The sequence below is a fragment of the Providencia sp. genome (assembly GCF_040396775.1).
Taxonomy (GTDB): Bacteria; Pseudomonadota; Gammaproteobacteria; order Enterobacterales; family Enterobacteriaceae; genus Providencia.
Genome location: NZ_JBEBNT010000002.1, coordinates 1 through 230,686, shown reverse-complemented (window position 1 = coordinate 230,686; position 230,686 = coordinate 1). Strand labels below are relative to the sequence as shown.

At 41.7% G+C, this 230,686-nt stretch carries 188 protein-coding genes, 1 tRNA gene and 1 pseudogene (1 of these 190 cut by a window edge); 82 read left to right on the top strand and 108 right to left on the bottom strand.

What is annotated here, in order from left to right; all coding sequences use genetic code 11:
- The 4 genes from hydA to dpaL form a co-directional block, all read right to left on the bottom strand.
- On the bottom strand, positions 1–410 hold the 5' end (the start) of the coding sequence (gene hydA, locus ABWP91_RS03530; protein ID WP_353242055.1) for a dihydropyrimidinase. It extends 997 nt beyond the left edge of the window; only the first 410 of its 1,407 coding nucleotides appear in the window; the start codon lies at positions 408–410; the stop codon falls past the left edge of the window.
- Between the two features lie 69 nt (positions 411–479).
- Positions 480–2,078: an N-acyl-D-amino-acid deacylase family protein gene (locus ABWP91_RS03525; protein ID WP_353242054.1), complete on the bottom strand. Its 1,599-nt coding sequence runs from the start codon at positions 2,076–2,078 to the stop codon at positions 480–482.
- Between the two features lie 52 nt (positions 2,079–2,130).
- Positions 2,131–3,321 (bottom strand): YgeY family selenium metabolism-linked hydrolase, encoded by a 1,191-nt coding sequence (locus ABWP91_RS03520; protein WP_353242053.1) that lies wholly within the window; start codon positions 3,319–3,321, stop codon positions 2,131–2,133.
- A gap of 14 nt (positions 3,322–3,335) precedes the next feature.
- The gene (gene dpaL, locus ABWP91_RS03515) at positions 3,336–4,553 is read right to left on the bottom strand and encodes a diaminopropionate ammonia-lyase (RefSeq protein ID WP_353242052.1); all 1,218 of its coding nucleotides are present in this window, start codon (positions 4,551–4,553) and stop codon (positions 3,336–3,338) included.
- Between the two features lie 346 nt (positions 4,554–4,899).
- Between dpaL and ABWP91_RS03510 the strand changes: the two genes are divergently transcribed.
- A complete protein-coding gene (locus tag ABWP91_RS03510; RefSeq protein WP_353242051.1) occupies positions 4,900–6,654 on the top strand; it encodes a sigma 54-interacting transcriptional regulator in 1,755 nt (584 codons plus the stop codon).
- A 272-nt stretch (positions 6,655–6,926) separates the two neighbouring features.
- Entirely contained in the window at positions 6,927–8,267 is a 1,341-nt protein-coding gene (locus ABWP91_RS03505) for a 2-carboxy-D-arabinitol-1-phosphatase (RefSeq protein WP_353242050.1), read from the top strand.
- An 82-nt stretch (positions 8,268–8,349) separates the two neighbouring features.
- Here the strand turns inward: ABWP91_RS03505 and ABWP91_RS03500 are convergent, their stop codons facing one another.
- Positions 8,350–8,565 carry a YccJ family protein gene (locus ABWP91_RS03500; protein WP_219246177.1) on the bottom strand — a complete coding sequence of 72 codons (216 nt, stop codon included), beginning with the start codon at positions 8,563–8,565 and terminating at the stop codon, positions 8,350–8,352.
- A gap of 181 nt (positions 8,566–8,746) precedes the next feature.
- Here ABWP91_RS03500 and rhaB point away from each other — a divergent pair, with 181 nt between their 5' ends.
- The 6 genes from rhaB to rhaM all read left to right on the top strand — a co-directional run bounded on the left by rhaB (position 8,747) and on the right by rhaM (position 14,948).
- Positions 8,747–10,195 carry a rhamnulokinase gene (gene rhaB / locus ABWP91_RS03495; RefSeq protein ID WP_353242049.1) on the top strand — a complete coding sequence of 483 codons (1,449 nt, stop codon included), beginning with the start codon at positions 8,747–8,749 and terminating at the stop codon, positions 10,193–10,195.
- Positions 10,196–10,239: 44 nt separating this feature from the next.
- Complete coding sequence (locus tag ABWP91_RS03490; protein WP_353242048.1) at positions 10,240–11,490, top strand: L-rhamnose isomerase; 1,251 nt, start codon at positions 10,240–10,242, stop codon at positions 11,488–11,490.
- A gap of 10 nt (positions 11,491–11,500) precedes the next feature.
- Complete coding sequence (gene rhaD, locus ABWP91_RS03485) at positions 11,501–12,322, top strand: rhamnulose-1-phosphate aldolase (RefSeq protein ID WP_353242047.1); 822 nt, start codon at positions 11,501–11,503, stop codon at positions 12,320–12,322.
- Positions 12,323–12,396: 74 nt separating this feature from the next.
- Positions 12,397–13,431 (top strand): L-rhamnose/proton symporter RhaT, encoded by a 1,035-nt coding sequence (rhaT, locus tag ABWP91_RS03480; RefSeq protein ID WP_353242046.1) that lies wholly within the window; start codon positions 12,397–12,399, stop codon positions 13,429–13,431.
- A 39-nt stretch (positions 13,432–13,470) separates the two neighbouring features.
- A complete protein-coding gene (gene fucO, locus ABWP91_RS03475) occupies positions 13,471–14,622 on the top strand; it encodes a lactaldehyde reductase (RefSeq protein WP_353242045.1) in 1,152 nt (383 codons plus the stop codon).
- A gap of 11 nt (positions 14,623–14,633) precedes the next feature.
- Positions 14,634–14,948 carry an L-rhamnose mutarotase gene (gene rhaM, locus ABWP91_RS03470; RefSeq protein WP_353242215.1) on the top strand — a complete coding sequence of 105 codons (315 nt, stop codon included), beginning with the start codon at positions 14,634–14,636 and terminating at the stop codon, positions 14,946–14,948.
- Positions 14,949–14,986: 38 nt separating this feature from the next.
- Here rhaM and ABWP91_RS03465 read toward each other — a convergent pair whose 3' ends face one another.
- The 3 genes from ABWP91_RS03465 to ABWP91_RS03455 form a co-directional block, all read right to left on the bottom strand.
- On the bottom strand, positions 14,987–15,844 hold the full coding sequence (locus ABWP91_RS03465) for a helix-turn-helix domain-containing protein (protein WP_353242044.1): 858 nt from the start codon (positions 15,842–15,844) through the stop codon (positions 14,987–14,989).
- 42 nt (positions 15,845–15,886) lie between these two features.
- A complete protein-coding gene (gene rhaS, locus ABWP91_RS03460; RefSeq protein ID WP_353242043.1) occupies positions 15,887–16,696 on the bottom strand; it encodes an HTH-type transcriptional activator RhaS in 810 nt (269 codons plus the stop codon).
- A 380-nt stretch (positions 16,697–17,076) separates the two neighbouring features.
- Positions 17,077–17,153: transfer RNA gene (locus ABWP91_RS03455), tRNA-Arg, on the bottom strand.
- A gap of 187 nt (positions 17,154–17,340) precedes the next feature.
- Between ABWP91_RS03455 and folD the strand changes: the two genes are divergently transcribed.
- Positions 17,341–18,198 carry a bifunctional methylenetetrahydrofolate dehydrogenase/methenyltetrahydrofolate cyclohydrolase FolD gene (gene folD / locus ABWP91_RS03450; protein WP_353242042.1) on the top strand — a complete coding sequence of 286 codons (858 nt, stop codon included), beginning with the start codon at positions 17,341–17,343 and terminating at the stop codon, positions 18,196–18,198.
- Between the two features lie 18 nt (positions 18,199–18,216).
- The gene (gene ybcJ / locus ABWP91_RS03445; RefSeq protein ID WP_219246167.1) at positions 18,217–18,429 is read left to right on the top strand and encodes a ribosome-associated protein YbcJ; all 213 of its coding nucleotides are present in this window, start codon (positions 18,217–18,219) and stop codon (positions 18,427–18,429) included.
- Positions 18,430–18,472: 43 nt separating this feature from the next.
- Here ybcJ and ABWP91_RS03440 read toward each other — a convergent pair whose 3' ends face one another.
- Positions 18,473–19,210, bottom strand: coding sequence for a protein-tyrosine phosphatase family protein (locus ABWP91_RS03440; protein ID WP_353242041.1), 738 nt, complete (start codon positions 19,208–19,210; stop codon positions 18,473–18,475).
- Between the two features lie 327 nt (positions 19,211–19,537).
- Positions 19,538–20,926 carry a cysteine--tRNA ligase gene (gene cysS, locus ABWP91_RS03435; protein WP_353242040.1) on the bottom strand — a complete coding sequence of 463 codons (1,389 nt, stop codon included), beginning with the start codon at positions 20,924–20,926 and terminating at the stop codon, positions 19,538–19,540.
- A gap of 268 nt (positions 20,927–21,194) precedes the next feature.
- Here cysS and ppiB point away from each other — a divergent pair, with 268 nt between their 5' ends.
- The 5 genes from ppiB to ABWP91_RS03410 all read left to right on the top strand — a co-directional run bounded on the left by ppiB (position 21,195) and on the right by ABWP91_RS03410 (position 25,527).
- Positions 21,195–21,689, top strand: a complete 495-nt coding sequence (gene ppiB / locus ABWP91_RS03430) for a peptidylprolyl isomerase B (protein WP_353242039.1) — start codon at positions 21,195–21,197, stop codon at positions 21,687–21,689.
- A 10-nt stretch (positions 21,690–21,699) separates the two neighbouring features.
- Positions 21,700–22,425, top strand: coding sequence for a UDP-2,3-diacylglucosamine diphosphatase (locus ABWP91_RS03425; protein WP_353242038.1), 726 nt, complete (start codon positions 21,700–21,702; stop codon positions 22,423–22,425).
- Between the two features lie 148 nt (positions 22,426–22,573).
- Positions 22,574–23,089 (top strand): 5-(carboxyamino)imidazole ribonucleotide mutase, encoded by a 516-nt coding sequence (purE, locus tag ABWP91_RS03420; RefSeq protein ID WP_353242037.1) that lies wholly within the window; start codon positions 22,574–22,576, stop codon positions 23,087–23,089.
- Positions 23,089–24,171 (top strand): 5-(carboxyamino)imidazole ribonucleotide synthase, encoded by a 1,083-nt coding sequence (purK, locus tag ABWP91_RS03415; RefSeq protein WP_353242036.1) that lies wholly within the window; start codon positions 23,089–23,091, stop codon positions 24,169–24,171. Before purE ends, purK begins: the two co-directional genes overlap by 1 nt.
- A gap of 117 nt (positions 24,172–24,288) precedes the next feature.
- Positions 24,289–25,527, top strand: coding sequence for an MFS transporter (locus tag ABWP91_RS03410; RefSeq protein WP_502935788.1), 1,239 nt, complete (start codon positions 24,289–24,291; stop codon positions 25,525–25,527).
- A gap of 126 nt (positions 25,528–25,653) precedes the next feature.
- On the opposite strand, the gene ABWP91_RS03405 is transcribed toward ABWP91_RS03410, so the two are convergent.
- The 3 genes from ABWP91_RS03405 to ybbA all read right to left on the bottom strand — a co-directional run bounded on the left by ABWP91_RS03405 (position 25,654) and on the right by ybbA (position 30,307).
- The gene (locus ABWP91_RS03405; protein ID WP_353242034.1) at positions 25,654–27,036 is read right to left on the bottom strand and encodes an esterase-like activity of phytase family protein; all 1,383 of its coding nucleotides are present in this window, start codon (positions 27,034–27,036) and stop codon (positions 25,654–25,656) included.
- 140 nt (positions 27,037–27,176) lie between these two features.
- Positions 27,177–29,624 (bottom strand): putative ABC transporter permease subunit YbbP, encoded by a 2,448-nt coding sequence (gene ybbP / locus ABWP91_RS03400; RefSeq protein ID WP_353242033.1) that lies wholly within the window; start codon positions 29,622–29,624, stop codon positions 27,177–27,179.
- Complete coding sequence (gene ybbA / locus ABWP91_RS03395) at positions 29,621–30,307, bottom strand: putative ABC transporter ATP-binding protein YbbA (protein WP_353242032.1); 687 nt, start codon at positions 30,305–30,307, stop codon at positions 29,621–29,623. Before ybbA ends, ybbP begins: the two co-directional genes overlap by 4 nt.
- On the opposite strand from ybbA, the gene tesA reads away from it, so the two are divergent.
- The 5 genes from tesA to ABWP91_RS03370 all read left to right on the top strand — a co-directional run bounded on the left by tesA (position 30,275) and on the right by ABWP91_RS03370 (position 34,138).
- Positions 30,275–30,916, top strand: a complete 642-nt coding sequence (gene tesA, locus ABWP91_RS03390; RefSeq protein ID WP_353242031.1) for a multifunctional acyl-CoA thioesterase I/protease I/lysophospholipase L1 — start codon at positions 30,275–30,277, stop codon at positions 30,914–30,916. The genes ybbA and tesA overlap by 33 nt on opposite strands.
- Positions 30,917–30,993: 77 nt before the next feature.
- Positions 30,994–31,797 (top strand): SDR family oxidoreductase, encoded by an 804-nt coding sequence (locus tag ABWP91_RS03385; protein ID WP_353242030.1) that lies wholly within the window; start codon positions 30,994–30,996, stop codon positions 31,795–31,797.
- Positions 31,798–31,856: 59 nt separating this feature from the next.
- Positions 31,857–32,717 (top strand): co-chaperone YbbN, encoded by an 861-nt coding sequence (locus ABWP91_RS03380; RefSeq protein ID WP_353242029.1) that lies wholly within the window; start codon positions 31,857–31,859, stop codon positions 32,715–32,717.
- 9 nt (positions 32,718–32,726) lie between these two features.
- Entirely contained in the window at positions 32,727–33,662 is a 936-nt protein-coding gene (locus ABWP91_RS03375) for an SPFH domain-containing protein (RefSeq protein WP_206082909.1), read from the top strand.
- Complete coding sequence (locus ABWP91_RS03370) at positions 33,659–34,138, top strand: NfeD family protein (protein ID WP_353242028.1); 480 nt, start codon at positions 33,659–33,661, stop codon at positions 34,136–34,138. The genes ABWP91_RS03375 and ABWP91_RS03370 overlap by 4 nt, the downstream gene beginning before the upstream one ends.
- Here ABWP91_RS03370 and cueR read toward each other — a convergent pair.
- A complete protein-coding gene (gene cueR / locus ABWP91_RS03365) occupies positions 34,092–34,502 on the bottom strand; it encodes a Cu(I)-responsive transcriptional regulator (protein WP_353242027.1) in 411 nt (136 codons plus the stop codon). The genes ABWP91_RS03370 and cueR overlap by 47 nt on opposite strands.
- Before the next feature lie 120 nt (positions 34,503–34,622).
- On the opposite strand from cueR, the gene copA reads away from it, so the two are divergent.
- Both copA and ABWP91_RS03355 read left to right on the top strand, forming a co-directional pair.
- Positions 34,623–37,556: a copper-exporting P-type ATPase CopA gene (copA, locus tag ABWP91_RS03360; RefSeq protein WP_353242026.1), complete on the top strand. Its 2,934-nt coding sequence runs from the start codon at positions 34,623–34,625 to the stop codon at positions 37,554–37,556.
- A gap of 178 nt (positions 37,557–37,734) precedes the next feature.
- Positions 37,735–38,316 carry an HdeD family acid-resistance protein gene (locus ABWP91_RS03355; RefSeq protein WP_353242025.1) on the top strand — a complete coding sequence of 194 codons (582 nt, stop codon included), beginning with the start codon at positions 37,735–37,737 and terminating at the stop codon, positions 38,314–38,316.
- 32 nt (positions 38,317–38,348) lie between these two features.
- Here ABWP91_RS03355 and ABWP91_RS03350 read toward each other — a convergent pair whose 3' ends face one another.
- Positions 38,349–41,132 carry an RHS repeat-associated core domain-containing protein gene (locus ABWP91_RS03350; RefSeq protein WP_353242024.1) on the bottom strand — a complete coding sequence of 928 codons (2,784 nt, stop codon included), beginning with the start codon at positions 41,130–41,132 and terminating at the stop codon, positions 38,349–38,351.
- A 208-nt stretch (positions 41,133–41,340) separates the two neighbouring features.
- On the opposite strand from ABWP91_RS03350, the gene ABWP91_RS03345 reads away from it, so the two are divergent.
- Together ABWP91_RS03345 and ybaK are read left to right on the top strand one after the other, a co-directional pair.
- Positions 41,341–42,156 carry a TraB/GumN family protein gene (locus ABWP91_RS03345; protein ID WP_353242214.1) on the top strand — a complete coding sequence of 272 codons (816 nt, stop codon included), beginning with the start codon at positions 41,341–41,343 and terminating at the stop codon, positions 42,154–42,156.
- A gap of 11 nt (positions 42,157–42,167) precedes the next feature.
- Positions 42,168–42,641, top strand: coding sequence for a Cys-tRNA(Pro)/Cys-tRNA(Cys) deacylase YbaK (gene ybaK, locus ABWP91_RS03340; RefSeq protein ID WP_353242023.1), 474 nt, complete (start codon positions 42,168–42,170; stop codon positions 42,639–42,641).
- Between the two features lie 53 nt (positions 42,642–42,694).
- Here ybaK and ushA read toward each other — a convergent pair whose 3' ends face one another.
- The gene (gene ushA, locus ABWP91_RS03335; protein ID WP_353242022.1) at positions 42,695–44,365 is read right to left on the bottom strand and encodes a bifunctional UDP-sugar hydrolase/5'-nucleotidase UshA; all 1,671 of its coding nucleotides are present in this window, start codon (positions 44,363–44,365) and stop codon (positions 42,695–42,697) included.
- A gap of 256 nt (positions 44,366–44,621) precedes the next feature.
- Between ushA and ABWP91_RS03330 the strand changes: the two genes are divergently transcribed.
- The gene (locus tag ABWP91_RS03330; protein ID WP_353242021.1) at positions 44,622–45,845 is read left to right on the top strand and encodes an MFS transporter; all 1,224 of its coding nucleotides are present in this window, start codon (positions 44,622–44,624) and stop codon (positions 45,843–45,845) included.
- Positions 45,846–46,131: 286 nt separating this feature from the next.
- On the top strand, positions 46,132–47,883 hold the full coding sequence (ybaL, locus tag ABWP91_RS03325) for a YbaL family putative K(+) efflux transporter (protein WP_219246147.1): 1,752 nt from the start codon (positions 46,132–46,134) through the stop codon (positions 47,881–47,883).
- 513 nt (positions 47,884–48,396) lie between these two features.
- Here the strand turns inward: ybaL and ABWP91_RS03320 are convergent.
- The 4 genes from ABWP91_RS03320 to ABWP91_RS03305 all read right to left on the bottom strand — a co-directional run bounded on the left by ABWP91_RS03320 (position 48,397) and on the right by ABWP91_RS03305 (position 52,289).
- Positions 48,397–48,744 carry a DUF1937 family protein gene (locus ABWP91_RS03320; RefSeq protein ID WP_353242020.1) on the bottom strand — a complete coding sequence of 116 codons (348 nt, stop codon included), beginning with the start codon at positions 48,742–48,744 and terminating at the stop codon, positions 48,397–48,399.
- A 105-nt stretch (positions 48,745–48,849) separates the two neighbouring features.
- The gene (locus ABWP91_RS03315) at positions 48,850–49,626 is read right to left on the bottom strand and encodes a DeoR/GlpR family DNA-binding transcription regulator (RefSeq protein WP_353242019.1); all 777 of its coding nucleotides are present in this window, start codon (positions 49,624–49,626) and stop codon (positions 48,850–48,852) included.
- Between the two features lie 36 nt (positions 49,627–49,662).
- Positions 49,663–50,892 carry an NAD(P)/FAD-dependent oxidoreductase gene (locus tag ABWP91_RS03310; protein WP_353242018.1) on the bottom strand — a complete coding sequence of 410 codons (1,230 nt, stop codon included), beginning with the start codon at positions 50,890–50,892 and terminating at the stop codon, positions 49,663–49,665.
- Positions 50,889–52,289 (bottom strand): NAD(P)/FAD-dependent oxidoreductase, encoded by a 1,401-nt coding sequence (locus tag ABWP91_RS03305; protein WP_353242017.1) that lies wholly within the window; start codon positions 52,287–52,289, stop codon positions 50,889–50,891. Before ABWP91_RS03305 ends, ABWP91_RS03310 begins: the two co-directional genes overlap by 4 nt.
- Before the next feature lie 241 nt (positions 52,290–52,530).
- On the opposite strand from ABWP91_RS03305, the gene ABWP91_RS03300 reads away from it, so the two are divergent.
- Positions 52,531–53,970 carry an FGGY family carbohydrate kinase gene (locus ABWP91_RS03300; protein WP_353242213.1) on the top strand — a complete coding sequence of 480 codons (1,440 nt, stop codon included), beginning with the start codon at positions 52,531–52,533 and terminating at the stop codon, positions 53,968–53,970.
- A gap of 22 nt (positions 53,971–53,992) precedes the next feature.
- On the top strand, positions 53,993–55,243 hold the full coding sequence (gene eutH, locus ABWP91_RS03295; protein WP_353242016.1) for an ethanolamine utilization protein EutH: 1,251 nt from the start codon (positions 53,993–53,995) through the stop codon (positions 55,241–55,243).
- Between the two features lie 319 nt (positions 55,244–55,562).
- On the opposite strand, the gene ABWP91_RS03290 is transcribed toward eutH, so the two are convergent.
- From ABWP91_RS03290 to apt, 9 genes are all read right to left on the bottom strand, one after another.
- Positions 55,563–56,876 carry an inosine/guanosine kinase gene (locus ABWP91_RS03290; RefSeq protein WP_353242015.1) on the bottom strand — a complete coding sequence of 438 codons (1,314 nt, stop codon included), beginning with the start codon at positions 56,874–56,876 and terminating at the stop codon, positions 55,563–55,565.
- Between the two features lie 107 nt (positions 56,877–56,983).
- Positions 56,984–58,102 (bottom strand): LPS O-antigen length regulator Wzz(fepE), encoded by a 1,119-nt coding sequence (gene wzz(fepE) / locus ABWP91_RS03285; protein WP_353242014.1) that lies wholly within the window; start codon positions 58,100–58,102, stop codon positions 56,984–56,986.
- A 123-nt stretch (positions 58,103–58,225) separates the two neighbouring features.
- Entirely contained in the window at positions 58,226–59,191 is a 966-nt protein-coding gene (hemH, locus tag ABWP91_RS03280) for a ferrochelatase (RefSeq protein ID WP_353242013.1), read from the bottom strand.
- Positions 59,192–59,373: 182 nt separating this feature from the next.
- Complete coding sequence (gene adk, locus ABWP91_RS03275) at positions 59,374–60,018, bottom strand: adenylate kinase (protein ID WP_273827270.1); 645 nt, start codon at positions 60,016–60,018, stop codon at positions 59,374–59,376.
- Between the two features lie 192 nt (positions 60,019–60,210).
- The gene (gene htpG, locus ABWP91_RS03270; protein WP_353242212.1) at positions 60,211–62,079 is read right to left on the bottom strand and encodes a molecular chaperone HtpG; all 1,869 of its coding nucleotides are present in this window, start codon (positions 62,077–62,079) and stop codon (positions 60,211–60,213) included.
- Between the two features lie 338 nt (positions 62,080–62,417).
- Positions 62,418–63,017, bottom strand: coding sequence for a recombination mediator RecR (gene recR / locus ABWP91_RS03265; RefSeq protein WP_273803791.1), 600 nt, complete (start codon positions 63,015–63,017; stop codon positions 62,418–62,420).
- Positions 63,017–63,346 (bottom strand): YbaB/EbfC family nucleoid-associated protein, encoded by a 330-nt coding sequence (locus ABWP91_RS03260; protein ID WP_219246134.1) that lies wholly within the window; start codon positions 63,344–63,346, stop codon positions 63,017–63,019. Before ABWP91_RS03260 ends, recR begins: the two co-directional genes overlap by 1 nt.
- Positions 63,347–63,393: 47 nt before the next feature.
- On the bottom strand, positions 63,394–65,316 hold the full coding sequence (dnaX, locus tag ABWP91_RS03255) for a DNA polymerase III subunit gamma/tau (RefSeq protein WP_353242012.1): 1,923 nt from the start codon (positions 65,314–65,316) through the stop codon (positions 63,394–63,396).
- Between the two features lie 112 nt (positions 65,317–65,428).
- On the bottom strand, positions 65,429–65,980 hold the full coding sequence (gene apt, locus ABWP91_RS03250) for an adenine phosphoribosyltransferase (protein ID WP_219246132.1): 552 nt from the start codon (positions 65,978–65,980) through the stop codon (positions 65,429–65,431).
- Between the two features lie 142 nt (positions 65,981–66,122).
- Here apt and priC point away from each other — a divergent pair, with 142 nt between their 5' ends.
- Both priC and ABWP91_RS03240 read left to right on the top strand, forming a co-directional pair.
- Positions 66,123–66,671, top strand: a complete 549-nt coding sequence (priC, locus tag ABWP91_RS03245) for a primosomal replication protein PriC (RefSeq protein WP_353242011.1) — start codon at positions 66,123–66,125, stop codon at positions 66,669–66,671.
- Positions 66,672–66,700: 29 nt separating this feature from the next.
- Positions 66,701–66,874, top strand: a complete 174-nt coding sequence (locus ABWP91_RS03240) for a DUF2496 domain-containing protein (protein ID WP_353242010.1) — start codon at positions 66,701–66,703, stop codon at positions 66,872–66,874.
- A gap of 6 nt (positions 66,875–66,880) precedes the next feature.
- Here ABWP91_RS03240 and mscK read toward each other — a convergent pair whose 3' ends face one another.
- From mscK to acrR, 3 genes are all read right to left on the bottom strand, one after another.
- Positions 66,881–70,279, bottom strand: a complete 3,399-nt coding sequence (gene mscK, locus ABWP91_RS03235) for a mechanosensitive channel MscK (RefSeq protein ID WP_353242009.1) — start codon at positions 70,277–70,279, stop codon at positions 66,881–66,883.
- Between the two features lie 115 nt (positions 70,280–70,394).
- Positions 70,395–70,748 carry a DsrE/DsrF/TusD sulfur relay family protein gene (locus tag ABWP91_RS03230; RefSeq protein WP_353242008.1) on the bottom strand — a complete coding sequence of 118 codons (354 nt, stop codon included), beginning with the start codon at positions 70,746–70,748 and terminating at the stop codon, positions 70,395–70,397.
- A 16-nt stretch (positions 70,749–70,764) separates the two neighbouring features.
- Positions 70,765–71,412, bottom strand: coding sequence for a multidrug efflux transporter transcriptional repressor AcrR (gene acrR, locus ABWP91_RS03225; protein WP_353242007.1), 648 nt, complete (start codon positions 71,410–71,412; stop codon positions 70,765–70,767).
- Positions 71,413–71,546: 134 nt separating this feature from the next.
- Between acrR and ABWP91_RS03220 the strand changes: the two genes are divergently transcribed.
- The 3 genes from ABWP91_RS03220 to ABWP91_RS03210 all read left to right on the top strand — a co-directional run bounded on the left by ABWP91_RS03220 (position 71,547) and on the right by ABWP91_RS03210 (position 77,036).
- The gene (locus tag ABWP91_RS03220) at positions 71,547–72,734 is read left to right on the top strand and encodes an efflux RND transporter periplasmic adaptor subunit (RefSeq protein WP_353242006.1); all 1,188 of its coding nucleotides are present in this window, start codon (positions 71,547–71,549) and stop codon (positions 72,732–72,734) included.
- Between the two features lie 15 nt (positions 72,735–72,749).
- Positions 72,750–75,908, top strand: coding sequence for an efflux RND transporter permease subunit (locus tag ABWP91_RS03215; protein WP_353242005.1), 3,159 nt, complete (start codon positions 72,750–72,752; stop codon positions 75,906–75,908).
- Between the two features lie 189 nt (positions 75,909–76,097).
- Positions 76,098–77,036 carry a two-partner secretion domain-containing protein gene (locus tag ABWP91_RS03210; protein ID WP_353242004.1) on the top strand — a complete coding sequence of 313 codons (939 nt, stop codon included), beginning with the start codon at positions 76,098–76,100 and terminating at the stop codon, positions 77,034–77,036.
- 66 nt (positions 77,037–77,102) lie between these two features.
- Here ABWP91_RS03210 and ABWP91_RS03205 read toward each other — a convergent pair whose 3' ends face one another.
- The 8 genes from ABWP91_RS03205 to dgt form a co-directional block, all read right to left on the bottom strand.
- A complete protein-coding gene (locus ABWP91_RS03205; protein ID WP_353242003.1) occupies positions 77,103–78,488 on the bottom strand; it encodes an SLC13 family permease in 1,386 nt (461 codons plus the stop codon).
- A 348-nt stretch (positions 78,489–78,836) separates the two neighbouring features.
- Positions 78,837–85,631, bottom strand: coding sequence for a TcdA/TcdB pore-forming domain-containing protein (locus tag ABWP91_RS03200; protein WP_353242002.1), 6,795 nt, complete (start codon positions 85,629–85,631; stop codon positions 78,837–78,839).
- Positions 85,632–85,854: 223 nt separating this feature from the next.
- Entirely contained in the window at positions 85,855–87,156 is a 1,302-nt protein-coding gene (eno, locus tag ABWP91_RS03195) for a phosphopyruvate hydratase (protein WP_353242001.1), read from the bottom strand.
- A gap of 65 nt (positions 87,157–87,221) precedes the next feature.
- Entirely contained in the window at positions 87,222–88,859 is a 1,638-nt protein-coding gene (pyrG, locus tag ABWP91_RS03190; protein ID WP_353242000.1) for a glutamine hydrolyzing CTP synthase, read from the bottom strand.
- 558 nt (positions 88,860–89,417) lie between these two features.
- Positions 89,418–90,212, bottom strand: a complete 795-nt coding sequence (mazG, locus tag ABWP91_RS03185) for a nucleoside triphosphate pyrophosphohydrolase (protein WP_353241999.1) — start codon at positions 90,210–90,212, stop codon at positions 89,418–89,420.
- 563 nt (positions 90,213–90,775) lie between these two features.
- Complete coding sequence (gene relA, locus ABWP91_RS03180; RefSeq protein WP_353241998.1) at positions 90,776–93,007, bottom strand: GTP diphosphokinase; 2,232 nt, start codon at positions 93,005–93,007, stop codon at positions 90,776–90,778.
- 16 nt (positions 93,008–93,023) lie between these two features.
- Positions 93,024–94,355 (bottom strand): 23S rRNA (uracil(1939)-C(5))-methyltransferase RlmD, encoded by a 1,332-nt coding sequence (gene rlmD / locus ABWP91_RS03175; RefSeq protein WP_353241997.1) that lies wholly within the window; start codon positions 94,353–94,355, stop codon positions 93,024–93,026.
- Between the two features lie 165 nt (positions 94,356–94,520).
- Positions 94,521–96,047, bottom strand: a complete 1,527-nt coding sequence (dgt, locus tag ABWP91_RS03170) for a dGTPase (RefSeq protein ID WP_353241996.1) — start codon at positions 96,045–96,047, stop codon at positions 94,521–94,523.
- Between the two features lie 246 nt (positions 96,048–96,293).
- Here dgt and mtnN point away from each other — a divergent pair, with 246 nt between their 5' ends.
- Together mtnN and btuF are read left to right on the top strand one after the other, a co-directional pair.
- Positions 96,294–96,986: a 5'-methylthioadenosine/S-adenosylhomocysteine nucleosidase gene (gene mtnN / locus ABWP91_RS03165; RefSeq protein WP_353241995.1), complete on the top strand. Its 693-nt coding sequence runs from the start codon at positions 96,294–96,296 to the stop codon at positions 96,984–96,986.
- Between the two features lie 63 nt (positions 96,987–97,049).
- Entirely contained in the window at positions 97,050–97,880 is an 831-nt protein-coding gene (gene btuF, locus ABWP91_RS03160) for a vitamin B12 ABC transporter substrate-binding protein BtuF (protein WP_353241994.1), read from the top strand.
- A 382-nt stretch (positions 97,881–98,262) separates the two neighbouring features.
- Here the strand turns inward: btuF and erpA are convergent, their stop codons facing one another.
- A complete protein-coding gene (gene erpA, locus ABWP91_RS03155; protein ID WP_353241993.1) occupies positions 98,263–98,607 on the bottom strand; it encodes an iron-sulfur cluster insertion protein ErpA in 345 nt (114 codons plus the stop codon).
- Between the two features lie 212 nt (positions 98,608–98,819).
- Between erpA and hemL the strand changes: the two genes are divergently transcribed.
- On the top strand, positions 98,820–100,109 hold the full coding sequence (gene hemL / locus ABWP91_RS03150; protein WP_353241992.1) for a glutamate-1-semialdehyde 2,1-aminomutase: 1,290 nt from the start codon (positions 98,820–98,822) through the stop codon (positions 100,107–100,109).
- A gap of 259 nt (positions 100,110–100,368) precedes the next feature.
- On the opposite strand, the gene mrcB is transcribed toward hemL, so the two are convergent.
- Positions 100,369–102,891 (bottom strand): bifunctional glycosyl transferase/transpeptidase, encoded by a 2,523-nt coding sequence (gene mrcB, locus ABWP91_RS03145; protein ID WP_353241991.1) that lies wholly within the window; start codon positions 102,889–102,891, stop codon positions 100,369–100,371.
- Positions 102,892–103,080: 189 nt separating this feature from the next.
- The gene (gene hrpB, locus ABWP91_RS03140; RefSeq protein WP_353241990.1) at positions 103,081–105,540 is read right to left on the bottom strand and encodes an ATP-dependent helicase HrpB; all 2,460 of its coding nucleotides are present in this window, start codon (positions 105,538–105,540) and stop codon (positions 103,081–103,083) included.
- 100 nt (positions 105,541–105,640) lie between these two features.
- Between hrpB and sfsA the strand changes: the two genes are divergently transcribed.
- From sfsA to panD, 7 genes are all read left to right on the top strand, one after another.
- A complete protein-coding gene (gene sfsA / locus ABWP91_RS03135; protein ID WP_353241989.1) occupies positions 105,641–106,351 on the top strand; it encodes a DNA/RNA nuclease SfsA in 711 nt (236 codons plus the stop codon).
- 194 nt (positions 106,352–106,545) lie between these two features.
- Positions 106,546–107,001 carry an RNA polymerase-binding protein DksA gene (gene dksA, locus ABWP91_RS03130; RefSeq protein WP_004260494.1) on the top strand — a complete coding sequence of 152 codons (456 nt, stop codon included), beginning with the start codon at positions 106,546–106,548 and terminating at the stop codon, positions 106,999–107,001.
- 453 nt (positions 107,002–107,454) lie between these two features.
- Positions 107,455–109,077, top strand: a complete 1,623-nt coding sequence (pcnB, locus tag ABWP91_RS03125; protein ID WP_353241988.1) for a polynucleotide adenylyltransferase PcnB — start codon at positions 107,455–107,457, stop codon at positions 109,075–109,077.
- A gap of 14 nt (positions 109,078–109,091) precedes the next feature.
- Entirely contained in the window at positions 109,092–109,583 is a 492-nt protein-coding gene (gene folK / locus ABWP91_RS03120; protein WP_353241987.1) for a 2-amino-4-hydroxy-6-hydroxymethyldihydropteridine diphosphokinase, read from the top strand.
- Between the two features lie 58 nt (positions 109,584–109,641).
- Positions 109,642–110,433, top strand: a complete 792-nt coding sequence (gene panB / locus ABWP91_RS03115) for a 3-methyl-2-oxobutanoate hydroxymethyltransferase (RefSeq protein ID WP_353241986.1) — start codon at positions 109,642–109,644, stop codon at positions 110,431–110,433.
- A gap of 26 nt (positions 110,434–110,459) precedes the next feature.
- Entirely contained in the window at positions 110,460–111,323 is an 864-nt protein-coding gene (gene panC / locus ABWP91_RS03110; protein WP_353241985.1) for a pantoate--beta-alanine ligase, read from the top strand.
- A 213-nt stretch (positions 111,324–111,536) separates the two neighbouring features.
- Positions 111,537–111,917 carry an aspartate 1-decarboxylase gene (gene panD / locus ABWP91_RS03105; RefSeq protein ID WP_353241984.1) on the top strand — a complete coding sequence of 127 codons (381 nt, stop codon included), beginning with the start codon at positions 111,537–111,539 and terminating at the stop codon, positions 111,915–111,917.
- A 61-nt stretch (positions 111,918–111,978) separates the two neighbouring features.
- Here panD and ABWP91_RS03100 read toward each other — a convergent pair whose 3' ends face one another.
- From ABWP91_RS03100 to ABWP91_RS03060, 9 genes are all read right to left on the bottom strand, one after another.
- Entirely contained in the window at positions 111,979–112,518 is a 540-nt protein-coding gene (locus ABWP91_RS03100; protein WP_353241983.1) for a fimbrial protein, read from the bottom strand.
- 12 nt (positions 112,519–112,530) lie between these two features.
- On the bottom strand, positions 112,531–113,064 hold the full coding sequence (locus ABWP91_RS03095; RefSeq protein ID WP_353241982.1) for a fimbrial protein: 534 nt from the start codon (positions 113,062–113,064) through the stop codon (positions 112,531–112,533).
- A gap of 6 nt (positions 113,065–113,070) precedes the next feature.
- A complete protein-coding gene (locus ABWP91_RS03090; protein WP_353241981.1) occupies positions 113,071–114,078 on the bottom strand; it encodes a fimbrial protein in 1,008 nt (335 codons plus the stop codon).
- A gap of 21 nt (positions 114,079–114,099) precedes the next feature.
- Complete coding sequence (locus tag ABWP91_RS03085; RefSeq protein WP_353241980.1) at positions 114,100–115,983, bottom strand: fimbria/pilus outer membrane usher protein; 1,884 nt, start codon at positions 115,981–115,983, stop codon at positions 114,100–114,102.
- On the bottom strand, positions 115,920–116,678 hold the full coding sequence (locus ABWP91_RS03080; protein ID WP_353241979.1) for a FimD/PapC N-terminal domain-containing protein: 759 nt from the start codon (positions 116,676–116,678) through the stop codon (positions 115,920–115,922). Before ABWP91_RS03080 ends, ABWP91_RS03085 begins: the two co-directional genes overlap by 64 nt.
- Positions 116,679–116,698: 20 nt before the next feature.
- On the bottom strand, positions 116,699–117,376 hold the full coding sequence (locus tag ABWP91_RS03075; RefSeq protein WP_353241978.1) for a fimbrial biogenesis chaperone: 678 nt from the start codon (positions 117,374–117,376) through the stop codon (positions 116,699–116,701).
- Positions 117,377–117,566: 190 nt separating this feature from the next.
- A complete protein-coding gene (locus ABWP91_RS03070) occupies positions 117,567–118,112 on the bottom strand; it encodes a fimbrial protein (RefSeq protein ID WP_353241977.1) in 546 nt (181 codons plus the stop codon).
- Positions 118,113–118,879: 767 nt separating this feature from the next.
- Complete coding sequence (locus tag ABWP91_RS03065) at positions 118,880–119,650, bottom strand: ABC transporter permease (protein ID WP_353241976.1); 771 nt, start codon at positions 119,648–119,650, stop codon at positions 118,880–118,882.
- On the bottom strand, positions 119,650–120,588 hold the full coding sequence (locus ABWP91_RS03060) for an ABC transporter ATP-binding protein (protein ID WP_353241975.1): 939 nt from the start codon (positions 120,586–120,588) through the stop codon (positions 119,650–119,652). Before ABWP91_RS03060 ends, ABWP91_RS03065 begins: the two co-directional genes overlap by 1 nt.
- Positions 120,589–120,845: 257 nt before the next feature.
- On the opposite strand from ABWP91_RS03060, the gene can reads away from it, so the two are divergent.
- Positions 120,846–121,499 carry a carbonate dehydratase gene (gene can, locus ABWP91_RS03055; RefSeq protein WP_219246097.1) on the top strand — a complete coding sequence of 218 codons (654 nt, stop codon included), beginning with the start codon at positions 120,846–120,848 and terminating at the stop codon, positions 121,497–121,499.
- A gap of 426 nt (positions 121,500–121,925) precedes the next feature.
- Entirely contained in the window at positions 121,926–126,065 is a 4,140-nt protein-coding gene (locus ABWP91_RS03050) for a two-partner secretion domain-containing protein (protein WP_353241974.1), read from the top strand.
- Between the two features lie 82 nt (positions 126,066–126,147).
- On the opposite strand, the gene hpt is transcribed toward ABWP91_RS03050, so the two are convergent.
- Together hpt and cueO are read right to left on the bottom strand one after the other, a co-directional pair.
- Positions 126,148–126,684 carry a hypoxanthine phosphoribosyltransferase gene (gene hpt / locus ABWP91_RS03045; protein WP_219246096.1) on the bottom strand — a complete coding sequence of 179 codons (537 nt, stop codon included), beginning with the start codon at positions 126,682–126,684 and terminating at the stop codon, positions 126,148–126,150.
- A gap of 127 nt (positions 126,685–126,811) precedes the next feature.
- Entirely contained in the window at positions 126,812–128,476 is a 1,665-nt protein-coding gene (gene cueO, locus ABWP91_RS03040; RefSeq protein ID WP_353241973.1) for a multicopper oxidase CueO, read from the bottom strand.
- A 241-nt stretch (positions 128,477–128,717) separates the two neighbouring features.
- Here cueO and ABWP91_RS03035 point away from each other — a divergent pair, with 241 nt between their 5' ends.
- Positions 128,718–129,068 (top strand): YacC family pilotin-like protein, encoded by a 351-nt coding sequence (locus ABWP91_RS03035; RefSeq protein ID WP_219246094.1) that lies wholly within the window; start codon positions 128,718–128,720, stop codon positions 129,066–129,068.
- Between the two features lie 70 nt (positions 129,069–129,138).
- Here the strand turns inward: ABWP91_RS03035 and ABWP91_RS03030 are convergent, their stop codons facing one another.
- Together ABWP91_RS03030 and ABWP91_RS03025 are read right to left on the bottom strand one after the other, a co-directional pair.
- Positions 129,139–130,179, bottom strand: coding sequence for an AbrB family transcriptional regulator (locus ABWP91_RS03030; RefSeq protein WP_353241972.1), 1,041 nt, complete (start codon positions 130,177–130,179; stop codon positions 129,139–129,141).
- A 120-nt stretch (positions 130,180–130,299) separates the two neighbouring features.
- Positions 130,300–130,947, bottom strand: a complete 648-nt coding sequence (locus ABWP91_RS03025; RefSeq protein ID WP_353241971.1) for a TetR/AcrR family transcriptional regulator — start codon at positions 130,945–130,947, stop codon at positions 130,300–130,302.
- Between the two features lie 369 nt (positions 130,948–131,316).
- Here ABWP91_RS03025 and ABWP91_RS03020 point away from each other — a divergent pair, with 369 nt between their 5' ends.
- Both ABWP91_RS03020 and ABWP91_RS03015 read left to right on the top strand, forming a co-directional pair.
- The gene (locus ABWP91_RS03020; protein WP_353241970.1) at positions 131,317–132,537 is read left to right on the top strand and encodes a Tm-1-like ATP-binding domain-containing protein; all 1,221 of its coding nucleotides are present in this window, start codon (positions 131,317–131,319) and stop codon (positions 132,535–132,537) included.
- 11 nt (positions 132,538–132,548) lie between these two features.
- Positions 132,549–133,376: a phosphoenolpyruvate hydrolase family protein gene (locus tag ABWP91_RS03015; protein ID WP_353241969.1), complete on the top strand. Its 828-nt coding sequence runs from the start codon at positions 132,549–132,551 to the stop codon at positions 133,374–133,376.
- Between the two features lie 49 nt (positions 133,377–133,425).
- On the opposite strand, the gene ABWP91_RS03010 is transcribed toward ABWP91_RS03015, so the two are convergent.
- The 3 genes from ABWP91_RS03010 to ABWP91_RS03000 all read right to left on the bottom strand — a co-directional run bounded on the left by ABWP91_RS03010 (position 133,426) and on the right by ABWP91_RS03000 (position 135,925).
- Complete coding sequence (locus ABWP91_RS03010; RefSeq protein WP_353241968.1) at positions 133,426–134,121, bottom strand: hypothetical protein; 696 nt, start codon at positions 134,119–134,121, stop codon at positions 133,426–133,428.
- A gap of 4 nt (positions 134,122–134,125) precedes the next feature.
- Positions 134,126–134,863, bottom strand: coding sequence for a hypothetical protein (locus tag ABWP91_RS03005; RefSeq protein ID WP_353241967.1), 738 nt, complete (start codon positions 134,861–134,863; stop codon positions 134,126–134,128).
- Positions 134,864–135,028: 165 nt separating this feature from the next.
- The gene (locus tag ABWP91_RS03000; protein ID WP_353241966.1) at positions 135,029–135,925 is read right to left on the bottom strand and encodes a diaminopimelate dehydrogenase; all 897 of its coding nucleotides are present in this window, start codon (positions 135,923–135,925) and stop codon (positions 135,029–135,031) included.
- Between the two features lie 199 nt (positions 135,926–136,124).
- Between ABWP91_RS03000 and ABWP91_RS02995 the strand changes: the two genes are divergently transcribed.
- On the top strand, positions 136,125–137,471 hold the full coding sequence (locus ABWP91_RS02995; RefSeq protein ID WP_353241965.1) for an MATE family efflux transporter: 1,347 nt from the start codon (positions 136,125–136,127) through the stop codon (positions 137,469–137,471).
- Between the two features lie 208 nt (positions 137,472–137,679).
- Positions 137,680–138,999, top strand: coding sequence for an L-cysteine desulfidase family protein (locus ABWP91_RS02990; protein WP_353241964.1), 1,320 nt, complete (start codon positions 137,680–137,682; stop codon positions 138,997–138,999).
- A gap of 259 nt (positions 139,000–139,258) precedes the next feature.
- On the opposite strand, the gene yjiA is transcribed toward ABWP91_RS02990, so the two are convergent.
- The 8 genes from yjiA to ABWP91_RS02950 form a co-directional block, all read right to left on the bottom strand.
- Positions 139,259–140,227 (bottom strand): GTPase, encoded by a 969-nt coding sequence (yjiA, locus tag ABWP91_RS02985; RefSeq protein ID WP_353241963.1) that lies wholly within the window; start codon positions 140,225–140,227, stop codon positions 139,259–139,261.
- A gap of 39 nt (positions 140,228–140,266) precedes the next feature.
- Positions 140,267–140,470 (bottom strand): YbdD/YjiX family protein, encoded by a 204-nt coding sequence (locus ABWP91_RS02980; RefSeq protein WP_353241962.1) that lies wholly within the window; start codon positions 140,468–140,470, stop codon positions 140,267–140,269.
- Positions 140,471–140,571: 101 nt separating this feature from the next.
- Positions 140,572–142,725 carry a carbon starvation CstA family protein gene (locus ABWP91_RS02975; RefSeq protein ID WP_353241961.1) on the bottom strand — a complete coding sequence of 718 codons (2,154 nt, stop codon included), beginning with the start codon at positions 142,723–142,725 and terminating at the stop codon, positions 140,572–140,574.
- A gap of 420 nt (positions 142,726–143,145) precedes the next feature.
- On the bottom strand, positions 143,146–143,601 hold the full coding sequence (locus ABWP91_RS02970; RefSeq protein WP_353241960.1) for a WG repeat-containing protein: 456 nt from the start codon (positions 143,599–143,601) through the stop codon (positions 143,146–143,148).
- A gap of 13 nt (positions 143,602–143,614) precedes the next feature.
- A complete protein-coding gene (locus ABWP91_RS02965) occupies positions 143,615–146,158 on the bottom strand; it encodes an energy transducer TonB family protein (RefSeq protein ID WP_353241959.1) in 2,544 nt (847 codons plus the stop codon).
- An 18-nt stretch (positions 146,159–146,176) separates the two neighbouring features.
- On the bottom strand, positions 146,177–147,613 hold the full coding sequence (locus tag ABWP91_RS02960; protein ID WP_353241958.1) for a DNA-binding protein: 1,437 nt from the start codon (positions 147,611–147,613) through the stop codon (positions 146,177–146,179).
- Positions 147,613–148,365, bottom strand: coding sequence for a PP2C family serine/threonine-protein phosphatase (locus ABWP91_RS02955; RefSeq protein WP_353241957.1), 753 nt, complete (start codon positions 148,363–148,365; stop codon positions 147,613–147,615). The genes ABWP91_RS02960 and ABWP91_RS02955 overlap by 1 nt, the downstream gene beginning before the upstream one ends.
- A gap of 3 nt (positions 148,366–148,368) precedes the next feature.
- Entirely contained in the window at positions 148,369–149,049 is a 681-nt protein-coding gene (locus ABWP91_RS02950) for a vWA domain-containing protein (RefSeq protein WP_353241956.1), read from the bottom strand.
- A gap of 807 nt (positions 149,050–149,856) precedes the next feature.
- On the opposite strand from ABWP91_RS02950, the gene ABWP91_RS02945 reads away from it, so the two are divergent.
- The 7 genes from ABWP91_RS02945 (at position 149,857) to ABWP91_RS02915 (ending at position 156,338) form a co-directional block, all read left to right on the top strand.
- Entirely contained in the window at positions 149,857–150,402 is a 546-nt protein-coding gene (locus ABWP91_RS02945) for a fimbrial protein (protein WP_353241955.1), read from the top strand.
- 72 nt (positions 150,403–150,474) lie between these two features.
- Positions 150,475–151,152: a fimbrial biogenesis chaperone gene (locus ABWP91_RS02940; RefSeq protein WP_353241954.1), complete on the top strand. Its 678-nt coding sequence runs from the start codon at positions 150,475–150,477 to the stop codon at positions 151,150–151,152.
- Positions 151,136–151,690, top strand: coding sequence for a fimbrial protein (locus ABWP91_RS02935; RefSeq protein WP_353241953.1), 555 nt, complete (start codon positions 151,136–151,138; stop codon positions 151,688–151,690). Before ABWP91_RS02940 ends, ABWP91_RS02935 begins: the two co-directional genes overlap by 17 nt.
- A 5-nt stretch (positions 151,691–151,695) precedes the next feature.
- Positions 151,696–152,241, top strand: coding sequence for a fimbrial protein (locus ABWP91_RS02930; protein ID WP_353241952.1), 546 nt, complete (start codon positions 151,696–151,698; stop codon positions 152,239–152,241).
- A gap of 21 nt (positions 152,242–152,262) precedes the next feature.
- Positions 152,263–152,991: a fimbrial biogenesis chaperone gene (locus tag ABWP91_RS02925; protein ID WP_353241951.1), complete on the top strand. Its 729-nt coding sequence runs from the start codon at positions 152,263–152,265 to the stop codon at positions 152,989–152,991.
- Positions 152,978–153,727, top strand: a complete 750-nt coding sequence (locus tag ABWP91_RS02920) for a fimbrial biogenesis chaperone (protein WP_353241950.1) — start codon at positions 152,978–152,980, stop codon at positions 153,725–153,727. The genes ABWP91_RS02925 and ABWP91_RS02920 overlap by 14 nt, the downstream gene beginning before the upstream one ends.
- A 52-nt stretch (positions 153,728–153,779) precedes the next feature.
- Positions 153,780–156,338 carry a fimbria/pilus outer membrane usher protein gene (locus ABWP91_RS02915; protein ID WP_353241949.1) on the top strand — a complete coding sequence of 853 codons (2,559 nt, stop codon included), beginning with the start codon at positions 153,780–153,782 and terminating at the stop codon, positions 156,336–156,338.
- Between the two features lie 88 nt (positions 156,339–156,426).
- Here the strand turns inward: ABWP91_RS02915 and purT are convergent, their stop codons facing one another.
- The 3 genes from purT to ABWP91_RS02900 form a co-directional block, all read right to left on the bottom strand.
- A complete protein-coding gene (purT, locus tag ABWP91_RS02910) occupies positions 156,427–157,605 on the bottom strand; it encodes a formate-dependent phosphoribosylglycinamide formyltransferase (RefSeq protein ID WP_353241948.1) in 1,179 nt (392 codons plus the stop codon).
- 125 nt (positions 157,606–157,730) lie between these two features.
- A complete protein-coding gene (gene rarD, locus ABWP91_RS02905; protein ID WP_353241947.1) occupies positions 157,731–158,657 on the bottom strand; it encodes an EamA family transporter RarD in 927 nt (308 codons plus the stop codon).
- 170 nt (positions 158,658–158,827) lie between these two features.
- Entirely contained in the window at positions 158,828–159,775 is a 948-nt protein-coding gene (locus ABWP91_RS02900) for a PfkB family carbohydrate kinase (protein WP_353241946.1), read from the bottom strand.
- A 157-nt stretch (positions 159,776–159,932) separates the two neighbouring features.
- Here ABWP91_RS02900 and ABWP91_RS02895 point away from each other — a divergent pair, with 157 nt between their 5' ends.
- Positions 159,933–161,390 carry a glycoside hydrolase family 32 protein gene (locus tag ABWP91_RS02895; protein ID WP_353241945.1) on the top strand — a complete coding sequence of 486 codons (1,458 nt, stop codon included), beginning with the start codon at positions 159,933–159,935 and terminating at the stop codon, positions 161,388–161,390.
- A 30-nt stretch (positions 161,391–161,420) separates the two neighbouring features.
- Here the strand turns inward: ABWP91_RS02895 and ABWP91_RS02890 are convergent, their stop codons facing one another.
- Positions 161,421–162,416 (bottom strand): LacI family DNA-binding transcriptional regulator, encoded by a 996-nt coding sequence (locus tag ABWP91_RS02890; protein ID WP_353241944.1) that lies wholly within the window; start codon positions 162,414–162,416, stop codon positions 161,421–161,423.
- Positions 162,417–162,887: 471 nt separating this feature from the next.
- Between ABWP91_RS02890 and ABWP91_RS02885 the strand changes: the two genes are divergently transcribed.
- Positions 162,888–163,517: a response regulator transcription factor gene (locus ABWP91_RS02885; protein ID WP_353241943.1), complete on the top strand. Its 630-nt coding sequence runs from the start codon at positions 162,888–162,890 to the stop codon at positions 163,515–163,517.
- Positions 163,518–164,074: 557 nt separating this feature from the next.
- Here the strand turns inward: ABWP91_RS02885 and ABWP91_RS02880 are convergent.
- From ABWP91_RS02880 to ABWP91_RS02870, 3 genes are all read right to left on the bottom strand, one after another.
- On the bottom strand, positions 164,075–164,713 hold the full coding sequence (locus tag ABWP91_RS02880; protein ID WP_353241942.1) for a helix-turn-helix domain-containing protein: 639 nt from the start codon (positions 164,711–164,713) through the stop codon (positions 164,075–164,077).
- 213 nt (positions 164,714–164,926) lie between these two features.
- Positions 164,927–166,261: a 30S ribosomal protein S12 methylthiotransferase RimO gene (gene rimO, locus ABWP91_RS02875; RefSeq protein ID WP_353241941.1), complete on the bottom strand. Its 1,335-nt coding sequence runs from the start codon at positions 166,259–166,261 to the stop codon at positions 164,927–164,929.
- A 137-nt stretch (positions 166,262–166,398) separates the two neighbouring features.
- Positions 166,399–167,328, bottom strand: coding sequence for a DUF7916 family protein (locus tag ABWP91_RS02870; protein WP_353241940.1), 930 nt, complete (start codon positions 167,326–167,328; stop codon positions 166,399–166,401).
- A 273-nt stretch (positions 167,329–167,601) separates the two neighbouring features.
- Here ABWP91_RS02870 and ABWP91_RS02865 point away from each other — a divergent pair, with 273 nt between their 5' ends.
- The 5 genes from ABWP91_RS02865 (at position 167,602) to efeB (ending at position 171,611) form a co-directional block, all read left to right on the top strand.
- Positions 167,602–168,159 carry an iron transporter gene (locus ABWP91_RS02865; protein WP_219246068.1) on the top strand — a complete coding sequence of 186 codons (558 nt, stop codon included), beginning with the start codon at positions 167,602–167,604 and terminating at the stop codon, positions 168,157–168,159.
- Positions 168,160–168,252: 93 nt separating this feature from the next.
- Complete coding sequence (locus ABWP91_RS02860) at positions 168,253–168,588, top strand: cupredoxin domain-containing protein (protein WP_353241939.1); 336 nt, start codon at positions 168,253–168,255, stop codon at positions 168,586–168,588.
- Positions 168,589–168,599: 11 nt separating this feature from the next.
- Positions 168,600–169,448, top strand: coding sequence for an FTR1 family iron permease (locus ABWP91_RS02855; protein WP_353241938.1), 849 nt, complete (start codon positions 168,600–168,602; stop codon positions 169,446–169,448).
- Positions 169,426–170,328, top strand: a complete 903-nt coding sequence (locus ABWP91_RS02850; RefSeq protein WP_353241937.1) for an EfeM/EfeO family lipoprotein — start codon at positions 169,426–169,428, stop codon at positions 170,326–170,328. The genes ABWP91_RS02855 and ABWP91_RS02850 overlap by 23 nt, the downstream gene beginning before the upstream one ends.
- Positions 170,329–170,339: 11 nt before the next feature.
- Positions 170,340–171,611 carry an iron uptake transporter deferrochelatase/peroxidase subunit gene (gene efeB, locus ABWP91_RS02845; protein ID WP_353241936.1) on the top strand — a complete coding sequence of 424 codons (1,272 nt, stop codon included), beginning with the start codon at positions 170,340–170,342 and terminating at the stop codon, positions 171,609–171,611.
- 168 nt (positions 171,612–171,779) lie between these two features.
- Here efeB and ABWP91_RS02840 read toward each other — a convergent pair whose 3' ends face one another.
- From ABWP91_RS02840 to ABWP91_RS02830, 3 genes are all read right to left on the bottom strand, one after another.
- Positions 171,780–172,514, bottom strand: a complete 735-nt coding sequence (locus ABWP91_RS02840) for a vWA domain-containing protein (protein ID WP_353241935.1) — start codon at positions 172,512–172,514, stop codon at positions 171,780–171,782.
- A gap of 182 nt (positions 172,515–172,696) precedes the next feature.
- The gene (locus tag ABWP91_RS02835; RefSeq protein WP_353241934.1) at positions 172,697–173,599 is read right to left on the bottom strand and encodes a hypothetical protein; all 903 of its coding nucleotides are present in this window, start codon (positions 173,597–173,599) and stop codon (positions 172,697–172,699) included.
- A 319-nt stretch (positions 173,600–173,918) separates the two neighbouring features.
- Entirely contained in the window at positions 173,919–174,845 is a 927-nt protein-coding gene (locus ABWP91_RS02830; RefSeq protein ID WP_353241933.1) for a LysR family transcriptional regulator, read from the bottom strand.
- 145 nt (positions 174,846–174,990) lie between these two features.
- On the opposite strand from ABWP91_RS02830, the gene ABWP91_RS02825 reads away from it, so the two are divergent.
- Both ABWP91_RS02825 and ABWP91_RS02820 read left to right on the top strand, forming a co-directional pair.
- Entirely contained in the window at positions 174,991–176,766 is a 1,776-nt protein-coding gene (locus tag ABWP91_RS02825) for an adenine deaminase (RefSeq protein ID WP_353241932.1), read from the top strand.
- A gap of 32 nt (positions 176,767–176,798) precedes the next feature.
- Positions 176,799–178,142, top strand: a complete 1,344-nt coding sequence (locus ABWP91_RS02820) for an NCS2 family permease (RefSeq protein WP_353241931.1) — start codon at positions 176,799–176,801, stop codon at positions 178,140–178,142.
- A gap of 56 nt (positions 178,143–178,198) precedes the next feature.
- Here ABWP91_RS02820 and ABWP91_RS02815 read toward each other — a convergent pair whose 3' ends face one another.
- The 3 genes from ABWP91_RS02815 to mdlC all read right to left on the bottom strand — a co-directional run bounded on the left by ABWP91_RS02815 (position 178,199) and on the right by mdlC (position 181,308).
- The gene (locus ABWP91_RS02815; RefSeq protein ID WP_353241930.1) at positions 178,199–178,603 is read right to left on the bottom strand and encodes a RidA family protein; all 405 of its coding nucleotides are present in this window, start codon (positions 178,601–178,603) and stop codon (positions 178,199–178,201) included.
- A 93-nt stretch (positions 178,604–178,696) separates the two neighbouring features.
- Positions 178,697–179,494, bottom strand: coding sequence for an aminoglycoside adenylyltransferase domain-containing protein (locus ABWP91_RS02810; RefSeq protein WP_353241929.1), 798 nt, complete (start codon positions 179,492–179,494; stop codon positions 178,697–178,699).
- Positions 179,495–179,679: 185 nt separating this feature from the next.
- A complete protein-coding gene (mdlC, locus tag ABWP91_RS02805; RefSeq protein WP_353241928.1) occupies positions 179,680–181,308 on the bottom strand; it encodes a benzoylformate decarboxylase in 1,629 nt (542 codons plus the stop codon).
- An 859-nt stretch (positions 181,309–182,167) separates the two neighbouring features.
- Between mdlC and gltS the strand changes: the two genes are divergently transcribed.
- From gltS to ABWP91_RS02785, 4 genes are all read left to right on the top strand, one after another.
- Positions 182,168–183,373, top strand: a complete 1,206-nt coding sequence (gltS, locus tag ABWP91_RS02800; RefSeq protein WP_353241927.1) for a sodium/glutamate symporter — start codon at positions 182,168–182,170, stop codon at positions 183,371–183,373.
- A 185-nt stretch (positions 183,374–183,558) separates the two neighbouring features.
- Entirely contained in the window at positions 183,559–184,467 is a 909-nt protein-coding gene (locus ABWP91_RS02795) for a LysR family transcriptional regulator (protein WP_353241926.1), read from the top strand.
- A gap of 56 nt (positions 184,468–184,523) precedes the next feature.
- Positions 184,524–185,765 carry a D-amino acid dehydrogenase gene (locus ABWP91_RS02790; protein WP_353241925.1) on the top strand — a complete coding sequence of 414 codons (1,242 nt, stop codon included), beginning with the start codon at positions 184,524–184,526 and terminating at the stop codon, positions 185,763–185,765.
- A gap of 2 nt (positions 185,766–185,767) precedes the next feature.
- Positions 185,768–186,121 (top strand): RidA family protein, encoded by a 354-nt coding sequence (locus ABWP91_RS02785; RefSeq protein WP_353241924.1) that lies wholly within the window; start codon positions 185,768–185,770, stop codon positions 186,119–186,121.
- 56 nt (positions 186,122–186,177) lie between these two features.
- On the opposite strand, the gene ABWP91_RS02780 is transcribed toward ABWP91_RS02785, so the two are convergent.
- Both ABWP91_RS02780 and ABWP91_RS02775 read right to left on the bottom strand, forming a co-directional pair.
- Entirely contained in the window at positions 186,178–187,191 is a 1,014-nt protein-coding gene (locus ABWP91_RS02780) for an XdhC family protein (protein WP_353241923.1), read from the bottom strand.
- Positions 187,192–187,199: 8 nt separating this feature from the next.
- Positions 187,200–187,763 (bottom strand): nucleotidyltransferase family protein, encoded by a 564-nt coding sequence (locus ABWP91_RS02775; RefSeq protein ID WP_353241922.1) that lies wholly within the window; start codon positions 187,761–187,763, stop codon positions 187,200–187,202.
- A gap of 194 nt (positions 187,764–187,957) precedes the next feature.
- Here ABWP91_RS02775 and ABWP91_RS02770 point away from each other — a divergent pair, with 194 nt between their 5' ends.
- The 6 genes from ABWP91_RS02770 (at position 187,958) to ABWP91_RS02745 (ending at position 197,768) form a co-directional block, all read left to right on the top strand.
- On the top strand, positions 187,958–190,753 hold the full coding sequence (locus tag ABWP91_RS02770) for a xanthine dehydrogenase family protein molybdopterin-binding subunit (protein WP_353241921.1): 2,796 nt from the start codon (positions 187,958–187,960) through the stop codon (positions 190,751–190,753).
- On the top strand, positions 190,750–191,301 hold the full coding sequence (locus tag ABWP91_RS02765) for a (2Fe-2S)-binding protein (protein ID WP_353241920.1): 552 nt from the start codon (positions 190,750–190,752) through the stop codon (positions 191,299–191,301). Before ABWP91_RS02770 ends, ABWP91_RS02765 begins: the two co-directional genes overlap by 4 nt.
- On the top strand, positions 191,298–192,533 hold the full coding sequence (locus ABWP91_RS02760; protein WP_353241919.1) for a cytochrome c: 1,236 nt from the start codon (positions 191,298–191,300) through the stop codon (positions 192,531–192,533). Before ABWP91_RS02765 ends, ABWP91_RS02760 begins: the two co-directional genes overlap by 4 nt.
- A 422-nt stretch (positions 192,534–192,955) precedes the next feature.
- Entirely contained in the window at positions 192,956–195,874 is a 2,919-nt protein-coding gene (locus ABWP91_RS02755) for a xanthine dehydrogenase family protein molybdopterin-binding subunit (RefSeq protein WP_353241918.1), read from the top strand.
- Positions 195,871–196,437 carry a (2Fe-2S)-binding protein gene (locus ABWP91_RS02750; RefSeq protein WP_353241917.1) on the top strand — a complete coding sequence of 189 codons (567 nt, stop codon included), beginning with the start codon at positions 195,871–195,873 and terminating at the stop codon, positions 196,435–196,437. The genes ABWP91_RS02755 and ABWP91_RS02750 overlap by 4 nt, the downstream gene beginning before the upstream one ends.
- 11 nt (positions 196,438–196,448) lie before the next feature.
- Complete coding sequence (locus tag ABWP91_RS02745) at positions 196,449–197,768, top strand: cytochrome c (protein WP_353241916.1); 1,320 nt, start codon at positions 196,449–196,451, stop codon at positions 197,766–197,768.
- Between the two features lie 61 nt (positions 197,769–197,829).
- Here ABWP91_RS02745 and ABWP91_RS02740 read toward each other — a convergent pair whose 3' ends face one another.
- The 5 genes from ABWP91_RS02740 to ABWP91_RS02720 form a co-directional block, all read right to left on the bottom strand.
- Positions 197,830–198,174 (bottom strand): hypothetical protein, encoded by a 345-nt coding sequence (locus ABWP91_RS02740; RefSeq protein ID WP_353241915.1) that lies wholly within the window; start codon positions 198,172–198,174, stop codon positions 197,830–197,832.
- A gap of 211 nt (positions 198,175–198,385) precedes the next feature.
- Entirely contained in the window at positions 198,386–198,550 is a 165-nt protein-coding gene (locus tag ABWP91_RS02735; RefSeq protein WP_353241914.1) for a hypothetical protein, read from the bottom strand.
- Between the two features lie 154 nt (positions 198,551–198,704).
- On the bottom strand, positions 198,705–199,250 hold the full coding sequence (locus ABWP91_RS02730) for a GNAT family N-acetyltransferase (RefSeq protein WP_353241913.1): 546 nt from the start codon (positions 199,248–199,250) through the stop codon (positions 198,705–198,707).
- A gap of 124 nt (positions 199,251–199,374) precedes the next feature.
- Positions 199,375–199,959 (bottom strand): MFS transporter, encoded by a 585-nt coding sequence (locus ABWP91_RS02725; protein ID WP_353241912.1) that lies wholly within the window; start codon positions 199,957–199,959, stop codon positions 199,375–199,377.
- 960 nt (positions 199,960–200,919) lie between these two features.
- Positions 200,920–201,249, bottom strand: a complete 330-nt coding sequence (locus tag ABWP91_RS02720; RefSeq protein ID WP_353241911.1) for a zinc ABC transporter substrate-binding protein — start codon at positions 201,247–201,249, stop codon at positions 200,920–200,922.
- A 214-nt stretch (positions 201,250–201,463) separates the two neighbouring features.
- Between ABWP91_RS02720 and mutS the strand changes: the two genes are divergently transcribed.
- Both mutS and miaE read left to right on the top strand, forming a co-directional pair.
- A complete protein-coding gene (gene mutS, locus ABWP91_RS02715; RefSeq protein ID WP_353241910.1) occupies positions 201,464–204,031 on the top strand; it encodes a DNA mismatch repair protein MutS in 2,568 nt (855 codons plus the stop codon).
- A gap of 1 nt (position 204,032) precedes the next feature.
- Positions 204,033–204,797, top strand: coding sequence for a tRNA isopentenyl-2-thiomethyl-A-37 hydroxylase MiaE (gene miaE, locus ABWP91_RS02710; protein ID WP_353241909.1), 765 nt, complete (start codon positions 204,033–204,035; stop codon positions 204,795–204,797).
- Between the two features lie 80 nt (positions 204,798–204,877).
- Here miaE and rpoS read toward each other — a convergent pair whose 3' ends face one another.
- From rpoS to cysJ, 15 genes are all read right to left on the bottom strand, one after another.
- Entirely contained in the window at positions 204,878–205,864 is a 987-nt protein-coding gene (gene rpoS / locus ABWP91_RS02705; protein WP_273805090.1) for an RNA polymerase sigma factor RpoS, read from the bottom strand.
- 54 nt (positions 205,865–205,918) lie between these two features.
- Positions 205,919–206,998 carry a murein hydrolase activator NlpD gene (gene nlpD, locus ABWP91_RS02700; protein WP_353241908.1) on the bottom strand — a complete coding sequence of 360 codons (1,080 nt, stop codon included), beginning with the start codon at positions 206,996–206,998 and terminating at the stop codon, positions 205,919–205,921.
- Positions 206,999–207,312: 314 nt separating this feature from the next.
- Positions 207,313–207,939, bottom strand: a complete 627-nt coding sequence (locus tag ABWP91_RS02695; RefSeq protein ID WP_353241907.1) for a protein-L-isoaspartate(D-aspartate) O-methyltransferase — start codon at positions 207,937–207,939, stop codon at positions 207,313–207,315.
- The gene (gene surE, locus ABWP91_RS02690; protein ID WP_219246040.1) at positions 207,936–208,697 is read right to left on the bottom strand and encodes a 5'/3'-nucleotidase SurE; all 762 of its coding nucleotides are present in this window, start codon (positions 208,695–208,697) and stop codon (positions 207,936–207,938) included. Before surE ends, ABWP91_RS02695 begins: the two co-directional genes overlap by 4 nt.
- Positions 208,675–209,733 carry a tRNA pseudouridine(13) synthase TruD gene (gene truD / locus ABWP91_RS02685; protein ID WP_353241906.1) on the bottom strand — a complete coding sequence of 353 codons (1,059 nt, stop codon included), beginning with the start codon at positions 209,731–209,733 and terminating at the stop codon, positions 208,675–208,677. Before truD ends, surE begins: the two co-directional genes overlap by 23 nt.
- The gene (gene ispF, locus ABWP91_RS02680; RefSeq protein WP_353241905.1) at positions 209,699–210,211 is read right to left on the bottom strand and encodes a 2-C-methyl-D-erythritol 2,4-cyclodiphosphate synthase; all 513 of its coding nucleotides are present in this window, start codon (positions 210,209–210,211) and stop codon (positions 209,699–209,701) included. Before ispF ends, truD begins: the two co-directional genes overlap by 35 nt.
- A gap of 9 nt (positions 210,212–210,220) precedes the next feature.
- On the bottom strand, positions 210,221–210,943 hold the full coding sequence (ispD, locus tag ABWP91_RS02675; protein WP_353241904.1) for a 2-C-methyl-D-erythritol 4-phosphate cytidylyltransferase: 723 nt from the start codon (positions 210,941–210,943) through the stop codon (positions 210,221–210,223).
- A gap of 59 nt (positions 210,944–211,002) precedes the next feature.
- Entirely contained in the window at positions 211,003–211,299 is a 297-nt protein-coding gene (gene ftsB, locus ABWP91_RS02670; protein WP_047757167.1) for a cell division protein FtsB, read from the bottom strand.
- Positions 211,300–211,469: 170 nt separating this feature from the next.
- Complete coding sequence (gene cysC, locus ABWP91_RS02665) at positions 211,470–212,078, bottom strand: adenylyl-sulfate kinase (protein WP_353241903.1); 609 nt, start codon at positions 212,076–212,078, stop codon at positions 211,470–211,472.
- Positions 212,079–212,082: 4 nt separating this feature from the next.
- Positions 212,083–213,528 (bottom strand): sulfate adenylyltransferase subunit CysN, encoded by a 1,446-nt coding sequence (cysN, locus tag ABWP91_RS02660; RefSeq protein WP_502935785.1) that lies wholly within the window; start codon positions 213,526–213,528, stop codon positions 212,083–212,085.
- A gap of 24 nt (positions 213,529–213,552) precedes the next feature.
- On the bottom strand, positions 213,553–214,461 hold the full coding sequence (gene cysD, locus ABWP91_RS02655) for a sulfate adenylyltransferase subunit CysD (protein WP_353241902.1): 909 nt from the start codon (positions 214,459–214,461) through the stop codon (positions 213,553–213,555).
- A 14-nt stretch (positions 214,462–214,475) separates the two neighbouring features.
- On the bottom strand, positions 214,476–215,891 hold the full coding sequence (cysG, locus tag ABWP91_RS02650) for a siroheme synthase CysG (protein ID WP_353241901.1): 1,416 nt from the start codon (positions 215,889–215,891) through the stop codon (positions 214,476–214,478).
- A gap of 656 nt (positions 215,892–216,547) precedes the next feature.
- Positions 216,548–217,282 carry a phosphoadenosine phosphosulfate reductase gene (gene cysH / locus ABWP91_RS02645; protein WP_353241900.1) on the bottom strand — a complete coding sequence of 245 codons (735 nt, stop codon included), beginning with the start codon at positions 217,280–217,282 and terminating at the stop codon, positions 216,548–216,550.
- The gene (cysI, locus tag ABWP91_RS02640; RefSeq protein ID WP_353241899.1) at positions 217,279–219,012 is read right to left on the bottom strand and encodes an assimilatory sulfite reductase (NADPH) hemoprotein subunit; all 1,734 of its coding nucleotides are present in this window, start codon (positions 219,010–219,012) and stop codon (positions 217,279–217,281) included. Before cysI ends, cysH begins: the two co-directional genes overlap by 4 nt.
- Positions 219,012–220,817 (bottom strand): NADPH-dependent assimilatory sulfite reductase flavoprotein subunit, encoded by a 1,806-nt coding sequence (gene cysJ / locus ABWP91_RS02635; protein ID WP_353241898.1) that lies wholly within the window; start codon positions 220,815–220,817, stop codon positions 219,012–219,014. The genes cysI and cysJ overlap by 1 nt, the downstream gene beginning before the upstream one ends.
- A 364-nt stretch (positions 220,818–221,181) precedes the next feature.
- On the opposite strand from cysJ, the gene queD reads away from it, so the two are divergent.
- Positions 221,182–221,547, top strand: coding sequence for a 6-carboxytetrahydropterin synthase QueD (gene queD / locus ABWP91_RS02630; RefSeq protein WP_353241897.1), 366 nt, complete (start codon positions 221,182–221,184; stop codon positions 221,545–221,547).
- Positions 221,548–221,610: 63 nt separating this feature from the next.
- Here queD and queE read toward each other — a convergent pair whose 3' ends face one another.
- Positions 221,611–222,282 (bottom strand): 7-carboxy-7-deazaguanine synthase QueE, encoded by a 672-nt coding sequence (gene queE / locus ABWP91_RS02625; protein WP_353241896.1) that lies wholly within the window; start codon positions 222,280–222,282, stop codon positions 221,611–221,613.
- Between the two features lie 173 nt (positions 222,283–222,455).
- Here queE and ABWP91_RS02620 point away from each other — a divergent pair, with 173 nt between their 5' ends.
- Positions 222,456–223,823, top strand: coding sequence for an L-histidine transporter HutT (locus ABWP91_RS02620; protein ID WP_353241895.1), 1,368 nt, complete (start codon positions 222,456–222,458; stop codon positions 223,821–223,823).
- A 56-nt stretch (positions 223,824–223,879) separates the two neighbouring features.
- On the opposite strand, the gene megL is transcribed toward ABWP91_RS02620, so the two are convergent.
- The 5 genes from megL to ABWP91_RS02595 all read right to left on the bottom strand — a co-directional run bounded on the left by megL (position 223,880) and on the right by ABWP91_RS02595 (position 228,350).
- On the bottom strand, positions 223,880–225,082 hold the full coding sequence (megL, locus tag ABWP91_RS02615; RefSeq protein ID WP_353241894.1) for a methionine gamma-lyase: 1,203 nt from the start codon (positions 225,080–225,082) through the stop codon (positions 223,880–223,882).
- 15 nt (positions 225,083–225,097) lie between these two features.
- Entirely contained in the window at positions 225,098–225,490 is a 393-nt protein-coding gene (locus ABWP91_RS02610; protein WP_353241893.1) for a hypothetical protein, read from the bottom strand.
- A 13-nt stretch (positions 225,491–225,503) separates the two neighbouring features.
- The gene (locus ABWP91_RS02605; protein WP_353241892.1) at positions 225,504–226,691 is read right to left on the bottom strand and encodes an NAD(P)/FAD-dependent oxidoreductase; all 1,188 of its coding nucleotides are present in this window, start codon (positions 226,689–226,691) and stop codon (positions 225,504–225,506) included.
- Between the two features lie 222 nt (positions 226,692–226,913).
- A complete protein-coding gene (locus tag ABWP91_RS02600) occupies positions 226,914–227,498 on the bottom strand; it encodes a DUF1287 domain-containing protein (protein WP_502935784.1) in 585 nt (194 codons plus the stop codon).
- 60 nt (positions 227,499–227,558) lie between these two features.
- The gene (locus ABWP91_RS02595; protein ID WP_353241890.1) at positions 227,559–228,350 is read right to left on the bottom strand and encodes an endonuclease/exonuclease/phosphatase family protein; all 792 of its coding nucleotides are present in this window, start codon (positions 228,348–228,350) and stop codon (positions 227,559–227,561) included.
- Positions 228,351–228,768: 418 nt separating this feature from the next.
- Between ABWP91_RS02595 and ABWP91_RS02590 the strand changes: the two are divergent.
- Positions 228,769–229,360, top strand: a pseudogene (locus ABWP91_RS02590) (terminase small subunit); the annotation flags it as partial.
- Positions 229,361–229,398: 38 nt separating this feature from the next.
- Complete coding sequence (locus ABWP91_RS02585; protein ID WP_353241889.1) at positions 229,399–229,581, top strand: hypothetical protein; 183 nt, start codon at positions 229,399–229,401, stop codon at positions 229,579–229,581.
- Positions 229,582–230,686 lie beyond the last annotated feature (1,105 nt).

Below are 230,686 nucleotides of genomic sequence, written 5' to 3'. Positions count from 1 at the left end.
TCATCTAGTAACTGCTCATTGGCTTCAACAAACTTGCCATGAACACTAAAATCAATCGCAGACTCAGCCATTTCTTCGATACGATCTTCTAATGCTTGGAGAACACTGGAACCTTTCCAAGTATTGGTAAAATCCATATAAGTGGTGACCCCACCAAACGCCGCACAAATGCTTTGTTGGTAAAAGGTAAGTTGAGGGGAAATACCTTGGAATGGGGCCTGTGTATGCATGTGAGCATCAATTAAACCTGGTAAAACCAATCGACCTTGCGCATCAATTTCTTTTTGGCATTCAACAGATTCATCAGGGTCAAGTAAAGCCGCGATTTTGCCATTTTTAATTGCCAGATCGGCACGAACGGTGCCCTCTTCAAGGACCAAATACCCATTTCTAATAATTGTGTCAAACATAACTATCTCCAACGATTTTTATGCACAACACAGCGGAAAGTAGGCTGTGTTGTTGTTATTATTGATTAATCAACCCAGCATTCCTTTACGTAAAACGTGCCCACTACAGGCATAACTTTCAATATTGTTAAGTAGTGCAATTCGCCCATTTACCATCACCAGTTCAATACCAATAGGGTATTGATTTGGTTCAACAAACGTTCCTTTATCTGTCACTGTCAGTGGGTCTAACATCACAATGTCAGCTTGATAACCCTCTTTAAGTAACCCTCTATCCGTAAGCCCTAAAACCTCTGCAGGTTTGCCCGTCATTTTGCGAATCGCAGCTTCCCAAGTTAAACAAGATTCTTCGCGTACATACTTCCCGAGTACTCGAGGGAATGCCCCAAAAACACGTGGATGGGGCTTACCTGCCCCCATTAAGCCGTCCGTACAAACATTTTGCTCTGGCCGACACAGGAATTTAATCACGTGCTCTTCAGTCCCATAAAAATCCACCATTCCAACTGCGTTATCTTCCTCATATAACAGATCGAAAGTGGCGTTATAAGGGTCCTTACCACGTAATTCTCCAAGTTGAACTAAATTTAAACCCACTGCATCTTGGTTTTTCTGTTGCTTAACACTGGTGATGAATATTTGATCTAACCCTGCAAAATCAATGAAGTTATCCCAGCCAGGAATTCCTGTTTCAATATCGTTAATCATGCGTTGGCGTAATTCAGGGGATTGCAAACGTTCGAGTAATTTTTCGGTTCCACCTGCATGTACCCATGGAGGTAATATCACCCCTAGCATGGTGCTACCAGCAACATAAGGGTATTGGTCGAAAGAAATACGAATCCCCTCTTGCTGAGCTTTTTCGAGCATCGATAGCATTTCATCGATCAGCGGCCAGTTTTTCTTACCACAGACCTTCATGTGGGAAATATGTAGCCAAACTCCAGATGCATGGGCTATATCAATAAGTTCTTGAGTAGACTGAATGATGTCATCCGCTTCACTACGCTGATGAACAACAAAAATGCCATTATATTTGGCTGTCACTTTGCAAAGTTCGGTGATCTCAGCGGTATCACCAAAAGCACAAGGCATATAGATAAGGCCTGTTGATAGCCCATAAGCCCCCGCTTGTAACTCCCGCTCAAGAATCTGGCACATTTTGGCGACATCTTCCTGCGTCGATGCCTTACCATCCAATCCCATGGCTTCCATACGAATATTACCGTGGGGAACAAGGTAAGCGAGGTTCGTAGCACTTCCTCGCGTCTCTAACATGTTGAGATACCCTGCGGTATTCTTGAAGTGCCAGTCTATCTCATCAGAGTCACCGTCAAGACCAGCAATATTTTTACGCCATGCTGAAATATACTGTTCAGGCAAAGGTGCCAATGCGACGCCGTCTTGTCCCAATAGCTCAGTCGTGATCCCTTGACGAATTTTTGCTGAAACCGCTGGGTTAAGTAATACTGATAGGTCTGAGTGCGTGTGAGTATCAATAAAACCGGGGCAAATAATTTTCCCAGTAGCATCAATAAGTTGGTCCTGAGTGTTGGCGCTAATATCGCCGATTTGAATAATTTTACCTTCATTGACAAGCAAGTCTGCTTGATACTGACATTCCCCTGTACCGTCAATGATGGTGGCATTTTTAAATAGTGTTTTCATTATTCGCTTCCTTTATTAATGCCCCAGTTATCACTGAGGCACCAAAAGATAACTAATTGTTATTATTGTAAATACTAGAAATTATGCTGTAGTAGCCTTTGGCTGAGCCTGTTAATTGTTCTATCTCGATATATTCATCAATGGTATGCGCCAAATTCTCTCTCGAAGGCCCAAAACCAATCGTTGGAATATTCGCTTCCCCCGCATAATGGCTACCATTAGTGCAGAATGAATATTGAGTAATTGTTGGGTCGAGGCCGACTTTTTTGAGGCCTGATAATGCATGTTGAACAAAACTATCCGACTCGTCTAAAACCCAGCCTGGGAAGAAACGCTCTCCTTCAATCGTGCTGCCGGTATAACAAGATTCTGTTCCATAGGCATAAGATACTCGCGCCTTAAACTCAGGTTCAGACTGTGCTATTTCATCTAACGCTTTTTGGATAGGTTGGAGCACACTCTCTTTGCTCTCACCGACTAATAACCTGCGGTCATATGTTGCACGGCAATATTCAGGGACAACTGATGCCCCAGGATATGGAGACGATTTAATATCTGTTAATTCAAGTATTCCTAACCCAAGAACTGGGTGAACTGTCGGAGGAAGCACTCTAATTTTTTCAATCAATGTAGCCATTTTATAGACCGCATTAATACCTGCTTGTGGGTTTGCAGAATGAGCAGGTTTCCCAAATGTTTCTATCACGACTTCCGCTCGCCCACGTTGGCCTATTTTTAAATTAAGCTCAGAAGCTTCACCGATAACCACATAATCAGGGTGATACTTTTCAGTAACTAACCGTGCAGCAACACCTTCGAAGCACTCCTCATGTACGATACAAGAAACGTAAATTTTCCCTGCAAATTCACGTAAATGGTCTTGACCAAAAAAACCTACGGCAGAAATCATGGCAGCAACCGCCCCCTTCATATCGGTCGTACCACGGCCATAAATTTTTTCGTCTTTAATTTCTCCACCAAATGGATTTTGCGTCCATTGGCTTTCATCGACTGGAACCGTATCAATATGTCCATCAAAAACCAGCGTTTTTCCAGGGTATTTCCCGACAATCCCACCAATAATATTGCCGTATCTATCAATATGAATGTCATCAAATTCGAAATCTTCCATCATGGATTTAATTACGTTGACGACATTGCCCTCTTCACCGGAGTAACTTTTTTCACGAACTAAAGCCTGGCAATTTGTGATGACTTCGTTAAAACGATTTTCTGAAAACATATTTTTCACCCCGATTAAAATTGACCAAAACTTGGGAACTCACCGTCCCAAACAATATCCCGATAACGTTGAATATCCGTATCGCCCTCTGTACTGATCACTAAAATGCGTGATTTCTCATTCAGCTCCAGCTCCTTACGAACATCTTCATGATCTGGAGATTGCATTAGAATAGAAAGTAACCCCGTCGTAACGGCGCCTGATTCACCAGAAATAATCGCTGGATCATTCGGTAAAGGGTTGCCTAATATCCGCATGCCTCGTGTTGCGACGAAATCAGGACAAGAAAAGAAGGCATCTGCGTAGTCTCGTAATAATTGCCAACCAGTAATATTGGCTTCACCACATGCCAACCCTGCCATCACCGTTTGTAAATCACCACCAACTGGAATAGCCTCTTCATTTTCAGCGACTGCTGAACGGTAAAGGCAATCCGCAATTTGCGCTTCAGCAATAATCACTTTTGGTCTATCTTCACCATAAAGCGCCGTTAGCATGCCTTGCACCATACCTGCAAATGAGCCAACACCAGCTTGGACAAAAACGTGGGTCGGTTTCACTTCATGCAACTGAGACAAAGCTTCAAACATTAACGTGCTGTAACCTTGCATAATCCACTGCGGGATCTTTTCATAACCCGCCCAAGCGGTATCTTGCACCACCACCCAGCCATATTTTTCTGCCATTTCGGCTGTCATACGTACTGCATCGTCATAGTTCATATCTACAATTTCTGCGCTCGCACCTTCATTCAAAATGGCATCTAAGCGTTCCTGGGAAGAGCCTTTAGGCATATAAACGACTGATTTTTGTTTAAGTTGACGTGCCATCCACGCCACACCTCGCCCATGATTGCCATCCGTCGTAGTGGCGAAAGTAATGCCATTTAATTGTTCTCTAACCTCATCGCTGACCATTACGTTATAAGGAAGCTCAGAGATATCTCTCCCCAGCTCTTCGGCAATATGACAGGCCATTGCATAAGCGCCACCTAATGCCTTAAATGCTTTTAAGCCAAAGCGTTGAGACTCATCTTTTAAGTAAATCTGCCCGACATTTAATGACCTAGCGAGCACAGGTAGATGATAGAGCGGTGTTGGCGCATACTCAGGTATTGAGCGGTGAAATTGCCACGCTTTATGTAATTCAGCTTCCGAAAAAGAGGCAAGGTTCGCCGTAGGCTTTTGCTTAAAACGGCTGTGATTAATGTAGTACTTTAATTGCTCCTGCATGGAAAACCTCATGAACTTATTATTAATAAACAAGACAATTAAGTCTTAATAAAAAATAGGTTTACAGCTTAGGTAGCAATACACATGCCAAGATCGGAATTTACGTATAATTATAATGAAAAAATAATGTAGCCAATTGATAAAAAACAAAATTTAAAATAAAGCATGTAGAATTATTTTTAATAAATTCGATATATTGATTTACCTCATTGAGAAATTATCAAATATGATAAATAGTGTGATGGCGATATATAAATAATTTAATGAATTGATTTATAAATAAAATGATAATTATTGTTTCAATTAAATTTATTATTATTTATCAATTATGATAATAGGGGAAAAAATGACATCCATTCTGAGTACTATCCAAAATGAAATTTGCCATTACGCAGAAGCCATTTCTGGCGTGACCGGAACTGATGTCGAAATTATTGATGAATATCTGATACGTATAGCAGGAACGGGTTATTACAAACACATGCTCAATCAAAATGTTTCACGTAACGGCTATATTTATCGTCATGTTTTACGGGTACAAGAAACCGTATTAATTAAAGATCCTGGGGAAAATAACCTCTGTCACCTCTGTGAAAATAGAGAAACCTGTACGGAAGAATTAGACCTTAACGCACCCATTTTTTTAAATGGCAAAGTCATTGGTGTCATTGGCATTATTTGCTCGACTAAACAACAGCGAGCCGTATTACTTCAGCAACTCAATAAATTCATCACATTCATCGAACAAATAGCCGAAATGATATCGAGTAAAGTATTTGAGTGCCTTGAACGCTTGAGAGCACAAGAATCTTTACATGCATTTCGGAGATTGATTGATGCTATGGATAGAGGCGTGATAGCCATTGATAGCCAACAAAAAATTTGGCATACCAACCGCTCTGCATCTCGCTTTTTTAATAAAGATATTATAGGCCTATCACTGTCCTTTGAACTAACAGGAGATATTTTATATGGCGATGAAGAAGCATGGTTAGAATTAGAAGGCCAGCGCTATCACGTACTCTGCCGTAATGTCACTTTTACTTCACTGGAAAATGATACGTTAACCATGATCATTTTTCAGGATGCCCGTGATTATATTACTCATGTCAATCAATCATCCGTTGAAATCAGCGAAGCCCCTTCGCAGCTAATCGGTAATTCATCGACCATGATGAACCTAAAACAAACCATCAAGAAGGTCGCTGTCAGTCATGCCAATGTACTGATCACGGGGGAAAGTGGCTCAGGAAAAGAGGTTGTCGCTTATGCTCTACATGCACAAAGTACTCGACATAATCAGCCCTTTGTCACCATAAACTGTGCAGCAATACCAGAGCAACTCCTTGAAAGCGAGCTATTTGGCTATATCAGAGGCGCATTTACTGGCGCGGATCCCAAAGGGCGTATAGGTAAGTTTGAATTAGCTCATGGAGGAAGCCTATTCCTCGATGAAATTGGTGATATGCCTTTGTTATTACAGGCTAAGCTACTGCGCGTTTTACAAGATAAAACTATCACTCGAGTTGGATCAAATAACCAAATACCTACCGATGTCCGCATTATTGCAGCTACAAACAAAAATTTATTAGAAATGGTCGAACAAAAAACGTTTCGAGAAGACCTATATTACCGATTAAATGTTGTGCCGATCCCAGTCCCCGCATTACGAGAGCATCGTGAAGATATTACTGATTTAGCGAAATACTTTTCTGACCAATTTGCAATGCAATATGATAGAGAAAAGCAAAAGATCCCTGATACAGTGATGAATTATTTATATGGCTATCATTGGCCAGGTAACATACGTGAACTGCGTAATGTCATTGAGTATATTTATGTCATGCAAGGTGATCTGCCTGAAATGAACCATAGCCATTTACCTGAATATATTACAAAAACAAATTCATCAGCAGAATCGATATACTCCATTACAAAAACTGCCGCACTACCTGCACACCATTATGAAAAAGAAACAATACAACGCGTACTTGAAAAAACGGGTTACTCCATGAACGGAAAGAAAGAAGCTGCACAAATACTAGGCTTAAGTATTGCAACACTGTATCGCCGATTAAAAAAATACGATATCGCTAGTTGATATTCATTTTGGGTACGTATGTTATTTTCTTCCACTTTAAGCCAATCTTTGCCACTTATCTAAAAATAATCACAAAATGAATAGTCGTTTTGTGATTCCTCTCTTACCCACTTTGGTTTTTACGCCATTTTTCAAAAATTCCTGGCTAAAAAATACAATTAATCCTAATTCATTTTACTTAGATTGGGGGCGCCAGTTTCTTTTTAATCAATTGGTAGACAGGTTAATTATGCCACTAAGAATGGCATTATAAATAAATTATAGGTGCAAACATGAAAAGAATTAAAACCAAGTTTCTTTTGTTATTTTATATAGTTATTTCAATAACCTCCACCAGTGCTTTAGCTACATCAGATAGCGATGCCCTTTATTTTTACCTTGTTAGGCATGGGCAAACTTATTCTAACATTAAAGAAATGACCATTGGTGGAGGCGGTAATGCTCAACTCACAACCAAAGGGCGCTATGATGCACGCAGCCTTGGTTTAGGTTTAGAAAATGTCGATTTTATCGCTGGATACAGCAGTACATTAGGTCGAGCTCATGAAACTGCCAGTAATATTTTAACTGGCCGTAATATGGATATTATTGAGATTGAGAACCTCAAAGATATTTCTTGGGGTAACGCTGAAGGCGGTAGAATTGATGAATTAACAAGCCAATACGGCCATTCTGGTAATGAATTTGAATACTATTTTGGTAACTATAAAGATAAAAACTTCAAATCTGTCGTAAACACTGAAAACATGTATGACTTTTCTCAACGTTTCGAGTCTGCATTATTGGATATTGCTAACCGTCATAAAAATGAAAGTGGTAATATTTTAGCCGTTGGCCACTCATCAATGGCATTTTACTTGCAAAAATATCGTCAAGATAAGCCATTATCAGGATTAAGTAATACTGCCGTTTCGGTATTAAAATATAAAGATGGGCAATTTACTCTTATCGACTTTAATAATACGGATTATTTAAAATCAGGTTATACAAAACAAGAGAAACTTCCGCCTCTTGAAGTCTCGATTGTTATCAACCCAATGACTATTTTAAATGATGCCAATATAATGGAAGGTACCTCAGACTCCGATCTCAGCAAGTCAGGTGTTGCAGCGGTTAACCAATTGAAACAACACATTAATCCTACTGACTATTTTGCAGTTTATAGCAGCACATTAAATAGAGCTAAATATACAGCAAACCACTTATTTGAAAACAGCACCACGCCAATCCAAATTAACCGTAATTTAGATGAAATTTTCCTTGGTCTTTGGGAAGCGGAGAAAATCAGTACATTAGAAAAAGACCCTAAAGGCCAGTTTGCCAAATTACATTCAGGGAAAAATGTATTGAGTTTTGTTTCCCCTGTCGATGGGGAAACAGGGGCTATTGCAGCCTACCGATTAGAAAGCTTACTTAGAGATATAGGTATCCAAAATGAATTCCATACTGGAAAAATCATGGTGGTTACTCACCCTATTATTTTCAGTGCGTTTTTAAATAAAGTTCAGCCAGAGTACCAATTTACCCCTAAAAAAGACTTACAGCTAATTACCCTGCAATATAAAAATGAAAAATTCAGTGTCAAAAATATTCAGTCTTTTAATGGTAAATAAGATAAATTAACACCTTATCATCGCCAATAAAAACCTCGCCATCGCGAGGTTTTTATCTCTATAAAGAAGAATGCAAAACAAATTATATATTTTTCCTTTCGATAGTTTCTTCTCCCCAATATAGCCTATCCGCGGTAGTCTTCGAAAAGGCCAGAGGTAAAACTTCATCAGAGCCTTCTTCCCAAATTTGTTCGGCTAATACTTCGTCATTATTCGCTAATTCAAAAATAGCTTGAGCAATTTCAATTGAGGTTTCTCTAACTTTAGCCCACTCAGCTATATGGTGAGGATCTTTCATTATTCGCTCCTAATTAAATGATTCTGGTAAAAATACTCAGATATTTCAACTCTGTGAATAAGATCACTACGACTTTAAATATATTGCCATTTTTCACTTTTAGTGGCGCTCCATTAAACGCGCTCACTGTTCACACTCTCTAGTATATGACTATAAGTTAAGTAATAGAGATAAAAAAGTCATGAATATTCGCCATGTTGTTGCTATTGATTTAGGCGCATCTAGCGGTCGAGTCATGTTGGCTTGCTATGATGTGCATAATAAAAAATTATCATTAGATGAAATTCATCGTTTTACAAACCATTTGATCACTGAAGGTGAACACTGTTATTGGGATCTGGATGATCTTGAAGCTCAGATACTGATTGGCTTACACCGTGTAGAGCAGTCTGGCATCAATATTGACAGCATTGGCATCGACACTTGGGGGGTTGATTATGTCCTCCTTGACCATGATGGTAATACCGTCGGTCGTAACTTTTCCTACCGTGATAACCGTACCCAAGGTGTCATGGAACAAGTTCAAGCCGATCTCGGTGTGCAGAATATCTACCAAAAAACTGGGATCCAATTCCTTCCTTTCAATACGTTATATCAATTGAAGGCCTTGCAACAATCACACCCTCAATGGCTGGAACAAGCACATCATTTATTGTTGATCCCTGATTATTTGTCATACCGTTTGACTGGGGAAATAAACCATGAATATACCAATACCTCCACCAGCCAAATGATTAACCTGCAAACGGGCGATTGGGATGATGAATTAGTCGAATATTTAAAGTTGCCACGTCGTTTATTAGGTGAAATCAAGCAACCAGGTAATACCATTGGCTATTGGCATACGCCCAAAGGCCAAAAAACCCCCGTGATTGCTGTGGCAAGCCATGACACTGCTAGCGCTGTTATTGCAGCACCGATAACCGATAGCCATGGTGCCTATTTAAGTTCAGGAACGTGGTCATTAATGGGCCTCGAACGCACATCCCCTTGTACTTGTGAAAACGCATTTGCTGCCAACATTACCAACGAAGGAGGTGTTAATGGCCACTACCGTGTTCTAAAAAATATTATGGGATTATGGTTATTCCAACGTATTTGCCTTGAGCACGATGTCCAAGATATTTGCAGCCTCATTGCCTCAGTAGAAGCTATCCCAGCATTCACATATCTGATCAACCCGAACGATAATCGGTTTTTGAACCCAGAGTCGATGAGCCAAGCCATTAAAGAGGCTTGTCAGGAACACCAACAATCCATCCCAAATACTGTCGCTGAGCTAGCTCGCTGTATTTTCGACAGTTTAGCGCTGCTTTATCGCCAAGTATTTCTTGAATTGCAGCAGATTAATCATTCTCCATTACAACAGCTGCATATCGTCGGCGGTGGCAGCCAAAATGCCCTACTTAACCAACTATGCGCCAACACTTGCGGGGTTCCTGTGAGCACAGGCCCGATAGAAGCCTCCACCTTAGGAAACATTGGGTGTCAGTTAATTGCCCTCAACACCATTCCAGATGTCCCCGCTCTGCGCACTATTATTGCGCAAAATACTGAACTTTGTTGGTTTCAACCACAAAGTGTCGCGCTGGATAACCCTTGGAAACGATTTAAAACCATTACGGGCTAACTCAGGTTATTAACCGTATATCGATAAGTTATAAGGAAAATTTCATGTCTAATTACAAAGAAAGTTATCTTATTGCCAAACAACGTTTTGCTGACCTTGGTATCGATACTGAACTGGCGATGCAAGCCATGGCAGACTTGCCTGTATCGATGCATTGCTGGCAGGGAGATGACGTGGCTGGCTTTGAAAAATCCGCAACCGCTTTAAGCGGCGGTATTCAAGCTACAGGTAATTACCCCGGCAAAGCGACCAATGCGATTGAATTACGTGCAGACATGGATAAAGCGATGAGCTTAATTCCTGGTCCTAAACGCGTTAACCTGCATGCTCTTTATCTTGAAGCAGATACCGCCGTCGAACGTAATGAAATTGAACCACGCCATTTTGCTAATTGGGTGGATTGGGCGAAAAAAAATCATATCGCACTCGATTTTAACCCTTCTTATTTTTCCCATCCGCTCAGTGGCGAAGCAACACTCACTCATAGTAATAAAGAAATTAGAGACTATTGGATTGGCCACGGGCAAGCTTGCCGCCGTATTTCTGCCTATTTTGGTGAGTCATTAAAAAGCGCTTCCGTGATGAATATTTGGATCCCTGACGGGATGAAAGATCTCCCCATTGACCGCTATGCTCCACGCCAACGCTTAGTCGAGTCATTGGATGAAATTATCAGTGAAAAAATTGATGTTAAATATCACATCGATGCCGTCGAAAGTAAATTATTCGGTATTGGCGCAGAGTCTTACACCGCAGGCTCCAGTGAGTTTTATTTGGGCTATGCCATCACACGTAAAACCGCTTTATGTTTAGATGCTGGGCACTTCCATCCAACCGAAGTCATTTCGGATAAAATTTCAGCGGTCATTCCCTATGTTGAACGTCTACTACTACACGTCAGTCGCCCTGTACGTTGGGACAGTGACCACGTCATTTTGTTAGATGATGAAACTCAAGCCATTGCCAATGAAATCATTCGCCATAACTTAAAAAACCGCGTGCATATTGGTCTCGATTTCTTTGATGCATCGATTAACCGAATTGCCGCTTGGGTCATTGGGACTCGCAATATGAAAAAAGCATTGCTGCGTGCCTTGCTTGAACCTACAGCAAGATTACGCCAACTTGAAATTGAAGGGGACTTCACGGCTCGCCTTGCGCTATTAGAAGAACAGAAATGCCTGCCATGGCAAGCCGTTTGGGATGAATATTGCGAACGCAACAATGTTCCTGTCGGCGAAAAATGGTTAGATGAAGTTAAACAATACGAAAAATCAACATTATTAACACGTTAAGGTGAATTGTATGCAAGATATTCTGACATCTTGGTTTGTTCAAGGGATGATCAAAGCTACCAGTGATATGTGGCTCAAAGGCTGGGATGAACGCAATGGTGGCAATGTGAGCTTACGACTAACCGAAGACGATGTAACGCCATTTAAACACACCTTTCACGCTGAACCGCGTTACATCAAAGCGACAGAGCCAGTTAAAGAGCTCGCAAACCAATATTTTATTGTTACAGGCTCCGGTAAATTTTTCCGTAACGTTGCCTTAGACCCCGCAGATAACTTGGGTCTGGTTCGTATCGATAACGAAGGTCAGGGTTACCATATTGTTTGGGGCTTTGTGAATGGCGCAATACCAACCTCTGAATTTGCTGCACATTTTCAATCGCATATCACACGTATGCAGGTCACTAATGGTACCAACCGCGTCATCATGCACTGTCATGCAACTAACATCATTGCATTAAGCTATGTTTTACCACTCGATAGTGCATCCATCACACGTCATTTATGGGAAATGAGTACCGAATGTTTGGTTGTTTTCCCTGATGGTATTGGTGTGCTGCCATGGATGGTACCTGGCACAGATGGTATCGGTTTAGAAACGGCGGAACAAATGAAACAACATGGCCTAGTACTTTGGCCATTCCACGGTATTTTTGGCTCCGGCCCAACCCTAGATGATGCTTTTGGTTTAATTGATACCGCAGAAAAATCCGCGGAGATATTGGTAAAAGTTCTCTCCATGGGGGGTAAAAAACAAACTATTTCAACAGAAAATCTGATTGCGCTTGCCAAGCGATTTAATGTCATACCAATGTCTGATGCATTGAAATAAAACCTGTTTCTCTGTGGATAGGGCTCTTCTTCCACAGAGAAATTAAAACGATAATAAACAGTGAGGGATAGTTCATGGGCAGTGGAATTTTACTCGGTATTTTTTGGCATTTTGTCGGCGCAGCTTCAGCCGCCTGCTTTTACGCACCATTAAAGAAAGTTAAAAACTGGTCATGGGAAACGATGTGGTCCATTGCCGGTATTTTTTCGTGGATTATTTTACCTTGGACCATCAGTTATATTTTACTTCCTGACTTTTGGGCCTATTACAGCTCTTTTAGTGCAAATATTCTGATCCCCGTATTTTTATTTGGCGCCATGTGGGGGGTGGGTAATATTGGCTATGGCTTAACCATGCGCTATTTAGGTATGTCAATGGGGATTGGGATTGCCATTGGAATTACACTCATCGTCGGTACCTTGATGACCCCTATTATTCAAGGCACATTTGGCGAGTTAATTGCTTCTACGGGCGGAAAATTAACGATCCTCGGTGTCTTAGTGGCTGTTCTAGGGGTCGCCATCGTCTCCTATGCAGGGTTACTGAAAGAAAAAGCGACCGGAGTACGGGCAGAAGAATTCAACCTGAAAAAAGGCTTATTACTGGCCGTGATGTGCGGTATTTTCTCTGCGGGTATGTCATTTGCTATGAGCGCTGCTGTTCCTATGCACGAAGCTTCCGCAGCACAAGGCGTTTCACCTCTCTATGTCGCACTACCAAGCTACGTCATCATTATGGGTGGCGGCGCATTAATCAACTTGGGCTATTGTTTTATTAGGCTTATTTATCGCCAAGATATCTCTTTCAAATCAGATATCTCTGTCCCCAAAGCCCTACTAATCAGCAATATTTTATTTGCCATTTTGGGTGGCGGTATGTGGTACTTCCAATTCTTCTTCTATGCATGGGGACACGCCAATATCCCATCACAATACGGCTTTATGAGCTGGATGCTACATATGAGTTTTTATGTACTGTGTGGCGGTATTGTGGGATTAGCCCTAAAAGAATGGAAAGGCACTGGCAGAAAACCTGTCCGAATTTTATGTTTAGGCTGCTTAGTGATTATCTTAGCTGCAAATATTGTTGGCTTGGGAATGGCGGCATAACGTAACGGCTTTTTATTTTAATCGATCGGGAGGTCAGTGATGACCCATAGAATGATACTCAATGAAACCTCATACTTTGGCGAGGGAGCCATTAACTACCTTATAGAGGAAATTCAAAAACGCCAATTTAACAAAGCACTGATAGTTACAGATGCAGATCTGGTTAAATTTAATGTTGTCAGTAAAGTCACCCAATTATTAGATAACGCTAAATTGGACTACGCCATTTATGATGCTGTTATTCCTAACCCAACCATTGATACCGTCCAACAAGGATTAGCACACTTCAAACAATCTAATGCAGATTATCTTATCGCTATCGGCGGTGGTTCTCCGCAAGACACCGCCAAAGCAATTGGGATTATTATCAATAACCCACAGTACGAAGATGTGGTGAGTTTAGAAGGTGTCGTTCCGACCCAAAACCCTGCGGTTCCGATTATTGCAATACCCACTACCGCGGGAACCGCAGCAGAAGTCACAATTAACTACGTCATCACAGACAACAAACTGTGCCGTAAATTTGTCTGCGTTGACCCCCACAGTATCCCTGTGGTTGCGATTATTGACCCATCAATGATGGCATCCATGCCCGCTAGCCTAAAAGCCGCAACTGGGGTTGATGCCCTAACTCATGCGATTGAGGGCTATATCACTAAAGGGGCTTGGGCTCTAACTGATGCTCTGCATCTTAAATCTATTGAATTGATCAGCAACTCGTTACGGCAATCCGTTAAGGGTGATCCGCAAGGCGTTGAAACAATGGCTCTTGCACAATATATGGCTGGAATGGGCTTCTCTAACGTTGGTTTAGGATTGGTGCATGGTATGGCTCACCCACTTGGGGCGTTTTACAATACACCTCATGGCGTCGCCAATGCCATTTTATTACCCCATATCATGGCGTATAACGCAAATTATACAGGGGAAAAATACCGCGATATCGCCCGTGCAATGGGAGTAAAAAATATAGACTCCCTATCACTTCAAGAAGCCAGAGGCAAAGCCATTGCCGCAGTCTTTGTACTGAATAAAGATGTTGCCATTCCTGAAAAACTTCGTGAAATCGGCATGAAATTGGAAGACATCCCCTCCCTTGCTCAGGCAGCCTTTGAAGATGTGTGCACTGGGGGCAATCCACGCAATGCAACATTAGACGACATCATTGAATTATATCAAGCAATTTATTAGGGGATAATATGATGATAAAAAAAGCATTTGTGATGCAAGTTGCTCCTGATGCACACCAAGAGTATCAGCGCCGACACGATGAAATTTGGCCTGAATTAGTGCTTACACTCAAGGAACATGGAGCACATCATTATTCTATCTTCCTAGATAACAAACGAAACTTATTGTTTGGCTATGTGGAAATTGAATCTCAGGAACGTTGGGATAGCATTGCACAAACAGAAGTGTGCCAAAGGTGGTGGAAATATATGTCGGATATCATGCCATCAAATCCCGATAATAGCCCAATTAGCGATGAGCTAAATACCGTATTTTATTTAGAGTAATATTCTTCCCGAGACAGTGCTAGCCTATTGGCTAGCACTTATCTCAATTTATTTTTTTGTAAAAAACAATGGCGATATGCGCTTGCGGTCATATTCATTTTTTTATGGAAAACACTCGAAAAATAATTACTGTCCTCATAACCACATTGCCCAGCGATTTCACTGATCGACAATGAAGTACTACGTAATAATAATGCCGCTTGGCACAGACGTAATTGTTGCAGATATTCCATTACCGTCATTCCTGTTTTCGACTTGAACAAACGCTGTAATGAACGAGCTGACAACTTGTGTTCCTTAGCAAACTTATCTAGTGAAAATGGCGTATTGATACTTAAATTTAAACGGTTTATTAGCTGATCCATTTGATGTAATAAGCTTATTGGTGCTTGGTCTGGCTGATATCGTAAACGGTAAATATAAATTGCCAGTTGTAAGAATAACCCTTCACAAAGATGAATCGAGGGGATATCAGGTTTTTGGCATTCTGATGACATTTTTTCAATAATTGGCGTTAATGTTGGTAAACTCGAAGGTGGTAACTTCCAATGCCTAGATATTTCTGGTTGATGGCCCAATGGCACATACTTTTCAATAGACTGTTGAATCAAAAATTCATTAGGCTTATATAAGACATTCACCAGTTTTAAATCATTTACAGAGTGATAGCCATGACTATCCTCTGCATTAATATAAAACAGATCACCACACGTAATCGGGTAATCATCACCATTCCAATGGTGTAAGCCATTCCCTGAAAAAACGATCACAAACTCATTAAAATCATGGCTATGAATAATAAAATCTTCCTGAGAGTTCCGTTTTTCTACTGTCACGGTATTTTCAGGCCGAATAAAATAATCGCTACTATTGAGAGACAGAATTTTTTGTATCATAACCACCTCAAAAAAGTGTAAAGATGATCATGACGATCTTTGTTAATTGCTGCAATGACGCAGGTCACGAGGTGTGAAATTATACTCGCTCTTAAAACGCGTTGAAAAATACGCACTATCATTAAAACCACTTTCCAGCGCAATATCCGTAATCGTTTTCTCTGAAAAACGGATTTGATAATATGCTTCAGATAGCCTCAGCTTTATTAAATAATTTTGTGGCGATATACCTAAATTATTTTTCATATATCGATGAAAAGTACGTAACGAAACCGAAAACTGAGCGGTTAAACTTTCCCAATCAATTTCTTCCATAAAATTTGCATTCAACCACCGTAACATCTGAATAATACGCTGTTCATTACTCCCCTCACCTATGTGATTATAACGACCCTCTTGCAGGTTCATAATTAACTGTAAGAACAAACTTTCAGTATAAGCAGGGTCAGAACCATCAATTTCGTTAAGTTTATCAATGATCTGTTGCGCTTTATTGCAATGCTCTTTATTTAATAACCAATGGGAAATGTTTTTTTCAGTATCGGCGGGGAAAAAATGACTGATATTGTTTAAATAAGTAAAGCCAGAGTCTGAACGATATAACACGTTAGTTAAATTGAGATTAGAGACATTATCAAATAAGTGATAATCGCTGGATTTAATATAACATACCATACCTGGGCATAATGTATAAGGCCGCCCATTAAGTACATGTAGGCCAACGCCTTGAGTCACCAAAAAAATCTCACTAAAATCATGTGTATGCTCAGGAAAAATAGGCTGAGGTACCCTTGGTTCAACCGCAATGTGCTGCTGTGGTGTGATAAAAAAATCTTCGCTATAGAGTTTCATGAAAGATCTCCCAATAAGTACTCCTCACCTATAATACTCACCGTTGGATTTATGTCCCGATAATCCATTTACCGTAAATACCCTTATCTCCTCATTCTAGTGATCTTATCCAAAATCACCTTGAAATTACTGCCAAGCAATCACTTGTTATTGGCAATATTTTCAAGAGTTCATCGAATAAATGCGCGAAATGTGACATTGAATACACCAAGGCTACTTCATCTAAGATCGCTATTTTGCAAGATAAAGCAATCTTCAGGTATTTTAACTCTCTGACTTATTAAAATAGGATTGATTATCAAAAAAAGGGGTAAAATCAGCTAATTAACTGAATTTTAGGCATAAAAAAAGACATCGGTTGATGTCCATTGACTTCGAAATGGTACGCCCTACAGGATTCGAACCTGTGACCTACGGCTTAGAAGGCCGTTGCTCTATCCAACTGAGCTAAGGGCGCATTGTTAATGCAGACAGCCTATCTGGCTGATGGCGTTGAATTATACGGTTGCTGAGCGCCGAGTCAATGGCTTTTCGCTACTAAAATAGCTATATGCTCATTTTATGTAACAGTTTGAACTGACAATGGCGTTAACTTCTGACAAAATAGAGTCATCACCGTGTCTCATATATGGATTAAGTTACAGATGTTAGCAAAAATTATTGATGGGAAAACGATTGCGCAGACAATTCGGCAGGAAGTTGCCCAAAAAGTACAGTTACGTTTAGAACAAGGGAAACGGGCTCCGGGTCTCGCGGTCATTTTAGTGGGTGCGAACCCTGCTTCTCAAATTTACGTCGGTAGCAAACGCCGTGCTTGTGAAGAAGTCGGTTTTATTTCTCGTTCTTATGATTTACCCGACACCACAACAGAAGCTGAACTTCTGAAACTGATTGACGATTTAAACCAAGACGCTGAAATTGACGGTATTTTAGTTCAACTGCCATTACCTGCTGGGATTGATAACGTCAAAGTGATTGAACGCATTCGCCCAGATAAAGACGTTGATGGCTTCCACCCTTATAACGTCGGCCGCCTGTGCCAACGTGCGCCTCGCTTGCGCCCTTGTACGCCTCGTGGAATTGTCACGCTGCTTGAACGCTACGACATCAATACTTATGGCCTCAATGCCGTTATTATTGGTGCATCGAATATTGTCGGTCGTCCTATGAGTCTTGAGTTATTATTAGCGGGCTGTACAACAACTGTGACCCATCGCTTTACCAAAGACTTAGAACAGCATGTCCGCAATGCTGACCTGCTCGTTGTGGCTGTTGGCAAACCAAATTTCATCCCAGGAGAATGGATTAAACCGGGTGCTATTGTAGTTGATGTGGGCATTAACCGCTTAGAAAATGGTAAGGTGACAGGTGATGTGGACTTTGATGAAGCATCAAAACGCGCAGCGTGGATCACCCCTGTTCCGGGTGGTGTTGGTCCAATGACTGTTGCAACACTGATTCAAAACACGCTACAAGCGTGCGAAGAGTATCACGATATTTAATGTATTTTGGAGTTATTCATGGAAATTTTCAATCTTGAAGGGCACCCACACGTTGAACTGTGTGATTTGCTAAAAATTCAAGGCTGGGCAGAAAGTGGCGCAATGGCAAAAGCTATGATCGCTGAAGGTTTAGTACAGGTTGATGGCGAAGTAGAAACCCGTAAACGCTGTAAAATTTTGGCAGGCAAAGTTGTCTCTATGGGCGACGAACAGGTCAAAATCGCAGAGTAATTTCATTGGTAAGCTGGTATTTTCAGCTTACCAATTACCCTAATTAAGATCTTACTCGACCCAATGCATTATCTATCCGAATACTATTTAGTATGTCTTTCGGTACTGTACCGTCAAAAGAAAATTGAATCATTTTACCCATCCCATTATCGACGGATTTCTTTTCGTTAGACTTATTCAGTTTCGCTGACTCGTCTATTAATTCAACTGTTCGACTTATCAGCTTTAAATTTTCATCTCTTGGGAGCTTCAGCTCACTAGACCAGTTCTTTACATGCATCACAGGGACTTCATGTCGATGGTCATTTCGCATAACGACTAAGTTAAAGCATTCAAACTTTAAATTTTCAGTATTTCCATTTTTATTTATACCAAATTTTTTTATTTTCAAATCACCAAACTGCTGCTCTTTAACACCTTCAGAAAACAATAATTTCCCTTGTTTTTCTTGGGATTGGGGTGATGACCAGACAATCACCACTTTGGGTTTATTTTGCATAATATCTGAGAGAAATCGCTCAACGGGTGGTGTTTTGGGCTTGCTCGGTTCAATCTCTGCCGTTACTACCTTTTGTTCGCTTTTTATCGGTACTTGTTTTGCATTAATTGGCGCTATTGCACTTTCGGGTGGCACCGCACTTGGAATATACCAAGTTGCAGTGGGCATATTCGCTGGCTGCCTTTTAATCCCCACAAGATTTTGTAAAAAGGTGACAAGGCTTTTTTTAACGGATGTTGCAGACCATAAACTTCTGATTGATGAGTTGATTGGTGATGGCATAATTATTAACCCTTATTTCAAATAATAGCGCCATCATCTTGTTCGCACTGTTGATGGCTGCATTTTGTTCATTAATTGAGCTTATTATTTGATGGAACAATAATTATTTCTTGCAAATTTAGCCACTAAATAGAAAACGGCCAGATATTGAATCAATACCTAGCCGTTTAGTTTTATTAAATTCTGCACCCAATACGCTAAATAGTTCGTGTTGTGGCTAGGCGCCGAACGCGGATAGCTTGGGGAGTATACACAAGTATGTGACCCAAGTAGCCAAGTGATGGCAACACCGCCACAGCGCGAAATATGACGCGTAGGCGTAGGCGCTTACTTACGACGCCAAGTAGTCCCCGCCGATGAATCCTCCAGCACAATGCCCATCGCCGTTAATGCATCACGTGCAGCATCAGCTTGTGCCCAGTCTTTGTTTTGACGTGCATCTAACCGCTGCTGAATTAACGCTTCGATTTTTGCAACTTCCGCATCATCTTCACTTTGGGCACCGCCTTTTAAGAAGCTTTCTGGGTCTTGTTCCAGTAAGCCGAGCACGCCTGCTAATTCACGCAGTTCTGCCGCCATTCCGTTAGCTGGGGTCATATCTTCCGCTTTCAAACGGTTGATTTCACGCACCATGTCAAATAACACGGAATAGGCTTCTGGCGTATTAAAGTCGTCATTCATGGCTTCAACGAAACGTGCTTTAAAATCTTCGCCACCCGCTGGTTTTGCTGATTTGTCTGTGCCGCGTAGTGCGGTGTACATACGCTCTAACGCAGTGCGCGCTTGCTTCAGGTTTTCTTCTGTGTAATTTAGCTGGCTACGATAATGGCCTGAAAGCAGGAAATAACGCACTGTTTCAGCATCGTAATACTCGAGCACATCACGAATCGTGAAGAAGTTATTGAGAGACTTCGACATTTTCTCTCTATCAACCATCACCATTCCAGAGTGCATCCAATAATTAACGTATGGACCATCATGAGCACAGGTGGATTGAGCAATTTCATTTTCATGATGCGGGAACATTAAGTCAGAACCACCACCGTGAATATCAAAATGGTTACCCAATGTTTTGCTGTTCATCGCAGAACATTCAATATGCCAACCCGGACGGCCTAAACCCCAAGGTGACTCCCAGCTTGGCTCACCTTCTTTAGACATTTTCCAAAGCACGAAATCCATTGGGTTACGTTTAACGTCTGCAACTTCAACGCGAGCACCCGCTTGAAGCTGTTCTAAATCTTGACGAGATAACAGACCGTAATTTGGGTCAGTTTTCACTTCAAACATCACATCGCCGTTATCCGCCACATAAGCATGGCCACGTTCGATTAAGCTTTCAGTCAACTCGATAATTTCGCCGATATGGCGTGTAGCACGTGGTTCGCTATCAGGGCGTAAGATATTCAACGCATCAAAATCTTTGTGCATTTCCGCTAACATGCGAGTGGTGAGTTCTTCAACACTTTCGTTATTTTCCGCGGCACGTTTAATGATTTTATCGTCGATATCCGTCACGTTGCGAACATAATTCAAATCATAACCCAAATAGCGCAAATAGCGGCTAATTGCATCAAATGCCACAAATGTCCGGCCATGGCCGATATGACACAAGTCGTAGATAGTGATGCCACACACATACATCCCAATCTTTCCTGCGTGGATGGGCTTAAACTCTTCTTTTTGACGACTTAGTGTATTAAAAATTTGTAGCATCTGGACTTTTCCATGTAAGTGAAAAATGATTATCGATTTCTATCGGTAAAATACCATGTTATTGAACCCCGATCACCTTAAGAATGCAAGGGTTTACCCCGCCTTTTCTTGTTGAATTCAACAGGCATTTAATACACACCTATTATGCTATAAAGCACCTGCAAAACGCACTGTCACTTCAAGTCGGGTTTTATCTGTGATATAAACGTGCAGATCTCAACGCTTTCGCAAGATAGCGCACAAAAAACAATTATTCAGGATAGCTATTATGGTTACATTTCATACCAATCACGGCGACATTGTTATCAAAACATTTGACGATAAAGCGCCAGTCACAGTCGAAAACTTTTTAACTTACTGCCGTGAAGGTTTCTACAATAATACCATTTTCCACCGTGTTATTAACGGCTTCATGATCCAAGGCGGTGGTTTTGAGCCGGGCATGGAACAAAAAAACACGAAAGCGCCTATTAAAAACGAAGCAAACAACGGTGTAAAAAACACCCGTGGTACGCTGGCAATGGCTCGTACTAACGACCCACACTCTGCCACCGCGCAATTCTTTATCAACGTTGCTGATAATGACTTCTTAAACTTCCGTTCAGAACGCCCAGATGGTTGGGGCTACTGCGTATTTGCTGAAGTCGTTGAAGGCATGGACGTGGTTGACAAAATCAAAGGCGTTTCAACTGGCCGTAGCGGTTTCCACCAAGACGTTCCTCGTGAAGATGTTGTGATCGAAAAAGTGACTGTCAGCGAGTAATCCTGCCTCTATGTCCACTTACATCATTGCAGATCTGCATTTGAGTGAAGATGAACCGGCGATCACCGCCGGTTTTATCAACTTTATTCAACAGCAAGCCATCCACGCCGACAACCTGTATATCCTCGGTGATTTTTTCAATTATTGGGTGGGCGATGACGATAACACCCCGCTTCATCAGCGCGTCGCAAATGAGCTAAAACAGCTCACAGCAAAAGGCATTCCTTGTTATTTTATTCATGGCAACCGTGATTTTTTAATTGGTAAACGCTATGCCAAGCAGTGCGGGATGACGATTCTATCCCAAGAAACCCTTCTCGATATTTATGATAAGCGCATTTTAATTCTACACGGTGATACTTTGTGTACCGATGATATGGCTTATCAAAACTACCGTAAAAAAGTCCACACCCCTTGGATCCAACGAGTTTTCCTCACGCTACCGCTGTTTATTCGCCGCCGAATCGCACAAAAAATGCGTAAAAACAGCCAATATGCCAGTAGCATGAAAGCCGAGTCTATCATGGATGTTAATCCACAAGCGGTTGTTGATGCACTACAAAGACACCAAGCCCAATGGATGATCCACGGTCATACCCATCGCCCTGCCATTCATGAAGTCAATATTGGTGGGAAAATGTATTTTCGTGGTGTACTAGGTGCATGGCACCATGAAGGTTCAGCCTTCGTCATTAATGAACACGGTATTGAGCTGATTTTCTTTCCCTTCGAATAATCCCATAAAAGTTCTTGGTCGCAAACGCGACCGTTTGCTTACTTATTAACCACGCAAACGTTTTCCTTGCTGCTTTGTCGTGATATGATCGGCTCAATTCAATTCTCCACCTTCGGGTGACATTTTTTTCAATACAGGAAAGCACCAAATGACTGCCCAAGCTTCTGCTCAATCTGCGGCAAAAATCGCCATTGTTATGGGTTCGAAAAGTGATTGGACGACCATGCAGCACGCTGCTGATGTATTAACCGAACTCCAAATTCCTTTTCACGTCGAAATTGTCTCCGCACACCGCACACCCGATAAACTGTTTTCATTTGCCGAAACAGCCAAAGCAAACGGCTTTGATGTGATTATTGCAGGCGCAGGTGGCGCAGCACATTTACCGGGTATGCTAGCGGCCAAAACCTTAGTGCCTGTTTTTGGTGTTCCTGTACAAAGTGCCGCACTTAGTGGAGTTGATAGCTTATATTCCATCGTCCAAATGCCAAAAGGCATTCCTGTGGGCACCCTGGCGATAGGTAAAGCTGGCGCTGCAAATGCCGCATTGCTAGCGGCTCAAGTCTTGGCTATCGCTGATGAAGCTGTTTTCAAGCGCTTATCCACATGGCGTGAAACACAAACTAATGACGTACTCAATAACCCAGACCCGAGGGAAGCGTAATGAAGCCTGTTTGCGTACTAGGCAATGGCCAACTAGGCCGTATGCTACGCCAAGCTGGTGAGCCGCTGGGTATCGCTGTTTTCCCTGTAGGGCTTGATGCAGAACCTGAAGCCGTTCCTTATCAGCAAAGCGTGATCACCGCTGAAATCGAACGTTGGCCTGAAACACCATTGACCAAAGAATTAGCACGCCACAATGCCTTTATTAACCGCGATATTTTCCCGCGCTTAGCCGACCGCTTTCCGCAAAAGAGCCTGTTTGATAGCTTAAACTTGTCAACCGCCCCTTGGGCACTACTTGAATCCCCAGAGCAATGGCCTGAATTGTTTGCCTCATTGGGTGATTTCCTGATAGTAAAACGCAGAACCGGTGGCTATGACGGGCGCGGCCAATGGCGTGTACGCCCCGGCGATGAAATTAATCTACCTGCTGAAGTCTACGGTGAATGTATTGTCGAACAAGGCATCCCGTTTGATGCTGAAGTGTCTGTCATTGGTGCACGCAATGCCGCGGGGGAATCCGTTTTTTACCCTATCACTCACAATTTGCACCAAGAAGGCATCTTGCGCACCAGCGTTGCGTTTCCAAAATCCACAAATCCCCAGCAAGAGACCGCACAAGCTATGTTAAGTGCGGTGATGGATGAACTTGGCTATATTGGTGTGATGGCAATGGAATGCTTTGTTGTGGGCGATACACTACTCATCAACGAGATTGCCCCTCGCGTACATAATAGCGGGCACTGGACACAAAACGGCGCATCAATCAGCCAATTTGAGTTACATTTGCGTGCCATTTTGAATCTGCCAATGCCATCCCCTGAAGTATTCAGCCCCGCGGTAATGGTGAACTTAATTGGTACTGGTGTGAATATTGATTGGCTCAATTTGCCACTCGTCCACTTGCATTGGTATGAAAAAGAGGTGCGCCCAGCCCGTAAAGTTGGCCACTTAAACCTCTCCCACAGCGATTGCCAACTGTTAGCCAATACGCTCAGCGCATTAGTGCCGCTTTTACCAAATGAGTACAAAAGTGGCATTGAGTGGGCAAATGAAAAATTAGACTGGTACTCGCGCCAATAAATAGGGAAAATAGCCCTTAATCGATGCCCGAACTTGTTTTCGGGCATTCTGCTATTTTCGCCGTCATCCAGATGATAACTCTCCTGACTAAAGGTGTGCGGCATGACTGGAGTTACTATGTCTTCGCAGCATTTTAGTCCGTTTTACCAGTGGTGTATTTTAGTTCTGTTGGGGCTAGTATATTTTTTAGCCACCGCGACCACTTTCACCTCCTTAGGTGTTGTTTTGCCCGAAATGATCAGCGAACTAAAGTGGAGCTGGAGTGAAGCGGGTTTTGGCTTTACCTTATTAGGATTAACTTGTGGGTTAGCAAGTTTCCTACCTTCTCTGCTAATCCGTAAAGTCGGTGTACGAGCCACATTATTGCTCGGCACCTTAGTGTTCGTTGCAGGCTTTTATAGTCTTTATTCCACCAACACCATCAGCACCTATTTCTTAGGTACCGCCTTAATTGGTATTGGTTTTACCTTATTAGCTACCGTGCCTGGCACTTACGTGCTTTCCCGCTTATTTGAAAAACAGTCCCTCGCCTTTGGCTTGTATTTCACCATTGGTGGGCTCGGTGGAGTTGCAGGGCCTTGGATTTATTTCTACGCCTCAAACCAGCTGGGCTCGTGGCGTATGCACTGGGTTCTATGCGCGGTCTATCTCAGCATCGTCACACTTATCACTATTTTTATGTTACGTGAAGGCAAGCGAGAGCAAGAACACGCCAAAAAAGTGATGCAAAAACAAGTCAGTCATGCAAATAAACCCATTTACCGTACAGCTGAAGTGTGGACGGTTGGACGCGCTCTGCGCACGTGGCAATTTTATTTAATCGCTGCAACGTATACGTCATTTTTATGGTGTGGGATTACCGTAAATAGCTTTGCAGTTGCCCATATTGAAGAACGAGGCTTCGGTATGACGGTAGCGGTTTCATTACTGAGTACGATGGCTTTTGTAAATGCATTCTCACGTTTTATTGGTGGTGCTGCTGGAGAATGGCTGGAGCCGAAAAAACTGCTGATCGGCAGCTTAATTATTATGGTGCTAGGGGTTATCTTCCTCAGTATCGCAAGCTCTTGGTTCTGGTTAATTTTATTTGTTCTATGCGTAGGAATTGGTTACGGCATGACATTCTTAGCCTCCAGTGTTTTGCTATCAAACTACTTTGGCCGCGGCCCCTATTTAGAACTGTTTTCTGTGGTTAACTTGATTTCCACTATCGCCTGTTTAGCGCCATTTATCGCAGGTGGCATCAAGGACTATACAGGGAGCTTCACCCCAGCATTTTTAGTGATTGCCGCCCCTGTTGTGGTGATCCTCGGTTTGACCTTAATGATGAAGCCGCCCGCACTCAATACCAAATAAAAAATCCCGAGCACAAGCTCGGGAAAATAATAACCAAGGGAAAATGTTCAGAAAACCAGATATTGGATCAAAACATGTGTTTCACATTGTGCCACGCCAAACTGCAATGAGGTGGCACAAAGTCAATCAAGGCTTTAACAATTCAGGGACTTTCAACAGAATAAACTCGTTATCATCGGCTTGGTTAGGCTCACGGCTCGATGAGAATGGGTAGTTATTGTCATTTCCAACAATAATATGTTCTCCGTCAACCACGTCTACGTTCTCAATCGTAAAGAATGGGAAGGTAAATACCCCATCATTCAGTGGCTTTCTTGCCTGACTATTTGGGTCTTTAATATTCATTAAATCAATATACGCCTGCTTATCAACCGCTCCACCGACGTTTTCGTCTGAAAATGCAATGCGGTATACGCGTTTGAATTTCGCTAGGTTACTAAAGCAATTTTCCGTGTTCGTACTGCCAGCGGCGCAGGCTTTATCCGATGTCCCTTCACCATTATCACGTTCGATAATTAAGCCATGGGTGTCATCGATTAAATTAAAATCGCCGATAGCATTTTGATTGTCTTCAAATACATACAACCAGCTTCTACCCGTCCAATCTTGTTTTTTTACATCAAATTCAAGAATACGAGCAGCACGTTTGCCATCCAAATTTTCATAATCTTGTTTCTCATCAACCCAAATTGCCCCTTCAAGCATTGGGTACAGTTTTGAACCATCTGGCGAGGAAGCCATCCCTTCAAATCCTTTTGAGCGATTAACTTGGAAAGCCACTTTATCCGTTGGTTTACCCGGTGTGGTAACTTGGTAATGATCAGGGGAAACCACTTTTTTGCCATCGACTTGCGTTTCAAACAGGGCTAGCACTTTGCCATCCAAATCCATTTTTATCAGGTATGGGCCAAACTCATCCCCTACCCATAACGCACCATCCGCAAATTGAAAACTTTCTGGGTCGAAATCACTGCCCGTTAAATAACGTTCCTGTGTACTCTCATTAATAATATGAAAAGGAATGATTTTATCGGGATCATGGAAAAAAACCGTTTTGAGTGGTGTGGTTTTGCCTGATTTAAAATCAATATCGTATTGCGTCACATACAGCATCGAGTCTGGTGAATTCACTTTATTACCAAACCCATTATCCGTTAACACCCAATAGGAGCCATCTGCCATACGTTTAATCCCCGAATGGCCTTGTAATGGCTGCCCTTTAATTGGAATGTATTTTCCTGTTGGGCGATCAGCGGATTTCCCCTCCACTTTACCGAGGGTATCAACGCGTGTCCCCGTGGTGAATTTCCCACTCACTTGCAAGTCTGAAGGCGCATTTTGTGGTGCAGGAACTGTAGAATCAACGTGAAGAATAGAATGCCCCGCTAATGTGGCAGGCACTTCTTGTTGAGCGAACCCTGAGAGGCTAAATGAAATCAAGCTTGCCAGTAAAGAAAACGACCCTACTTTTTGTTTAACTGAGCGTTTAATTGAGTTTTTATGCTGCATGGTTATGTTTCCACTTTAAGGCTATCAATAATCGACGGCGGAATCATAACTTGAGTAAATGACGGTTTTGTGAAGGATTGAAGACAGTTATTTTAATTGGGCGTAAATCATTTCACGCCCAATTATTCCCTATAAACTAATCACCCATTGGGTAATCGGCGGTGCTGGCTGCCTGTGCCTAATAAACGCAGGCCTAACCAGCCACCACAAATAGACAGCAAAATAGCCGCGCATAAAGGCAATAGCACCCACATACGCCATTCGGGTTGCCATGGGAAATCAAACACTTTACTTTGCAATAACCACAGGGCAATTTCAGCACCAAAGGCTGCGGCAAGGCCTGCCATTAAGCCAAGCAATGCAAACTCACTCCATAGCGTTCTACGCATGAGTTTTTTGCTTGCCCCTAAGGTTCGATAAACCACCAGCTCCCGTTCTCGTTGGCTCATACCCACTTGAATTTGAGCCAACAATAGCAATAGCCCACAGAAAATCACCAAAACCACCATCACTTCAAGGGCTTGGCTGACTTGCTGAAGAATTTGCTGAATCTGTGTAATGATAGCCCCCGTATCTAACACATTGATAGTCGGGTAATGGCGGCTAAGTTGTGTCAATAGCTGGCCATCACCTTCATAATGGAAGCTACTCAGCCATGTTGCAGGCATTTTCGATAAACTTTCTTCCGAGAAAATAAAGTAGAAATTCGGTCGTAAACTTTCCCAATCTACCGTTCGGATACTGCTTACCGTCGCTGAAAAGACTTGTGCTCCCGCATTAAACGTCAGCTTATCACCCAGTTTTAACCCTAGCTCTTTCACCACGGTTTGTTCAATGGACACTTCACCCGCTTTCGGTGGCCATGTGCCTTCATCCACAATATTTGCAGGTGCCAAATGGGATTGCCACGTCAAACTGAGCTCACGCCTCACCGTGTTATTGTTCGGATCGCGCTTATCAGCCCACTCAATAGCGGATTGGTCGTTAATGTCCGTTAAGCGTGCCAATACCACGGGGTTAAACTCGGTCGGTTTAACTTGGTACTGTGCTAATAGTTCTGTTACGGGCTTAAGCTGTGACTCGTTCATATTAATCAGAAAATAATTTGGACTATCCGCGGGGAGCTGTTGCTGCCAACGATCGAGCAAATCCCCCCGCACTAAAATTAATAATGCCAATAACATAAACGACAGCGAAAATGCGCTCATTTGGGTGATAGTTTGTAACGGTTGGCGCAATAAACGGCTAACAGAAAGGCGCAAACTCAGTTGGCGAAACTTAATGTGCCTCAGCCCCCAAAGCCCGACCCAACCAATCAATGCCAATAAAATCGCAACGACAACAATCCCCGCCAAAATCGACCATAACAGCGGGTTCACACCCGCAAAAATAAATAACCCGCCCACGACAATTAAACTCACCACTGGGAGATAATAATGCAGCGGCCACACGGGGGATTTAGCATCTTCACGTAGCACCCGCGAAGGTTGTGTCGCCATCAATTGGTAATAAGGGCGACTGCCCACAATAACGGCTATGATAAACAATGTTCCAACTGCCCAGACCCACGGCATTAGGCTAGCAGGGGGCAACTCTTTTGGCAGCATTGCACCTAAGATTTGCATCAAAATACCTTCAAAGGCTAACCCTAATAATGAGCCTAATAACGCCGCAGCCACTAAAATGACTAACCACTGGCCAATGATCCATTTACGTAACGCACTACGCCCAGCGCCAAGGGTTTTTAGAACCGCAATCAGCTGGTGACGGCTGCGGCAATAGTGAGTCATAGAAACCACAACGGCAGCAATCGCTAACAACAGGGTTAATAAGACAGATAACAACAAAAACTGTTGAGCACGTTGGAAGGTTTTCCCCACCGCGCCATTGTCTTCACTTAAGGTATACCAGCGCTGGTCATTACGCAGGTCTTTATCAAATTTTTGATGAAATGTATCGATAACCTGACTATCACCCGCAAACATGTCGCGATAAGTTAAACGGCTACCGAGTTGAATTGCCCCTGTTAACGGTGCGTCTTCAATCGCAATTAATACCCTTGGTGCAATCTGGAACGGGTTAAAACCACTATCAGGCTCTTGAATTAATTTACCAGACACTTTTAATGTCGCATCACCGATATCAATATTATCGCCAATATTCAGGTTCAATAACTCTAATAAGCGAGGGGCAACTAACACCTCCCCTTGGGTTGGTACTAACCCCTCGGGTTCTGTAACTAACCCACCATACAGCGGGTAAGCCTTATCGGTGGCTTTGACTAATACCAGTTGTGGTCGGGCATCTTCATCTTCCGTTGCATAGGCCATCGTCGAAAATGAAATCTGCTGACTCAGTTTTAACCCGTCTTTTTGGGCCTCTTGCAACCAAGCTGGGTCGCTCGGGTGTGAAGAACGCAGAACCAGATCCCCTGCAAGTAGCTCACGACTTTGGTAGCTCATGCTGTTTTCGATACGGTCACTAATACGCCCTAACGCTAATACGCACGCAACAGCGAGAGTAAGCGCTAACCAAACAATCAGTAATGAGGGCGTTTTCCATTCACGCCAGAACCAACGCCAAATCATGCTTCCTCCCTCAATTGCCCGTCAACTAAGCGTAAGCGGCGCTGGCAACGTGCGGCGAGTTCGTTATCGTGTGTGACTAAAATCAGCGTCGTACCATGTTCTTTGTTCATGGCAAACAGTAAATCAGCAATTTTATCCCCTGTTTGTCTGTCGAGGTTACCTGTCGGCTCATCGGCGAATAAAATTTGTGGTCGGCCATTAAATGCACGAGCCAGTGCTACACGTTGCTGTTCACCACCAGAAAGTTGTGGCGGCATGTGTTTCATGCGGTCTTTCAAGCCTAAATCGGTCAGTAACTCGGCTGCATGCTGGTAGCTCGCTGACTCTGATTCACCACGCAACAGTGAAGGTAACTGCACGTTTTCAATGGCATTTAATGTGGGGATCAACATAAATGATTGAAACACAAACCCCACGCTTTGCGCACGCAAACGGGCACGCTCTTCTTCATCCATACGGGTTAGGTCTTGGCTCAACAAATTAACCGTGCCGCTCGTGCCGTCATCTAAACCCGCAATAATCCCAAGCAGGGTTGATTTCCCCGATCCAGACTCGCCAATTAAAGCAATTGTTTGACCAGACTCGACAATTAGCTCAACACCTTGCAATATAGTCAGTTCATGTTCACCTTGACCAACACGTTTAATGAGATGATGAACTTCAAGAATATTATTCGCCGACATATATTGGTTTTTCTCCTGTTACTGACTGCAAGCGGACATACCCTTGCGTCAACTAAGCTATTGATCTTAGGTGATAGCCTAAGTGCAGGCTACCGTTTACCGGCTGAGCAGGCGTGGGCCTCTTTGCTTGCCGACCGCTGGCAGAAACTGTCCCCGCCTATTGAGGTGGTCAATGGCAGCATTAGTGGCAATACATCAGCACAAGGGCTGGAACGCCTTTCTACCTTATTGGAACAAAATAAACCGAGCTGGGTGCTGATCGAATTAGGCGCTAACGATGGTCTGCAAGGCTTGCCTGTCGAACAACTGGAAACTAATTTACAGCAAATTATCGACCAAATCGTGCAATCGGGTGCAAAACCGCTCTTAATGCAAATTCGTATTCCACCAAATTATGGAAAACGCTATACAACAAGCTTTGAGAAAGTGTACCCGAAACTAGCGGATAACAATCAAATTCCGTTGCTGCCTTTTTACATGGAAACCGTCATTACTAAGCCTGAATGGATACAACAAGATGGGATTCACCCGACTGTTGAAGCACAGCCATCCATTGCTGACTTTATGGAAAAACAACTTTCCGCACATATTTTACCCTCAAACAAGTAAAATAGACGGTAAACAAACGCGATAAAGGCCTCTTTATACGCGAAATAAATTCAGTTGCATGAAATGAAGGTAAAGTTATGCAAACTTCAGCACGAAACGGAAAGTCGGTTCTGATCACTGGTGCATCAAGCGGTATAGGCTTTTGTGCTGCCCAAACTCTGCGCCAACGTGGCTACCGTGTGATTGTCGCGTGTCGCAAAGAAAGCGATATTTTACGCTTGAGAGACCTTGGCTTTGATGCGGTTGCTCTCGACCTCGATGATAAGAATAGCATAGATACAGCGGCACAAGAGGTGCTAACACTCTGTAATCACCGACTTTTCGGATTATTCAACAATGCCGGATTTGGCGTCTATGGGCCATTAAACAGTGTGAGTCGGGAACAGCTTGAAGCCCAGTTTGCCACCAACTTTTTCGGAGTCCACCAATTGACCTTACAACTGCTGCCCGCCATGCTAGCACACAACGAAGGGCGCATTGTGCAGACCAGTTCGGTGATGGGGATTATCTCTACGCCAGGTCGTGGTGCTTACGCAGCGAGCAAATATGCATTGGAAGGTTGGTCGGATGCCTTACGGTTAGAATTAAAAGGCAGTGGTGTTTTTGTGAGTTTAATTGAGCCAGGGCCCATTCACACGGCATTTACGCAAAATGTTGAACAAACTCAAAAAGATAAACCCGTTAAAAACCCGGGGATTGCCTCACGCTTTACCTTAACCCCAGAGCATGTGGTGGAAAAACTCATCCATGCGTTAGAAAGCCCACGTCCACGTGTGCGTTATTCTGTCACACTATTAACGGTAGCTGTTCGAGTACTTAAACGTGTTTTACCTGACAAACTGATGGATAAAATACTGGCAAATCAGGGAAAAAAGGCTTGAAAAAAGCAAAATAAGCCCCACTCTACTATTAATGCTAACTCATTCAAAAGAGATACCCTATGTTTGCGAATAACGCCCAAATTATTGATATTAACGAAACAAACCTTCATCAAGTCATTGAACAATCAATGAACTTACCCGTCATGTTCTACTTTTGGTCACCGCGTAGCCCTCATTGCCAAGAGTTTGGCACAATGTTGGAAAAAATTGCCAACGACTACGCAGGTTTATATATCTTAGCTAAAGTTAACTGTGACGAAGAACAAATGATTGCCAGCCAGTTTGGCTTAAAAGCCATTCCAACGGTGTATGTGCTGCAAAATGGTCGCCCTGTTGATGGTTTTGAAGGGCCACAGCCAGAAGAGGTGGTGTTAGAAATTTTATCCCGTGTTCTGCCAAGCCCTGAAGAGATGAAAGCAGCGCAAGCAGCTGAATTAATTGCTGAAGGTAAAACACAAGAAGCGTTGCCTCTACTGAAAGAAGCGCACCAGTTAAACCCGAAAAATAGCGATATCACGCTGTTATTAGCGGAAACGCAAATTAACCTAAAACTTGTCGATGATGCACAAACCACATTAAACGTTGTGCCATTACAAGACAAAGACAGCCGTTATCAAGGGCTGATTGCGCAAATTGAATTACTAAAACAAGCAGCGGATACCCCTGAAATCCAGCAATTGCAGGACGAATTTAATCAAGATCCGCAAAATACCTCGTTAGCCGTTCAATTAGCGCTAAAATTACACGAAGTGAACCGTAACGAAGAAGCTCTTGAGATGTTATTTAGCTTCTTACGTAAAGACTTAGGCGCAGGTGACGGCGCCGTGAAAAAAACCATGATGGACATTATGTCTGCCATGGGTACAGGCGATGCGATTGCGAGTAAATATCGCCGCCAAATGTATTCATTACTTTATTAAGGGTTAGATATGGACTTGTTCGCCTTTGGTGCCATCCCGATTATTATTTTTGTGGCCATCGTTATTGTTTTCACCTGCGTTAAAACAGTACCGCAGGGTTTCCAGTGGACGGTTGAACGTTTTGGGCGTTACACCCGTACATTGCAACCTGGACTGCATATTATTGTGCCATTTATGGACAAAATCGGCCGTCGTATCAATATGATGGAACAAGTCCTCGATATCCCATCTCAAGAAGTTATTTCACGGGATAACGCCAACGTCACCATTGATGCCGTGTGCTTTATTCAGGTCGTTGACCCAGTTCGTGCTGCTTATGAAGTCAGCAATTTAGAGCTCTCTGTGCTTAACCTGACGATGACCAATATTCGTACCGTGTTAGGGTCTATGGAGCTTGATGAAATGCTGTCTCAGCGTGATTCAATCAACTCCCGCTTATTACACGTCGTGGATGAAGCCACTAACCCTTGGGGCGTGAAAATTACCCGTATTGAAATTCGTGATGTGAAGCCGCCAAAAGAACTTATCAGCGCGATGAATGCGCAGATGAAAGCAGAACGGACAAAACGTGCCGATATTTTAGAAGCGGAAGGTATTCGCCAAGCGGCAATCTTGAAAGCTGAAGGTGAAAAACAATCACAAATTTTAAAAGCTGAAGGGGAAAGGCAGTCTGCTTTCTTACAAGCTGAAGCGCGTGAAAGAGCAGCAGAAGCGGAAGCAAGAGCCACCCAAATGGTGTCTGAAGCTATCGCCGCTGGGGATATGCAAGCTATTAACTACTTCGTGGCACAGAAATACACGGATGCTTTAACCAGTATCGGCTCAGCACAAAATAGCAAAGTGATTATGATGCCATTAGAAGCCAGTAACTTAATGGGGGCTATCGGCGGTATTACCGAGCTTATTAGCGAAAGCAAGAAAACCACGCAAAAGGCGAAAGAATGATAGAGCTTATCAGTGCTCAACCGGCATGGTTTTGGCTGTGCCTTGGTGGGCTATTACTGATTGCTGAGTTACTTGGTACAGGCGGCTATTTGCTTTGGACAGGGATTGCCGCTGTTGTCGTCGGTTTATTGACTTGGGCTTTGCCCTTCCTAAGTTGGGAGTGGCAAGGGATTCTATTTGCCGTCTTTACCCTTGTTTCTGCCGTGTTATGGCGCAAATGGTTAAGTGGTCGTAAAAAAAGCAAAGCCGATGATGTTAACCAAATCAGCCACCAGCTTGTGGGCTTTAAAGCCCGTTTATTAACAGATACCGAAGAAGGTTTTAGCCGTGTGCGTCTTGCTGATGGCAGCTGGCGGGTATACAGCGATGTTCCACTTCTCGCTAATACAGAAGTGGTGGTCATCGCCGTTGACGGTATTACACTGCAAGTTAAGCCTTCTGGTGATGGCAACAGCCACGCGCCAGATGGTCAATAATTGGGCAGTCAGCACCATCATCCCCCGGGCACACGTCCACCAGCTCTTGCAATGTATCGCGAATAGCAGACAGTTTTAAAATTGTCTGCTCTATTTCATTTATCTTAGCAATAGTCGTGTTTTTCACATCAGCGCTATGTCTGGTTGGATTACGAAACAGCCCCAATAACTCACCACATTCATCCAAGGTAAAGCCAACATCTTTAGCTTGTTTAAGCAATACCAGTTCATTTAAGTGCCGAGCTTGATAATAGCGGTAACTGTTCTCCCCTCTTTCCGGCGGTGTGATCAGCCCTTTATCTTCATAAAAACGAATAGCTTTTGCAGTTAGGCCTGTTTTTTTGGCAATTTCACTAATATTCATAATAACCCCTTGACCTTAACCTTGCTGGAAGGTGTAACCTTTGCTCATTGTCGAATTATAGACCTAATTGTAGATAAAGTTATAGACCCAAATTCATCGAACGGGTTCGGAGGCTGCAAAATGAGTAACAAAATTATCCTAAAATTACAGGGACTAAGCTGCATGCACTGTGTCGGCTCTGTCACGAAAGCATTAGAAGCGCGTGGTGATGTGGCAAATTTAAACGTCACTATTGACTACGCGACGTTAGAAAGTGATGCCAATGTTGCTGATATCATCAACACGATCACTGAAGCAGGCTATGAAGCCGAAGTCGCATCAGCACCTGATGTCGAATTGCAGCTTTCGGGTTTAAATTGCATGAAATGTGCAGGCAAAACCCAAAAAGCCCTTGAAGAGGTTGAAGGTGTTGCTACTGCGGTTGTGAGTACAACTCAGGCAAAAGTGTATGGCACTGCTGATGCACAAACCTTAATCACTGCGGTTGAGCAAGCTGGATTTAAAGCCCAGTTGCCACAATCCGATGAAGTAACCTTATCCCTTTCAGGTTTAAGTTGCATGAAATGTGCAGCAAAAACCCAGCAAGCACTTGAAGCCGTTGATGGTGTCACAAGCGCAAAAGTGGATACAACCTCCGCAGTAGTGCTGGGCTCTGCGCCAGTTTCGGCGTTGATTGCAGCGGTTGAAGCGGCAGGTTACCAAGCCACAGAAGGTGAATCTCACCCAAAAACTGAGCCGCTGACGACCCAAACTGAACAGCCGGATGCTGATTCAGCGGCAATTTGTGATATTCCGGCACAAGAGTCTGATTTAGGTGAGCAACCTGACATCGACCCAACCGATGACAGCATACAGCTATTGCTTGATGGCATGACCTGTGCGAGCTGTGTCAATAAAGTGCAAAAAGCACTCAGCGGCGTCCCCGGCGTGGAAAACGCGCGAGTGAATTTAGCCGAGCGCAGCGCGTTAGTCACAGGAACGGCTAAGCCCGATGACCTGATCAATGCCGTGGTAAAAGCAGGTTATGGCGCTGAAATTATTCAAGATGAAGCCAAACGCCGCGAACGCCAACAAGAAGTTGCTCAAGCCAATATGCGCCGTTTCCGTTGGCAATCCGCCTTGGCCTTAGCTCTTGGTATCCCAGTGATGGTATGGGGGATGATGGGCGATAACATGGTGCTGACGGAGCAAAACCACACCACGTGGCTCACCATCGGGGTATTAACCTTCCTCGTGATGGTATTCGCGGGTGGGCATTTTTATCGCAGCGCATGGCAAAGTTTGAAAAACGGCAGTGCCACCATGGATACCTTGGTCGCGCTCGGTACGGGGGCTGCATGGCTCTACTCTATCGTCGTCAATATTTGGCCTGAATGGTTCCCTGACCAAGCTCGCCACCTTTATTACGAAGCCAGTGCGATGATTATCGGTTTGATTAACCTTGGTCATGCGTTAGAGCAACGAGCGCGCCAACGTTCATCCAAAGCCCTTGAAAGATTGCTCGATTTAACGCCACCAACTGCGCGTGTCGTCACAGAACAAGGCGAAGTTGACATGCCGTTGGAACAGGTTAAAAAAGGCATGATCTTACGCTTGGCAACCGGTGACCGCGTCCCTGTCGATGGGGAAATCATTGAAGGGGAAGTTTGGTTAGACGAAGCGATGCTGACGGGTGAGCCTATCCCGCAGCAAAAAAGCAAAGGTGACCCTGTGCATGCAGGCACCGTTGTACAAGATGGTACGGTGCTATTTCGTGCAGCAGCAGTCGGCAGCCAAACCACACTGGCACGGATTATCCACCTTGTTCGCCAAGCGCAAAGCAGTAAGCCGCAAATTGGCCAAATGGCGGATAAAATTTCAGCGGTGTTTGTCCCTGTCGTCGTCGCTATTGCCTTGATTTCAGGTGCTATCTGGTACTTTGTTGGGCCTGCGCCACAAATTACCTATGCGCTGGTTATCACCACGACTGTCTTAATTATCGCGTGCCCGTGTGCTTTAGGCTTGGCAACACCGATGTCGATAATTTCAGGTGTAGGTCGTGCGGCAGAGTTTGGGGTGTTAGTGCGTGATGCGGATGCCCTTCAACAAGCTAGCGAGTTGGACACTATCGTCTTTGATAAAACAGGCACATTGACCGAAGGTATGCCTCAGGTGACTGATATCCATGTGTTCAATGGGTTTGACCAAGACAGTGCATTGCAGCTCGCAGCCTCTTTGGAAAATGGTTCAAATCACCCATTAGCACGCGCGGTCTTAGCCAAAGCGAAAGGGTTAACCTTACCCGCTAATGAACAATTTCGAACCTTGGCAGGCTTAGGGGTAAGCGCCATTATCGATGGCAAAACTATTTTGTTAGGCAATCAAAAGCTGTTAGCACAAAGTAATGTGGATACTGAAGAAGTAGACGGTATTTTGCATCAACAAGCCACTCAAGGGGTGACCCCTGTGCTGTTAGCGGTTGAGGGTAAAGTGGCTGCGTTGTTATCCATTCGTGACCCACTGCGTGAAGACAGCATCAGCGCCCTTGCTCGCTTACATAAACAAGGCTTCCGCTTGGTAATGTTAACGGGGGATAACCCCGTTACCGCCAAAGCGATTGCCAAAGAAGCGGGCATTGATGAAGTGATTGCTGGCGTAATGCCTGATGGCAAATCTGCGGCAATTGAAGCCTTACAAGCAAAAGGCCATAAAGTGGCGATGGTCGGTGATGGAATTAATGATGCCCCTGCACTTGCCCGTGCTGATGTGGGTATTGCGATGGGTGGCGGTAGTGATATCGCCATTGAAACAGCATCTATCACCTTGATGCGTCAAAGCTTACACGGTGTTGCTGATGCGGTTTCTATCTCAAAAGGGACATTGCGTAATATGAAGCAAAACCTGTTCGGTGCCTTTGTGTACAACACGTTAGGTATTCCAATTGCAGCGGGTATTTTATATCCACTGACAGGGACGTTACTTAACCCGGTGGTTGCAGGGGCTGCAATGGCGCTCTCCTCTATCACTGTCGTCAGTAACGCAAACCGTCTATTACGTTTTAAGCCTGAAAAATAACCTTTAAAAAAGGGTGGGAGTCTATCTCACCCTTTCTCGTCTTATTTCAACCATCAAAATATGCTAAGTGTTTGCCTTCCAAGATTTTATTGTTTAAATCGCACGATCTTTGATGCCATTTCCCATCACCTAGGTCTATACTATTAAATAATTAGCTATTTAATATTTGGAGCGCAAAATGCTTAATATTGATCGAGAAAAACTTGCCAAACTCGCGGGTGAAGAATTTAAAAAACAGCGAACATTTCTATTAATCTTGTCTTTTTTACTGTTAGCTGGCGGTATTTTTTGTATTGTAAACCCGATGATTTCGGGCATTGCAGTCAGTACGGTATTAGGTGTTTTACTGATTATTGGTGGTGTTGGCGCCATTGTTAGCATACTGAGTACGGTGATTTATACCGGGTGGTCACGTTTATTTGGTTTTGTGATTGGCCTAATCTATATTATTGTCGGCTATTCATTTATTAAAGACCCACTGCAAAGCTTGATCGCCCTTGCTATTTTAGTCGCAGCGTTATTTATTGTCGGCGGTGTCATCCGCTTATATGTGGGTTTTCAACAAATTAAATCCCCAGGTGGTTGGCTGCAAATTCTTATCGGTTTATTAGATTTCTTTATTGCCTTTTTACTTGTTGGCAATGGGCCATTGACGTCCATTACGCTACTAACCACACTAATTGGTATCGAAATGGTGTTTAGTTCATTCAGTTTATTTACATTATTAAGTGTGTTTAAAAATATCACTAAAAACAGCTAATTCAATTTGCCCCCTATTCGGGGGCAATCATTTCATCGATAACGACGACTGGTACTGGGTTGGCTTCTATCAAAATGCTGCCCACTGTTTCCTGACCTTCTTGGGGGATTAGGGGGAGGTGACCTTTTGAGCCCCCTTCCTCTAGGTAGGCTTCCAAACACGCGTTCAAACTCCCTTGCATAAATTCTATAGAGTACTTTATCTGTACTCCCCCAGAACCCGCTCATTCCAACTTGAAACTCGATACCTTTATAATCATACAGTTTTTTTCCTTGTACGTTCCCCGCTAAGCGAGAGGGATTTGCATAGTGGACTCTTTCCCGCCCATATTGTGTCACTGCGGAAGGTAGATCACCATCTCTAAGGGCAATCGTGGTGAATCGACTTTTAGGCATTGATTGTCGAAAATCATACATGGCATTTTCACAGCTTGAGCACAGTCTAGCCTTTTGGGATATGGTTAAACTGCTTAGGCTAAAACTATCATGGGCCGTTAATGTTCTTATTAATGCCCGCTCCGCATGATTAACCGTTTCCCAGCCAGGCTGACGCTGACGAGAAGTATCTTGATAGCTTAATGTATTTGTAGCCCATGCTTTAAATTCCGCACTTTGCGGATCCATCTCTAGACTTTCATATAAATTAATAGCATATGTAAATTTAGATGTTTTATTTCTATAATGTACCTGTGCCATGCTAATGACTCGATTACGAATTAATGATGGATCGCGAGAAATTTTTTCAATTTTAGAGGATGCAGTAAGGAGTTTTGATACTGTTTTCTGGAAATCATCATACATACTGTCACGATTATCAAAAAGTTTAGGCGCAAGCCCTTGATCGTCACGAAAAGTCAGTGGGTTGTTGCGTACCATTCGATACAGATTTAAGCCGTCAATGGTTCCTGCGGGATCGGCACTTAGCCATCGCCCAGCCCAAGGTTGATAATAACGACGACCATAATAATAAAGCCCTGTAATGTCGCGTTCTTGCCCTGAATAACGCCGTGTTTTGTAATGAGTTTCCACGGCGCTACGTACCGCCCAAACAGCCGTTCCACCGAAGGGGTAAAACTCTTCTTGGCTAATTAGGTTTCCATCCATATCCAACTCTAAACTGCTGTTACTGGCAAGCCCATTAATACTATAACGGACTGTATTATTTACTATTTCATTTGGTAGCCCGCTTTCCCAATGCAGCACTTGAGCTTGCAGCTCATCGGCTTCACCAATGCACATCACATGGTATTTTTCACTATTTTCAATTTGTCTAATTTCGAGGTTTGGCAAATAAATAACTTGGCTTTGTTTTTGATTATATTGTGTTATTTTCAACACCCTCTGGCTGTCACCATCGTAGCGGTAAAACTCATGCCCTCCAGCCCCATTAACGCTTTGCAGTTCTTGCCTTGATGTCCATGTTAAACCTTGCCCTTGCAAAAGCTGAGTTTGCTGGCCACTTGGCGTGAATAAAGGCTCCACTTGATGAGGGTACTTAGCTAAATCTGCGAGCACAGCACGATTACTTCGACTGTCTACCGTCATTTTGATTGTATAAGCTTGCTGCATCGCAGGAGTACGGTGGTGAATTTGAATTAAATTTCCACCTTTATCATAAGAATATTCACGGAAATACCGTGTATATATCGAATTATCTATTGATGAATAATGAGGAAGGCAATGACTTTGCTGGCTAATACCCGCCATTTCACGCCCTGTCGCATACACTAATTGATATAGCGTGTCATATTGATATTGATGCTTGGGCTCTATCTTTTGATTTCGCCAAAAAATACTTTTTATTGCACTATTATAAATTGCGATCACATTGCCGACAGGGTCGTAGTCATAATATAAACTCTGGAATAATTTATAACCCAATAAATGGTTTGTGGGCCTGTAGGTTTGAATATGAGTTAAGCGTTGTGTTTGCGCCTCGTATTCGTATTCAGTCACGACCCCATTACCATGAATCTCTCGTACTTTCTGGCCAATTGCCGAATATTCAATACGTTGCGTTATAGGTTGCGTATTGAATCCTTTAATCGTTAATGCCGTTCTGATTAACTGACCCGCAATATCATATTCTCGGTGTTGTTTATGGCCTTTGGCATCGATTGTAGAAAGGCGAAAACCTGTGGAATCGAAGGATATTTGGTGAGGAAATTTTTCGGGTGATAATGCCGTTAAATAGCTATCCCCCTGCCAATCAACGCTACGTTTTTCGTCATCAAATTGTTGAAGCAATTGCCGTGTCAATAAGATAGGTTCCCCTCGCAGTGATACCTCTTGAGTTTGCAATAACCCAGCCGTATCAAAATGACGAATACATTCCCCCACCAAATTTGCTAGCTGCTCAATGTGCGAATGACCTGCATATTCAAAACGCTCACTAACTCGCCAGTTCCCCCCCTCTATTTTTTCATTAACGCGTTCAAGGCGGCCTAATGAATCATCTGGCTCATAGCTACACAATTTCAATGTATTATTCGCATCAATACTTATCACAAGCCGCTGTTCAATATCATTCAGTTGGTAAATATCACCACTATCAACCCCGCTGTTTAATAAAGGAAACCCCAATAAATCCGTATGGTAATAAAAATTACATTGCCCACTTTCAGACAGACGCGCATCCGCGTTTTTCTGTAAAAAGCCATAAAGATTAAAATGTTGAACTTCAAGGTGCTCCTGCACATCCTGTTGGACATTAGACTGCCGATGATATTGAAGTGTGCGGATCGTGAAATGGCGGTTATCAAATACCGTTATTGTTGGTGTACCCGCGTGAAGATTTGAAATTTGGGGAGTTATCATATCGTCTCCAATTAAGGCTAACAAAATGATAACGCCACCTTGTTAACGAGTTGACTCACATCGTGAAACCATAATTGAAGTATTCCTAAATTGTCATTTTCAATTTTTATTAATAACGACGAAAAATGCGCAATGAGTGCGCAATATTCGCAAATTGGCGAAAGATTGTTTAACCTATTTAGCCAAGAATAATGCAGGGTAAAAAATGATGGGAAAACTGTTCGAAAACTTAAAAAATTGGCTCCATATGGAAACCGCGCCAATATACCCCTATCCTGCGGTTGATATTCGCTTATCAAAAAGCCTTAAATTACATATTGTAGGCAGTATTCATATGGGAACGGAAAATATGTTCCCGTTGTCAGCCATTTTGCTCGATAAACTGAATCTAGCAGATGCATTAATTGTTGAAGCAGATATTACCCAAACACAGTCCCCTTTTCCTCATGATGTTGAAGAACAGCTTCCTGTTCAGCAGCGCTTAGACGAAGAACAATACGCACTATTTTTGCAGTGCTGCCAAGAAATTCACCAATCACCTGAAAAATTTGATGCGCTACCTTCATGGCAAATTGCCTTGGTTCTACAGGCAACTCAAGCACAAGGGCTTGGTTTACGTGGACATTATGGCATCGATTTCCAGCTTATTCGCAATGCTCAGACTCAACTTAAACCGATCATTGAGCTGGAAGGCACGGCATCCCAAGTTGAATTGCTGCTTTCCTTGCCTAATAATGGGTTAGCACTTTTACAAGACTCGTTAGTTCACTGGCGGGCAAACGCACGTTCACTGCAAACCATGATTGGTTGGTGGCTCGATTATCAGCCCAATAACCGTATGACCTTGCCTAATACCTTCAGCAAAGATGTCTATCAAGTATTAATGGATAAGCGAAATGCGCATTGGAGTGAACAACTTAAGGCACTCCCAGATGGTAATTATGTGGTTGCTGTCGGTGCATTGCACCTTTTTGGTGAAGGCAGTCTTGTTGAGTACCTACGCAACTGTGTCAAAGATAAATAAAAGGCAAAAAAATGACTCCTGCTGTTAACTTACTGGAAAAACAAAAAATTAGTTTCACATTACACCCGTATGACCATGACCCGAATGAAAGTAACTTTGGTGATGAGGCAGTGCGTAAATTAGGCTTAGATGCCAAGCAAGTATTCAAAACGCTATTAGTGGCATTAAACGGCGACCAAAAAACGCTCGCCGTTGCTGTCACTCCTGTTTCTGGTCAGCTCGACTTAAAACTGGTCGCAAAAGTGTTTAAAGTGAAAAAGGTAGAAATGGCAGACCCGCAAATCGCGCAAAAAACAACGGGCTACTTGCTGGGCGGCATCAGCCCGCTAGGGCAGAAAAAACGTTTACCAACGGTAATTGATGACCAAGCACAGCAATATGCAACAATGTTTATTTCAGGGGGAAAACGCGGGTTGGATATTGAATTAGCGCCTGCTGATTTAGCGAGTGTGCTAAATGCCACTTTTGCTGAAATCCGCAAATAAAAACACCGATAAAAAAGCCTCATTTTCATGAGGCTTTCCATATACGGAATCAATTATTTATTGTTATAAATAATTTCACCTTTTGGTTCGTAGTCTGCGGCTTTCAACGGAGAATGTTTCTCGATGTAGCCTTTGAGTACTTCCGCATCAACAAAACCTGTATTTACATAGTTAGGGTGATTATCAATTTTCGGATAACCATCACCACCAATCGCATTAAAGTTTAATGTCGCCATACGGTAAGTTTTTGATGTATCAACGGGTTTACCATCAATTTTTACATCGCTAATCGTACCGTCTTTATTCAACGTTAAATTCACATTATAAAATTGGCCATACGCTCCCGCATCTGGTTTCATATTCGCAACCGCGGTCAGGTAAGGAATAACTTCATCACCTTTAAAATCAACGTAAACTAATTCGTTCGCAAATGGTTGAACTTTAAGTACATCTTTATAGGTAATATCACCGCTTTCAATAGAATCACGGACACCACCGCCACTCATAATGGCAAAATCAGCTCCAGCACGCTCTTTTTGAGCTGCTAGCAGAAGGTGCCCCATATTTGTTTGTACGAAACGTACTTTGCTACGGTCGCCTTCCAGTTTGCCTTCAACAGAACCTACTTTGACGCTTAATTGCTTATCACCTTTCTCTTGGTATGGTGTCAGCAGCTTTGTCATATCTGGGTTGTGAGCAATTTCCTGCGTGTAATAAACGCGCTCACTGCTGCCATCTTCTTTAGTGACTTTTTTCTTCAAGTTAATTGGAATTAACTGGTAGTGTTTTAAGGTAAATTTGCCATTTTTGAATTCAAAATCAGCACGCCCAACATATTTACCCCACTCATGGGCTTGAACAATCCATGTGCCATTTTGATTATCAGGTGCACACGGTGTCCCCGGTACATAGTCCGCTTGTTTATAGTCTTTATTTTCTTGGGACATACAAACAGGATCTTGTGAGTGACCACCCACTATCATATCTAAATAACCTGCAGGTAAACTGCGTGCCATTTCGACGTCACCCGGTGCATTAGAACCGTGGTTGCCGTTATCATAGTGGCCCATATGGGTTGCAGCGATGATAATGTCAGGTTTTTCAGTTTGACGTAGTTCTTCGACGACTTTTTTCGCTTCGTCTGCGGGTACGCGGAACTCTACGTCAGGGAAATTCGCTGGGTTACCAATACGTACAGTATCGTCCGTGGTCAGCCCCATCACTGCAATTTTTACGCCTTGCTTATCAAAAACTTGATAAGGTTTAAACAGACGTTTGCCCGTGCTGGTTTGATAAATATTGGCAGATAAAAATGGGAAGGTTGCCCATTTTTCTTGCTGGCGCAGCGTTTCAAGCGGGTTATCGAACTCATGGTTACCCAATGCCATTGCATCGTAACCCACTAAATTCATCCCTTTAAAATCAGGCTCTGCGTCTTGTAAATCAGATTCAGGCACACCTGTATTGATATCACCACCAGAGAGTAGCAACACGCTGCCACCTTGCTTCGCCACTTCGTTGCGAATTTCATCAACGACGGTTTTTTGTGCTGCTAAACCGTATTCACCGTGGTCGTTATGCCAAAAGTGACCATGGTGGTCATTTGTGTGCAAAATAGTGATATTGTAGGTTTTGTCTTTTTCCCACGCGTTTGCCATCGTCGCGGGTATTAACGCTAACGATACAGTTAATGCACATGCGGATGCTTTAAATGCAAACTTCATACACTTCTCCCTGCTGGTATAGGAATTTTTATTCGTTAATATTAGATTATAGTTTGTCACTGCCCGCAGATTTATAGCATAAAAATATGAGCAAGATTTGATACCTCTTGCAGAATAAGAAATTCGTTTCATAAAAATGAGATCACCGTCAAATAATTCACTGCTGTTATTTTTTCATGTGACTTATTTATTCATTTCAATAAATTGTATTTCAGTTATATTGATAACAATTATGTAACACAGAAAGCTGATAATTATGAGTGAGCAAACCACAACCCCAAATAATGCAAGTCCATCAAAATCCGTGAATAAAACAGGGAAAACCGTCTTTAGTATTCTAACGGCAATCAGTGTCTCCCATTTATTAAACGATATGATCCAATCGCTAATTTTAGCGATTTATCCTTTATTACAATCTGATTTCTCACTAAGTTTCGCACAAATCGGGATGATCACCCTGACGTATCAGATTACGGCATCCCTACTTCAGCCTGTTATTGGCTATTACACGGACAAACACCCGCAGCCATATTCCTTACCAATTGGTATGAGCTTTACATTGACGGGGTTAATTTTATTGGCGATGGCTGAAACCTTCCCAATGATTTTATTTGCAGCCGCTTTAGTTGGGACGGGTTCTTCGGTCTTCCACCCAGAATCATCTCGTGTGGCTCGTATGGCTTCAGGTGGTCGCCATGGCCTTGCTCAGTCGTTTTTCCAAGTGGGTGGTAATTTAGGGGCATCATTAGGACCATTGCTTGCTGCATTAATTATTGAACCTTATGGAAAAGGCAACTTAGGTTGGTTCTCCCTTGCAGCTTTGTTAGCGATTGTGATTTTACTGCAAGTCAGTAACTGGTATAAGCAGCAACATCGCGCTGCCAGTAAAAAACCAACTTCTGCTGGTGATATTAAAATTCTACCTCGTAAGGCAGTTATTGGCTCATTAGCCGTGTTACTGGTGTTGATTTTTTCTAAATATTTCTACTTGGCGAGTATTAGCAGCTATTACACCTTTTATCTTATAGAGAAGTTCGGTGTTTCTGTACAAAATGCCCAGATCCATCTATTTGTTTTCTTATTTGCCGTTGCCGCAGGAACAATGATTGGAGGACCTATTGGGGATAAAATAGGCCGTAAGTATGTTATTTGGTTCTCAATACTCGGTGTTGCCCCCTTTACCCTTATTTTACCATATGCTTCGCTGTACTGGACGGGTGTGCTCACGGTGATCATTGGGATGATTTTAGCCTCTGCATTCTCCGCTATTTTGGTATACGCACAGGAGCTGATCCCTGGTAAAACGGGCATGGTATCAGGGTTGTTCTTTGGTCTTGCATTTGGAATGGGCGGTGTTGGTGCAGCAGTTTTAGGTCATATTGCTGACCAAACCAGTATTGAGCAAGTTTATCATTATTGTGCTTTCTTGCCATTACTTGGAATTTTTACAGTATTGTTGCCAAATATCGGTCATAAATAGGTTTATTTTCTTATTTTACCCACACTTACTTAAAAATAAGTGTGGGTCTTTCCCGCCATATTTCATAAAAATTTCAGCTAAAAATCCCCTAATCCTTAAGTTTGTAACGATTTAGCACCTTTAGTCTGTCTTTTTTTTAAAAACATTTCATTTTTTTAAGGAAATATTTCTCAAAAAAAGTTAAAATAGAAAAACATGCAAATTGGCATTTTAAAATGAAGGCCTCATTTTAAAAGTCAACGGCATGTACCCACCTTATATTTTCATACTAACCAGAGGAGACTAAATGGAGCATTCAACGCCCTTAATCACAACCATTGTTGGTGGTCTCGCCCTTGCATATTTGTTAGGTATGATCGCGCAGCGATTAAAAATCTCCCCACTTGTGGGCTACCTTGCAGCAGGTGTCCTTGCAGGTCCATTTACCCCCGGGTTTGTGGCAGATGCAGCACTTGCACCTGAATTAGCTGAAATCGGTGTTATCTTGCTGATGTTCGGCGTGGGTTTACACTTTTCACTCAAAGATTTATTAGCTGTTAAAGCCATCGCTATCCCCGGCGCAATCGCGCAAATTGCGGTAGCCACCCTATTAGGTCTCGGCCTGTCGATGTTATTTGGCTGGGGCATTTTTACCGGTATTGTCTTTGGTTTATGTCTTTCAACCGCCAGTACCGTTGTTTTATTACGTGCATTAGAAGAACGGCAACTGATTGAAAGCCAACGCGGCCAGATTGCTATCGGCTGGTTGATTGTGGAAGACTTAGCCATGGTTCTTACCTTGGTACTGCTTCCTGCTGCCGCCGCGATTATGAATACGGATGACGCAAGCTTCAGTGAGCTCGCACTTGGCCTTGTATGGACAATTGGTAAAGTTGTTCTATTCATATTCATTATGATTGTGGTCGGTCGTAAGGTCATTCCGTGGATTTTGTCACGCACCGCATCAACGGGTTCTCGTGAATTATTCACCTTGGCTGTTCTTGCGCTCGCATTAGGTATTGCGTACGCAGCAGTGGCTATCTTTGATGCTTCATTTGCACTAGGTGCGTTCTTCGCCGGTATGGTGCTGAATGAGTCTGAACTGAGCCACCGTGCAGCACAAGACACCTTACCACTGCGTGATGCGTTTGCGGTTCTGTTCTTCGTTTCCGTCGGTATGCTTTTCGACCCGATGGTTCTGATCCAGCAACCTCTTGGTATCTTGGCTGTTCTGGCTATCATTATTATTGGTAAGTCTGCCGCCGCCTTGGTGCTTGTCAGGATGTTCGGGCACTCGCGGCGAACTGCACTCACCATTTCCGTCAGCCTTGCACAAATCGGTGAGTTCGCGTTTATCTTAGCTGGTATGGGTCTAACCCTTGGTGTAATGGATAAAGACGCGCAGAACTTAGTGTTAGCCGGTGCCATCGTTTCGATTATGCTTAACCCAGTATTATTTAGTCTGTTAGATAAATACCTTGAAAGAACCGAAACGATTGAAGAGCAGCTTCTGGAAGAAACGCTGGAAGAAGAAACGCAAGTACCTGTGGATATCTGCGGCCACGCTATTATCGTCGGTTACGGCCGTGTAGGTGGCATGTTAGCGGACAAACTGCGTAGACGTGAAATCCCTGTCGTCGTCGTGGAGGACACGCGTGCCCGCTTTGAAGAGCTGGCGGAAAATGGCTTCAGTGCTATCCTAGGTAATGGTGCGAATAAAGAAACCATCAGCCTTGCCCGCATTGAGTGTGCCAAAACGTTATTATTAACTATTCCAAATGGTTATGAAGCAGGTGAAATCGTCGCGACTGCGAAAGAAATGAACCCGGACGTGACTGTCATTGTTCGTGCTCACTATGATGACGAAGTCAGCTTTATTAAAGAGCGCGGCGCAGATCACATAATTATTGGTGAACATGAAATTGCCAAATCCATGGCAACACTCATGTGTAATGATGTGGAGGAGTTTGGTTGTTCTATCGATGATATGCTTGATGGCGACAACGATAAAAAAGGTGAAGGCAAAAGTTTAGATGATTATCTAAAACCTGCCCATTAACCTATTCACTCCATAAACACAAAAAGGAAGCTGCGGCTTCCTTTTTTTATCTTTTGCCTTCCATCCCCCTCACTCACTCTAAATAATTCCCGTTGAGACTCAAAATATAAATATGGCCATTTATAAAAGGTGCCGATTTTCAAAATACAAAAGTGCCGATTTTCAAAATAGTTTGAGTTGCAGCTAGGCGGCAAGTAAACGAGTCCTTAGGAGCATACATTAGTATGTGACTAAGGTGAGAGCACGCAGCCAACAACGCTGCGGCTCAAAATATAAATATGGTCATTTATAAAAGGTGCCGATTTTCAAAATACAAAAGTGCCGATTTTCAAAATAGTTTGAGTTGCAGCTAGGCGGCAAGTAAACGAGTCCTTAGGAGCATACATTAGTATGTGACTAAGATGAGAGCACGCAGCCAACAACGCTGCGGCTCAAAATATGAAGAAAATACAGGAGCATACATAAGTACGTGACTAAAGTGAGAGCACGCAGCCAACAACGCATCAACGTGAATTATGACGAGTGAGTGATAAACTCATCATAAGTCCATACAGGCAGACCTTTATCCTTAAAAAATTGGATCTCTGCCGCTACACCGCCACTTTTCTCCCAGCCCGGTAACGTCAGCACTATCAACCCATCGCAGCGTTTTAAAAATTCCATGTCGATGGATGACCATGCGACTTTTTTGCCTTCTGCGGCCAAATATTGATTGATTGGATGTGTCATCGTGATTTGGCTATAGGTGGCTATTCCTTTAAGCGCAAGTTCTGCAGCGACTCTTGTACTTTCTTGGAAGCGCATTTCAACCACGTTGCTGTCTGGGTCTGAATAAGGGCAAGCAATAAAATAAAGGCTCATAATAATTCCTGATGTTGGTGTATTCAAATTTTAGGTACAGTTATCCCGCGGCAAATACGTGAATATTTTCCAAGGGATAAGTTTAAATAGGTACTACATTAAAATTTATTCGATATCAGCGATGATAATTTTGGTTTTCGGTCGCTTGTTATTTTCGGGTAATTTAAATTCTTTACTGGTTGTCACCAAGTAATCGATATTATTCCAATTCGTGACAAAATTAATTGCGTGCTTGTTAGCTTTTGTACCATCCGCCAGCACAATCAGTTTGTCACTGTTTTCCATCATTTTTTGTGCGATGGCCGCTTCATCCACATGCTGATCCATCACGCCATGTAATGCATGAATAGCCCCTGCACCAATCACTGCATAGTCTGCAAAAAACTCAGCAATATTTTTTAGTGCAATCGCTCCTAAACAGGCATTTTGTGCCGCATTAAACTGCCCACCAATTAAAATGGTTTCAATGGATGGGTTTTCTTGCAGCGTCGTTGCTAATAATGGCGAATTGGTGATCACCGTTAAATTATCAATTAGCTTAATACGTTGGCTAAATTCAAACGTCGTCGTACCAAAATCAATAAATAAGGTATCGCCAGGTTTAACCAATTCAGCGGCCTTGATAGCAATGGCTTTTTTCTCATCCACAGCCGCTTGGGCGCGTTCAGTAAAATTTCGCTCAAATTTTGACTGAATATTCACCGCCCCACCATGGACTTTCTTTAATAACTTTTGTGATTCCAGCTTACTGAGATCTCGACGGATTGTTTCCTGCGCGACATTAAAATGCTTTGCGAGCTCCTGCACGTACACCTGACCTTGAGTCGACAATAACTCAATGATGGTTTGATGCCGTACTTTTGAAGAGCGCCCTTCACACATAGTTTAATCCTTCTTGACCATTTAACATTTCCAGCACTATACAACAGTGATGCGGATTTCAGTAGCGTCCGGTTGTATTTTTGTTAAATCGATATTTTTCAATAAAATGCGTCTTGTTGGTAAACAGCGGTGTTTTTTCTCATACAACACCGTGTTGCCCGCTATCACCTTGATTGTTCCTTGAACCGCTTTCTCGACTTTAATATTGAAGTCCATACGGCCTTGAGAAATAGTATCCATGTCGATACACGCAGGAACACTAAAGCTGACGTTTGGGTCTCTGTTCACAGGGATGCGCTGTACAGGCTGAATTTGTGGCTGATGATGATTCGCTAATAAATCATTCGCAATATATTCACCTGTTAATAGACCTTCTTGGTAGCATTGGTCGCCCATATCCGCAGGGTGCAACATATTACCCGCAGCGTAATATGCCCCATCTGAGCAGCGACTAAATTGGTCTGTCACAGGCTTCCCTGTGCTCGCGTCAAATTCAAGGTGGCTTTTGCGAATTAATGTATTTTCACCCACAAATTGCCCCGTAAAAATGACCGAATCACACTCAATTTTGTTGTTTTTACCGTTGGTTTCCACCATCACATACTCTACACGGTCAAGGCCACCAATTTCGGTAATTTTACTGTTTAAATAAACGGGTGTTCCCATCGCTTTAGCGAATAAGGTCGCAGGCTTGAAGGCCAGAATGCGCTCCCCACTTTCCACCATTGCTTGCGCTTTTACGCCTGCATTTTTTAATGTCCACAGGGCAGAAAAACTGACTAACTCACTCCCTACAATGACCGGGTTTCGGCACGGTTTTTTACCATTAAGGTAAACAAACTGCTGCAATGCCCCTGCAGTTAAAACACCTTGAGGACGAAGGCCTGATACCAAACGTGGGTGACGTGGTGTTTCACGAACACCTGTCGCTATCAGGATGCGCTTAGCGTGCATCTCAACTAACCCATCAGCGGTAGAAACGGTCAGTTTCCCATTCGGATGAAGTTGTGTCACTGTGCTGCGGGTAAAGATGAGCGTATCGCCGAGACTCTCAACAATTTTTGCAGCAAATTGGTTGCCTTTCATCGGCCGTTTAAATACCAACAAACCAAATGTTGGGTGCTGGCAATGGCGAGGAACACCGCCTGCATGGGCTTCACGCTCAAGAATAGCGATATTTTTAATACCACGACGACGTAGAGTGTGAGCCGCAGCAACTCCAGTTGGCCCTGAACCAATGATAATCACATCATAATGTAAACTCATTTCACGGCCTCCACTGCCAGTGTATGGTCAAAACGGCCATTAATAATTTCCGCCACTTGGCTACTACAATAAAACCCATTACAACGCCCCATCATCACCCGAGTCCTGCGGCGCAATGCACCCAAACATTCGGGGGGAATATCGGAGTCAAATGTCGCTTCGATTTCACGCTGAGTGACCAACTCACAATGGCACACAATGCCACCATTACTTTTACATTGGTAATCACGCTGATGGTATTCAGAAATCGAGGGCATGGTTGGCCAAATAAGTGCTTCTGGTGGTGATAATTCAAATAATGGCGTGAAGTTTTCTTGGTACAGTTTGCCCAAGTAGTTCGCCACACCCAATGCGGATGTTAAGCCAGTTGAGCGTATTCCCCCTGCACAAATCCATTGTTTTTCAGGGTAATCGTTAATGCGATAATGTTTTTCTTCTGTTGCAGGGCGTAAGCCTGCATAGGTCGCGGTCACGCTGTAATTGTGCAAAGACGGTAACATGCGCGAGCCTTGGGCGATTAAATCTTCCATCACCTCTTGTTTAACTTCCGCTTTCCAACGGTCTTCTTGTTCTTCTGCGGTTGGCCCTAACAATAAATTACCGAAAATGGTTTTTGATAACAAAACACCCTTCGTGATAGCGGTTGGTACAGGCAAAATAATCGCATTGATATCCGCAGCAGCGGCTTTGTCATACACTAAAAACTGCCCTTTACGCGGTTTTATTTGAAATGGTGATGGATGACAAATCGACTCAACAATATCCCCATTAATCCCTGCACAGTTAATCACTAATCGGGCAGAAAAGTCACCTTTTGTTGTGGTTAAATGCCACAATCCCTCATTTAGCTCACCGCCTTTAACTTCACAGTGGAAATGGTATTGTGCACCGTGTTTTACTGCTTGGGTTAAGTAAGATAGCGGCGTGCTCCACGGGTCAATTACCGCTTCACCAGGAACCGATACCGCTGCAAGCGCTCCGTCTGCTAAGTGAGGCTCGCGGCGATATAACTCGTCTTTATCAATAATTGCCACATCGAGTACGTTGTTTGTGTGGGCTTGTTCAACAATACCGGGTAGCTTACTTAGCTGCTCTTCACTCCATGCAACAACTAATGCCCCCGTTTCGAGGATCGGCAAATTCATTTTTTCTCTGATTTCAAGGAATTCGCGATACCCATCTTGCATGCATTCCAGTTCAAGACTCCCTGATGTGGCGTCAAAACCGGTATGTAATAGTGCGCTGTTGGCTTTACTTGCACCTGATAAGATGTCACCACCTCGTTCAAGCAGCAATGTTTTTGCCCCCATTAACGTGAATTTACGTGTCACTGCACAGCCAATGACACCACCGCCTATGACAATGACATCCCAAATTTTTTTATTATTAATATCCATGGCTGAGATCCTTTACTTAAAACTTGCACACATAAAACCACATAATTCCCACAATCACAATAATTAAAACAACACAAAGCACAACAACAACCCAAAAACTACTCACATTGTTACTTTATTGTGAGTTTTGTCACACCAGTGAAACTTATTGTGAGTTTTTTGTGGACTTTCCTTCCGATTAAACGATAGTAAGCAAAAAAACAGACCTATTTACAACATTTATAACACTGGGAATACTGTGATGCTCAATCAACGTTATGCCGCAATCGATCAGGGAACAACGGGAACCCGGGTCGTGGTCTTCGAAGAAGGCGGGCACTATTACTCCCCGATGAGTATTCCTCATAAGCAAATCACCTTGAACAGTGGTTGGGTTGAACACGATCCTGAGGAAATACTCGCCAATATTATCAAGTGCTTGAATAGCTGCGAGGTCGTTGACGCTATTGGCTTATGCCACCAAGGCGAAAGTATTGTGGCGTGGGATGCTGACAGCAAACGACCACTTTATAATGCGATCGTTTGGCAGGATTTACGCACTGAAAAAATGATTTCTCAGCTCAAAGAGGCTGGGCTAGAGCCACTGGTTCAATCCAAATCAGGTTTACCCCTCGACCCCTATTTTTCCGCCAGCAAAATGGGTTGGATCATGGAAAATGTGGTGGGAGCCAAAACGTTAGCAGACAAAAACAAACTGCGTATCGGCACGATGGATGCGTTTTTCCTTGACCGCTTATGTGGCGTGTTTATGACTGACTATAACTCCGCCTCTCGCACCTCTTTGCTCAATATCCACACATTAGAGTGGGACAAAGAGCTGTGTGATATTTTCGGTGTGCCCATTCATTGCCTTCCACCAATTAAAGACAACATTGGTGATTTCGGTGCTATCAACCTCGATGGCCACTTAACCCCTGTCACGGCGGTTATTGTCGACCAATTTGCAGGCACATTTGGTCACGGTTGCCGTGAAAAAGGTGATGCCAAAATCACCTTTGGTACAGGTGCTTTTTTACAAGCACTCACAGGGGCTGAAATCCCACAAACTCACGAAAGTGGCTTATTACCTACTTTATGTTGGAAATTCCCAAAAGAAGCCCCTGTTTTTGGCTTGGATGGTGGCGTGTATAACGCAGCGTCTGCCATTAACTGGGCGAGAAAAATTGGGTTGTTTGATCAGTTCGATGAATTGAGTGATTTCAGAGCAGAACCCGCCATTAAACGCGGTTTAGCGTTTGTCCCCGCATTATCTGGCTTAGGCTGCCCGTATTGGGATCGCAGTGCAGCTGGCCTATGGGCAGGGCTTTCATTAGATACCGACAAAAAAGACATGATGCAGTCGGTACTTGAGGGCATTGCCGCTCGCTCTGCCGAAGTCATTTTTGCAATGGAAAAAATTTCACCACTGGGACAATCAATCTCTGTCGATGGAGGGCTTTCTTCAAATCAGTACTTTAAGCAATTTTTAGCCAATTTATTACAAAAAAACATTGAAGCACCAGCAAACCGTGAAGTGACTGCACTTGGCGCGGCCTTATTGGCACGCAAAGGGTTAGGGCTGACTCACGATATGGCAGTTAGGCGCAATGCAACCATAACACGCCCCGATGGCACCAACATGCAAGGCGTGATGGAACAGTACCGCGACATCATTGCCCGTTCTCGCCAATTAAGACACTAAAATAATAAAAGGAAACCCTACCATGGCTGAATTCGGAAATTACATAATCTATTTAATCATGTGCGGTGCCATTATTGGCGCTGTTGCCTCTATCGTTAGACCTGCCAGTGATCTGGGCAAAGAATTTGTTAACGGTATATTCTCCATTGGCCCTGTATTCCTTGCACAAGCGGGGATCATGGCTGCTGTACCGCTGCTTTCTCAATTAATTTCTTATGTTTTAGGGCCTATTTTCTCGTCTGTGGGCTCCGATGTCTCTATCGCCGCATTGTCAATCATTGCTGTTGATATGGGCGGCTATCAACTCGCGGATGCGTTAACCACCAACCGTGATATGTGGATCACTGCGATGTTGATAGGCTATACCTCAGGGGCAACAATTGTGTATCTGATCCCTGTTGGCTTAACCATGTTAAATCGCAAAGACCATAAATACCTCGCGCTTGGTGCAATGGCAGGATTGATATCGATTCCATTTGGTGTGTTAGCTTCGCTATTATTAATCACATTCAATAATATCCCTGTTCGCGATATTATTTCGACCAATTCCCCCGCAGCACACCAGCTCACCTTAGATTTTATGACGATGCTGCAATATCTGATGCCGCTGTTTGTGTTTTGTTTCTTACTGGCTGCAGGTTTGAAATACCGCCCGATGCTGATGGTTACAGGTTTTTTAATCTTCGGTAAGATTATGGATGCCTTTGTCAAACTGGTTCTGGCTTTCTCGATTGTCGAGCACTTTACTGGCGTATTTACCAAAGTCTTCGGTGCGTGGGGCTTTGACCCCCTCTTTGCAGACCAAAACGAGCTGTTCCGCGCCATTGAAATAGCCGGTTATATTGGCATCATGTTGGCAGGGACATTCCCAATTTGCTACCTGTTCCAACGTTATTGCAAACCGTTAGTCCGTGCATTAAGCAACCGATTAAAACTAAGTGATACAGGGTCATTAGGTTTTATCATGGTGATGGCAAACATTATTGCAACTTACCATTTATTCAAAGATATGCGTGCAAGGGATAAAGTTCTGTGCGTCGCATTTGGTGTCTGTGCACAAGCTACCATCGGCGATCACTTAGCCTTTACTGCCAACTTCCAGCCGACTCTCGTTCTGCCTATTTTATTGGGCAAACTAGTTGGGGGCTTCTTAGCAGTATTTATCGCCATTAAAATTTCAGTTCCGCAAGCATTGCGTTATGAAAAGGAAGACCAAAAAGCAGTTGATGCCGTTAAAGGTGATGCTGAGTTAGCGGTTGCAAAACAAAGTTAAATATAATTAATATTAAATAATAAAATAACTGCATTTGTAATATTGAAATTAAATAATATCAAATGCAGTTTTTTATTATTCGTCATCATTAATGATATTATTCACGTCCAATTTTGATAGTTAATATCTGTCTATTTCTCTACATTTTTCACTATCAATATGAATCATTAATTTACTTATAAATTAAGTTTTATTCTTTTGTTAATGTATTAATTAAATACCCATAATAGAGTATATAAAAAACACGTTAATACCCTTCCTGATATTAACGTGCTCTTAAATCAAATATATCCGAATTGGATAATTTATAATCTAATAACTAACGTTCCCAATAAGACTCTTCTAAACTGTCTTCTTTTTCCGGAAGCCCACGCGTTAACCGCGGTGAATGCTGTGTTAATACTTGATAACTAACCCGATTTGCATATTTACAAACCTGAGCCAATGACGAATAGGTTAAATATTGACGCTCATGTTTACTGGAATTAGGCACATTAGAGCGATGGTATGAATTTGCAGTAATATCATGCAGTAACGCAGATAATGCCCCATCACCCGCCCCATTCGTGTTCATGATTTTTTCAGGGCCGCCCATATACGGTTCGATATGCGAAAATATGCGCAGCGGTACTTGGCAATCTTGCTGACGCATAGCACGGCTAAACTCATATAAATTGAATTCGGCAATCGCCCCTGGCAATAATGGGTGTTGAGTTGTACGTTTGTAGCTCTCTTCCGTATACCCTGCCATATACAGCCCTGATGGGCCCGCCGTACAGAGCACCAAATCAACCCAGTCCAATGCCATATTAGAGGCTAATAACGGGTCACTCAGGCCTGTCAGCTCTTGCGCTTCATCTTCATTCATCGCGACAACTGAAATATGCTCAGCAAGGAAATCACGCCAAAATTGTGGATCTTGGGCAATCACAAATTTAGTTCCAAGGGTAAGCACGACTGGCACATTGTGTTTTTTTGCATAGGCAATGGCCTGCATCGTGGCATCTGGCATGGTTTCACCCGGTTTGCAACGCACTAAATATGCCGTTAAAACTAACGCAGATGCGCCTGCGATAATCTCTTCAGGAATACTCATTGGGTGCAGGCGATTCATATGACCAGGGCTAATCGCAAATGTCCGCTCACCATTTTCCGTAATCAATGTAAAGCAGCGACCAATAGGCCCATCTACACCTTGCAGGTAATTAAGATCCATACGGCTTGACGTGTGGCACAGGTAGCGATATGCATAGCTACCAATTTGGATGTTATTGCACATCGTCCCCAATAAGACTGATCTATCATCCGCTAATACCGAGTAGTTATGCAGAGTGTTACCAATAGTGCCACCCGCAAATTCGTGCGTAATCAACGCATTGTCAGTCAGTTCTTTATACAATGCTTCCGCAGCATCATCTTCAATAACCAATGAGTGGCCTTTGCTGAGCTGATAACGTTGGATGAAATCATCATCCACTTTTGCTTCAATATCCACAAGAGTTTGGTCTATCCCAACAATATAGGATTTACAATTCTCATCGTCAGCCAATGTCTCTTTTAATGGCTGTAAAAGGGGATCTCTGAGACTGACAGGGAAATAGTGTTTTGACTTGCGTTGACCGGGGAATTTCATAATAAGAAGATTAACAATGGAACATCGCGCTATTCTAGCACGATAAAATAAAGCCAGCACCTTCAAAGAAAGCACTGGCTTCATCGTTTGTCTTTTGTAAAGCTAGCTTACTGATTTTGCAGTTTATAATCGCGATAAAGCTCGCGGCTTAATACAAATGCACAACTTAAAATTAGGCCTAGAATGGCGCTTAATGCCACTATCAACGCTGATTTAGGTGATTCTTTACTCAATGGCAAATCAGGTTGTAAGATAAAGGTCACTGGCGTAAAAGCCAATTCTTTACTCTTCAATTCAGTGATTTCATTGATATAAATCTGACGATTTTGCAGATTTTCACTCATTAAGGCTAAATCGCGATTTTGCGTCTCGATCAACAGTTTCTTCTCTAACGCCTCTGCCCCCAATGCGATTGGGTAGTCTGGGTCATCATTAATCGCCTGTGAGTCGCTAGCAATGGGCTTTTCAATCCCTGCCGCTTTAGCGATATCAACTGCACGTTTTAGCCTTTCAACCTTAACGTCGTACTCGGTTTGAATCTTGCTCACTTCACGTTTAAGTGACTCAGTGGCAAAAATAAGCTGCTGTGAAATCGTGTTATCAATTTCGTTTTTAATCTGGCTTCTCACCTTGGAGGCGCTATAACGAATATAGCCATCCAGTAAATCTTGCGCTTCCGTTGGCAATGGTGCCGTAAATTTCAAAACGATATCGCTCGAAGTACTATTTTTTTCTTTGGCTTGGTCTTGAATTTGAATATCGTTATTGATGATTTGATTCACTAAACGCTGCTGTGCCATCACATCATCTTTCGGATCAACATTTTGTGCAAGCTTATGGTAGTACTCGGTACTTTTAACATAATCACTTTGATTAACTTTAGAACGATATTGGTCAATAAAGGTATTAAAAATACGTTGAGAGGTTAAATCGATGGGGATTTCAAGTACATCCAATTGGGCTTTTAGTGCATTAACTTCCTTCATGTTTTCTGAGGTCGGTGGAATAACGATTGCCGTACTAGTCCACTTTTGCGGAAGCAATTTAACAACCCCGGCACTTAATGCAATACAAAAAGCCGTAAAAATGATGATCAATAATTTATTCTTTAATAAAACACTCAATAACGCCATAAGGTCAATTTCATCATTTTGCTGAATATGAAATTGATGAGCAGAGTTTGACTTCTGCTCAATGTTCTTTCGTGGCGGTTGCTCGTTGCTCATATTAATTCCAAAAGACATAACATTTCTTTAATAATTTATAATTTAAGATAAGTTATTATAGTCTATATTTGAAATTTTGATATATCGATTACCGAACTTTTTAATGCTAATTTAAGCGATAACCTAAATTAGTTCATCCTGAATAATTAAATTAATCATGCGAATACTATTTGGATTATCATTTAACGCCGCTATGTAATTATATTTACTGCCCCCACTACTGATAAAAAACTCTTTATTCTGTTCGCTTATTTCTTCTAATGTTTCTAAGCAGTCAACAGAAAAACCGGGGCAAATAACCTGAACAGATTTTACGCCTTGTGAGGGTAATTCATGCATGGTTTTATCCATATATGGCATCAACCAAGGTTCGCGACCAAAACGTGACTGATAAGTGAGTAACACTTTTTCGCTTGGGTAATTTAGCGCCTCTCGAAGCGCCTGAGCCGTTTGCTCGCACTCTTGCTGGTAGATATCCCCTGTATCACAATAACGCTGTGGGATGCCGTGGAACGACAATACTAGCCTATCGGGTTCACCATGTTCGGCAAAGCTCTCTTCAATTGATGCGACTAATGCTTGAATATAAGCGGGATGCGTCGCATAGCTGCGAATAAAACGCACTGACGGAATGGTGCGTCTACCTTGAAACGCTCTTGTTACTGCGTCATACACCGCCGCGGTTGTTGTGCAAGAGTATTGTGGGTATAGCGGTAAAACCACTAAGTCATTAACACCTTGACCCATTAATTTATCAACGGCAGTTTTGACAGAAGGCGAGCCATAGCTCATCCCAATTTCCACAGGGGTATTTGGCATCAACTCTGCCAATTTTTGTTTTTGGCGCAGTGAGTACACCAATAAAGGTGAACCATCATCAAGCCAAATTGATTGATAGAGTTTGGCAACTTTCGATGAACGAAGTGGTAGAATTGCCCCGTGCAAAATGGGTTTCCAAATCAAGTTTGGCACATCAATAACACGTTTATCACTAAGAAACTCGGCTAAATAGCGTCTCACTGCTGAAGTCGTTGGGGCATCAGGGGTTCCTAGGTTAACTAACAGAATGCCGGTTTTTTTTTCTGACATGAAACAGCTCCTAATTGATAATCATTCCCAACTTTATCACAGTTAAATAACGATTTTTGTCACCAAGTGGTATAAAAAAGAAAGGCAGCGATATTCGCTGCCTTCACATAATACATTCATACTCTAAATAATTCGAATTGCAGTTATCAATACTGTAATTTAGCGCATGATACGTATAAATATTAACCTAAAATTTTCGCTAACTCTGCGCTAACTTCTGCGACTTTACGAGTACCGTCTAATTTAAAGTATTTGGTGTTACCCGCTTTCGCTTCGTTTTGGTAATAAGCAATCAATGGCGCAGTTAACGCATGATATTCAACCAGACGCTTACGAACTGTGTCTTCTTGGTCATCTTTACGAATAGTCAGCTCTTCACCCGTCACATCATCTTTGCCTTCCACTTTTGGTGGATTGAAGTTGACGTGGTAAACACGGCCTGATGGGGCATGAACACGGCGACCGATAATACGCTCAACAATGATTTCGTCTGGTACAGCGAATTCAAGTACGTTATCAACGGTGATACCCGCTTCTTTCATCGCATCCGCTTGTGGTATTGTGCGAGGGAACCCATCCAACAAGAAGCCGTTACGGCAGTCATCTTGTTTGATGCGCTCATTAACCAATGCGATAACGAGTTCATCAGTCACTAATTTGCCGTTATCCATCAGCTCTTTAGCTTGTAAACCTAACTCGCTCCCTGATTTAACAGCTGCACGTAACATGTCACCTGTTGAAATTTGTGGGATCCCAAACTTCTCCATAATAAATTGAGCTTGAGTGCCCTTACCAGCGCCCGGAGCGCCCAGCAGAATGATACGCATTGCGTAAACCCCTTGCTATTTAGTTTTTTATAATTTGAAAAGAAAACACGCTACCATACCATTAGCATGGCGCATTACTCAAGAACACACGTAAACGTTTTCGCATTTAACTTTTTTCGCAAAAGAAAAAAACCACGCTAAAGCACAAGCAAAAGCGCGGTTTATGTTCAAAAACGAAAATACAAGTTCACGTTACTTTAAAAGTAATTCATTGATTTTTCGTATAAATAGGTTTGGATCTTCTAATGTACCTCGTTCTGCCAGTAGGGCTTGATCCAGCAGGACATCCACCCAATCAGCAAAGACAGACTCGTCTGAGACTTCAGATGCTTTTTTCACCAATGGGTGAGCAGGATTTAGCTCAAAGTTATATTTCACCTCTGGCGCTGCTTGCCCCGCAGCCGCAAATAATTTCGCCATTTGCGTACTCATTTCATCGGCGTTGGTAGTGACAATCGCGGGAGTGTCGGTTAAACGGTGCGTTAATTTCACCTCTTTAACACGCTCACCTAAGAAGGTTTTCACGCGCTCAACAAACGGTTCAAGCTGTTTGTCTGCTTCTTCTTGTTCTGCTTTGTTTTCATCGGCGAGTTTATCCAATGATTCATCTGCTTTACTAACTGATTGGAATTGTTTGCCATCAAACTCAGACAGGTAGTTCATCATCCATTCGTCAATGCGGTCAGATAACAGCAGGACTTCAATGCCTTTTTTGCGGAACAATTCAAGGTGCGGGCTACCTTTCGCCGCGGCGTAGCTGTCTGCGGTGATATAGTAAATTTTGTCCTGACCTTCAACCATACGGCTCACATACTCTTCCAACGACACGTTTTGTACGTTGCTATCGGTATGTGTTGTGGCAAAACGCAGCAATTTCGCGATGGTTTCGCTGTTCGCCATATCTTCCGCAGGGCCTTCTTTCATCACCAAGCCAAATTGCTGCCAGAAGGTTTGGTATTTCTCTGCGTCTGATTTTGCCAGTTTTTCGAGCATTTGCAGAACGCGTTTCGTTAACGCGCTGCGTAAACTACGAGTCAGTGCGCTGTCTTGTAAGATTTCACGAGACACGTTTAGTGGCAAATCATTGGAATCCAAGACACCGCGGACAAAACGCAGGTAATTTGGCATGAACTGTTCAGCGTCATCCATGATGAATACACGCTGAACATACAGTTTTAAGCCGTGTTGTTGGTCGCGATTCCACAAATCAAATGGCGCTTGGGAAGGCACATACAACAAGCTGGTGTACTCTTGCTTACCTTCAACACGGTTGTGCGTCCATGTTAATGGGTCGGCATAGTCGTGGGAGATATGCTTATAGAACTCAACATATTCCTCGTCTGAAATTTCAGATTTACTGCGTGTCCACAGCGCTTTTGCTTGGTTGATTTTTTCCCAAGTGACCGTGCCGTCTTCTTCGTTTTTATCTTCGATTTCAACAGGCAGCGCAATATGGTCTGAATATTTACTGATAACGGAACGTAAGCGCCAGTTATCAAGGAATTCTTTTTCGTCATCACGTAAATGTAAGGTGATTTCAGTCCCACGCTCTGCTTTTTCGATGTCAGCGATGGTGTATTCACCCTCACCTGCAGATTCCCAGAAAACGCCTTCATCAGCTGGCGCACCCGCTGCACGGCTCCGTACCGTAACTTTATCAGCCACAATAAACGCTGAGTAGAAGCCCACACCGAACTGGCCAATCATTTGGCTGTCTTTGGCTTGGTCGCTACCGAGAGTTTCTAAGAAGGCTTTTGTGCCTGATTTTGCAATTGTCCCAAGGTTGTCAATCACCTCGTCACGGCTCATCCCGATACCGTTATCGCTAATCGTCAGCGTGCCTTTGTCTTTATCTGCGCTGATACGTACACGTAACTCACCATCATTTTCATACAATTCTGGTTTAGACAGCGCACGAAAACGCAGTTTATCTGCCGCATCAGATGCATTAGAGATAAGCTCACGCAGGAAAATTTCTTTATTGGAATAAAGAGAATGGATCATTAATTGGAGGAGTTGTTTAACTTCTGATTGGAAACCACGTGTTTCCTGTCCTTTCATACTCATTAATCGCCTCTATTTCATCAATCTAATTGGATAGGTTTGACTTACCGATGCAGATTAGTTGGGGGCAAAAAACAGAAATTCAAGCGACAAAGGCAAAAATTTTTATCGAATAAAAACCTAAAACCAATGATTAGAAAGGAAATAATAACGACATAAATTATTTTAAGAAAAACCAAGAAGGAGATGTTTTTACCACCTCCCAGCATATCCTCTAAATAGTTCAAGCTGTAGGTAGGCGGCAAATGAGAAGATCTCGGGGAGCATACATGAGTATGTGACCCGAGTCGCCGAGTGCAGCCAACACCCCTACAGATTGAAATATGACGAGGATATCAAAGTTTAAGGCGGCCGGAGAGCGAATGGGATAGAGTCGTACTATCGACAAGCTCCAACTCCCCACCCACAGGCACCCCGTGGGCGATACGGCTCGCCGTCACCCCATATTGCGCGCACATTTGCCCAATATAGTTTGCCGTCGCTTCGCCTTCTACCGTCGGATTGGTGGCTAGAATCACCTCGACAATCGTTTCGGCAGCTAAACGCTCTTCAAGCCTGTCTAAACCGATATCCATCGGACCAATACCATCTAGCGGTGACAAGTGCCCCATCAGAACGAAATAACGCCCTGAAAATTGACCTGTTTGCTCAATAGCATAGATATCCGCAGGGCTTTCCACCACACAAATCAAACCGTTTTGTTGGCGACGGGGGTTATCGCAAATATTGCACACATCTTGTTCGGTAAATGTTCTGCAATCACGGCAATGGCCAATTTCAGACATTGCGCGTGTGAGCGACTGCGCTAAACGCATCCCGCCACTACGGTCGCGCTGTAGTAGTTGGAAAGCCATTCGCTGCGCTGACTTGGGCCCGACACCGGGAAGGCAGCGCAGAGCTTCCATTAATGATTCAAGAAGCGGACTGGTTTGCATTAGAATGGCATCTTAAAGCCTGGTGGTAATTGCATACCACTGGAAACGCTCGCCATTTTTTCTTTTTGGGTTTCTTCGATACGACGCGCTGCATCGTTAAATGCAGCTGCAATTAAATCTTCCAACATTTCTTTGTCGTCTTCGAGCAAGCTTGGGTCGATTTCTACGCGACGGCAGTTGTGTGAGCCATTGATAGTGACTTTGACCAGACCTGCGCCTGATTCACCTGTTGCTTCTAAGTTGGCGATTTCTTCCTGAACTTTCTGCATTTTGTCTTGCATTTGCTGGGCCTGTTTCATCAGGTTACCCAATCCACCTTTACCAAACATAGTTTTCTCTCACAACTGAGGCTACAGCTAAACATAAGACTGTAGCGTTAAACGGGGCGAATACTCTCTTCATCCAACTGCGCATCAAACATGGAACGCAGTTTTTGAATCGTTTTATCCGCAATAATAGACTGGCGAGCTTGCGCCAGTTTCTCTTCATAAATCGCCTGTCGCCATTCCAGCGGGGTTTTCACCTCGCTATTATCATCGTGAACGATTTTCAGTTCAACAGTACGACCATACAGTTCGCTCAGAGCCTCTTCCAGCGTTTTGTGTGCTGCCGGTTTATCAAGGTGTTTCTGAGCGGGACGCAAATGCAACACAATTTGCGACTCACTTAATTCTTCTATATATGAATTCAAAGCTAATTGTTCAACTAGCTTAGGAATATTTAATTGTGCAATTTTACCTGACCAGCTATCTCGCTCACGCCCTTCTTCGACAATTTTCACTGCTAATTCAGGGGTTTTCTCGTATTCGAGTGCCTCTTTAATCTCCGTTGGCGTTGTAACCGCCTCTTTCGGCTGCATGGCCGCTTCGTTTTGCGGCTTCCACTGGTACTGCTTCGGTTTTTCTGGTTTCGTAGACCCAGATGCCCTGTTTTCCACATTTTGTTGATGCTTGCTGGTCACGGCGGCCAGCCTTTCAAGTGCTGATGCCGCCGGCTTTGCCCTTTCAGACATCACCGGTTTAGCCTTTTTTGGGCTAGGATCCTCACTTTGTAGCGCCTGCCTTGCTTTAAGCAATTGCGCTGTCGGGCTATTTTCTGGCAAATTTTCTGAACGCGGCATCGCAGGTGCAACACGTTGCTGAGCGACAGGCTGATTTACAACTGGTGCTTGCTGCACAATTCTTGGGGGCGGTTCAATCTCTTCAATCACGTTCTTTGGGTGAAAAGCTAACGCCCGCAATAGCGTCATTTCAACTCCCATACGCCGCTCTGGGGCATACGGAAGCTCTTTTCTACCCACCAGCAATGTTTGGTAAAAAAGTTGCAAATCCGCAGGGGAAACCACTCTCGCTACTTGGCGTAAACGCCCTTCGGTTGAAGATGGGTCGGTTTCTTGTTCCGCAGGCAATAGCTGGATCATCGCAATGCGGTGCAGTTGCGATAAAATTTCGACTAATAAGTTTTCCCAATCAGCACCGCGACTTGCCGCATGCTCTACGTGGGTCATAACCGCAATGCTATCGGCTCTAACGAGGGCTTCAATAATGGCTAAAGGTTGCTCATCATCCAGCGTTCCTAACATTTGGCTGACAATGTCTGCGGTGACTTTGCCTTGCCCCATGGCAATGGCTTGGTCAGTTAAGCTTAATGCATCACGCAAACTGCCATCAGCAGCGCGAGCAATTAACTGGCGCGCCCGCTGGTCATGCTCAATATTTTCGGCATTGAGAATAACCTCCAGCTGTTCGCTAATTTGTGTCACATCCAACGCTTTAAGATGAAACTGTAAGCAGCGCGATAAAATCGTCACTGGCAGTTTTTGTGGATCTGTCGTTGCCAATAAAAACTTGACGTGCTCAGGCGGTTCTTCAAGGGTTTTTAACAGCGCATTGAAACTGTGCCGTGAAAGCATATGGACTTCATCGATAAGGTACACTTTAAAGCGCCCTCTCGCAGGTGCATATTGCACGTTATCCAGTAATTCACGGGTGTCTTCGACCTTAGTTCGCGAAGCGGCATCGATTTCAATCAGGTCAACAAAGCGACCTTGCTCGATTTCGAGGCAGTTTGCACATTGGCCACAAGGTGTTGCTGTGATCCCTGTTTCGCAATTGAGTCCTTTAGCAAAAAGGCGTGCGATCGTCGTTTTCCCAACGCCACGGGTACCCGAAAAAAGATAGGCGTGATGAAGCCGCTGGTGCGCCAGCCCATTAGCAAGTGCAGTCAAGACATGTTGTTGGCCAACAACGTCTGAAAATTTTTGAGGTCGCCACTTACGGGCAAGTACCTGATAGCTCATGGATCCCACAGTAATTTAATAATGATGTGTGAATAAAGGTAATCATAGTACATGCTACCACAGCCTCAACCTCTACGGCGAGACTGTGATAAAAATAGAGGGAAAATAAAGATTAATGGCCTGGGAATTCAACCAAACTGTATGAAGAAACGCCTTCTTTTTGTAAGCGTTCAACACCACCTAAGTCAGGCAGGCTAATGATGAATGCCGCATCGACCACATTTGCACCCAGCTGTTTGATCATTTTCACAGTTGCTTCAACTGTTCCGCCAGTCGCCAGCAGATCGTCAACCACCAGCACGTTATCTTCTGGACGAATGCTGTCTTTATGGATCTCTAGGGTATCGGTACCGTATTCGAGATCATAAGTCATACTTAATACTTCACGCGGTAATTTCCCTTTTTTACGAACAGGAACAAAACCCACGCCTAAACGTAATGCAACTGGTGCGCCGAATAGAAAACCACGCGCTTCAGTTCCTACAATTTTAGTGACGCCTTTGTTTTGGTAATGTTCAACTAACATATCAATCGTTGCTTGATATGCAGCAGGGTTATTTAACAAAGTCGTAATGTCACGGAAGATCACGCCTTCAATTGGATAATCTTGAATGGATGCGATACTTTCTTTAATCAATTGCAGTTGTTGCTCTTTAGCGGTCATAATAAAAGCCATGTAGTAAACACGAAAGTGTAGAATCTATGTAAAGTACCATAAAAATGCAATAAGCAGCCGCCTATTTGCAGTGAGTTTTGTTGCTGAATATCAATTTTCCGCGATTTTTCACATTTAATGAGAACAAAAAATGAAAATACAGGCTCTGTTGGATGCGTTAAAAAAGCAGATTGATGAGTTAGAAACCCGTGTCACCCCCATTAAAGATAATGAGTTTTCCCACTCCCGTTTTGATATGCAGCTGTTTAGCCATAAATCAACACGCTTGGGGGACTGCCAAAAAGAGTTGAATAACCTTTATCAGCAGTTATGCAACAGTGTCACACTGAACCACACAGAACAAGTCAATTTTCTCACCGAAAAAATTGTGCACCAAATGCAGGCCATTTCCCGAGAAATTTCAACGCAATCGTTGCGTGAAAAGGAATCATCCTTTACCAAGAAAAAGGAACAGGTTGATTTATATGAACGTTTATCACAACATCAGGACTATGAGCGCCGCTTACAAGCGATGGTCAGTGAAAAAGAACTTCAGTTATCAGGGCTAACAGATCACCGTTTACAGCATCAGTGCCAAAAAGAGCTCGCAACACTCGCAGGCCGTTTGTATCGTTGCCGACAAGCCCTTTTACGCATTGAAAAAGCCATAGAGCATCAAGAAAATCAATATTTTGAATAATTCGACACACTGCAATATAAGGAACACGAATGGACTCACTCAAAGACGCTCCCCTCGAAACACAGCTTGCCGTTGATTTGATTTACTTATTAGAAAATTCGGATATTGAAACCGATATTGTTCTTAAAGCCCTTGATATTGTTAAAAATGATTATGTTTTAAAACAGCAAAAGCAAGCAGTAGAAACCACTTACCTTGAATAACTCTAATTATTTTTCGTTATCATGACCGTTTTCTTTCGGGGAACGTTGCACTTCCTGTACTTCCTCCCCTTTATTATTGTGCAGATGAACTTCCAGCTGGTTAAAGGCGATATCAATGTCGTTTTCTCTGCACAGTTTATCAATCGCTCGATTCACTTCATCACTGGTCACGCTGCGATCGCCAATTTGGCGGACATAGAAGCGCAGTTCATGGTCTAACGTACTCGCACCAAACGTGGTGAAATAGACGCTCGGTGCAGGCTCTGTCATCACTTTGGCATTACTGGTGGCCGCAGAGAGTAACACACGCTTCACTTTGTCCAGATCCGAACCGTACGCTACGCCGAGTGAAATCGTGATCCGTGTAACCGTATCTGACAGGGACCAGTTGATCAGCCGTTCTGTAACAAACGCTTTATTGGGAATGATCACTTCTTTGCGATCGAAATCAACAATGGTGGTCGCACGAATACGAATTTTACTCACTGTGCCTGAATAGGTCCCGATGGTGACGGTGTCGCCTATGCGGATCGGTCTTTCGAATAAGAGAATGATCCCCGAAACAAAGTTCGCAAAAATTTCTTGTAAACCAAACCCTAACCCGACGGTTAAAGCGGCAGCTAACCATTGCAGTTTGTTCCATGTCACACCAATCATGCCGAGTGACGCAATTGCACCGATCCCCACGATAATATAAGTCAGTATTGTGGTGATGGCATAAGTTGACCCTTGCCTCAATTTTAAGCGTGATAAAACAAGTACTTCTAACAAGCCCGGCAAGTTACGCGTCATCACCCAAGCAACAATAATAATCACCACCGCTAAAATCAGATTGGCGAGTGTCACTGACTGAAGAATATTCGTACCTTCTGGAGAAACATCGGTATAGCGCCACAATTCTACGCTATCAAAAAACGAAAAAATCGTAATAAAATCAGACCAAATACCGTAAAACGCCAACGCAAAAATGATAAACAGCACCATGGTTGTTAAACGCAAAGATTGCTGGCTGATCAATTCAATGGTCATCGGCGGCTCTTTAATTGGTTCATTTTCCGCATCTTCCTGCGGTTCCTGCCTTTCTAGCCTTAATGCTTCACGGCGTTCGACTGCCCGTTGATAAGCCAGCTTGCGCGCCACCAGCGTCAAGCCCCTTAAGCAGGCGTTATAGGTGATGTACCAAAGCAACAACAAATACAAACTATCAAGCCAACGGTTTGCCAAACGCAGTGTGGTGTAATAGTAGCCGGCCATCATCAGCCCCACTAAAATAAGCGGGGAAAACGTCAATAATGTGATGACAATCGTCCGCGTTAAATGGCTGCCTTTCTCTTGCCAAACTTGTTTGCAAAATGGCACGGTAAAAATGCACAACAACAGTAGCGAAACGAAAACAATCAATTGCCCAATCACATCTTCTGAAACTTTCAATGGGTTGATAACTCCATAAGTTGAAAAGAAAATTAATGGGATCAACGGGATAGATAAACGCGACATACGCCGACGTGTTCGGGAGATAGTGCCTTGATCTATCCCAAAATGTTTCTGTGCAATGCCTTGGGGCTTCAAAATACGGAAAGTGAGTTCAAATAACGCCCAAAAAATGGCAAGTTGTTGGCAAAACTGCCAAAAGAACGGCCCTTGGACATTACCTGTTTTTAAGAACCAATAACCTACTGCCAATAATAATAAAGAGATAGGCAGGGTTTGCATCAATGTCAGTAAGATCGCAATTGGTGTACTCAAAATACTGTCATTACGCAGGCTCGATAAGCGTTGGTCAATCTCTTGTAAACGTCGGTTAATTTTGCGATGAAACCAAATAAAAATCACCGCAATCAATACCAGCGGGATCACCACTAACAATGAGTTTGTTACCCCGCGCTGAATACTGCGAGACGATAAACTGAAATCAAAGCTGCTGATTTGGGCTGCCGCGGCTTCTGGGAAGGTTTTAATCCACTCTACATCCATCGGTTTATTACTGTTCACCCAAAATATTTGCTGAGCTAATGTATTTTCAAGGGAGCTTACCACACTCAATAATTGGTTTTGGTCGAGCTGTAAGTTAATTGCTTGGGAAATTTGCCCACCCAGTTGCTGGTTTAGCTCATCTAACAAGCCACGCCTGACATCTAAAAGCTTGGTCAATGCTGCCTTATCATCTGTTGATAGTAATGATCCGTTACCCTGCTCTTCACCTGTTTTGACGGCCAGTTGGCTCTCTAAACCAGAGATGTAGTCATTAGGTTGATATAACGCATCACGCTGCTGATTAATATCAAACTGTTCAAGACGTAAATCCGCAATCGTCACTGGCAAGTTTTTAGTTAAAATATCTGGCGGTAAATCAATTTGCTGTTGGAATAAGATACGAGATAGCAATAAGCTCCCACGTAAAACGTTAATTTGCTCTTTCAAATTACGTTCTGACTGCGTCGCCCTTTCTAGCCATGCCTTAACGCGGATACCATTTTGTACCAGTTTATTACTCTCTTCAGTCACTTGGATCAACCGGTCGCTGAGCGCATTATTGATGGCGATTTCTTTTTGAATAACAGGGTTTTGCTGCGCTTGAATATCCGCTTCAGAAGTATTTAACGCTTCACGCACCGTTGATTGGGAATCATCTAAACGGCGGTTGCTGATAGCGGCTTGTAATTGTTGAACATGATCCTCAAGCTGTACAATATACGCAGCGGTATAATCACGTTGTTTTTGCAGAACATCTTGCAATTGCGTATTGGTTTGCAAAATACGTTTTTGGTACTCATTTTGTTGCTGCAAGAGATACTGCTCAACTTGCAGCATATCAACTTGAGATGGTCGCAAGCTTACTGAGTCATTAAGCGTACTGTTTAATTCATTACGAATTTCTTGTAACCGCCGCGCATTATCTAACATCAATGCTTGCGCGCGTTCTGGCTGGGTTTGTAAACCGATTAGTTGGCTATTATAGGTTGCGAGGTCGTTTTGTTCCGACTGTAAGTTTTCTAGGTAGGTTGCTTGTAGGGCTTCTAATTGGGAAAGTGAGCTATTTTTTATCTTTTCAGCAAATTGTGAAGCCTGTTGTTGGCTTTCATTTCTCACTTGTTGCAAGCCTTGAACGGCAATTCTTGACTCTTCACTTGTTCGATTGAGCTTTTTTTGCAGTTCTTCTGTTCTTTGTTCGAGCTTATCCAATTCATTATAAAAATCGGATGTTTTTTCTAAGTCCCCACGTACCAGTTTTTCTTCTTCACTTAAGCTACTTTTTTTACTTAATGCAGTGAGCGAACTTTTAATGTCGTTTTTACTAGGCAGGTTATTGGGAGTTAAAGCAAATGCAGAGTAAGAAAAAAATATCATTGCGAGTAACAACATAGCGCTAATAAAATACCGCTCTATTCTTTGTTGTTTTGTCATAATATTCCTATACCCACGCATATTCTTTCTTTTGTTCCAGCTTTATTCAGAAAAGCAAAGTGCCAGTAACACATAACCAGCACATACGATTAGGCTAACATTTTAAACCAACAAATTAGAATGTTAAGACTTTATCTGAGGTTAATGTCCAGCTAGCCAGTTCCACTAATGTGCCAACTTCAACGCCATCCGCTAAAGTTAACTCACTGATACCACGGGCATCAGTACATGTTTTACATAATTTAACAGGCACACCTTGAGCCGTTAAAATTTCTAACATTTGCTGAAGGTTGTAGCCTTCTTTCGGTTTTTGAGCTGCTAAACCGGCGGAAACTGCATCTGACATTAAAAAAATTTTTAAATCTAAGTCTGAATCTTGCTCTTTTAACGTAATAGCAAGGCGCAAGGAGTTGAATAAGGTTTCACTACCGTATGGCGCGCCGTTGGCGATAATCAGAATAGAGGCCATCTGTTACTCCAGTTTATTATATTTGAGTGGGTTTAAGTCGTATTGCTGGGTTACACTTTAACGTCTCTAATAGTGTATCAACCAACTTTACCGTATGTTGATTTATATTAAAGTTATCGGATTGTAATAACCAGTTTTCTAATAAACCTGACATTAATGAACGGATCATAATAGCAGCGCATTCAACATCAAGGTCAGCAGGTAACTGGCCTGCATCGATACATGCTTGTAAGTTATCAACAATACGACACTGGCTTGCCACATAATTAGCCCGTTTAAAGTCGACTAATTCCGCCATCTCACCCACTAATTCGCATTTTAAAAAGAAAATTTCCATCAACGCACGGTTTTTGGGGTTGTCGATGAAGTCGGTCAAAATAAAAACTAATAATTCTCTTAGTATTGAAAGTGGATCATTGGTATATTTAGAACGATAATATTCTTCAGCTTGGATTATTTGGTTGTCACCAAACTCGCAGGCCTGATAAAAGAGATCAACTTTATTTTTAAAATGCCAATATATTGCACCTCGGGTTACCCCCGCTGCTTTTGCAATATCGGCTAATGATGTGGCTGAAACTCCTCGCTCAGAGAATGTTTTGATGGCAGCATCTAATATTTCCTGACGGGTTTCTTCAGCCTGTTGTTTAGTTTTTCGTGCCATTGTGACCCGTTTCTATCGAAAGCTGATTTACATACATTCGTGTATGTTTGTACTATAGCACAGTGATAAATCATATTGTTTACCATTTTTCTTATTTTTGTTTTGAACTCATATTGATTAATTGAGGTTAACTTATGCGAAAAAACAGAGGGGTGTTACCTCTGGCTCTGTTGGTTCTTTCAGGTGGCTTAGCTTTATCAGGTTGTAACGATGAACAACAAGGTGGCGGAGAACGCCCGGCGCCTGAAGTAGGAATTGTTACGCTGAAAGCCGAACCTCTGACTCTCAAGACCGAGTTACCAGGCCGTACATCTGCATTCCGTGTTGCTGAGGTCCGCCCACAAGTGAGCGGCATCATTTTAAAACGTAACTATAAAGAAGGTAGCGACGTAGAAGCGGGGACATCTTTGTATCAAATTGATCCTGCTCCTTTCCAAGCAACCTATGACAGTGCAAAAGCAGAACTTGCAAAAGCGCAAGCGAATGCAAATATCGCGGCGCTGACGGTTAAACGTTATAAACCATTGTTAGGGACGAATTACATTAGTCAGCAAGAATACGACCAAGCGACTTCAACTTATGCTCAAGCACTTGCTGCCGTTAAAGCAGCGGAAGCCGCTGTTGAAAGTGCACGTATCAACCTGAACTATACCAAAGTAACCGCACCAATCAGTGGCCGTACTGGCAAATCGAGTGTGACTGAAGGGGCGTTGGTCTCAACAGGCCAAGCGACTGAATTAATGCGTGTTCAGCAACTTGACCCTATCTATGTTGACGTAACGCAATCGAGCGATGATTTCCTACGTCTAAAAAATGAGATAGCACAAGGTGCTGTACAAAAAGAAACTGGTCAGGCACCTGTTAGTTTAATTAACAATAATGGCCAAGAATACGCACAAAAAGGTGTTCTCGAGTTCTCTGATGTCACCGTTGATGAAACCACAGGTTCCATCACAATGAGAGCCGTTTTCCCTAACCCGAACAAAGAGTTACTTCCGGGAATGTTTGTCCGTGCAATTTTAGAAGATGGCGTTGTTGAAAATGCAATTCTGGTTCCTCAACAAGGGTTATCGCGTACTGCTCAAGGCACCTCTCAAGTCATGGTTGTTGGCGCAGAGAACAAAATTGAAGTCAGAACGGTTAAAGCAGGACAAGCGGTTGGCAACAAATGGCTGATTAAAGATGGTTTAAAAGCAGGTGATCGCGTTGTCGTCATTGGCTTACAAAAAATCAAACCAGGAATTGTTGTGAATCCTAAGGAAGCAAACTTAGAAACGCAATCCATAGACAATCAGGCTAAACCTGAAGAAAAGTCTAAATAAGGGAGCGGCTGATTAATGCCTAAGTTTTTTATAGAAAGACCAATTTTTGCGTGGGTAATTGCGATTATCACCATGCTTGCTGGTCTGTTGGCAATTATCCAGTTACCTGTTTCTCAGTACCCGACCATCGCACCGCCGGCTGTTTCTATTTCAGCTAACTATCCGGGAGCGGATGCCGAGACGGTACAAAACACAGTAACTCAGGTTATCGAACAGAATATGAACGGTATCGATAACTTGGTATATATGTCATCGAGCAGTGACTCATCAGGTTCTGCAAGCATTACGCTTACTTTTGAAGCAGGAACTGATGGTGATATCGCGCAAGTACAGGTGCAAAATAAATTGCAACTGGCGATGCCATTGCTGCCACAAGAAGTTCAGCAGCAAGGTATTAGTGTCGATAAATCAACAAGTTCGTTCTTAATGGTTGCAGGTTTCGTGTCTAACGATGGCTCGATGGGCCAATATGACATTGCCGACTATGTAGGTTCGAATATTAAAGACCCATTAAGCCGTGTAAATGGTGTGGGTGAAACGCAGTTGTTTGGTACCCAATATGCGATGCGTATTTGGTTAAAACCTGAGCAGCTTGTTAAATACAACATGACGACAACCGATGTCATTAATGCTATCAAGGTTCAAAATAACCAAGTCGCAGCAGGGCAGCTCGGTGGTTCACCGTCAATTGCAAACCAACGTTTAAACGTCTCAATCATTGCGCAGACACGTTTAAACAACGTAGAAGAGTTTTCGAATATCTTACTACGTGTTAACCAAGACGGTTCGCAAGTTCGTATTAAAGATGTTGCTGACGTTCAGTTAGGTGCAGAAAACTACAGTACAATTGCACGCTTTAACGGAAAACCCGCAGCGGGTATTGGTATCAAACTGGCAACAGGTGCGAACGCGTTAGATACGTCTAACAACGTACGTGCTGCGCTGGAAGAGATGAAACCGTTCTTCCCACAAGGGTTAGAAATCGTTTATCCGTATGATACAACGCCATTCGTTAAAATCTCGATTAACGAGGTTGTTAAAACGTTAGTTGAAGCAATCATGTTGGTTGTTGTGGTTATGTATTTGTTCCTTCAGAACATTCGTGCCACATTAATTCCAACAATTGCCGTTCCAGTTGTCTTGTTGGGTACATTTGCCATCCTATCGGCGTTTGGTTACTCGATAAACACCTTGACCATGTTCGCGATGGTACTCGCCATCGGTCTACTCGTCGATGATGCCATCGTTGTTGTAGAGAACGTTGAACGTGTTATGCAAGAAGAAGGCTTATCACCGAAAGAAGCGACCAAAAAATCAATGGGTCAAATCCAAGGTGCGTTAGTTGGTATTGCAATGGTTCTGTCTGCGGTATTCGTCCCAATGGCCTTCTTTGGTGGCTCAACAGGGGCAATTTACCGTCAGTTCTCGATTACCATTGTATCGTCCATGATCCTGTCAGTTCTGGTGGCCATGATTTTAACACCGGCACTGTGTGCCACGATGTTGAAGCCAATTGAAAAAGGCAGCCATGGTAGTCAAAAAGGGTTCTTTGGATGGTTTAACAGAACGTTTGAAAAACAAGCTCACCACTACACAGACAGTGTAAGCCGCATGCTTAACGGCACAGGCCGTTACCTTGTAATTTACCTGATTTTAGTGGCAGGCATGGCACTCATGTTTGTTCGTTTACCGTCTTCTTTCCTACCTGCGGAAGACCAAGGTGTATTCCTGTCAATGGTTCAATTACCGCCAGGATCAACACAAGAACAAACCCAAGCCGTGTTGGATGAAGTCACTAACTACTACCACACTGACGAAAAAGACAATGTTGAATCAGTCTTTACTGTTGGGGGCTTTAGCTTTGCGGGTCAAGGTCAAAATATGGGTCTTGCCTTCGTCGTTCTGAAAAACTGGAGCGAACGTAAAGGTGATGAAAACCACGTTGATGCGATTGTACAACGCGCTAATATCGCGATGTCACAAAAACAAGAGGCGCTGATATACGCCTTTAACCTACCCGCGATTGTTGAGTTAGGTACCGCAGACGGTTTTGACTTCGAGTTAGTGGATAAGGGTAACTTAGGGCATGATAAGCTGATGCAAGCACGTAACCAATTACTTGGTTTAGCGGCTCAACATCCAGAAATGCTCCAAGGTGTTCGTCCTAATGGGCAAGATGATACGTCACAATACCGTGTCTACATTGACCAACAAAAAGCACAGGCACAAGGTGTCGCAATTAGCGATATTAACGCAACACTCAGCTCCGTCTTTGGTGGAAGCTATGTGAACGACTTTATCGACCGCGGTCGTGTTAAGAAAGTTTACGTACAAGGTGATGCCGAAAGTCGTATGTTGCCATCAGATATTAGCAACCTATATGTTCGTAATAACCAAGGTAAAATGGTTCCATTCTCTGCTTTCTTAGATGAGTCCAAAGACCCTTGGAAGTTTGGTTCACCACGTTTAGAACGTTATAACGGTGTGCCAGCAATGAACATTCAAGGCCAAGCAGCACCAGGTCAAAGTACCGGTGATGCGATGCTATTGATGGAAAAACTAACAACTGAAAACCTACCGGAAGGTATTGGTTATGAGTGGACGGGTATGTCCTATCAGGAACGTTTAGCAGGTAACCAAGCCCCTGCTCTGTATGCGATTTCCTTGATAGTGGTATTCCTCTGTCTGGCAGCACTTTATGAAAGCTGGTCAGTACCGTTCTCCGTTATGTTAGTGGTTCCACTGGGTATTATCGGTGCATTACTCTTCACCAGCGTCCGTGGTTTAGATAATGACGTTTACTTTAAGGTTGGCTTGTTAACAACCATTGGGCTCTCGGCGAAAAACGCAATCTTGATTGTTGAATTCGCCAAAGATCTGATGGAGAAAGAAGGTAAAGGGTTAGTTGAAGCAACGCTAGATGCCGTTAAGATGCGTTTACGACCAATCCTGATGACATCATTAGCATTTATGTTAGGTGTTATCCCGCTAGTGTTTAGTAATGGTGCAGGTTCTGCATCTCAGAACTCAGTTGGTACGGGTGTTCTGGGAGGTATGTTTGCTGCAACCTCACTGGCTATCTTCTTTGTTCCCGTCTTCTTTGTGGTGATCCGTCGCCGCTTCTCTAAGAAGTCTGAAGACATTGAACACAGTCATCCACCTGCAGCGCACTAATTGCTGATAGGTAGCATAATGATAGGAGCCACAGAAATGTGGCTCTTTTTTTTATCCTTAACTCAACACAGTTACCCTGTTTTGATTGTTTCTATCAATCCCATTCTATTTTTTGATTGCTTTGAAAAATGCATTCCCCCTTATACTCGTTAGCGATTAAGGGATTTTTTAATAGCAGGGAGCTGATAAATGAAATCAATAACACCACACACAATCACTGTTTTTTTCTTATTTTCACCACTCATCACTAACGCAAATGAGCTCAGCATTGATAAAGCCAAAATCATTAATATCAATGCTCCGCTAAAAAACCATATTTCATTCAATACATTTGAAACCTTATCTTCAAATGAACATGGTTTAGTTTTTAATAATGATATAGCCAGTAATAACAACCTGAGTGATAAGGCAGCAAAGTTAATACTCGCAGAAGTGACAGGCACCGAAGAAACGCAAATTCAAGGGGTCTTGGGTATCAAGGGGCAACGTGCAAACCTGGTTATTGCAAACCCAAATGGCATTTCGTGGAAAAAAGGCGCGATAAATAATATCAATAGCCTGTCTTTAATTGCAGGGAAATTAGAACAACAATACACTAGAAACAAAGAAAATAAGAAACAACTCGACCCTAAAAAACAGGAGGATTACAGTAACCTTAAATTTTCAACCCAACCGGCTGGGCTCGTCAGCATAAGCCAACAACAAGGCAATCCAATTCAGCTATCTAAAATGAATATTTTTGCCGATCAAATAAAACTGCAAAATAACCTCAATATCAATGCTGCCTTGCAAAACTACATCAGTGCGTCAGGCAGTGGAACACTTTCTCCCAGTGAAGGTGTGGTAAAACACAGCACTAAATTCAAAACAGATGTCCCTTATTTTCAAGGAAATCACTTTGAGTTAAGTGAACAAGCGAAATTAACAGGGCACACCGTAATGTTAGAAAGTCATCAATATCAATGCACTAATGATTTTCTTTGCCCTCAAAATAAAATCGATATACAGGGGATAATTAAAGCGATGAATTTTTCGTTGCGTGGCAACAGTGAAATTACAGTTACAAATACAGGAGTTATTCAGATAGGGAAAAATCAACAAGCACTTGTCGCACGCCCCCCTCAATAATATCAAAATGCAACACAACAATGTAAAGCGGCCTCAAAGAAGAGGCCGTAAGGTATATTTTTTGAATTACATCCAGAAAAACCAAGCAAATAATGAAATCACAATGATACAAGCGACATTCAGTACCGCTCCGACTCTCACCATTTCTATTTGGCGAATATAGCCCGAACCAAACACAATTGCATTTGGTGGTGTTGCGACTGGCAACATAAAGGCACACGAAGCACCGATACCAATAATCATTGTCAGCACAATTACTGGCATCCCCAATGCTTCAGCCACAGTTGCAAAAATAGGCACTAATAACGCAGCACTCGCAGTATTACTGGTGAATTCTGTCAAAATAATGATAAACGTTGTTACCGCTAAAATGATAACAAACCAATGGCTTTGACCAAATGTCAGCTGCATCCAATCCGCCATAATTTTACTTGCACCAGAAGAGCTTAAAATGGCACTCAGTGTTAGACCACCACCGAATAACATTAATACCCCCCACTCTGTATTTTTTTGGATCTGAGACCAGCTTGCAACACCCGTAACACAAATAAGAATTGCGGCACTCATTGCAATGATGGTGTCTAAATCTTTTACACCGCCGAATGCGTCGCTTATGAAAGTACTGGTGATCCAGCAGACTACTGCTAACAAAAATATGACCATTGCAGTAATGCGTTTGCCGTTCCACTGAACATGCTCTAATTCAATTTCAAAGCGGTGCTTAAGGTTTGGGCGCAGCATCATGTACATTAAAACAAACATCATTGGCAATAAGACAACCATAATTGGAATGCCATATTTCATCCAAGACAGGAAATCCAAACCTAAAGCAGAAGCTGCAATGGCATTTGGTGGGCTACCAACAATCGTTCCTAATCCACCAATACTCGCACTGTAAGCGACCCCTAGTAGCACAAATACAAATGTATTACGTTCATGGCGGACATCAAGATTGGATAGAATACCGAGCACAAGCGGTAGCATCATTGCCGCCGTTGCTGTATTACTGATCCACATTGAAAGGCCCGCTGTTACACCAAACAACAGCAATACGGCAACAGAAAGGCGCCCACGCGCAGCCATTAATAGGCGATTCGCAATAAGCCTATCTAAGCCTTGGATGTGCAAAGCTGTTGCTAATGCAAATCCACCGAAAAATAAGAAAATGATTGGGTTTGCAAAGGATTTAAGCGCATCCCCTGTGTTCATTAAACCCAGTCCCACCGCTAAAATAGGAATACATAACGCAGTCACAGTGACGTGTATCGCTTCAGTAAGCCAAAGCACACCAATAAATACCATCAAGGCTAGCCCTGCATTTGCTTTTTCATCAAAAGGTAGGTATTTCAAAAGTACAATTAGCAGCACAATATCAATCGCTAAAATAATCCACCCACGCTTATTTGCGGGGGTTGGACTAACTGCCGGCGTCAAAGATTCAGAAGCATCCATGTAAAACTCCATAGCTCGGAAGAAATTATTTTCGAGTATTATTGTTAATATTTATTTACGAGGTCTGAAATATAGAGTTAATTGAATGGAATGAAAATGTGTTGTAGCCAAAAGTGCGATCCATGCCGTGTAATTTGCTATGTTTTACCTTAAACTCCAAAAAACCGAACTATATAATCGCAAAAAACGAAGATTTAAATTTTAAAATAATCATTAAATCCAATATAAATCGCCATTTAAAACCTTCAAAAAAACCAATATAACCGACTGATTTCTATGAAAATAAACCTATTCATTTTTAATATTAATTTATTAATATAAAAACCAGTCAAAAATCATATCTCTTTACTACCCTTTGTTAGCGGGTAAAAGTGGTGGCATTAAACTCAATACGCGTTCTGGAGGAAAAAAAGCAACAGAATCTTGTTGAGATAATTCAGTATCAAAATTAAATGCTGTTATTTTTTCAATAATTAACTGAGTTTGCTGCTCACTCTGTGAAATAACATCGCCTTGTTGTGTGTTAAATAAACCCTCTGATTGTATTGTGCCACTGATAAATTCACTCAAACTCATAGAGTATGATTGGTTGTGCATCCTTATATTCAAATGGTTATGCGTTTTAGATTGCTCACCAAATACCTGCCTGATGATTAATGACGTCGATGAGTGCATATCAAAAATCACTAAGTCATCATTCTGGCGTAACGTTATAAGCGATTGTTGATTTAGTGGAGGTAAAATGAGTAAATCATCTTTTTCATCATAGCTGTCATTGTCAATAATAATCGTTTGGTAATTTAACCATGCCTCTTGGGTAATTAAATAGCTATCTTGCCCTTCCCCACCACTTAAAATGATATTTTTCACATTTTTTATTATTGATGGGCTCAAAATATCATGTTCTTTCCCACCTTGAATAATCAAAGATGAACTTAGATGATTAGGATTAGTAGATTGGCTATTTATCAGATCAATGTAAAATATTTCTCCACTTTCAGCAGACATTAATAAACCATCTTCAAGCCGTTCGACTTTTTTAAATTGATAATTAGGGTAAAGATCAATTATAGAAGGTAAATCAGCAGGGTTATTCAGTATTGAGCCCTCAGAAAATGCAACAATGAGTTCCTTTTCTGTTGCAAAGTATTGTTCATATATTTTTTTTTGCTTTTTATCAAAGATTAATCCTCCCGAATGAGTTGTATTCATACCTAAAAATTGCAGTTCATTTTCTGAAGAAAGTTGATGCGCAATGATTATTTTTCCTTGAACACTCCAAGCCGGGAGTATTTTTTCATTATCAACACTTTTAATACCAAGTAAAGCAAGAGCAGGCTTATCTCGATAAATATATTCTAAGTCTCGCCACCAGTATGCATGATCCTTAAACCATTTATCATTCAATGCAACAATGGATGAATCTCCATTTGCATTTAACTGGCTAACGACACCAAAGCTATCAATAAGTAGCAAGTTCCCTTTCCATGTAAACACACTCTCTAAATTTGGCGTATACATAAACCATGCTGAAGGTTTAATCACATTTAAGACATCTTGCCCAGCGCCTTCTTGCCGATATAGTGATTTTTGCGTATCACTATAGAAGTAAAAAACTTCAATACCGTCACTATCAAACAATGAAGTAACTAAATGTAAGTCTTCGGGAATTGCCCAGTGGCTTTGCTTCAACGTACGATCAACAGGAAAATGGCCAAACCCTAATGATGCTGATAGGTTAGGCTTAATCAGTTTATTATCTTGTGGCCTGATCCAGTAGCGGTGTTGAGTTTGATTATGGTCACTTCCAGATATCATCACTAAGTTTGCTAAGTTTGAGTTCTTTAAATCTGATATTACAATATTATTTTTATTATCAATTAAATAATTTTTTAAAATTTCCTCTGGTTCAACTTCCTCTAATTGAGTATGTGTACTGGCTAAATAAACGAGTGTTTCAGGCGTTGAAACGATACTCACTAATTCAATATTATTTTCTACAATTTGGTAGTTTGCCACCTCCAATGAGTCTTGATATCGACAAGAAAAATAAATGATTTTTTCTTCTGGCCAAACTTTTAAAATATTCAAATTACGAGATATTTTATTTTCTAACCGATATTCAAAAAGAATGTTTCCATTGTTAAGATCTGTAACCCAAATCAAAGGAGATTCTAATGAATAAAAAATAGCCTTATCATTTCTAACACCCGCTAGTAACGCATTTTTTTTCTCTGTTTCAATTGAGTGTGTAAATATTACTTTTTCCGTTTTTACATCAAAGTAAGCCCGCCCTAAATTATTTCCATGGTGCTGGTAATTTTCAATAATAACATATTGTTGATGTGACTTTTGATCTTGGGCTAAGGTATGTAAGTATGCACCAAAGCCCTTTATATTATCTTTCCATGTATCTTCATCAACACTCACCGTTTTAATTGATTTTGTTTTAAACTCTATCTCATTTATTTCATTGCCATTTTTAACAATATAATATTTGCTTCCAGAATTTTTATTCTCAATATGAATATCAACATCTCCAATTCTAACCCTATCTTCAAATATTTGAATACGTTCATCTTTGATTTCTTTTGAATTAATAAACCATTGAGATGGAGTTTGATCAACTGGGCTATCTGATAGTAATATTTTAACGCCCTCATTAAGATTAACGATATACTTACCGCCTCTACCTTCCAATCTATAATCAATAAGCCCCTGCCACTCTTTTGGCAAAGTAGGTATAATTAAATTACGTTTTTTAGTATCTAATTTAACGGTTATAGGGGTGTTTACATACTCATGATAAATGTGGGTAATTGTATTTTCACTTGGGAAGATATAAAAGTCATAATCAAAATTATCAGTTTGCTCTAGCCTACGAATAACATCAAAGCCATTATCGTGCCTTGTCGTAGCTCCTGGCCATAAATTATAATCATATTTAATATATGATTTTGGCGTGATTGGCAAAAAGAGGCTTTCTTGTGAAGAGAAATCTACCATGTGATTGCTATTTGCATAGCCTATTCCAGTACGAATATTAATTGCTTGCTGCCTATCATGCACCATAGTTGGAAAATTACCCGCCCAAAAAAGATAATTCTTCCGCCCACCCCCTGATGATTTTTCACTTGTACGGTAAATATACTGGCTATCAAACTCAATTTGGTTCGTTTCTAAATCTACCGTTTTAAACACCGCACCAAATTTAGGTATTAAAACTTTATTATCTTTCGAGTATTCATATCCATTGCCTTGGTATGCATTATCCAAAGCGCTAAAATACAAACCAACCGCCTTGGCATCTTCACCAATAATAGCAAAATTACGCACAAGTGCAGTAAACCCTATACCAAGACCTGCAACAATAACACCGACTCCACTTAAAGAGGCTGATACCGTCGAATAACCAAAAGCATCTGCTCCTATAGCTACACTACTTGTCAAAAAACTAGCTGAATCAAAAGCCAATTGCGTTCCAAATGTAATTGTTTGTGGTTCGTTTTCAGCTTGCGTCATTTCGTAAACATCAAACCCAATTAAGGCTCCATTAAAAAATGTTGATAGACCTTCATTTGCAACCTTAGCCAGTGAAGATGAAAAAATAGTCATTGAGGATGCCACAGATTTATTCTGGTACCTCAGTGCTGTTTTAACAAGTTCTGCCATATGAGCAACATCTTTTGCGGTACTATGGGCGATTAATGCATAGTTAAGATAAGTGTGAATTTTTAAAGCCATCGCTAGATTTGATGTATCTGAAGTCTCTGTGTTTACATTCCGATTTCTATCTTCCACCCATTGAATGATAGATTGAATCGCAATGCCTGCATTCAATCCATCAATAGAATCACCTTCAGCACTTTCAGGCTTTAATTTAAACTCCTCTTCGATAAGATGGTAATAACGACCAAACTCCATCATTTTATCTAAGCTATATTGGTGAAAATCTTTAAATGTTTTATCCGTTGTTTCAACCCACCGCGTCAGGCTTGGATCATCTAAATGGATAAGTTGAAGACGATAATGGCCCTCTTTGACTTCCTCTACATTATAAAATAAAGGAAGCCATCGACCATCAAGTTCGTTTTCTACCGATAATTTAAATGTTGCCTCATGAATTTTTTCTGCCCACTGATTTGCATCTAAGATCATTAATGACCTTTTTAATTGCAAATCTTGGTATATTTCATCTTGGTTTTTTAATATTAATCTTGCTTTATTCTGCCTAGTTTCTATTGTTGTAAGATCATCATTTTCGCTTAAATTTTCAACTGTAAGCTGGCTACCTATTGGGACACGCCCCATTTTGTTGGTATCGATATAAACGAGATTAAAAGCGGGTTTCCCATCTATATCAAACGCGGAATAATACGGTGCAAATTTTTTTTCAATAAAAAACTTTCTCACTGCCTCAAACAAACTTTGGTTATCATCAAATGCAAAAACACCAAAATTAGGATCATAAAAATAGTAAGTTTTCTTCCCTTTTTCTATTCTTTTTCCCAACATCATTGAATGATTATTACTATTTAATGCAAACATCATTGTTTCATCACGAACATCTAATATCTCTTGAATCTTATTCAGCCCCATTTTTCCATAGGAAAAAGAAGCCTCTACAGCATCGGTATTTGAGTGTAAGTTTTTCAGCCCCTCTTTTAAGAAAACAGAGTTTTTATCATCTGGATTTGCAGCTGCGACATAGAGTTTATCAATTAGCTTATCTGCACCATTTTGTCCATCTTTTGCCAATGCAACAGACATTGCTCTAACGAGAGGATAACAGCGCCCACCTGATTCACTTTTAATAACAGATAAATAAAAATCTTGTGGTATTAGTCGGTTCGCTTTGCTGCCATTTTCATAAAAAAACTCGCTAATTTTTCCCGTTTCGGTAAGAATTTTATCAATATATTCGGCATAACCAGCCTCTTGAATCCGCCGATATAACGCACCTTTTTCTTTTGCAGAGAGTTCAGCTATCACATATCGTTTTTTTAATTCCCAAGATGTTGATGCCCTATCAATCCCATTAATAATAATATCTTTATAATTTTCCATTCCCTCATGAAACTCATGACTAAATTCACTATTTTTTGATGTTTTATGTAAGTATAATAAATTCTCATAACGCTCAATGATTGTTAATCGACCATATTCCTCTGTTTTAGATGACGAAGAGCCTGACTTATATCCTCTAACAACAAAGTCCATGCCTTTATTTTTTTTAAGTAATTGCAAATAGAAAGCATATTCAACCTCAAGTAAACTTGAGTATATTTCATTAAATTGTTTATTTTTTATGGTATCTAGAACTTGATTAACGTCAAGCGCCGCCTTCATATCAGCAATAATATTTTCATCATTAATTCTCTTCAAGTTTAATTCTATACTCTTTATTCTATTTTTTAACTCATCTGATCTCACTTGAACTTTTCTTTTTACTTCATTAGCTAGATTTAGCCAATGAGTAGAGCTAGTTGAGTTTTTATCCGACGTTGAGTATTCTTCTGCTGTAGAAATATAGACATCTAACTTTTTTGAAAAAATGTTTAATTTTTCATGCATATTATTTCGATAAAGATTAAATTCAGCTATTTTCTCATCTAAAGAATAACTTCCAGCTGATTTAACGTTAACATTGTTAGGCTCAAAAATAAGCCCTTCATATTCATTCCTATTTTGAATAACTATTTTCCAATCACTAACATCAAAATATAAAAAAATAAAATTATCACCGTTGATTTCACTTTTATAATCACGTTCATCTATCGCCATGACAACATTATCGTAAAGTAAGGAACTATTATAACGAGCGTCATAATAAACCCTGTATTTCTCAGCATTTAATTCCGTCACGATAACCGAGCCTTTTTTAACCTCACTTAAAAATAAAAAATCGTAATCTGGTGCGGTCTTTTTTATATCAATATAATTAGAGAAGCCCTTATCAGATTCCTTCGAACTGGTATCTAAGAAGTAACTATTGAGTGAATATGAAAGATCTGGATGGTAGGTTTCATCAACATACTTTATTTCATATTCAGATCCTTCATTACGATAAAATACAATTTTTCCACTTTCAGGTATTTCTTTTATATCATTAAGGTAACTCGCATTAATTTTATATGCATAGCAAAATTGTTCAGGGTTTAATACAAACTGCTGTATATCTCGACTTGGCTGTATTATACTTACTTCTAAGCTTGGGTCACTCAACCCTATTTTCAAAAATTTATCTTTAATAGTCTGAGAAATAAGAGCTGGGTCTTTAGGGTCATAGCCAAAGCGTTGTAGTGTTCTTGGTAATGTATTTTTTAATTTTTCACCTGTAAGTAACGACTCAGTAGTAGCCTTCGCCATCATTAATGCCCTTGATTCACCATGGCTGCTCGATTGCCCCTCGACTGTCTCTGAATAGGAAATCCCTGTCGTTAGCCTTTTCATACCCGTTGGCGTATGCTCAATGAGTGCATCTGAAGGTAAGAGTAGTTTTAATTGCTGACCCACTTCTTTCGCTGATTCAACACTTGCTTCTGATAAATAAATAACTGCTTGATCAGTTCTGTTGCCTAATTTTCTTGGCCCCATAATTTTAGCTTGAGTAACTCTTTTTTGTGGGTCATTGTCATATAAATTAATTAACGCAGCCGCTAAATTATCATAATTTTGTTTATTAACATTAACTGTTAATCGAGCCATTAATTTAGAACTTCCTAAATAACGTTGCCGATAATCTTTTGGTAAAATACGATATGCGCTGGCACTTAATAGCTTTTCTTGATTTAGCTTAAAAAAAGATTCTTCATTTTGCCCTTGAACTTTAATATTGATCTTTTTTCTGACATCTGAATTGAGAAGTAATTTAAATTTTTCTAGAAATAATTTTCTTTCTTCAATATTTAACCTAGATACTTCTGAAGGTGTATCATTACTATATAGATGATAAATAATGTCTGTGATTTTATCTTCAATATATTTCTTTTTTGCTCTTAGTGTTGAGTTCCAATTAAAGTTATTATTCTTATAGCCGACTTTAACCTCTCTAACTAAGTCTATAATTTCCTGATCAGTTTTTGCTTTACCCCTTCCCAATCTTGCAATTGCGAGCAATGATTTATAACATTCCGTTTCCATAGATTTATCCTTTAATATTAATTTTCATTAATTACAAACATCTTATTACTATCATAAAAAATAGAATTTATTACGTTCGTTCTTATGAAAAATAAAATTTTAAGATAAACTTTTAAATAGAAAGATTAATATTTTTAAAATTAATTAAAGTATCATTTATTTCAGATATAAAAAAACGGGACGCTTTCGCCTCCCGTTTCAGTCAATTTGCTAAGCAATTAAATTATGCTTGGCCTTTAACTTCTTTTAAGCCGTTGAATGGTGCGCTGTTACCCAGAGCTTCTTCGATACGGATTAATTGGTTGTATTTAGCAACACGGTCAGAACGGCTCATAGAACCTGTTTTGATTTGACCTGCAGCAGTACCAACCGCTAAGTCAGCGATAGTTGCATCTTCAGTTTCACCTGAACGGTGAGAGATAACCGCTGTATAGCCAGCATCTTTCGCCATTTTAATTGCAGCCAGAGTTTCAGTTAAAGAACCGATCTGGTTGAACTTAATCAGGATTGAGTTAGCAATACCTTTATCGATACCTTCTTTCAGGATCTTAGTATTGGTTACAAACAGGTCGTCACCAACCAGTTGGATTTTGTCACCAAGAACTTTAGTTTGGTATGCGAAACCATCCCAGTCAGACTCATTCAGGCCATCTTCGATAGACACGATTGGGTACTGTTTAGTCAGTTCTTCTAAGTAATGAGTAAATTCTTCTGAAGTGAAGGTTTTGCCTTCGCCTTTCAGTTCATAGTTACCTGTTTCTGCGTTGAAGAACTCAGATGCAGCACAGTCCATCGCTAAAGTAACGTCTTTACCTAATACATAACCCGCTTGCTCAACCGCTTCTTTGATAGCGGCTAACGCTGCTGCGTTAGATTCTAAGTTGGGTGCATAACCACCTTCATCACCAACAGCGGTGTTCATACCTTTAGATTTCAGTACTTTTGCTAAGTGATGGAAAATTTCAGAACCCATACGAACCGCTTCTTTCAGCGTTGGTGCGCCAACAGGTTGGATCATAAATTCTTGGATATCAACGTTGTTATCTGCGTGCTCACCACCGTTGATGATGTTCATCATTGGCAGAGGCATAGAATATTGGCCGTGAGTTCCGTTCAGGTCAGAAATATGCTCATACAAAGGCATACCTTTTGCCGCTGCTGCTGCTTTTGCGTTTGCTAAAGAAACAGCCAGAATTGCGTTCGCACCAAATTTAGATTTGTTTTCAGTGCCATCAAGGTCAATCATGATTTTATCGATGTTTGCTTGATCTTTTGCATCTTTACCGATTAGGGCTTCTGCGATTGGGCCATTAACTGCACCAACAGCTTTCAGAACACCTTTACCCAGGAAACGAGCTTTATCACCGTCACGCAGCTCAAGAGCTTCACGAGAACCTGTAGATGCACCTGATGGTGCAGCTGCTAAACCAACAAATCCACCTTCTAAGTGAACTTCAGCTTCAACAGTTGGGTTACCACGAGAGTCAATGATTTCACGGCCGATCACTTTAACAATTTTGGACATTAGGTTTTCCTCAGTACAAGTTAAATTTCGGGAAGTTGGTGCCATTGCGCCGACTTCCCCATATCTTATTTCAACTCACCTTTCTGGTACTTACCAGCGGCTTTAACAAAACCTGCAAATAACGGGTGACCATCTCTTGGGGTCGAAGTGAACTCTGGGTGGAATTGGCAAGCCACAAACCAAGGGTGATTTGGGTTTTCGATAATTTCCACCAGCTTGTTATCTACTGAACGACCTGCAATTTTCAGGCCCGCATCTTCGATGCGTTTCAGTAATAAATTATTCACTTCATAGCGATGGCGGTGACGTTCAATGATGGTGTCAGCACCATACATATCACGCACTAAACTGCCATTCACTAAATGGCATGGCTGGCCGCCAACACGCATTGTACCGCCAAGGTCGCTCTCTTCAGAACGCACTTCAACGTTACCCTCTTCATCACGCCATTCTGTAATCAGCGCAACAACTGGGAATTTACAATCTGCTTTGAATTCTGTTGAGTTTGCATCTGCCATGTTGGCAACATTACGTGCAAATTCAATCAGAGCAACTTGCATACCCAAACAAATACCTAAATAAGGAATTTTGTTCTCACGTGCATATTGTGCCGTCAGAATTTTCCCTTCAACGCCACGCTCACCAAAACCACCTGGGACTAAAATTGCGTCCAGACCTTTCAGTAATTCAACACCACGTGTTTCGATATCTTGCGAGTCGATTAACTTGATATTCACCGTTAAGCGATTTTTCAAGCCACCGTGTTTCAGTGCTTCGATAACGGATTTATATGCATCTGGTAGCTCAACGTATTTACCCACCATTCCAATAGTGACTTCACCCGCTGGATTAGCTTCTTCGTAAATAACTTGTTCCCACTCAGATAAATTTGCCTCAGGCACATCGATATGGAAACGGCTACAGATGTATTCATCCAAACCTTGGGATTTTAACAAAGCTGGAATTTTATAAATAGAATCAACGTCTTTCAGTGAGATAACTGCTTTTTCTGGCACATTACAGAATAACGCGATTTTCGCACGTTCATTCGCAGGGATCACACGGTCTGAACGACAAATTAATACGTCAGGTTGAATACCAATGGACAGCAACTCTTTCACAGAATGTTGCGTTGGTTTGGTTTTCACTTCACCTGCAGCTGCAAGGTATGGCACTAAGGTTAAGTGCAAGTATAGTGTACGTTCACGACCCACTTCCGCCGCCATTTGGCGAATAGCTTCTAAGAATGGCAGGGATTCGATATCACCGACTGTTCCGCCAACTTCAACGAGAACAACATCATGACCTTCACCACCACGGATGATACGGTCTTTGATTTCATTAGTGATATGAGGGATAACTTGAATGGTAGCGCCTAAGTAGTCGCCACGGCGCTCTTTGCGCAGAACTTCAGAGTAGACACGGCCTGTCGTAAAGTTATTACGACGTGTCATTTTAGTACGGATGAAACGCTCATAATGACCCAAATCCAAGTCAGTTTCAGCGCCGTCTTCTGTAACGAAAACTTCCCCGTGTTGGGTTGGGCTCATTGTACCTGGGTCTACGTTAATGTAGGGATCCAGTTTCATAATGGTTACATTGAGTCCACGGGCTTCGAGTATAGCCGCCAAGGAGGCTGCGGCAATGCCTTTACCCAGAGAGGATACGACCCCGCCGGTCACAAAAATATAGTTAGTTTTCATGCTGAACCTGAAAGTTTAGGTTTAAAAGATGATGGATATAACAGGACGGGAAAACAGTATACCCGAACCTTAATTTCGCTACAAATGTTCTAAGCATAATAAGGCTAAATTTCATCAATACTCTAATATTATCAGCAAGTTAAAAACGAAAATTATTTATCGCTTCAAAAATAGTCATCTGCGTCTGTTTTTATACATTAACACAGTTTAAAGGCAAAAGCTAAATCCTTTCAGCTCGTTATGTGGCGTAAAAAATGCGATTCTGCACTAAGTTTGATTTTGAATAACTATTTACTCTATCACAAGGCATTTAACGCCCAAAAGTGCCACGTTATTCATTGTTTTTGAATCTTTGTTTGGGAATGTTGAATAAATTACTTTTAGAATAAACCAACAATATCCAAATCTTAAAACGACAAATAGTTTCAATACTTACATGTAATGGCTCTAAATAGTTCGCATTACAGCTAGGCAGCAAGAGAGGATATCTCGGGGAGCATAGACCCGTGTAGCCGAACGCAGCCAACAACGCTGTAGTGCGAAATATGACGAGACATTTTATTCTTGGCTTTTAACCTGCAGCCAGAGTGCCTCCATCTCCTCAAGTGTAGCATTTTCTACAGACTTACCACTTTCAGATAAACTTTTTTCGATTTGCCTAAAACGTCGTTCAAATTTATTACACGCTTTTTGCAGTGCAATTTCAGGCTTATAGCCTAGATGACGAGACAAATTTACCGTCGCAAATAGTAAATCCCCAATTTCCTCTTCTAGGCGGCCTTGGTCTACAACCACCTGAGTGGCTTCTTCCATGACTTCTTCAAGTTCTTCATGAACCTTCCCAACTACTGGGCCAAGCGTATCCCAGTCAAAACCAACAGAAGCGCAACGTTTTTGAATTTTATAGGCTTTCATCAATGCAGGAAGTGAGTTGGGAATGTCATCAAGTACAGAAAATTGTGACTTTTCAGCGCGTTCTTTTGCCTTGCGCTTTTCCCATCCTTCAATCACTTCAGAACTTGAAAGTTGATTATTCACATCAAAGATATGTGGGTGACGATGCTCAAGTTTATCGCTAACTGCTTGGCAGATATCATTGAAATCAAAGAGTGACTTTTCATTCGCCATTTGTGCATAAAAAACGACTTGAAATAATAAGTCCCCCAGTTCACCTTTTAGGTCGGAAAAGTCCTCACGTTCTATCGCATCAAGCACTTCATAAGTTTCTTCAAGTGTGTAGGGTGCAATCGTTTTAAATGTTTGTACTTTGTCCCAAGGGCACCCCGTTTGCGGGTCGCGCAGCTGCTCCATAATGGATAATAAGCGTTCTATTTGACGATTTTCCTGACTCATTGTATTACCCTTTGATTTTCTTTTGTTTCTACATAGCTATCTTTATCTCAAACTTACCAGATATAAAGGCTAATCAACAAATTTTTCCCAACAAATGAGAAAACAAAGAAAAAATTATTTTCAAAATATAAAAATGGTGATTTATAAAGCTGCCGATTTTCAAAATAGTTTGTGTTGTAGGTAGGCGGCAAGATTAGCTATCTTGGGGAGCATACATAAGTATGTGACCCAAGTAGCTAAATGCAGCCAACAACGCTGCGGCTCAAAATATAAAAATGGTGATTTATAAAGCTGCCGATTTTCAAAATAGTTTGTGTTGTAGGTAGGCGGCAAGATTAGCTATCTTGGGGAGCATACATAAGTATGTGACCCAAGTAGCTAAATGCAGCCAACAACGCTGCGGCTCAAAATATAAAAATGGTGATTTATAAAGCTGCCGATTTTCAAAATAGTTTGTGTTGTAGGTAGGCGGCAAGATTAGCTATCTTGGGGAGCATACATAAGTATGTGACCCAAGTAGCTAAACGCAGCCAACACCCCTACAACGCAAAATATGACGAAAATCACTGAGAATGGCGTTTGGCCTCAATAACATCGGCTAATTGATTCAACTTAGCTAACACCCTGCCTAGCACCTCGATATTATAAATCTCTACAGTCATATCGATGGTTGCTAGCTGTTGCTTAACATCACTACGGCTACTGACGCCTAGCACGTTAACTTTCTCGTTAGCGAGGATTGTGGTGATATCACGCAGTAAACCACTACGGTCATTTGCGACTACTCTGACCACAAGGGAATAGCCACTGGAGTAGTTTTCACCCCATACTGCATCTATCACACGTTCTGGGGCATGGCTTTGTAGCTCAGCAAGTTGTTCGCAGTCCACACTGTGAATTGAGATCCCGCGCCCTTTGGTGATAAAACCGACTATTTCATCCCCTGGGATCGGTTGGCAGCATCTTGCGATGTGGTGCATCAAATTACCAACACCTTCAACAACAACACGGCCGCTACTGTGAGAAGGTGCTCTTGGTACTGAAGATTTATTTTCTAACGTCTTCAGTGCTGCACGGTCTTCTTCTTCTGCAGTGGCTTTATTGAATTTACTTTGTAAGAAATTCACCAACTGGTTAATTCGAATATCACCACCACCAATACCTGCTAATACTTCATCCAGCGAATGAACGTTATAACGAGCTATAAGCAGCTTTTCCGCTTCACGCAGGCTAATATCGAGCTGGGATAGCTCGCTATCTAAAATCTGACGCCCTGCAAGTATGTTTTTGTCTCTATCTTGTTTACGGAACCAATTTTGAATTTTTGCACGCCCACGGCTTGTTGTGACATAACCTAGATTCGGGTTTAACCAGTCACGGCTAGGGTTCGGGTGTTTTTGAGTGATAATTTCAATTTGGTCCCCCATTTGCAGCTGATAGCTAAATGGCACGATCCTACCACTAATTTTTGCACCTATACACCGGTGCCCGACATCGCTGTGAATATGGTAGGCAAAATCAAGTGGGGTTGAACCCGCAGGTAAATCAACGACATCACCTTTCGGTGTGAAAACATACACTCGGTCATCAAACACTTGACTTCGAACTTCATCAAGCATTTCACCTGAGTCAGCCATCTCTTCTTGCCATGCGATTAATTTACGCAACCATGCAATGCGATTCTCGTAGCTGCTTCCCTTGCCAATTCCCGTTGCACCTTCTTTATATTTCCAGTGCGCCGCTACCCCCAATTCAGCATCTTCATGCATCTGCCGAGTACGTATTTGAATTTCAAGAGTTTTACCGTTAGGCCCTAACACGACGGTATGAATTGATTGATAGCCATTTGGCTTCGGGTTTGCTACATAGTCATCAAACTCATCTGGAAGATGGCGAAAATGCGTATGCACAATACCCAGCGCCGCGTAACAATCTTGTAAACGCTCAACCACGATACGCACAGCCCGCACATCGAACAGCTCATCAAACGCTAATGATTTTTTCTTCATTTTGCGCCAGATACTGTAGATATGCTTGGGACGACCGTAAATATCAGCCTGAATGTTTTCCTTTAACATATATTTACGCAATGTACCGACAAAATTATCTATATAATCTTCACGGTCAATGCGTCGCTCATGGAGTAACTTAGCGATTTTTTTGTATTCATCAGGGTGCAAGTAACGGAAACAGAAATCCTCTAATTCCCATTTTAATTGTCCAATCCCTAAGCGGTTTGCTAATGGCGCATAAATATTGGAGCATTCTTTCGCGGCTAATACACGTTCATCTTCCGTGGCATCTTTAACTTCGCGTAAGTGTGCAATACGCTCTGCTAACTTAATGACTACACAGCGAAAATCCTCCACCATCGATAATAACATTCGGCGGATATTGTCAACTTGGACGGAACTAGTTTCACTTGATTGTGTCGCTTTTAATTGACGGATAGCATCCATTTCAAGCACGCCTTTAACCAATTCGTGAATCGAATTTCCGAACTCATCAATGACTTCTTGCTCTTCCAGTTTGCCTTCTTCAACTAACGGAAATAATAATGCGGCTTGTAAGCTGCCGATATCCATGCTGAGCGTGGATAAAATTTCGGTCATTTCGATGCCACGCCACAGCAATAACGGCCCAATTTCTTGGTCTGCTAATTTATCGTGACAAAACTGCCAGGTATGGATGAGCTTTTCTTCTGATTGTTTATTGCTCAAACCCAGACCGCCTACCCATTTTTCCGGGGCAAACTCACCTGCTGGGGTAAGATGTGCACTTCTTACTGCAACCATATATTCTCCCTACCTGTTAATGCTCTGGTCGACGGATAAATAGTGCCATTGATTCTAAATGGCTAGTGTGCGGAAACATGTCTAACATCCGCAAATGTAACAATTGATACCCCGCATCAAGCAATACTTTACTGTCCCTTGCTAATGTTGTTGGGTTACAAGAAACATAGACAATTTTTTCAGGCATCAGTTTAATTAAATGTTCCATCACACCAGCAGCACCTGCTCGAGCTGGATCTAATAACACTTTATTGAACCCTTGGGCTGCCCACGGTTGCGTGTGAATTTCCGCTTCTAGGTTTTCATTATAGAAGGTCGCATTGGAAATAGTATTGAGCTGAGCGTTGTTTCGTGCCTGTTCGACTAAATTTTCGACACCTTCAACCCCGACAACCGATTTTGCTAATCGCGCTATTGGTAACGTAAAGTTACCCATTCCGCAAAAAAGGTCTAATACCCTGTCTTCACGTGTTAGATCTAACCATGCTAACGCCTGTGCCACCATCAATTGGTTCACTTGCCCGTTTACTTGGATAAAATTTAAGGGATTAAACTTAAGCACTTCACCCGCAACTTGGTATTCAGGCATTGGTGAATTCGCCGTCAAAGTCTCTAATGCGTTATCATTCCCTGCCAACCAAATAGACACACTATATTGGTTTTCAAAATCGCTAAGTTTCTGTTTATCTGCATGAGAAAAAGGCACTAAATGACGTATCATGATGATATTGCTGTTATCTGCATGAATAAGCTCAACATGGCCTAATTTTGGCTTAATACCCAGTTGGTTAAGACATTCAGAAAGCGGCTTAAGTAAGGCATCCAGCTCAGGGGCTAATACAGGGCAATTTTTAATATCAACGAGTGTATTCGATTGTGTTTGGCGAAAACCCATAACCAATAGTTGATTTTTAGGCTGATATTGCAGACCTAAACGCGCACGACGTCGATAACCATAAGACTCGCCACTCATCACAGGAGCTGCGTTTTTATCAACCCCAGTTTCCCTCATCATTAAATATTGTAAAGCCTCTGCTTTACTTGTTCTTTGTAATTCAATATCAATATGTTGCTGTTGGCAGCCACCACATTGATTAAAATAGCGGCATAAGGGTTTTACCCGCTGTGGGCTTGTTGATAAACGTTTAACCACTTTTGCTTTTGCAAAACTGCGTTTATCTTCCGTTAGCTCAATTTGTGCCTCTTCCCCAGGCAATAAATCCGCAACAAAAATTGTTTTTCCATCAAGGCGCGCAATACCTTGCCCAGCGGCATCTAAGCTATCAGCAATAACCGTAAGTTGACGGCGTGGAGTGGTGCGGCGGTTCGGAGAATAAAATTGAGCCATAAGTCATCACAACGAAGTATTAGTTACAAAAAAGGGTTCTTGCTTGCTTCCATTTCAGGCATTTTTGATACATGAAGAGGGAAAAACAGACATGTCTAGTATACCTGTTTTTCCTTTTATTTTATTGCCTACTTTTCGACTTTATTGCTTAGCGAATTAATATTATTAATTACTCACCATAAATTTTCTATATTCTTCATAGGCATAGTGATCTGTCATCCCGCTAATATAGTCCTGAATCAAACGAGCTCGGTAATAAAACTCAAGAATAGATTTATCCTCTTCATTCGTTGCAGACACTTTCTCAAGCGCCTCATTGTAGGATAAGCGGTGCTTGTTGGATAACTTATGGAATAGCCGCGTTTCAATAAAAAAGTGTTTGTGGTAGTTTTTTTCGACTAAATCTGCAAAGTCAGCCCGGCTCATCATCAATAACGGGCTATAAAAATCGAGTAAACCACTGATAATTTTATAACCTTGTAATTCTAGTTGTTCGACTTCGTGATGATTAAACACATGTTTAAATGCAACGGTTTTCAATACTTTCAGCAAGCGATGCTCAGGGCTTTTGTCTTCTAATAACGCGCTATTAAAATTACCATGATAGATCTCAGGTAGGTTTTTAATAAAACGTTGGGCGCTATAGTGCGCTAATTTACCTGTAATATTAACGCGTAGGTACATAAAGAACTGGTCTTGCTGAATACGCCTTGTGTGATTATCACTAATATTGTTATAAGCACGCATAATGGTTTGGTCGAATAAATCATTCGACTCAACTTCGCCCCACTCTGCACGCAAATAATCAATCAGTTGCTCAACGGTAAATATCCCTTTCTCTGCGGCATCATCCAAATCGGCAATACAATAAGAGATATCATCAGCCGCCTCCATAATGTAGGAAAGTGGGAAACGGCAATATTTTTCCATATCGAGTTTTTTGGTGAGTTCGCTAACAAAATCCGCTTCAGACCAGTAATACCCTGGTTTTTTCATCAAATAATCAAATTCTGCGGGAATAGGTTCTAAATCATAAGCACCACGTGTATATTTCAAGATGGCACCAATTTGTGCATAGGTTAGGTTAAGTTTCAGCAAGCGGTGAGCCATTCGCAAACCTTGTGCATTCCCTTCAAATGAACATAAATCTTGTTTTAATTGGCGGCGAAAAAGGTCTTGTTTCTCATTCCCTGTTAATTGCAATGCTTGAATTTGACAAGGGTCAGGCAAGTCTGGTGAATAAACGTAATCAGGGTAAAGTAACTTACCAAACCAACGCTGAATAGCGGCTTCACCGAAGTGCCCGAAAGGTGGATTGCCGATGTCGTGCATCAAGCAGGACATTTCCACTAGGCTTTCAAAAGCATCACAACGCTCATCTAACCCATAGGTTTCTAACAGTTTTTTCTTTTTTAGCTCACCAAGCACCGTTTTACTGATGTAACGCCCGACTTGCTGAACTTCGAGCGAATGCGTTAACCGGCTACGCACCGCCGCATTTTGTTCTAATGGGAAAACCTGTGTTTTTTGTTGTAAACGGCGAATAGCAGCGGAGTTAATAATGCGCCCGCGGTCACTTTCAAATAAGCGGTTTACAGCGTCTTCATCCTGCGGTGAGACTTTCTGGTTTTTAGCACTGCTCATGTAGTTACGTTGAAAGCTCAGTTTCTTTAGAAAATTAATCTCACCCACGCTGCCACCTTCCCTATCTCGATTGATGCTTCATTATATAGCCTAAATACAGGAAAAATACTTCACGACTCACCTTTCAATGTTACACTTCGTGCATCTTTGTAATTTCGTTGTCGAAATTCGAGTTGTTGCAAAAAAATTTGCGAACCCGCTCGAAGAATACAGCTCTAACACAATAAAACATTATCTTCCCTAGTCAAAATATTGACACTAATCGTACACATTGAGCAGGGAAAAGGAGACAAAATGAAAGTTGGGATCATTGGTGCGATGGAGCAAGAAGTTGCCATTTTGCGCTCACAAATTGAAGGCAGCCAAACCATTAGCCGTGCAGGCTGTGAAATTTATACTGGTAAAATCAACGGTGTGGATGTTGCCCTATTAAAATCAGGTATCGGCAAAGTTGCTGCCGCCATTGGTACAACCTTGTTATTAGAGCATTGCCAGCCTGATGTAGTGATTAACACAGGTTCCGCTGGCGGGTTAGACCCTCGCTTAAATGTGGGTGATATCGTTGTTTCTACCGAAGTGCGTTATCACGATGCCGATGTCACCGCATTTGGCTATGAACCGGGTCAGATGGCACAATGCCCGCCTGCATTTGTTGCCGATAGCAAACTGATTGATGTGGCTGAGCAGTGCATTCAGTTGCTCGATATGAATGCAGTTCGTGGTTTAGTGTGCAGTGGCGATGCTTTTATTAATGGTGCAGAGCCGTTGGCACGTATTAAAGCAACCTTCCCACAAGTTGCTGCCGTTGAAATGGAAGCCACTGCGATTGGTCAAGTTTGTCATCAATTCGGTGTACCCTTTGTCGTAGTTCGCGCAATTTCAGATGTTGCCGATAAAGAATCGCACACCAGCTTTGACGAATTTCTTCCCGTTGCTGCCCGCCAATCTTCACTGATGATCAATGCAATTTTAGCTAAGCTCGCTTAAATTCAACAAAAAAGGCATAACTGTTTGTTAGGCATGCCTTTTATTTTCAATATGATAATAGTGATGAAAAAATTAACCGTCTATTTATCTCAACTTATTACGTTATTACTGGCTTGTTTTATCTCATTTTCTGCTCTGTCTGAGCCGAAACAACGCGTGATTAGTTTATCCCCCGCAAATACCGAGCTCGCCTATGCCGCTGGTTTAGGTGATAACTTGGTTGCAGTCAGTGCTTATTCAGATTACCCCGAGCAGGCAAAAAGACTAGAGCAAGTTTCTGATTGGCAAGGGGTTAATGTCGAACGTATTATCGCGCTTAAGCCTGATTTGATTTTGGCGTGGCGAGGGGGAAACCCTCAACGACCGCTTGATCAGCTAGCATCCTTCGGTATACCCATAATCTATTTTGACCCACAAACCATTGATGAAGTCATTGATGCAGTCAATGAATTATCCCAGAACAGCCCTAAACCTGAACTGGCTCAGCAAAATGTTGATGCTATGCAAGCTAAGCTAGCACCTTATCAAAAACCAAAAAAAACAAACCTTAAAGCCAAGAAGGTCTTTATCCAGCTAGGAACTCAGCCTTTATTCAGCGCAGGTAATCATACTTTGCAAAATGATGCTGTGACATTTTGTGGTGGGGAAAATATTTTTGCTAATAGCGCCGTACAATGGCCACAAGTTAGCCGTGAGCAAGTGCTCACCCGCAATCCTGATGTGATTGTAATGACGGGTTCAGCTAAACAGGAAAAAGTTGTTAGGGATTTTTGGCATTCACAATTGGATGTGCCAATCATTCGTTTAAATGAAGATTGGTTTCACCGTGCAGGCCCACGAATTATCGACGCCACCAAACAACTCTGCGAACAGCTAAACGCTTTATCCAATTGATAGTTAAGAATTGCAAATCAAGAATCAAGAATCAAGAATCAAGAATCAAGAATCAAGAAATTTTCTAAATAGTTCGCGTTGTGGCAAGGCGGCAAATGAGGATATCTCGGGGAGCATACACAAGTATGTAACTAGGGTGAAAAGGGCGCAAAGCTAACAACTCAGCGAACAGCTAAACGATTTATCCAATTGAGGATTAAGAATTAAGAATTAAGAATTAAGAATTAAGAATTACAGGAATTTTCTAAATAGTTCGGGTTGTGGCAAGGCGGCGAATGAAGATATCTCGGGGAGCATACATAAGTATGTGACCCGAGTAGCTGAATGAAGCCAACGCCGCCACAGCGCGAAATATGACGAAAATTACGAAATATGACGAAAATTAGACGCTAAAAGACGAACCACACCCACAAGTCGACTTAGCATTCGGATTCGTTATGATAAAACGAGAACCCTCTAAACCTTCTGTATAGTCCACACTTCCGCCTACTAAATATTGTAGGCTCATTGGGTCGACTACCAGTGCAACGCCTTGTTTCTCGATAGTCATATCACCCTCGTTGATTTGATCATCGAAGGTAAAACCATACTGGAAACCGCTACATCCGCCACCGGTGATATAAACACGCAGACGCAGATTTGGGTTGTCCTCATCAGAGACTAAATCTTTAACTTTAATTGCTGCCGCATCAGTAAATTGCAATGGCAGAGCTGCATCATCACTCATTTTTCACTCCAAACCGGTGACCGGTAAATTCATATGTGGGCTAAAAACTACCCAGATCAATTAATCTAATTATCCGCCACTTGACTAAATCGTTCAAGTGTTGTTATGCAATTAGACACATTGTGCATATCTTGATAGCAACATTTGGTTTAATTGGTGTGGTGCTTTAGAATGGTAGCAAATTTTATTTCGCCCTTTTCTGGAGCCCTGCCATGTCGCAATCTGAAATTCTGTATGAGCAAGCAAAACAACAAATCCCAGGTGGTGTAAACTCGCCTGTTCGCGCCTTTAATGGTGTCGGTGGCACCCCTTTATTTATCGAAAAAGCAGATGGCGCTTATATTTATGATGTTGATGGTAAAGCGTATGTCGATTACGTTGGCTCGTGGGGACCCATGGTTTTAGGTCATAACCACCCAGAAATTCGCGATGCTGTCATTAAAGCAGTCCATAAAGGTTTAAGTTTCGGCGCACCAACCGCAGCCGAAGTTGAAATGGCCGAATTAGTTTGCGAACTCGTTCCTTCTATGGACTTAGTTCGCATGGTGAACTCGGGTACTGAAGCTACCATGAGCGCCATTCGCCTAGCTCGTGGCTATACTGGCCGCGATAAAATCATCAAATTCGAAGGTTGTTATCATGGCCACGCAGATTGCTTATTAGTCAAAGCAGGTTCTGGCGCATTGACCATGGGTGAACCAAACTCACCGGGTGTGCCTGAAGATTTCGTCAAACATACTCTCACTTGCACCTACAATGACCTTGCATCTGTACGCCAAGCATTTGAAAACTACCCTGAAGATATCGCGTGTGTCATCGTAGAGCCTGTTGCAGGGAACATGAACTGTATACCACCAACCGCAGAATTCCTACCAGGCCTACGTGCGCTATGTGATGAATTCAACGCAGTTTTGATCATTGATGAAGTGATGACTGGCTTTCGTGTTGCATTAGGTGGCGCGCAAGATTACTACGGTGTTGAGCCAGACTTAACTTGCCTAGGCAAGATTATTGGCGGGGGTATGCCTGTGGGGGCATTTGGTGGCCGTCTTGAAATTATGGAAAAATTAGCGCCTATCGGCCCTGTTTATCAGGCAGGTACCTTATCGGGTAACCCCGTTGCGATGGCCGCAGGCCTTGCTTGCTTAAAAGAAGTGTCTCAGCCGGGGGTTCATTCGCGTTTAAATGAGTTAACCGAAAAATTAGCGCGCGGGTTAAAACGTGTTTCCCAAGAACAAGGTATTCCGATGGTCATCAACCATGTTGGGGGAATGTTTGGTATTTTCTTCACAGATGCGCCAACAGTAACTTGCTACCAAGACGTGATGAAATGCAATGTAGAGTGCTTCAAAAAATTCTTCCATTATATGTTAGAACAAGGCATTTACCTCGCTCCATCTGCCTTTGAAGCAGGCTTTATGTCTATCGCCCACAGCGATGAAGATATTGAGAAAACCATCAAAGCTGCTGAAACAGCACTGGCGAAGATTAAAGCAAATTAATTCACATTGAAATTACGGAGGTGAAATGTTACCTACTTTCACCTCTATTCTTTTGCATCGTTAGCGAAAGATTGGATAGTCACCGATTGCAGCCTTACACCACAATTTTAACCCATTCATTCTCTAGCTCATTAATTCTCTAAATAATTCAGCCTGTAGCTAGGCGGTCAGCGAGCTAGAACCTAGGAGCATACAATAGTATGTGACTAGGTCTAGTGAGTGCAACCAACAACGCTACAGGTTGAAGTATGACGAGAATTTATGGGTTATCGCCAAACATATCCTTCACCCAGTCCGGCGCATCGCTTTTTTGCTCATCATTATTGCCATTTAAATTCCACTCTGGCGCTTGATTTTCTGAGACTTGGCACAGGCTTTCTGGGTTATCCGTCCAAATTGGTAACATTCTGCCGCCACCAAAGTTTGAACAACTTAACTGCCCATCTGCCGTAACTTGCATGTCAACAATGCCTTCTGGTGCGCGGTTAATCAGCGCTAAAGGCGCTTGGTTATCCAGGTAGCGTTGGTAGACTTTCAAAGCCCCTGTCGCCCCTGTTAACTGTGTTGGGCCATTGTTATCACGCCCTACCCAGACAATTGCCACCTCTTTGCCATCAATACCTGCATACCAGCTATCACGCAAATCATTGGTTGTCCCGGTTTTACCCGCCAAATTGTATTTACCGTATTTGGATAATAAAACGCGACCTGTTCCTTGATTCACCACTTGTTGCATGCCATAGAGCGTTAAATAAGCCGCTTGTGAAGGTACAGCACGCTCTGCGGATGGGTAACTTTGGTAAATTTCGTTACCATCACCATCAATAACCGAACGTAGGGAGGACAACTTCGCTCGGTTTCCTTCACCACCAATGGTTTGGAAAACCTGAGCCACTTCTGCTGGTGTTAAGTTAACAGCACCTAGGAACATCGCTGGCACTTTTTCCAGCGCCGCGGCTGGTGCGCCTAAGCGAACAAACGTATTAAATACTTGGTCGAGACCAATATCTAACCCTAAGTTTACAGTTGGAATATTTTGCGATTTAGCCAATGCATCAACTAGCATCATACGGCCATTGAAGTTACGGCTGTAGTTTCTTGGGCTCCAATTTTGGTTACCGACTTTAACGGTCAGTGGTTCATCTTTTAACCACGTATTCAAACGGTAACGGTCTGGTTCGCTCAGTGCAGCAAGATACACAGGTGGTTTTGCTAATGAACCGATGCTGCGACGTGCGTTTAATGCACGGTTAAAACCCGAGAATTGAGGTTGAGAGCCACCAACCATGGCACGAACTTCGCCATTAATACGGTCAACTACCACCATTGCGCCTTCAATATCATCTAATTTACGGGTTTTGCGTAAATCTGCGACACCATTTTCCACAGCATTTTCTGCCGCAGTTTGTGCAACGGGGTCTAAAGTTGTGAAAATTTTCGCGCCTGATAGTTCTTTGACTTTGTCACCCAATTTTTCATTGAGTTCTAAACGAACCATTTGCATAAAAGCAGGTTGAGAGGCCACCAGCCCTTCTTTATTTTTCACACCTAGCGGCCTTGCGCTAAGAACTTGATACATTTCTTGGTCAATCACACCGCGTGTTTCAAGAATTTTTAATACAATATTACGCCGTTTAATGGCATTTTGTGGTTTCGTCCAAGGGTTATACGTTGACGCCCCTTGCACCATGCCCACTAACAAGGCTTGCTGGTCAAAACTTAGCTCATTAATTGGGCGACCAAAATAATACAAACTCGCTAATGGGAAGCCCCGAATTTCATCGTTACCGTTTTGACCTAAGAAAACTTCGTTTAAATACAGCTCTAAAATACGTTCTTTGCCATAGTTATAGTCCAACAAAATCGCCATGTAGGCTTCATTGGCTTTACGTTTCAGGGTTCGCTCATTGGTTAAAAATAGGTTTTTGACCAATTGCTGTGTCAGGGTACTTCCCCCCTGCACTGAACGCCCAGCGGTTAAGTTAGCGACAACTGCACGGCCGATAGAATACAAACTGACACCATCGTGCTCGTAAAAGTTCCTATCTTCGGTTTCAAGTAAGATTTTCACCAATGATTCAGGGAAATCCGCTAATGGCAGGACCAAACGCTGCTCATTATTTGCGGATTGCATCATGGTGATAAGTTTTGGATCTAAACGGAAAAAGCCAAATGAACGGCCGTTCTCCATGTTCTCAATCTTACTTAATGAATTATTTTCAAACACCATACGCGCCAAAATCTGCCCTTCTTTTTGATCAGGGAAGTTAAATGGGCGACGTAAAATTTCGATGGTATTGCCACGCACAACAAACTCACCGGATGTAGTGATTTTGCTGACTTTGCGATATTGCATCCCCTCGAGCAAACGTGTCATTTCCGCTTGGCTATAATCCATCCCCGGTTCAAGGTTAACCATGCGACCATAAACCGCAGCGGGGAGATCCCAGACCTTACCATCGAGGCGTTCTTTAATTTGTTGATTTAAATAAAAACCATACGCAGCCAATAGCACTGCAAATACAATCATCAGTTTGACAAGTAGCCAGAACCAACGCCATTTGCTTTTTACTTTACGTTGTTTTTTATTGTTTGAGCCTTTTTTAGCCATGTGCTCTTCTTCATCTTCATCGTCAAGATATTGTTCTTCAATATCATCATCTTGGTATAAATCTTCATCGTCATAATCATCGCGGTCTCTACGGCGGCGTGATGAAGATTGTTTTTTGTCAGCCGCTTTTTTATTACGTCGGCCGATTGGTTCAAAATCTTTACCGGACATGGTCGCTCCATATCACCTTACAAAATCACTTAATAACTTAATTATTCACTAACTGCTTAACGCATAGTGGTTAATTTTGGCCCATAACCCTTGAGATTTCACCAAAGAAAGCTCTTAATTACATTTCCTTACTCTGCTTCGCCCATTCAAGCCAGTTTTGGAAACCCGCTATTAGAGCATAAAAATCGGTTATTTCGTACTCATCATCGCTTTTTTTGTTTGCCTTGTTGGCGCCGTATTCGCGGGGTCATCTGGCCATAAATGCTTTGGATAACGCCCTTTCATCTCTTTTTGAATCTCTTTGTAGCTGCCTTGCCAAAAAGCACCAAGGTCTTGCGTGATTTGCAGTGGTCGCATGGCAGGTGATAACAAAGACACTGTTAACGTCAGTTTTCCCTGGGCAACGGTGGGGTTCGTTTTTTCACCGTACATTTCTTGCATACGGATCTCAATAAAGGGATGCTTGTCTAAAGCGTAGTGAATGCTCACATCGTGGGAAGATGGCGCGAGGTAAGTTTCTGGTAACATACCTTGCAACCACTGTTGTTGTTGCCAATCCAAACGATTGATTAGTAACCTGGCTAAATCAATTTGTTGTAATTTTTGCTTGTTCGTCACACCATCCAAATAGGGCTCAAGCCATTCATCCAGAGACCCCAATAGTGCATTTTCATCAAAATCAGGGAAGTCGACTTCAGGAAACAGCTGTTTAGCCAATGTGCAACGAATACACAGTTGCAGCGCATCTTCTTGCCAATTCAGTTGTTGTAACCCGTTTTGTTTTAGCCAGTAAACCAATGCTTGGCGAATTTCTGTTTTATCAGGGTTTGTGAGTCGCTCTGATTTCGCCACCAGTTGCCCACATTGCAAGCGTTTCCACGCTAATAATGTGCCCTTTTGCTCATCCCATTCCACCGTTTCTTGCGTGCTAAATAAAGTAGGGCAATCTGCTTGTAACCTGTCTATATCAACTGGGTAAGCTAATGAAATTCGAGCATCTGCCGAGTTTTCAGGCTGCCAAACGGAGACAACCATTAACCAAGGCGTGCCAATTAGCGGATCCGATTCAATCAGGGATGCGCCCAACCCGCTGGCGAGCTGGTATCGCAGTTGGTTATCACGGGATTTGGCGATGCGGTCTGGGAAAGCCGCGGCTAATAATGTTGGTAACCACTCACTTATCAATTCTGATTGCAGCCCAATTTTATTTGATACTTTCTGTTCACTCAGCACTGATGCACGTTTGCACCAATTGTCTGTCGGCCTTTCGATAGAACTGCGTAAGTCGCACTCCCCATTACGTGGAGGTTCCTCAATGATTGCCGTGAGCAATGCAGCAAGCTGAATCACATTTTTATTTTGGCTTTCTTGCGCTTTACAGAGCATCGCCGCGGTTCGCACCTCACTACCAAAAGCTGCCATTTTTTGCCCCAAGACCGTTAACTTGCCTTGGCTATCAACCACTCCTAATTTCGTTAATAAATCCTTCGCTGCGGCAATAGCAGGTTGTGGCGGTGGCGATAACCAACTGAGTTGTGCTGTATCATGGCATCCCCATTGCAATAAAGAGAGCCATAACCCACTAAGATCGCTTTGGTTAATTTCTGCTTCACTAAACTGCGCGGCACGTTCGGCTTGTTCTTCACTAAATAAGTGCCAGCAAACCCCTGCCTCCAAACGGCCCGCTCGCCCAGCTCGCTGAGCCATTGACGCTTGGCTAATTCGCTGTTTTACCAGTTTTGTTAGCCCTGAACGCGGGTTAAACTGCCCAATGCGCTCAAAACCGCTATCAACCACTAAACGAATACCTTCGATGGTTAAACTGGTTTCGGCAATATTAGTCGCCAACACCACTTTGCGTTTTCCTTCGGGGGCAGCTTGGATAGCTTGTTGTTGAGCTTGCAGTGAAAGTGAGCCGTATAAAGGGCATAAAAGTATGCCCTCACTAACCATAGAAGAGAGTTCTAATCTCACTTTCTCTATTTCCCCCACCCCAGGGAGGAACAAAAGTAACGAGCCTGATTGTTGTTGCAGTAATTGCCATACTACCGATGCAACTTCTTTATGGAATAACTTGTTCGGGTTAATTGGATGGTACTCACGCACAACAGGGTAAGTACGCCCTTGAGAAGTGATGACAGGTGCTTCAGGGAATAACTGCGTGAGCCCTTGGTTATCCAACGTCGCTGACATCAATAAGATACGTAAGTCATCTCGCAGTGCCTGCTGAGTATCTAATAATAGAGCAAGGCCAAGGTCAGCCTGTAAATTTCGCTCGTGAAACTCATCTAAAATAACCAACCCAACGCCTTCGAGCATCGGGTCATTTTGTAACTGCCGTGCCAGTACACCTTCAGTGACCACTTCGAGACGCGTATGGCGGCTGACTTTAGTTTCCGAACGCATACGTAACCCAATCGTGTTACCGACCTCTTCCCCAAGTTGCTGCGCAAGGCGAGCTGCAACCGAGCGCGCAGCAAGGCGACGCGGCTCTAGCATAATAATTCGCCCATCAATCACACCACTTTTTAGTATTTCAAGGGGCAATACGGTTGATTTACCTGCGCCTGTCGGCGCATGCAATAACACTTGTGGGGACGATTTTAAGGCGGCCAGTAACGATTCACTGACTTCTAATATGGGTAACACGAAAGTAACCACTCCTTGCATTTAACTTTTGCTATCAGACATTGTAGCATTAGCCACTTTCATCAGTCAGCTTATCACTGGTTAGCAGCACGGAGACCTTATGGAATTTCATCCCTCTTTACAATCCGCCACCTTAATTAAGCGTTACAAACGGTTTTTAGCGGATGTCACCCTGCCAAATGGTGAGGAGATAACAATTCACTGCGCCAATACAGGTGCAATGACAGGGTGTGCGACCCCCGGTGATACGGTCTGGTATTCCACATCTGACAATGCAAAACGTAAATATCCCCACAGTTGGGAGTTAACCCAAACAGCGAAAGGGCACTTTATTTGCATTAATACCCTGCGAGCGAACCAGTTAGTTGCTGAAGCTTTGGCCAAAAAATGCATTCCAGAATTATCCGAATACAGTGAAATAAAACCTGAAGTGAAATATGGAACAGAAAATAGCCGAATTGACTTTTTTCTTTCTCATAATGGGTTACCGGACTGCTTTATTGAAGTGAAATCAGTGACTTTACTCGAAGATAATCATGGTTTCTTTCCTGATGCAGTGACACTCCGAGGACAAAAACACCTAAGAGAGCTAATGCACATTGCGAAAGAAGGAAAAAGAGCCATACTATTGTTTGTTGCTTTACATACAGGTATTCACGTAGCATCAGCGGCTGCACATATTGATAAAAAATATGCGCAATTATTAGAGGAAGCAAAGCAAAGTGGAGTTGAAGTACTTTGTTATCAGGCAGATATAACCGTTCAACAAATGTCGTTAAGTAAACAGATTAGTTTTACATCTATTAAATAATATTTTTTTAGTAGATTTTTATACAAGGCCGCTGAGTTCTGGGCGCTAAAAGGGAATAAACACGCTCGCCCTCACAGCATTACAAAACTCATTGCATGAACGATTGCCAAGAGAGCTCTCTTCTGCTATTTATAGCGACCTTAAATTTTCCCCCTTGGGGTTTTTGTAAAATTTGCGTGTGTAGGAGAAGCATTATGCAAGAAGGGCAAAAACGTAAGACATCGTCCTTAAGCATTCTCGCCATTGCTGGGGTTGAGCCCTATCATGAAAAAGCTGGCGAAGAGTACATGAACGAAGCCCAATTGGCGCATTTTAAGCTCATTCTCGAAGCATGGCGCAATCAACTCAGAGATGAAGTGGACCGGACTGTTACTCATATGCAAGATGAGGCAGCTAACTTTCCAGACCCCGTTGATAGAGCCGCTCAGGAAGAAGAATTCAGCCTTGAATTACGTAACCGGGATCGTGAACGTAAATTGATTAAGAAAATCGAGAAAACGCTGAAAAAAGTTGAAGATGACGACTTTGGCTATTGTGAATCATGTGGTGTAGAAATTGGTATCCGTCGTTTGGAAGCCCGTCCTACCGCTGATTTATGTATCGACTGTAAAACATTAGCTGAAATTCGCGAAAAGCAAATGGCTGGCTAATTGCTCAGATGGAGTCCTGAACGGCGCATATTGCGTGCGCCGTTGTATGGGTTTCGCTCCGCTAAAACCCCCTCGTTTTTACACAATCCAATAAGCGCCTTTATTAATCCCTTATTTTTGCTATCATTTTTGATAAAATTCATGGTTAGCAAACGAATGCACGGTTAGGCATTCAATAAAAACGCAGCTTTTCAGTAAATTTTTTTATTGGATTTTATTGTGCATTTTTCAGGTTATAATTTTAATAAAGTGCAATATCATTGCGGGAAAACCCTTTAATATAAGGCATTCCAAGCCATCGTTCGCGAGCTTTAGAACGGTATTTTTTTATTTTTCGAATGATTTTTATTGATAAAAAAAATGATTAGAGATGACTTTTATTCGTTTAACCATTCTCAAAGAAACTTCAGTGAGCTATGATTAGCCGCTTATTTTGTTTATTGAATATTGGTAATGACATCGAGGTGTACTATTTTTAACCGAGTAGCAAATTTCTGCCGTAACATTTTATCTCGCAATACAACTGCATCGAATGGTGAAGATGCGTTGCAGCATACGCATACTCAGCGAGATACCTCGGCAGCCGGTAAAAGGCCAATCACTCATTCCGATAAGGAGCAAACATCTCCTCGTACTCGGAGCGCTAAACAAACGCCAAAAACAGCATCTATTAAAAAAACGGTTCGTCAATCTCAACGTGCCGATTCTTCGCCTGAGAAACACCCTACAATGACAACCGAAAATAACGAAAATATTACTGTTATTCCGCGTTCTGAACACACAATTTCCCGTAGTGACATTAGCGATAATGCGCTGAAAGTCCTCTATCGCTTAAATAAAAGTGGCTATGAAGCCTACTTAGTCGGGGGCGGTGTTCGCGATTTATTATTAGGCCAAAAGCCAAAAGACTTTGATATCACAACAAATGCAACGCCAGAGCAAATTCGTAAGCTATTTCGCAATTGTCGCCTTGTTGGCCGCAGATTCCGCTTAGCTCATATTATGTTCGGCCCTGAAATTATTGAGGTTGCAACTTTCCGTGGCCATCACGACCAAAATGCATCAGATGATAAAAACCTGTCATCACAGGCGCAAAATGGCATGTTGCTACGCGATAACATTTTTGGTTCTATCGAAGATGATGCTATTCGCCGTGACTTCACCGTTAACAGCCTGTATTACAACATTGATGATTTCACTTTGCGTGACTACGTCAATGGCTTGGCCGATCTTAAAGCCGGTATTATTCGCCTGATTGGCGATCCTGAAACCCGTTACCGTGAAGACCCTGTTAGAATGCTGAGGGCTGTACGTTTTGCGTGTAAGCTGGATATGACTATCGAGCCCAAAACCGCCGACCCAATTCATCACTTAGCTCCATTGTTAAGGGAAATCCCTTCTGCAAGGCTATTTGAAGAATCGTTAAAATTACTGCAAGCGGGCCAAGGTTATTCAACGTACAAAATGCTCAAAAAATTTGGTTTATTTGAGCAGCTATTTCCTGTGATTTCGAGCCGTTTCAGTGAAAATGGTGACTCGCCAATGGAAAAAATCATTGAGCAAGTTCTTAAAAATACAGACTTTAGGCTTAAAAACGATAAACGTGTAAACCCTGCATTTTTATTTGCAGCCATGTTATGGTACCCCGTTACCGAACATGCAGAGAAGCTATCTCAAGAAGGTGGCCTTGCCTATTATGATGCCTTTGCCCTTGCAATGAATGATATTTTAGATGAGCAATGCCGTTCAATTGCCATCCCTAAACGTATCACCACAACAATGCGCGATATTTGGTTGTTGCAATTACGCTTACCACGTCGTCAAGGTCGCCGTGCCAATAAATTAATGGAGCATCCAAAATTCCGTGCTGCCTTTGATTTATTAGAGCTTAGAGCCAATGTTGAGCATCGAAATGAGCTGCAAGAATTAGCATTATGGTGGGCGGATTTTCAGCAAGCCAACAATATTAAACAGCGAGAGATGATTTCAGAGTTAGGCAATGCGCCAACTCGTCGCCGTCATCGCCCGCAACGCACCTCACATTCAGGGGCGCGTAAACCGAACAAATCGTCATAAATAGAGAGCGCGTTATGGAACGAGTCTATATTGCAGTAGGAAGTAATCTTGGTGAGCCACTTAAGCAGGCGCAGCAAGCTATTGCAGCCTTAGACGCTATTCCTGATAGCCGTGTTATTGCCACTTCACCTATTTATCGCACCAAGCCTTTAGGGCCCCAAGATCAGCCAGACTTTTTAAATCTGGCTGTGTGCCTTGAAACAAGCCTTGAGCCCGAAGCATTACTCAACTACACCCAACAGATTGAACTTGACCTTGGCCGCGTGCGCAAAGATGAACGCTGGGGGCCGAGAACCCTCGATCTCGATATCATGCTTTTTGGTAATCGTGTTATTAATACGCCACGATTGACGGTTCCGCATTATGGGCTGAAAGAGCGTGAATTTATGTTATATCCGCTCAGCGATATCGCCCCTACCCTTGTTTTTCCAGATGGCGAATTGCTGTCTGAAAGACTCACACACGTCCCGCGTAACGGCCTGCTATTTTGGGATATCGACGCCTAAAATAATCAACCTCTTCTGAGGTGTGGTCGTTGGGAGATCATTTCCGGAGGTTATTATAATGAAACCAATTTCTCTGGCTGATTTATGTCAGTTTAAAAAAGACAAACACAAATTTGCAACCATGACCGCCTACGATGCAAGCTTCGCTCAATTATTTTATGAGCAAGGAATTCAAGTGATGCTGGTAGGCGACTCATTAGGTATGACTATTCAAGGTGAAACCAGTACTTTACCTGTTACTGTCGAACAAATTGCCTACCATACTCGCTGCGTCCGTAAAGGAGCACCCAATGCCTTTATCATCGCAGATATGCCATTTATGAGCTACGCCACCCCAGAACAAGCCTGTACGAATGCAGCTATTCTAATGCAGGCAGGGGCAAATATGGTCAAAATCGAAGGCGGTAGTTGGTTATGTGATACAGTCAAAATGCTAACTGAACGTTCAGTGCCAGTTTGTGGCCATTTAGGGTTAACACCACAAGCCGTTAATGTGTTGGGTGGGTACAAAGTACAAGGTCGTGACGAAGTGACGGCTAATCAGCTAGTAAAAGATGCAATTGCCCTCGAAAATGCAGGAATTCAGCTGTTAGTACTTGAATGCGTGCCAACATCATTGGCTAACCACGTCACAGAAGAACTGTTATTACCAGTTATTGGTATTGGCGCAGGCAATGGAACGGATGGGCAAATTTTGGTAATGCATGATGCATTAGGTATCACAGCTCGCCCGCCGAAATTTGCAAAAAACTTTCTAGCTCAGGCAGGAAATATGCATGATGCCATCCGCTTATACGTACAAGAAGTGGAAGAAGGCATTTACCCAGCTGAAGCGCATTCATTTTCCTAATTAGCCAATATATAAGGATTACTTATATGATTATTGTTGAAACGGCATTAATACTTCGCCGCGAAATTCGCCGCTGGAAACAAGAAGGCAAGCGAATTGCGCTTGTCCCAACCATGGGAAATTTGCATGATGGTCACTTAACATTGATTGACCAAGCCAAACAACAAGCTGATATTGTTATTGCGAGTATTTTTGTTAACCCAATGCAATTTGATAGGCAGTCAGACCTCGCGAATTACCCTCGCACCTTGCAAGAAGATAGTGAAAAACTCAAACGTAAGGGAATAAATTTAATTTTTGCACCATCACCCCAAGAATTTTACCCTGAAGGTATGGAAAAGCAGACTTTTGTTGAAGTACCTGAGCTATCCACTATGTTAGAAGGTGCGAGTCGTCCTGGCCATTTTAGGGGGGTGGCAACGGTCATTACAAAACTGTTTAACCTTGTTCAGCCTGAAATTGCTTTGTTTGGTGAAAAAGACTACCAACAGCTGCAGTTAATTCGCAAATTAGTTAATGACTTATCTTTTGATACTCAAATTATCAGTGTGCCAACGGTGAGAGCCAAAAATGGCCTTGCACTGAGCTCTCGTAATAATAATTTATCTGCTGATGAACTAAAAACTGCGCCTATGCTGTATCAAATTATGCAACAAGCAGGAGAAAAATTGATGGCTGAGCCAAATTCATCTGACGATATTATTGCGAAGATGAATGACCGATTACGTGAAGCAGGCTTTACCCCTGACGAGCTGTTTATTCGTGATGCAGATACGTTATTGCCACTCAGTGATACAAGCAAACGTGCGGTAATTTTAATGGCCGCATGGTTAGGTCAAACCCGTTTAATTGACAATTTGCAAGTTGACCTGCAACGCGATATTGCATAAAAATAAGTCACTTATAACAATAAAACAATACATTGCAATTACCGTGTTCATAGTATTAGTTATAACGCTGTCAATCGAATAGCTATCATTTTTCAAACTCATTCGGTTCACAGCTAGGCGGTAAGTTATTGAGTCCCTAGGAGCATACATAAGTATGTGACTAGGGCGAAATAACGTCACCAACAACGCTGTGAACCGAATGAGGAAGAAAAAATGTTAAGAAGAATGCTACAAGGCAAACTCCACCGAGTCACGGTAACTCAGGCTGACCTCCATTACGAAGGTTCTTGCGCTATCGATCAAGATTTTATGGAAGCTGCGGGTATCCTTGAATATGAAGCTATTGATATTTACAACGTTGATAACGGCGAACGTTTTTCAACTTATGCTATTTCGGGTGAACGTGGCTCTAAAATTATCTCTGTTAATGGTGCTGCTGCACGCCGTGCCGCTGTTGGGGATAAACTGATCATTTGCTCTTACGTGCAAATGGAAGATGAAGATGCGCGCCTTCATAAACCAAAAGTGGCTTATTTTGATGAAAACAACGTGATGAGCCGAGTTGCCAAAGCGGTTCCGGTACAAGTCGCTTAAGGCATAATAGAAAGAAAAGCACTTTATCAATTGGCTTGTTGAAGTGCTTTCTTATTAACGTTTAATTATAAATAATCTCTAAACTCATTGTCGCATTCGCTGAACCCGGTGAAACATCATTATTTGTTTGCTTGTAATAACTGCGAAAGTTCATGGTGTAGATACCTTCCTCAGTACTACTTAGATGATTGTTTTTTCTTGCAATATCCACGACACTCCAATCCCCACCATTAATGCTAATTTCTGTTTCAACACCAAATCCTTTTGCCATGTCAGAAGCTTTATCTAACTCTGCGACGGTTCGAAGAGTCCCTACTGTGAAACCATTGAAGAAGGTTGAAATAGGAACACCTTTTGGACAATCCAAAACAACGTCCCAATCCGCTTTTTCACTGGTTGAGCCAACATAATCACCAAATCCATCCTTACCAAGCACCATATCTCCCAAAGCAATATTTTGTATCTCTGAAGATAGCACCTCACAGGTACTCATCTTGATGCCACCTTTAATATCAAACAAAGTGTCATAACTTAGTGCTGGTGAAGATATTAATGAAATATAAGCACCTATAAAATAAGTGTAGCCTTTTTTTGTCATCATTTTTGCTACTCCTTAATTATTCTGGATCACAAGCGTAATGGATGCGTTTGCATCACCCGCCGTTGGGTTTTTAGTTAAGAGGGAATAGCGTGCTCTGAGCTTTAATTTAGAACCTTCTCGCTTGAGTTCTTCCGCATTTAGCAGCACACCGATTTCATTGGCTTTTCTTTTTACCCAGCGAGAACCTGTAGGTGAATAACTTTCAAGCTCGATTTCTATACCTTTCGCACTATCCGCAGTTTGGTCGATAGCAAAGTGCGCATTTGCTGAGGCCGCACCTTGAAATGCACCAATAATTTGAGTTGCGTGTTGTTTACAATTAAAGTCGAGTTCAAACTGAACCCAATCTGTTTCCATTCTGCCTGAATCTTCTTTATTTAAAAACCAAGTCCCTAGTTCCACATTGCTTACTTTTGTTTCAATATTACACGTCCCCGGTTTTATTGTTCCCTTGTAATTCAGCCTGATAACGCTTTTAGCTGATGCGAAGCAAGAAAACATCACAATGACACTCAATACCAATAAGTAAGATACTTTCTTCATCATCTGCCCCTACCTATAGATGAGTGTAACGGTGACTTGCGCATTGCCATCTGTGGCTTCGACATTGTTCGATAATTTTACATATTTAAAATCAAAGCTTTTATCTATAACTTCACTGTTATTACCGGTTGTTGCAAAGAGGTATTCATGGGCACTTCCAGAACTTCTATCCCCACCGATTTTTAGTGCGGTTGATTTTCCTGACTCAAACATTTGCACACCAAACCCAGGATTTTCATCATTATTTTCTAATAAAATGACGTCATTACCGATGTTGCTAGGATGGTGATTATCTGCAATCGTGTAGTTCACTTTCATGTTATTAGGGCACTCAACTGTCATGGAGTGAGTCGCTGAACCAAAGTTTTCCCCTACCCTCAACGACCTAACTTTTGCATAATCGTAATAACCTAAATTTACCGTTTCCCGTGCTGTTCTGACTTCACAGGTTTTAGCTTCCCAAAGGATTAAAGGGTCGTCAAAATTAATAATGCCTGAACCAACTTCCCAATTCATTTGTGGGTTAGCACAATTAACAGGAAGTGAGCGGATCTTCGCTTTTACAAAACCAACAGGATCAATAGGGCCACTTTTTGTTTTTACATAAGCAATTCGAGCATCAACTAATACTTTTTTTTCTGTAATATTTAAAAAATGATCATTTCTACTTGAGCTCCAATTAGTCACATTTTTCACTCGACCACTAATGATGTACCCTAACCCAGATATCCCTGTGTCATAGACATCATAAGAATCACTCCCGATTGTCGTTTTAAGCCCTGTTGCGACCCCATTAAAAAGTAAATAAACAGTATAAAAGCCAGTATCTTTCGTAATACACACTTCATCACCAGGCTCACTGTAAAACTCCTCCCAACCATTACCTAAAACAGCACCTACACTCGCTTTTTGGTCTGATGCCGTAATTGTAAAGTTACTCGGCCAAAATGTTACAGCGCTCGCTTGCAGCGAAAATATGGAAAGACACGCTAAAAGGATAATTTGTTTTAGTTTCATGTTCATCTCTATTCGCAATAATTAACGGCAGTTCACCGACAAAATAGGTAAATGCTGCTTTAATTGCTCTGCGGTTAATTGGTAGTCTGCAACACATTGTTCTTGTGTACCTTTGCCCCATTTGACGTGTAAACGACCTATTTCAGGCATTCCACTCAGGTAAACCTCGCCATTTTCATTCGAAATCCCCGTACTCATATCTTGGTCTTCTACTTTCGCTAATTGCGCTAATGCACCAAATGGAACGGGTTTACCATTATGGCTAACTCGGAATAACAAGCGATAACCAACGTGGGTTTGATAGTTAGCCAACATCGCTGCGCCTTTTGTTGGCACAACAGAGATAGTATTTGTTTTTAATTCAACATTATCCGGTAAGGTGTCAACATCCAAAATAATTTCATTTTTCGCATAGGAATTTAAATAAGGGACTATCGCATAGCCACGCCAATCTGTTTTAACGCCCGTTCGGTTCATTACCCGAACATTTTCAGCACCTGGTGCTTTCACGATTGCAAACGCATCATTAATTGGTTGTGCAAGCGTTACACCACCTGAGTGGACAACAACGGCACCACTTAAGCCGTAGTTTGCTCGTTGTGAATGCCTGTCATAACCATAGCCTGCATTCGCAATTCCATAAGCGCCACGATATGAAGCAGATGCATTGCCGCCCGCTTGTGTGCCTTTATTTCCATAAGACTGCTGAACAGAATAATTTAAGTTATTGTCTTCCAGTAAATTGCCACTCACTCCAACAGACGCGTCGGTTTTACCGCTATTATCAGTTGTCATGCTGGTATTCAGTGACGTTCGATTGCCCGATGAATCACCTAACGGGATGGATACTGAAAAAGAAAAAATATTGTCTGCTTTATTCTGATAAGGAGAATCGGAATAACTGTAATTAATATTGTAAGTTATACCTTGGTAGTTATTACTGTAACCCGCACTCATCGAGCGTTCTTTACCAGATCGAGTCCAATAATCTTGCTGGTACGTTGAAAAATATAAGCTACCAAAATCGTTCAATGTTTGGCTGACCGATATCTGGAATCGATTTTTCTTTTTACCGCTGTAGCGCGTGTTGCTATAACTATTTGCTTCCGAAAATGTGTAATAACCTTCCGTTGAATAACGGTAATTCGCTAATGTTAATGAGGTTCCTGTGGTTAGCATGTTTTTGGAATACTGAAAACGATATGATTGGCCACTTTCATTTTCTTTTTTCCCTAGCAAATTTTCAGTTTTAGCATGGGTGACATCCGTAGAAAATGCGCCAAAGCTGCCTAAATTAACACCAACACCAACGGCATAGGATTGATAATCTTTCGAAAATAAGCCACCTGTATACCCAGTTAAGCCTTTAGGAAAGCCATAAATAAGCGTACTTTGCACAAAATCAGGCTCTTTTTCATCTGCGTTAGATTTGTATTTCCCGCCAGTAACTGAGTATTTTAACTGACCTTCTCGCTGCATAATGGCAAGTGATGAAAACGGAACAATAAACGAACGTTCTGAACCGTCCGCTTCTTTGACAGTAACTGTTAAGTCACCACTTGTGCCGGTTGGGTACAGGTCATTAATTTCAAATGCACCAGGCGCCACATAAGATTGGTAAATCACATAGTTATTCTGTGTGATAGTTACTTCTGCGTTACTTTGTGCAATGCCACGAATAATCGGCGCAAATCCCCTCAGTGAGCTAGGTAGCATTGATTCATCACTGCGAAGTTGCATACCACGGAACTGAAACCCATCGAATATTTCTGTTGGTGTTGTGGTATCACCTAAAACTAATTGTGATTTTAAAAAATTGATCCCACGCTCTAGGCTGGTTTCTATATTCCGCCATTCTCTTTGACCCGAGCTATCCGTATAGGTCGAATAGTTTTTAAGCGCCATGGGCCAAGGTTTAAACCGCTACGTAAGTTAAGATAATGAGAATTGGTGTCTTTACCACCATTACGGCTCCAATTATTTGAACCGCTATAATAATAATTCAGTGCTAACGCTGGGATCCCATTTTCCCACTGGCTCATAGGCACTGTTCCTGATGCAGTTTTATCCATCGCAATCTGAGGGATAGAAATACGCAGTCGTTGCTGGTTTAATTCGAGTTTTGGTTGTGCGTCGGGAATAACTGTATCAATAGCACCGATGCTTTCTTCCGAAGAAAGCATCGCTAATTTCGGTAATGAATCAACCTTAACCCCCCATGCAGCTAGCTCTGCTTTTGTGAGTACAGGAATAAGTTGGTCACTATTTTTATCATAAATAAAATCAATATCTTTAGAGTCAACACTGATTCCATTCACCATGATATCAACATGATATTGGCCTTCCATCTGCCCTCCTGGTTTGGAGAACTGTTCGAGATTTTGAAGGTCAGCCACACTTTGCCCATTGACCACACTCAACGAATTTGGACTAAAATAGTCATCCGCCAACGCACTATTTACCACTGAGCTTGCAACGATAACCCCAGCAATAACCTGATAAACAATTTTCAATTGAAAGTGTAATAACCCATTATGCGGACATGTCTCATGCCCATTTATTTGCTTATTGATTTTCTTTTGTCGAGTTATACAGCGCATAATGAATAACCATCCAAATTTTATTTCAGTGTTTGCATTTTCACTTTAGTCAAAGAACCGTGGTCGTTAACAGAATTCCACGACACCTCGTTCGCTTGAATACCTGAAATATTCCATGAAGCTTCCCCCATCGGAGGAACCATTCCTGGGTTATCAATTTCTTTATTCCCAATTTTCAACTCACCAAAAGACACATAATAAGGCGTCGGATTTTTAGCACTTAATATATTTCCCTGCTTTGTGAAATGCAGCATCTCATAAGATGAAGCAGCTTCTGCACTAGGAATATCTGCGGGTCTGTAGATCAGTTTGATTTTATTATTGATGGAGATATTCAAACTATTCTTCGAGTTAGGATCGCTAGGTGGAATGGATTTCACATTAAGCCAATAAACGGATTCTCTATCAGTAGGTAAACGCGGATCTGTTAATACAATACGAACTGCATTACCTGACTCAGGCTCTATTCTAAAAAGTGGAGGAGTAACAGTAAAAGGCGGTGTTAATGTGTCTTTAGCATCAAAATTATCAACCCATGATTGAACAAGATACGGTTTTTTGTCGTCATTTCTCACTGAAATTGATGCCTCTTTTTTTGAGCCATCATAAATAACGCGTGTTCCACCCAATACCACGCTGGCGTTCGCATTGGCTGCGGCAGTGCTCAGTAGCACTAGAGCAATAAGAAATTTTTTCAAAATATTCCCCTATAGAAAAAGAAAGATCCCACGTTCCTTCGAACTTCCGTTAAAAACGTTATATTTATTGGTCGTCATTACTGTGTATAAAAATAATTTTATTAGTTTTCAAACGATGTCAAAAAGAGGGAAAAAACATATCCTTAATCCCTCTTTTTGCACTCTAGGGAAATACGCCCTAGAAAATGATCTATTGGTTATATTGAATAGTGACTGTTACATCTGCGTTTGCATTTCCAGCAGTGACTGTCTCTGCGGTTGTCATATAACGCGCATAAAAGGTTTTAGTTCCCTTATTATCCGTTAATGTGATTTCATCAGCTTGAGAATTTGGCGTATAAAAATTAGTCCCTACCGCAGAACCTGAAATACCAATCCCAACTTCTGGTACATCACTCACGCGATGTAACTCTGTGTTCTCACTATGCGCTGTACCACCAAAAGAAATACGCGCCTTACCTAATGCGGATGGGCAATTCACTAAACCAATCGTGAAAGGAACTGCATCTGTCGTTTCACCTACTTTATCGAAAGTGGCTGTTTTCCATGTTCCTAACTCAACTGTTCCTTCGCCTTTATTCTCATCATTAGTATCAACTGTGCAGGTTGAATCTACGAATTGGCCTTTAAAGTGGATAATACCTTGGCCATCACCATCACCAATTGCAGCATTTGCCATACCAGAGAAAGAAGCTGCAACAATAGATGTAATTAATAAAGTTTTTTTAAATGTCATAGTTGACTCCTACTTATATAAATAAATAATTTTTAATAATCTATGAGTGCAACATTAAAAGTATTCATTAAATAATTATTGCACAGTGTCTTTAACTCACGAAAAGTATATTAGTCTTTTTTAATTAAATCCATATTAAGAGTATTTCATGAAATTCAACTTAGGGTGGTTCATCTTATAATAAATAAACCCAAAAATAGAGTGAAACTAGAATTTAATTCTAGTATATTAAACAAAACAGAACTGATAACGATAACATTAACTTAAAATATTTTTTTTATTAATATTTAAGTAACTGTAACATGATATTTCCCCAGAAATATAAATTTATACTCTCGGTGTAATTTCAATTATTTTATTCTTAACTAGTAATGAAATTAACAAAAACCCAATAATCTCAGTTTTTAATGCTAATTATCCCATCATTTCAATTGATAATTTCAATAAAAATAAATCAACAAAAAATTACGCAAAACCACATAAAAAAGATAAAAACGGGAGGATTCTTAATGCTTTTTAATTAATAAAAATAAAATACAGTTTCTCTAGATTTAAACTCCATATTTTGGCATCACATTTTTTAGTTAATATACCTAAACATTCTGAGTGTTATGAAAATTTCCAATTCAGTTAATTTAATAAACCAATCGCAACCCTTATCTTCGCTATAAAAAATAAAAAAGCTGCACCTAATTCGCTAAAACTCACGACTAGGTGCAGCTTTTATTTATATTTAAGTAATTACACTTAATTTATTTAATAACTAGTTAGCTACGTAACCCTCTTCCTTGCTCAATTAAATACCATGTCAATAAATAGAAGACGATTAAGAAAATCATTAAAACGCCCAATGTAACTGCTATAGAAACGTCTGCAATGCCTAAGAAGCCATACCGAAAACCACTAATCATATACACAATTGGGTTTAATTTAGATACCGCCTGCCAAAATGGGGGTAATAGGGAAAGTGAATAAAAAACACCCCCTAAGTAAGTTAATGGTGTTAAAACGAACGTTGGAACTATGCTGATATCATCAAACGTTTTCGCAAATATTGCATTTAGTAGCCCCGCCAGTGAGAAAACAATCGCTGTTAATAACAACGTTATGATGACCATAAGCCATGAATGCACTTGTAATGGAATGAAAAATAATGAAACTAACGTCACAAGGAAGCCAACTAAGATCCCTCTTGCCACACCTCCCCCGACAAAACCAGCAATAATAATGTGGGTAGGAACAGGCGCAACCAGTAATTCTTCAATATTTTTTTGGAATTTTGAGCCAAAGAACGATGAGCAAACATTCGAATAGGAGTTAGTGATCACCGCCATCATAATCAGTCCAGGAACGATAAACTGCATATAGTCTACCCCACCCATATCACCAATTCGTGAACCAATTAAATTACCAAAAATCACAAAATACAATGACATGGTAATGACTGGTGGCAGCAAAGTTTGTATCCAAATTCGCCCAAATCGAGTAACTTCTTTTATCCAAATTGTTTTTAACGCAACCCAATACAGTGAGAACATTATGCAATCTCCTTCTCTGCCGTATGGCTTTCTTTTTTGACTAAGCTAACAAATAATTCTTCTAAACGATTCGCCTTATTACGCATACTCAAAATTTGAATACCTTGTTCGTTCAATTGACTAAAGACGCTATTCAGTCCTTGCTCCCTTTTAACATCAACCTCTAATGTTGATGTGTCTATCAATCGAGACTCATAACCTAGTAACTGAGGAATAGGACTTTTTGGCATTAAATCAAAAATGAAGGTCTCTGATTCCAATTTACTCAGTAACTGTTTCATACTGGTATTTTCAACTAACTCACCATGTTGAATGATCCCAATATTACGGCACAGCATCTCTGCTTCTTCTAAATAGTGGGTTGTTAAAATAATTGTTGTGCCTTGGGCATTTAAATTCTTTAAAAATGACCACATAGAACGGCGCAACTCGATATCGACACCTGCTGTAGGTTCATCCAAAATCAATAATTTTGGCTGGTGCATTAACGCTCGAGCGATCATTAACCGCCGCTTCATCCCGCCTGATAAGTTACGAGCACGTTCGTCGCGTTTCTCCCACAAATCTAACTGCGTCAAATATTGTTCTGCACGTTGTACAGCGACAGAACGCGTCACACCATAATAACCCGCTTGGTTTAGGACAATCTGCAAAACGGTCTCAAACGGGTTGAAGTTGAATTCTTGGGGAACCAACCCAAGCTGCTGTTTTGCGTGTACGACTTGTTTATCTAAGTCATAGCCAAATACTTTCACTGAGCCACTGGTTTTATTAACCAATGAGCTGATAATACCAATCGTTGTTGATTTCCCTGCACCATTAGGGCCTAACAATGCATAAAAATCACCATCTTCAACATGTAAGTCGATTCCTCGCAGAGCCTTAACGCCACCTGAATAGGTTTTTGTTAACTGCGATAACTCAAGTGCATACGTCATATATAAAAAAACCCTTTATTCTTAGGACGGTTTGGAGGCAATATACGCTTATGATGCCACTTTTTTCTGCTCTATGTTATGCAGAAAAGTGATAATAGATTTCTATAAGATAATTCAATATGTTACTAATTGAGGGTTGTCTTGTCTAAATGAGTGGTTCATTATACCAATGTTGTAATTAGTATAACTAATTATTAATTAATCAATAAATGTTGTATAAGATTTTATCGCACAGTAACACAACTAGGCTATAAGTCATGATGAGAAAAATCGAAGAGCTGTTTGCTAATAATGAAGCATGGTCAGCCTCTGTAAAAGAACAAGATCCTGAATTCTTCAAAGAATTATCAAAAGCACAAAAGCCAAGATTCTTGTGGATTGGCTGTTCGGACAGTCGAGTCCCCGCTGAAAAATTAATCAATGCTGCACCGGGCGATCTATTCGTTCATCGTAACGTTGCAAACTTAGTTATCCATACCGACCTTAACTGTTTATCGGTCATTCAATATGCTGTTGATGTACTGCAAGTTGAACATATCATTATATGCGGCCATTATGGTTGCGGCGGTATTGAAGCTGCGGTGGATAACACAGAATTAGGCCTTATTAATAACTGGTTATTGCACATTCGTGATATTTGGTACAGGCACAGCTCAATGCTGGGTGAATTAAAACCTTGTGAACGGTTGGACCGCTTATGTGAATTGAACGTAGTAGAACAGGTGTATAACCTAGGCCACTCTACTATTATGCAATCTGCATGGAAACGCGGCCAAAAAGTAATGATCCATGGTTGGGTTTATGGTATCAATAACGGTCGACTTCAGGATTTACATATCACTGCCGATAGTCGAGAAAAACTTGAACTCTGCTATCGTGAATCAATATCAAACCTGACACAAAAAAAATAATTTAACTTTTTTAAAAGCCCTTTTATATAGGGCTTTTTATTATTCAGATTCAGGATAAAAACAACATTTAATAAAATTAAAATAAATAATAGAAACAGCATTTAATACAATTTAAAAAATCTTACCAATCACAATTAATAAGTGTAACCGCTCATGGAATTATGATACGTAACAACCCTCAACAACTCTAATTTCGTATTAATTTATTAAGTTGATTTAAAAGGAAAAACAAAAAAACGCCAAATTAAATATTAGATTAACTCCATTGCAGACCATTAATAACATCTAATAATAAAGAAAATCTCATCGTTTTAATTCAGCATATTTAAATATACTTATATTTTTATTTAGCCATAATTCGCTAGTCATAATGGAGTAATGTAAATTCAACTAAATAAATAAAATTTCATATTTAGGGATATAACTATGAGTCAATCTATTAAGAGTGGGTCACAAGCACCTACGTTAAAGCTAAAACCTATTTTCCTCTGTATTTCTGCAATTCTTGGTGTCGCATCTGTTTCACAAGCTGAAATTATCAATACGAATGGTGCAGGCGTTATGAATCAACATAATGGCCCAACCGTTGTTCATATTAACAAGGCTAGTGATAAAGGCGTTTCCCACAATATTTACAGTAAATTTGATGTTGATAAAAACGGCGTCATTCTTAATAACAGTAAAGACAACATTGATACCAAATTGGGTGGTCTCATCAATGGTAACCTTAATTTAGCAAACGGAACGGCTAAAGTTATCATTAATGAAGTTAATTCTAATAATGCAACTACGCTAAATGGGATGGTTGAGGTCGCAGGCGATAAGGCTAAAGTCATTGTCGCTAACCCATCAGGAATAACATGTAATTCCTGTGGTTTTATTAATACAGAGAGTACGACATTAACAACAGGTAAACCTATCGTTACGAATGGCGAGTTACTTGGCTATAATGTTTCTAAGGGAAAAATCATTGTTAATAAAAGCTTAGATTCAGATTCCCCTACTGAGCTAATCTCCCGTTCAGCCGCTATTAATGGCCAAATAAAAACTAAAGAATTAAAAATAGTCACAGGCAATAATTTTGTTGATGCTGATGGAAATGTACTCTCTAAGGTCGCAGGGTCAGGCCCTTGGCCAGAAGTTAGTATTGACGTTTCATTATTAGGTGGAATGTACGCAGATAAAATAACCTTAATTTCCACAGAATCTGGAGTCGGTGTTCGCAATAAAGGTATTATATCCGCAGGTAGCAAAGGTCTATCCATGACGAGTGCCTGGTACCTTGCTAATGACAGTAATAAAATTGAATCGGCGGGCAATATCGATATTGTCACCAACACTTTTCATAACAAAGCGTTAGTCAGTGCTAATAAAAATCTGACGATAAAAACCACAAATACCAATGATGGTTATATCACGTTTATTAATAGAAAAGGAAAATTAGTCTCAACGGGTGGTGATGTAAATTTAACGACCGCTTATACTATTATTAATGATGATGATAGCCTAATCAGTGCTAAAAATAATGTTAATTTGGCCGCTAATAGTATTCACAATGGCACGGGTTTAATCAAAGCAGAAACGGGTGATGTAAATATTGATGCTAGAGGTGCAGTTTCCCAGTCGGAGCGTTACAGGAGCAGCATCCCCGAAGATCGGATCATTGCTGGACGTGATGTAAATATTACTGCAGGCAGAATCATCAGTGAATCAGCTAAAATTCAGTCTGGTCGAGATGTTAATATCAAAACAACCTCTACTGTTGAAAATAAAAATACCCTCATTACCGCTAAGCGTCGCATCGATCTAGACGCGAGTGCAATCATTAACAAATCATCATCAATTACTGCAACTAATGCTAAATCTGATATCACTGCATCCAATTATATCAGCAATGATGCAAATTCAGTTATTAGCAGTGGCCGTGGGTTAAATATCACAACGGCAAAATTAATAAATGCAGGGAAAATCATTTCCCCAACCAATAAGCCTAATACCCCACCGATTCCGACTTATGTTACAAATATTAAAGCGGACTCACTTGAAAATAAAGGTGGAATGATTACGGGTGACACGCTCAATATTACATCTAATAATATCCAAAATGAAAATGGGTTTATTGATGCCACAACATTAAATGTAAAATCTAATACACTGAATAATAATAGCGGTTATATCCGTTCTTATAAAGATGCTGTTTTTAGTGTTAATAGCTTAAGTAATAGAAATTCATCTAGTTTCGCCAGTTATGCCTATAAATTTGGTTTAGCCAGACAAGCAGGTGGAATTGAAGTACTCGATGGTGGAATTACTGTTACAGGTGTGACTGTTGATAATACCCATGGCTTATTTAAAAGTAACATTTTAGAACGAGCAGCAACTGCGGGTGGAATGGAATTTACGCTTACAAACAACCTTGTGAATAACTCAGGTACGTTAAACAGTGTTGGCAATATTATGATTGATACAAAAGAAGTGAGTAATCAGTCAGGTATAATCAACACAGATGAAAAATTAACAATTAAAGCTGAAAAATCAATCAATAATATTTATGGGAGATTTACGTCAAAAGATGTCACTGAACTTTATACACCTTCTTTCCTGACTTACGATAAAAACGCAATTTATAGCTTAGATGGAACAGGGATTATTTATAAGCCTGACGGGTTAAATATTGTTCATATTAAAAAACCTTCAGATAAAGGTGTATCCCATAACACTTATCAACAATTTAATGTTAATGGAAAAGGTGTCATTTTTAACAATAGCGATTCACAATCAACTACCCAATTAGGTGGTGATATTTGGGGTAATGCAAATTTAGCAGGAGTAGATGCAGCTAAAGTTATTTTAAATGAAGTCGTTGGTAATAACATGAGTACGATTAACGGTATGATGGAAGTTGCTGGTAATACAGCTCAAGTTATCGTCGCTAATGCATCAGGTATTACCTGTAATAGTTGTGGATTTATTAATGCGGAGCGCGGTGCTTTTGTCACAGGCACACCATTGGTCGTCGCAGGTAATTTAATTGGTTATAACGTCAATAAAGGTCAAATTACCGTTAATAACAACCTTAAATCTGATAATGCTATAGATTTAATTGCACGTTATGCTCTCATTAATGGAAATGTTGAAGCAAATGAAATTAATATCGCAACAGGTAATAGTGTATTTGATAGTCAAGGTAACGTATTAAATGAGCTCTCTTACACTAACCACACCAATAATGGCTTAGCTATCGCCTCAAGTGGTAAATTAAACGCGAATAAAATAAAACTGAATATTACAAGTAATCAAGGACATTTGATTAATAAAGGCCTGATAAATGCAGGTAGCACAGGCTTAGAAGCAAGTGCTTATTATGTCGGAAATACAGCAACTATTCAGTCTAAAGGGGATATTACTCTTGCCTCTACAAGTCAATATGACTTTAATAATGATTATGGGAAAATAATCTCTACAGCGGGTAATGTTAACATTGAAGCTAAAGCTGGGTTATTAAACCGTTACAATGGCTTAATTAGCGCTAATAAGAATGTAAACTTGAACATTTTCGAGAACATCCAAAATGGCGGTGGTTTAATTAAATCTGAAAATGGTGATATTAATGTTGATATGACTGGAACAATCTATAACTGGGCAGATAAAAACACAAATAGGTTTATTGCAAGTCGAGATATTAACATCAAGGCATCAAGAATTGTCAATGACAAGGCGCTAATGTCCGCAGGTCGTGATTTTAATTTTACAGGTTCATCAATTGATAATAAATCAAGTACCATTAGCGCAGAACGCCGAATGACCCTTGACACTCAATATTTAACTAATGCCTCTTCTACCATTAAAACGGGTACTGGCCGTATGGACATTACGGCAGGTACTATCTTAACCAATGATATTTACTCCACAATTAGTAGTGCGCGTTTGTTAAATATTACAACGCCAAAACTGACAAATAATGGTGTGATTGCATCAGGAAATGGTAAATCAACATTCCGTACTAACGAGCTAGTTAATAAAGGTTATATCAAAGGCTTCGACCTTAACTTTGTCTCTACATATTTAAATAACACGGGGGGCTTGGTTAAAGCAGACAACAATGTTGTTATGAATGTCGATCATGTTACCAATACTGATTCCGCTAATTTTAGCCGTAATACAAGTTATCTTGGTCTGACGAGCCAAAAAGGCGGAATCATTGCTGAAGATGGTAGCATCAAAATCAAAGGGACACAGTTGAACAATACCTCAGGGATTATTCAAACTAATGCTGTTTTCCCAATGGCAAATGAAGCAGATATTAGTATTAATGTGTCTAATGACATCAACAACAACTGTGGACAAATAAACAGTGCAGGAAATCTGAATGCCTCTGCAAATACAATTTCCAACTATAGTGGTTTGTTCAAAGCAGGCCTTGATTTAACTGCAAAAGCTGACCGTTCTATTAGTAATAACTACGGTACGTTCAATGCAAGAAATACCACGAAAGTTACCACGCCTAGCCTTTCTAACAGCTATGGAAAAATAACAGGTAACAATGTCATTATTAATACAAACTAAACTCGTGATTCATTAATTAGAATCAACATAAACAAAAGGACAGCAAGTATGCTGTCCTTTTTCAATTAATTCATTACGATGATTACTCTTCAAGTAAAGTCACATGCCCAATATAAGGAAGATGACGATACTGTTGCGCGTAGTCAATACCATAGCCGACAACAAATTTATCTTCGATTGAGTAGCCAATCCATTCGACAGGCACATCTACTTCACGACGTGATGGTTTATCCAGTAAAGTGCAAATCGCGACCGATTTAGGGCCACGCAATTCAAAAATTTCACGAACTTTATTTAAGGTATTACCTGAGTCGATAATATCTTCAACAATTAAAACGTGTTTACCACGAATATCTTCATCTAAATCTTTGACGATTTTGACATCACGGCTTGATGTCATCGCATTGCCGTAACTTGAAACGGTCATAAAATCGACTTCATGTGGAACATTAATTTTACGGCATAAATCCGCCATAAAAATAAATGAACCTTTCAATAAGCCAACAAGGACTAAATCGCCTTCAAGGGGTTGGTAATGTGCACTGATTTTTTCAGCTAATTCACTGATTCGTTGGGCAATCTCTTCTTCAGAGATCATCACTTCAAGGGTATGTTTCATCTTCAATTACGCATCTAAAGGAATGGAAAGCGCGTAATTTTACCATAGGCTAGGCTCAGATACTAATAAAGGAAAATGCAGCACTAACACTTAATGCTGCATTTTACCCTAAAACAGAATTTTTCGATTAACTCACTGTAAAGCCGAGCATCATTCCTGTGTCTTCGTGTTCTAATAAATGGCAATGCGCCATATAGGGGTGTTCTTTCGTCGCAGGGTGTTTAAATTCCACTAAAATTTCGCTCACCTGCCCTTCAACTTTGACAATATCTTTCCAGCCTTGGCGATGCGGCTCAACGGCTTGGCCATTTTCTTTTAAAATACGAAAGCGAATTCCGTGTACGTGGAATGGGTGTAACATCATGTCTCCACGCCCTGAAACCACCCAAATTTCTTGGCGGTTCATTGGCGCATCAAACGCTGGATGCGTCATTGAAAACACTTGCCCGTTGATAGTATTGGCGTTATGAATATCTAAATCACCAGCACCAGTACCGCAGTGCCCACCATTCCCCATGCCACCACGCATATTGCCGCCACTCATGTTACCGTGGTTCATTTTGCCTTGGCTCATATTCCCATGATCCATGGTTCCACTGTTCATCATGGCGCCATGATCCATATTACCCATCATCGCGCCATGACCACCCATGTTCCCCATCGCTTGTGCGCCATATTTTTCACGTAACATCATCATGCCTTGCATATCTAAACGCATATCCATCATCAAATGGAAACGACGGCGATTTAACCCTGCTAAAGAGGGGATTGCAGAGATTGCAGCAAGAGTTGAAGGTAATTTTCCTTCGCCATTTGTTAATGTGGTTTCGATACGTAAAACAGGCAGAGGCTGGTCAAATGGTGCGATAGTCATCCCCATTTGCCCTACAGGTAAAGTGACTAAATCAAACGCATGACCATCTGAAACATCAATTAATACCTCAAAACGCTCACCCATTAAAATCGGTAATTCAGTCAATGCAACCGGTTCAGCAAGTAAGCCGCCATCACTGGCAACAACGTACATTTTACGACCATCGCTGGTTGAAATATTCAAACTACGTGCGTTACAACCATTGAGTAATCGCAAGCGGATCCAACCTTTTGGCGCAATATGTTTCGGGTAAACCGCGCCGTTAGTCAGCATGAAATCACCAAACCAGCCTACCGCAGCACTCATTACATCTAATTGATAATCGATTTGCCCGTCATCTTTCAAACGCTTATCTTGTAAAATTACAGGGATATCATCAACCCCCCAATGACTTGGCAAACCGTGTTTTTCGCTATTTTCATCTTTAATCAGGACTAATCCCGCCAGCCCCATAGCGACTTGGTAGCCGGTTTTTCCATGAGTATGAGGGTGGAACCAACAGGTTGCTTCACTTTGATCAATGGTAAAATTGACTTTGCGTGTTGCGCCAGGTTGAATAATTGCCTGTGGCCCGCCATCCTGTTCGCCTGAAATTTCTAAGCCATGCCAGTGAACAGTGGTATCTTCTGCCAACTGATTCACAATATTGACATTAACACTCTGGCCATTTTTTAAGCTAATCGCAGGGCCGAGTAAATCACCGTTATATCCCCACGTGGGGGTTTTTTTACCGGGAACAAATTGGGATGTGCCTTGCTTAATCGCCAATTGAATGTTGCCTTGCGCATCAGGCTCTAATAGCGGCGGGATAGCCAATGTGGGATAGTTTTCAGCGGCTACCGCGATGCGGCTCCAAATAGGCAGCGCACTTGCAGCATATGTGATAGCACTTAATTTCAAAAAATCGCGACGTAACATTGATAACCTTCCTTTTGTTTATCAAATCAATAATCAATGACAGAGTATATTGAGGGAAATTACCCTTTCTCTGCAAAACATGGTTTAATAAAACAAATGATAAAGCCTCCCCTTACAGGAAGGTCAATAAACCCACTCAATAATTATGGGTTTATTACATTCATTTAAGAAAAATATAGTTGACTAACAATTCTATTCTTATGCTAACGTTACTTGACATAGAAACCCGATAGAATAAAGAATGCGCAAATTTATATTAATGATGTCATGCTTAATGACTCTGTTAGGGATAACCAATTCTGCCAGAGCTCTTGCCCCCAACGAAGCTGAAGATCTGGCTGATCTGACGGCTGTTTTTATCTACCTAAAATATGACTGTGGGTACTCACAAATTCCCGATAGAGAAATTGAACGCGCTATCGTGTACTTTGCGAAAAGTAATAAATGGGATTTGAGCAACTACAACTCTGAGAAAATGACTCAGCTAAACAAAGAAAGTTACAACGACTTAAAGGGAATACCGCTTAATCAAGAGTTTAAGTGCCAGTCATTAGCGAGGGATTCTCTCGGCCTGTTTGCCTACGTAAAATAATTTCCATCAGTGACATTAAGAAAACATGCCTAGAGTTTGTTTGCATGTTTTCTTCTCCATTTTGCCACTTTTATTGTCGTTTCTTTGCCCTACTTTCTTGCCAAAATAAAACAACGGATGGAATACTTTGGATGATCACCATGCGAATAATATGGTTCGACATCACAAACCCTGCGTCCAAATTCATCGTAATTGCTGCAAAGGTCATCGCTTCCATACTTCCCGGCGCCCAAGCGAGCAATAATACCGAAATATCATACCCCGTTAACCAAGCTGCAAACACTGTAATCAAGAACGTTAAAATAATATTGATGACAACGACTTGTGCAGAGGAATAAATATTTTTAATTAACGATGAAAGCGGGAAAACAACAAAGTGGTTACCAATATTCATCCCAATTAACACCATACTCAATTCCGTCAGCATTAATGGAAAATTTAATGGGATATCGACCCAGCTTTGTATTAATGTCGCCGCCGCTAATGAGGTTAGCATATAAGGTGCAGGAACTCTGAAACGCTGTAATATTAAACCTGCAATCACCCCAACGGCGACAATCAGCAATAGCCACATTGTGTCTATCAACGTTAATGAAGGAAATTCGATAATCGGTTGTGGGTCACCATCACTTCCAACGACAATCCCTGCTAATAAAATCAATATGATAAGGCGAATAGTGTGAGAAATAACAATCTTCTGTGGCGGTGTATGCGTATGGTCAGTTAAGGCCAAAATGGCAGCCATTGCACCAGGCACTGAGCCCAACATAGCTTCTTGTTTTGTCCAACCGACTTTGCGATAAAACCAAAAAAAACTAACGGAAAATTGCACAGCCAAACACGCAACTAGCATCAATAATAATAGAAATAAATTATCCGCTTCATTCAGTGAAACCTGATTAAACATCAAGCCAACCGAGGTACCTAATGTCACTTGAACAAAAGAGATTGTATGTTTAGGAATTGCGAAGGAAATGCCAAAACGATGAAAAATAATAACCGCGATAATTGGGCCAAACATCAGTGCGAGTGGAACACCAAGGTAGGTTAATCCACCACCAATCACCGCACAAACAGCGATCCCAACGATCATCTTGAGTAATTTCATCATACGACATTAACCATTAAGACTATTTATAACCTTAATTTATATCATATTATTAATGCCAGATGACCTTCGTTTTGCTTTATTTATTATGATAGTGATTATTCACTACGGTTCTATCATTTGTTAGTTTTTGATTTGCTTATTTTGACGTTTGGTATTATCTGCAACGGCTTGGTTCATTATCGCTTTTGCCATCCATTGCGCTAATTCTATGACCTGCTGATTATCCATTTTCCAAATATCTTTTAGCACTAAGAAAATCTCTGACCCATAAATAACGGAAAATGCTTTGATGACCTTATCAACGATTTCCTGCGGATATTCCGATTTCATCGGCGTAGTGACCATCGCAAGGATATCTTTACGGTTTCCCCGCTCAAATTGCTTACTTTTGACCTCTTGCGGAGCAGAGCGCCCTTGCGCCCACTGTTGCAATGAGGCTTGTAACGCTGCCCTTAAAGCACCTTCATGCTCAAACATGCGTGGAAAAGCAAACGTCAGTAGCTCATCAATACGCTCTTCTGTTTTTTCACTTTGTGGGCGCCACGTTAAAATTGGCCCTAAACTTTCATTGACAGTTGCTGTGATTAAATCACTCTGAGTCGGAAAATACCGATATGCGGTAGCGCGGGAAACACCCGCCTCGAGCGCCAATTCAGAAACAGAAGGCATTGCCCCTTTTTCAAATAACTCTAAAGCCGTGGTCACCAGTAATACATAAGTCCGTTTTCGCGTCCCTTTATATTCTGAGGCTGAATTAGTTTTCGGCATTTAATTATCCTTAAAATACTGTCTCTTACAACAAGTCTAGTCAATAACACTTAGAAAGCACAAGCAGAAATAAGTATACCTACTCAATACCATATAATTAAAAGATGCATATCTCAAACTAACCTGTATATACAATCAAATAAGTTATCCCTATCACAAATTTAGTATTCTAATGCTGCACTATAGATACAGCATGCTAATTAATATTTATGATGTTTTATCAATAAGATATACATATTAGCAACTAATCACTGTTGCAACAAACCAAAAAATGAGACTGCAATCTCATTTTACAAACACCAAAAATGATACTATAGTCTCATTAAGGTGAAAAATTCAACGCGAACTCTAATCTGAAAGGATTTTTATATGAAAAAGCACCCTGGTTTTATCTATATCGCCACAACGCTGGATACGAAAAGCGCTGAACTATTTTATGTCAGTGAATTAATTAAAAGCGCTGGGTTAGCTGTTCGCACTGTTGACTTAACCACTCAACCAACACAATTAGAAAAAGAGGCGGATGTCAGCGCGCATACCATCGCAAGTTTTCACCCTCTTGGTATAAATGCGGTTTTTTGTGGTGACCGTGGCAAGGCGATTGAGGCGATGGCTCACGCTTTTAGCCTTTACCTTGCAGCCCAAACTGATGTTGCGGCGATCCTTGGTTTAGGCGGTTCAGGCGGAACCGCATTAATCACTCCTGCAATGCAAGTACTGCCTGTGGGTATTCCTAAGTTAATGGTCTCCACCATGGCGTCAGGGGATATCTCAGGTTATATCGGTGCGAGTGATATCTCCATGATGTACTCAGTCACCGATGTTTCGGGCTTAAACATTATTTCGCGTAAAGTTTTGAAAAACGCAGCAAATCAAATCGCAGGCGCTGTCTGGTTTAACCAAGAAGATGACGAAAATATTGATATCAAACCCGCCATTGCCCTAACCATGTTTGGTGTGACAACGCCTTGCGTTCAACAACTTACCGCACAATTAGAAGAACAATATGACTGCCTCGTCTTTCATGCAACAGGCAGCGGCGGCAAAGCAATGGAAAAACTGATTGATAGCCAGCTACTGCATTCCGTACTGGATATGACGACAACAGAAGTGTGTGACTATTTATTTGGTGGCGTTTTAGCGTGTGACGAAGACCGATTTGGCGCCATTCAACGTACACAAACACCTTGCGTCATGTCTTGTGGTGCATTGGATATGGTGAATTTTGGGCGACCAACGACGGTGCCTGAAAAATACCAAGACCGCTTATTTTACCATCACAATGCACAAGTCACATTGATGAGAACGACCAAAGAAGAAAACCAACAAATGGGTCGTTGGATTGCGGAGAAATTAAATCGCTGTGATGGCGAAATTCGTTTTATTGTTCCAACATCAGGGTTTTCCGCATTAGATATCGAAGGCGCACCATTCTGGGATCCTATCGCAGACCAAGCGTTTATCGATGCACTGATAGAAAACCTCATAACAACAGAAAAAAGACAGCTTATTTTGAGTCCTCACCACATAAATTCCCATGATTTTTGTGAGCAGGTTATTCAGCTACACCAGGAAATTTTGAACAAATAATAGAGGTTAATATGAAACATAACCGCGCAGAGTTATTAAAAAAATTCAGAGACATGATTGCTCGTGGAGAACCTATTATCGGCGGTGGTGCAGGTACGGGTTTATCGGCAAAGTGTGAAGAAGCTGGCGGCATTGACTTAATCGTTATCTATAACTCAGGCCGTTACCGTATGGCGGGTCGTGGCTCACTAGCAGGCTTATTGGCTTATGGCAATGCCAATGAAATTGTGATGGACATGGCAAAAGAAGTTTTGCCAGTCGTTAAGCAAACTCCTGTTCTTGCAGGTGTAAACGGCACCGATCCATTTTGCCAATTTGATAAATTTTTAGATGACATCAAAACAACAGGCTTTGCGGGCGTGCAAAACTTCCCAACGGTTGGTCTGATTGATGGCAACTTCCGCGCTAACCTGGAAGAAACAGGAATGGGCTATGGCCTAGAAGTGGATATGATCCGCATGGCGCATGAAAAAGATTTATTGACCACACCGTATGTTTTCAGCGCTGATGATGCCGTTGCAATGACCAAAGCGGGGGCTGATATCATCGTGCCACATATGGGCTTAACAACGGGCGGGAATATTGGTGCCGAAACAGCACTGACACTCAAAGACTGCGTACCACTCATCAATGAATGGGCAAAAGCGGCTAAAGCAGTGCGTGATGACGTCATTGTCCTGTGCCACGGCGGCCCTATCGCAACCCCTGAAGATGCCGAATATATTTTAGCTAACTGCCCTGACTGCCATGGTTTTTATGGCGCAAGTTCAATGGAACGTTTGCCTACCGAAGTCGCACTAACAAAGACCACACAGCAATTTAAATCAATAACACGTTAAATTTTTTATTTTTTGCCAACACCGGGCGCCTATTTCGATAGGCGCTTTTTTATTTCTTTTTGGGGTTTAAAAAACGCCACAATACCCAAAGTAATGATGTGGAATAATACAAGACACCGAATTGAATAATCATAAGCGGTTTTTCCGTCATCCCTGCCATTTTTAACAGGCCATAATAGTTATTTTCTTCAAGGTATTGCTCAGTCAGTCCCCCTTCAGGTAAATAACGCGTTAAAAATACGGCAATAATAAAACATGCAACGTAATGACGTAATTTAGCAATCCCTTCATCGAAGGCATTAAAGCTATCAAACTCACTCCCTTGTTGACGCCCAATAATAATTCGATTAATTAATGTCGCTGCATAAATATAAAGGATAGCGGAAGAGTTAATTTGCGTCGTATGAAAAATATAAGCCACGCCCCCTAAAATAGCGGCCACAAAAATGAAGAAAAACCCACGCTGAAGCACCGCCATCATTGTGCCCATATGCACTAAAATAAACTCAAACAGCAAGATCAATACCATATTGTAAACCACTTCAACGCCCGACCCATCAGGGGAAAACCACAAAGACAATAAGAAACCGATATAAAAAATAGTTAAGCCGTGATCCACCAGCGAAGGTAGAAAATGCATAACACCTTGAGGTTTATCTGATGCAATAAAATGGCGTTTCCCTTTTACGATGGATAATGCCGATCGCGTATTGGCATTTTTTTTGTTTCTTATCTTCCTTGCCACGAAATTACTTCCCTTTTTCTCGGTAAATAGAGTGCCCCTTGCACAAGAAATTCATTAAGCAGGCCATAAAAACAGGTAACCCAAAGTAGAGCACTCCAAACGCAAAAGCGACATGGGGTCTGTCAGGGAACTCTCCACCAGTGGAAATACTGGCGTAATAATCAATAGAGCGTAAATATTCAGGCGTTAACCCACCATAAGGCACAAGAAAAGATAAAATCAATACGAGGAAAATACAGAACATAAAATTGAGTGCCATTAGTGCTGAATAGCCCATATTTTCACTGCGTTCTTGTTCGCTACGGCTGGTTAAACCAAATAGCATTCGGTTAGCAACCGTCGCACTATATAAATACAAGATCAGCGGCGAGTCCCCTAATACTGACATATTAATCGCCAACGCAAATAAACCATAAAAAAGCGCAAATAAGGTTAATATTCGCCAATCACGAAATACCGCCATAAAGACGCCTGAATGAATTAAAATAAATTCAAAAATAAGGATGATAGTCAGGTTATAAATAATTTCGACCGTGTAGTACTCAGGGAAAAACCAAACAGACAAAATAAACCCAACATAGAAAAGGGAAAAACCGTAGTTAATTATCTTGGAGAACGCGCGAATAAGACTAAAAGAATGCGAACTTTCTTTCACACTTTTCACTGAGGGCTGCTTTGGGAAAAAACCTTGGTTTTTGTTTTGCTTTTCTTTTAATTGCTCATTCCCTGACGGCTTCGCCATGATATCACTCCACATTATCAATATTGCTTTTTTAATAAGCTACTTGATAACGCAAGAAATAAACAGTGGCCAAAATCCGAATGAATAAGTCACTCTAAGATAAAGTGTAAGAAATATCGACAAGATGGCATGAACTGAACGCGTCATGCCACAAATAAAATGTAATTAGACTAGCTTAGCAATCAACGTGTCTAAATCACCTTGCAGGAAATTCACTGGAGGGATTTCAATCACCGTATAAGCACCCGCCGCCTGCTTCATTGAAGCGCGCGCAGCTGACACCATAAATTGTGACGTTAACGCAGGGTTATTGATACGCATTGAATATTCGAACAATTGATTGTGTGTCGCACCCGAAACGCCTTTGTGCGTCATGTGCACACCATGCCCAACGTCTTTTAATGCGTCAATGCTATCGACCTGACGAATGTGAGTTTCATCAGAGGTAAAATAGCTATCCGCTTTAATTGCTTGAGCAACATCATCAAATTTTGCGCCTGCGTCTAATTCAATGTATACCATACGGCGGTGTACACCGGTTCCTAATGGAATAGTCACCGATAACGCATCTTTCACGCCATCAATCGCTTTTGCCGCAACACTGTGCCCCATACTCATTCCTGGTCCAAAATTGGTGTAAGTCACCCCTTTTGGCGCCATCGCTAACATTAAGGTACGCATGATAGAATCCGAACCAGGATCCCAACCTGCGGAGACGACAGCAACGCTATTATGTTGTTTTGCAACATCATTTAAGCTTCTTTTCAGCGCTACAATATCTGAATGCACATCAAAGCTATCAACGGTATTAATGCCTAATGCAAGAATTTTTGCCGCAAGTGGGCCAATTGCGCGGGTTGGCGAGCACAGGAGTGCAACATCCACTTTCCCTAGTTTTTCAATATCATCGACGACTTTATACGAGGCAAGTTCAGCAGGGATGTCTTGTGTATTGCGACGAACAACGCCGACAAGTTCAAAATCATCAGCGGCCAGAACAGCTTCTAGTGCATAACGGCCGATATTCCCGTATCCCACTATTGCTGCTTTAATTTTTGTCATTTTTACTCCTATACAGTTCTGATGTTGCTTATTAATTAATTTATAGCGAAATTAAATCTAACAGATTAATTAAAAGTAAACAAAACATTCACTTTACGAAATTGGGGGCATTTTAACCCTATTTTCATTAATGAATTCCATGTAGAATCCGCAGTTCAAACAACTACTCTTAATTCTCATAAATATATAAAGGTTCTCAATGCATCAGTCTGATGTGACTGAGCGGTCACTCTTTTCGCTCAGTTGGCCAATTTTTATCGATATTTTTCTGCATTTGGCCACATTATTAATTAACACTTACATGGTTAGCCATGTATCGACCGCTTACCTTGCAGCGATGGGGGTGGGCAACCAAGTCTTTGATCTTTTTATTACTATTTTTAACTTTATCAGTGTAGGATGCAGCGTTGTTATCGCACAATATTTAGGGGCAGGCCGCCGTGAAAAAGCCAGCCAAGCGATTCATATCTCCATCGCCTTTAACTTTATTCTTGGTTTTTCCAGTGCATTAGTCGCGGTATTCTTTGGCTATACCATTCTAAAAATCATGAATATGCCATCCCATTTAATGGCGGATGGTTATACTTATTTACGTATTTTAGGGATTTGCTTAATCCCTGAAGCGATTACTATTATTTTAGCGGCTTGCTTACGGGTTTATGGCAAAGCACAGCCCGCCATGTGGGTAACATTAATTGCCAACCTGATTACTGTTGCAGGTAATATTATTGTACTTTATGGTTTCTTCGGTTTACCACAATATGGTTTAGAAGGTGTGGCATGGTCAACTGTCGTTGGGCGTGTTGTGGCTGTAATTTTACTTTTCTGCTTATTATTCTATGGGTTGCGCATTAAATTTGTCCCAATGATGTTAATTCATTGGTCACGTAAAATGCTCGGTAAAATTTTACACATTGGTTTACCTTCTGCGGGGGAAAACTTAGTGTGGATTTTACACTTTATGACGGCATCTGCTTTTATTGGTTTAATGGGAGAAACGGCGCTTGCGGCACAAACTCTGTATTTCCAATTATCGCTATTTATCATGTTATTTGGTATTTCCGTCAGTATTGGTAATGAGATTATGGTCGGCCATTTGGTTGGTGCGAAACGCTTCCAAGATGCCTATATTCGTGGAATAAAAAGCTTAAAAATGGGCTTTTATGTCACTATCGGTGTTGTCATTGCCTTCTGGTTACTTCGTGACCCTATCCTTAACAACATCACTGATGACCACGGTATTATCGAGCTCTTATTACCGCTCTTTTTACTCTCGGTATTTTTAGAGCCAGGGCGTACCATTAATATTGTGATGGTGAATGCGTTACGTGCCTCTGGTGATGCCCGCTTCCCATTATGCACCGCCATTATCTTTATGTGGGGCGTGGCGATCCCCCTCGGCTATTTCTTAGGGATCAAAATGGAAATGGGCTTGCTGGGAATTTGGCTCGGCTTCTTCGCCGATGAATGGTTGCGCGGCTTGACTAATGCATGGCGCTGGCGCTCACGGAAATGGCAAAGTAAACGCCTCGATGTGGAAAGCTAACCCGTAAAACAATCACAATGTCCTGCCCTATTTTATAGGCAGGATTTTTGTGACGAAGCGCAAACTAGAAAATATTTTATTTTTATCTCCATTTTTGGAGATTTTTTTTCTCTCACGCACAAGTATATCCCCAAACTTAGTGAAGTTTTTCTCCAACAGGTTGTTTAAAATAATAAAATCAACAAAGATTTCATTAAGGGGACCTGCCATGCATGCGCAATCACAACCATTACTTTGGCAATATTTTATCAATGCGGTAAAACAAGAGGTTAAGCCAGCATTAGGTTGTACTGAGCCAATTTCATTGGCTTACGCAGCAGCAAAAGCAGCGTCCTTCCTTGACGGTGACGTCACGCGCGTTTGCGCCTTTGTTTCCCCTAACCTGATGAAAAATGGGATGGGCGTCACGGTACCAGGCACTGGCATGGTAGGGTTACCTATCGCGGCAGCCTTAGGTGCGATTGGGGGCGATGCAGATGCAGGTTTAGAGGTACTTAAATCCGCTTCAGCTGACGCCATTGCCTTGAGCAAAACAATGTTAGCGCAAGGCCTAGTAAGCGTTGATATCAAACACCCTTGCGAAGACGTTATCTATTCCGAAGCAACGGTACATACCCAAACAGGTTCAGCGACGGTGATCATCACAGGTTCACACACCAATATTGTGAAGATAATTCATAATAATGAAACGGTGTTTGATACTTTATCAAGAAAGCCCCTAGATGATGCCCCTGTTGATTGCGCTGCGGATATTCCCTTACCGCCCGTTACCGCAAAGGCCGTCTACCAATTTGCGACTGAAGCCCCATTAGACGATATTCGTTTTATTTTAGAAGCTGCCCAGTTAAATGAAGCCCTTTCCCAAGAAGGCCTGCGCAATGTGTATGGCTTACATATCGGGAAAACGTTACAAACTCAGCGTGACCGCGGTTTGTTATCGAAAGACTTGATGTCCGAAATTATGATACGCACCTCTGCCGCATCCGATGCCCGTATGGGTGGTGCGGTTTTACCCGCGATGAGTAACTCAGGTTCGGGTAACCAAGGTATCGCTGCAACCATGCCTGTGGTGGTGACAGCAGATTACCTGCAATCCTCTGAAGAACAGTTGGCTCGCGCGTTGATGTTATCCCACCTAATGGCGATTTATATTCATAATCAATTACCTGCGTTATCAGCGCTGTGTGCTGCAACGACCGCTGCTATGGGCGCCGCCGCAGGGATTGCATGGTTATTGGAGTCACGCTATGAAGTCGTCGCAATGGCGATTTCCAGTATGATTGGCGATGTCAGTGGGATGATTTGTGATGGTGCATCAAACAGTTGTGCAATGAAAGTCTCCACCAGCGCCAGTGCGGCTTACAAAGCGGTACTTATGGCCTTAGATAATAGCTGTGTGAGAGGCTCGGACGGTATTGTGTCCGATGATGTCGATCAGTCTATTGCTAATTTGTGTTCATTGGCCGCAGGGTCGATGAGGCATACGGATGTGCAGATTATTGAGATTATGGCGTCAAAAGCGCGTTAATTCTTCGCCCTTAACGCCGTAGCGTTGTTGGCTACACTCGCCAACCCTAGTCACATACTTGTGTATGCTCCTAGGGATTATTTCTTTTGCCGCCTTGCTACGCCGCCAATTCTTCGCCCTTAACGCCGTAGCGTTGTTGGCTACACTCGCCAACCCTAGTCACATACTTGTGTATGCTCCTAGGGATTGACTCTTTTGCCGCCTTGCTACGCCGCTAATGACTTTGAATTTCTTTTTTGAATTTCTTTTTTGAATTGTTCTATTTTGAATTAACTTCTAAGGCTGCAAACTTTTCACGGATAATCTCTTCAGGGAGTTTCACACCGATAAACACTAATACGCTGCGGCGGGTTTCACCGTCTTGCCAATCTGTATCCCAATCGGCACTGTAAAGGCGTTGAACCCCTTGGAATAACAAACGTTTTGGTTCATCTTTGATGGATAAAATGCCTTTGTAACGCAATAAATTATCTGCAAAACCGAGCAGTAGATCTTCCATTACCTGTGAAACTTCCATTAATTCAACAGGGTAGTCAAACTCCACAACGATAGACTCCACTTCATTTTGTTGTTTTGGTGCAAAACGGAAAGTCGGTTTATTCACCTTCAGTTGTGAATCTAATAAAAAACCTTCGATGTCTAATAAAAGCTGTAAGTTAATATCGCCATGAATAACTGGGTAAATTGGCGCTCTGGCATTAATACGTTGTAATCGCTCTAGCAGGGCGTCGTTATCTGGGTTGACGTCAGTTTTTGTTAATAAAATTCGGTCTGCATAGCCGATTTGCGCTTGAGCAATCGCAAAATCATTCAATTGTTTTTCAGCATGAACCGCATCTACCAGCGTAATGATGCCATCCAATAAAAACCGTTCGCATAACACATCATGAGAGAAAAATGTTTGCGTGATAGGGCCGGGGTCTGCCATTCCTGTGCACTCAATCACTAAACGGTCAAAGTCCAACTTGCCACTGTCTAGGCCATCTAATAGGTCTAACAATGCATTTTCCAATTCAGCGGAACGCGAGCAACAGATGCACCCGTTGCTCAATGTGGTGATTTGTGTGGCTCTGTCACCAATAATGGCGTTATCAATGGGAACTTCACCAAATTCATTTTCAATGACTGCAATTTTATGTCCATGTTCTGCATGAAGAATATGGCTAAGGAGCGTTGTTTTACCTGCACCAAGAAAACCGGTTAGGATTGTGACATTAATTGGTTTCATTATTATCCTCTTTGCACCATTGTTTTACTGCAATCATCGTTAACAGCAGCGGAACCCGCCTTTACCACTTCCACCATACCGCGCATCTTGCCTTTCACGAAAAAATTCTTTGTAAGTCATGACGGGCTTATCAGGGTGGTTATCACTCATGTGTTGGACATAAGTATCATAATCAGGAATACCAACTAGCATACGCGCTGCTTGCCCTAAGTATTTACCTGTTTTTCCAAGGTTACCAAACATCTGCCTCTCCAAATACAAATGCCCTACATCATGAACACACAATGTAGGGCTACCGTTCTGTTACCGAGCCACCTTAGCAGCTCGATGGTGTCGAATGGTCACTAATGTGAAGATGAAACTTTCACGCCCTCTTTCGGTACAGGCACATACGGTGTTTCTTTGTCTGTACGTTCTGGATTTTTGTATGCTTTCATGCCCACACGAATACCATAGAAAATGATACCGTAGACAACCACTAAGAATAGGATACTCAGACCCGCATTGGTGTAGTTGTTGATGATAATGTGATTCATGTTAGTGATTTCTTGTGCTGTCAGCTCAGCACCACCTGCCGCGATCTTCTCTTTATAAGATTTAGCTAAGTACAGGAAGCCTTCAAGCTGTGGGTTATCACTGAATAATTTCAGTCCTAACGCCCAAGTGGTACAAATCAATAACCATACCGCAGGTAACACGGTGACCATGATGTATTTACTACGTTTCATCTTAATCAGGACAACCGTACTTAAGATTAACGCAACAGCCGCTAACATTTGGTTCGAGATGCCGAACAGTGGCCATAGGCTCTTAACGCCGCCCAGTGGGTCAACCACACCTTGATACAGTAAGTAACCCCATAAGCCAACACAACCAGCCGTACCAATAATACCTGCAACCAGCGAATCCGTTTTCTTCAAGAATGGAACGAAGTTACCCAGTAAATCTTGCAGCATAAAGCGGCCAGAACGGGTTCCTGCATCCAATGCGGTTAAGATGAACAGCGCTTCAAACAGAATACCAAAGTGATACCAGAAGCCCATATTTGCCGCTGGCATGATTTCGTGGAATACAAATGCAATACCGACGGCTAATGTTGGCGCACCACCCGCACGGTTCAGAACAGACGGTTCACCGATGTCTTTCGCCGTTTGCATGATTTGTTCAGGTGAAATCACAAAGCCCCATGAACTGACCGTTGCCGCTGCGTGAACAGAAACATCTTTCAGCTGAGCCATGATAGCCGCACCATCTGGGCCACCCAGTTCATGCAGGTTAGGCATTGTAATACCTAACGCCGCTGGCGGGGTATTCATGGCAAAGTACAAACCTGGCTCGATAATGGATGCTGCAACCAGCGCCATAATCGCAACGAAAGATTCCATTAACATTGCACCGTAACCGATGTAACGCGCATCTTTTTCGTTTGCTAACAATTTCGGTGTTGTACCCGAAGCAATTAAGGCGTGGAAACCCGATACCGCACCACATGCAATGGTAATGAACAAGAATGGGAACAGTGTACCTTTCCAAACTGGACCTGAACCATCAACAAATTGCGTCACCGCTGGCATTTTTAATTCAGGGTTCAGGATAACGATACCAATCGCTAAACCAACGATAACCCCAATTTTCAAGAAGGTTGCCAGATAATCACGCGGCGCCAAAATCAACCATACAGGTAACAGTGCAGAAACAAATGCATAGCCAACCAGAGCATAAGTGATCGTGGTGTCTTTAAAGGTCAGTGCAGGGCCCCAGTATGGGTCGTGAGCGATAACGCCACCGAACCAAATCGATGCTACCAGCAACACGATACCGATGACGGAAACCTCACCAACACGCCCCGGCCGGAGATATCGCATGTATATCCCCATAAACAAGGCAATTGGTACCGTTGATACCACGGTGAATACACCCCATGGGCTTTCTGCCAAGGCTTTGACGACAATAAGTGCGAGTACCGCGAGGATGATGATCATAATCAGGAAACAACCAAAGAGTGCGAGCGTTCCTGGAATTGGGCCCAGCTCTTCTTTGACGATTTCCCCTAACGATGCACCATTACGGCGAGATGAAATAAACAGCACCATAAAGTCTTGTACCGCACCAGCTAATACAACCCCTGCCAGTAACCACAGCGTACCGGGTAAATACCCTACTTGCGCTGCCAGTACAGGTCCAACTAATGGCCCTGCCCCTGCGATTGCTGCAAAGTGGTGACCAAACAGGACATTTTTATTGGTTGGAACATAGTTTAGACCATCATTATTAATGACAGCTGGAGTCGCACGAGTTTCATCCAGCTTCATCACTTTTTTCGCGATATATAAGCTGTAGTAACGATAAGCAATAAGGTAAACCGCCACCGAGGCGACGACTATCCATAACGCACTAATATTCTCGCCGCGTCTTAGCGCAACAACCCCTAAACAAATTGCGCCGATAATCCCAAGGATCATCCACGGAATGTGCTTTAAAATACCATTTTTGTTCATAGAACACCCTTCTGAGGTAAAACGAACATGCCATTGATTTTGTATTTGCCATCACGCTAGCAACATCGTAGTGCTGCTTGTCATTGATGGTTTTTTAATTGGCAGTGGTTGAACTGTATTAAATCGAAAATTTGAGCTCTGCCATGGTGTCTATGGTAAGAAATTACACTCTGCAAATGACTAAAGTTGCGCTAAGCGGTGCCATACAGAATTAAGCGGTTTGAATTTTGCCGTGAATGGTTTTAAGGAGGGGTTAACAGGGGAAAAACTGTGATCTACATAACAATAACAACTGGTTTTCAATAAGTTAAGTAATATAAATAATATGGCTAAAGTCGATTTAATTGTAAAAAAATATCACGAATATCGTAAAAAACGCCTTAGATACCCTAAAAAGACGTATCTAAGTACGTAGAATCCTTATGGCAGTGTGATTGTTGTCCAATCCCCACCAACCCACCAACTGTGTTCGCCATCCGTTTGCGTTTGACACCCTACGCCAACTTTGGCCTTTCCCTCTTCAAAGGGGTAAGCACAATCATACGTTGCTTCAATAACAACCTTCCCTGTCGTGGCATCCGCAAAGCCAATTTTATCACCTTTACGAATACGGTATACCCCTTCTTGGGCATCATCGGGCCCGTTATCAAAATAGTAAATTTGATAAACCTCTTGGTTATGTTTATCCGCGACAATTAATTTGCCCTCTTCTGACTGGCGCAAACAATACTGAAAAGGCGATTCGGCTTCAAAACAGCGAATTTGGCTTTTTTGGTCATCTACCCATAAGCTGTATTGCTGTTCAATATTTTGTGCAAATAATGGCGTTGAGCAAAATATGGCAAGCATCCCTGCCATTTTAGTTTGATTCATCATATTCCCTATTCCTTTATGGCTGATAATTTAACGAAGCTTCACTGGGTTGGTTAAAAATCACTGGAATTAATAACACTTTATTTTGAGATGCCGAATTAAACCGCCACTGATACGCAGCGAAAATGATGCTATCATCAAAATAATCCACACCACTACTCTTCTGTAACATCACTGAGCTTGGCACACCACCCTTCGGTACATCAATTTTCAAAACCACTTCACCTTGTGTTTTGCCTATCGATTCCTGAGAGATAACAGGTAGCTGTAATGTTTTTTCTTGAATACCAAAAGCGGCCGCATCAACACTCACCGCTATGGGATCTGCAAGGTTTTCATTTCGCATAGGCGAGGTACGAAGGGTTGAAGCAAATGGTATAACCGCTGGCATCACTTTTTTAGCCAAGGCTTTTTGTTCTTCAAACGTTTGGCGATCTTGCTCCGTTGCAGATGCAGGCAATTCACCTTTGCTATATAGCTGTGCCATACGTGCATTAATAATATTTACCCGCTCTTTGGTTTCATCTGGCAAACCAAATAAAAAGAAACGAGATTGCGCTGCCATCAAACGCTGATCCACACTTTTATCCGCGTTATAATGAATTAACGCAAATGCACCTGCTGCCAACTCTGGGTCTTCATCTATCATCGTCACCCCCCAAGCGAACCACGCATCAATACGGTTTGGGTTAATGGTGATAATTTGCAGATAGTGCCCCCGCGCGCTCAACAGTAAGTCACGCCAATGCTGCTCATCATCAACAAAGCCGTCTTTTATTGCAGATGCTTTATTTTCAGTTAACAAGGTTCGCGCTGCATTAAAGTGCATTAATTCCATTCTTGCCGTTGTGCTTAGCACTTCAATATTATTTGGGTGCTTTAACAATAATGTGCGAAGCCTTTGCGTGTTACTTTCCCACGCCTCACCGTTAGACTTAGTGCGGCTATCCGCTTGTCTCAGTGTTGTGCGTATCTCTTTTGAGATCTCCTGCTGCTGCTGGTAATATTCATAAGATGAACTTGAACTACGTGTATATTTAGCAGGGACAGTATTATTCACATAACTCAGAAGCCTTTTAAGCACATACCCAAATGATTCTTCGTTATGCCTTGCTAAAGCCTTACTGGCGCTTTCCACTAAAAGCCCAACTTCTTGCGCGTAATCATCTAAACTTTTCACTGTGCTTTTAAAGCCAACACTCACAAAGTGACGAACAGGTTGCGTTGAAGGGGTAAAGCGTAATTGGCTCACGGCATATTCAGCTGCGGTATCATACTTTTTTACGCCACTGGTGGTGTCGATTAAGGTAAATACAGGCGCACCGTCCTCATTCACATCCACGGCCACAATTGCGGAGACATTATCAACAGTATATTTAACTGAAGGATAACGCACCTCGTTAAGCGAGCTAGCTACAATGGCAGTTCCCTCTGTATTGATCGTCATTTTTCCGGGGTAACGAGGATCACTAAGGTCATAGTACGTGGATAGCTCGACAACCCCATATATCCCTTTAATGGATAATGGCTGTCTTGCTAATACTTGTGTTTGCTCATCCGCAGCTTCTCTAAACCAATCTAATACCTGTATGTTACTTCTTGCCTGTAAGATTAAAAAGTTCTGGCGTTCAGCGGCAGAAAGGTACTGAATTTCTTTCGCGAACATTGCGGCACTTTGCGTATCAAATAACTGAGAAGGGGATTCTGACCATTTATTACTGAGGCTCAGATACTGTGCAAAAATAAGTGCGGCATACGCATTCTTTAAATTCACATCGCTATTATCGACTTGGCTTTTTATTACGCTATATGCAAGCCCTAGCCCTTTCCAATAAGTGGGATTATTCGGCTGTGCGGCAATGGCGCGCATAAAGAAAGTAAGGCTCTCTTCTGCTGCCTCGGTTTGGCGTAATCTAAGTAAGCCGACGGCAAAGGCTAGCCCACCATCTTGTGGTAAAAATTGGCTCGCCTTTTCTAATTGGATGATTTGATCATTTGGCACCGCCGTATTCGCTTGTAACAATGGTTGCCATATTGCACGCATTGCTGCGCTTTGTGGTGCTAATTCGGCAAGTTTATCCATCTTATCGATACGTGCTTGCAACTCATGGTATCGTTCTTCAATTTCTATATTAGCTTCATGGTTATATAAGATCCCTGATAGCACACCACTCACTGCGGTGTTTTGTTCATTCTGAAATAGCTGCCAATCGCGCTGTTCGATAAGTGTTTGCGCCCACCAACGTTGGTTTGATTCAGCACTTAACGGGATATTTAAAAGTGTAATGGCGCTAAATACCACCAGAGTTATAACCGCAGCGCCCCAATATTGCCTCGCTTGAAAGCGAATCGCACCTATCGATAAAGCAATAATAAACACCAACCCAAATAACCACATCACCGTAAGAAATAAATTATCACTGACATTCAAGGCAATTGGCCAAATTAGCCCACCCAGTTCGAATAGTGCAATAAACACGCCATAGCCAAAGAAAAAAGGCAGCGCAGGCGCCGCAAATAAGAACGCCAACGGTAATAAAAGGAGTGGACTTAGTTTCATTTTCAACGTCATCCCTCCTTACGGTTTCTTGGTCAAAATAGACTTGATAGGTAAAAAGAACCCCAGCCAGAAAAATAGGCTCAGACCCAATATGCTGACCAGCGTGATAATGCTCAGCGCCACATCAGACTCAAAGCCCTCCTGCGCCCAATATTGGTAAAAAGCCGTAGGCGATAGTGTTTCTGGTTTCATGTTTTGCGTAATGCTGCTAACAACAAATGCCATCAATAAAGGAATAGCGATGGCAAGAAATGTGTAAATATGCACCCTTTTAATTGCTGCGAACCACGCAGGCGGTGTAAAGGTGATTGGCGGTATGGGTTGTGGGCGAACAATTCGACGAGTTTGAGTTTGGCCTCTAACATGCACTTTTTGTATATTTTGCTGTTGCCGTGTTTTTTGCAGCGCTTCGCTAGCAACTTTTAATTGCCTAACCCGTTCACAAGCGGCACATTTCAACCCAGAAAAATATTGGTGTTCTTTATTTTTGCTGCATACCACCATCTTTTTCTGGCTACGCAACGCGTAAGGGCGTAAACACTGCACCCACTGCGCTGCACTCGGCCTTTGGTCTGGCGCGCCATTAAACGCTTTATCAAATAATTGGCGAATATCATCAGGTAAGAAAGTATGCCCGCTGGTTGGGACCGGGCTAATACCTTGATGCGCCTTTACCCCATAGGCATAATATTTCCCTGCAATTCGGCTGGGTAAATCATTTGGTACTTGATTATGTAAAGGGCGGCCAGAGAATGGATGAATACCAAAATTCAATAATTGAAATAAAATCACCGCTAAGGCAAATCGGTCTTGCTGGGATTCTTGCAATTGGGGCACGCTTTTCGCATTTTGGAATTCAGGGGCAAGGTAATCGACCGTAAATTGCCCCGCCGCAAAACGTTCTTGTTTTCCTTGAATACTAAAACCATCGCAATCTAACATTGATACATATAAGCTTTCCCGATAAAAACGCAAGTTCACGGGTTTCATATCAATAATAAAGTGATTTTGCTGATGAATAGCCTCAACCAATATGGCTAAGTTGGTTGAAAGTTGGATTTTGGCCCCTAATCCAACGGGTAAGTTATTTGCTTTTGCCTGCCTTTCTTGCAAGATATATTCAAGCTCAATGGATGCATTCACATCCAACTCGGGCATGACAAAGCCCACAAACTGTTTTTTCTGGTTAAATAGCTGGCTGATTGGCCACGCGAGCTGGATAACAGGAATTGCCGTATCCGCAATTGGTGGTAAGTTTGGCTTTAACGCTAACATTGCCGATGTTTTTCGGCGGTATAATGTTTTATCAATTTTGTCGTGGTAGAGCTTAGCAACTTGCCCCCTCGCTGATGCAATATGGTAAACACTGCCCGCCCCACCACTTTTAATTAATTTACCCAGCTGGATAACTTGCCCTTGCCCATCGACCAGCTTTATCTTATTGACCCCTGCCATTACATTTCCCTAAATGCCACAAGTAAGGTTTTATCATCCCCTGTAATGGAATACGTCCGAGGGTCATCAAGCGTCCCTTTTAATGCTTCACTGCCTGTATGCTCATCATTTTGCTGTAAAAATCGAGTCACAGGTTCAATGAACGGGAGGTACAGCGCATCACATTGCTTATTCATAGCAAAAGGTTGTACGCCATCAGACATTAAAATAACCCGCTCTATTTTTGCAGTGATAGGTGTAATGCGTAGATGTTCCTGCCAATCAGTTGAGGTTAAAAACCACGTTTGGTTGGCATATTCCCCATTTTCTGGCACCGAAACCGTATCAATACGCTGGCCATCTTGTTGATAAGAAGCGATGCCAGCACCGTCACCTAAATGAAAAAGAAAGCCTTGGCGTTTGCCAATCCATGCAGCGACAAGTGTGCAAGCAAAATCCTTTAATTCCCCCTGCTTATCGCTTGCAAGGGAAACCAGTTGTTCGCGAATAGCACTCAGTGTGCGAAGAATGACAGGTTGTATTTCTTCTATAGTTAAATAGTCAACATCACCAAATTCAGACACCCGCTGGACGAATAACCTTGAAACATAACGTGAGCCTATATCACTATATCGAGCAGAGCCTGCACCATCACACACACAAGCAGCTAAACCATTTGTAGTATGTTCTACAGACCAAGCGTCTTGGCAAGGCTGATTATTTTCCTGATGAGAGCGCCCTTGAACTGATGCGCAATAAATTGACCAGCTCATAGATTACACCGACACTGTTGACCAGCTATCTGTTGAAGGAAGTTGTGCTTGACCGCCTGGCGTCGATTGGGAAACCACTTGCATACTGGCACTTAACCATAAAAACAGTTCTTTAAATTGCAATCCTTTCAATTTTTTTACACCATTCAAGCCTGCAATACTAAATTCCCCCATGACTTGCGCACTTGCCCCATCAACCATAATAGGGAACATCGCCACTTTTTGATCCTTTTGCGCCTGGCGGCAAACTTGTGCTGACTCTTCCCATAAATCTGTCGGCGCACCATCTGACATCAAAAATAACCAAGGGCGCGTATATGCCACACCAGCTTGGCGAAACCGTTGTTTTTCTGCTTCTATTTCATCTAGCGCCACCATAACCGCTTGCCCCGTTGGAGTTGTACCATTAGCTTCTAATATAGGCGCAGTAAAATCCATGGCATCACACCAGTCGCCAATAATAGAGCATTGGTCGTTTCCACCATATTGAATAACCAGTATCCGTACGCGTTTAGCCGCAATCACATCATTTTTGAGTTCTTTCTCGAGTAATTGCAAGCCTGCATTTAATTCGTTAATCGGCTCACCATGCATACTGCCTGAACAATCTAATACCAAGACCAAGGGGGTTCGTTGCTCGCTATTATCAACTAAAGCAACATCAGGAATGATAAGTTGGCTCATAAATTATCCTTATTGTGTTGTGATGAAAATACCAATATACAGAATAGCGCTTGTAATGAAACTAAGAAAAAAAGAGAAATATAAGTATTGAATGAGAATAATCTTAGGAATAGTATTAAGTCATCTCCAATATATTCGCGACAAATACTAAGAATCATCCTACGTATATTACCCTAGATAATTATTAGCATAAAAGAAAGCTCTCTTTAAAAAGTGATTAATATTAATAAAAATATTAATCACGCCTGATTTATACGTGTTTTACTCACATCTATTATTCATTCGTAACATTTACCTTTTTCACTCACCTTAAGTGTTAAAATCGGAGACAAATTATGAATAAATATTATATTTAGCATTTTTGACCCTATAAAAGACAAGATAAGACAAACCAAAGAATAAAACACCAATTAATGCACTTTTATTTAACTTAAGAAAGAGCAAGTAAACATAACCCATTGAAATAAATAAAAAATAACACTTTGAAAACTATCAAAAACCACAATAAAATTATTTTAAGCTTATTTGACAACCAAAATGAGTACAACTAATATTATCCCCGTACTCAGCGAGCGAGAGCTTGCTAATCAATCAAAAATAAATTTTAAAATTAAGTTATCAATAAAGCGTGTTTATTTAATTCAAACTAAAAATAAATAACTCCTGTTATTTATGGACTCTAGTTTAAATAAAAAAACAATCTTTACTTCCGTAAGGGAAAATGAAGACTTAATAATTAGCTCGACAAAATAGATATAATCAATTTTAAACTTTTAAATTAGTTCTCTCACATACTTAGGAATTATTATGAAATTAAATAAACTTGCTTTCATCGGTACTTTAGCTGTTGCAGCTCTTTCTTCACAAGCTTTCGCAGCGACAGATGCAACTGTTAACTTTAATGCTCGCTTAGTTGCAGAAACTTGTGACGTTAATGCTTCAAAAGATTTAGTAAGCTTAGGTACACATAAAACTAAAGGCCTGAGCACTACAGATGCAATCTCTAAAGAAAAATTCTCTTTAGTATTAAACAACTGTACTAAAGCCTACGACGATCAAAACCCACAAGCTGGTTCTATCGCAATCCAAGCTTCTGGTGAAGTATTAACTGGCCACTCTGACATGTTTGCTGATGCTCAAGCATCACAAATCGGTGTTAAATTACAAGCTGAATCAACTGGTAATACCTTAGTTGACCTGAAGCCTAATGATACTACTCCAGTTGATGGCCTGAAAGTTTCTGGTAACGGTGACATCATCGTTCCAATGATTGCAAGCCTGTACGCAACAACTGCTGAAGCAACTGCACAGCAATTAAATGTTCCAGTAACATTCAGCGTTGCATACGACTAATAACGACTTTTAGTTAATTAGCTAGTTGAGCAGGCAGTATTAGTATACTGCCTGCAATAAAGGAAAATAAAAGTGATAAAATTAAAATCCTTACTTCTTATATTACTAACTATTTCATTTGCATCTCAAGCTGGTGTTGGGCTAAGCCAGACACGTATTGTTATTGAAGGAAAAACCAATACGTCTTCAATAACAGCTCGAAATGAAGATGATAAACCTTTTTTAGTTGCTAATTTCATTACACAACAGCTAAGTAGTAAAACAGCATTGGATGGTTATTTTGTTATAACGCCAACTATTTTTAAGCTTGGGCCTAAACAACAAAATATTATCAAAATAAAAGCGATACCAAGCAAATTCCCTAACGATAGGGAATCCATGTACTATTTCCACTCAAGGAATGTACCTGAGTTAGATAAAGGCAGCGATGGTGTAAAAGTAGGTTTAGAGAATGTGATTAAAATTTTCTACCGTCCTGCAAACCTTCCAATGGAGCAATCAGTCGCATTTAGCAATATCAAAACAATGAGCACAGCAAATGGTGTCAAGCTAGTTAATAATTCACCTTATTACATTAACCTAGCAGGCCTATATGTTAATAATAAATATATAAAGCTAAATAAACAGAATAACGTTATTGCACCTTTTTCTGAAATGAGCTACTTAAGCCAAAATAAAAATGGTTCTGTCAAATGGGCTATCATTAATGATCTTGGAGGATATGATGAGTTCCATGGAACTGTTCAGTAAAATAGCACTTGTTTTGGGTATTACTGTATTTTCAAGCCAACTTTTCGCTCAAAATGGCCAAATGCAATTCAAAACAAAAATTATCAAAGGAACTTGTGAATTTGATGATAATAACGACTTAAATAAAAATATTGATTTTAATAAAAATGGCATTTTGGTGGCATCAGATGTTGATAGTAAGCCAATCAACCAGCCTATTCGTACTGAAAGTTTTTCATATACTATTGCATGTAAAAACTTTCCAGCAGGTACAGAAAAATCCGTTAAAATTAAATCTAAATCAGCAGCATCCACTAAATTTGATAATGGCGTTTTTTTTGGATTAAATGATACAACTAAAACGGGTTTTTTACTTGAATCCTGCGATAAAAACAACCAAAATTGTCAGCAGGTTAATGATGAAAGCATTACAACTTTTCCATCAACAACTAGCGATTCAATAGAAATTAATTACAGAGTTAGCCTTGTAAAACGAGATAGTGATGTAACACCAGGCGATTCAAATGCAGCAGTCACTTTTGAATATTATCAGGATTGAGGATCATGACGAAAATAAAACAGGCATTACTGGCTTCTTTAATCATGTCCATCTCATCTTTGTCTATGGCAGATGATGCGAACTCCGTTCGCTATGATTTTTCTGTTTTATTTTTATCAAAAACGTGTGAAATAGATGTTCCTAGTGAAATTATATTCGGTAATCAATCTGGAATTACCACAACTAATGATATAAAGAGTGATAACGTCACTAAACAATTTACCATCGGATTGAAAAATTGCACAACGCCCGATCAAAATACAGCGATTGTCTATATTGCATCAGGGAATACCTTAGCGGGGCGTAATAACATTTTTAATGATAACCCAAATGATGTCATTGGTGTTCAGTTACTTGATAACAATCGAGTTGTAAGTGTTAATGAGAGCGCAAACGCAAAGCCAAGCACAGCTTCAATACTCTGGGATAATATACAAAGCACAAGTGAGACAAAAATAATCAATGCAAAATTGCGTTGTGCAGAAGCTGATTGTGAACCAAATGATGGTGATTTCTCTGCTAAATTAACTATTGGATACTACGCCGATTAATATTAAACAGTGGAAATGAACATGAAAAAGCTTATTAAATCTTTATTAATAACTTTATTAGTATCACAGAACACATTTGCAGCCGTTTCTCTTGATCATTCAAGAATAATTTTTAAACAAAACGATAAAAGTCAGAGTATTACAGCGAACAATACCGCAGATAAAAAATATCTCGTTCAAAGTTTAATATTTACTAATATCGAAACAGAAAATGCTACAAGCGAAAATTTTACGATTATACCACCAATTGTAACATTAAAAGAAAAATCTAATAATGCATTGAAAATTATACCTCAATCATTAAGCAATTTACCAAACGATAGAGAATCTTTGTTTTATCTCATGGTCAATTTCATTCCCGAGACAAAACAAAATAGTGGTAATAATAGTAGTAATCAAGTTGGTACAACGTTTAATTTATCAACAAAGATAGTCATCAAAATGTTTTATCGCCCAAATGGAATTGAAGGGCATGTCAATGAATACATTGATAAACTAACTGCAACACAAATTAATAATAAAATTACGATAAACAACCCGTCACCTTATCATTTTACCTTAGTAAATATAAAGATTGATGGAGTACCTTATAGCAGTGAAAGAGCACCAATGGTTTCACCATTTTCTACTTTTGACTTAAAAACAACAAAAAAAGCCTCAAAAATAGAATGGAGCATCATTAATGATTATGGTGGCGAAACAAAAACCAATCCAATAACTTTGAACGGTACTAAAAATGCTCAAAAATAAATTTCTTTCAGTTTTATTATTAGGCTTATGTTTTTCAAATACCACACTAGCAGATGACTCAACAGGATTTGATTTTACGCTTCAACGTTATGTCTATAAAGAAAGTGATTCAGGTGGAATCAGTGTTGATTTGAAAAATGGAAATAACAGCAGTTATTTAATGGAATCTTGGATAGCAAATACTGACAATGAATCATTGCTACCTAAGGAAAATAAAGAAACAGAAATTGTACCTTTTGTTATTTTACCGCCATTAAAAATGCTAGAAGCAAACACTCAAACATCATGGAATATACGTCGAACAAGCAACAATATTAATAAAGAAGCCATCCCAGATGATAGGGAAAGTCTTTTTTGGATAGGCATTAGAGGGATCCCTAATGAAGATAAAAATAAAAAAGAGAATAGCGTACAGTTAAATATCATACCGAATTTTTATTTTAAATTGCTTTACCGCCCTAAAAAAATTGAAAACCTAAAAATTGATAAGTTAGCAAAAGAGCTCAAAGTCACAAGAAAAAATAACGCATTGATACTAGAAAACCCAACACCTTTTTATTTCACCTTTGAGTATTTAAAGGTTGCGGGGACAAACATAAAAAATGGCGACAGAGAAATAACGCTGTCCCCTTTTTCAACAAAAGAAGTTGCGCTACCTAACAGTAATACTGGAAAAATTGAGTGGCGATTTACAAATGAGTATTTGATGGGGCTAGATAAAGAATCATCAAATTAATTTTTTTTGGAACTTGATTAACTAAACAAAAAATGGTGATGTTGTGAAAGGGATGAAAATAAAAATAATCGCATTAGAGGTTTTTGCATGTTGCTATGCGATGACGCCATCTTTTGCACATGCCGAATCCTATTTCGACCCAGGCTTATTAATGCATGGTAGCGGGATCGATGTTTCACAAATTGATTTGAATGACTTTGCAGAAAATAACACTTTAACGCCTGGCAATTATGAAGTTGCAGTCAGGGTTAATATGCTTTCTGCAGGTGAGCACGACATTAAGTTTGAAAAGCAGCCTGATGGCAATGTAGTACCAACATTTACTGTTGCTCAATTAAGAACGTTTGGTGTACACACCAGTGTATTACCTAAATTTAAAGCCCTCGCTGATGATGCAGTGATCACTAACCTGTCTGATTATATTACAGATGCGAAGGCCACATTTGACCCACAAATATTAACCATCAACTTGTCAATTCCGCAAATTGCTTTGGTTCCAAACTACTCTGGTTATGTTCCACCTGAACTGCGTGATAATGGTGTGACTGCACTCGTCATGAATTATGTGATGAACTATAACCAAAATCGTCAACTGAGTAAAAATGGTTCAAAAACCTCAACATCAGACTCCTTTTTTGTCAATTTAAACCCAGGTATTAATATTGGTCCATGGCGCTTTAGAACCAATTACTTATATAACCACAATAAAATGAGTAATGGGCCTAGCTCAAGTAACTCTGATTTTTCGAACACAAATGTTTTTCGTACAATTAACGCAATAAAATCAACGTTAAAAGCTGGCGAAATTTCAACAGATGGTAATATATTTGACGCCATACCAATGAAAGGGGCAAGCTTAAAATCAAATCCAAAACTTGACCCTAATAGCATGCAAGGCTTTGCACCACTTGTTGAAGGTTTTGCGAATTCCAATGCGACTGTAACTGTTCGCCAGAATGGTAGTGTTGTATACCAAACGTTTGTGGCTCCAGGACGCTTTGTTATTCGTGATATCCCTGCAAGTGGTTTAGCGGGAGATATGGAAGTCACCATTGAAGAAGAAAATGGTAAACAAACTGTTTTCACACAAGCCTATTCATCACTGCCAATCATGGAGCGTCAAGGCGCTTATAACTATGAAATTGCAGTGGGTCGCTATAATGGTGGGATCTCTGTTGACTCTGCAAAGAAAACATTCACCTTAGGCTCGTTTAGTATTGGTTTACCTCACAATATTACAGCCTACGGGGGTGCATTAGTTGCCAATGGTTATAATTCATTTGTTGGCGGGATTGGTTTATCTCTGGGCGTTTTAGGTGCTTTATCCAGTGACGTTACTCACTCTGATGCACGTTTTTCAAACAAAAACCTGAAAGGTCAATCTTACCGTATCCGTTATTCAAAAAGTATGCTCTCCACAGGAACATCCTTTGACTTAACAGCGTTACGCTTTACGTCTGAAAACTTCTATTCCTTTGCTGACTATAATATTTCAGGCTATGACATTAAAGACGGTTTAGCACCATGGACAGGTTCGAGGGAACGTTATAGTTTCCAAACATCAATTAACCAATCATTTGATTCTTATGGTTCACTTTCACTTAGGGCGGCAAAAAATACATATTGGGGAAGCCAACGCTCTAACACAACTTTAGGCATGAGTTACAATAATAACTTTAAAGGGATCTCTTATAGCCTAGGTTATACCATTGACCGCGTTAAGAATGAGAATAAATCGTGGCCGCAAAACCGTGTTATTTCTTTTGATATCTCCGTACCTATGAGCCTGTTGAGCAACAGTGAAATGGCTCAAGCGATGAGTGCACGTTATGGTGTGACTCATGACAATCACGGTAATACGAGACACCAAGCAGGCCTAACGGGTAATGCCCTAAACAGTAAATTGAGTTATGGTTTATACCAAAACTATGACAACCATAATAATAATTATGGTGGTAGTTTGAATGCAACCTACTCAGCTGATACTTCAACAATGTCAGCAGGTTATAGCTACTCTGACTCAAACCGTTCAATTAACACAGGTATAAGTGGTGGGCTTGTCGCTCACTCCAATGGTATCTCATTATCACCAAATATGGGGGATACTATTGCGATTATTACAGCCGATGGTGCAAGAGGAACCGCTTTATCTTCAGGCGCGAGATTTGACTACTTTGGTAATGCCATTATTCCACAGTTATCGAGTAATGCTTCAAACCAAATCTCAGTTAACGTGAATACATTACCTGATGATGTGACCTTTAAAGATACCTCAATGATGGTATATCCAACTGAAGGCGCGGTCATTAAACGTCAGTTTAAAACAAAAGTCGGTTACCAGGTCATTATTAACCTAAGTCATGAAGGTAAAATGCCGCCATTTGGCGCAATCGCGACGCTGGTTTCTAAAGATAAAAATGATACAGATATCAATACTGGGATTGTAGGCTCTAATAGCCAGCTTTATATGAGTGGATTACCAGACTCAGGCCGCCTTGATATTAAATGGGGTAATAAATCAGGTCAGTGTTCCGTCGATTATAAAGGGCTTGAAGCGATTGCCGTAACAGAAGATTCACCTGTAAGGACATTAAGCGCCATCTGTAAATAAGGTTATCTATAGAATAAATTAATCTTATTTAATATAAACGATACCAAAAAGGGAATAGGAAACTATTCCCTTTTTGCATACTGAAAAACTAACCCGACACCCTCACTGCCGCCGCGGCTTTTTTTGCCATATCCAGCGCTGTTTCAATGGAATCTGCAATCGCGAGAGCAACGCCTAGTCGACGAGTTCCTGCAATTTCAGGTTTTCCAAATAAACGTAATTGAATATCAGAATCTAACGCGTCTTTAACGTTAGAAAACACCACATTTTGACTATGAAGTTCAGGTAAGATAACCGCTGAGGCACTTGGACCATATTGGCGAATTAAGCCAATTGGAAAACCTAAAAATGCACGGACATGTAAGGCAAATTCAGAAATATTTTGCGAAATGAGCGTTACCATTCCTGTATCATGGGGGCGAGGAGAAACTTCATTAAAAATAACGTCATCACCACACACAAATAATTCAACGCCAAACAAGCCGTACCCCCCTAACTCAGAAACGATTTTCGCAGCAATATCTTGCGCCTTTTTCAGCGCTTTTGAGTTCATCACTTGGGGCTGCCAAGATTCACGATAGTCACCTTTTTCTTGACGATGTCCTACAGGGGCACAAAAATGGATCCCATCAACTGCGCTAACCGTTAATAGTGTAATTTCAAAATCAAAGTTGACCATTTTCTCAACAATGACTCGGCCTTGCCCTGTGCGACCGCCCTCTTGGGAATAATTCCACGCTTTTTCTAAATCCGCATTTGAACGAATGATACTCTGCCCTTTTCCCGATGAACTCATGACGGGCTTTACAATGCATGGAAAACCAATTTTTTCGGCAGCTTCAATAAAATCGAGTTTATTTTCTACGAAATAATATTCGGATGTTGGTAAACCCAATGTTTCTGCAGCAAGGCGACGAATTCCTTCTCTATCCATTGTTAAAAAAACAGCTTTTGCAGAAGGGACCACTTTTTGTCCCTGCTCCTCAAGTTCAACTAACATTTTTGTCGCAATGGCTTCAATTTCAGGCACAATAAAATCAGGATTTTCTGTTGCAACTAGCTGTTTTAGAACCTCACCATCAAGCATATTGATAACGTGGCTACGGTGGGCGATGTGCATAGCAGGTGCATTTTCATAGCGGTCTACCGCTATCACTTCAATGCCTAAGCGTTGGCATTCAATGGCAACTTCCTTACCTAACTCCCCCGCGCCCAGTAACATAACTTTCGTTGCTGATGCACAAAGCGCCGTACCTAACTGTTCCATGATTGATGACCTTCTATGCGAAAATAATATGGAAGATTATATACGCAAACGTTTGCCTTTACTATAAACGAAATAGCAAGGTAATGATGAAAAACGTAATGACTTGAAATCAAACAAAATAATTTCTAATTTTGTGGAGTTTCATCTCGCCCAGTAATAAAAGGCTCTTTTCGAGAAAATTTGGCATATTGCTTATGCAGCAACGCCAAAATACAAAATAGCAAGCCAATCCAGATTAATGAAAAACTAATTCCTTTAACCCAATCAAACAGTTCATTGAATAAGAACACGGCGAGTAAAAACTGAATAGTCGGCTCGATATATTGAGCCAAACCAATAACAGTGAGTGATGTACGCTTGATAGCCGCAGTAAAAAACAGTAAAGGAATAATCGTCACAGGAGCGGCTAACATATACAAAGTTCTAAGCTGCCAATCCCCCGTCTCCACTGCGCTTAACCCCTTTGATAACAACCACCAAGTAATCCCCATTGCGATGGGCAATAACCACAATGCTTCTAAAAACAGTGAAGTAATAACATCAAATCGAATAAATTTACGGATCAATCCATATACGGCAAATGCGCTCCCCATCACTAATGCTAAAATAGGTAATTCACCATACTGCCAGATTTGATAACCTACCCCAGCTAAAATAAAAATTACGGCCATTTTTTCTGCAAAAACCAACCTTTCACGCAAAAAAACAACGCCCAGTAAAATAGAGAATAATGGATTGATAAAATAACCTAAACTTGCGGCTAACACTTGCCCATGTGTGAGTGCATAAGTAAATGTGGTCCAAGAAATAGCCATCACGGATGAACTAAAAAGACAAAGAATTATAGACTTTTTATCAGCCAACACTTGTTTCCATATTGTTTTATTTTTAATCACCAAACGAATTAAAAACAGTAATGGAATAGACCAGATAAGGCGCTCTGCAAGGAGTTCTAGCGGTTCAGCTTCAGGAAGTAGTCGATAAAATAAGGGGGTTATTCCCCATAAAATATAGGAAAAAATAGCCAGAGCCACACCTGAACGCAGCAACATAATGTAACCTATAATAAAGTCTAATAAAGTAAAATTTGCCCCACATCATACGCCAATACAGAGAAAATAAAATGATACTAGCACTCATTCTAAAGCTATCTGTTCCAGATTATATGCAAATAAAAAGTAGCGAAATAAATCACATTTTATTTACATATTAATTCTTCACACTAAAAAATCTGCTTTTGATGTAATGGCGGCTGCTGTTGCATAAACTCGCTAATCTCTTCAGACGTTGGCGCTGCCGTAATAGCCCCTTTTTTAGTCGTGGCTAAAGCCCCACACGCTGTTGCCTGGGAGATAATTTTCATCAAATTATCTTTTGTGTTGGTAATACCATACTGGCTAATTGCCGCCAACAAACCAGCCATAAACGCATCACCGGCTCCTGTAGTATCAATGCTATCGACTAAATAAGCACTCACAATCAAATAATGCTCATTCGTCAATACCCTGCATCCTTGAGAGCCTTGCGTCACAACCTTAAGTTGTGCAGGGTAATCACGTAATTTCTCAATGGCTTTATCAAATAAACTTTCCCCCGTTAACCAAAGTAACTCATCATCAGAAAGCTTTAAAATGTCAGCCTGTTTGGCGAAGGTATCCACAACTTGATGCATTTCTTCATGATCATCCCACATTTGTGGACGAATATTTACATCAAAACTTAATCGCCCCCCTGCCTGCTTGATTTGAATTAACCCTTCCGTTAATGATGCACGACATATTGGATGGACAAGCGCCAATGAGCAAAAATGCAAAATATCCTGACCAAACTGAGGTAAATTTTTTGAACTTAAAAATTGATCTGCTGAAGGTGAGACTAAAAAAGTAAACTCACGTTCACCATTTTCGTGTAATGAAACTAATACGGTACTTGTTCGATATTCTTCATCAAACTCCATGGATTGAGTATCGACACCTAGGTCAAATAAGGTTTTTTGCATAAAATGACCAAATGTATCTTCTCCGACCCGACCAATAAACCCACTAGGATGGCCAAGTCTAGCAACACCAACAGCAACATTAACAGGAGCGCCCCCTGCACAAGCTTGGTACTGCATATTTTCTAATGGAATCAAATCAATAACAGCATCGCCCAATGCCCAAATTTTCATATTTTCACCTTTTTATTCTCAATAAAGGAATTTAAGCTAGTAAACCCATCATGTTAACGTTAACATGGAGTATAAAGCGAACGATTAAAAAACGCACGCATTATCTCGCTCCATTTATCCATTTCACATTTGTTGGCCAAAAGGTTAGGGATCCATTATGGAAAAACAGATCAAAAAAGCAAACCAAGTTATTGAAAATAATATAAAAAAATTAAATACTCAGTTTTATCCACACTACCATTTAGCACCTCAGTCAGGGTGGATGAATGATCCTAACGGCCTAATTTATCATCAAGGCCTATACCACGCTTTTTACCAACATCACCCCTACAGTTCAGTATGGGGGCCAATGCACTGGGGTCATGCAACAAGCACTGATATGGTGCACTGGCAACACCAATCGATAGCACTTGCGCCAAGTGAGGAATATGACCGAGATGGCTGCTTTTCGGGGTCTGCCGTCAGTCACGAAGGAAAACTGTATTTATTTTACACAGGTCATATTTGGTTAGCAGAAGAAGGCGACGATAGCCAAATCGAACAATCTCAGTGCTTAGCGGTAAGTGATGATGGTATTCACTTTGTGAAAAAAGGGATTGTTCTCCCTGCACCTAAAGGATATATGCACTTTCGCGATCCAAAAGTATGGCAACAAGATGGCAAATGGTGGATGGTTGTTGGTGCAAGAGATACATTAAATCAAGGGCAAATTCTGCTATTTAGCTCGGTGGATTTACACAATTGGGATCCTAATTTTCAAGTGCTCGCTAAGACAGATGACAGAAATGTCTACATGTGGGAATGCCCTGATTTCTTTTTACTTGATGACCAATTTATTGCTTTATTTTCACCTCAAGGAAAAAAAGCAAAGGATTTCCGATACCGAAACCTCTATCAAAATGGCTACCTTATTGGTCGTTGGTCTCCCAATTCGACTTATGAGATCACCCAGCCCTTTACTGAGTTAGATTTTGGGCAAGATTTTTATGCACCTCAAACTTTTTTAGCAAAAGACGGGCGCCGCATTGCTATCGCTTGGATGGATATGTGGGAAAGTCATATGCCTTCAAATAAACATGGCTGGTCAGGCTGCTTTACATTACCAAGGGAACTTACCCTATCAAAACAAGGGAAAATCATTGCAAAGCCCATTCGTGAATTAAAGGAATTACGACAGCCAGCTGTTCATTTTTCAGAAATTCACCTGCAAAAAAACACCTCACTTTTACTAAATGAACATGCGAGTTGTTGTGAAATTGAATTAATTTGGGACTTAACACAAAGCTCTTATGCTGAAAAATTTGGTTTTTGGATTGGAAATGGACTGCAATTCTACATTGATAACCAAAGCCAACAATTAACATTAATGCGGCACTATCCTGAATATATTATCAGTGACAGTCGTCATGCCCCTTTACCACAAGCCGAACAACTCAAAATTCATGCCTTCATTGATCAATCTTGCCTCGAAATTTTTATCAATGAGGGTGAAATAAATTTTAGTTGCCGCATCTACCCAGAACAACAACAGAGAAAGCTGCAACTGTTTACGATAAACCAGTCAGCGCACTTGAAAGAAGCCACTTATTGGCCTCTGAATAAGGCAATTGAATAAACCGTATTCGCTGAAAAAGTTTCAATATTGCTAAAATGAGCGCCGTTCAAGAAGGTCACAAGCCACATATTGAATATCTTGTTGTTGACGACCTTCTATTATGTGAAGCGCAGCCTGTTGCCCTAATTGATAGTGCGGCAGTACCACTGTGCTCAATGGCGGGTAAAATAAATTACCCACTCCAATCATATTATCATAACCAAGAATGGCGACATCATTTGGAATATGCAGGCCGCGGCTCAATAAAACTTGGTATGCTAAAAATGCAACACGGTCATTTCCGCAAATAATAACGTCAAAATCAGGTTTTTTATTTTGAAAATGAGAACCAATTAACGTAATAACATCCATATAATGCTCATCACCAAGCTCAAGGTGATATTGCATCAAATTTTCTGGCGGTAAATTGGCATTTTTCCAAGCTGCTTCCACGGCTTTACGGCGAGTTTTTCCCGCTAACGTCTCTTGTGGAATATATAAACATAATGGCTTTCGATAACCTTTCTCGATTAAACGCTCCACGGCTTTGTATTGGCCATTAAAATCATCAGGAATATAAGCGGGAAACGATTTATTTGTACCAACACAATTTGCTAGCACTAGCAGGCTTTGATGCAAAGACTCAGGAATAGCAACCTCCCTTAGCCCCATAGTTGTAAAAATAATACCATCAGGGCGTTGAGACAATAACTGCCTAACTGCCCTATCGTTATCTTCCTTTGAAGTAATATTTACGACAAAACTATTCCAACCATATTGCCTAGCGGTTTGCTCTATTGACAAAATAATTTCAACCGAAAAAGGTGTTGTTGCTGTATCTAAAGCTAAGACACCTACTGTCGAAACCTTAGAGTTTTTTCCTCTAATTTTTCGCGCTGAAAAATCAGGGATGTAGTTGAGTGTATTAATTGCCTGTTGAACTTGTTTCAACGTATCTGGTTTTAACAATTCAGGGCTATTAATTGCCCTAGATACTGTCATTAAAGATACATTAGCAAGTCGAGCAACATCTTTTAAAGAAGCCATTAAGTATATTCACTCAGTTAAAATGGTTTATAATAAATTCTACCATGTCACGCACAAAAAGTACCTTAACTTCCCAAAACCACACACAGGTACTATCACTTAATAAAATTGCATAAAATATACTCTCTAGGCTTTTTCTGACTGGCTATTTAAGATATTATTAAGTCAGTTTATAAAAATTTCCATCTGATTTGCGAGCCTGAAAAACTCGCCAAACAAGTAAAAGCACCTAAATTGTTACATTGGATTAATCGATTCTTACGCATTGACACAAACTTTAACCATTGTTTCTATTTTTATATTAAATTTAACTAGATGATACTTTTAATATAAATTAAGGTCAGTAATACATTAATAAAAAGAACAACGTTGTGTAGAGAATATTATTGCTAAATTTATTTTCAGCGATATTTATCTACTTATTTTATCAAATTAATATGAATATCAAATCAGTTCAACAGGAGTATGGTGATGAATAACACCATTCACGTAATCATAGATAGTGATAATGTCTTTAAGAATAAACTGAAATTAATGATGGAATCATTTGGTTTTGTCTTTAGGTTTTATAATAATGAAGATATATTTATTAGTAATTATACTTACCCTTTAGAAAGTAATGTAAAGGAATGTATTTTATTATTTTTAAACAATAACGAAAATCGTATTAGTCGATTAACCAATATAAATAACACTTTTGGTATTGTCCCTTTTATTGTCCTTGCTGAAGAGCCCTCAGTGAGCCTTTGTAGAGAAAGCTTTAAGTCTGGTGCTTATGACTTCTTCCCTTTTCCATTCAAAGAAATTGAAATTCTTAATGCGATCAGTAGTGCCACGGAACAATTCCTAGACTTGCATGAAAGCCACAAGAAATATACCTATCTATCTGACAAATTTGAGCGCTTATCGGTCAGAGAGAGAGAAATAATGGATATGATCTTAGACGGTAATACCAGCAAAGAAACTGCTGAGAAACTTTCGTTATCTCCAAGAACGGTTGAAGTACATCGCTCGAACATCTATACAAAATTAGGTATAAAGTCACTCCCTCAACTTATTCAAGAATACGAATATATTAATACCTATTCAAAAAATATGTAATATATATTATATGTTTTCACAACTTAGTAGTCATTATATCTGATGGTTTAATTTCAAACCGTCAGATACTCATTTCTCATAAAAATATTAACATGTAAGAATTTAGATAAATATAGATTAATGTGCTATCAATTCCACAATACCGTCTTATTTTCATAAATAAAAATAGCTTCAATTACACTATCATCACATAAACCGAACTTAAGTTAATTAATGGTTACAGTTGTAATAATTACACTGCTTATTGACGGTACTAAATAGAGTAATATTGTTTATATCCCCCTCTACAAAATCTTTCTTTCCATGCCTTATTTTTACACCTGTTTTCTTAAACTAAAAAAATAAGGCTGCCATTAACATACTAACAAACAATATTGGAAGATAATGCACTCTCTTTTTCATTGCTCTTTATCTCAATATAGCCACTTGTGGCAGTTATTTGCAGTAAATATTGGTCAGCCTTTTACGCTTCAACTATTTTAAATGGTGTATCAACACCTAAAAATAGACTGAAGCGTTTTTTTTACATTTATCTCGCCAAAAAATACTGAGTTTCACTACTTATATTCTTTGATATTAATGTCATATTGCTTCAGTTTTCGCCACAGCGTTGTTCTTCCCATGTTCAAAATCTGATGCATCTGTTGAATTTTACCTCGACATGTTTTTGCCACCTCAATAATGAGTGCTTTTTCAACAGACTGAATATTCAACTCTGCAATGTTAGGAGCCTGAAACGGTCTGAGTGAAGCGGGTTGCCGATAAGATTGGCATTTCAGTTTTTCACTTGCCTCTCTTCCCAAGGATTGAAGAAGTGCAAGCAAAATGTTGCTATTTATCTGAGCGGTTGATAAAGCTAAAATTAACTGCAATTCGCCAAATTGTGAATATATTGGCGCTAAATAATAAAATTTACCATGTAATTCAATGGGGCTAGCAAAAAGCCGCTCCTGAGCGTTTTGGCTCATTTCTCCCAATAGTAGGTCAGCTATTTCAAAATCATCTTGTGACTTTTCACTTAACCATAATGTTTCCCCCTGAGAACTCAGTAAAGCAACATCGGCGTTAAGTTCATGAAGTGTAGATAATCCTGATAAAACGGTATCACGAACTAACGACAGTAGAAGCGTATTGTCATCGAAATAAACTGTATTTTCTTTTGTTGGTGTAGTTGTAAATAATAAATGAGCCGACATAGTTATCCTTATTCTTCGATAAGAGTTATCTGATTATGTCAACTTGCCATTTAATTTTTATATTCTAGATCAAGTTATTATTTGATAGATTTTTTGTGATTGATCTACGTCAATTTTTGGCACAAAAACAAGGAATGATTTCAAAATGAAACCAAAAAAGCCTACTTATTAGACAATAAGTAGGCTTTAAAAGATACAAACAATCTCTATTTATTATTCAGTAATGATTGTGCCCCACAGGTCATACTCATCTGCGTGCTCAACAAGCACTTTAACGATATCCCCTGCTTTTACATCAAATTCACCGTTTAAATACACCATTCCATCAATTTCAGGTGCATCAGCCATACTACGGCCAACAGCGCCTTCATCATCAACCTCATCAATAATCACTCGAATTTCACGACCAATCTTATCTTGCAGCCGCTGTGTTGAAATTTGTTGCTGTAATTGCATAAAGCGATGATAACGCTCTTCTTTGACGTCTTCTGGAACTTGATCTGCAAGCTCATTAGCTTTTGCACCTTCCACTGGACTGTATTTAAAGCAGCCTACACGGTCCAATTTCGCCTCAGTTAAAAAATCGAGCAGCATTTGGAAGTCTTCTTCTGTTTCCCCTGGAAAGCCCACAATAAAGGTAGAACGCAGTGTTAACTCAGGGCAAATTTCACGCCAACGCTTAATACGCTCCAAGGTTCTTTCTACTGCCCCAGGACGCTTCATCAGTTTTAAAATTTTTGGACTTGCGTGCTGCAAAGGAATATCTAAATAAGGTAAAACCTTACCTTCTGCCATAAGTGGAATAACATCATCCACATGCGGATAAGGGTAGACATAATGTAAACGCACCCAAACCCCCATAGAAGCGAGTTGCTCACATAAACCAACCATGCTTGTTTTTACTGGCTGACCATCCCAAAAACCTGTGCGATGCTTAACGTCTACACCATAAGCAGAGGTATCTTGTGAAATAACCAAGAGTTCCTTCACGCCAGAAGCCACTAAACGTTTCGCTTCATTTAACACATCGCCGATTGGGCGACTATCCAAATCACCCCGCATCGAAGGGATAATGCAGAAGGTACAACGGTGGTTACAACCCTCTGATATTTTTAAATAAGCGTAATGTTTTGGTGTTAACTTAACGCCTTGTTCAGGCACTAAACTAAAGAATGGGTCATGTTCAGGTTTTGGAACATAATGATGAACATGACTTAACACTTGCTCATAACTGTGTGGCCCCGTAATTTCCAAAACTTTCGGATGAACTTCCCGAATTTGATTTTCTTTTGCACCAAGACATCCTGTCACAATGACTTTACCGTTTTCGTTTAACGCTTCGCCAATCGCTTCTAACGATTCTTGTACCGCGCTATCGATAAAACCACAGGTGTTTACAATGACCAAATCAGCATCATCGTAGCTTGGAACAACTTGATAACCATCAGTACGTAGCTCAGTCAAGATACGTTCTGAGTCCACCAAGTTTTTCGGGCAGCCGAGTGAAACGAAGCCAATTTTTGGCACCGGATTAGTATTTTGCGACATAACTCACTTCTTTTATTGTTTTAAAAAATGGGCGAAATTTTACCTGAAGAATTGGGGGAATTGTATAAATTTTTGTCGATAAAAATGATTTTCCGAGCAAAAAAACAGGCTTTCAATTGCTCGGAAATAAAAAGGATTTAGCGGTTAATTGAACGTGCAATTCGTGCGTAAGTATGGCGTACACCGCGGATAACGATGCCATAATTCAAAATATTTTCAGGTAAAGCAATTCCGTTATACCCAGAGTCACCAATATGATGCAAATCCGTCCCTGCCATTTTGCACATCAGGGCAATTTGGCGGATAGTCTGTACATCCGCACCTTCTTGTGAAGTGCCAATTGCCGTCATTGTCATCACCCCTTGGGAGTGGCAATAACTCACCATTTTTTGGACAAACTCCAACGAAATTCCAGGAACTGTTCCTGGCGCTGGTAACAAAATAATATCTGCGCCACTGGCAATAAATGCTCGAATATCATCCTCAGTGATAAGCTGCTCCGCCGAGGCATTTAACACACCTGCAGCATGCATTTTTCCTGTCATTAAAATGACATCATTACCTACAACTGCTTTTAATTCTTTCAAACTTTGATTAATTTCTTGGTTGGTTACACCATTGCCTGGATTCCCCGTCAGAACAATAATATCGACACCCATTTCTTTTAATTTCATCGCATTTTTGACAGTCGCTAAACGCCCTTCAGACATTTTCCACTGCGCATCTTGCGTTGGGTTATTAAACCCTGCGGGTACGGGCTCTAAATTAACGCCTATAGCTCGCCCCGTTAAATGTTTCAATGTGCGGATAATCTCTTCAGGCGCAATACCTGCAGGCAAACCTTGCATAATTGGTTGATTAACATCGAAAACATTTAGCAGTAAAATATCCGCACCTTGGCTTGCTGCAAGTTCTGCATTCGTTATCGTCATTAACACAGGCTGGATAGTACCGATGGTTTCAGAAACAAGTAATCGCCCTTCGCTGGCTTTTATGGCTTCCAACAGACTCTTTTTGCTTAAATTTGCAATCTCTGAGGCTGAACAATCAAGATAACGTTTTTGCATTTGCAGTACCTTTATTTATCAACAGGTGTCTCAGTAAAATAATTTTCTTTAATGGAATATATCATGTCATAAATAATAAACCGCTTCACAGTGCACATTCTGTGCAAAGTTATTTTTTAAAAAATAATAACTTTATCTAACATCTAGATTTTTATCAAAAAACAACCATTTCGTACATTTAAAGAACCATTTATCGGAAATACCCACTTGTAATCATACAATAGTAATGATTATCATTACGACTCTAACTTAAATAATGGTAAGGACGTAATAATGAAACTCGCCTACAAAGCTGCTGTTTCGGGTCTCGCGTTGTTTTCAATTTCTGCATTTGCCCAAGAATATCCGCTTGGTCATCCAGTCATTAAAAACGGAATGGAAATCCAAGGTGTCTATTTACAACCCATTACAATGGATACTGAAGAAGGGCATCACAAAATGGCCCACTTAGCGGCAGACAAAGCCGACGTCCACTTAGAAGCTGACATCCACGCGGTAGAAGATAATCCAAATGGCTTTGCTGAAGGTGATTGGATCCCTTACCTCACTATCGAATACTCCGTAACGAAACTGGGTGATAAACCGCAAACTCAAACTGGTACGTTCATGCCAATGGTTGCCAGTGATGGCCCTCACTATGGTGAAAATATCAAGCTAGATGGCAATGGTAAATATCGAGTGACCTATAAAATTTACCCACCTTCACACAACAAAGATGTGGCCTTTGGTCGCCATATTGATAAAGAAACGGGTGTAGCACCTTGGTTTCAACCGTTTGAAGTTTCTTGGGATTTTGACTACGCAGGCGTAGGCCGTAAAGGAAGCTACTAGTTTTATCTAAAGTGAGCTAAGGGCTTTATAGGAACACTCATCCTCTATAAGCCCTTTTTCTGTTTGCGCTAATAATGGAATACCTAAGCCAAAATGAAAACACTACTGAGCATTTTACTGGTTATTGCCTGCTCTTTATTACCTCAATCTGTTTTTGCGGCAGAAAAATACACCGTTGAATTAGAAATGAAAAATGGTGATTTAATTCCACGCGTACTTGAAGTCCCCGCTAAAACAATCATTAGAATTAAAATTACCAATACAGGAACAGAACCCGCAGAGTTTGAGAGCATTCAATTACGTAAAGAAAAAGTGTTAGCGCCGGGAGCAAGCTCTGTTGTTGTCATTGCACCACTCAAACCGGGGACCTATACCTTCTTTGATGATTTCCATCTTTCGAGCCCTAAAGGCGAAATTGTAGCTAAATAGAAGAGTTAAATATGGGACAAGTTCTGTTTGTTGTCTGGCGAGAAAGCTTTGAGGCTCTACTGGTTATCGGGATTATCTATGCGTGGATAAAACGCCACCCAGATGCCCGTAATGGCATGAAATTCCTGTGGGGTGGTGTTGCCCTTGGTGTTATCACCTCTATCTTACTCGCCTTACTTATTTATGGCGTGTTTAATGTTCTTGATGATACAGGCCAATCATTATTCATGATCTTCATGGAATTACTCGCCTGTATTTTAATTGTCCAAATGGTGTATTGGATGAATAAACACGGCAGCTCGATGAAATCAGAAATAGAGTCGGGTATTAACCGTAATGCTGCACATCATAATTGGTGGGGAGCCGCACTGATCATTGCCATTGCCATCGCTCGCGAAGGAAGCGAAATCGTGGTGTTCCTCTCCAGCTTTATCATGTCGCTAACATCAGCAAATGCCTCAGCATTTTTTGTCGAAGTGGGGGGCGGAATTGCCATTGCAGGCTTAACGTTATATATCTTCCTTCTTACCAACCGCCTTATTTCATGGGCAATTTTCTTCCGAGTGACTGGCGTCATCCTATTATTTTTAGCCCTCTCCTTGCTACTCAAAGGCGTGGAAGAAAGCGCTAACTTATTAATTGAATATGATTATTCAATTCCTGAATTTTTAATTTATCCTGCATGGGATACCACTGCCTTACTTGATGACTCAAGTATTGCAGGGAACTTTATTTCATCTTTCTTCGCTTATCGGTCTCAGCCTATTTGGTTGAGTGTGATCACGTTCACTCTTTATTGGTTAATCGTTATTCCATTATTTGCACGGAGCAAAAAACATGCACAGCTCGCTAAGGCATAATACAAGATGGATTTTTTTTAGTTTAATACTTGCCATTACCTTGCCTACTACGGTTCAAGGTAAGGCACTACGTTCTCCTGTGCAAACAGGGGATGATATTATTATCGCCAAGGGTGATATCCCTACCCCTGAAAAATACCAAACGAGTATCCAAACTTATCTGAATTTTGCTAATGCGAAATTGGCTGAAATGGTTACAGAGTTAGACCTGTTACAACAATCCCTGAAGAAAGGTGATTTAGCCAAAGCGCAAACCGCCTATATTGCGGCCCACCAGCATTATGAGACAATCCGCCCGATTATTGTGCTATTCGGTAATACCGATAGAACCATTAATCCACGCGCTGACTATTTCCTTGATAAAGAAAAAGATTACCGTTTCACGGGCTTCCATCTCGTTGAATATCAATTATTTGACCAAAAATCTGTCCAGCAAGCGCTTGCCCCTGCCGAAGAGTTATTATTGAAAGGACGTGACTTACAAAAGCGAGTTATGACCGAAACCATTGAAATTCCTAAATTGGTTCAAGCCTCTGCTGATTTTGTGGAAATGATCATTGAAACAAAGTTAGACGGCAAAGAAAATATCTACAGTTTGTCGGATTTAACCGATATTGCAGCGAACCTCAAAGGCTCTCAAGAAATCATTGAAATCATTAGCCCTTTTATTGAGCCTAAAACCTTAGACCAAATAAAAGAAAATGACCAAAAAATGAATAAGATTGTGCAGGCCTATCAAGTTTCAAATGGCCTATATCAGCCTTATAGCCAATTACAACAAAAAGACAAAATGGCGCTCTATTCCTTATTAACTCAACAAGCTGAAATCTTAGCAACATTAAGAGCTCAGCTCGATGTTGATGTTTACTATAAATATTAAGGCATAAATTTATGCAAGCTAAACTTAGAAGCCAACACCCCGCCAACGGGTTATCTCGCCGTTCTGCGTTAAAAGCACTCGCAATTGGCAGTGCCATTTTCGCTGCCCCTGCGTTAAAAGCGAAAGAACAAATCGCCAACTGTCAGTTAAATTATGATAAAGCGATAAATTACCTTGGTCAGCACCAAGCAGGGGTATTAACACCCGAGCAAAAAAATGCCTCTTTTATTGCTTTTAATATCACCACGACCAAGCTTGATGAGCTGCAAACTATTTTTTCACTGTTATCACAGCGGATCGCCTACCTCACTCAGCCCCAGCAAACTCCATCAACGGCAAATGATAAAATGCCGCCAGCTGAGTCTGGTATTCTTGGTACTCACCTACAACCAGATTCACTCACCATTACCGTAGCGCTTGGGAATAGCTTGTTTGATTCACGTTTTGGATTGGGCAAAATCAAGCCAAAACAGCTCGTGGAAATGACCAGCTTTCCAAATGATCGGTTAGAGGCAAAATGGTGTGGTGGCGACATCATGCTGCAAATTTGCGCAAACAGCCAAGAAAGTGTCATCTATGCATTAAGAGACATTTTGCGCCATATTTCACCTTACAGTTTTCCGCTATGGAAAATTGATGGTTTCTTACCTGCTCGTGACATCGATAACCGCAGTACCCCCATTAATCTATTTGGTTTCAAAGATGGTACAGGGAATGCCTCAGCCGATAATGCCGCGCTAATGAATGAGCTAATCTGGGTATCTGGCGCTAAAGAACCTGCATGGTGTGATGGTGGCACTTATCAGGCCGTACGCTTGATACGTTTTAACCTTGAATTTTGGGATAGAACGCCTTTAGAAGACCAAGAAAATGACTTTGGGCGCCATAAAGTTACTGGGGCACCAATGGGCATGAAGCAGGAGCTTGACGACCCCGCATTTGATAAAGACCCTCATGGCGATCGCGTGTTATTTGATTCCCACATGCGCCGTGCCGAGCCTCGTAATCCTGAGCGTCATACTGCTAAATTAAGGCGTCGAAGTTACAGTTATTCTTTAGGATTAACAGACGTTGGTGCTCTGGATATGGGGTTAATTTTTGTTTCTTACCAAAGTAATTTAAAAACTGGTTTTATCGATACCCAAAAACGGTTAAATGGTGAACCTCTTGAGCGTTATATCAAACCTTTTGGTGGAGGATATTATTTTGTCTTACCGGGCATGCAATCACCACAAGATAGTATTGCAAAAATAATGTTTGATGCATTAAAACAAGCAAACTAACTAATTAGCCAATAAAAATGCCCTCGAGACATTAATTATTCTTAAGGGCATTTTAGTCTATAACTTCATTTTCATTTACTGATTCAATCTTATTTCGCCTATCGCCTTCGGCTTACTCATCCCTGATAATCCATCCTTAACCTGCTCCCTCTAGGCTTGGTTACCTTATTATTTTTTGCGTTCCTTCACATCAGCTTCAACTTCCTGTTTCCAATCCTCTGATATTGGTGCAGCTTGTTGCTTCGCTTCGACTGCTTTATTTACAGCACGATACGCTTTATCGTACCCTTCGCCGTCTTGTACATATCCCGTTGCATTCGAACTTTTAATACCAATATTTTCCGCTTCTGAAACGGCATCAATATTGGCACCTAAGAAAATAAAGTCCCATTTATCTTCTGTTTCTGCCGATTTAATCATGGCTTTAATTTTGGATGATGAATATTTGCGGCTACTATTTTCTTGGCCATCAGTAATAATGACAAAAAGAACATTATTATTTTTGGTGATTTTTCTGTTTTCACGCATTTTCTCGATGCCTTCACCAATTGCATCCAGTAATGCGGTATATCCACCGACAGGGTAATCATTCAGTGTTAAGTTAGCCACTTTGCTAATCGGTTCACGATTATGCAATAGACTTGTCTTGTCATTAAACAGAATTGTCGTGATATAGGTTTTTGATTTTTTATCTTTATTTTCAGCAAGGACACTATTGTACCCACCGATGGTGTCTGACTCGAAACCAGACATCGAACCACTTTTATCTAGAATAAAAACCAAATCTAATACTTCAGGATCCTGTTTTGTTTCAATCACAGTTTTGCTGCTTGAAATAGAAGAGAACAACAATAAAAATGCTGCTGATATGACGGTGAAAATTGATTGTTTAGATAAGTTCATCGCCGAGTTCCTTGGTGAGATTAATATAAGTATTGCCATCACCAATGTCTCGTTTTATGACATTATTTCACATAAGATTACTCTGCTTACTGAATAAGCATATTCTGAATTAAAAACAAACAAATTTCACGGCCTTAAATACGAAAATTTAAGTCCGTCGAAAAGAGCCGTGGAACATAAATTTAATTAGCCGATTTTATCCATACACCATTTCCCCTTAGCGTATTAACTTCCTGAATAAAATCGTTATATCTTACATTTTCCTCAACGGTATTATTAACGGCACTTTCAGCGTGCTTATGAACTAACTCAATCGTTGCCTGATGAAATTCTTTATTTAGCTTTTTATGAATATCAACATCATCTGTATTTCTCAGTTGCTCAGTAAGCACAACAAGCTGCTGTGCTTTTAACTGTACATTTTTATCATTAAATGCGGCTTTTGGAATGTCATAATTAAAGACCATATTGATGGAGTTAATTTTCTCATCATCTAGCGTAGCTGGCATTAAATTTTGATCATATTCATTTGCCATATACTTAACTAATTCAATCTGGTCAAAACATTTAGATTTTATATTACCATCTGAATTATCATCATAAAGTGCAATTGAATCAGGGAAAGCTTCCCCTATTGGATAGCTGCACCTAAATAAATTGGTATCAATGATTACCGCATTAGCGCTGCGAATCGGCAAATCTAACTCATGCCCATTAATGGTAATCGGGTAACTTGCAGGTTTAAACCGGTCTGATTTTCCATCCACGGCATAAACTTCAGATAAGGTATAGTAAACAAAATGATTCGGGTTTAGGATCCCCCCTGAATTATTTTCAAAAATCATAAACTCGGTCATCTCGCCTTTATCATTTTCTAAATGATGAAGGCCACTGGAGAGAATAACGACGCCATTTCCATTAGGTAAAGTTTCATAGCGTTTCCCATCAACCTTAAACCAAATATTACTGGTGCTTGGGTTGCTATAATAAAATTTGCCTTTACTTCCAATGGTATCAAAGTCATCACAAGCTGAAAGTAATAACAACGAGGCCATTAAGCAGCTGAATTTCAGTAGTGTTTTCATTAAGTATTCTCAACAGACTGAGCATTATAGTAATATACTTAAAATAAATTAGTTATATTTTATACTGTTAAATATTCACTAGAATGCGTTTTTATTTTATTCATTTATATAATTTAAATCTAAATGAATAAAAATTACTTTACGATAAATGCTTTAATCTTATGTTAAGTACTTAGGCATATTTTTATAATAATCAACATGGTTACACTCGATAGAAAAAGTTAATCCCTCAACTATTCATAGTGATATACGCCAATCTGTAAAATATTTTCCACAATATCCAGCTTTCTATTTTATCAGAAAATGCATGACGGCCTTGTTACCCTTTTTTGTCCTTAAGCGCCGTTAACAGTATCTTGAAGATAGACTCTATCATCGGCGTCGCTGCTGCATTATTACGAATTAACGCAACAGTTCGAGCAAGCTCAGGCTGTTGAAGTTGCAGTACTTTTAGTTCAGGATCGCATAAATGGGCAGTATAGAGTTGGGGTAAAATCGCAATTGCTAACTTTGACCGCACTAAACCGTACAGTGTTTCAATATAATCCACTTGATAACGTGGGTTCAGTTTCAGTCGATGGCTTTCAATGGTTGCCGTCACCAACCGCTGAATATTTCCTTTTGAAAAAACAGCGATATCACGGCTATTAAGTAATTTCCAAGGTAAATGAAACTCATTATTGGCCAATACATCATCACAATGAATAACCGCCACAAATGGGTCATCTTGCAGAGGGAAAATGCGTAAGTCTTGAGGCACAAAGCTATCAATAACACCGACCCCAAAGTCAATTTCATGGTTAACCAACTTATTGACTAGCGAATCATTGGTTTGATCATAAAATTCAATCTTTAGCCTTGGAAAGTGTTGGCTTAATAATTCTGGCACCGCAGGAAACAGTAATGAGCTCACCGAAGGAACAAGACCAATTCGCAATGTACCATCGCCCCCCTCTTCGATAATTTTTTGAATTTCACTAAATGCACGATGTGAAACACTCAATATCTGTTGGGCATGGGGTAAAATAGCTGCCCCTAATTCTGTTAAGGTGACAGATGAGGCCGTTCGGTTAATCAGCTTTCCACCTAAAATAGACTCGATTTGCCGTATCGCGCTACTTAACGCAGGCTGACTGACCGCTAAACGGCTTGCCGTTTCCGTGAAATGACGTAATTTTGCCAAAGTGACAAAATACTGAAGTTGCTTAAGCGTGAGCGCGGGTAAGCGTTGCCAAGGTTCGGTCATAGCGGCCTATTATTAAATTGATTAAATATTCCTGAAGTATTCATCGCATTATAACCTGTTCTTATGACCTGATAAATTTTATCATCTTGGCAAACGTTTGCGTTGCTCATAAAGTAACTGTCATAACTTGTAGGGATGGTGTCTTATGTGCAAAAAAGAGCAAAGCCGACGTCACGTCGTTCAGTCTGCAAAAGGGGATATTCCTTTTGACCTTTTACTGACCAATGCCAATATCATTGATATGGTCACGGGTGAAATTCGCCCTGCGGATATTGGGATCACTGGTAACCTTATTGCAAGCGTTCACCCAACGGGGACACGTGCAGATGCAAAAGAGACCCATGATTTATCTGGCTATTTTATCTCTCCAGGATTCATTGATACACACGTACATTTAGAAAGCTCCCATTTACCACCGGTACGCTACGCCGAAATTGTCTTAACACAAGGCACAACAACCGTCTTTTGGGACCCTCATGAGCTTGCGAATGTATTAGGCCTTGAAGGAGTACGTTATGCCATTGATGCCAGTCGAAATTTACCGCTGGACGTGATGGTCGCCGCACCATCTTCGGTGCCTTCCACACCTGGATTAGAAATGTCAGGTGCTGATTTCGAAGGCGAAGAGATGTCAACAATGCTCAGCTGGCCAGAAGTCCACGGAGTCGCTGAAGTCATGGATATGTTTGGCGTACTTCATGGCAGTGACCGCATGGAAGAGATTTTAGACGCTGGATTACGCTCAGGAAAATTGATTGAAGGACATGCCCGCGGGCTAAAAGGAGCTGACTTACAAGCGTACCTTGCAGCGGGTGTCACATCCGATCATGAACTCACCTCAGCAGAAGATGCCCTCGAAAAATTACGCGCGGGGCTAACCCTCGAAATTCGCGGTTCACACCCTTACCTGTTACCCGACATTGTCACTGCATTAAAATCACTACCCCATTTATCTTCACAGATTACGGTGTGCACCGATGATGTTCCGCCTGATATGCTACTGGAAAAAGGCGGTATTATTGCGCTGCTTAACTTATTGATTGAACACGGCATGCCTGCGACTGACGCACTGCGCTTTGCAACGCTGAATGGCGCAATCCGTTTACAGCGCAATGACTTAGGCTTAATTGCTGCGGGTCGAAAAGCCAACTTGGTGACTTTTGATTCATTACAATCATTAAAAGCCCACTCTGTGTATGTCGCTGGCCAAAAAATTGCTGAAAAGGGTGAGTTACTCACCGCTATCAGTTCACCAAGTGACGTTTTGCCGCCTCGTGAAACGATGTGCCTTTCCCCGATCACTGTTGATGATTGCCAACTTAGAATTGATGGTATCAATAACGGTATAGCGCGTTTACGTCATATTCAAGGCGCCCGTTTTACTCAATGGGGGGAAATTGACGTAGAAGTTAATGCTGGTGTTGTCCAGCTTCCTGATAATTTTAGCTTTATTCGTGTCCAACACCGCCATGCACGTCATGAAGCAAAACCTCAAATTGCGCTGCTAGCGGGTTGGGGGGAACTGCGTGGTGCCATAGCAACAAGTTACTCCCATGATTCCCACAACCTTGTTGTATTAGGTCGTGATCCACAAGATATGGCCATCGCATGCAACTTATTAATTGAAAGCGGTGGCGGAATGGCATTAGTGCAAAATGGCAAAGTCTTAGCCCACGTTGCGATGCCAATTGCGGGAATGCTCTCTGACCTCCCTGCCCCTGAGCTTGCAGCACAGTTTCGCCAACTCCGTGATTTAAGCAGTGAAATTGCGGATTGGGAACCACCTTACCGCGTATTTAAAGCGATTGAAGGCACTTGCCTTGCGTGCAATGCAGGGCCTCACTTAACCGATTTAGGGCTCACCGATGGCACAACACGCCAAATTGTTGATGCTGTTATCCACCGTAATGAACATGCATAACTTAATTAAAATAATAAAAGGAGAGCCAACTCATGGCTGACAATTCAATGAATAAGCCAGTATCAGGGAATTGGCTTGAAAAACGCTTTGCCTTGCGTGAACGCGGCAGTTCAGTCAAAACTGAATGTTTAGCGGGGATCACAGGGTTCTTGGCTGCCGCTTACCTTCTAGTCGTCATCCCCGGCTTACTTGCTGCGGGCGGAATGGATAAAGGTGCTGCAACTACAGGCACGATTATTGTCTTCGTTATCGCAAGCTTATTAATGGCTTTTTATGCCAATCTACCTTTTATTGTCGGCCCGGGAATTGGTGGTTCGGTCTTAGTGGGTATCACCCTTGCAGGTAGTGAAGGCATTGATTGGCAAATCGGTTTAGGTATCGCTTGTTGGTCGGGTATTTTATTTTTCCTGCTCACTAAGTTTGGCTTACGCGAAGTTGTTACTCGCTCTGTACCGCAATCCATAAAGCTTGGGCTTACCGCATCAATCGGCTTGTTTGTCGCGATATTAGGCTTTCGAAATGCAGGGTTAGTCCTTGCTAACCCAAAAACAAATGCGCTGATGTTAGGGGATTTTTTATCTCCTGGCGCCCTCGTCGCACTGACAGGCTTTTTTGTCGCCATCGCCTTACAAGCGCGTAAAATTCCTGGTGGTATTTTGTGGGCTATCTTATTTGCCACCCTTTTAGGGATCCCTTTTGGCGTCACAAAATTACCTGAAAGCTTTATTGGCGTGCCACACTCAGTTGCCCCAGTATTAGGCCAAGTAGACTTAATTGGCGCCTTAAATATTGCCTTTTTACCTTTCTTATTTGTCTTTTTTGCTGCCGAATTCTTTTCCACGATGGGTACCACATTGGCCGTCGGTGGAGAAGCGGGGTTATTAGATGAAGAAGGTAATATGCCCAATATTAACCGCCCGTTTATTGTAGATTCCATTGCAGCGGCATTAGGCCCATGGGTGGGAATTCCCGCTGCGACAGCATTGATTGAGTCATCCGCTGCCGCCGAAGCTGGCGGTAAAACGGGGATGACCGCTCTGGCGGCGGCTATTATGTTTTTATTGATGCTGCTATTTACCCCAATTGCTTTAATGATCCCAGCACAAGCGACGGCACCTGCATTGATTTTAATTGGTTTAAATATGTTCAGTGGATTGCGTAAAGTTGATTTAGCGAATTTTACTGACGGATTGCCTGTATTAATGATGGTGATGATTACGTTAATCGCCAATAGTTTCGGAACAGGTATTGCAGGTGGGCTGTTATTTTATATTTTAATTAAAGCAGTTGCAGGCCAGTGGAAAGAAATTCCAATTAGTTTGTGGATACTTGCAGTTCCGTTAGTTTATTACTTCTCAACACTCGTTAAGCACTAATAAACTTTGAGAGATAAAAGCCGATTTGATTATCGGCATTTTCTATTTTATTGAGGTTAATTTAAAACAGCATGCGCTTCAATTTCGATTAACCACTCAGGTAATGAAAGCCCCGTAACAATAATCCATGAAGAAGCAGGCGGTGCATCACCAAATTTTTCTTTTAATGCCTTAGCGATGTCTAATTGCTCTTCGTGGCTATTCGCACCATCCTTGATGTAAATACGCAAAACAACCACGTTGGATAAATCGCCCCCCGCCTCATGCAGTACATGTTCGATATTTACCAGTGACTGAACGGTTTGTTCGTAAATTCCCCCCGCCACCGTTTCTTGATTAGCATTTACACCCACTTGGCCTGATAAAAATAATTGGCGAGTTCCCGTTGTTTCTATTGCTTGGCTAAAGCCATACTGCAAAGAATTAAAGACAGTTGCAGGGTTAATTGATTTTTTTTCCATGTTTTTATTCCCTCGGTGATCAAACAGTGATGCAGTATAAATAATTTCTTCTTTAACTCTTTAAACATCGAGCAAACGGCGTTTTAATGGCACTTATAGAGCACCAAAACACACATTAGTTGAGTCCACCGACGAATAGGCACGAATACAATTAGCTAAATAATTCGCACACTGCTTAACCCCCTCTTTTTGGCATACCCAGTCAGTAGAACTACCTGTTAAATAATCATTTTTCGCCATTGTCATTATCAAGGGCAACGGTGCAGGCATCAATGCTATTGCCCAATTAGTCGCTTCATCCTTTGCGGTAAATAACCCTGTCTCCATGGTGTACCACATCCGCGCTAACGTAAGTAAAACATTACGCTCATCCCCCGTCAGAGATAACGCTAAATTAGGGAGTGCTTCTAACATGGCGCGTCGTATATCTTGTGGGTCAATGACGGGTAAGTGGTACATTCCCTTATGCCATATATTCACCGCCTCTTGTGAAGCCTGGGCTAACATCAATGTGAATTCAGGGTCTTGGGTTTGCCCTTCAAATACCCCTTGTTCATACTCTGCCCGTAACCACTCTCCATACATTAGCTCGCATTTTGCAGGGAAAGAAAGCCTGTTTAATTCACTTGATAAAAACACGGCAACTTCAAGTGGTCGACGCCCTTCGGGGTCAATCGGGTATAAACCAGAAATCGCCATTAGCCTTAGCACAAGCTGTTCACGACATGTCTCTGTCAACAGCCTATCAACCACAACGAGTAAATCGATGTCACTTGTTGGCCTTAACCCGCTAGAAACTGCTGAGCCATGCAGATAAACGGCAATTAATGAATCAGATAATTGTGTTTGCAAAATCGCTAAAGCCTGTTTTGCTTGGAGAGGGATATTCATAAATATCGCGTCCTAACTTATTTAATTAGACAAACATCATAATTTATCGATTCTATCTATTCCTTGAATAAAACACAGATAAAAAATAGCCCCTTCTTAGGGGCTATTTCAGACTGCTGACAAACCGATTAGGTTTGACTACAGGTTCGATTTGTTTTGAAAATAGACGAGGAAAATCACAAACATTAAATCAGTGGTGGAATTGAGGGTAAAATAGGGACCTCAATGACTGTTGGTCCATTACGCTTAAAGGCCTCTTCACACGCTTTTTTCACCTCTTCCACCGTTTCGGCTCTTACCGCAGCACAACCGTATCCTTTACCTAAAGCCACAATATCTAAATTTGGAATATCAAGCCCCGGCACCCCCGGTGTTTCTTCCAATACCGCAAAGGATTTTAAAATGGCATATTCATTGTTCTTTGGAATGATAAATACAATGGGTAAATTCTGCTGCGCTGCACTCCATAAACCTTGAATCGAATACTGCATGGAGCCATCACCAATAATGGCCATCACTGGACGATGACGCCCACTGTCCCTTTCTGCCAATGCAATCCCTACACTTGCCGGTAAATTCCAACCTAATGAACCACTTGCAAATGTGTAAAATGAATCGGGAGATTCAATCGGCCACTCACGGTGAAGTTCGCCAAGGTTTGAAGGGGACTCTTCCACTAAGACAGTTTCTTTGGGCGAAACTTCCCTTAACGCACGAAATAGCTGTGTGGCACTCAATGTTGAGCTCTGGCTCGTTTCTTCTGGTGCCGCTGGGTGAGGCGCCATACCATGAGGTTGTTTCACCACATTTTTTGATGCGACACGCGGTGCAACTAGGTTGATTAACCCTTCAAGAGCAAGCACTGCATCACTTAATAAGCTATCGCCAACAGGGGCCCTACCGACTTCGATTGGGTCATCGGTGATATGCAATAACCGCAATCCTGCAGGAATATAACCCCCTGCAACGTAAGGGTAATATCTAAATACAGGGGCACCAATAACAATGGCTAAGTCATGTCCCTCTAGTCTTTCAGATAACGGTTTGATCGCAAACGGTAACCCACCAGCATATAATGGGTGCGTTTCAGGGAATGACGGGCGTTCAGAAGCAGGTGCTGCCCATACTGGGGCATTTAATTTCTCAGCAAGTTTAATGCCAATATCCCACCCCTCCCCTCGAGCAATCGCGGCACCATAAATCAGCACAGGGTTCTTTGCATTGGATAATGCCGTGGCAAACTCTTGTAGTCGAACAGGGTCATAACCAATACGCTGTGGGACTGAACGAACAACCGCTTCTTGCGCTAACGCAGGCTGATCCCAATCATCCAATGGGATTGACAAAAATACGGGCCCCGCTGGCGGTTGCAGTGCCATGGCATAAGCGCGCATAAAGGCCGCAGGAACGTCTTCTGCACGTACTGGCTGATAACTCCATTTCACCCATGGCTTCGGTAAAGTTTCAGGTTCAATATTGGTTAACCAAGGCTCCATCAATAACATTTCCCGCGTTTGGTTGCCCGCCGTAATAATTAATGGTGTGCGGTTCATATACGCCGTCAAAATATTACTCATCGCATTGCTTAAGCCCGCTGAGGTATGCACATTCACCATCGCAACTTTACGCATTCCTTGGGCATAGCCATCGGCGGCAGCAACGGCAGAGGCTTCTTGTAAGGTTTGGATATAACGGAAATCACTCGGAAAATCTTTTAAGAATGTTTCTTCTGTTGAACCAGGGTTCCCAAAAACGGTTGTGATATCCAACTTACGTAATAAATCAAAGGTGACTTGGCGGATCGTTTTTTTCATTTAAAACACTCCATAAAACAATATTAAAATTATCTAATAAAAAAGAAAGTTTGAATTAAATTTTTTTTAAATTTATACACTACATCATTATAAAACAGCGAAATAAAGCCTAACCCATTGTAATTAGGTCATCATAGCAAACAATTGACTCACGATATATTCGCGTAAATTTTACTTTTATATGTCTTTAGAATGACATGAATAACAATAAGCTTATTAAAACAAGCCATTAATAAAATAGCTAAATTCGATAGCCTGAATAAGATGGTAAAAAAAACCAAATATAAACCTGAAACAAAATTATCAAATAAAGTTCGCTTATTATATTTGTACTTATTCCATTTAAACGTAACCATCTTCAATTTATCATCAATAAAAGAGCTATATGTATTGCTTAAAATCTGGATATTAACAAAAATAGCTAGCCCCAAGTTTTGATGATTTTTTAGGCCGAGTTTTAGACGAAATTTGCACAATGCATCAAAAATAGGCTATCTGCCCCATTTTCCACTTCAACTTGTGTATTTTCTTTTATGTTTCACATCACACTTCTTATAATTACTTGGCTGTACAACATTCAGTGACATCCGTTTAAATTTAATCGTTACATGGCTATCTACACATAAACACTTTCTCTGGAAGCCAGCTATTTTCGCTACCTCTCGTAATTTTCTATTACGAAATACGCGTACTAATTCGTATTACCTTCCCGACTAATACCCAAATTAGAGTTAACTAAAGGTTATAGATACCCAAACAAAACTCATTGTTAAACAAAGGTTGCGCAAAGTAGCTTATTTTATCAGTAATGTTAAATAATGATAGAAAAAGCTCTGGTAAGCTTATTTGAGGTAAAATAATGATTTTAGATGCCAGCTACACATTATTAGTCGCTTGTTTAGCGCTATTGATTGGGATGTTCGTTGTTAAATACACGCCTTTTTTACAGAAAAACCATATTCCTGAAGCCGTTGTTGGCGGTTTTATTGTCGCTATTATCTTACTAATTGTCGATAAAACGGCAGGGTATTCCTTTACTTTCGATGCATCCTTACAAAGCATCCTAATGATCACTTTCTTCTCATCTATTGGTTTGAGCTCGGATTTTTCGCGATTAATAAAAGGTGGCAAGCCACTGGTATTATTAACTATCGCCGTCACCATTTTAATTGCCATTCAAAATACTGTCGGCATGGGTATGGCAGTAATGCTTAATGAGAGTCCATTTATTGGCTTAATTGCGGGTTCTATTACCTTAACAGGCGGCCACGGAAACGCAGGCGCTTGGGGGCCAATATTAGCCGATAAATATAGTGTTACAGGTGCTGTTGAATTAGCAATGGCATGTGCCACATTAGGTTTAGTCTTGGGTGGTTTAATTGGTGGCCCAGTAGCACGCCATTTATTGAAGAAAGTAACAATCCCAAAAGCCACTGAATTAGAAAAAGAAACGATTGTTGAAGCGTTTGAACAACCTAGCGTTAAACGTAAAATCAATGCCAACAATGTCATTGAAACTATCTCAATGCTGATTATCTGTATTGTTGTTGGTGGGTATATTAGTGCCTTATTCAAAGATACAGCCCTGCAATTACCAACCTTCGTTTGGTGTTTATTTGTCGGTATTATCATCCGTAATGTATTAACCCATGTATTTAAACACGAAGTGTTTGAGCCGACCGTTGATGTCCTTGGTAGCGTGGCGCTATCATTATTCTTAGCGATGGCATTAATGTCTTTAAAATTCGGTCAGTTAGCCAGTATGGCAGGCCCAGTTTTATTAATCATTACCGTGCAAACGGTGGTTATGGTGCTGTTTGCCTGCTTTGTGACCTTTAAGATGATGGGCAAAGATTATGATGCCGTTGTTATCAGTGCGGGGCATTGTGGATTTGGTATGGGAGCAACACCGACTGCAATTGCAAATATGCAAACCGTCACAAAAGCATTTAGCCCTTCCCATAAAGCGTTCTTAGTCGTGCCAATGGTAGGTGCATTTATTGTGGATATCTCAAACAGTATCTTAATTAAAATATTCATCGAAATAGGCACTTATTTCACCTAATCTATTTTATAACGTGCCAGCTTATAACCAAAAGATATGAGCTGGCATTTTCCTTTCTCGTCAATATTTCCCTCCATTTAAAAACTTCATTTCTCGCATCCCATCACAAAATGACAACCCCATCGGATTAAATAAGATTAATTCGGTAAAATACTTTGATAAGCAAAAAGGGTAGGTTTCATAGAATGAAATTACGGCATCTTGATATTTTTTACGCAGTTATGACGTGTGGGTCTTTAACACGGGCAGCAGAAGTTCTTCATATTTCACAGCCTGCAGCTAGTAAAGCGTTAAAACATGCAGAACAGCAACTTGGGTTAGCTTTATTTCAACGAATTAGAGGAAAACTCATTCCAACGGATGAAGCTAATTTATTGTTTGAAGAAGCAAAGGAAGTTTATCAGAATTTAGATAAGCTCAGAATTTTAGCACAGAATTTATCCCGTAATCCGCAAGGTAAATTGGCTATCGGCTGTTTGCCAAGCCTAGGGTTAAACTTAGTGCCTGAAGTCACCGCCTTGTTTATTAAAAAACACCCCAATATCAAGCTTACGATAGGAACACATCACACAACAGATATTCTGCAATTATTAACACAGCAAGATTTAGACATTGGTATCGGCTTTAATCTTGAAATTGAAGGGGGAATTGCTGTGCTACCAATTGCTAATATTCCCTTGGTCTACGTCGACAGTAAGCCGCCATTACACTCACCCGTTTCTTTAGTTGATATCGACCAAGAACGTTGGATCCATCCAGGCTCTGATTCGTTATCGCAACTGCTACAAAAGCGCCATCAATTTGCTGAATCGAATATCAGCGTACACGCTTACCATATGGCTGCCGAGTTTGTTCAAGCGGGCTTAGGTTGCAGCATTACGGATATTTTCTCAGCAGAACACACGCTGCCTGAGTCGATGATTTACCCGTTAAAAGAAGGGTTGCGATTAGCCGTTTCTGTTTTCCACCGTGCTGATAGGCCATTAACCAAAGCCGCACAAAATTACGTCAATACATTAGCGTTAACCCTCGAAAAAAGGAATAAAGTCGTTAACCAAAGGTTATACTCTGGTAATGAAAACTCAATTGTTTAGTTAACTCATTCGCCGTTAAATATTCATTCCTACGTTATTATGGGTTGCGGAATATTATGGCTAAACATGTGGTGATTATTGGAGCGGGTGTGATTGGGTTAAGCACCGCATACGCGCTAATTAAAGCGGGTCAAACCGTCACATTACTTGAATCTGATTCAGATGTCGGGATGCAAACCAGCTTCGCGAATGGTGGCCAACTGAGCTACCGTTATGTTTCGCCACTTGCCGATGCCGGTGTTCCTTTGCAAGGACTGCGCTGGATGGGGAAAAACAACTCCCCGCTGAACCTAAAAATAACGCCATCAATTCAGCAATGGTCATGGTTAACGCAATTCACCCTAGCCTGTAATCGCAAAACAAACAAAGTGAATGGCGCGCATCTTTTGCGTTTATCGCTATTAAGCCAAAAAATCATGAATATGTGGCGAGAAACGGGTGATATCGCTGATTTTGCTTGGGAAAAATCAGGGAAATTAATTATTCACCGAGATAAAAAAAGCTTTCAAAAAGCCTGCGAAACGGTTGATAGCCAATTTCAAAAAATCTTAACACCTGCCGAAGTAATTGAGTTAGAGCCATCCCTAAAACATATTCAGTCCCAACTCGTTGGTGCAATTTATGCCCCAGATGATGAAAGCGCCGATTGTTATTTGTTTTGCAAAAACCTACTGCAATATTTACACACGCAACCACAGTTTACCCTCTGCTTACAGCACAGTGTTAAGTCTTTTATTCAACACAATAATCACATTACCGAAATCGTCACTCACCAGGGAAATATTCAGGCGGATGAGATTATTGTTTGTGCTGGCAATGGCAGCCGAGAATTACTGAAACCGCTAGGAATTGATGTACCTATGTTAGGTTTAAAGGGGTATAGCCTTAGTGTTGAATATCCACAAACTGAGCATTGCGTGCCCAAAATTAATGTGACGGATTATGGTCATAAAATTGTTTATGCCAAATTAAATGACCAATTGCGTATCGCTGCCATGGTTGATATTGGTTATGATGATTCAGGGCTGCGTGATAACCGTGTGAATGCCTTAAAGGACATCGTAAAAAAAACGTTCCCGCATTTACCTAAAGTGGATGATGCCCCCGCTTGGTATGGGTTACGGCCTTCAACGCCAAAAGGCCCTCCGTTATTAGGAAAGACGGCATACAAAAACCTTTGGCTAAATATTGGTCATGGCAGTTTAGGATTTACTTTAGCGGCAGGCAGCGCAGAGATATTAAGCCAACTGATCACCGCCCAAACATCCCCCATTTCTCTTACAGGATTAACGAGGTAAACATGAGTATTAAACGTAATAACCCAAAACCACGCCTAGCAGATAGTGTTGAATTTGGCGGCCTTGTGTACTTATCTGGCCAAGTTCCTAGCGATTTAACGGGTGATATTACACAGCAAACTCAAGAAGTTCTTGATAAAATTGACGTATTATTAGCCGCGAGCCAAAGTGATAAAACCTGCATTTTATCTGCCCAAGTGTGGATTAAAAATATGCCACGTGACTTTGCTGCATTTAACGCGGTTTGGGAAAGTTGGATGCCTGTTGAGCATAGCCCTGCACGTGCAGCCGTTGAGGCAAATATGGCGCGGGAACAAGTACTGGTCGAAATTATGGTGACTGCCGTTCAACGATAACATCACATCTCATTAAAACAGGGCGACAAATTTACCGCCCTATCCCAGCTTGCAACTTACTGATTTACTGCCGATAAATGGCACGATCCTTGTTTATCTTGTTGGCCTTTTACGCCGTTTTTGTATGCAACAATATCCGCCATTATTGCTAACGCAATTTCAGGAGGCGTTTTGCTACCAATTGGAATACCAATGGGGGCGTGAATGCGGTCGATTTCCGTCAGTGACATTCCCCCCGCACCCAATAACCGTTCACGGCGACGCATACTTGTTCGGCTTGACCCCATAGCGCCAATATAAAATGCAGGCGTATTCACCGCCTCCATTAATGTCAGGTCATCAATACGAGGGTCATGCGTTAAAGACACAATCGCCGTATTAGGTGTGCAACTTTGCGACTCTAGATAGCGTGCAGGAAATAATTTAATGACTTCAAACTGGTCAGAAAGCTGCCCAGCAAAACGCATTAACTCATCCTCACGGTGTTCACAAATGATCACTTCAAACCCTAATGTTGCTGCAAAACTTGCGCAATAAATTCCCACATTCGAGATCCCTGCAATAATTAACCGTGGCGGTGCAGCAATAAAAAATTGGATATCATCACCAGTGCGCTCTATTTGGGTTGGAATTTGTTGATTCTTGACTGTGCTAATTTCACCACGTTGGGGCAAGGTGATCTTTTTATTAATTGCAGTATATCCCAATAGTGCTTGATGTATTTCAGTGAGATAGCGAATACTTTCGTCACTCTTAGGCAAATATTCAATTAAAACATCTAAACTACCATCACAAGGCAAATTCACTTTCGCCTCTAACCCGCCACGACCATAGCGAACAACTTGGCTACCATTGAGGTATTTCGCATCTTGAACTCGCTGAATAAAATCTTCTTCTATACAGCCACCAGATAAAGACCCAACATACTGGCCATCGGCTTTTGCGGCAAGGAGAGACCCTGGGCTGCGAGGAGAAGAACCATATGTACTCAGCACCGTACATAACCAAACGGACTCTTCTTTTATCCAAGAAAGGGCTTGAGAGATAACAAAAACATCTTCACGCAGCATACTTGCTCCTATTCATTATCAACTACTGGATAATCAATATCTTTAATTACACTTTTATCTTTTATCGCTAATTCACAAACAAAATTATGACGTAATATTGATTTTGCCCCTTCATCTCCCGTTAATTGAATTAATTCTGAGTAATACTTTGCAGATATTCCCACAGGATGACCGGGCAAACCGTTACATACAGGCCTAACTAACGAATGTTGGTTTAGGCTATTTGCGACACTTATAAAAAGCTGGCTACTAATATAAGGCATATCTGCCAACTGTATTAGCCAACCCTCTAAATGAGATGTATTTTTAACACCCAACGCAATAGATTCGCCTAACCCATTACTATTCAACAATGAGAATGGAATATTAAATTGTAAGCAAATATGAATAACACCCTGATTATCCGGCCGCGTCACCACATGAACCGGAAGCCCGCTACCAATTGAATTTAAAAGTGTTTTTTCAAAAACGCTTTGTTTATCTAATACAAAATTCAATTTACTGCCTTTTCCACCCGCTTTTTGGAATCGCTGACTATGGCCCGCTGCTAATATTAATATGCCAACATTCATAATTTTAATTATTCATAAGTATATTTATTTATGCTTTAATAAATAAAGGATATTCAATGAGATAACAAGTTATTATTTATATTAGTTTGCTAATCGTTCACAATTAGACAATATTTGAATCAGTATGTAATACTTTTCAGAGTAATGATAAATAAAACAATATAGATGTAATATAATAAGTGTAAGGGTTTATTATGAGCAAAAGCAATGTCGAACTCTCCCGCAGACACTTTCTAAAATGTGCCGTTATTGCTGGAATTTCAGTGTATCTCGCCCCTTTGTATAGCCGCGCTTTTGATGTGCTATTTGAGGAAAAAATTCTACAGTCCCCAGACTGGAACCCCGTTGATAAGCGAATCAAATTCCGTATTGACGCCTTCTCTAAGGTGCAAGGTGAGAAAGTTTTCGCCAGAGACATCCGAGCGAGGGATATCCCCCACTGGCCAAAACAACAAGGTCACGCATTTTTACTCAGAGTGACTCAAGCGGACAAAATCTACCAAGGTTTTAACCTTGAAAGGCTCAGTGATGGCTTAATGCCAGACCGCATTGTCACGGCAAGTGACTTAGAAAAAGACGGTGTGGCTTTCCCTGAATTTTACGGAGAAGACTTACTTCTTCCCGAAGGAAAAACACCTGCCTATTTAGGCCAAGCGGTAGCTCTACTCATTTACCATGACTTTGCAAAATTCCGTTTTGCTAAAGAAACGCTTAAATTCCACGATGATATTATTCAATATGGTGCATTTACTGGGCCATTAGAGCGTGACCCTTGGGGCACCTATCGTGGAGTGCGTATTGGAAGTGAAAATCCTTACGACCCTGATATTTACTCCAGTATGAAAGATATGCCCATCTCACCGATTGGGATGAAAAAACACCTCCCCGTATGGCCTGAAGGTCGTGAAGGCGGAAAACTGGATGAAGAAGGCATGTTGTTTGCAGACGAGCTGGCAAAACAACTGGAAAACCCACCTGAAGATTGGTTGGTGATTAAACGTAAATATACGACCCAATCCATTGATACCGCGGCTCTAGAGCCAGACAATGCCAATGGCTGGTATGATGCAAAAACGCAATCATTCCACCTTGTGATCCCAACTCAGTCACCGCAAGAAGTGGCGGCATCGTTGCCTGAAATGCTAGCTAAATCGACCTTCCCAATTAAGCAAATATTCCTACATCCTTGTTTTACAGTGGGTTATGGTTCAAAAGACCACGCCCCATTCCCTTATTATGGCGCCATGGCAACACTTTATGGCGATGGCGTACCTATTCGTCTGGCCAATGACCGCTATGAGCAATTCCAATCCAGTATCAAACGCCATGCTTTCGACATGGATTACACATTAGCCGTCAACAAGAAAACCCATAAAATTGAAGCGCTCAGTGCCTCATTTATTGGTGATGGTGGTGGGCGCTGTAACTTTACGCCATCCGTTGTCATGGTGGGCGCGACCGGCGCACAAGCCATTTATTACATCCCTCGTAGTGACCTCTCTGCGGTTGGTATTGCATCTCGGGCAGTCGATGCAGGCTCGGCACGAGGCTATGGCACGCTGCAAGCAATGGCTGCTACCGATATGTTGATGGAGGAAGCGGCGAAGTTACTGAAGGCTGACCCCATTGAGTTTCGTCTAAATAACCTAATCAAATCAGGGATGAAAAATACCCAAGGGGCAATCCCGGGCGGCGCTATTCGTGCTGATGAAGTGCTAACGCGCTGCGCTGCTCACCCGATGTGGACTGAAAGGGTCAAACGCAAAGCCGATTACGAAGCCAAAAACAGTGGGAAATTTTTTGGTACAGGGATTTCCTGTGTGCAAAAAGACTTTGGGACAGGCGCGGAATCGTCATTTGCCCGTGTTGAGCTGACGCGTGAAGGCAAAATTGCCATCTACCACAGTGGAGCTGAAATGGGGACAGGTATGTCGACCTCTCAAGCCGTTGTGTGTGCCAAATGGCTTGGAAAACCCGCTGAACTTGCTCATTTCTCTGTGGCTGACTGGTCGATTTTGCCTATGGTATCAACGGGTAACCCGTTTGCCATGGCACAGGAAGAACAAGACCGCTTATCGCAAAACCCACTCTGGACACCAAACTATTGTTCACCATCAAGCGCCAGTAACTCCGCATACTACTTTACCCACAGCACAGAGGAAGCGGCGCGACTCGTGTTCGAACATGGGTTGTGGCCTGCGGCAATGTCAATTTGGCAAGAAGGCATTGGCGGAGGACAAGCGGCACCATTAGTTGTACGCCGCGAAGATGCCCGTTGGGTCGCCGAGGGGCTAACGGCTGATGGGCTAGAAGTGCTGAGCTTACAGCGATTAATCGATCGCACCTTTGAAATGGGCGGTGTCACAGGTGTGGTTAGCCACGTATTTAACCGCTGGCAATGGGCTGAAGCCGACTTTCGTATTCAAGGCGAAATGCGCCGTTTACCTGTTGATGGGCTCGCGTTGCGTTTTGCTGAAAAAGATTACCAAGTCAGCCATCGCGAAAAAGCTTATTATCCTGATACACAAAGAAATAACGCAGGTGTGACCTACTACAGTGCAGTAGCGACTGTCACAGAATTGTCCATTGATAAGGCCACTGGACAAGTTGAATTACTTGACCACCACACCGTTGTGGAATGCGGTAATTTAATTGTTCCACAACTGGTTTCAGGGCAAATCCAAGGCGGGCTCGCTATGGGTATCGGCCATGCCCTCCATGAATATTTACCTCTGTATGAAGACGGCCCCGGCAATGGAACATGGAACTTCAACCGTTACCATCTTCCGCTCGCCAGTGACGTTGCAGTTTGGCAGCAGACCAGTGAAATCCTACCAGGACTCTCAGAAACCGATCCCCCAAAAGGGGTTGCTGAGGTAGTGATGATCCCTGTGGTTTCATCTATCGTCAATGCTATCGCCGATGCAACTGGCCACCATTTCTTGCACCTCCCTGTACGTGCTAAAGACATTCAAGAGGTATTATCATGAGCTTAAATTTCCTTCCACTGACCTTAACCATTAACGGCCAATCTTATGGACCAATGGATGTACCTGAAGGCCTCATGATGATTGATTTCCTTCACGAATACGTCGATTTAACGGGGTCGCGTTTAGGTTGCGGTCAAGGTATTTGCCACGCCTGCGTGGTGATCTTAGACCACCCATCTGGCACCAGTGAAGAAGTTCGTACCTGCATCACCGGTGCTCATTTCTTTAACAACAAAAGCATTCGCACCATCGAGGGCGCGGCGACAAAAGAAGAAAATGGGGATGTAAAATTATCCCCTGTACAACAAGCCTTTATCGAAAACTTTAGTTTTCAATGTGGCTATTGCACCCCAGGTTTTGTCAATGCTGCCACCATTTTTATTGAAGAACTTCAACGTAACCCAATCAAAGAGGAAGACTTAGAAGAAGCCATTAAACAGGCTCTAAACAACCATATTTGCCGCTGTACAGGCTATGTTCGTTACTATGAAGCGGTGCGTGAAGTTGTTCTTGCTACTCCTGGGCTGATAAAGGAGGCAATCAAATGATCAAAAAAATCATTTTATGGCTTGTGGCGATTGTCATTGTCGTTTGGGCAGTACTTTACTGGTATGAAAGCCGAACATTAGATGGCCCAGTGCAAAAAGTGACCTCGACACCTCAAGAAATTGAACGAGGCCGTTATCTGGCTCTTGCCAGTGACTGCGCAGCTTGCCATACCAGCACTAACGGCGCACCACTTGCGGGTGGTTTTCCTCTTGATACACCTTTTGGCACTATCTACAGTAGCAACTTAACCCCTTCTGCGGATTTTGGGATTGGTCGCTGGACAAAAGATGAGTTTTATAAAGCTCTTACTCAAGGGATTTCACCACCCAGCAAGCACCTCTACCCTGCCATGCCGTATACCTCTTATAAGGGCATGACACGGGAAGACTCCGATGCAATCTACAGCTATTTGATGAGCCGCCCTGCAGTGAATGTCGCCCCACCCGAAAATTCATTACCTTTCCCACTCAACCAACGCATGGCAATGATTGGTTGGAATCTCCTGTTTTTCAACGATAAGCCACTTCCTGATAGCTCCCAAGGTAGCTCTCCTGAATGGCAACGTGGGAAATATTTAGTTAACGTATTGGAACACTGCTCTGAATGCCACACCCCAAGAGGTGCATTGGGTGAAATGGAGTTGGATAACTTTATGAAAGGCGGTGCTTTAGGGCGCTTTATCGCCCCAGATATTACGCCAGAAGCTCTCGCGGCAAGAGGTTGGACAAAACAGGATTTACAGCAATTTTTCATGACAGGCATCGCCCCTCAAGGCTCAGCTTATAGTGATATGCACCCTGTAATTTACCTGAGTTCGCAACATTTAACCCCCGAGGATAATAACGCAATCGCCACTTATCTGATGGGCGATAATCCACCCGCTACATTGCCATTAAAAATGGGCGAAGGTAACCCACAAGGTCGACAAGTGTATTTAGAAACCTGTTCAGGCTGCCACTCTTACGATGGTAGCGGTAAACCGAATGTTGCCGTTGCGATGAAAGGCAATTCAACATTACGCGATGTAGACAGTACCAATCTGATTAATACTATTTTGGATGGTTTACCGGAACAACAATTTCCGAATAACCAAAGCCTACAGAGCATGCCGGGGTTTGCAAATAAACTGAATGACCAACAAATCAGTGAGTTAGTCAACTTCTTGCGTGTTGAATGGGGTGGGCAACCTGCCGATATCACACCAGAACACGTTAAAGCATTACGTCAATAACCTCCCACAAAACCAGACTAATAATATTAGTCTGGTTTGCCATTTAAATTAATCAATAATAAATCTAAAATATAATCGTTATATATTTAATTACATATTGATTTTGTTTTTAAATAATTAAAATCATTTCATCCCATTAATTAAAACAATCATTTTAGGTAGTGGTTTTCGTTAAAATTATCTAATAAAGATGACTCTACCAAGATTATTCACTTTCTTGTATAAAACCCTTTACTCACTTCCCATAACCCTTTATAGATACCCATACTATTTATGTAACTTATTGAGTAATCGCACATTAATTATCTAAATATGACTTATTTTATTTGTCATAAAATAATCTTACATTTAATGATGCAAACACATTATTTATTACTACCTCTAATGCAAATCCCCCTAATAATAAAATTTGGGAGTACATAATGACGGGACATATTTCTAGACGTAATTTTATTAAATTGGGCACCATCGCAGGCATTACCGTCATGGTAGGTAAACTCCCTTTTGCCCTTGCCGTTGAGTTGGACTCTGATTCACCGAAAACCGACTGGATTGGGCAAAATGGTAAAGCGCGCTTTCGTTGGGATGGCGTCGAAAAAGTCACAGGTAGAAAAAATTTCGCCCGCGACTACCGTGCCAAAGACATTCCCGGCTGGCCGAAAAAACAAAGCTATGCTTTTATGTTAAAAGCTACGGACGCAGAGAAAACGTTCGAAGGCATTGATATTTCTATGTTAGGGCCAAACTTACAGCCTGACAGAGTCGTATTGCAAGAAGACTTGATCCGTGATGGCCTAAATATTCCCCAAGACACAAGCATGGGCAAAGGGTTCTATGGTACCAATGTGCTAGTTCCTCTAGGAGAAACAGCACCCATTATTGGTCACCCTGTCGCCATTTTGATTTACCAAGACTTTGATAAATACAGTGCGGCGCAGCGTATGTTGCGCTTTGCAACGAATACGGTGAAATATGGCGCAGTCACAGGCCCTAAGCCACCAGCAAACTATGGTGCAGCTCGCTATGTGCGAATTGGGGGAGAAACTCCGCTTTCTCCGTCAATTTTCTCCCCTTACCAAGATTCAGGGATCAAAGGGGGTTTTGATGGCAATACGCCTGTTTGGCCCCCTTATGACCCCAAACATGCCATTACGGTTCCCCCTGTTATCCGCAAAGATCGTGGCGGTGGCTTTATTCAAGCCCTTCACCAAGCTGAGCAACGACCTGATAAACAAGAAAGAGCCATGGATTATGCACGGGAAATTGAACAAGAAATTGCCGCCGCACGCCAAAATCCAGACAAATTTGTGCTTGAACGCCACGGCTTTTCCCAATCCATCGACCCTTGCGCCATGGAGCCGGATAACTGCAACACATGGTATGATGCCGAAACTAAAACCCTGCATATTTTGACTGCCACACAATCCCCTGCTGGCGTGGTCAATGCTGCGGCAGAATTATCCAAAAATAACCAACACTTTACTGTTGAAACTATTGTTTTATTAACAGGCTCAACGGTGGGTTATGGTTCAAAGGATTATTCGGTTTTTCCATTCTATGCCTTAGTCGCCAGTTTTTACGCAAACGGCCTGCCTGTTCGCATGGCAAATGACCGTTATGAACAGTTCCAAATGGGTATGAAGCGCCATTCTATTGAAATGGACGTGACCATCATTGGCGATAAAAAAACCGGTAAATTCGATGTATTAAAAGGTACGTATAACTGCAATGGCGGAGGGCGTGAAAACTTATCCGTTGCGGTTTCTCACGTTGCGGTTCGTGGCGCACAGTCGATTTATTATTTTCCAAAATCCGATTTAACCGCACTCGCTATGGCAACACCAGCGGTTGAGGCAGGTTCAATGCGGGGCTTTGGTTCGCTGCAATCTATGGCGGTGACCGAATTGATGGTGGACGAAATCGCCCATAACCTGAATATCGACCCAATAGAGTTACGTCGCCGTAACGCTATTTTAGAAGGTTACCCGAATACCCAAGGGGGCGTGATTGCTGGTGACCCGCGCAATGTGGAAATGCTAAACCTTGCCGAAAAACACCCGATTTGGGTCGAACGTGAGAAAAATAAAACGGAATATGACGCCAAAAACCCCGGAAAATTGTATGGCGTTGGCTTTGCACAAGTTCAACAAGTGTATGGCTCTAGTGGTGTTCCCACCATCCTTTCCCTTGAATTTGACGCAGGTGGCAAACTGACCATGCGCCACTGTATGCAAGAAATCGGTACAGGGGGAACTACCGCCCAACAAGTGATGGTGTGGCAAGCCCTCAGCAAAGCCCCTGATGTGGTGGAATTTGGCGTCACCGAGTTTGCGGAATTGCCGTTAAAAACCAGTTGGGCCGATCAGAAAAAGCAAGACGAACTCGCTAAAAGCGACCCGTATTGGACCCCCGCCTTGATCCCAGATATGAGCTCATCCAGTGGCGTCTACTACATCGGTTTCGGAACGCGCCAAGCGGGTCATTTTTTACTGGAAAATACCTTATGGCCTGCGGCAAAAAGCATTTGGAGCGAAGGCCCCGGAGGCGGTGCATTTAATGGCTTAAATGTTGAGTTTTCAGATATTCGTGTGGGCCCTGAGGGGATTGGCGGCGGTGGTATGAAACCCATTCCCTTCAATATTTTAGCTAAACGCGCCCATGAAATGGGGTTAATCACAGGGATTGCGGTACATGGTTATTCTAGTTGGCAATGGGCTCGTGCAGACTTTGATATTCCAACTGTAGGGCTAAAAAACCTGCCTCTTGATGCCATATCCATTCGCTACGGTGATGGTGCGCCAAATGAATTGAAGAAACAAATGACAACGGGCGGTTACCACTTTATTAAACGTAAAATGGCGTACTACCCGCCGACTCAGCGTGCGAAAGCAGACCCAACAACGGTCACTCCTGCGTGTTGCTTGGTTGAGCTCAACGTCAACACCATGACGGGGGAAGTGGATGTAATGCGCCATCATATGATTATGGACCCCGGTACCATGATAGTCCCAGAGCTAGTTTCTGGGCAAATTCAAGGTGGTACAGCAATGGGGATTGGGCATGCACTGATGGAAGAACTTCCGTTGTATGAAGATGGCCCGGGTAACGGCACGTGGAACTTTAACCGTTATGTTTTACCTCGTGCAAAAGACGTGGCGGTTTGGCAACAAACTATCGATTATTTGCCACCGCTGTCTGAAACTTCGCCGCCAAAAGGCATGGCAGAACTGGGGATGATCCCTATTCTACCCGCCACCAGCAACGCACTCACCCACGCGACGGGGAAACGTTTTTATGAATTCCCAATTACGGTAGATAAAATTAAAAAGGCCCTCTCATGAATATCACCAATGCCGTTCCGATTATTGAGCGCAAGCCATTAACTCTGACTATCAATGGTCAAAAAATAGGCCCTATCGACGTCCCTGTTGGGATGCCAATGATTGAGTTTCTCCATGAATACCTCGACCTGACAGGGACTCACTTTGGTTGTGGGCAAGGCATTTGCCATGCCTGCACCATCATGGAGATTCAGCCCGATGGCACCACTGTTGAAAGCCGCACATGTATTTTTGGTGCGCATTATTTTAATAACAAAAATATTGTCACTATCGAAGGGCAAGCAAAGCTGGATGAGCAAGGCAAAGTTATTGAATTAACCCCGATCCAACAAGCCTTTATCGAAAATTTCTCGTTCCAATGCGGCTACTGTGCACCGGGTTTTGTGACAGGGGCTACCGTATTTCTCGATAAACTCAAGAAAAACCCAGTTAAACGAGTTGACCTTGAACAGGCCATTGAAGAGGCACTAAATGAACATATTTGCCGCTGCACTGGATATGTGCGTTACTACGAAGCCGTGAGAAAAGTCGCCCTCGACACTCCTGGCTGCGTGATTGATTAGGGAGAACGACGATGGCTAAATCTCGCTCCATACGTAAAACGTTCTATATCATCATCGTACTCTTTCTAGCGCTGATGCTGGCAATCCTGTTTGGTGCATTTCGTACCTCCAGTATTGGCCCTGACTTAGATAAACCACTTACCTCAGAGGAAGTGGCAAGGTTAATACCTCGAGGGCAAGAGCTAGCGACTGCTGGGGATTGCTTTGGCTGCCACTCATTACCCGAAGGGCCACTTGCTGCGGGCGGACGTGCTATCGGGACACCTTTTGGTACCATTTACTCCACCAATATCACCCCTGATAAACAATTCGGTATCGGTAACTACACGCGTGCCGATTTTCATCGCGCGCTTAAAGATGGTATTGGAAAAGAGAGGGGCAACCTCTACCCTGCCATGCCGTTTGTTTTCACCCATATGACAACTTCAGAAGATATTGATGCGCTGTATGCGTATGTGATGACCTTGCCGCCAATGGCCGTGCCCAACAAAGAGAATACAGGCGTATTTGTTTTACCTGTTCGCCCATTTATGAACTTTTGGACGCTGCTTAATTTCCCGAAACAAAATGCCCCACACGACCCACTGCGGTCTGAGCAATGGAACCGAGGTGCGTATATTGTGGAAGGTCTCGCCCACTGCGGTGCCTGCCATTCACCACGTAACCTGATGATGGGCGTCGAATTTTCTCGCTCATTACAAGGGGGTGAAGAAGCGGGTCTTGCAATCCCAGATATCACCGCACAAGCGCTATCTAAACATGGCTATGACACTGCATCTTTGAGTCAATTTTTACTGACAGGCAATGCTCCTCAAGGCTCTGCGTTTGCCGATATGAGCACCGTGACACATTTTTCCACCAGCCAAATGAAGAAAAGCGATGTAGACGACATGGCGATTTATTTGATGACGGATAAACAAGGAAAGGTGTTAGGTGCCAAAGCACCACCCGCGCCATTACCTGAAACCAATTCTCAACCCATTGCGGATATTGGCGCAACGATGGAAACGGGTCGCTTGATGTACATGTCCACTTGCGCAGGCTGCCACGGTATTACAGGTGAAGGTGTGCCGAATGGCATTCCCGCTCTCAAAGGCAATGCCATTTTAGCGATGGACAGCCCTGAAACCTTTATCAGCGTTGTGTTAACGGGTATCCCGACGACCACATTCCCTAATGGGCAACGCATGTACGCCATGCCAAGTTTTGCTGACGATTTAGACCCACAAGAAATCGCTGATTTGCTTTCATGGGCACGTGCCGAATGGGGTGGCCAAGGCAAGCCCATTACCGCCGAACAAGTTGAAAAGCTGAAAAAATCGATACAATAACTAAAAAAACGCCTCTTAAATTAAGGGGCGTTTTTTCACAAAATCAACAATACAGACATTATTATCCAGCATATCCTTTATTGTTAATTAGGATTGTAGGCCTAACTTGCACATAATAATTATTTTCGGCACTATTTGCTTTTGGCCAAATAATCAATGCACGCTCATCCTCAGTAATTGAAATTCTTGTTATTTCACTCAAAGATAATGAAAGCAAGTCCGTATCTTCTTGCTTTAATATCAAGGAGACACAGCCTTCATAGGCCGTAAAGTAGAATAATAGACGAATATTCCCCTGTTTGAATTCATAGCCAAATGTCACAGCATCTTCAATATCTCGATGAATAGGCTCACTTTCAAAAAAGCTTAAAAAATCAATTTCATCAGGGAGATCGATAAACGCCATATTACTCACCTCTCGGTTTTACTCACAATAGTCTCGTCCATTCAAGTTGTGGTTTTAAGTCATTTGGAACAAGCTCAAACAGCTTTTTAATCAAGGCTAAATAGAGAAAAATAGGCTATTATCGCGCCTACTTGATGGCAGTACAAAATGGCTTGCAACCTCTTAACTATGAACCAATGAAATATTGGGTTAATGAAGCTTTAAAAACAAATTAAATTGCTAATTTCAAATGCCCAAACTTTTCACGTTTCGCTTTCAGCTCTTCCGCGAGACGACGGGGTTCCTGCCCTGTTTCAATCGCTGTAGACGTTGTCACTGCACAAATAATTTGAATACGTGTTGGTTTTATTGCTTGAATTAATTCATTCTTTTTCATGGTAGCCTCACTCAAACTGACGATAGTACATTTTATGCATCGGTATTTTCTATGACAACATCGATCACTTTTCTAGTTAAAGATTTGATAACACAACGTCGTTTCATTTCCGCCTGCTTTGGGCGAAAAGTTGACATTATATAACTTATATCAGCTAACGCTGATGAGCATTCCATTCGTCGCGTGTGATTTCCCAAAGTTCCGAGTCTAGAAGGCCGCTGACATACTCTTTCTTTTCAGTCCTGATGAGCCGCATACCGCTACTTTGTGAAATTTGTTTAGAGCGAGTATTTAAAGCAGCTTTCGGCGCACGCAACACAGTTTTATTTAATGAATTAAACCAGTAATCCGTAGCCTTATTACAGGCCTCACGCATAAAACCCTGTCCTTGGTATTCAGGGGCTAGCCAAAACCCTCGGTTATTATCTTCAACGTCATACAAGCAGATCAAACCCATGAGCTCGTTAGTTGTCTCTCGATGTCTGATAGTCCAGAACCAAGCAAGCCCTTTTTCCATATCAGGTAGGGCAACATTATTGACATAATTCTCTGCACCATTCTCAGGATAGGGCCATGGCACTGAAGAAACCATATAACGAACTATTTCCCAACGTGGATAAAGAGTCTGAATTTGTGAGGCATCTTCAGCTACTAATGGCTTCAATAGCAAGCGTTCTGTGTGGAGCATTGGTATCTGCATACACGTTATTCTTTCCTGAGCAAGATATCTATTTCTGTTTGGATAGTTACCTCAATTTATATGTATGTGTATAAAAATCAATCTAATGATTGGGTGCATGCCCCTGAGCGGCCTGATCGGGCAATTACTGGAAGGTAGGTTCGGCGCCAACCGCTGACGTGGCACGAAGTGTACGTAGTCCCAAAAGCACGATAACCACCATGACCAATCCCGAAATAATGGCGACACTGAACCCTGACCGTGCACCATAGACGTCGATGACCATACCCGCGAGGACACTCCCGAGCGCTACACCGATGCTGATACCCGTCGTCATCCAAGTGAGTCCTTCGGTGAGCCTAGACGGCGGAACAATGATCGCACCGAGATTCATAACAACGACCATCGTTGGTGCAAATGACATACCTGCCACAAAGAGCATCATGGAAAGGATATAGACATTCGGTGAGAAAATAGGCAATACAGCTGTTATGGAAGTTACCAGTACCCCCACGAAGAACTGCTTTTCAATGGATAAGGAAATCCTTAATGCACCAAATGTCAGGCCCGCAATCATTGAGCCTAGCGCATAGGCAGCTAAGATAAAACTGGCAGATGCTGGCGAACCTTGTGCGTTGGCAAAGGCAACCACAGCAACATCAATGGAGCCGCCAATGACGCCCATTGCCAGTAATGCCAGAACAATGGTACGAACGCCAGGGATAAGCAAGGTCGAACTTGTGTTCCTCTTGACGCCTACGACGACCTTCGGTTCTGTCTCTCGTTGTAGAAGAAATGCTGTCACGCCAGTGATCAGTAGCAATACGGCAACAAGAGGTCCAGCCTCAGCGAAAAAACTGGTACTCAGGCCAATGGCGAGTGGTGGGCCGATTATAAACGCGAGTTCAGTGAGAACTGTATCCAAAGAGAAGGCCGTGTGTAATTGCGGCTTGCCGCGAAAAAGCTGTGTCCAGCGTGCTCTTATCATAGCAGGCATGCTTGGCATCGTGCCCGACAGTGCAGCAAGAATAAAAAGTAGTGGAGTCGGAGCACTCATATAAACAGCAATTATCAGTGCCAGCAACATACCAATACTAAAGGCAGTCACAAAGGGGAGAATCCGGCTCTGGCCATGCTGATCAACAAGTTTCGAGACTTGCGGACCGACAATTGCATTCGCCAAGGTAAAGGTCCCAGCGACCGAACCAGCCAGCCAATAAAGACCCGTCTGTTGCACTAACATAGTAATGATGCCGATGCCGAACATTGCCTGCGGCAGGCGAGCAATGGAACTCGCGATGACTAACCCCATGACACCGGGGGTTGTGATAAGTTCGCGGTAGGGATTAGCCATGGTTTCTCCGGTTTATAATTAGGCGCTAAGGAGTATCCCAGTGCACGGGATACAAGCTTTTGGGATAGTTGCTGGTGACAGAATGTTATATTTAATCGTGCAAGCAAATGAGGGAGTTACAGCATGTTTAACAACCCCAGTCGTATATAGGTGAGCGTACTACTCAATCATTGTTTCCTACAAAAGTACTCGATCGAATGCTTCAGCCAAGTATTTGCGATGACTAACATCCGCCATCATGGCACATGTCTACATGGAATAAAAACAAAACTAATTGCTAAATCAGGTAAACAATTCCTTTCAAATGAGCAGTGCCTTTTAACCTCTCAGTTTTACTCACAATGGTCCCATCCATTCAAGTTGTGGTTTCAATTCATTTGGAACAAGCTCAAACAGCTTTTTAATCAAGGCTAAATTGCTATTATAAAGAATGCTGATACTCGTATTACATTTATCGTGGTAATACTTAGCTTGATTGTTTAAAAATGCAATATCATTCGTGGTAAACGCGTCATTCAATAATTTATTTGGCAGATTATGAACCAATTCAGATTCGTAATAGCAGGACATATCTTCTAGCCTGAACTTGCTATCTTGAGTTTGCATATTTCTGAGATGAGGTAACACCCAAAATAACATTTCCACATAGATTTCACTCTTAGTCATCAACTTCTTTTTCTCTTCTCATCAATATTTCAGACACTTTATCACCAAACTCAAGTTGCCCTCTATCACCTTGGCGTAATACCATAGGGAAATCCATGCGTAACACGTTTGCCTACTCTCATTTGATGGGATCTGTGGTATTTTGTACCCTTAAGTGAACGTTAAACTCGCTCACAGAACTTCGTTAACTCAATACGTTAGAATAGACAATACTATGACTGATACGCAAAGCTTCGAATCCCACACACCCATGATGCAACAGTATTTAAAACTAAAAGCACAACATTCAGACATACTGCTGTTTTACCGTATGGGGGATTTTTACGAACTCTTCTTCGATGATGCTAAAAAAGCCTCGCAATTACTGGATATATCCTTAACAAAACGCGGGCAATCAGCGGGGCAGCCTATTCCAATGGCGGGTGTGCCGCACCATGCAGCCGAGGGCTACCTCGCTAAACTCGTACAAATGGGTGAATCTGTCGCAATCTGCGAGCAAATTGGTGACCCTGCGACCAGCAAAGGTCCCGTTGAGCGCCAAGTGGTACGCATTGTCACGCCGGGCACCATCACTGATGAAGCATTGCTAAACGAACGCCAAGACAACCTACTCGCCGCTGTCTGGCAAGATGCTCAAGGCTATGGCTTTGCCACATTAGACATCACGTCGGGCCGTTTTATTATCAGCGAAATTTCAGATGAAGAAGCCCTACAAGCCGAATTACAACGCACCCGCCCTGCGGAGCTTCTGTACCCTGAAGATTTCGCCAGTATGTCACTGATTGAACACAATAAAGGCTTACGCCGCCGCCCATTGTGGGAATATGAACTAGATACGGCAAAACAACAGCTTGGCTTGCAATTTGGCACTAAAGATTTAATCGGTTTTGGTGTAGAAAATGCCCATAAAGCCCTGCGCGCCGCGGGTTGTTTACTGCAATATGTCAAAGATACCCAACGCACTTCATTGCCGCATATTCGCAGTATTGTGATGGAAAAACAAAATGATAATGTCATTTTGGATGCCGCAACGCGCCGTAATCTAGAAATCACCCAAAACCTCGCAGGTGGCACTGAAAATACGCTCGCGTCTATTTTAGACATGTGCGTAACGCCAATGGGTAGCCGCATGTTAAAACGCTGGCTACATACCCCACTGCGCAATATTCAAGTATTGAATAACCGCCAACAAGCGATCAGTGCTTTGCAGAAACAAGGTTTTGAATTACAACCGTTTCTGCGCCAAATTGGCGACTTAGAACGGGTTCTTGCTCGCCTTGCACTGCGTTCGGCACGCCCACGTGACTTAACTCGTATGCGCCATGCGTTCCAACAATATAGTGATATTCATCAGCTCCTGAGTCAATCCAACAGCCCTTATTTAGCAGAGCTGCAAGGCCGAATTGGCCAATTTGATGAGCTGCAAAGTTTATTGGAAACTGCGATTATCGATGCACCGCCTGTATTAGTGCGTGATGGTGGTGTGATTGCACCAGGCTACAATAGTGAACTCGATGAGTGGCGTGCTTTAGCTGATGGCGCAACAGATTACCTCGACCGCTTAGAAATCCGTGAACGTGAAAAACTGGGTATCGATACCCTAAAAGTGGGTTATAACGCGGTTCATGGCTATTATATTCAAGTCAGCCGTGGTCAAAGCCACTTAACACCAATCCACTATGTACGCCGCCAAACCTTAAAAAATGCTGAGCGCTATATCATTCCTGAGCTCAAAGAGCATGAAGATAAAGTTCTGACCTCTAAAGGCAAAGCATTAGCCATCGAAAAAGCATTGTATGACGAACTGTTTGATATGCTACTTCCACATCTTGCTGCACTGCAAACCAGTGCAGAGGCATTATCAGAACTTGATGTCTTAACCAACCTTGCTGAGCGCGCTGAAACACTAGGCTATGCTTGCCCACAACTCACTGAAAAAACAGGTATTCAAATTACCGAAGGCCGCCACCCAGTGGTTGAGCAAGTACTCAGTGAACCGTTTATCTCTAACCCGCTTTCATTATCCCCACAGCGCCGTTTGTTGATCATCACAGGGCCAAATATGGGCGGTAAAAGTACCTATATGCGTCAAACTGCACTGATCACTCTGCTTGCCTATATCGGTAGCTTTGTACCTGCTAGCAAAGCAGTTATTGGCCCGATTGACCGTATTTTTACCCGTGTCGGTGCCTCGGATGACCTTGCATCTGGGCGTTCAACATTCATGGTGGAAATGACTGAAACGGCTAACATTTTGCACAATGCGACCGAACATAGCTTAGTCTTAATGGATGAAATCGGTCGCGGCACCTCAACGTATGATGGGCTGTCCCTTGCATGGGCGTGCGCTGAAAACTTAGTCAATAAAATCAAAGCAATGACATTGTTCGCAACCCATTATTTTGAATTGACAACCTTACCTGAAAAACTGGAAGGTGCTGTGAATATCCACCTCGATGCCATTGAGCATGGTGATACCATCGCCTTTATGCACAATGTTCAAGAAGGTGCGGCGAGCAAGAGTTATGGTCTTGCGGTTGCCTCGTTAGCGGGTGTGCCAAAAGACGTGATTAAGCGTGCAAAGCAAAAGCTAAAGGAGCTAGAAGTTATCTCCAACAATGCCAACTCCAGCCATGTGGATAGCGCACAACTGAGCTTCTTAACGGCAGAAGAAGCTGAGCCATCCCCAGTATTGGTCGCATTAGAAGGCATTGACCCAGACAAACTAACCCCACGCCAAGCCCTTGATTGGCTGTATCGTTTAAAGGATATGGATAGCTAGTATGGATGAGTATGCGGCGCTACTTGCGCCAATTCGGCAATTTTTACAGTGCGAAACCCCTGATGAATGGGTGCAAAAAGCCAGTCAGCCTGAAAACTTGCCGATTATCCTTAAAGACCACTTATTATGTGAGCTAAAAGCGGCGCAAAGTGCCCTATTTTTAATCCGCAAATATGCCGTGGATAAAGACAGCGCCGCCACATTACTTGAGTGGTTTAAGCCTTATGAGGCCTTTGCTTACGATAGGATCGGGGATGTTCACACCTTAAGAAATAAAAACCAAATTTCCAAACAGATACTGGCACGTAAGCAATCACCTTATAGCCAAGATTTGATTGATAAAATGGTACTGCTAATCAAAGAAGAGCTGCATCATTTTTACCAAGTATTGGAAATTATGCACGAGCGCAATATTCCTTATGATGGCATCACGGCGGGGCGCTATGCAAAAGGCTTATTTAGCCATATTGACCCACATGATCCTAAAACGTTAGTCGATAAACTGATTATTGGAGCTTATATTGAAGCGCGTTCTTGTGAACGGTTTGCAAAATTAGCGCCTTATTTAGATGAACAACTGGCTAATTTCTATATTTCATTATTGCGGTCAGAAGCTCGGCACTATCAAGACTATTTACAGTTAGCTCAGTTAATTAGTAAACAAGATATTACTGATCGGATTAATTATTTTGGAGTCATTGAAGCTGAATTAATTTCAACACCTGATGACGATTTTAAATTTCATAGCGGTGTTCCCATTAATTAGCGCGATTTCTGGTCAATAAAAAAATCCCTATAAACTTTCATTTATAGGGATTTTTATTTATCTTTTATCTCATTAACACTCTACATATTGAATAGCGACTCTAAGGTCAGCTCTTCACCATGTAAAATATCTTTTAATCGCCTTAAACCTTCCACCTGAATCTGACGAACTCGTTCACGAGTGAGCCCAATTTCGCGCCCAACCTCTTCAAGAGTTTCTGCCTCATAACCTAAAAGCCCAAAACGCCGTGCTAAAACCTCCCTCTGTTTTGGGTTCAATTCATATAACCACTTAACAATATTATCTTTTAAGTCGTTGTCTTGAATTGTATTTTCCGGACCTGAATCATTATCATCAGACAATACCTCAAGCAAAGATTTCTCTGAGTCCCCTGCAATTGGCGTATCAACAGATGTAATACGTTCATTTAAACGCAACATGCGGCTGACGTCTTCAACAGGTTTATCTAGCTGCTCAGCGATCTCTTCAGGACTTGGCTCATGGTCCAACTTCTGGGCTAATTCACGTGCAGTACGAAGGTAAATATTGAGTTCTTTAACGATATGAATTGGAAGGCGAATTGTTCGGGTTTGATTCATAATAGCGCGCTCGATCGTTTGACGGATCCACCACGTCGCATACGTCGAAAAACGGAATCCTTTTTCTGGATCAAATTTCTCAACAGCACGAATCAACCCAAGATTACCCTCTTCGATCAGATCGAGTAAAGCAAGACCTCGGTTATTATAACGGCGAGATATTTTCACAACTAAGCGAAGGTTACTTTCTATCATGCGCTGACGTGAAGCAACATCGCCACGCAGTGCACGCCTAGCATAGAAAACTTCTTCCTCAGCGGTGAGGAGTGGTGAAAATCCAATTTCACTTAGATAGATTTGGGTAGCATCCAGAACACGTTGACTCGTGTTCTGGAGTAAATCCATTTCTTCTTCCTGTTCAGAAACCAGATCTTCTTCTTTAAACTGACTCTCATCAAAAGCGTCGTCTAAATTGCTTTCGTCAAGGTCATTATATAACTCGTTAACTTTCAGCGAACTTTGGCTCATCAGTGACTCCTACCCTAGATAATGCGGACAGAATGTCAAAGCACTCTGCCCAGTTTATCGTTGCGGTAAGTAACGCAACGGGTTTACTGATTTTCCCTTGTAACGAATTTCAAAGTGTAGTCTAACTGAACTTGTACCAGTACTACCCATCGTAGCTATTTTCTGACCTTCAGTTACATCCTGTTGATCGCGCACAAGCAACGTATCGTTGTGTGCGTAAGCACTCAAGTAGTCATCGTTATGTTTTATAATTATTAGATTTCCATATCCGCGCAGAGCATTACCTGCGTAAACGACTTTTCCTGGCGCAGAAGCAAGCACAGACTGACCTCGGGAACCCGCGATATCCACCCCTTTGTTCCCGCCTTGAGCATCAGAGAAACCTTCAATCATTTTCCCTTCTGCTGGCCAACGCCATTTAATTGACGAATTATTTGTGCCACTTGCTGCCGTAGAAGCAGTTGGTGCAGTAGTTGTATTTGCCGTTGTTGTCGTAGAAACTTGCGTTGCAGGTTTCTTATTATTCGGCAACATTTTACCGGAAGTTTGACCACCACTATTTGCAGGATACTCATTAGTTGTTCGAAGATCAACCGGTTGCTGGTGACTATTTGATGAATTTGACGCCAATTGCGTGTTCGAGTTCACATTTGTGTTACCAATATTAATAACCTGACCAACATTTAAGCTGTATGGCTCAGGAATATTGTTTTTCGATGCTAACTCACGGAAATCATTACCGGTTATATAAGCGATATAAAATAACGTGTCGCCACGCTGAACGGTGTAGCTATTTCCGTTATAACTGCCTTTAGGAATGCTGCCATAATCACGATTGTAAACAATACGTCCATCAGTGCTAGTATTCACTGGTGCTGACGTGCGGTTTACTGGTTGATTATTGGTATTGCTTGATAAATTTGGGCGCGATGACGGCATTGCCGTACTCATCCCTGTATTACTTGGCGCAGTAGACGTCGTCCTTTGAGCCACTGGCTGGCGCGATTGGCTATCATTCACACTCGAAATAGGTGCTGCTGGGTGATATGGCGTAGAGCAGCCAGCCAATAACGCTCCGCTAAATGAAAAGATGACTGCCCATCGAATTCTGCTTATAGGGCTAACAATTTTCATGCTTCTTCTCCCGTGAAGAAAAATCTGACGCGACAATTCAGTTTTATGTCAGTAATAGAGTTACCATAAAATATTTCACTTATTAAAGCAGAAATACAAAATAGTGAACAAGTTAAATATATCAAAAAGATAACAATTTGAGATTATGACTTAATAGTTTAAGCCATTGATTCAATTTTAGATGGGTAAAATATCATATTTGGAATAGTTTTACTGCTATTTGAGTGAGTAAAACTTTTGCAATGGCATTTTATTTAACATCATTATAAAAAATTAATCTGTCTTTATAATGAAGAATTACCATTGCAAATAGGTTAAAGCAGCTCACCCGCAATAAGTGGAACAAAACGCACTTTTTCAATAACGTTTGCGTGATAGTCATTACCACGTCGAGTAATTAATTTCAGTGACTGTTCTTTATCCCCCACAGGTAATACCATACGGCCGCCATCTTTTAATTGCCCTAACAACAGCGTCGGAATTTCTGTCGGTGCTGCGGTAACAATAATCGCATCAAATGGGCTTTTCGATTGCCAACCTTCCCAGCCGTCACCATGACGTGTAGAGACATTATGCAAATCTAGTTGTTTCAGCCGTCGCTTTGCCGTCCATTGCAGACTTTTAACCCGTTCAACTGAAAACACATGCTGTGCAAGGTGCGCTAACACCGCAGTTTGGTACCCCGAACCTGTGCCGATTTCCAACACATTATCATTGGCTGTTAACGATAGTAATGCCGTCATTTTTGCCACAATATACGGCTGTGAAATAGTTTGCCCGTGACCAATTGGTAACGGGATATTATCGTAGGCTTTATGTGAGAGCGCTTCATCCACAAACCGTTCACGCGGAACCTGTGAAATTGCATCCAATAGGCGCTCATCGTGAATTCCCTGTTGGCGTAATTGTGCCAAGAGTTCTTTCATGAGCCCTGTTTTCATTTTACTGTCACTCCTGATTTCTCCAACCACTCTTCGACTAACGTATGCGCTTTATATGCCGTTAAGTCGACCTGTAATGGTGTGATAGAAACATAACCATTTTGGACTGCTTCAAAGTCTGTCCCCGGCCCAGCATCACGAATTTCGCCAACAGGCCCTAACCAGTAAAGCATATTCCCTTTAGGATCTTCAAGGTTATACACTTCTGACGCAGCATGACGGCTACCACAACGCGTCACTTTGATGCCCTTAAGTTCTTCATATGGGATATCAGGCACATTGATATTTAGGATATTCCCTGCACGTAACGGGTTCTTTTGTAGCATGGCAAGAATGTCGCAAGTCACTTTTGCCGCCGTTTCATAATGAACTTCACCATCTAGCGAAACAGCAATCGACGGCAACCCTAAGTGACGTCCTTCCGTTGCTGCTGCTACGGTGCCTGAATAGATCACATCATCACCCAAATTAGGACCACAGTTGATCCCCGATACGACAATGTCAGGGCGTGGGCGAACAACTTTATTCACGCCGATGTAGACACAGTCAGTTGGAGTTCCTTCTTGAACAGAAAGGTCTCCATTACTTAATGTTTGAATTTTTAGCGGTCTATCTAATGTCAGTGCATTAGATGCACCACTGCGATTGCGGTCAGGTGCAATCACTTGAACATGATAATATTGGCGCAGCGCTGCCGCAAGAGTTTGAATTCCTGGCGCATTTACGCCATCGTCATTACTCAATAAAATCTTTAGCATCGACATTATCCTGCCCATTTTGATTAATAATTTCTCGTACAACGCTGGTCGCAAAACAGCCTGAATTCAAGAAGAACATCAGTTTTACCGTCGAATCATCTAACCATTGCCACACAAAATTTTGCGGTTTAGCAATAATAGCACGGCGAGCCGACGAAACACGTTCGCGCTGCATCAGTGGCATAAATGCTTGATATTCTGCCAAACATGCCGTTTCGAAAGCCAGTACATCATCTTGTGTACCTAATTCACCATCACCGGGTAAAGGTGCTGTAACGCTCAATTCGGATGATAGCAAACGGCTTTGTAATGATGGTAGCTCTTCTTGTGTTGCCACAAACCAGCTGCCGCGCCCCGTTAATTGCAGGGCATCACCTAACAGCGCTTGCTGTAGAGTTCCTTGGGCAATTCGCTCGCTCGCCACATGATTAAACATGGCGCTACGTGCTGCTGATAGATAAAAACTGCGTTTATTGCGTTCACGAACTTGAATTTCTTGGTTAGCCCAGCGCAAAGCTTGGGTCAAATTTTGCCCATCACGCCCAAAACGCTGCTCACCAAAGTAGTTTGGCACACCAGAATTGGCAATTTTTTGCATACGTTGCTCAACGTCATTGGCATCTGAAATATCACGCAACGTGATTTCAAATTGATTTCCTTTCAGGGAACCAATACGTAATTTACGCTTTTGTCGCGTCACCGCAAGCACACGGCAGCCATCTAATTGCCACGCAGAAAAATCAGGCGTGTCTTTGCCTGGCATTTGCAAGCAAAACCACTGTTCCGTCACCGCATGTCTATCTTTTAAACCCGCATAGCTAACAACACGGGCTGAAATTTTGGCAAATTTGGCAAGTTGCTCTGCCACAAATAGCGTATTACAACCGGTTTTTTCCACACGCACCATCACGTGCTCGCCTTCGCCATCTAACTCGAAGCCTAGGTCTTCTTTCACGATAAAATCTTCAGGAATACTTTTTAATGTCCCTGAAGAAAGAGGCTTACCATGCAGGTACTGAACATTCATTGCTTTCATTACTATTATCTTTCACTAAAAGGACAACGGCGGCACACGCAATGCCTTCTTTACGACCCACAAAGCCTAATTGCTCTGTTGTTGTCGCTTTCGCATTCACATCATCCATATGACATTCTAAGTCTTCAGCAATATTCACGCGCATTTGGGGAATATGTGACAGCATTTTCGGGGCTTGCGCCATAATAGTGATATCAATATTACCAATACGATAGCCTTTAGCACGCACGTGGCAAAAAGCTTCCCTTAATAAAACACGGCTGTCCGCCCCTTTAAAAGCAGGGTCGGTATCGGGGAATAATTTACCAATATCCCCCAGTGCCGCAGCACCTAAAATGGCATCCGTTAACGCATGTAACACCACATCACCATCTGAATGAGCCAATAAACCTTGCTCGTAGGGAATACGCACGCCGCCAATTACGATAGGGCCTTCGCCACCAAACTTGTGTACGTCAAAACCGTGTCCGATTCTCATTATTTTTCCTTAGTTATTCATTCTTGAAAGATAAAACTCCGCCAGCGCGAGGTCTTCAGGCTGCGTAACTTTTAAGTTATCCGCTCGGCCTGGCACGAGAACAGGTTGATAGCCACAATACTCAAGTGCTGAGGCTTCATCGGTGATCACGGCGTTCTCTTTCAAGGCTTTACTTAGACAGTTCCGTAAGAGTTCCAACGGAAAAAATTGGGGCGTCAATGCATGCCATAGTGCCTCACGTTCGACGGTATGGTCGATTAATACGGAAGTTTTTACACTACGTTTCATGGTGTCACGCACAGGGGCGGCAAGAATACCGCCACAGCAACCTTGTTCCGTTGCTAATTGAATAATGTTGTTGAGATCGTGTTGGTGAAGACAAGGCCTAGCCGCATCATGCACCAGTACCCAACAATCATGATAATCGGGTTGTGATGTAAGGTAATTAAGCCCTGCTAAAACAGAATCTGCACGCTCTTTTCCACCCGTGACGACGGTAACCCTAGGGTCTTTAGCAATATCAAGTTGCTGAAAATAATCATCACCAGCGCTCAGTGCAATAACCACCGTATTGACGGTGTTATTCGCTAACAATGCACTAATAGTATGTTCGATAATCGTTTTGCCCGCGACGGGTAAATACTGCTTAGGGCAATCAGCATTCATACGACTGCCGATACCTGCTGCTGGGATCAGTGCAACAATTTGTGGGGCAACACTTGGATTTGTCATTATTTGGTTCTTACATCAGAAATTATCAGGCAAATGGGCGCACTATTTTAGGATTCATATTATTGAGCTGATTTCTGGTTGCTACTTTCTTTTACCATGCGATAGAAAGACTCACCCGGTTTAATCATACCGAGTTCACTACGCGCACGTTCTTCAATTGCATCTTGACCATCATTGAGGTCATTAATTTCAGCAAATAGTTGTTCATTACGCATTTTCAAGCGCGAGTTAACAATTTCCTGTGCGGCAACATCGTCTTTGACTTGGACATAATCATGTATGCCATTCTTGCCTAACCATAAGGAATACTGCAACCATGCTAATATCGCGATTAATAGTAGCGTTAATTTACCCATATTGCCCCCTGAAATGATGTGCTAATCATCCCATAACTCAGCGAATCGCGCTACTGTGACAAAAAATTATATTAAAAAGTCAGAATAAATCGAGTTTGTAACCCTTAACTATCACCTTATTTTATCACTAAAAATAAAAAACCGGGATTTAAGATGATAGCTAAGTGGTATTAATAATCCATTTGAATGATATTATTGCGCAGTAATAATGCAATAATCTGAGAAAGGGAATCGGAGATAGGTTGCTGCCCATCGAGACGTAATTCAGGGCTTAAGGGTGTTTCATAAGGGGAATCAATCCCCGTAAATTGCTTAATTTTACCTTCTCGCGCTTGTTGATATAACCCTTTCGGGTCACGTTGTTCACACACGTCGACAGGCGTATCAACGTATAATTCAAAAAATTGGTTTGCTTCAAATAATTCACGAACACTTTGTCGATCCGATTGAAAAGGTGAAATAAACGCGGTTGCCACGACTAACCCCGCATCTACCATCAGTTTAGCAACTTCACCCACTCGACGAATGTTTTCTTGCCTGTCTGCCTCACTAAAACCAAGATCGCGACATAACCCATGGCGAATATTATCACCATCCAATAAGTAAGTTTTCACGCCAATCGAAGCCAGCTGGTGTTCAACCGCCCCCGCCAGTGTCGATTTACCCGACCCAGATAGCCCAGTAAACCACAATACAGCCCCTTTATGACCATTATTGCTTTCCCGCAAAGGGCGAGTCACCGCGTGCTGATGCCACACAATATTGTTATCTTGAGTCATTGGATTATTTTCCACCCAGTACGTCCCGAGCGCCCCAATGAGGGAAATGTCGGCGGATCAGCTGGTTAAGCTCAATTTCAAACTCGCTAAATTCCCCCGCTGCCTCAAAAACTGGCTCCTGCGCTTCTCGTACAAGCCCTGCGCCCACCGTCACATTTGTCAGCCTATCGATAAAAATCATACCACCTGTGTCAGCGTTGCGTTGGTAGTTTTCCAACAACAAAGGTTCATCAAAGGAAAATTCCACTAAACCGATGCCATTCAATGGTAATTCCGTGGTGACTTTTTGTGTGAGATTATTCACATCCACTTGGTATTGAATGTTTTCGACTTTCCCACGGCTGCGTTTTCCCGCAATTTTAATATCTAACTGCTGGCCTTGAACAAGGGGTTGTTCCGCCATCCACACCACATCAATCAACGCATGTTGTGTGGTTTGCAGGTTTTCGTTTTCTGCGACTATTAAATCACCGCGGCTAATGTCGATTTCATCATCCAATACCAACGTGATGGCTTCACCGGGGATAGCGAAGTCCTGCTGGCCTGAAAATGTCACTATCTCTTTAATCTTGGCCGTTGCCCCCGATGGCAGTACTTTCACTGCCTGCCCAACTTGGACAATCCCTGACGATAATGTGCCGCTGTAGCCGCGAAAATCTAAATTGGGTCGATTCACATATTGCACAGGGAAACGCAGCGCTTGCTCGGAGGCCTTTTGCTCAACCTGCACATTTTCTAAAATAGACAGTAATGTTTCCCCTTGGTACCAAGGTAATTGCTCACTCGGGTTAACGATATTATCACCATCAAGGGCTGAAATCGGCACAAACCATACATTTAATTCAACAGGTAACTCAGTGGCAAACTGTTGGTAATCCTGTTTAATTTTGTTAAATACAGCTTCACTGTATTCCACCAGATCCATTTTATTCACCGCAACAATCAAATGGCGGATCCCCAGCAGTGTACTAATAAAGCTGTGGCGACGCGTTTGCTCTTGCACGCCTTTTCGAGCATCGATCAACAAAATAGAAAGTGAGCAAGTTGATGCACCTGTCGCCATATTGCGGGTATATTGCTCATGTCCGGGGGTATCTGCGATGATAAACTTGCGTTTTTCTGTCGAAAAATAGCGATATGCCACATCGATGGTGATCCCTTGCTCACGTTCTGCGGCAAGGCCATCTACCAGCAAGGCAAGATCGAGCTTTTCCCCTTGCGTTCCCAGTCGCTTACTATCACTTTGCAGTGTTGTGAGCTGATCTTCATAGATTTGGCGAGTATCGTGCAATAAACGCCCGATTAATGTACTTTTCCCATCATCCACGTTGCCACAGGTGAGAAAGCGTAAAAGCCCTTTTTGTTGCTGCGCAAGTAAGTAAGGTTCCACGCCGCCTTGCTGCTCAATTTGCAGCGCGATTGATTCGTTATAAACGACTTGTGCCATCATTTGCTCCCCATCTTATCTTGCGAATTAAAAATAACCTTGGCGCTTTTTTAGCTCCATGGATGCCGACTGATCACTATCAATCAACCGCCCTTGTCGCTCGCTGGTGGTCGAAATCAACATTTCTTCAATGATTTCAGGCAATGTCTGTGCTTGGGACTCAACTGCCCCCGTTAGTGGCCAGCAACCTAACGTTCGAAAACGCACTTGCTGCTTGCTGATCACTTCACCAACTTTTAAGTCAATGCGGTCATCATCCACCATCAACAAGGCGCCGTCTCGCTGGATCACTGGGCGCTCTTTCGCAAAATATAGCGGAACAATATCGATATTTTCCAAGTAAATATATTGCCAAATATCCAGCTCTGTCCAATTTGACAGTGGGAATACACGAATGCTTTCCCCTTTATTGATCTGCCCGTTGTAATTGTGCCAAAGTTCAGGTCGTTGGTTTTTTGGATCCCAACGATGAGATCGGTCTCTAAATGAGTAGATCCGCTCTTTTGCGCGGGATTTTTCTTCGTCACGCCGAGCACCACCAAAAGCTGCATCAAAACCGTATTTATCGAGCGCTTGTTTCAAGCCTTCGGTTTTCATAATATCCGTGTGCTTTGCACTACCATGTACAAAGGGGTTGATCCCCAATCTTTCCCCTTCAGGGTTACGGTGGATCAATAATTCAAAACCGTATTTTTGCGCTGTCGCATCGCGAAACTCATACATTTCGCGAAATTTCCACCCTGTATCCACATGCAACAATGGGAATGGTAATTTCCCTGGATAGAAGGCCTTACGCGCTAAATGCAACATCACAGAAGAGTCTTTGCCGATGGAATACAGCATCACAGGGTTCGCGAATTCAGCAGCAACTTCACGAATGATATGAATACTTTCTGCTTCTAATTGCTGTAAATGGGTCAATTTTTTCTCGTTCACAATAACCTCCATCATTAAGCCAGTTCCAGCACAGCACTGCGCCAGCGGATATCTTCTTCTGTTTGCGAACCAAACCATGCGAGCTCGTTATGTAAAGCCGTGACCTCGCCAATGACAATCAATGCAGGCGCAGGGGCTTGTTGGGCAAGCGCATCGAGGTCATGTAATTGACCCGTTACCACTTTTTGGTCACGCCGTGTCCCACATCCCACAACGGCGACAGGGGTGTCACTCGCGCGGCCAAATTTAATTAGTTGCTCACTGATATTGGCCGCCTTTACGGTGCCCATATAAATTACTAGCGTTTGCTGACCACGCGCCAATGCCTGCCAATCCAGATCTGCGCCATTTTCACGGCAATGCCCAGTAATAAATGTGATGCTTTGCGAATGTTCTCGATGGGTGAGCGGAATACCTGCATAGGCCGTCGCGCCGATTGCGGCGGTGACACCGGGTACCACTTGGAAGGGGATCCCCGCCTTTGCAGCAACTTGCAACTCTTCACCGCCACGCCCAAAAACAAACGGATCGCCACCTTTTAGTCGCACGACTTTTTTACCTTGCTGAGCAAATTTCACGATCATTTCATTGGTTTCTTCTTGAGAAACGCTGTGGTTCCCCGCCCGTTTACCTACACAAATTTTGTCTGCATCACGGCGTACCAATTCGAGGATCTCCTCGCTCACCAAATGGTCGTATAAAACCACTTCCGCGCTTTGCAATACTCGTAGCCCTTTTAGTGTCAGCAGCCCTGCATCACCCGGCCCAGCACCAACTAGAGTCAATTCGCCGCGGTTATCTTGTTCGTAAAGTTGGCGCTCAAGTTGTTGTTCTGCCTCGCTTAACTGCCCTTTTTCCACTAGCGAAGCAAAACGCCCACTGAAACTTTTTTCCCAAAAACGCTTTCTTTCTCGCATATTGCTTAGCGTCTCTTTGACCTTCCCCCGCCAGCGCCCTGCAATTTCCGCCATTTTGCCTAATGACAATGGCAGCATAGTTTCCAGCTTTTCTCTGAGTAAACGCGCCAGCACAGGAGCCGTACCACCAGAGGATATCGCCACAATCACCGGTGAGCGGTCGATAATAGAAGGGACAATAAACGAGCACAGCGGCTGGTCATCAACCACGTTGACAAAAATTTTGCGCTCATTGGCATCGTAAAACACGGTTTCATTGAGGAGCGCGTCATCCGTTGCTGCAATCACTAAAAATGCGTCATCCAATAGCGAGGAACGGTACTCTTGCGCCAACCACTCAAAGTGGTCTTCTTGATGTTGCGTCTGTAATTGAGAACATAACGACGGGGAGATCACCACAAGCTTAGCCTGTGCTTTGATGAGCAATTCGGCCTTGCGCGCAGCCACTACACCACCGCCAATTAGCACCACTTTGCGCGTACGTACATCGACAAATAACGGTAAATAATCCATCTTGCTCACCCATCGTTATACAAACAAATTATATGAAACATAAAATTGACTATATGGTGTAAAAGTTAAGGTTTGAAATGCTAAAAAAATATGACTTGTAACTGAAAGGAATAAGCCAAACATTCACTAACAGACAAGACATTAGGCAAAAAAAAACACAAAATAACCAAAACTTAACTTAAACTTTGTTTTTATTAATTATTCATAAAAAAAATAGATATCTTTTTTTTAAATACAAACATCCCTTTGTAATTAAACAAATATTTTATTAACTCTATAACTATTTAGACTCTAAACTAAAATCATAGCTTGGGTTACGAATAACCTATACTCTAAATAATTCATGTTGTCGCTAGGCGGCAAGTAAATGAGTCGCTAGGAACATACACAAGTATGTGACTAGTGCGAATGCACGCAGCCAACAACGCGACAGCTTGAAGTATGACGAGTATTAACATAAGTATGTGACTAGCGCGAATCCACGTAGCCAACAACCCTGCCCCTTGAACAACATGTGGGATCCTCCCCTAAATAGTTCAAATTGCAGCTAGGAGTCAAACGAAGATATCCTTAGGAACATACACAAGTATGTGACTAAGGTAGCTGAGTGCGGACAACAACGCTGCGGTTTGAAATATGACGGGGATGACGAGTATTTAGTTTTCATGAAGCCCACACTCCCTCTTCAGGCCAAAAAAACGCGTATCTTCCTCATTCATACCCGCTTCCCATTTGCGAGTTGTATGAGTATCCCCAACAGAGAGATACCCCTGCTCCCACAACGGGTGGTATGGCAAGTTATGCTTTGTTAGGTATTCATAAACTTGCTTATTATTCCAATCAATAACAGGTAGGATTTTAAAAATCCCTTTGCCAATGCCAAGCACGGATAAATTTGCACGGCTTGCGGATTGCTCGCGCCTTAACCCTGAAAACCAGCTCTGCGCCTGTAGCTCATTTAAGGCTCGTTCCATGGGCTCCACTTTGTTCAATTGGTTATAACGCTCAATCCCTTCAATGCCTTGCGTCCAAAGCTGCCCGTAAATTGCTTCTTGCCAAGCGGGTGTTTGTTTAGCGCGATACACCTGCAAATTCAGGTGTAGTCTCTGCGTCAATTGCTCAATAAACTGATACGTTTCAGGGAAAAGGTAACCCGTATCGGTCAAAATCACAGGTATATCAGGCAAGACCTGCGTGACCATATGCAAGGTAAGCGCCGCTTGAATACCAAAACTGGATGACAAGACAAATTGCGACGGTAAATGTTCTACCGCCCATTCTATGCGCTGCTGCGCAGTCTTATTTTCCAGTTGGGTATTCAACTCAGATAAATACGCCGTTTGCTGCGCTTTATCTAATCCCTGTAACGTTGAAAGCTCAAGTCGGCTCATACCGCCTCCTTAACCTCATAGAAATCCACGGCAGAATTTAGTACCGGTTTCACCACCGCAGTACGGATCAGAAAATCACCAAATCCCTCTTGTGCTAAGCGGTTTTTCGCCCAATCGCCAATCAGCTCATCAAGGATGGATAAAATTTCTGCGCTGCTAATATTTTCGCGATACATGCGAGGAATACGGGTTCCAATGCGGTTGCCACCAAGGTGTAGGTTATACCTATCTAACGCTTTTCCAACTAACCCAACTTCCGCCAGCATCGCTCTTCCACACCCATTAGGGCAACCAGTGATACGTAAAACAATATGTTCATCCGCTACATTGTGCGCCGCCATAATGTTTTCAACCTGGGTCGTAAACTCAGGCAAGAAGCGTTCGGCTTCGGCCATCGCCAGAGGACATGTTGGAAAGGAAACACAAGCCATTGAGTTTTCACGCTGTGATGTAATCGCATCGCTCATTAACCCATGGGCTTTCGCAATAGCTTCTATGGTTGCTTTTTCACTTTCTGGCACACCCGCCACAATAAGATTTTGGTTAGCCGTTAAGCGAAAATCGCCTTGGTGAATACGCGCAATTTCTGCAACGCCTGTTTTCAGCGGTTTATCTTCTAAGTCAATCAATCGGCCATTTTCAATAAATAACGTTAAGTGCCAACGATTGTCGATCCCTTTGAGCCAACCAATTTTGTCACCGCGCTCAGTAAATTCATAAGGGCGGATCGCTTCAAAACTCACATCTGCGCGCTTTTCAACTTCCGCTTTAAACGTTTCGACGCCAACACGTTCTAAAGTGTACTTAGTTTTGGCATTTTTACGTTCGGTACGATTACCCCAATCACGCTGTGTAGTGACAATCGCCTCAGCAACTGCCAGCGTTTTATCTAATGGAATAAAACCGAATTCGCTGGCTAAGCGTGGAAATGTTGCGGTATCACCGTGAGTCATCGCTAAACCACCTCCCACCAACACATTAAAGCCAATCAGCTCACCATGTTCGGCAATCGCCACAAAATTCATGTCGTTGGCATGTAAATCTACATCATTCAACGGCGGGATCACCACCGAGGTTTTAAATTTTCGGGGTAAGTAAGTCTGCCCTAAAATTGGCTCTTCATCCGTTGTCACCACTTTTTCTTTATCTAGCCAAATTTCAGCGTAAGCACTGGTGCGCGGTAATAAATGCTCAGAAATTTTCTTTGCCCATTCATAAGCTTGTTGATGTAGCTCTGATTGTACTGGGTTAGATGTACATAACACATTACGGTTAACATCGTTTGCTGTGGCGAGTGCATCCAATCCGACATGGCTTAACATCTGGTGGGCAGGTTTTACATCCCCTTTAAGAATGCCGTGAAACTGAAATGTTTGCCGATTAGTAATGCGCACGCTGCCATATAACGTGTGCTCTGAGGCGAACTTATCAATATCAAGCCATTGTTTTGGCGTGATAATTCCCCCCGGCAAGCGGCAGCGCAACATCATCGCGTGGCGAGGCTCTAATTTCTGTTCTGCCCGCTCAGCGCGAATATCGCGGTCATCCTGTTGGTACATGCCATGGAAGCGGATCAATAAAAAATTGTCCCCATCAAAGCCACCCGTTAAGCCATTTTTCAAGTCTTCCTTAATGGTACCGCGCAAATAGTTACTGTCTTGCTTCATACGTTCGCTATCGGCCAATTTGCCTTCGACGATTAAGGGTTTTTGTTGCTGTTCATTGCTCATTAATAAACATCCCTCTGATAACGGCGCATTACGCGCAGCTCACTTAAAAATTCATCGGCGGCTTCAGCGTCCATGTTGCCGTACTGACCGATGATATCCAATAAAGCCTGTTCAACATCTTTCGCCATACGGTTTGCATCGCCACAAACGTAAACATGCGCACCTTCTTGCAGCCATTGCCACACCGCTTCCCCTTGCTCACGCAACTTGTCCTGTACATAGACTTTTTGTTGTTGATCACGTGACCAAGCCAAAGAAATTTGCGTTAATAATCCATCTTTCACATAACGCTGCCATTCCACTTGATATAGAAAATCATCAACAAAATGGGGGTTACCGAAAAATAACCAGTTTTTACCCGTTGCACCGTCGTTATCCCGCTGCTGTAAAAATGCACGAAATGGGGCGATACCCGTTCCAGGCCCAATCATAATGACAGGCGTTTCTGGGTTCACAGGTAGACGAAAATTATCATTGTGTTCAATGAAAATACGTAGCTCATCACCTTCATTGAGTCTGTCAGCTAAAAAGCCTGATGCGCCACCAGTACGCGGGCGCCCATCAATGTCATAGCGCACGACCCCCACTGTTGCGTGAACCTCATCTTCGGCCTCTGACTGAGACGATGAAATGGAATATAAGCGGGGCGTTAATGGGCGCAGTAAATCAATAAACTCTTGAGCACTTGGCTGAGATGCCGCTTGGCGCACCATATCCACAATTGGCGTATTTTGTGCGTAATACAAAATAGCTGGCTTATCACTGACCAGCGATAACAGCGCATCGTCTTTAGAAAGCTGAGCGTATTTTTCCACAATCACAGGGGTATTTTGTGTTAACTCTAATTGGTAAATCAGCGCATCACGCAAAGAGTGGCGTTGGGTTCCAATAAATACGTCTTCATCGCCCTTCAGCCACAATAGTGCCACCAGCTCATCCACTAAAGCAGGGTCATTATCAAACCACACACCCAGCGCATCCCCAGGTTGATAACGCAGGCCTGAATCCCCTAAATCAATTTCAATGTGCCGCACATCTTTTTGTGAATCTCGGCTAGTGATTTTCTGGTTACTGAGCAGCGATGCCGTTAATGGCGCCGTTTTACTGTACGGTGATGTGTGAATTTCGTTCACGCTACCCGCTTGCGCAGACAGCAGCTGTCTGTCGCTTTGCGCTGGTACGCGTTCTTTCAAAATACGGGTTAAATTATCAACCCATTCATTGGCAATGGATTGATATTCCACATCCGCATCAATACGCTCAAACAATGATTTCGCGCCCAACAAGCCAAGTTGTGAATCAAAGTCTTTCCCCGCTTGGCAAAATTTTTCATAGGAAGAATCGCCCAGCGCAAATACTGCATATTCCGTTTGTGATAAATCAGGGGCTTTTTTCGAGAATAGATATTTGTAGAGTGCAACAGCCTCTTCTGCTGGTTCCCCTTCTCCTTGAGTCGATGCCACAATAACCAATAGTTTTTCTTGGTTAATTTGCTTAAATTTATAGTCGCCTGCGTTCACTAAATTGACATTAATTTTTTCGCCAACTAAACGCTCTCTAAGCTGTTCCGATAAACGGCGCGCATTGCCCGTTTGCGATGCAGAAATAATTGTCACAGTTTCTTGAGCCGCAACAGAGGCACTCGCAGACACATCAGCGGTTGCCGTTTGGTTTACCATTCCCCACAAATATCCCGACAGCCACGCGAGCTGATGGGATGAAAAGTCGTCGACCGCAGTTTGTAAACGTGTTAATTGCTCAGTTGATATTGGCAGCAATGCTAATGGCGGCTGTTTTTTTGTCATTATCCTGTAACCCCAGTGTCGCTCATCTTTGAATTTTTCTCACAAGCGAGTGAAGTGGGCTAATTAGTGCAACCACTCACTCGGAAAAGATCTACACCCTATCGCTCAATCGTTCCCCTAAATAATTCAGGTAACAAAGCAAAAAATGCCGTGTTACCTCCAATACGCAGGGTATACGATTAGGTTATAACAACCGTCAATAACGGGATAAGAAACGATAGCCATAAATCATAACTAAAAAGCCTAAATGAATTACCCGATGGATCATATTGATAAAACAGGTTAACTATAATTTGGCAAATAACGACAATCTACTCAAAAAATACAGTACAATACGCTGTTTATTAACATTAAGGAGCCACTAATGAGCACAACCATCTATAAAGATTTCACCTTTGAAGCTGCACATAAATTACCCCATGTCCCAGAGGGGCATAAGTGTGGGCGTCTTCATGGGCATTCTTTCATGGTGCGTTTGGAAATTACCGGTGAAGTCGATGCACACAGTGGCTGGATCATTGATTTTTCTGATGTCAAAGGGATATTCAAACCGATTTGGGAACAGCTAGATCACCATTATCTGAATGATATTGAAGGCTTAGAGAATCCAACCAGTGAAGTTTTAGCGCAGTGGATTTGGCAACAAACTAAGCCGCGTTTACCATTACTCAGCGCGGTCACAGTGAAAGAAACCTGCACTGCGGGTTGTGTTTATCGCGGGGAAGCTTAAATAATATGATTATTTAATGCTGTTTTACCCCAGCCATATCACTTTTTATGACTGGGGTATCAATTATTGAATATTCAAATACTTATGAGTCTGAATCGATAAACGCCAATTGCGTTGAATACAGGTTTCAATACACAATTTTGTGGCCGCCACTTTTTGGCTGATCGGTTGCAGCGCAACAACTGGTAGGTTATCTGATGTGCGCAAGGCTAAAATAGCATCAAGTGCATCAATATCTTTTTCCCGTGCAACTGGATGTTTCACCTCATTTGCTCGGTTAACTGCTTGGGCCAAAACCTCAAGCCCGCCTTTCATGCCCACTTTTGGGGAAACCGTCACCCATGTTTTTTCTGAGCATTGAATGGGATAAGTCCCGCTGGTTTCAATTTGGCATTGATAACCACTTTGTTCTAATGACTCAGTCAGTGGTGTTAAATCATAAATACAAGGTTCTCCCCCTGTAATGACAATATGCTTTGCGATAAATCCCTTAGCTTTCATTAATTGAATCAATGCATCACTATCGGCCATTGCCCATGTATCTGAATCAAGCGTCTTTAATGCAATATCACCTAAGGTGGTTTGTTTGTCTTGTTCTTTTTCCCACGTTTGTTTGGTATCGCACCAGCTACACCCTACTGGGCAGCCTTGTAAACGAATAAAAACTGCTGGAACACCTGTAAAAACCCCCTCTCCCTGCAATGTTTGGAAGATTTCATTAATTGGGTATTTCATATCACTCCTAAATTAGTTAACTAAGTGGACATTATATTGCAGATATCTATCTCACGAACAAGGGAGTTTGTGATAATGTAGCCACCTTGGGTTCAATAATGTACGTCCAACTTAATAAACAATACCGAAACTACATTCGGAACGATATCTCCTAAGAAAAGACAGGAAAAGACATGCAAAGTAGTCAAACAAACCAACTCAGAAAGGGACTGAGTGTCAGGCACATTCGCTTTATGGCTTTAGGGTCAGCGATTGGGACTGGTTTATTCTATGGTTCCGCATCCGCAATTCAAGCTGCGGGTCCTGCCGTTCTGCTGGCCTATATGGTTGGCGGTGCTGCCGTATTTATGGTCATGCGCGCTTTAGGCGAAATGGCCGTGCATCATCCTGTCCCTGGTTCTTTCTCACACTACGCCAGCCATTATATGGGTCCCCTCGCTGGCTTTTTAACGGGTTGGAACTATGTCTTTGAAATGCTGGTTGTTTGCTTAGCAGATATCACCGCTTTTGGGATGTATATGGGATTTTGGTTCCCAGACGTTGACCAATGGATATGGGTGTTAAGTATCGTACTATTTATCGGTGCACTGAATTTATGTCACGTCAAAATCTTCGGCGAAATGGAGTTTTGGCTGTCCATCGTTAAAGTATCTGCCATTATTGCGATGATTATTGGCGGTACATTCTTGATGTTTTACGGCTTTGGCCAAGAAACAGACCATGCAGTCGGTATCCAAAACTTGTGGGAGCATGGCGGCTTTATGCCAAATGGTATTTCAGGGGTGATTGCCTCTCTTGCCATTGTTATGTTCGCATTCGGTGGGATTGAAGTGATAGGGATCACTGCCAGCGAAGCACAAAACCCAGAAAAAACCATCCCGAAAGCCATTAATGCAGTACCAATTCGTATTCTATTATTCTATGGATTAACATTATTCATTCTAATGTGCATCTATCCATGGAACCAAATTGGTCAAAACGGCAGCCCGTTTGTGCAAATTTTCTCCAGTTTAAATATTTCATCTGCCGCTAATATTTTAAACGTGGTGGTCATCACCGCAGCAATATCTGCAATTAACAGTGATATTTTTGGTGCAGGCCGCATGATGTACGGCATGGCACAAGACAGACAAGCGCCGCAAGTCTTTACCAAGCTAACGAAAAATGGTGTGCCATGGGTAACCGTTCTCGTGATGTCAGTGGTGATGTTATTGGGTGTCTACCTGAACTACCTGTTACCAGAGAAAATCTTTGTCATTATCGCTTCAATTGCAACATTCGCAACAGTCTGGGTTTGGTTGATGATTCTACTCTCCCAAGTCGCGATGCGCCGCCAAATGAGCAAAGAAGACGTTAAAAAACTGAAATTCCCTGTGCCATTTTGGCCTGTAGGTCCTGCGATTACAATCGCCTTTATGGTGTTCGTTATTGCATTACTAGGCTTCTTTAAAGATACGCAAGTGGCGTTGTTGGTTGGGTTTGCGTGGGTTGCGATACTCAGCGTGACATTTTTTATTATGCGTCAATTTCAAACAAAATAATTTTTTGGTCAGATAGTCAAAAGCCCAATACCATTCATGATATTGGGCTTTTTTCATTATGCTAATGCTTGTTTAAGGTCTTCAATCAAATCTATTGGGCTTTCTAACCCGATAGATAAGCGAATTAATCCGTCGCTAATACCGTATTGTTGGCGCTCTTCTGCGGTGTACGTTGAGTGCGTCATACTTGCAGGGTGCTGAGCCAAAGATTCGCAATCCCCCAAACTGACTGCTCGGGCAAACAAGTTTAAACGGTTCAAAAATTGTTTACCCTCTTCTAACCCGCCCTTAAGTTCGAACGCAATCATTCCGCCCGATAATCTCATTTGTTTCTGGGCGAGTTCATATTGGGCAAAACTAGGTAGTCCAGGATACATCACTTGAGTTACCTGGGGGTGTGATTCTAAGTACTCCGCCACAATTTGCGTACTTTCGACAATACGCTCCATTCGAACAGGCAACGTTTTCATTCCTCGTAATACAAGATTCGCATCATGAGGTGATAAACAAGCCCCTGTCATATCCTTTAACCCTACCAATCGAATTTGTTTCGCTAAAGCTTCTGTCGTGACCACAGCACCTGCCATCACATCACCATGACCATTCATATATTTAGTCAATGAATGAATAACAATATCAGCCCCTAATTCTAATGGCCTTTGGATATAAGGCGTGCAATAGGTATTATCCACTATCGTGAATATTTCCTGTTGATGAGTATGTCGATATTGATGAACAATATCACTCACTGCTTTAATATCCACCAAACGCATATTTGGATTCGCCGGTGATTCAAAAAATATAATGCGTGTTTTATCGGTTAACTCACGAGCGATATTCTCAGGTGAGCTCATATCAATATGACGAACCTTTATCCCAAAACGCGCTAAGCCATGATGAAAAAAGGCATAAGTACAGCCGTATACTGTCATATCCACCAATAGCTCATCACCTGGGTTCAGTAATGTCCAAAGTGTTGATGTTATCGCCCCCATACCCGAAGAAAAAACAATCCCCGCATCTCCCCCTTCTAAATCTGCGATACGTTTTTCTAAAAGGCTTAATGTTGGATTATTTATACGAGTATAAATATACCCCTCAGACTCCCCACTAAAACAAGCAGCACCTTCTTCTACACTCTCAAATACATAAGTTGATGTCTGGTAAATAGGTGCAGTTAATGAACCTAAGTTTTTTACAGGATCATAGTAATTATGGATGATGCGAGTATCAAAAGAATACAATTTATCTAAAATCATACCACCTCCAAAATATTACCCCTCCTGGGTCTTATTCAATCGAGAACCAACAATTTGTAAAGTTCGTAAAACGGTACTAATTCCACGTAATGTATCAGGATCTTTTAATAAACTATAAACAGAGCGAAAATTATGTGCTTTGTCTGAATATTTAGCTTCCATCTTTGCCATGTTATAGGCCGTACCTAACTCCCATACTGGCGTTAAGGTATCTTCAAAACTGTTTGCTAATTTTTCTACTGTCCCCGTATCCATGATATCTACGAGATCAGACAATAAAGACAATAAATCAACAATATTATCAAACCGCTGTAAATATAATAATGGGGCTATTTTTTCTGCTAAATGGTTCGCTGGTTCGCTATTTAGTAATTCAAGAAGTTTTGCTTGTTGATCATTATTTGACATTATTATTCCCCTATTACACTAAACCACGAATAGCAGCCCAATATATTCCTCGATTAAAACCATTTCTTAATAATCCACCCACTTTCGTTGCAGGAGTCGGAATTACATCGTGTTTATAATCGTACTGTAATGGCATTCCTGCATTAAGTCCCATCTGTGCAACCGCTTGAACACGCCCATCATAAATTGCTGCAGGGTATCCATATGTGAGCTCACCACAAATATTATCAGCAATTATCGCAGCCTGATTATGGCAACTTCCCCCTGCTTTACTTATCGGCAAATCAACCGTATCACCAATAACATAAACACCATCTATGCCATACACTTGCATCGTTTCATGGTCTGTTGGCAACCAGCCTTCACCATTTTTATGTTCACTTAAATTCGTATTCACTACCGCTTCAACCGCAGTAATTGGAGGCGTGCTAATTAAAATATCAAACGGTTGCTCATCACCTTCTTTCGAATAAGCAATTTTTTTATCTGGGTCAACCTTACCTAAAGTAAAACCACGTTGTGCCTTGATATTTTTAATATTAAAAATTTCAGGTATCGCTTCACACACGGGCTGTTGTAAAAACAAACAATTTCTAAGTAGCTGAGAAACTGTTGGATAGGTATAAACAATTTCAATATTGTCCCGTACTCGTCGTTTTCGTAAAAACTCATCAAGCATCAATGTTGTTTCCATTGGTGCTATTCCACATTGGTGAGGTACGTTTGGTGTTTCAGGAAATGAAACGGTAATAAAAATACGCCCTTTTTCAATCTTAGCAATTTGATCCGCTAATTTCCTCGCGGCATCATAAGCATAAAAATGATTACCTATCTCTTTCAAACCTTCAATTCTATCTGGTCTCGGTACACACCCTGTAGCGACAACTAAAAAATCATAGTTATATTTTTTTCCACTTCTAGAGTGTAGTTCTTTATTTTTAAAATCAAATGATTCAATTTTATCAATCTCTAATTGAATTTCAGGTCGCAATAATGAGCCTTGGTCTCTCATCAACTCGTCTTTAAAAAATAGATTAAATGCAACATACATAAAGGCAGGTTTATAATAATGAATGGGATTATCGGTGATCAGAGTAACTTTAATTTTTTTGGAGAAAATTTCTTTATTGAGTTTTCGGGACAATATATTTGCTAACATAGTACCACCGGTACCGCCACCAACTATCACTATATTTATCATAAAATCTCCAAACTAAATAATTAAAATGGGTAGCAATAAATTAATTAGATTTATAAATTAACATCTTATAAATATAGTTTAACCACAATAATTAACAATACAATTAACTGAATATAATGTCATAAACAACAAGAAAAATTAATCACTTTTAATTATAAATACCCATGAACAAATTAATAATATAAACTATCATCATAGTAATTATTTTTGTTTTAAGAAATATCAATAAGAATAATGACCTATGATTTTCCATTTAAATAAAACATCTTCCGCAACTTGGCCATAACCAATGTTATGCATAATTAGATAATTTTTTTTATCTGCCGCTTTTACCGAAGTTACAATACCAATATGTGGTCTTCCATTGTCTAATCGCCATGTGACAATATCGCCAGGCACATAGTCTTTTGTGTCCTTAGTAACAGGTTTATCCTTCCCTTTACGTGAAAAAAACACTTCTAAATTAGGTACTCTACGATGGTCAATATTGGTATCCGTTTTACGCAACCCCCAAATACGCTGGCTTGGATATTTGCTGAAATTCGATTTCATATCTTCATGTACTAATTTTTGTAGATCGATATCTATTTTTCGGTAACTACGGATAACGACATCAGAGCAAACACCATAGTTTTCAGGAACATCCCCGTTGGGGTAGGCTATTTGTCGATATGCAGGGTCATAAATAACTAAACGGGGTAACTCTTCTGCATGTTTGGCTAAGGCTACATTAGCACTACTTGCAGACTGAGGAAGGGGCAATAATAAAACAACTAACAGTGTCGTTTTCAAAGAGATATTCTCCATATCAATATATGAATAAAATCTACAATAAAAACAAATAAAAATAAGGTGTGAAAATCTTATTTATCTGGAAATATCAAACCGAGTCATAATCGGGTTATGATCAGAAGCATCTGTAATTAACACTTTACTATCAATAGCTTTAAGCCCTCGATAAAAAATATAATCTAATGGTCTACCAAAAGCCTTAGTCCGTAAATCCTCATCAAAGGTAATTTCTTTTAGCCCAACACTACGAATAAATCGTTTTAATGCATTCACTCGCTGTCGGCTCCATGCATTAAAGTCGCCGGCTAAAATAACAGGCCCTACGTGTTTACCAATGTGAACCCCGAGTTTATTCAATTGTCTTGTATAAACATCAACGCCAAAGCTAAAATTGATAGCATGGACATTTGCTACCATCAATTGCTTCCCATTTGGCAAGGGATACACAGTAATCAATGCTGATTTAGCGAGTCGAAGCAATGGTTCTTTTTCTCGTAACGGACAGCAATAAATAGGATGCGCTGTTGCAAGGGTCATTACCCCCGACGGATGAGGAGAAAAAGGCAGGGCAGGAACCTGATCAGCAATAAGTTGCTGTGAAGCGGCAAAAGAAATCAATTCAGGAGACATCTGAGCTTCTTGCAATAAGATCAACTTACGATCTTTAACTAACTCACTTAAAGCTGTTTTCCAATTTGGTCGCTGTTGTTTGTAAATATTCCATATAACAACATCCAGTGTTTCACCAGCAGCAAACAAAGGTAAGCCAATTGGGAGTGATTCCCCTAGCATATGAACAGGCGTCGGCTGAATACGTTTAGCGGGTTGACCTGCAATATATCGAACAGAATAGGTTCTTTTCGCCAAGTTCAACTTCCTACATTATTTCCAATAAATGATAAATTTTATGCTTTATAACTTCTACTTGAGACTCAGTATACCAAATACACCCTGTTATGGCTTATCAAATTTAGTAAACGGCATCTTTCACTCAACCATATCATCTATCCAGCGACTATTATTATCGTTAGCACCTTCCCTGCCAGCCTAGATATTCTACCTGATAACTTTATCTTCACGCTCCAATCTACCTACATAATTCTTAAACGGTATTCCTAGTAAACAAAAAAGTCATTATGAGGCGCATAATTGCGATAAAGCCAGAATTGATAGCAACAATACAAGCAAAATATCCTGCAAGAAAGCGCAGAGAAAAAATATGGAGCCGTGAACAAATGAATTAAATAACTTAAAGCACTAATTAATCGTTCATTGCGCAAAAGAGTCTATACGCGACGCGCTAGCAGAATGTGAAGGCAGAACCGAAATAACCCAAGATGCTGTATTAAAAATGAGGTGGGATATTTCGACTACAAACGTTAATGAGCTAACTGAATATCGCCAGCTGTGTTGTCGTCACTGTTGGGGCTTTAGCTTTAATTATCAGTGGCGTGATGCGGTCGAATATGATGATGTAGTGAAAAAAGCCATGGCAGCAAGTAAACTACTTCCGCAAGATGCGGGTGGTTATTGTTACGATGACACATTAGGCCCTACCCCGGATTGCCCTCGATGTAATGGTGCAGGCATAGGCCGTGCGCATTTTCATGATACGCGTGACTTAACTGGTGCCGCTCGTCGTTTATTTGCGGGTGTGAAAGAGGGTAAGTTTGGCGTGAGGTGATTACGCGTAATCAAGACGATGCGCTTAAAATGGTGCACAGCATTTAAGAATGGTGAAAAACAGAACGGAAGTAACCGGTGCGGATAGTGGATCTATTCAATCGACAGGAATTGTTCTTAGCCATTTGAGTTTTCAGCAATTAATTGATTTGAGAAAAAATCAAAGCAGTAAGATTCTAGTCAGTATGATATAAACGACATAGTTAAATGTTGGATTGAACAGGTAGGGAACATGTCCAAATATCGATTTTATGCATTGTATTTATTTTCTGTTCTTTTTTTAGGTGGGTTATTTATAAATCAATCTGTTGCCATCTCTAATGAACCACCTGAAAGTTTTGTTAGACAGTTTCAACAAGATTATATGGAATGGAATGATCAAGCATTTAGTCTTAGAGACTCTATGCCTAGATAAATAAGTTAATTGCTAAATGGACTACTGATTGTCTTATGATTGGCTTTATCTTTTCATCTTCAGGCCTTACCTACTCTGAAAAAGGCAGCCCCAACAACAAGAATATCTGCGAGTCATTTTCAAACATGACCAACGCTAAAAAGGCAGCGCCCACAACAAGAATACCCGCTAATCTTTATCAACCTCACTTATGCAACAACAGTGCCATAAACAGATAAGTTAGTTGCTGAGTTGATTATTGATTAGTGATGATAAGAAGTGCCATAAAGACACAAGTTAGTTACTGAGTGGATTATTGATTAGCGGTGATAAAAAGTGACATAAAGACACAAGTTAATTGCTGAGCAGATTATTGATTAACGATGGTAAAAAGAGCCATAGATAAATAAGTTAATTGCTGAGCGGATTATTAATTAGTGATGATAAGAAGTGCCATAAAGACACAAGTTAGTTACTGAGTGGATTATTGATTAGCGATGATAAAAAGTGTCATAAAGACACAAGTTAATTGCTGAGCGGATTATTAATTAGTGATGATAAGAAGTGCCATAAAGACACAAGTTAGTTACTGAGTGGATTATTGATTAGCGATGATAAAAAGTGTCATAAAGACACAAGTTAATTGCTGAGCAGATTATTGATTAACGATGGTGAAAAGTGCCATAAATACATAAGTTAATTGCTGAGCGGATTATTGATTAGCGGTGATAAAAAGTGACATAAAGACACAAGTTAGTTACTGAGTGGATTATTGATTAGCGATGGTAAAAAGTGCCATAAATATACAAGTTAGTTACTGAGTGGATTATTGATTAGCGATGGTAAAAAGTGCCATAAATACATAAGTTAGTTACTGAGTGGATTATTGATTAGCGGTGATAAAAAGTGTCATAAAGACACAAGTTAGTTACTGAGTGGATTATTGATTAGCGGTGATAAAAAGTGACATAAATACACAAGTTAGTTGCTCAGTGGATTATTGATTAGCGATGGTAAAAAGTGCCATAAATATACAAGTTAGTTACTGAGTGGATTATTGATTAGCGATGGTAAAAAGTGCCATAAATACAACGCACAATGACTGGGCTGATGCTCAAGAATGAAA

What these genes read in the sequence shown, in the direction of transcription:
- ABWP91_RS03525 (WP_353242054.1), bottom strand. Translation starts at nt 2,078, where the DNA reads ATGAAAACACTATTTAAAAATGCCACCATCATTGACGGTACAGGGGAA.
- ABWP91_RS03520 (WP_353242053.1), bottom strand. Translation starts at nt 3,321, where the DNA reads ATGTTTTCAGAAAATCGTTTTAACGAAGTCATCACAAATTGCCAGGCT.
- dpaL (WP_353242052.1), bottom strand. Translation starts at nt 4,553, where the DNA reads ATGCAGGAGCAATTAAAGTACTACATTAATCACAGCCGTTTTAAGCAA.
- ABWP91_RS03510 (WP_353242051.1), top strand. Translation starts at nt 4,900, where the DNA reads ATGACATCCATTCTGAGTACTATCCAAAATGAAATTTGCCATTACGCA.
- ABWP91_RS03505 (WP_353242050.1), top strand. Translation starts at nt 6,927, where the DNA reads ATGAAAAGAATTAAAACCAAGTTTCTTTTGTTATTTTATATAGTTATT.
- ABWP91_RS03500 (WP_219246177.1), bottom strand. Translation starts at nt 8,565, where the DNA reads ATGAAAGATCCTCACCATATAGCTGAGTGGGCTAAAGTTAGAGAAACC.
- rhaB (WP_353242049.1), top strand. Translation starts at nt 8,747, where the DNA reads ATGAATATTCGCCATGTTGTTGCTATTGATTTAGGCGCATCTAGCGGT.
- ABWP91_RS03490 (WP_353242048.1), top strand. Translation starts at nt 10,240, where the DNA reads ATGTCTAATTACAAAGAAAGTTATCTTATTGCCAAACAACGTTTTGCT.
- rhaD (WP_353242047.1), top strand. Translation starts at nt 11,501, where the DNA reads ATGCAAGATATTCTGACATCTTGGTTTGTTCAAGGGATGATCAAAGCT.
- rhaT (WP_353242046.1), top strand. Translation starts at nt 12,397, where the DNA reads ATGGGCAGTGGAATTTTACTCGGTATTTTTTGGCATTTTGTCGGCGCA.
- fucO (WP_353242045.1), top strand. Translation starts at nt 13,471, where the DNA reads ATGACCCATAGAATGATACTCAATGAAACCTCATACTTTGGCGAGGGA.
- rhaM (WP_353242215.1), top strand. Translation starts at nt 14,634, where the DNA reads ATGATAAAAAAAGCATTTGTGATGCAAGTTGCTCCTGATGCACACCAA.
- ABWP91_RS03465 (WP_353242044.1), bottom strand. Translation starts at nt 15,844, where the DNA reads ATGATACAAAAAATTCTGTCTCTCAATAGTAGCGATTATTTTATTCGG.
- rhaS (WP_353242043.1), bottom strand. Translation starts at nt 16,696, where the DNA reads ATGAAACTCTATAGCGAAGATTTTTTTATCACACCACAGCAGCACATT.
- folD (WP_353242042.1), top strand. Translation starts at nt 17,341, where the DNA reads ATGTTAGCAAAAATTATTGATGGGAAAACGATTGCGCAGACAATTCGG.
- ybcJ (WP_219246167.1), top strand. Translation starts at nt 18,217, where the DNA reads ATGGAAATTTTCAATCTTGAAGGGCACCCACACGTTGAACTGTGTGAT.
- ABWP91_RS03440 (WP_353242041.1), bottom strand. Translation starts at nt 19,210, where the DNA reads ATGCCATCACCAATCAACTCATCAATCAGAAGTTTATGGTCTGCAACA.
- cysS (WP_353242040.1), bottom strand. Translation starts at nt 20,926, where the DNA reads ATGCTACAAATTTTTAATACACTAAGTCGTCAAAAAGAAGAGTTTAAG.
- ppiB (WP_353242039.1), top strand. Translation starts at nt 21,195, where the DNA reads ATGGTTACATTTCATACCAATCACGGCGACATTGTTATCAAAACATTT.
- ABWP91_RS03425 (WP_353242038.1), top strand. Translation starts at nt 21,700, where the DNA reads ATGTCCACTTACATCATTGCAGATCTGCATTTGAGTGAAGATGAACCG.
- purE (WP_353242037.1), top strand. Translation starts at nt 22,574, where the DNA reads ATGACTGCCCAAGCTTCTGCTCAATCTGCGGCAAAAATCGCCATTGTT.
- purK (WP_353242036.1), top strand. Translation starts at nt 23,089, where the DNA reads ATGAAGCCTGTTTGCGTACTAGGCAATGGCCAACTAGGCCGTATGCTA.
- ABWP91_RS03410 (WP_502935788.1), top strand. Translation starts at nt 24,289, where the DNA reads ATGTCTTCGCAGCATTTTAGTCCGTTTTACCAGTGGTGTATTTTAGTT.
- ABWP91_RS03405 (WP_353242034.1), bottom strand. Translation starts at nt 27,036, where the DNA reads ATGCAGCATAAAAACTCAATTAAACGCTCAGTTAAACAAAAAGTAGGG.
- ybbP (WP_353242033.1), bottom strand. Translation starts at nt 29,624, where the DNA reads ATGATTTGGCGTTGGTTCTGGCGTGAATGGAAAACGCCCTCATTACTG.
- tesA (WP_353242031.1), top strand. Translation starts at nt 30,275, where the DNA reads ATGATGAACTTCAAGAATATTATTCGCCGACATATATTGGTTTTTCTC.
- ybbA (WP_353242032.1), bottom strand. Translation starts at nt 30,307, where the DNA reads ATGTCGGCGAATAATATTCTTGAAGTTCATCATCTCATTAAACGTGTT.
- ABWP91_RS03385 (WP_353242030.1), top strand. Translation starts at nt 30,994, where the DNA reads ATGCAAACTTCAGCACGAAACGGAAAGTCGGTTCTGATCACTGGTGCA.
- ABWP91_RS03380 (WP_353242029.1), top strand. Translation starts at nt 31,857, where the DNA reads ATGTTTGCGAATAACGCCCAAATTATTGATATTAACGAAACAAACCTT.
- ABWP91_RS03375 (WP_206082909.1), top strand. Translation starts at nt 32,727, where the DNA reads ATGGACTTGTTCGCCTTTGGTGCCATCCCGATTATTATTTTTGTGGCC.
- ABWP91_RS03370 (WP_353242028.1), top strand. Translation starts at nt 33,659, where the DNA reads ATGATAGAGCTTATCAGTGCTCAACCGGCATGGTTTTGGCTGTGCCTT.
- cueR (WP_353242027.1), bottom strand. Translation starts at nt 34,502, where the DNA reads ATGAATATTAGTGAAATTGCCAAAAAAACAGGCCTAACTGCAAAAGCT.
- copA (WP_353242026.1), top strand. Translation starts at nt 34,623, where the DNA reads ATGAGTAACAAAATTATCCTAAAATTACAGGGACTAAGCTGCATGCAC.
- ABWP91_RS03355 (WP_353242025.1), top strand. Translation starts at nt 37,735, where the DNA reads ATGCTTAATATTGATCGAGAAAAACTTGCCAAACTCGCGGGTGAAGAA.
- ABWP91_RS03350 (WP_353242024.1), bottom strand. Translation starts at nt 41,132, where the DNA reads ATGATAACTCCCCAAATTTCAAATCTTCACGCGGGTACACCAACAATA.
- ABWP91_RS03345 (WP_353242214.1), top strand. Translation starts at nt 41,341, where the DNA reads ATGGGAAAACTGTTCGAAAACTTAAAAAATTGGCTCCATATGGAAACC.
- ybaK (WP_353242023.1), top strand. Translation starts at nt 42,168, where the DNA reads ATGACTCCTGCTGTTAACTTACTGGAAAAACAAAAAATTAGTTTCACA.
- ushA (WP_353242022.1), bottom strand. Translation starts at nt 44,365, where the DNA reads ATGAAGTTTGCATTTAAAGCATCCGCATGTGCATTAACTGTATCGTTA.
- ABWP91_RS03330 (WP_353242021.1), top strand. Translation starts at nt 44,622, where the DNA reads ATGAGTGAGCAAACCACAACCCCAAATAATGCAAGTCCATCAAAATCC.
- ybaL (WP_219246147.1), top strand. Translation starts at nt 46,132, where the DNA reads ATGGAGCATTCAACGCCCTTAATCACAACCATTGTTGGTGGTCTCGCC.
- ABWP91_RS03320 (WP_353242020.1), bottom strand. Translation starts at nt 48,744, where the DNA reads ATGAGCCTTTATTTTATTGCTTGCCCTTATTCAGACCCAGACAGCAAC.
- ABWP91_RS03315 (WP_353242019.1), bottom strand. Translation starts at nt 49,626, where the DNA reads ATGTGTGAAGGGCGCTCTTCAAAAGTACGGCATCAAACCATCATTGAG.
- ABWP91_RS03310 (WP_353242018.1), bottom strand. Translation starts at nt 50,892, where the DNA reads ATGAGTTTACATTATGATGTGATTATCATTGGTTCAGGGCCAACTGGA.
- ABWP91_RS03305 (WP_353242017.1), bottom strand. Translation starts at nt 52,289, where the DNA reads ATGGATATTAATAATAAAAAAATTTGGGATGTCATTGTCATAGGCGGT.
- ABWP91_RS03300 (WP_353242213.1), top strand. Translation starts at nt 52,531, where the DNA reads ATGCTCAATCAACGTTATGCCGCAATCGATCAGGGAACAACGGGAACC.
- eutH (WP_353242016.1), top strand. Translation starts at nt 53,993, where the DNA reads ATGGCTGAATTCGGAAATTACATAATCTATTTAATCATGTGCGGTGCC.
- ABWP91_RS03290 (WP_353242015.1), bottom strand. Translation starts at nt 56,876, where the DNA reads ATGAAATTCCCCGGTCAACGCAAGTCAAAACACTATTTCCCTGTCAGT.
- hemH (WP_353242013.1), bottom strand. Translation starts at nt 59,191, where the DNA reads ATGTCAGAAAAAAAAACCGGCATTCTGTTAGTTAACCTAGGAACCCCT.
- adk (WP_273827270.1), bottom strand. Translation starts at nt 60,018, where the DNA reads ATGCGTATCATTCTGCTGGGCGCTCCGGGCGCTGGTAAGGGCACTCAA.
- htpG (WP_353242212.1), bottom strand. Translation starts at nt 62,079, where the DNA reads ATGAAAGGACAGGAAACACGTGGTTTCCAATCAGAAGTTAAACAACTC.
- recR (WP_273803791.1), bottom strand. Translation starts at nt 63,017, where the DNA reads ATGCAAACCAGTCCGCTTCTTGAATCATTAATGGAAGCTCTGCGCTGC.
- ABWP91_RS03260 (WP_219246134.1), bottom strand. Translation starts at nt 63,346, where the DNA reads ATGTTTGGTAAAGGTGGATTGGGTAACCTGATGAAACAGGCCCAGCAA.
- dnaX (WP_353242012.1), bottom strand. Translation starts at nt 65,316, where the DNA reads ATGAGCTATCAGGTACTTGCCCGTAAGTGGCGACCTCAAAAATTTTCA.
- apt (WP_219246132.1), bottom strand. Translation starts at nt 65,980, where the DNA reads ATGACCGCTAAAGAGCAACAACTGCAATTGATTAAAGAAAGTATCGCA.
- priC (WP_353242011.1), top strand. Translation starts at nt 66,123, where the DNA reads ATGAAAATACAGGCTCTGTTGGATGCGTTAAAAAAGCAGATTGATGAG.
- ABWP91_RS03240 (WP_353242010.1), top strand. Translation starts at nt 66,701, where the DNA reads ATGGACTCACTCAAAGACGCTCCCCTCGAAACACAGCTTGCCGTTGAT.
- mscK (WP_353242009.1), bottom strand. Translation starts at nt 70,279, where the DNA reads ATGACAAAACAACAAAGAATAGAGCGGTATTTTATTAGCGCTATGTTG.
- ABWP91_RS03230 (WP_353242008.1), bottom strand. Translation starts at nt 70,748, where the DNA reads ATGGCCTCTATTCTGATTATCGCCAACGGCGCGCCATACGGTAGTGAA.
- acrR (WP_353242007.1), bottom strand. Translation starts at nt 71,412, where the DNA reads ATGGCACGAAAAACTAAACAACAGGCTGAAGAAACCCGTCAGGAAATA.
- ABWP91_RS03220 (WP_353242006.1), top strand. Translation starts at nt 71,547, where the DNA reads ATGCGAAAAAACAGAGGGGTGTTACCTCTGGCTCTGTTGGTTCTTTCA.
- ABWP91_RS03215 (WP_353242005.1), top strand. Translation starts at nt 72,750, where the DNA reads ATGCCTAAGTTTTTTATAGAAAGACCAATTTTTGCGTGGGTAATTGCG.
- ABWP91_RS03210 (WP_353242004.1), top strand. Translation starts at nt 76,098, where the DNA reads ATGAAATCAATAACACCACACACAATCACTGTTTTTTTCTTATTTTCA.
- ABWP91_RS03205 (WP_353242003.1), bottom strand. Translation starts at nt 78,488, where the DNA reads ATGGATGCTTCTGAATCTTTGACGCCGGCAGTTAGTCCAACCCCCGCA.
- ABWP91_RS03200 (WP_353242002.1), bottom strand. Translation starts at nt 85,631, where the DNA reads ATGGAAACGGAATGTTATAAATCATTGCTCGCAATTGCAAGATTGGGA.
- eno (WP_353242001.1), bottom strand. Translation starts at nt 87,156, where the DNA reads ATGTCCAAAATTGTTAAAGTGATCGGCCGTGAAATCATTGACTCTCGT.
- pyrG (WP_353242000.1), bottom strand. Translation starts at nt 88,859, where the DNA reads ATGAAAACTAACTATATTTTTGTGACCGGCGGGGTCGTATCCTCTCTG.
- mazG (WP_353241999.1), bottom strand. Translation starts at nt 90,212, where the DNA reads ATGAGTCAGGAAAATCGTCAAATAGAACGCTTATTATCCATTATGGAG.
- relA (WP_353241998.1), bottom strand. Translation starts at nt 93,007, where the DNA reads ATGGTTGCAGTAAGAAGTGCACATCTTACCCCAGCAGGTGAGTTTGCC.
- rlmD (WP_353241997.1), bottom strand. Translation starts at nt 94,355, where the DNA reads ATGGCTCAATTTTATTCTCCGAACCGCCGCACCACTCCACGCCGTCAA.
- mtnN (WP_353241995.1), top strand. Translation starts at nt 96,294, where the DNA reads ATGAAAGTTGGGATCATTGGTGCGATGGAGCAAGAAGTTGCCATTTTG.
- btuF (WP_353241994.1), top strand. Translation starts at nt 97,050, where the DNA reads ATGAAAAAATTAACCGTCTATTTATCTCAACTTATTACGTTATTACTG.
- erpA (WP_353241993.1), bottom strand. Translation starts at nt 98,607, where the DNA reads ATGAGTGATGATGCAGCTCTGCCATTGCAATTTACTGATGCGGCAGCA.
- hemL (WP_353241992.1), top strand. Translation starts at nt 98,820, where the DNA reads ATGTCGCAATCTGAAATTCTGTATGAGCAAGCAAAACAACAAATCCCA.
- mrcB (WP_353241991.1), bottom strand. Translation starts at nt 102,891, where the DNA reads ATGTCCGGTAAAGATTTTGAACCAATCGGCCGACGTAATAAAAAAGCG.
- sfsA (WP_353241989.1), top strand. Translation starts at nt 105,641, where the DNA reads ATGGAATTTCATCCCTCTTTACAATCCGCCACCTTAATTAAGCGTTAC.
- dksA (WP_004260494.1), top strand. Translation starts at nt 106,546, where the DNA reads ATGCAAGAAGGGCAAAAACGTAAGACATCGTCCTTAAGCATTCTCGCC.
- pcnB (WP_353241988.1), top strand. Translation starts at nt 107,455, where the DNA reads ATGACATCGAGGTGTACTATTTTTAACCGAGTAGCAAATTTCTGCCGT.
- folK (WP_353241987.1), top strand. Translation starts at nt 109,092, where the DNA reads ATGGAACGAGTCTATATTGCAGTAGGAAGTAATCTTGGTGAGCCACTT.
- panB (WP_353241986.1), top strand. Translation starts at nt 109,642, where the DNA reads ATGAAACCAATTTCTCTGGCTGATTTATGTCAGTTTAAAAAAGACAAA.
- panC (WP_353241985.1), top strand. Translation starts at nt 110,460, where the DNA reads ATGATTATTGTTGAAACGGCATTAATACTTCGCCGCGAAATTCGCCGC.
- panD (WP_353241984.1), top strand. Translation starts at nt 111,537, where the DNA reads ATGTTAAGAAGAATGCTACAAGGCAAACTCCACCGAGTCACGGTAACT.
- ABWP91_RS03100 (WP_353241983.1), bottom strand. Translation starts at nt 112,518, where the DNA reads ATGATGACAAAAAAAGGCTACACTTATTTTATAGGTGCTTATATTTCA.
- ABWP91_RS03095 (WP_353241982.1), bottom strand. Translation starts at nt 113,064, where the DNA reads ATGATGAAGAAAGTATCTTACTTATTGGTATTGAGTGTCATTGTGATG.
- ABWP91_RS03090 (WP_353241981.1), bottom strand. Translation starts at nt 114,078, where the DNA reads ATGAAACTAAAACAAATTATCCTTTTAGCGTGTCTTTCCATATTTTCG.
- ABWP91_RS03085 (WP_353241980.1), bottom strand. Translation starts at nt 115,983, where the DNA reads ATGGCGCTTAAAAACTATTCGACCTATACGGATAGCTCGGGTCAAAGA.
- ABWP91_RS03080 (WP_353241979.1), bottom strand. Translation starts at nt 116,678, where the DNA reads ATGCGCTGTATAACTCGACAAAAGAAAATCAATAAGCAAATAAATGGG.
- ABWP91_RS03070 (WP_353241977.1), bottom strand. Translation starts at nt 118,112, where the DNA reads ATGACATTTAAAAAAACTTTATTAATTACATCTATTGTTGCAGCTTCT.
- ABWP91_RS03065 (WP_353241976.1), bottom strand. Translation starts at nt 119,650, where the DNA reads ATGTTCTCACTGTATTGGGTTGCGTTAAAAACAATTTGGATAAAAGAA.
- ABWP91_RS03060 (WP_353241975.1), bottom strand. Translation starts at nt 120,588, where the DNA reads ATGACGTATGCACTTGAGTTATCGCAGTTAACAAAAACCTATTCAGGT.
- can (WP_219246097.1), top strand. Translation starts at nt 120,846, where the DNA reads ATGATGAGAAAAATCGAAGAGCTGTTTGCTAATAATGAAGCATGGTCA.
- ABWP91_RS03050 (WP_353241974.1), top strand. Translation starts at nt 121,926, where the DNA reads ATGAGTCAATCTATTAAGAGTGGGTCACAAGCACCTACGTTAAAGCTA.
- hpt (WP_219246096.1), bottom strand. Translation starts at nt 126,684, where the DNA reads ATGAAACATACCCTTGAAGTGATGATCTCTGAAGAAGAGATTGCCCAA.
- cueO (WP_353241973.1), bottom strand. Translation starts at nt 128,476, where the DNA reads ATGTTACGTCGCGATTTTTTGAAATTAAGTGCTATCACATATGCTGCA.
- ABWP91_RS03035 (WP_219246094.1), top strand. Translation starts at nt 128,718, where the DNA reads ATGCGCAAATTTATATTAATGATGTCATGCTTAATGACTCTGTTAGGG.
- ABWP91_RS03030 (WP_353241972.1), bottom strand. Translation starts at nt 130,179, where the DNA reads ATGATGAAATTACTCAAGATGATCGTTGGGATCGCTGTTTGTGCGGTG.
- ABWP91_RS03025 (WP_353241971.1), bottom strand. Translation starts at nt 130,947, where the DNA reads ATGCCGAAAACTAATTCAGCCTCAGAATATAAAGGGACGCGAAAACGG.
- ABWP91_RS03020 (WP_353241970.1), top strand. Translation starts at nt 131,317, where the DNA reads ATGAAAAAGCACCCTGGTTTTATCTATATCGCCACAACGCTGGATACG.
- ABWP91_RS03015 (WP_353241969.1), top strand. Translation starts at nt 132,549, where the DNA reads ATGAAACATAACCGCGCAGAGTTATTAAAAAAATTCAGAGACATGATT.
- ABWP91_RS03005 (WP_353241967.1), bottom strand. Translation starts at nt 134,863, where the DNA reads ATGGCGAAGCCGTCAGGGAATGAGCAATTAAAAGAAAAGCAAAACAAA.
- ABWP91_RS03000 (WP_353241966.1), bottom strand. Translation starts at nt 135,925, where the DNA reads ATGACAAAAATTAAAGCAGCAATAGTGGGATACGGGAATATCGGCCGT.
- ABWP91_RS02995 (WP_353241965.1), top strand. Translation starts at nt 136,125, where the DNA reads ATGCATCAGTCTGATGTGACTGAGCGGTCACTCTTTTCGCTCAGTTGG.
- ABWP91_RS02990 (WP_353241964.1), top strand. Translation starts at nt 137,680, where the DNA reads ATGCATGCGCAATCACAACCATTACTTTGGCAATATTTTATCAATGCG.
- yjiA (WP_353241963.1), bottom strand. Translation starts at nt 140,227, where the DNA reads ATGAAACCAATTAATGTCACAATCCTAACCGGTTTTCTTGGTGCAGGT.
- ABWP91_RS02980 (WP_353241962.1), bottom strand. Translation starts at nt 140,470, where the DNA reads ATGTTTGGTAACCTTGGAAAAACAGGTAAATACTTAGGGCAAGCAGCG.
- ABWP91_RS02975 (WP_353241961.1), bottom strand. Translation starts at nt 142,725, where the DNA reads ATGAACAAAAATGGTATTTTAAAGCACATTCCGTGGATGATCCTTGGG.
- ABWP91_RS02970 (WP_353241960.1), bottom strand. Translation starts at nt 143,601, where the DNA reads ATGATGAATCAAACTAAAATGGCAGGGATGCTTGCCATATTTTGCTCA.
- ABWP91_RS02965 (WP_353241959.1), bottom strand. Translation starts at nt 146,158, where the DNA reads ATGAAACTAAGTCCACTCCTTTTATTACCGTTGGCGTTCTTATTTGCG.
- ABWP91_RS02960 (WP_353241958.1), bottom strand. Translation starts at nt 147,613, where the DNA reads ATGGCAGGGGTCAATAAGATAAAGCTGGTCGATGGGCAAGGGCAAGTT.
- ABWP91_RS02955 (WP_353241957.1), bottom strand. Translation starts at nt 148,365, where the DNA reads ATGAGCTGGTCAATTTATTGCGCATCAGTTCAAGGGCGCTCTCATCAG.
- ABWP91_RS02950 (WP_353241956.1), bottom strand. Translation starts at nt 149,049, where the DNA reads ATGAGCCAACTTATCATTCCTGATGTTGCTTTAGTTGATAATAGCGAG.
- ABWP91_RS02945 (WP_353241955.1), top strand. Translation starts at nt 149,857, where the DNA reads ATGAAATTAAATAAACTTGCTTTCATCGGTACTTTAGCTGTTGCAGCT.
- ABWP91_RS02935 (WP_353241953.1), top strand. Translation starts at nt 151,136, where the DNA reads ATGGAACTGTTCAGTAAAATAGCACTTGTTTTGGGTATTACTGTATTT.
- ABWP91_RS02930 (WP_353241952.1), top strand. Translation starts at nt 151,696, where the DNA reads ATGACGAAAATAAAACAGGCATTACTGGCTTCTTTAATCATGTCCATC.
- ABWP91_RS02925 (WP_353241951.1), top strand. Translation starts at nt 152,263, where the DNA reads ATGAAAAAGCTTATTAAATCTTTATTAATAACTTTATTAGTATCACAG.
- ABWP91_RS02920 (WP_353241950.1), top strand. Translation starts at nt 152,978, where the DNA reads ATGCTCAAAAATAAATTTCTTTCAGTTTTATTATTAGGCTTATGTTTT.
- ABWP91_RS02915 (WP_353241949.1), top strand. Translation starts at nt 153,780, where the DNA reads ATGAAAATAAAAATAATCGCATTAGAGGTTTTTGCATGTTGCTATGCG.
- purT (WP_353241948.1), bottom strand. Translation starts at nt 157,605, where the DNA reads ATGGAACAGTTAGGTACGGCGCTTTGTGCATCAGCAACGAAAGTTATG.
- rarD (WP_353241947.1), bottom strand. Translation starts at nt 158,657, where the DNA reads ATGTTGCTGCGTTCAGGTGTGGCTCTGGCTATTTTTTCCTATATTTTA.
- ABWP91_RS02900 (WP_353241946.1), bottom strand. Translation starts at nt 159,775, where the DNA reads ATGAAAATTTGGGCATTGGGCGATGCTGTTATTGATTTGATTCCATTA.
- ABWP91_RS02895 (WP_353241945.1), top strand. Translation starts at nt 159,933, where the DNA reads ATGGAAAAACAGATCAAAAAAGCAAACCAAGTTATTGAAAATAATATA.
- ABWP91_RS02890 (WP_353241944.1), bottom strand. Translation starts at nt 162,416, where the DNA reads ATGGCTTCTTTAAAAGATGTTGCTCGACTTGCTAATGTATCTTTAATG.
- ABWP91_RS02885 (WP_353241943.1), top strand. Translation starts at nt 162,888, where the DNA reads ATGAATAACACCATTCACGTAATCATAGATAGTGATAATGTCTTTAAG.
- ABWP91_RS02880 (WP_353241942.1), bottom strand. Translation starts at nt 164,713, where the DNA reads ATGTCGGCTCATTTATTATTTACAACTACACCAACAAAAGAAAATACA.
- rimO (WP_353241941.1), bottom strand. Translation starts at nt 166,261, where the DNA reads ATGTCGCAAAATACTAATCCGGTGCCAAAAATTGGCTTCGTTTCACTC.
- ABWP91_RS02870 (WP_353241940.1), bottom strand. Translation starts at nt 167,328, where the DNA reads ATGCAAAAACGTTATCTTGATTGTTCAGCCTCAGAGATTGCAAATTTA.
- ABWP91_RS02865 (WP_219246068.1), top strand. Translation starts at nt 167,602, where the DNA reads ATGAAACTCGCCTACAAAGCTGCTGTTTCGGGTCTCGCGTTGTTTTCA.
- ABWP91_RS02860 (WP_353241939.1), top strand. Translation starts at nt 168,253, where the DNA reads ATGAAAACACTACTGAGCATTTTACTGGTTATTGCCTGCTCTTTATTA.
- ABWP91_RS02855 (WP_353241938.1), top strand. Translation starts at nt 168,600, where the DNA reads ATGGGACAAGTTCTGTTTGTTGTCTGGCGAGAAAGCTTTGAGGCTCTA.
- ABWP91_RS02850 (WP_353241937.1), top strand. Translation starts at nt 169,426, where the DNA reads ATGCACAGCTCGCTAAGGCATAATACAAGATGGATTTTTTTTAGTTTA.
- efeB (WP_353241936.1), top strand. Translation starts at nt 170,340, where the DNA reads ATGCAAGCTAAACTTAGAAGCCAACACCCCGCCAACGGGTTATCTCGC.
- ABWP91_RS02840 (WP_353241935.1), bottom strand. Translation starts at nt 172,514, where the DNA reads ATGAACTTATCTAAACAATCAATTTTCACCGTCATATCAGCAGCATTT.
- ABWP91_RS02835 (WP_353241934.1), bottom strand. Translation starts at nt 173,599, where the DNA reads ATGAAAACACTACTGAAATTCAGCTGCTTAATGGCCTCGTTGTTATTA.
- ABWP91_RS02830 (WP_353241933.1), bottom strand. Translation starts at nt 174,845, where the DNA reads ATGACCGAACCTTGGCAACGCTTACCCGCGCTCACGCTTAAGCAACTT.
- ABWP91_RS02825 (WP_353241932.1), top strand. Translation starts at nt 174,991, where the DNA reads ATGTGCAAAAAAGAGCAAAGCCGACGTCACGTCGTTCAGTCTGCAAAA.
- ABWP91_RS02820 (WP_353241931.1), top strand. Translation starts at nt 176,799, where the DNA reads ATGGCTGACAATTCAATGAATAAGCCAGTATCAGGGAATTGGCTTGAA.
- ABWP91_RS02815 (WP_353241930.1), bottom strand. Translation starts at nt 178,603, where the DNA reads ATGGAAAAAAAATCAATTAACCCTGCAACTGTCTTTAATTCTTTGCAG.
- ABWP91_RS02810 (WP_353241929.1), bottom strand. Translation starts at nt 179,494, where the DNA reads ATGAATATCCCTCTCCAAGCAAAACAGGCTTTAGCGATTTTGCAAACA.
- mdlC (WP_353241928.1), bottom strand. Translation starts at nt 181,308, where the DNA reads ATGAAAAAAACGATCCGCCAAGTCACCTTTGATTTATTACGTAAGTTG.
- gltS (WP_353241927.1), top strand. Translation starts at nt 182,168, where the DNA reads ATGATTTTAGATGCCAGCTACACATTATTAGTCGCTTGTTTAGCGCTA.
- ABWP91_RS02795 (WP_353241926.1), top strand. Translation starts at nt 183,559, where the DNA reads ATGAAATTACGGCATCTTGATATTTTTTACGCAGTTATGACGTGTGGG.
- ABWP91_RS02790 (WP_353241925.1), top strand. Translation starts at nt 184,524, where the DNA reads ATGGCTAAACATGTGGTGATTATTGGAGCGGGTGTGATTGGGTTAAGC.
- ABWP91_RS02785 (WP_353241924.1), top strand. Translation starts at nt 185,768, where the DNA reads ATGAGTATTAAACGTAATAACCCAAAACCACGCCTAGCAGATAGTGTT.
- ABWP91_RS02780 (WP_353241923.1), bottom strand. Translation starts at nt 187,191, where the DNA reads ATGCTGCGTGAAGATGTTTTTGTTATCTCTCAAGCCCTTTCTTGGATA.
- ABWP91_RS02775 (WP_353241922.1), bottom strand. Translation starts at nt 187,763, where the DNA reads ATGAATGTTGGCATATTAATATTAGCAGCGGGCCATAGTCAGCGATTC.
- ABWP91_RS02770 (WP_353241921.1), top strand. Translation starts at nt 187,958, where the DNA reads ATGAGCAAAAGCAATGTCGAACTCTCCCGCAGACACTTTCTAAAATGT.
- ABWP91_RS02765 (WP_353241920.1), top strand. Translation starts at nt 190,750, where the DNA reads ATGAGCTTAAATTTCCTTCCACTGACCTTAACCATTAACGGCCAATCT.
- ABWP91_RS02760 (WP_353241919.1), top strand. Translation starts at nt 191,298, where the DNA reads ATGATCAAAAAAATCATTTTATGGCTTGTGGCGATTGTCATTGTCGTT.
- ABWP91_RS02755 (WP_353241918.1), top strand. Translation starts at nt 192,956, where the DNA reads ATGACGGGACATATTTCTAGACGTAATTTTATTAAATTGGGCACCATC.
- ABWP91_RS02750 (WP_353241917.1), top strand. Translation starts at nt 195,871, where the DNA reads ATGAATATCACCAATGCCGTTCCGATTATTGAGCGCAAGCCATTAACT.
- ABWP91_RS02745 (WP_353241916.1), top strand. Translation starts at nt 196,449, where the DNA reads ATGGCTAAATCTCGCTCCATACGTAAAACGTTCTATATCATCATCGTA.
- ABWP91_RS02740 (WP_353241915.1), bottom strand. Translation starts at nt 198,174, where the DNA reads ATGGCGTTTATCGATCTCCCTGATGAAATTGATTTTTTAAGCTTTTTT.
- ABWP91_RS02735 (WP_353241914.1), bottom strand. Translation starts at nt 198,550, where the DNA reads ATGAAAAAGAATGAATTAATTCAAGCAATAAAACCAACACGTATTCAA.
- ABWP91_RS02730 (WP_353241913.1), bottom strand. Translation starts at nt 199,250, where the DNA reads ATGCAGATACCAATGCTCCACACAGAACGCTTGCTATTGAAGCCATTA.
- ABWP91_RS02720 (WP_353241911.1), bottom strand. Translation starts at nt 201,249, where the DNA reads ATGACTAAGAGTGAAATCTATGTGGAAATGTTATTTTGGGTGTTACCT.
- mutS (WP_353241910.1), top strand. Translation starts at nt 201,464, where the DNA reads ATGACTGATACGCAAAGCTTCGAATCCCACACACCCATGATGCAACAG.
- miaE (WP_353241909.1), top strand. Translation starts at nt 204,033, where the DNA reads ATGGATGAGTATGCGGCGCTACTTGCGCCAATTCGGCAATTTTTACAG.
- rpoS (WP_273805090.1), bottom strand. Translation starts at nt 205,864, where the DNA reads ATGAGCCAAAGTTCGCTGAAAGTTAACGAGTTATATAATGACCTTGAC.
- nlpD (WP_353241908.1), bottom strand. Translation starts at nt 206,998, where the DNA reads ATGAAAATTGTTAGCCCTATAAGCAGAATTCGATGGGCAGTCATCTTT.
- ABWP91_RS02695 (WP_353241907.1), bottom strand. Translation starts at nt 207,939, where the DNA reads ATGAAAACAGGGCTCATGAAAGAACTCTTGGCACAATTACGCCAACAG.
- surE (WP_219246040.1), bottom strand. Translation starts at nt 208,697, where the DNA reads ATGCTAAAGATTTTATTGAGTAATGACGATGGCGTAAATGCGCCAGGA.
- truD (WP_353241906.1), bottom strand. Translation starts at nt 209,733, where the DNA reads ATGAAAGCAATGAATGTTCAGTACCTGCATGGTAAGCCTCTTTCTTCA.
- ispF (WP_353241905.1), bottom strand. Translation starts at nt 210,211, where the DNA reads ATGAGAATCGGACACGGTTTTGACGTACACAAGTTTGGTGGCGAAGGC.
- ispD (WP_353241904.1), bottom strand. Translation starts at nt 210,943, where the DNA reads ATGACAAATCCAAGTGTTGCCCCACAAATTGTTGCACTGATCCCAGCA.
- ftsB (WP_047757167.1), bottom strand. Translation starts at nt 211,299, where the DNA reads ATGGGTAAATTAACGCTACTATTAATCGCGATATTAGCATGGTTGCAG.
- cysC (WP_353241903.1), bottom strand. Translation starts at nt 212,078, where the DNA reads ATGACTCAAGATAACAATATTGTGTGGCATCAGCACGCGGTGACTCGC.
- cysN (WP_502935785.1), bottom strand. Translation starts at nt 213,528, where the DNA reads ATGATGGCACAAGTCGTTTATAACGAATCAATCGCGCTGCAAATTGAG.
- cysG (WP_353241901.1), bottom strand. Translation starts at nt 215,891, where the DNA reads ATGGATTATTTACCGTTATTTGTCGATGTACGTACGCGCAAAGTGGTG.
- cysH (WP_353241900.1), bottom strand. Translation starts at nt 217,282, where the DNA reads ATGAGCCGACTTGAGCTTTCAACGTTACAGGGATTAGATAAAGCGCAG.
- cysI (WP_353241899.1), bottom strand. Translation starts at nt 219,012, where the DNA reads ATGAGCAATGAACAGCAACAAAAACCCTTAATCGTCGAAGGCAAATTG.
- cysJ (WP_353241898.1), bottom strand. Translation starts at nt 220,817, where the DNA reads ATGACAAAAAAACAGCCGCCATTAGCATTGCTGCCAATATCAACTGAG.
- queD (WP_353241897.1), top strand. Translation starts at nt 221,182, where the DNA reads ATGAGCACAACCATCTATAAAGATTTCACCTTTGAAGCTGCACATAAA.
- queE (WP_353241896.1), bottom strand. Translation starts at nt 222,282, where the DNA reads ATGAAATACCCAATTAATGAAATCTTCCAAACATTGCAGGGAGAGGGG.
- ABWP91_RS02620 (WP_353241895.1), top strand. Translation starts at nt 222,456, where the DNA reads ATGCAAAGTAGTCAAACAAACCAACTCAGAAAGGGACTGAGTGTCAGG.
- megL (WP_353241894.1), bottom strand. Translation starts at nt 225,082, where the DNA reads ATGATTTTAGATAAATTGTATTCTTTTGATACTCGCATCATCCATAAT.
- ABWP91_RS02610 (WP_353241893.1), bottom strand. Translation starts at nt 225,490, where the DNA reads ATGTCAAATAATGATCAACAAGCAAAACTTCTTGAATTACTAAATAGC.
- ABWP91_RS02605 (WP_353241892.1), bottom strand. Translation starts at nt 226,691, where the DNA reads ATGATAAATATAGTGATAGTTGGTGGCGGTACCGGTGGTACTATGTTA.
- ABWP91_RS02600 (WP_502935784.1), bottom strand. Translation starts at nt 227,498, where the DNA reads ATGGAGAATATCTCTTTGAAAACGACACTGTTAGTTGTTTTATTATTG.
- ABWP91_RS02585 (WP_353241889.1), top strand. Translation starts at nt 229,399, where the DNA reads ATGTCCAAATATCGATTTTATGCATTGTATTTATTTTCTGTTCTTTTT.